The organism is Enhygromyxa salina, from assembly GCF_002994635.1.
GTDB lineage: Bacteria > Myxococcota_A > Polyangia > Nannocystales > Nannocystaceae > Plesiocystis > Plesiocystis salina_B.
The window spans coordinates 1-230,686 of sequence record NZ_PVNL01000041.1 but is presented as its reverse complement, the minus strand read 5'-3'; the positions used below and the strand labels follow the sequence as shown (position 1 = coordinate 230,686).

Annotated in this window: 165 protein-coding genes (1 of these 165 cut by a window edge); 72 read left to right on the top strand and 93 right to left on the bottom strand. The window is 68.1% G+C overall.

Translation table 11 applies throughout. The features are described 5' to 3' along the window. The 6 genes from ENSA7_RS09415 to ENSA7_RS09390 all read left to right on the top strand — a co-directional run. On the top strand, window positions 1-969 hold the 3' portion of the coding sequence (locus tag ENSA7_RS09415; protein ID WP_106088883.1) for a DUF4215 domain-containing protein. The gene continues 720 nt to the left of window position 1, outside the view; the window shows 969 of its 1,689 coding nt (coding positions 721-1,689); its start codon lies off the left edge, out of view; the stop codon is at window positions 967-969. A gap of 123 nt (window positions 970-1,092) precedes the next feature. Continuing rightward, entirely contained in the window at window positions 1,093-4,572 is a 3,480-nt protein-coding gene (locus ENSA7_RS09410) for an AgmX/PglI C-terminal domain-containing protein (protein ID WP_106088882.1), read from the top strand. A gap of 186 nt (window positions 4,573-4,758) precedes the next feature. Then, a complete protein-coding gene (locus tag ENSA7_RS09405; protein ID WP_181233541.1) occupies window positions 4,759-5,487 on the top strand; it encodes an SIMPL domain-containing protein in 729 nt (242 codons plus the stop codon). 412 nt (window positions 5,488-5,899) lie between these two features. Further along, window positions 5,900-7,072, top strand: coding sequence for a hypothetical protein (locus ENSA7_RS09400; RefSeq protein ID WP_106088880.1), 1,173 nt, complete (start codon window positions 5,900-5,902; stop codon window positions 7,070-7,072). Next, on the top strand, window positions 7,069-8,772 hold the full coding sequence (locus ENSA7_RS09395) for a hypothetical protein (RefSeq protein WP_146157512.1): 1,704 nt from the start codon (window positions 7,069-7,071) through the stop codon (window positions 8,770-8,772). Before ENSA7_RS09400 ends, ENSA7_RS09395 begins: the two co-directional genes overlap by 4 nt. A 255-nt stretch (window positions 8,773-9,027) precedes the next feature. Then, window positions 9,028-11,295, top strand: coding sequence for an FG-GAP-like repeat-containing protein (locus ENSA7_RS09390; protein WP_106088878.1), 2,268 nt, complete (start codon window positions 9,028-9,030; stop codon window positions 11,293-11,295). Window positions 11,296-11,797: 502 nt separating this feature from the next. Here ENSA7_RS09390 and ENSA7_RS09385 read toward each other — a convergent pair. Both ENSA7_RS09385 and ENSA7_RS09380 read right to left on the bottom strand, forming a co-directional pair. Continuing rightward, window positions 11,798-14,272 (bottom strand): serine hydrolase domain-containing protein, encoded by a 2,475-nt coding sequence (locus ENSA7_RS09385; RefSeq protein WP_106088877.1) that lies wholly within the window; start codon window positions 14,270-14,272, stop codon window positions 11,798-11,800. A gap of 21 nt (window positions 14,273-14,293) precedes the next feature. Continuing rightward, window positions 14,294-14,920, bottom strand: a complete 627-nt coding sequence (locus ENSA7_RS09380; RefSeq protein WP_146157511.1) for a hypothetical protein — start codon at window positions 14,918-14,920, stop codon at window positions 14,294-14,296. A gap of 58 nt (window positions 14,921-14,978) precedes the next feature. Here ENSA7_RS09380 and ENSA7_RS09375 point away from each other — a divergent pair, with 58 nt between their 5' ends. Further along, a complete protein-coding gene (locus tag ENSA7_RS09375) occupies window positions 14,979-18,341 on the top strand; it encodes a WD40 repeat domain-containing serine/threonine protein kinase (protein WP_106088875.1) in 3,363 nt (1,120 codons plus the stop codon). Here ENSA7_RS09375 and ENSA7_RS09370 read toward each other — a convergent pair. The 3 genes from ENSA7_RS09370 to ENSA7_RS09360 form a co-directional block, all read right to left on the bottom strand. Next, the gene (locus tag ENSA7_RS09370) at window positions 18,324-20,906 is read right to left on the bottom strand and encodes an NB-ARC domain-containing protein (RefSeq protein ID WP_106088874.1); all 2,583 of its coding nucleotides are present in this window, start codon (window positions 20,904-20,906) and stop codon (window positions 18,324-18,326) included. The genes ENSA7_RS09375 and ENSA7_RS09370 overlap by 18 nt on opposite strands. Beyond that, window positions 20,903-22,243: a hypothetical protein gene (locus ENSA7_RS09365; RefSeq protein ID WP_146157510.1), complete on the bottom strand. Its 1,341-nt coding sequence runs from the start codon at window positions 22,241-22,243 to the stop codon at window positions 20,903-20,905. The genes ENSA7_RS09370 and ENSA7_RS09365 overlap by 4 nt, the downstream gene beginning before the upstream one ends. Before the next feature lie 199 nt (window positions 22,244-22,442). Then, on the bottom strand, window positions 22,443-24,545 hold the full coding sequence (locus tag ENSA7_RS09360) for a dipeptidyl-peptidase 3 family protein (RefSeq protein ID WP_106088872.1): 2,103 nt from the start codon (window positions 24,543-24,545) through the stop codon (window positions 22,443-22,445). Between the two features lie 159 nt (window positions 24,546-24,704). Between ENSA7_RS09360 and ENSA7_RS09355 the strand changes: the two genes are divergently transcribed. Next, complete coding sequence (locus ENSA7_RS09355; RefSeq protein ID WP_181233539.1) at window positions 24,705-25,343, top strand: head GIN domain-containing protein; 639 nt, start codon at window positions 24,705-24,707, stop codon at window positions 25,341-25,343. Window positions 25,344-25,364: 21 nt separating this feature from the next. Here ENSA7_RS09355 and ENSA7_RS09350 read toward each other — a convergent pair whose 3' ends face one another. Together ENSA7_RS09350 and ENSA7_RS09345 are read right to left on the bottom strand one after the other, a co-directional pair. Beyond that, complete coding sequence (locus ENSA7_RS09350) at window positions 25,365-25,601, bottom strand: hypothetical protein (RefSeq protein ID WP_106088870.1); 237 nt, start codon at window positions 25,599-25,601, stop codon at window positions 25,365-25,367. Then, window positions 25,601-25,843, bottom strand: coding sequence for a hypothetical protein (locus ENSA7_RS09345; protein WP_106088869.1), 243 nt, complete (start codon window positions 25,841-25,843; stop codon window positions 25,601-25,603). Before ENSA7_RS09345 ends, ENSA7_RS09350 begins: the two co-directional genes overlap by 1 nt. Window positions 25,844-26,136: 293 nt before the next feature. Here ENSA7_RS09345 and ENSA7_RS09340 point away from each other — a divergent pair, with 293 nt between their 5' ends. Next, the gene (locus ENSA7_RS09340) at window positions 26,137-27,213 is read left to right on the top strand and encodes a Rieske 2Fe-2S domain-containing protein (RefSeq protein WP_181233537.1); all 1,077 of its coding nucleotides are present in this window, start codon (window positions 26,137-26,139) and stop codon (window positions 27,211-27,213) included. Between the two features lie 45 nt (window positions 27,214-27,258). Then, the gene (locus ENSA7_RS09335) at window positions 27,259-27,651 is read left to right on the top strand and encodes a TraR/DksA family transcriptional regulator (RefSeq protein ID WP_106088867.1); all 393 of its coding nucleotides are present in this window, start codon (window positions 27,259-27,261) and stop codon (window positions 27,649-27,651) included. Here the strand turns inward: ENSA7_RS09335 and ENSA7_RS09330 are convergent. Beyond that, window positions 27,645-28,328 (bottom strand): hypothetical protein, encoded by a 684-nt coding sequence (locus ENSA7_RS09330; protein ID WP_106088866.1) that lies wholly within the window; start codon window positions 28,326-28,328, stop codon window positions 27,645-27,647. The two genes, ENSA7_RS09335 and ENSA7_RS09330, sit on opposite strands and share 7 nt — an antisense overlap. A 442-nt stretch (window positions 28,329-28,770) precedes the next feature. Here ENSA7_RS09330 and ENSA7_RS42170 point away from each other — a divergent pair, with 442 nt between their 5' ends. The 5 genes from ENSA7_RS42170 to ENSA7_RS09300 all read left to right on the top strand — a co-directional run bounded on the left by ENSA7_RS42170 (window position 28,771) and on the right by ENSA7_RS09300 (window position 37,094). Beyond that, window positions 28,771-32,304, top strand: coding sequence for an alkaline phosphatase family protein (locus ENSA7_RS42170; protein WP_146157509.1), 3,534 nt, complete (start codon window positions 28,771-28,773; stop codon window positions 32,302-32,304). 206 nt (window positions 32,305-32,510) lie between these two features. Next, window positions 32,511-32,684 (top strand): hypothetical protein, encoded by a 174-nt coding sequence (locus ENSA7_RS43425; protein WP_181233535.1) that lies wholly within the window; start codon window positions 32,511-32,513, stop codon window positions 32,682-32,684. Between the two features lie 398 nt (window positions 32,685-33,082). Then, on the top strand, window positions 33,083-34,468 hold the full coding sequence (locus tag ENSA7_RS09310; protein ID WP_181233533.1) for an aldehyde dehydrogenase family protein: 1,386 nt from the start codon (window positions 33,083-33,085) through the stop codon (window positions 34,466-34,468). A 64-nt stretch (window positions 34,469-34,532) separates the two neighbouring features. Further along, entirely contained in the window at window positions 34,533-35,894 is a 1,362-nt protein-coding gene (locus ENSA7_RS09305; RefSeq protein ID WP_106088863.1) for a glutamine synthetase family protein, read from the top strand. Window positions 35,895-35,909: 15 nt separating this feature from the next. Next, the gene (locus ENSA7_RS09300) at window positions 35,910-37,094 is read left to right on the top strand and encodes an iron-containing alcohol dehydrogenase (RefSeq protein WP_106088862.1); all 1,185 of its coding nucleotides are present in this window, start codon (window positions 35,910-35,912) and stop codon (window positions 37,092-37,094) included. 38 nt (window positions 37,095-37,132) lie between these two features. On the opposite strand, the gene ENSA7_RS09295 is transcribed toward ENSA7_RS09300, so the two are convergent. From ENSA7_RS09295 to ENSA7_RS09285, 3 genes are read right to left on the bottom strand one after another with little or no spacing between them, the layout of a single operon-like run. After that, entirely contained in the window at window positions 37,133-37,981 is an 849-nt protein-coding gene (locus ENSA7_RS09295) for an HNH endonuclease family protein (protein WP_106088861.1), read from the bottom strand. 55 nt (window positions 37,982-38,036) lie between these two features. Further along, on the bottom strand, window positions 38,037-40,385 hold the full coding sequence (locus tag ENSA7_RS09290) for a spermidine synthase family protein (protein WP_146157508.1): 2,349 nt from the start codon (window positions 40,383-40,385) through the stop codon (window positions 38,037-38,039). A 42-nt stretch (window positions 40,386-40,427) separates the two neighbouring features. Continuing rightward, a complete protein-coding gene (locus ENSA7_RS09285; protein WP_106088859.1) occupies window positions 40,428-41,603 on the bottom strand; it encodes a sulfotransferase family protein in 1,176 nt (391 codons plus the stop codon). 45 nt (window positions 41,604-41,648) lie between these two features. Here ENSA7_RS09285 and ENSA7_RS09280 point away from each other — a divergent pair, with 45 nt between their 5' ends. The 3 genes from ENSA7_RS09280 to ENSA7_RS09270 are packed head-to-tail and all read left to right on the top strand — an operon-like array spanning window position 41,649 to window position 46,239. Further along, window positions 41,649-42,335, top strand: coding sequence for a hypothetical protein (locus ENSA7_RS09280; protein WP_106088858.1), 687 nt, complete (start codon window positions 41,649-41,651; stop codon window positions 42,333-42,335). 26 nt (window positions 42,336-42,361) lie between these two features. Beyond that, window positions 42,362-44,392: a hypothetical protein gene (locus ENSA7_RS09275; protein WP_146157507.1), complete on the top strand. Its 2,031-nt coding sequence runs from the start codon at window positions 42,362-42,364 to the stop codon at window positions 44,390-44,392. Then, on the top strand, window positions 44,389-46,239 hold the full coding sequence (locus ENSA7_RS09270; protein ID WP_106088856.1) for a hypothetical protein: 1,851 nt from the start codon (window positions 44,389-44,391) through the stop codon (window positions 46,237-46,239). The genes ENSA7_RS09275 and ENSA7_RS09270 overlap by 4 nt, the downstream gene beginning before the upstream one ends. Here ENSA7_RS09270 and ENSA7_RS09265 read toward each other — a convergent pair. From ENSA7_RS09265 to xseB, 3 genes are all read right to left on the bottom strand, one after another. Continuing rightward, on the bottom strand, window positions 46,236-47,153 hold the full coding sequence (locus ENSA7_RS09265; RefSeq protein ID WP_106088855.1) for a GGDEF domain-containing protein: 918 nt from the start codon (window positions 47,151-47,153) through the stop codon (window positions 46,236-46,238). The genes ENSA7_RS09270 and ENSA7_RS09265 overlap by 4 nt on opposite strands. A 176-nt stretch (window positions 47,154-47,329) precedes the next feature. Continuing rightward, the gene (locus tag ENSA7_RS09260) at window positions 47,330-48,190 is read right to left on the bottom strand and encodes a polyprenyl synthetase family protein (protein ID WP_181233531.1); all 861 of its coding nucleotides are present in this window, start codon (window positions 48,188-48,190) and stop codon (window positions 47,330-47,332) included. 4 nt (window positions 48,191-48,194) lie between these two features. Then, window positions 48,195-48,527: an exodeoxyribonuclease VII small subunit gene (gene xseB, locus ENSA7_RS09255; protein WP_106088853.1), complete on the bottom strand. Its 333-nt coding sequence runs from the start codon at window positions 48,525-48,527 to the stop codon at window positions 48,195-48,197. Between the two features lie 203 nt (window positions 48,528-48,730). On the opposite strand from xseB, the gene ENSA7_RS09250 reads away from it, so the two are divergent. Beyond that, window positions 48,731-49,237: a Fur family transcriptional regulator gene (locus ENSA7_RS09250; protein WP_106088852.1), complete on the top strand. Its 507-nt coding sequence runs from the start codon at window positions 48,731-48,733 to the stop codon at window positions 49,235-49,237. Between the two features lie 6 nt (window positions 49,238-49,243). On the opposite strand, the gene ENSA7_RS09245 is transcribed toward ENSA7_RS09250, so the two are convergent. The 3 genes from ENSA7_RS09245 to ENSA7_RS42165 form a co-directional block, all read right to left on the bottom strand. Further along, entirely contained in the window at window positions 49,244-51,088 is a 1,845-nt protein-coding gene (locus tag ENSA7_RS09245) for an OmpA family protein (protein WP_106088851.1), read from the bottom strand. A 162-nt stretch (window positions 51,089-51,250) separates the two neighbouring features. Next, on the bottom strand, window positions 51,251-52,150 hold the full coding sequence (locus ENSA7_RS09240; protein WP_106088850.1) for a c-type cytochrome: 900 nt from the start codon (window positions 52,148-52,150) through the stop codon (window positions 51,251-51,253). A gap of 10 nt (window positions 52,151-52,160) precedes the next feature. Beyond that, a complete protein-coding gene (locus ENSA7_RS42165; RefSeq protein ID WP_146157506.1) occupies window positions 52,161-52,439 on the bottom strand; it encodes a hypothetical protein in 279 nt (92 codons plus the stop codon). A gap of 632 nt (window positions 52,440-53,071) precedes the next feature. On the opposite strand from ENSA7_RS42165, the gene ENSA7_RS43420 reads away from it, so the two are divergent. Both ENSA7_RS43420 and ENSA7_RS09225 read left to right on the top strand, forming a co-directional pair. Further along, window positions 53,072-53,941, top strand: a complete 870-nt coding sequence (locus ENSA7_RS43420; protein ID WP_181233529.1) for a hypothetical protein — start codon at window positions 53,072-53,074, stop codon at window positions 53,939-53,941. After that, complete coding sequence (locus ENSA7_RS09225) at window positions 53,929-55,077, top strand: amidohydrolase family protein (protein WP_106088849.1); 1,149 nt, start codon at window positions 53,929-53,931, stop codon at window positions 55,075-55,077. Before ENSA7_RS43420 ends, ENSA7_RS09225 begins: the two co-directional genes overlap by 13 nt. 71 nt (window positions 55,078-55,148) lie before the next feature. Here the strand turns inward: ENSA7_RS09225 and ENSA7_RS09220 are convergent, their stop codons facing one another. After that, window positions 55,149-55,913, bottom strand: a complete 765-nt coding sequence (locus ENSA7_RS09220) for a TetR/AcrR family transcriptional regulator (protein WP_219907934.1) — start codon at window positions 55,911-55,913, stop codon at window positions 55,149-55,151. A 67-nt stretch (window positions 55,914-55,980) separates the two neighbouring features. Here ENSA7_RS09220 and ENSA7_RS09215 point away from each other — a divergent pair, with 67 nt between their 5' ends. Further along, a complete protein-coding gene (locus ENSA7_RS09215) occupies window positions 55,981-56,370 on the top strand; it encodes a VOC family protein (RefSeq protein WP_106088848.1) in 390 nt (129 codons plus the stop codon). Between the two features lie 276 nt (window positions 56,371-56,646). After that, window positions 56,647-58,152 (top strand): hypothetical protein, encoded by a 1,506-nt coding sequence (locus ENSA7_RS43415; protein WP_181233527.1) that lies wholly within the window; start codon window positions 56,647-56,649, stop codon window positions 58,150-58,152. Window positions 58,153-58,209: 57 nt separating this feature from the next. On the opposite strand, the gene ENSA7_RS09205 is transcribed toward ENSA7_RS43415, so the two are convergent. After that, the gene (locus tag ENSA7_RS09205; RefSeq protein WP_219907933.1) at window positions 58,210-59,007 is read right to left on the bottom strand and encodes a DUF4386 domain-containing protein; all 798 of its coding nucleotides are present in this window, start codon (window positions 59,005-59,007) and stop codon (window positions 58,210-58,212) included. 216 nt (window positions 59,008-59,223) lie between these two features. After that, window positions 59,224-59,733: a hypothetical protein gene (locus ENSA7_RS09200; protein WP_146157505.1), complete on the bottom strand. Its 510-nt coding sequence runs from the start codon at window positions 59,731-59,733 to the stop codon at window positions 59,224-59,226. A gap of 414 nt (window positions 59,734-60,147) precedes the next feature. Here ENSA7_RS09200 and ENSA7_RS09195 point away from each other — a divergent pair, with 414 nt between their 5' ends. Then, entirely contained in the window at window positions 60,148-60,633 is a 486-nt protein-coding gene (locus tag ENSA7_RS09195; RefSeq protein WP_106088846.1) for a hypothetical protein, read from the top strand. Between the two features lie 80 nt (window positions 60,634-60,713). Here ENSA7_RS09195 and ENSA7_RS09190 read toward each other — a convergent pair whose 3' ends face one another. The 6 genes from ENSA7_RS09190 to ENSA7_RS43410 all read right to left on the bottom strand — a co-directional run bounded on the left by ENSA7_RS09190 (window position 60,714) and on the right by ENSA7_RS43410 (window position 68,265). Further along, window positions 60,714-62,732 carry an AMP-binding protein gene (locus ENSA7_RS09190; protein ID WP_106088845.1) on the bottom strand — a complete coding sequence of 673 codons (2,019 nt, stop codon included), beginning with the start codon at window positions 62,730-62,732 and terminating at the stop codon, window positions 60,714-60,716. A 3-nt stretch (window positions 62,733-62,735) separates the two neighbouring features. Further along, complete coding sequence (locus ENSA7_RS09185) at window positions 62,736-65,168, bottom strand: aminotransferase class I/II-fold pyridoxal phosphate-dependent enzyme (protein ID WP_106088844.1); 2,433 nt, start codon at window positions 65,166-65,168, stop codon at window positions 62,736-62,738. Between the two features lie 200 nt (window positions 65,169-65,368). Next, window positions 65,369-66,139, bottom strand: a complete 771-nt coding sequence (locus ENSA7_RS09180) for a LytR/AlgR family response regulator transcription factor (RefSeq protein ID WP_106088843.1) — start codon at window positions 66,137-66,139, stop codon at window positions 65,369-65,371. Further along, window positions 66,136-67,209, bottom strand: a complete 1,074-nt coding sequence (locus ENSA7_RS09175) for a sensor histidine kinase (RefSeq protein ID WP_181233525.1) — start codon at window positions 67,207-67,209, stop codon at window positions 66,136-66,138. Before ENSA7_RS09175 ends, ENSA7_RS09180 begins: the two co-directional genes overlap by 4 nt. Beyond that, window positions 67,196-67,954, bottom strand: a complete 759-nt coding sequence (locus ENSA7_RS09170; RefSeq protein WP_146157504.1) for a DUF2306 domain-containing protein — start codon at window positions 67,952-67,954, stop codon at window positions 67,196-67,198. The genes ENSA7_RS09175 and ENSA7_RS09170 overlap by 14 nt, the downstream gene beginning before the upstream one ends. 161 nt (window positions 67,955-68,115) lie before the next feature. Then, the gene (locus tag ENSA7_RS43410; RefSeq protein WP_181233524.1) at window positions 68,116-68,265 is read right to left on the bottom strand and encodes a hypothetical protein; all 150 of its coding nucleotides are present in this window, start codon (window positions 68,263-68,265) and stop codon (window positions 68,116-68,118) included. Between the two features lie 45 nt (window positions 68,266-68,310). On the opposite strand from ENSA7_RS43410, the gene ENSA7_RS09165 reads away from it, so the two are divergent. After that, complete coding sequence (locus ENSA7_RS09165) at window positions 68,311-69,435, top strand: amidinotransferase (RefSeq protein WP_106088840.1); 1,125 nt, start codon at window positions 68,311-68,313, stop codon at window positions 69,433-69,435. Between the two features lie 70 nt (window positions 69,436-69,505). Here ENSA7_RS09165 and ENSA7_RS09160 read toward each other — a convergent pair whose 3' ends face one another. After that, the gene (locus ENSA7_RS09160) at window positions 69,506-69,880 is read right to left on the bottom strand and encodes a hypothetical protein (protein WP_106088839.1); all 375 of its coding nucleotides are present in this window, start codon (window positions 69,878-69,880) and stop codon (window positions 69,506-69,508) included. 38 nt (window positions 69,881-69,918) lie between these two features. On the opposite strand from ENSA7_RS09160, the gene ENSA7_RS09155 reads away from it, so the two are divergent. Further along, window positions 69,919-70,767 carry an alpha/beta fold hydrolase gene (locus tag ENSA7_RS09155; protein ID WP_106088838.1) on the top strand — a complete coding sequence of 283 codons (849 nt, stop codon included), beginning with the start codon at window positions 69,919-69,921 and terminating at the stop codon, window positions 70,765-70,767. Here the strand turns inward: ENSA7_RS09155 and ENSA7_RS09150 are convergent, their stop codons facing one another. Further along, entirely contained in the window at window positions 70,768-72,270 is a 1,503-nt protein-coding gene (locus ENSA7_RS09150; protein ID WP_106088837.1) for a peptide MFS transporter, read from the bottom strand. Window positions 72,271-72,419: 149 nt separating this feature from the next. On the opposite strand from ENSA7_RS09150, the gene ENSA7_RS09145 reads away from it, so the two are divergent. Then, window positions 72,420-73,937, top strand: coding sequence for a sigma-54 interaction domain-containing protein (locus tag ENSA7_RS09145; protein ID WP_106088836.1), 1,518 nt, complete (start codon window positions 72,420-72,422; stop codon window positions 73,935-73,937). Window positions 73,938-73,999: 62 nt separating this feature from the next. On the opposite strand, the gene ENSA7_RS09140 is transcribed toward ENSA7_RS09145, so the two are convergent. The 4 genes from ENSA7_RS09140 to ENSA7_RS09125 form a co-directional block, all read right to left on the bottom strand. Continuing rightward, window positions 74,000-75,274, bottom strand: coding sequence for an FG-GAP repeat domain-containing protein (locus ENSA7_RS09140; protein WP_106088835.1), 1,275 nt, complete (start codon window positions 75,272-75,274; stop codon window positions 74,000-74,002). Between the two features lie 215 nt (window positions 75,275-75,489). After that, a complete protein-coding gene (locus tag ENSA7_RS09135) occupies window positions 75,490-76,044 on the bottom strand; it encodes a DUF934 domain-containing protein (RefSeq protein WP_181233522.1) in 555 nt (184 codons plus the stop codon). Further along, a complete protein-coding gene (locus ENSA7_RS09130; protein ID WP_106088833.1) occupies window positions 76,022-77,701 on the bottom strand; it encodes a nitrite/sulfite reductase in 1,680 nt (559 codons plus the stop codon). The genes ENSA7_RS09135 and ENSA7_RS09130 overlap by 23 nt, the downstream gene beginning before the upstream one ends. Window positions 77,702-77,712: 11 nt before the next feature. After that, the gene (locus tag ENSA7_RS09125) at window positions 77,713-78,039 is read right to left on the bottom strand and encodes a DUF2849 domain-containing protein (RefSeq protein ID WP_181233520.1); all 327 of its coding nucleotides are present in this window, start codon (window positions 78,037-78,039) and stop codon (window positions 77,713-77,715) included. 208 nt (window positions 78,040-78,247) lie between these two features. On the opposite strand from ENSA7_RS09125, the gene ENSA7_RS09120 reads away from it, so the two are divergent. After that, window positions 78,248-80,161 carry a bifunctional metallophosphatase/5'-nucleotidase gene (locus tag ENSA7_RS09120; RefSeq protein WP_106088831.1) on the top strand — a complete coding sequence of 638 codons (1,914 nt, stop codon included), beginning with the start codon at window positions 78,248-78,250 and terminating at the stop codon, window positions 80,159-80,161. Here ENSA7_RS09120 and ENSA7_RS09115 read toward each other — a convergent pair whose 3' ends face one another. Continuing rightward, window positions 80,162-81,865 (bottom strand): IgGFc-binding protein, encoded by a 1,704-nt coding sequence (locus tag ENSA7_RS09115; protein ID WP_181233518.1) that lies wholly within the window; start codon window positions 81,863-81,865, stop codon window positions 80,162-80,164. It abuts the gene before it with no gap. Window positions 81,866-81,995: 130 nt separating this feature from the next. Between ENSA7_RS09115 and ENSA7_RS09105 the strand changes: the two genes are divergently transcribed. The 5 genes from ENSA7_RS09105 to ENSA7_RS09085 all read left to right on the top strand — a co-directional run bounded on the left by ENSA7_RS09105 (window position 81,996) and on the right by ENSA7_RS09085 (window position 87,125). After that, entirely contained in the window at window positions 81,996-83,171 is a 1,176-nt protein-coding gene (locus ENSA7_RS09105) for a metallophosphoesterase (protein ID WP_181233516.1), read from the top strand. Window positions 83,172-83,217: 46 nt separating this feature from the next. Next, window positions 83,218-83,832, top strand: coding sequence for an inorganic pyrophosphatase (locus tag ENSA7_RS09100; protein ID WP_106088828.1), 615 nt, complete (start codon window positions 83,218-83,220; stop codon window positions 83,830-83,832). 52 nt (window positions 83,833-83,884) lie between these two features. Then, a complete protein-coding gene (locus ENSA7_RS09095; protein ID WP_106088827.1) occupies window positions 83,885-85,297 on the top strand; it encodes an alpha/beta hydrolase in 1,413 nt (470 codons plus the stop codon). Window positions 85,298-85,384: 87 nt separating this feature from the next. Beyond that, window positions 85,385-86,209 (top strand): OBAP family protein, encoded by an 825-nt coding sequence (locus tag ENSA7_RS45010; protein WP_219907931.1) that lies wholly within the window; start codon window positions 85,385-85,387, stop codon window positions 86,207-86,209. Between the two features lie 49 nt (window positions 86,210-86,258). Further along, entirely contained in the window at window positions 86,259-87,125 is an 867-nt protein-coding gene (locus tag ENSA7_RS09085) for an SDR family oxidoreductase (RefSeq protein ID WP_219907930.1), read from the top strand. A 191-nt stretch (window positions 87,126-87,316) separates the two neighbouring features. Here ENSA7_RS09085 and ENSA7_RS09080 read toward each other — a convergent pair whose 3' ends face one another. The 5 genes from ENSA7_RS09080 to dnaB all read right to left on the bottom strand — a co-directional run bounded on the left by ENSA7_RS09080 (window position 87,317) and on the right by dnaB (window position 92,549). Then, complete coding sequence (locus tag ENSA7_RS09080; protein WP_146157501.1) at window positions 87,317-88,720, bottom strand: monooxygenase; 1,404 nt, start codon at window positions 88,718-88,720, stop codon at window positions 87,317-87,319. 417 nt (window positions 88,721-89,137) lie between these two features. Continuing rightward, window positions 89,138-89,578, bottom strand: coding sequence for a hypothetical protein (locus tag ENSA7_RS09070; RefSeq protein WP_106088822.1), 441 nt, complete (start codon window positions 89,576-89,578; stop codon window positions 89,138-89,140). A gap of 202 nt (window positions 89,579-89,780) precedes the next feature. Further along, window positions 89,781-90,263 carry a hypothetical protein gene (locus ENSA7_RS09065; protein ID WP_106088821.1) on the bottom strand — a complete coding sequence of 161 codons (483 nt, stop codon included), beginning with the start codon at window positions 90,261-90,263 and terminating at the stop codon, window positions 89,781-89,783. Window positions 90,264-90,463: 200 nt separating this feature from the next. After that, window positions 90,464-90,844, bottom strand: coding sequence for a hypothetical protein (locus tag ENSA7_RS09060; protein ID WP_106088820.1), 381 nt, complete (start codon window positions 90,842-90,844; stop codon window positions 90,464-90,466). A gap of 250 nt (window positions 90,845-91,094) precedes the next feature. Continuing rightward, entirely contained in the window at window positions 91,095-92,549 is a 1,455-nt protein-coding gene (dnaB, locus tag ENSA7_RS09055; protein ID WP_106088819.1) for a replicative DNA helicase, read from the bottom strand. 464 nt (window positions 92,550-93,013) lie between these two features. On the opposite strand from dnaB, the gene ENSA7_RS09050 reads away from it, so the two are divergent. The 3 genes from ENSA7_RS09050 to ENSA7_RS09040 are packed head-to-tail and all read left to right on the top strand — an operon-like array spanning window position 93,014 to window position 96,055. Further along, on the top strand, window positions 93,014-94,057 hold the full coding sequence (locus ENSA7_RS09050) for a serine/threonine-protein kinase (RefSeq protein WP_181233514.1): 1,044 nt from the start codon (window positions 93,014-93,016) through the stop codon (window positions 94,055-94,057). A gap of 14 nt (window positions 94,058-94,071) precedes the next feature. Then, the gene (locus tag ENSA7_RS09045; protein ID WP_106088817.1) at window positions 94,072-94,923 is read left to right on the top strand and encodes a purine-nucleoside phosphorylase; all 852 of its coding nucleotides are present in this window, start codon (window positions 94,072-94,074) and stop codon (window positions 94,921-94,923) included. Continuing rightward, on the top strand, window positions 94,913-96,055 hold the full coding sequence (locus tag ENSA7_RS09040) for an aldehyde dehydrogenase family protein (protein WP_106088816.1): 1,143 nt from the start codon (window positions 94,913-94,915) through the stop codon (window positions 96,053-96,055). Before ENSA7_RS09045 ends, ENSA7_RS09040 begins: the two co-directional genes overlap by 11 nt. A gap of 229 nt (window positions 96,056-96,284) precedes the next feature. Here the strand turns inward: ENSA7_RS09040 and ENSA7_RS09035 are convergent, their stop codons facing one another. Continuing rightward, window positions 96,285-97,394 carry a purine-nucleoside phosphorylase gene (locus ENSA7_RS09035; protein ID WP_106088815.1) on the bottom strand — a complete coding sequence of 370 codons (1,110 nt, stop codon included), beginning with the start codon at window positions 97,392-97,394 and terminating at the stop codon, window positions 96,285-96,287. Window positions 97,395-97,660: 266 nt separating this feature from the next. Between ENSA7_RS09035 and ileS the strand changes: the two genes are divergently transcribed. Then, window positions 97,661-100,957 carry an isoleucine--tRNA ligase gene (gene ileS, locus ENSA7_RS09030; protein ID WP_181233513.1) on the top strand — a complete coding sequence of 1,099 codons (3,297 nt, stop codon included), beginning with the start codon at window positions 97,661-97,663 and terminating at the stop codon, window positions 100,955-100,957. A 30-nt stretch (window positions 100,958-100,987) separates the two neighbouring features. Here the strand turns inward: ileS and ENSA7_RS09025 are convergent, their stop codons facing one another. From ENSA7_RS09025 to prmC, 6 genes are all read right to left on the bottom strand, one after another. Beyond that, window positions 100,988-101,836, bottom strand: coding sequence for an SDR family NAD(P)-dependent oxidoreductase (locus ENSA7_RS09025; RefSeq protein WP_106088813.1), 849 nt, complete (start codon window positions 101,834-101,836; stop codon window positions 100,988-100,990). A gap of 77 nt (window positions 101,837-101,913) precedes the next feature. After that, window positions 101,914-103,269 (bottom strand): SUMF1/EgtB/PvdO family nonheme iron enzyme, encoded by a 1,356-nt coding sequence (locus tag ENSA7_RS09020; protein ID WP_244923759.1) that lies wholly within the window; start codon window positions 103,267-103,269, stop codon window positions 101,914-101,916. A 90-nt stretch (window positions 103,270-103,359) separates the two neighbouring features. Next, on the bottom strand, window positions 103,360-103,491 hold the full coding sequence (locus ENSA7_RS45735) for a hypothetical protein (protein ID WP_280523988.1): 132 nt from the start codon (window positions 103,489-103,491) through the stop codon (window positions 103,360-103,362). A gap of 116 nt (window positions 103,492-103,607) precedes the next feature. Continuing rightward, window positions 103,608-106,109 carry a tetratricopeptide repeat protein gene (locus ENSA7_RS09015; protein ID WP_106088812.1) on the bottom strand — a complete coding sequence of 834 codons (2,502 nt, stop codon included), beginning with the start codon at window positions 106,107-106,109 and terminating at the stop codon, window positions 103,608-103,610. Between the two features lie 383 nt (window positions 106,110-106,492). Beyond that, a complete protein-coding gene (locus ENSA7_RS09010) occupies window positions 106,493-107,200 on the bottom strand; it encodes a hypothetical protein (protein ID WP_106088811.1) in 708 nt (235 codons plus the stop codon). A 54-nt stretch (window positions 107,201-107,254) separates the two neighbouring features. Next, complete coding sequence (prmC, locus tag ENSA7_RS09005) at window positions 107,255-108,160, bottom strand: peptide chain release factor N(5)-glutamine methyltransferase (protein ID WP_106088810.1); 906 nt, start codon at window positions 108,158-108,160, stop codon at window positions 107,255-107,257. Between the two features lie 77 nt (window positions 108,161-108,237). Between prmC and ENSA7_RS09000 the strand changes: the two genes are divergently transcribed. The 5 genes from ENSA7_RS09000 (at window position 108,238) to ENSA7_RS08980 (ending at window position 113,192) form a co-directional block, all read left to right on the top strand. Next, window positions 108,238-109,290, top strand: a complete 1,053-nt coding sequence (locus ENSA7_RS09000; RefSeq protein WP_106088809.1) for a hypothetical protein — start codon at window positions 108,238-108,240, stop codon at window positions 109,288-109,290. Window positions 109,291-109,528: 238 nt separating this feature from the next. Beyond that, a complete protein-coding gene (locus ENSA7_RS08995; protein ID WP_106088808.1) occupies window positions 109,529-110,341 on the top strand; it encodes a cell division ATP-binding protein FtsE in 813 nt (270 codons plus the stop codon). Further along, entirely contained in the window at window positions 110,341-110,613 is a 273-nt protein-coding gene (locus tag ENSA7_RS08990; protein WP_106088807.1) for a hypothetical protein, read from the top strand. Before ENSA7_RS08995 ends, ENSA7_RS08990 begins: the two co-directional genes overlap by 1 nt. Next, on the top strand, window positions 110,613-112,034 hold the full coding sequence (locus ENSA7_RS08985; RefSeq protein ID WP_106088806.1) for a cell division protein FtsX: 1,422 nt from the start codon (window positions 110,613-110,615) through the stop codon (window positions 112,032-112,034). The genes ENSA7_RS08990 and ENSA7_RS08985 overlap by 1 nt, the downstream gene beginning before the upstream one ends. A gap of 3 nt (window positions 112,035-112,037) precedes the next feature. Next, window positions 112,038-113,192 carry a murein hydrolase activator EnvC family protein gene (locus ENSA7_RS08980; RefSeq protein WP_106088805.1) on the top strand — a complete coding sequence of 385 codons (1,155 nt, stop codon included), beginning with the start codon at window positions 112,038-112,040 and terminating at the stop codon, window positions 113,190-113,192. Window positions 113,193-113,200: 8 nt separating this feature from the next. On the opposite strand, the gene ENSA7_RS08975 is transcribed toward ENSA7_RS08980, so the two are convergent. Beyond that, window positions 113,201-113,722, bottom strand: a complete 522-nt coding sequence (locus ENSA7_RS08975; RefSeq protein WP_106088804.1) for a hypothetical protein — start codon at window positions 113,720-113,722, stop codon at window positions 113,201-113,203. A 15-nt stretch (window positions 113,723-113,737) separates the two neighbouring features. Further along, window positions 113,738-114,727 (bottom strand): ribonuclease Z, encoded by a 990-nt coding sequence (locus tag ENSA7_RS08970; RefSeq protein ID WP_106088803.1) that lies wholly within the window; start codon window positions 114,725-114,727, stop codon window positions 113,738-113,740. A gap of 473 nt (window positions 114,728-115,200) precedes the next feature. On the opposite strand from ENSA7_RS08970, the gene ENSA7_RS08965 reads away from it, so the two are divergent. Further along, window positions 115,201-116,652, top strand: coding sequence for a dihydrolipoyl dehydrogenase (locus ENSA7_RS08965; RefSeq protein ID WP_106088802.1), 1,452 nt, complete (start codon window positions 115,201-115,203; stop codon window positions 116,650-116,652). 81 nt (window positions 116,653-116,733) lie between these two features. Here ENSA7_RS08965 and ENSA7_RS08960 read toward each other — a convergent pair whose 3' ends face one another. Next, entirely contained in the window at window positions 116,734-118,287 is a 1,554-nt protein-coding gene (locus ENSA7_RS08960) for a DUF362 domain-containing protein (protein WP_106088801.1), read from the bottom strand. Window positions 118,288-118,459: 172 nt separating this feature from the next. Here ENSA7_RS08960 and ENSA7_RS45005 point away from each other — a divergent pair, with 172 nt between their 5' ends. Both ENSA7_RS45005 and ENSA7_RS08950 read left to right on the top strand, forming a co-directional pair. Next, window positions 118,460-118,855, top strand: a complete 396-nt coding sequence (locus ENSA7_RS45005; protein WP_106088889.1) for a hotdog domain-containing protein — start codon at window positions 118,460-118,462, stop codon at window positions 118,853-118,855. A gap of 6 nt (window positions 118,856-118,861) precedes the next feature. Continuing rightward, window positions 118,862-120,613 carry a thiamine pyrophosphate-binding protein gene (locus tag ENSA7_RS08950; RefSeq protein ID WP_106088800.1) on the top strand — a complete coding sequence of 584 codons (1,752 nt, stop codon included), beginning with the start codon at window positions 118,862-118,864 and terminating at the stop codon, window positions 120,611-120,613. Between the two features lie 5 nt (window positions 120,614-120,618). Here ENSA7_RS08950 and ENSA7_RS08945 read toward each other — a convergent pair whose 3' ends face one another. From ENSA7_RS08945 to ENSA7_RS42150, 3 genes are all read right to left on the bottom strand, one after another. Further along, window positions 120,619-120,882 (bottom strand): hypothetical protein, encoded by a 264-nt coding sequence (locus ENSA7_RS08945; protein ID WP_106088799.1) that lies wholly within the window; start codon window positions 120,880-120,882, stop codon window positions 120,619-120,621. 158 nt (window positions 120,883-121,040) lie between these two features. Continuing rightward, entirely contained in the window at window positions 121,041-121,985 is a 945-nt protein-coding gene (locus ENSA7_RS08940) for a GGDEF domain-containing protein (protein ID WP_181233511.1), read from the bottom strand. Window positions 121,986-122,111: 126 nt separating this feature from the next. Beyond that, window positions 122,112-123,761 carry a hypothetical protein gene (locus ENSA7_RS42150; protein ID WP_146157497.1) on the bottom strand — a complete coding sequence of 550 codons (1,650 nt, stop codon included), beginning with the start codon at window positions 123,759-123,761 and terminating at the stop codon, window positions 122,112-122,114. A 237-nt stretch (window positions 123,762-123,998) separates the two neighbouring features. Here ENSA7_RS42150 and ENSA7_RS08930 point away from each other — a divergent pair, with 237 nt between their 5' ends. Then, entirely contained in the window at window positions 123,999-125,228 is a 1,230-nt protein-coding gene (locus tag ENSA7_RS08930; protein WP_146157496.1) for a YncE family protein, read from the top strand. A gap of 34 nt (window positions 125,229-125,262) precedes the next feature. Here the strand turns inward: ENSA7_RS08930 and ENSA7_RS08925 are convergent, their stop codons facing one another. Continuing rightward, window positions 125,263-126,249 (bottom strand): hypothetical protein, encoded by a 987-nt coding sequence (locus tag ENSA7_RS08925; protein ID WP_146157495.1) that lies wholly within the window; start codon window positions 126,247-126,249, stop codon window positions 125,263-125,265. Window positions 126,250-126,462: 213 nt separating this feature from the next. On the opposite strand from ENSA7_RS08925, the gene ENSA7_RS08920 reads away from it, so the two are divergent. From ENSA7_RS08920 to ENSA7_RS08910, 3 genes are all read left to right on the top strand, one after another. After that, a complete protein-coding gene (locus tag ENSA7_RS08920; RefSeq protein WP_106088794.1) occupies window positions 126,463-126,936 on the top strand; it encodes a cupin domain-containing protein in 474 nt (157 codons plus the stop codon). A gap of 92 nt (window positions 126,937-127,028) precedes the next feature. After that, window positions 127,029-127,406 carry an ArsR/SmtB family transcription factor gene (locus ENSA7_RS08915; RefSeq protein WP_106088793.1) on the top strand — a complete coding sequence of 126 codons (378 nt, stop codon included), beginning with the start codon at window positions 127,029-127,031 and terminating at the stop codon, window positions 127,404-127,406. 212 nt (window positions 127,407-127,618) lie between these two features. Continuing rightward, on the top strand, window positions 127,619-128,245 hold the full coding sequence (locus tag ENSA7_RS08910) for an arsenate reductase/protein-tyrosine-phosphatase family protein (RefSeq protein ID WP_106088888.1): 627 nt from the start codon (window positions 127,619-127,621) through the stop codon (window positions 128,243-128,245). Window positions 128,246-128,269: 24 nt separating this feature from the next. On the opposite strand, the gene ENSA7_RS08905 is transcribed toward ENSA7_RS08910, so the two are convergent. The 4 genes from ENSA7_RS08905 to ENSA7_RS08890 all read right to left on the bottom strand — a co-directional run bounded on the left by ENSA7_RS08905 (window position 128,270) and on the right by ENSA7_RS08890 (window position 134,211). Continuing rightward, entirely contained in the window at window positions 128,270-128,722 is a 453-nt protein-coding gene (locus ENSA7_RS08905; RefSeq protein WP_106088792.1) for a hypothetical protein, read from the bottom strand. 36 nt (window positions 128,723-128,758) lie between these two features. Next, window positions 128,759-130,729 (bottom strand): tetratricopeptide repeat protein, encoded by a 1,971-nt coding sequence (locus ENSA7_RS08900; protein WP_146157493.1) that lies wholly within the window; start codon window positions 130,727-130,729, stop codon window positions 128,759-128,761. A gap of 61 nt (window positions 130,730-130,790) precedes the next feature. Further along, on the bottom strand, window positions 130,791-131,870 hold the full coding sequence (locus ENSA7_RS08895; protein WP_106088790.1) for an MFS transporter: 1,080 nt from the start codon (window positions 131,868-131,870) through the stop codon (window positions 130,791-130,793). 82 nt (window positions 131,871-131,952) lie between these two features. Then, window positions 131,953-134,211: a RelA/SpoT family protein gene (locus ENSA7_RS08890; protein ID WP_106088789.1), complete on the bottom strand. Its 2,259-nt coding sequence runs from the start codon at window positions 134,209-134,211 to the stop codon at window positions 131,953-131,955. A gap of 207 nt (window positions 134,212-134,418) precedes the next feature. Here ENSA7_RS08890 and ENSA7_RS08885 point away from each other — a divergent pair, with 207 nt between their 5' ends. The 3 genes from ENSA7_RS08885 (at window position 134,419) to ENSA7_RS08875 (ending at window position 151,235) form a co-directional block, all read left to right on the top strand. Continuing rightward, the gene (locus ENSA7_RS08885; protein ID WP_106088788.1) at window positions 134,419-137,274 is read left to right on the top strand and encodes a tetratricopeptide repeat protein; all 2,856 of its coding nucleotides are present in this window, start codon (window positions 134,419-134,421) and stop codon (window positions 137,272-137,274) included. After that, a complete protein-coding gene (locus ENSA7_RS08880) occupies window positions 137,271-138,029 on the top strand; it encodes an MBL fold metallo-hydrolase (protein WP_106088787.1) in 759 nt (252 codons plus the stop codon). Before ENSA7_RS08885 ends, ENSA7_RS08880 begins: the two co-directional genes overlap by 4 nt. 204 nt (window positions 138,030-138,233) lie before the next feature. Further along, window positions 138,234-151,235, top strand: coding sequence for a non-ribosomal peptide synthetase (locus ENSA7_RS08875; RefSeq protein WP_181233509.1), 13,002 nt, complete (start codon window positions 138,234-138,236; stop codon window positions 151,233-151,235). A 45-nt stretch (window positions 151,236-151,280) separates the two neighbouring features. Here ENSA7_RS08875 and ENSA7_RS08870 read toward each other — a convergent pair whose 3' ends face one another. The 10 genes from ENSA7_RS08870 to ENSA7_RS08825 form a co-directional block, all read right to left on the bottom strand. Continuing rightward, window positions 151,281-152,255 (bottom strand): prohibitin family protein, encoded by a 975-nt coding sequence (locus tag ENSA7_RS08870; protein ID WP_106088785.1) that lies wholly within the window; start codon window positions 152,253-152,255, stop codon window positions 151,281-151,283. Beyond that, the gene (locus tag ENSA7_RS08865; RefSeq protein WP_106088784.1) at window positions 152,248-152,565 is read right to left on the bottom strand and encodes a hypothetical protein; all 318 of its coding nucleotides are present in this window, start codon (window positions 152,563-152,565) and stop codon (window positions 152,248-152,250) included. Before ENSA7_RS08865 ends, ENSA7_RS08870 begins: the two co-directional genes overlap by 8 nt. Window positions 152,566-152,571: 6 nt before the next feature. After that, window positions 152,572-153,102, bottom strand: coding sequence for a YcjF family protein (locus ENSA7_RS08860; protein ID WP_106088783.1), 531 nt, complete (start codon window positions 153,100-153,102; stop codon window positions 152,572-152,574). Window positions 153,103-153,191: 89 nt separating this feature from the next. Next, window positions 153,192-154,541, bottom strand: coding sequence for an aspartate aminotransferase family protein (locus ENSA7_RS08855; protein WP_106088782.1), 1,350 nt, complete (start codon window positions 154,539-154,541; stop codon window positions 153,192-153,194). Further along, window positions 154,538-156,361 (bottom strand): sulfotransferase, encoded by a 1,824-nt coding sequence (locus ENSA7_RS08850; RefSeq protein ID WP_106088781.1) that lies wholly within the window; start codon window positions 156,359-156,361, stop codon window positions 154,538-154,540. Before ENSA7_RS08850 ends, ENSA7_RS08855 begins: the two co-directional genes overlap by 4 nt. Further along, window positions 156,358-157,404, bottom strand: coding sequence for a hypothetical protein (locus ENSA7_RS08845; RefSeq protein WP_106088780.1), 1,047 nt, complete (start codon window positions 157,402-157,404; stop codon window positions 156,358-156,360). Before ENSA7_RS08845 ends, ENSA7_RS08850 begins: the two co-directional genes overlap by 4 nt. Before the next feature lie 5 nt (window positions 157,405-157,409). Then, window positions 157,410-158,699 (bottom strand): coproporphyrinogen-III oxidase family protein, encoded by a 1,290-nt coding sequence (locus ENSA7_RS08840; RefSeq protein ID WP_244923758.1) that lies wholly within the window; start codon window positions 158,697-158,699, stop codon window positions 157,410-157,412. Then, the gene (locus ENSA7_RS08835; RefSeq protein ID WP_181233507.1) at window positions 158,696-158,971 is read right to left on the bottom strand and encodes an acyl carrier protein; all 276 of its coding nucleotides are present in this window, start codon (window positions 158,969-158,971) and stop codon (window positions 158,696-158,698) included. The genes ENSA7_RS08840 and ENSA7_RS08835 overlap by 4 nt, the downstream gene beginning before the upstream one ends. Before the next feature lie 40 nt (window positions 158,972-159,011). Then, the gene (locus ENSA7_RS08830) at window positions 159,012-160,382 is read right to left on the bottom strand and encodes a class I adenylate-forming enzyme family protein (RefSeq protein ID WP_106088778.1); all 1,371 of its coding nucleotides are present in this window, start codon (window positions 160,380-160,382) and stop codon (window positions 159,012-159,014) included. A 319-nt stretch (window positions 160,383-160,701) separates the two neighbouring features. Beyond that, complete coding sequence (locus ENSA7_RS08825) at window positions 160,702-161,883, bottom strand: SDR family oxidoreductase (RefSeq protein ID WP_106088777.1); 1,182 nt, start codon at window positions 161,881-161,883, stop codon at window positions 160,702-160,704. Between ENSA7_RS08825 and ENSA7_RS08820 the strand changes: the two genes are divergently transcribed. Genes ENSA7_RS08820 through ENSA7_RS08810 form a run of 3 tightly spaced genes read left to right on the top strand, consistent with a single transcriptional unit; the run spans window position 161,882 to window position 166,124 of the window. Then, window positions 161,882-163,636 carry a cyclic peptide export ABC transporter gene (locus tag ENSA7_RS08820; protein ID WP_106088776.1) on the top strand — a complete coding sequence of 585 codons (1,755 nt, stop codon included), beginning with the start codon at window positions 161,882-161,884 and terminating at the stop codon, window positions 163,634-163,636. The genes ENSA7_RS08825 and ENSA7_RS08820 overlap by 2 nt on opposite strands. Next, complete coding sequence (locus ENSA7_RS08815; protein ID WP_106088775.1) at window positions 163,633-165,309, top strand: cyclic peptide export ABC transporter; 1,677 nt, start codon at window positions 163,633-163,635, stop codon at window positions 165,307-165,309. Before ENSA7_RS08820 ends, ENSA7_RS08815 begins: the two co-directional genes overlap by 4 nt. 8 nt (window positions 165,310-165,317) lie before the next feature. Further along, on the top strand, window positions 165,318-166,124 hold the full coding sequence (locus ENSA7_RS08810; RefSeq protein WP_106088774.1) for a sulfotransferase family 2 domain-containing protein: 807 nt from the start codon (window positions 165,318-165,320) through the stop codon (window positions 166,122-166,124). On the opposite strand, the gene ENSA7_RS08805 is transcribed toward ENSA7_RS08810, so the two are convergent. After that, entirely contained in the window at window positions 166,112-167,803 is a 1,692-nt protein-coding gene (locus tag ENSA7_RS08805) for an enoyl-CoA hydratase-related protein (RefSeq protein ID WP_106088773.1), read from the bottom strand. The genes ENSA7_RS08810 and ENSA7_RS08805 overlap by 13 nt on opposite strands. Window positions 167,804-167,961: 158 nt before the next feature. On the opposite strand from ENSA7_RS08805, the gene ENSA7_RS08800 reads away from it, so the two are divergent. Next, window positions 167,962-170,100 (top strand): P-type ATPase actuator domain-containing protein, encoded by a 2,139-nt coding sequence (locus ENSA7_RS08800; protein ID WP_181233505.1) that lies wholly within the window; start codon window positions 167,962-167,964, stop codon window positions 170,098-170,100. Between the two features lie 28 nt (window positions 170,101-170,128). On the opposite strand, the gene ENSA7_RS08795 is transcribed toward ENSA7_RS08800, so the two are convergent. Both ENSA7_RS08795 and ENSA7_RS08790 read right to left on the bottom strand, forming a co-directional pair. Next, entirely contained in the window at window positions 170,129-171,466 is a 1,338-nt protein-coding gene (locus ENSA7_RS08795) for a substrate-binding domain-containing protein (protein WP_146157491.1), read from the bottom strand. A gap of 73 nt (window positions 171,467-171,539) precedes the next feature. After that, window positions 171,540-172,799, bottom strand: coding sequence for an anaerobic sulfatase maturase (locus ENSA7_RS08790; protein ID WP_244923757.1), 1,260 nt, complete (start codon window positions 172,797-172,799; stop codon window positions 171,540-171,542). A gap of 297 nt (window positions 172,800-173,096) precedes the next feature. Between ENSA7_RS08790 and ENSA7_RS08785 the strand changes: the two genes are divergently transcribed. Further along, complete coding sequence (locus ENSA7_RS08785; RefSeq protein WP_181233503.1) at window positions 173,097-175,103, top strand: heavy metal translocating P-type ATPase; 2,007 nt, start codon at window positions 173,097-173,099, stop codon at window positions 175,101-175,103. An 85-nt stretch (window positions 175,104-175,188) separates the two neighbouring features. Here the strand turns inward: ENSA7_RS08785 and ENSA7_RS08780 are convergent, their stop codons facing one another. Both ENSA7_RS08780 and ENSA7_RS08775 read right to left on the bottom strand, forming a co-directional pair. Then, a complete protein-coding gene (locus tag ENSA7_RS08780) occupies window positions 175,189-177,426 on the bottom strand; it encodes a sulfatase-like hydrolase/transferase (RefSeq protein ID WP_106088768.1) in 2,238 nt (745 codons plus the stop codon). 107 nt (window positions 177,427-177,533) lie between these two features. Beyond that, window positions 177,534-179,063, bottom strand: coding sequence for an alpha/beta hydrolase family protein (locus tag ENSA7_RS08775; RefSeq protein WP_181233501.1), 1,530 nt, complete (start codon window positions 179,061-179,063; stop codon window positions 177,534-177,536). 163 nt (window positions 179,064-179,226) lie between these two features. Here ENSA7_RS08775 and speA point away from each other — a divergent pair, with 163 nt between their 5' ends. Continuing rightward, window positions 179,227-181,215, top strand: coding sequence for a biosynthetic arginine decarboxylase (speA, locus tag ENSA7_RS08770; protein WP_181233499.1), 1,989 nt, complete (start codon window positions 179,227-179,229; stop codon window positions 181,213-181,215). Window positions 181,216-181,237: 22 nt separating this feature from the next. On the opposite strand, the gene ENSA7_RS08765 is transcribed toward speA, so the two are convergent. Continuing rightward, window positions 181,238-183,679 (bottom strand): S41 family peptidase, encoded by a 2,442-nt coding sequence (locus ENSA7_RS08765; RefSeq protein WP_146157489.1) that lies wholly within the window; start codon window positions 183,677-183,679, stop codon window positions 181,238-181,240. Window positions 183,680-183,828: 149 nt separating this feature from the next. On the opposite strand from ENSA7_RS08765, the gene ENSA7_RS08760 reads away from it, so the two are divergent. Both ENSA7_RS08760 and ENSA7_RS08755 read left to right on the top strand, forming a co-directional pair. Beyond that, window positions 183,829-189,408: an AAA family ATPase gene (locus ENSA7_RS08760; protein WP_106088764.1), complete on the top strand. Its 5,580-nt coding sequence runs from the start codon at window positions 183,829-183,831 to the stop codon at window positions 189,406-189,408. Window positions 189,409-189,564: 156 nt separating this feature from the next. Further along, entirely contained in the window at window positions 189,565-191,931 is a 2,367-nt protein-coding gene (locus ENSA7_RS08755; protein WP_106088763.1) for a helicase C-terminal domain-containing protein, read from the top strand. Here ENSA7_RS08755 and ENSA7_RS08750 read toward each other — a convergent pair. Then, the gene (locus ENSA7_RS08750) at window positions 191,925-193,628 is read right to left on the bottom strand and encodes a pyridoxal phosphate-dependent decarboxylase family protein (protein ID WP_181233497.1); all 1,704 of its coding nucleotides are present in this window, start codon (window positions 193,626-193,628) and stop codon (window positions 191,925-191,927) included. The genes ENSA7_RS08755 and ENSA7_RS08750 overlap by 7 nt on opposite strands. Window positions 193,629-193,791: 163 nt before the next feature. Between ENSA7_RS08750 and ENSA7_RS08745 the strand changes: the two genes are divergently transcribed. After that, a complete protein-coding gene (locus ENSA7_RS08745; RefSeq protein WP_106088761.1) occupies window positions 193,792-194,304 on the top strand; it encodes a hypothetical protein in 513 nt (170 codons plus the stop codon). Between the two features lie 118 nt (window positions 194,305-194,422). Then, window positions 194,423-195,046 carry a hypothetical protein gene (locus tag ENSA7_RS08740; protein WP_146157487.1) on the top strand — a complete coding sequence of 208 codons (624 nt, stop codon included), beginning with the start codon at window positions 194,423-194,425 and terminating at the stop codon, window positions 195,044-195,046. 61 nt (window positions 195,047-195,107) lie between these two features. On the opposite strand, the gene ENSA7_RS08735 is transcribed toward ENSA7_RS08740, so the two are convergent. Then, window positions 195,108-196,049 carry a hypothetical protein gene (locus ENSA7_RS08735; RefSeq protein ID WP_181233495.1) on the bottom strand — a complete coding sequence of 314 codons (942 nt, stop codon included), beginning with the start codon at window positions 196,047-196,049 and terminating at the stop codon, window positions 195,108-195,110. Window positions 196,050-196,126: 77 nt separating this feature from the next. Here ENSA7_RS08735 and ENSA7_RS08730 point away from each other — a divergent pair, with 77 nt between their 5' ends. Then, window positions 196,127-197,824 carry a hypothetical protein gene (locus ENSA7_RS08730; protein ID WP_106088758.1) on the top strand — a complete coding sequence of 566 codons (1,698 nt, stop codon included), beginning with the start codon at window positions 196,127-196,129 and terminating at the stop codon, window positions 197,822-197,824. 6 nt (window positions 197,825-197,830) lie between these two features. Here the strand turns inward: ENSA7_RS08730 and ENSA7_RS43405 are convergent, their stop codons facing one another. The 4 genes from ENSA7_RS43405 to ENSA7_RS08710 form a co-directional block, all read right to left on the bottom strand. Further along, the gene (locus tag ENSA7_RS43405; protein WP_181233493.1) at window positions 197,831-198,676 is read right to left on the bottom strand and encodes a fumarylacetoacetate hydrolase family protein; all 846 of its coding nucleotides are present in this window, start codon (window positions 198,674-198,676) and stop codon (window positions 197,831-197,833) included. Then, window positions 198,673-199,170, bottom strand: coding sequence for a hypothetical protein (locus tag ENSA7_RS43400; protein WP_181233491.1), 498 nt, complete (start codon window positions 199,168-199,170; stop codon window positions 198,673-198,675). The genes ENSA7_RS43405 and ENSA7_RS43400 overlap by 4 nt, the downstream gene beginning before the upstream one ends. A 180-nt stretch (window positions 199,171-199,350) precedes the next feature. Next, window positions 199,351-200,799, bottom strand: coding sequence for a formylglycine-generating enzyme family protein (locus ENSA7_RS08715; protein ID WP_181233489.1), 1,449 nt, complete (start codon window positions 200,797-200,799; stop codon window positions 199,351-199,353). A 205-nt stretch (window positions 200,800-201,004) separates the two neighbouring features. Then, on the bottom strand, window positions 201,005-202,927 hold the full coding sequence (locus tag ENSA7_RS08710) for an IgGFc-binding protein (RefSeq protein WP_181233487.1): 1,923 nt from the start codon (window positions 202,925-202,927) through the stop codon (window positions 201,005-201,007). Between the two features lie 746 nt (window positions 202,928-203,673). Between ENSA7_RS08710 and ENSA7_RS08695 the strand changes: the two genes are divergently transcribed. Further along, window positions 203,674-204,624, top strand: a complete 951-nt coding sequence (locus tag ENSA7_RS08695; protein ID WP_181233485.1) for a nucleotidyltransferase domain-containing protein — start codon at window positions 203,674-203,676, stop codon at window positions 204,622-204,624. 31 nt (window positions 204,625-204,655) lie between these two features. Here the strand turns inward: ENSA7_RS08695 and ENSA7_RS08690 are convergent, their stop codons facing one another. Then, entirely contained in the window at window positions 204,656-206,107 is a 1,452-nt protein-coding gene (locus ENSA7_RS08690; protein WP_146157484.1) for a hypothetical protein, read from the bottom strand. Window positions 206,108-206,168: 61 nt separating this feature from the next. Here ENSA7_RS08690 and ENSA7_RS08685 point away from each other — a divergent pair, with 61 nt between their 5' ends. Further along, on the top strand, window positions 206,169-207,164 hold the full coding sequence (locus ENSA7_RS08685; protein ID WP_106088752.1) for a hypothetical protein: 996 nt from the start codon (window positions 206,169-206,171) through the stop codon (window positions 207,162-207,164). A gap of 29 nt (window positions 207,165-207,193) precedes the next feature. Here the strand turns inward: ENSA7_RS08685 and ENSA7_RS08680 are convergent, their stop codons facing one another. Together ENSA7_RS08680 and ENSA7_RS08675 are read right to left on the bottom strand one after the other, a co-directional pair. Next, window positions 207,194-208,720 carry a sodium:solute symporter family protein gene (locus tag ENSA7_RS08680; protein WP_106088751.1) on the bottom strand — a complete coding sequence of 509 codons (1,527 nt, stop codon included), beginning with the start codon at window positions 208,718-208,720 and terminating at the stop codon, window positions 207,194-207,196. Then, window positions 208,717-208,992 carry a hypothetical protein gene (locus tag ENSA7_RS08675; RefSeq protein WP_146157483.1) on the bottom strand — a complete coding sequence of 92 codons (276 nt, stop codon included), beginning with the start codon at window positions 208,990-208,992 and terminating at the stop codon, window positions 208,717-208,719. The genes ENSA7_RS08680 and ENSA7_RS08675 overlap by 4 nt, the downstream gene beginning before the upstream one ends. A gap of 133 nt (window positions 208,993-209,125) precedes the next feature. Between ENSA7_RS08675 and ENSA7_RS08670 the strand changes: the two genes are divergently transcribed. After that, window positions 209,126-209,962, top strand: coding sequence for a metallophosphoesterase (locus ENSA7_RS08670; protein ID WP_146157482.1), 837 nt, complete (start codon window positions 209,126-209,128; stop codon window positions 209,960-209,962). A gap of 233 nt (window positions 209,963-210,195) precedes the next feature. After that, on the top strand, window positions 210,196-210,753 hold the full coding sequence (locus ENSA7_RS42145; RefSeq protein WP_146157481.1) for a hypothetical protein: 558 nt from the start codon (window positions 210,196-210,198) through the stop codon (window positions 210,751-210,753). Here the strand turns inward: ENSA7_RS42145 and solA are convergent. The 3 genes from solA to ENSA7_RS08650 all read right to left on the bottom strand — a co-directional run bounded on the left by solA (window position 210,747) and on the right by ENSA7_RS08650 (window position 214,824). Then, window positions 210,747-211,958, bottom strand: a complete 1,212-nt coding sequence (gene solA / locus ENSA7_RS08660; protein ID WP_280523987.1) for an N-methyl-L-tryptophan oxidase — start codon at window positions 211,956-211,958, stop codon at window positions 210,747-210,749. The two genes, ENSA7_RS42145 and solA, sit on opposite strands and share 7 nt — an antisense overlap. Further along, on the bottom strand, window positions 211,955-213,082 hold the full coding sequence (locus tag ENSA7_RS08655) for a tryptophan 2,3-dioxygenase family protein (protein ID WP_106088746.1): 1,128 nt from the start codon (window positions 213,080-213,082) through the stop codon (window positions 211,955-211,957). The genes solA and ENSA7_RS08655 overlap by 4 nt, the downstream gene beginning before the upstream one ends. A 158-nt stretch (window positions 213,083-213,240) precedes the next feature. Further along, a complete protein-coding gene (locus ENSA7_RS08650) occupies window positions 213,241-214,824 on the bottom strand; it encodes a hypothetical protein (RefSeq protein ID WP_106088745.1) in 1,584 nt (527 codons plus the stop codon). 177 nt (window positions 214,825-215,001) lie between these two features. Between ENSA7_RS08650 and ENSA7_RS08645 the strand changes: the two genes are divergently transcribed. Next, complete coding sequence (locus ENSA7_RS08645; protein ID WP_146157480.1) at window positions 215,002-216,555, top strand: YifB family Mg chelatase-like AAA ATPase; 1,554 nt, start codon at window positions 215,002-215,004, stop codon at window positions 216,553-216,555. Between the two features lie 100 nt (window positions 216,556-216,655). On the opposite strand, the gene ENSA7_RS43395 is transcribed toward ENSA7_RS08645, so the two are convergent. The 3 genes from ENSA7_RS43395 to ENSA7_RS08625 form a co-directional block, all read right to left on the bottom strand. Beyond that, entirely contained in the window at window positions 216,656-217,501 is an 846-nt protein-coding gene (locus ENSA7_RS43395) for a hypothetical protein (protein ID WP_181233483.1), read from the bottom strand. Window positions 217,502-217,671: 170 nt separating this feature from the next. Beyond that, complete coding sequence (locus tag ENSA7_RS08630; protein ID WP_106088741.1) at window positions 217,672-217,992, bottom strand: MGMT family protein; 321 nt, start codon at window positions 217,990-217,992, stop codon at window positions 217,672-217,674. Window positions 217,993-217,999: 7 nt separating this feature from the next. Continuing rightward, window positions 218,000-219,184 (bottom strand): aminotransferase class I/II-fold pyridoxal phosphate-dependent enzyme, encoded by a 1,185-nt coding sequence (locus tag ENSA7_RS08625; protein WP_106088740.1) that lies wholly within the window; start codon window positions 219,182-219,184, stop codon window positions 218,000-218,002. 115 nt (window positions 219,185-219,299) lie between these two features. On the opposite strand from ENSA7_RS08625, the gene ENSA7_RS08620 reads away from it, so the two are divergent. Further along, complete coding sequence (locus tag ENSA7_RS08620; protein ID WP_181233481.1) at window positions 219,300-220,610, top strand: DUF2332 family protein; 1,311 nt, start codon at window positions 219,300-219,302, stop codon at window positions 220,608-220,610. Next, window positions 220,607-220,903 carry a hypothetical protein gene (locus ENSA7_RS08615; protein ID WP_106088738.1) on the top strand — a complete coding sequence of 99 codons (297 nt, stop codon included), beginning with the start codon at window positions 220,607-220,609 and terminating at the stop codon, window positions 220,901-220,903. Before ENSA7_RS08620 ends, ENSA7_RS08615 begins: the two co-directional genes overlap by 4 nt. Window positions 220,904-220,911: 8 nt before the next feature. Here the strand turns inward: ENSA7_RS08615 and ENSA7_RS08610 are convergent, their stop codons facing one another. From ENSA7_RS08610 to ENSA7_RS42135, 6 genes are all read right to left on the bottom strand, one after another. Further along, entirely contained in the window at window positions 220,912-221,553 is a 642-nt protein-coding gene (locus ENSA7_RS08610) for a hypothetical protein (protein ID WP_146157477.1), read from the bottom strand. Window positions 221,554-221,957: 404 nt separating this feature from the next. Next, window positions 221,958-222,755, bottom strand: a complete 798-nt coding sequence (locus ENSA7_RS43390) for a hypothetical protein (RefSeq protein WP_181233479.1) — start codon at window positions 222,753-222,755, stop codon at window positions 221,958-221,960. A 138-nt stretch (window positions 222,756-222,893) separates the two neighbouring features. Continuing rightward, window positions 222,894-223,922, bottom strand: a complete 1,029-nt coding sequence (locus tag ENSA7_RS08600) for a 2-oxoacid:ferredoxin oxidoreductase subunit beta (RefSeq protein ID WP_106088736.1) — start codon at window positions 223,920-223,922, stop codon at window positions 222,894-222,896. Between the two features lies 1 nt (window position 223,923). Beyond that, the gene (locus ENSA7_RS08595; protein WP_106088735.1) at window positions 223,924-225,786 is read right to left on the bottom strand and encodes a 2-oxoacid:acceptor oxidoreductase subunit alpha; all 1,863 of its coding nucleotides are present in this window, start codon (window positions 225,784-225,786) and stop codon (window positions 223,924-223,926) included. A gap of 100 nt (window positions 225,787-225,886) precedes the next feature. Next, a complete protein-coding gene (locus ENSA7_RS08590) occupies window positions 225,887-227,311 on the bottom strand; it encodes a dicarboxylate/amino acid:cation symporter (RefSeq protein WP_106088734.1) in 1,425 nt (474 codons plus the stop codon). Next, complete coding sequence (locus ENSA7_RS42135; RefSeq protein WP_146157476.1) at window positions 227,308-227,841, bottom strand: PNPOx family protein; 534 nt, start codon at window positions 227,839-227,841, stop codon at window positions 227,308-227,310. Before ENSA7_RS42135 ends, ENSA7_RS08590 begins: the two co-directional genes overlap by 4 nt. A gap of 97 nt (window positions 227,842-227,938) precedes the next feature. Between ENSA7_RS42135 and ENSA7_RS08580 the strand changes: the two genes are divergently transcribed. Then, entirely contained in the window at window positions 227,939-228,976 is a 1,038-nt protein-coding gene (locus ENSA7_RS08580; protein WP_106088733.1) for a hypothetical protein, read from the top strand. 13 nt (window positions 228,977-228,989) lie between these two features. Then, on the top strand, window positions 228,990-230,243 hold the full coding sequence (locus ENSA7_RS08575) for a LeuA family protein (protein ID WP_106088885.1): 1,254 nt from the start codon (window positions 228,990-228,992) through the stop codon (window positions 230,241-230,243). Window positions 230,244-230,686: the final 443 nt, after the last annotated feature.

Below are 230,686 nucleotides of genomic sequence, written 5' to 3'. Positions count from 1 at the left end.
TGCGGCGACGGCATCGTGTGGGTCGGCGAGGAAGAGTGCGACGACGCCAACGACGTCAACACCGACACCTGCGTCGCCGGTTGCGTGGCCGCGGCGTGCGGCGACGGGTTCCTGGGCCCCGGCGAGGGCTGCGACGACGGCAACCAGGTCAACGACGACGCCTGCACCAACGAGTGCAAGTCCGCCAACTGTGGCGACGGCGTCAACGACCCCAACGAAGAGTGCGACGACGGCAACCAGAACAACAACGACACCTGCACCAACGCGTGCACCGACGCCACCTGCGGCGACGGCTTCACCCAGCCCGGTGAAGAGTGTGACGACGGCGACGGCGACAACGGGGACATGTGCACCAACATGTGCACCACCGCCGTGTGCGGCGACGGGATCTTGTGGGCCGGCAACGAGCAGTGCGACGACGGCAACAACAACAACACCGACGGGTGCATCAACACCTGTAACCATGCAGTCTGCGGCGACGGCTTCACCCGCGCGGGCTGGGAAGAGTGCGACGACGCCAACAACATCAACATCGACGCCTGCACCAACTCCTGCGACCTCGCCGCCTGCGGCGACGGGATCGTCTGGAACGGCATGGAGGAGTGCGACGACAACAACAACATCAACACCGACGCCTGCACCAACATGTGCACCGACGCCGCGTGCGGTGATGGTGTGATCTGGGCCGGCATGGAGCTGTGCGACGACGGCAACCTGCTCAACACCGACGCCTGCGTCGGCGCGTGCGTGCCCGCCGAGTGTGGCGACGGCTACACCAAGGCCAACGACGAGGAGTGCGACGACGGCAACGGCAGCAACACCGACGCCTGCACCAACATGTGCCTGGACGCGTACTGCGGCGATCAGATCGTGTGGGAAGGCGAGGAAGAGTGCGACGACGGCAACCAGGCCAACAATGATGGCTGCCTCAACGACTGCACCGAGCCCATGATGGGCACCACCGGCTGAGCGTGGCTCGGTCTGGCGCCCCGCCGTGGGTGGAGACGGCGGGGCTCGAGGGGGGCAAGAAAAACTCGGGGGATCGTGGAACCGCGCCAGCGTCCGGTGGTCCGGGCGCCCAGGTTCCTCGCCATGCCTCGACTGCTCTGCTCCGTCCTCACTCTGCTGGCTGCCTGCGCGTTCATGTTGTCGTGCGGCGCCGCCGAGCCGACCCTCGCCGCGACCGCGCAGGACCGACCACCCCCGCCCAACCTGGGCAGCAACGTGGTCACGCACGACCGGGCGGAGCTCACGCCCCGGGTCGACTGGCGAGCGGCGGCGATCGAGCGGGCACCCATGGCGCTGACGGCCGGCGACGGCTCGGGGCTGCGCCTGGTGTCGATCTCCGGATCCGTCGTGATCGCCGATCCCTTCGCGTTCACCGAGCTCCACCTGACCTTTGAGAACCCCGAGGCCCGCCGCCGGGAGGGCCGCTTCGAGTTTGATCTGCCGCCCGGCGCGGCGCTGTCACGGCTGGCGATGAAGATCGGCCAGCGGTGGATGGAGGGCGAGGTCGTCGAGCGCAGCGCCGGCCGCCGGACCTTCGAGACCTACGTGCACGAGCGCCCGCGCGTGGATCCGGCGCTGCTCGAGCAGGCCGGGGCCAATCGCGTGTCGGCCCGCGTGTTTCCGATCCAGCCGCACGAGCGCAAGCAGATCATCGTCTCGTATAGCCAGCCGCTGATCGGCGGCGGCGAGGGCTACCGACTCCCACTGCAGGGCCTGCCGGAGCTCGACGCCCTCGACCTGCGGGTGATCGTCGAGACCGCTGGCGATGCCCGTGACTCGAGCTCGTCGCAGCGGGTGCTCGAGGTCAGCGAGCGAAGCTTCGCGCCCACCCGCGACCTCGTCGTCGCGCTCGACGGAGCTGGTGACGTCGGCGCGCTGCGGGCCGACGAGCTGGTCGCCGTGCGGGTCCGACCGCAGCTCGCCGACGCGGACAGCGTCGACCCGGTCGACAGCCTGACCGTGCTGTTCGACACCAGCGCGTCCACGGCCCACGGCTATGATCGCGAGGTCGATCGGCTGGGCGCGACGCTCGAGGCGCTCGGCGACGTGCCGGTCCGGGTGCTGGCCTTCGATCAGACGACCGCGCTGATCCACGACGGCCCGGCCGCTGCGGCGCTGGGTGAGCCGCTCGCAACCCTGCGGGCGCGACGGGGCTTTGGGGCCTCGGATCTGCACGCCGCCCTGGCTCACCCGGCCCTGCGTTCGGGGGTCCGAGCGGCGGGGAGCCACCGCCTGCTGATCTGGTCCGACGGCCTCGCCACCGCCGGCGAGATCGAAGCTGCGAGCTTGGCCGCCGTCGCGCAGGCGCTCCGCTTCGATCGCGTCGACGCCTACGCGAGCTCGACATCGGCCGACCGCGACCTGCTGGGCACGCTGGCCGCCGCGGGGACTCGGGTCGGGTTCGTGGTCGGGCCGGACCTCGCGGGCGCGAAGCTGGTCGAGACCCTCGCGCGGCCAGGGTTTGACGCGGTCGAGGTCAGGATCGCGGGCGCGGACTGGTCGTACCCGCGCTCGCTCGAGGGCTTCGCGCCCGGTGACGACATCGTCGTCGTCGCAAGCTTCCCCGACGCCGCACCCGAGCAGGTCTACGTCGGGTTCACGGATCCGCGGCTGGCGGATCACGTGGTCCCGACCTCCAATGGCGCGGTGCCGCTGTTGCTGCGTGCGGTCGCGCGGGCACGGGTCGACGAGCTTCAGCGCCAGCTCGAGCGGAGCACGAACCCGGGTGAGGCCGCGCAGCTGCGCGAGCGCCTCGTCGAGCTCGCCGTCGACAACCGGCTGCTGACCCCCCACACCGCGCTGCTCGTGCTCGAGAGCGAGGCGGAGTACCGGCGCTACGGGATCGACCGGGCCGCGCGAACCGATATTTTGACGGTCGGACCAGCTGGCGTCGAGCTCGTGCGCCGCGGCGCCAGCTCGGGTCCAAGCGCTGCGCCAAGCGGCGACGATCCCCCCGTGGACGCGCTGTCCGTCGACGAGGTCGCCGAGCTCAGCCGCGACGCCGGAATCCTCGGTGTGATGGCCCAGACCGACACAGACGCCGACGTGTGGGGAAGCCTCAGCGGCACCGAGATCGGCGAGGCGTTCGGAGCCGGAGGGCTGGGCCTGGTCGGCACCGGCCGTGGCGGCGGCGGCTCCGGTGAGGGCACGATCGGCCTCGGCAACACCGGGTTGATCGGAAAGGGTGGCGGCGGCGGCTCCGGGTCCGGCTACGGTCGTGGATCAGCGGCGGGCTTCGGCGGTCGCGGCATGCGAGTCCCGGCCGTGCGTCAGGCCAAGCCAACCGTCAGCGGCTCGATGGACCGCGACATCATTCGTCGGGTCGTCCGCGCCCACCTCAACGAGGTCCGCCATTGCTACAACGCCGGGCTCACGCGCAACCCGAGCCTCGGCGGGCGCATCGAGATCCAGTTCTCGATCCTCGACACGGGCATGGTTGGCGCCGCGTCGGTCGCGAGCAGCTCGCTGGCCGATCCACAGGTGGGCACCTGCATCGCCAACGCCACGCGACGGTGGCGGTTCCCCCATCCGCAAGGTGGCGGCTCCGTCACCGTCAGGTTCCCGTTCACGCTCGACCCCGGGACCGGCGGGTCGATGTCCTCGTGGCGGTCCACCCCGAGTCGTGGCGCGCGGCGGCGCCCGGGTGATCCGAGCGACGCCAACGGGGCCAAGTGGGCCGGCTCCGCGCAGTCGGGTCGCTACGGGGCGCTGCGCCAGCTGGTCGCACAGGGCCGGTTCGAGCTGGCCCGCGCCGACGCCTGGGAGTGGGCGACCACCGAGCCCGACAACGCCCTGGCCCTGGTCGCCCTCGGCGAGCTGCTCGAGCTCGACGGTCAGCGCGATCTCGCCGCGCGGGTCTATGGCTCGCTGATCGATCTACACCCCGAGCGGGCCGACATGCGTCGCGCCGCCTCGGCCCGGCTCGAGGCCCTCGATGAGTCGGCCCGCGCGCTCGCGATCGACAGCTACACCAAGGCCGTCGAGCAGCGGCCGGACCAGATCAACGGCCACCGTCAGCTCGCGTGGGCGCTGGCCAAGGACCGCCGCTACGAGCAGGCCTTCGAGGTCCTGACCGACGCGATCGACACCCAGATCCCCGCCGGCCGGTTCAACGGCGTCAAGGCGCTGCTGCGCGAGGATCGCGAGCTGGTCGCCGCCGCCTGGCTGGCCGCTGGCTCGACGCCCGCGCTCGCCCTCGAGGCACGGCTTCGCGCCGCCGGGGTCCGGCCGGCGACCAGCGCCTCGCTGCGACTCGTCGCCAACTGGGAGACCGACGCGACCGACGTCGACATCCTCGTCGTGCCCGAGGGTCGCGGCGACGGCCAACGCCACGCCGACGTCCGCACGGGGTTTGGGCCCGAGGCCTGGATCTCACGAGCGGGCCGCTGCCCCGACGCCGTCAACGCTCGGGTGCGCTACTTCAATCGCGGCGCGATGGGCTACGCGCTGGGGACCGTGGCCTCGATCGGCCACGATGGCGCGGGCAACCTGACCTTTCATGAGCGGCCCTTCGTGCTGATGAACGGCGAGGGCTCGGTCGAGCTCGGTCGCTTCGGGGCCTGAGCCCAGCTCCGGGCTATGCACGGCACTGAGCCCCGATGGCTGTGTCGCCGCTCCTCGGAGTATCCGAGCGCGAGCGGACACAATTTTCGCCCCCCGGAATAGCGGGGAGGCGACGCGCGTCGAGGCCCGATGAACGAAAACGCGCAGACTTCGCCGTCGTGGGTTCGCAGCTGGCTGGGGCCTCAGGTGATTGGACGTTGCTTGATCTCCGCGGCGGTCGTCGCCTCGACCACGATCGCCGCGACGGCGTGGTTCAAGGTCAAGTCGCCCCGCGACACGATCCGCGTGACCGGGTCGGCGACCCAGCGGATCGTCTCGGACTTGATCGAGTGGGACTCGACGATCCGCCACACCGCGTCGACCCGCGCCGAGGCGTACCGGGTCGTGCGCAAGGACGTCGACGCGACGGTCGCCTATCTAGAAGACAAGGGCATCGCCGCCGAAGACATTCGCGTGTCCTCGGCCTCGGTCAACGCCTACTTTGATGTCGAGTATGAGCAAGTGGGGAACGAGGCGGTCTCGCACAGTCGGCTCGCGGGGTTTGAGGCTCGGCAGACCGTGACCGTGACCAGTCATCAGGTCGAGCTGGTCGAGCGGGTCTCACGAGAGGTCAGCGCGCTGCTCGACCAGAACATTCCGATCGAATCCTCGGCTCCGCGCTATCACTACACCGGGCTGGAAGATCTGAAGATCGAGATGCTCGCGGCCGCGGCCGACGATGCTCGACTTCGCGCTGATGAGATCCTCGCGGCGGCCGGGGACGCTGAGCGGGGCGACCTGGTGGCTACGCAGATGGGGGTGATCAATATCAACCCCGCGAACTCGACCGCGACGTCTTGGGATGGGCAGAATGATAAGACTTCGCTGCATAAGGACATCATGACGATTGTTCATGTGGTCTATGAGGTCGACTGAGAGCGTTAGCGATCGTTAAATGAGCTAAAGACTTCGCTGTCAACGAGCGCTCCGGTACATGACGGGTCAGAAGCGAAATCGAGCTGATAAGAGTCAGCTAGCGAGCGCCAATGACCCTCTAACAGCGACCTACTCGGTTAGGTTCAGTGCTCGACGGGTACCGTGATCATCCTCGTTGGACCCAGCATTCGTGTATCATCCCCGCGTGACCGTGTCTCGCTATCTCACGCCAACATTCGGTTTGGTCCTCGCAGTCGCCCTGTTCGCACCGCCCTCCGAAGCCGCCCAGCCTGCACCGCGCCAGCAGACGGGGACGACCGCCGTCAAGAGAGCGCCACCGCCTCGCAAAGAGCTCAGCTTGTCGCCGGCGGTCCGCCAGCGTCTGAACCGGGCGACGGACACGCGAAAACCCGTGCGCTACGTCCCACTGAGCAAGAAGGACGTACGCGCGCAAACCTCTACGGAGGAGCGACCGACGCGAGCAAACAAGCAGGGCAAGCTCAAGCGGGTCTCGAGCGCCGAACTCACCGATGAACTCAACGCGCTCGAGCGCAAGCTCGCCAGCCAAGGCCACTCGCTGCGCGACAATCGTACGGTCGTCTATCACGAGCATCGGCCCGACCGCGCCAAGCTCGACAAGCAAGTTCAGCGGGTCCGCGAGTCCGTGCAGACCAAGCCCGCGCGCGCTCCGATGACGCGAGAGCAGCTCCGGACCAAGGTTCGGCGCTCGGTCAAGGCCCCCGCGCGGCGCTCGGTCAGGGCCGGCTCGGCCACCAATGGATTCTGGGCATCGGGCTCCGGTCCCGCCGCGCACACTGACTTCGCGTGGGCGCCAAGCATCGGTGAGACCGAGATCGGCGCCGGCTACGTAGAAGCGCGCGCCAGCTTCTCGGCCAGCCTCGGCGGCGCTGATCCCGGCCTGCACGGCAGCGCTGTCATTCGGGCGGGCGGCAGTGTGCTGAACGAGCGCTTCGAGGTCGTGCGCTTCGACGCAAAAATGGATACGTCTTCAGATGGGACCTACGCGGCGACATTGACCGCGACGCTCGTCGACGGCTTCCAGTACGACATCTACCAGAAAAACGGGAAACAGCCGATCTCCGTGGCCAAGGCCATGCATCTGTTCGACGTCGAGCCCAAGTTCCACACCAAGCTGTTCATCATTGGCTACCCCGTCGACATTGACGTGATCATCACCCCGACGATCAACGTCGACTTCGACGTCCAGCTCGGCGAAGGCTATCTAGTTGGGAGCTTGGCTCCCGAGATTCGCGTTGACGCGAAGCTCGAAGCCTATTTCGACGCGATGCTCATCCAGGCCGGCGCGGGCGGAAGCGCGCTTCTACTTCAGGCCGCGCCCGATTTTCATGGCGCGGCCTTCTTCGGCGACAACAAAGGTCAAGCGACTGCGCAGGCGTATCTAAGCGGACAGCTGAGCGTGCAATTCCTCCAGGGGCGACTCTACGCGTTCATTGATACTGGTTGGGGCCGCTGGACCAAGCGCTTCGAGACGGAGCTGTGGAACTACGCCGGGTGGGCCTACAACTATCCCCTGTTCGAGTGGGACAGCTCGGGCGAGCCTTGAGCCGCGCGCTCGGGCTTGGACTCGCGGTCGCGCTGTCGGCCTGCGGCTCCGAGCCCGCGCCCGTGTCACTGGTCTCCGATGACGCTGCACCTGCGCTGCGGTCGCTCGACTACGATTTTGTCACCTACAGCGCTGGACTGGCCAACTCGACGCAGGCGCTCGCGCTCACGAGTGTTGCGCTCGGACGGATTGGCTTTGTCTCGATCGACGAGCCACCGCTGCTCGTCAGCTCGATCGCAATCGAGCACATGCAGCTGCGCTCGGACGGACACACGCTCTCGAGCCTCGAACCCGACACCTGGACGTTCCTCGCGCGCCGGACTGACGAGGGCGCTGTCGATGCGCTGTGGTTTCCCGCGGACATGCCCTCGGAGAGCCAGAGCTTGGTGCGTTTCTTGGTCGCTCAGCTTCAAGTGACGACGGCGGATGTCGAGCCTGCTGAAGAACAGGCACCGCTCGGGCCGTTGCTCGCCCGCTACTACACACTCTCCCACTTTGTCCTTCGGGCTGTGCTTCGGGTGCGCTGCTCTGTGTCGGGTGTGCACGTGCGAGATGCGACGCTGTTCCTCGCGGACCAGCTCGGCTCGATCGTGGTCGGCTCGGGACAGCTCGTGCTTGCCGAGGTCGGCGAGCGCGACGACATCGCATCCGTGAGCGTCGCAGTCGCTCGACGTCGGTCCGTCGCTGTGCTCCCCGCGTCGGCGCTGCCCCAGCTGCGCGCCGAGATAGAAGCGCTCAGCCTGACGCCGCCGCTGCCCTTGCTCGAGCTGCCGATCAGCGAAGCGGACAAGATCGCAATGCGGCGCGACGCCGAGTCCTGGGCGTCCATACGCGCCCGCCTGCTCGTTGTGGGCGACGTCGTCGATCCCCAGTTGGTCAGCCGCGCCGCGGCTCACCTCATGAACGACGAGGCCCTCGTGTTCGAGCTGCGACAACTCGCGCACGACCCCGCCACGTCGAAATCGGCGGCCGGGGCCATGTCCATCGCGCTGGGCGAGTGCGGCACGCAGGCGTGCCAGGATGCGCTGGTTGTCATGCTCGCGCGTGAGGGGCAGGTGCGGGTAGACGTTCTCGCCGGGATCACCCGCGTGCTCGCGCCCTCGGCGAGCGTCGCTGATCGGCTGATCGAGCTTGGCGAGGACGGCGACGACATGACTCGTGCCGCGCTCGGGATCGTGCTGGCCCGCTTGTTCGTGGTGGATCCCGTCGCAGCCACGACCCGTGTCGAAGGGATTGTCTCTGGGCTCGACCGATGTCCGACTCAGCTCGATCCCTGGTTCGGGACGCTCGGGAATGCAGGGCTGCCAGCAGCCAAGCCGGCTCTGCTGGCGTGTCTCGATGGTGATGACGTACCCGACGCACGCCGGGCCTCCGCGGTGTCGGCCATGCGACGGATCCCCGGGGCGGATGTGACCAAGACACTCGTCCGGGTGGTCGTAGAGGAGCCGGGGTTCGCGGTACGAGGCGCGGGTCTGCGCGCGCTCGCCTCGCGAGATCTTGGTGACGGCGAGCTCGCGCCGTTGGTCGCAGTGCAAACGAGCGACTGGGGAGTGTCAGAGCAGGGATTGTTGCTCGATGTGATCGAGCGGGTTGCCGAGCCTGGGGAAGTGGTGGCGGTGCTGCTCGAGAGGGGCCGGCAGTTTGAGAACGATGAGATCGCAGCTCGGGCGACCCAGCTCGCGGCGATGCTGAGCGAATAGCTCAGCGTCTTGTCGCCTGCGGTGTCCAACGTTCGCCGGGCGCCAAATTTGCCAGCTAACATTCTCAAAAGAGCTTGAGCTTCACGACTCTGTGTTCGTACAATACTCGGGCGTCAAGTATATCTGAGAATCGCCGCCGTTGTGCATGTCTGCGCAGGCTGTGGTCTCTCCCGCGTCGCACTCCCGCGAGACGAGGCATGCATGAAACCCCGATGTCATTTTGGACCTGTCGTTCTATTGGCAGTGCTCACGCTCATGGCCTGTTCCCAAGACGAGGTCATTCCGCCGTTAGGGGAGTCTGGCGGCACCGATGGTGGGGACTCGGGCCCGCCGCTGCCGGGTGGCGACGACTGTGGCGAGAACTGGTACGCGATCGACGGCGCCCCTGTTCCGCAGGAGCTGAATGGACCCGAGGCGTTCGGCGGCTCGTTGGCCAACCATCAAAGTCGGATCGAGTTTACGGGTCCAGCCAGGCAGCCCGACCACGTCGTGCCTACACCGATCAACGCAGCGTTCGGTCAGATGACCTTCGAAGAGTTCGCCGCGAGGTACGCCGAACGCGTCGGCAACTACTGGTTTGTCGAAGGCGACCAGGCCATGACAGACGCCGACCTGCACGCGCTCTACGACAGACTGCACGAGCAGGCGAGCAAAGGCGCCCAACCGCCCGTCCCAACCGCGGCCGCCTACGATGAAGGGGGCTTCGACGCCGCGTGGAGCTCGGGCCGCAAGCTCACGCTCACGTGGTGCGTCGGCTGGGTTCTGCCATCATTGTCCGCCAACGAAGAGCTCCACGCAGAACACGTCGCGCTGCTGATCGAGACGATGGAGTGGGCCACGCGGGCCTGGGAGCGGGCCGGCGACGTCAACTTCGTTCACCTGGCGCAGTATGACAGCCCGGAGGCGCAGGCCTCGGGTCAATGTCAGCCCGGCGAGAATGGCATACACTTTCGTGTGCGCACCGGACCAGAGTGTACGGGGGCTTGCGGGGGTCGGGTCTTCATCGAGGCGCTCCCTCAGTACGAGTTTGAAGATCCGGCCAACATCGACGGGGACGCCGAGATCGTGTTTGGACTGCAGCGCTTCTTCGACAACGAGGACGAGGCCCGCATCAACGCGCTGCACGAGCTGGGCCACGTGCTGGGCTTCACCCACGAGCACCTGCGCTGGCCCGAGGAGCAAGAACCCGAGAGCGGCTGCAACGGCCTCGGTGAGATCCCCTGGCGCGGCCTGACCCCACCCGACAGGAGCTCTGTGATGGCCAACGACTTCTGTGCGGGCGTCAACACAAACGTGCCGTGGCTCTCGGCTTGGGATCGACTGGGCGCGTACTATCAATACACGTGGGGTCGGCGGCGTGCATCGATGATGGGTCTGGTGAGCCAGGTCGATGACTACGCGTACGATGGCCTCGGGCAGACCGGAATCCTGTGGCAGACCAGCCGCAGCGCCCGGATGCAGCGCTGGTCGTCGACCGGGGCGCCAGGGCAGCCGATCCAGTTCGCGGTGGAGGAGCTGTGCGCGGACGGGGGCGCGCCTCCGTGCATGGGGGCGTTCGACAGTGAGGGTAGGGTGCGGCCGAGCCCAGCGCTGCTGAGCGGCGGGGCGTTCGATCTCGACGTACTGTTTCACGGGCCGGGGTCAGTGCTGGCGGACTCGTTGCTGCTCAACGACGGCGCGGGGCTCGACGCGGTGAACCTGGATCTGGACTGGTTCTCGGTGCCGGTCGTCGGCAGCTTTGGGCCTGGGAACGCAGATCAGATCCTGCTGTACCGGCCCGGGGCCGAGGAGGACGCGCTGCTCGTGCTCGAGGACGGCGACGTGGTCACGTACCCGATGAATTTCCCCGGGCACGCGTACCCGCTCGCGGGTCGCTTCCGCGGGTTCGAGGGCGGGCGGAACGACATCGTTTGGTATGATCCACAGAATGATCAAGTCTCGACCTGGCGCTGGACGGGGCTCCCGGACTACGATTTTGCTGCGAATGGCCCTGCGGACACCACTGATTCACTCGGACTCGATGCGGCCGTCGAATACACGCCTATCATCGGTGATTTCAACGGGGACGCCAAGACCGACATACTCTGGTACTCGGCCGGTGACGGCGCGGACATCATGTGGTGGTCGGAGAGTAACAATATTGGCATATTCTTCGCTGCATCCACTACGCAAGTCACTCACGACTATCGCCCGTTCGTCGGTGACTTCGACGGCAACGGTGTCGACGACATTCTCTGGTTTGCTCCTTTCGCGGAGGTGGTTGGGGTGACGTCCAAAATCTGGCACTTCGCCGAGAACCAGACTTACACGTCCCGCGTGTTGTCGACACGGAGGGACTACAGCCCCTACGTGGCGGACTTCGATGATGACGGCTGCTCCGACATTCTATGGTACAAGCCGGACGACTCGGGCCAAGGGAGCCCACTGTGGCGCTGTCTGCCGAACGAGGCCGATTTCGCCTGCGAACCACCGCTCACCACACCAGAGGGGTCCTATCCCGTTGGCTTCGAAGGAGGATACTGATGCGGGGTAAACTCTTGCTCGCGATGAGCCTACTAGTTGCGTGCGGCCCCCCTCGGGCGGACTCCGACTGCGACGGTATGTGCCAACCCGCCGGTCCCGAGTTCCCCGGCGTTGGCGAATGCAAGGAAGGCGTCTGCTCCCCCAGCTTTGCGGAATGCTCCGCGCAGAGCGACATTTCGACCTGCGCGGAGGCGTGCAAGGCGCAAGGGACCACATGCGCCGCCAACGGCTGTGGAGGGTACACGTACCTACTTTACTATGACATCGGACTTTGTGAAGATCATGGCCTGGCCGGTCTCCCATTTGAGCGAGAATGTGACGGTCCGATCGACTGGCAGGTCAACGAGGCGGTCAAGTGCTGCTGTGAGCAGGAGTAGACGATTTTCAGCGCCTGTGAAGTCGCCACCGCAGGTGGCGAGGCGCCCGTGGTCGAGCGCCTCGCACCCAAGTCGAAACCCACGCTAGCGCTCAGCTCCGGGCAGCAACCCGAAGCCTCGCCCCCTCAGGGCATCGGCGCGAAGCGGTCGGCCGCTTCGGCCTGCTTCGCGTGAACCCCCTCGAGGACAACCACGCTCGTCCCCGTATGCGGATTACTCGACTCCATCCGATACGGCAGGCGCATGCCATTCGTGGTGCGGTAGTCCGACAATTTCACGGTCGTCGGAATCCGCAGCCCCCCCGCCGCGATCTCCTGGCCGTGCACTTCGATCACGTCAAAGGTCTTCGCGTCGACGTGGATCCACGTGCTGGGTAGCTGACCGCCGCGCAGCTCGATCACGTGCACGTCCCCGCCCTCGCCCGCCTCGGTGCGCACCAGCGTCTCAGACTCGAAGTGGTCGCGCCAGTCCCCAAACAGGACCCGCGGGTGACTGAGCACAGCTTGGGCCAACAGCACCCCCTGTAGCTGCTGGCTCGGCTCGAACGAAGAGTCGACCCAGCCCTGGATCGTGGCCGGCTCGCCCTCGCCCGCATACAGGACCAGCAACGACTCGCCCACCTGGCCAAACGTGGTCTGCTGGCGCAGCCGCCCGCTGGGGTCGAACCACAGCTGAGCTGTCCCGCTGACCCCCGCGTTGATCAGGTCCACGGTCTGCTCGAAGTGCACCAACCCGGCTTTGCTCAGCGCCCGCTCGCGCTTGTCGGACTTGCGCTTTTTATGCAGCTGCTCGAGCGTGATACCAGGCTTCTTGCCCGCCTCGCGCTTGAAGCTGGTCGGCTTGCCGTCTTGAAACAGGTTCAGACCCACGACCTCGTTGGCGCGCTTGCCCTCACCCATCACGAAGCTCACGAACAGGTCGAAGTTGACGCGAAAGTGATAGTCTCCCTGCGCGTCGGGGAGCTCGAGGTCGAACACCATCTGCCCGGGGATATCCACGGCCAGGCGACCATTGTGGATCAGGACCTCGACCGTCATGCCCTGCTCGGCTCGATAGTGGCCGAGGTAGGGCCCGACCTGGGCGGCGTCGACCTCGGGCGGCAGCACGACACCCTCGCGCAGCAGCTCGAAGTCCATACCCCCTTGATGCAGGCGCAGGGCGATCACGTTCCCGTCGGCGTCCTCGTCAAACGAGATCGCGATCTCGTCGGTCTGCTCGAACACGCGCCAGTCTTCATCGTCGGGCGGGTTGAGGGTGTAGACCGTCTGCCCGGGCACGTCGACCGCGAGACGGCCGTCCTTGATCACGACCTCGAACGGCTCGCCCCCGAACCCCGGCAAGCCCGAGCCCGTGTCGTACTTGCCCAAGAACCGCGAGAAATCCTCACCGCTGCCGGCTTCGACGGGCAGGTAGGCGTCGGTCAACAACGCCTCCCAGACCAGCGCCTGCCCGCTCTCTTGCAGCGGCGTCATGCCCACGTTGGTCAGCAACACCATGCCCAGGCCGTCGTCGGGCAACATCGCGACCGACGCAGCGAAGCCGTCGATGTTGCCGCCGTGCTCGACCAGTCGGTGCCCATGCCACTCGCGCAGCATCCAGCCCATGCCGTAGTCGATGCCGGGCGCGATCTCGATCTGGCTGGACTTGGTCTGCGCGAGCGCGGCTTCGCTGACCAGGCGCCGACCGTTGAATTCGCCGTTGGCGAGCTGAAGCCGCAGCCAGTTGGCCATGTCCACGACCGAAGAATTGATCGATCCGGACGGCGCGATCGCGGTTAGGTTGCGCATGGGCGCCGGCTCGAACGCGGCCAGGTCGTCGCGCCAGGTGTAGCCGAGCGACAGCGCCGGGTCGGCCTGGGCGCTTTCGTAGTCGATGGTCGTGTGGACCATGCCCAGCGGATCGAGCAGCCGAGTCTGCAGCAGCTCGTCCCAGCTCATCCCCGCCACCTGGGCGCTGGCTTCGCCGGCCGCCATATAGGTGACGTTGTTGTAGTGAAACGACTCGCGAAACGGTGCGACGGGCAAGGCCTTGGTCGCGTAGCCGAGCACTTGTGCGCGCGTGATCGTGTTGGCCGCCCACAGCACGCCCATGCGTGCGAAGCCCGAGCGGTGCGCGAGCAGGTCGCGGATCGTGACGACCTCGCCGTCCTTGCTCGTGTCGATCTGCAAGGAGAAGTCCGGGAGGTGCGCCGTGATCGGGTCGTCCCAGCCCATCTTGCCCTCGTCGACCAAGATCCCGACCAGCGCAGACGTGAACGCCTTGGTCGACGAGCCGATCGCGAACACGGTCTCGGGTGTGACGGGGGTGTTGGCGTCGAGGTCGGACACGCCAAAGCCGTGCGCGTAGATCAGCTGGTCATCCTTGACGATTGCGACTGCCATGCCCGGGACGTGGTTCTCGATTCGCGCGGCCTCGAGCCGCTGCTCGAGATAGGCCAGGCGCGCGTCGAGCTCGACTTGCTGCGGATCCACGGCCACAGCGGGCGTCGCAGCCGGGGTCTCGACTGGCGGCTTGGGGGTACATGCAACGATCCAGATCAGACCGGCGGACGCGGCCACGAGTCGAACACGGCGGCGCACGAGCAGCTTGGAAGCAGGCATCGCCGCGGAGTATATGCCGCTTTACCGATACATGCTGGCGGGCGGTGTGCCGAGCAGGCGCTCGACGTGGCCGAGGTGGGTGGCGGCCTCGTGGCGCTGCTCGTCGGACAGAACCTCCTCGGACTCGACGCCGGCCAGCATCGAGGTGATCGGGCCCAGCCCGACGCCGAGCTCAGCCAGCTGCTCGCGGTCCGCGGCAGCAAGAGACTCGTATCCCCGTCGCCAGTCCCACAGCATCCGCACCCCCTCGCCGGGCTCGACCGCGTCGCTGAGCCCAATCCGAGCCAGACGAGTCTCGGTGAAGAAGTTGGCGAGCGAGCCTTGAAGGTGGTCGGGGGAGGCCCGCTCGTCCTCGGCCTCGGCGATCGCAAGTCGGGCGGCCTTGAAGTTGATGTTGATCCGGCGCAGGGCCAGCAGGGTGATCGGCGAGAGCAGCACCGCCACGCTCATGATCGCCAGCCACCCTGCGTGGACCAGCGAGCCCGCCCCCTGCTGCAGCACCCCCAGCGCGATCGACATCACCACCCACACCGTCACGACCACGGCGCTGCGTGCTTTTACCCGACGCCGGAGCTGCCGCTGGGTCGCGTCCCGTGCACGAGCGAGCGCCTTGGGGTGCTTGGTCGCGCGGTCCAGAGCCGTGGACATCGGGCTGTATAACAACCGGCCCGCACCAATGATAGTTGCGCTGAGGTAGCATCCATGGGTGAGCGATTCTGGTGACGAGCTCGAGCGGCAACTCGCGGTCGGGCCGACGCTCGCGGTCGGCTCTGGGTCTGGGCCGGGGGCTCGGGAGATCGAAGCAAACGTAGTGAGCTCGACGTCATCGATCATGCTCGGTGAACAGCCGACCCTGGGCGCGGGTGAGCTCGGGGACCCGGGCGCGATTCCGGCTCGGATCGGCCGCTACGTGGTCATTGAGCCGATCGGCGAGGGCGGAATGGGGTTGGTGTTCTCGGCCTACGATCCCAAGCTCGATCGCAAGGTCGCGGTCAAGCTGGTGCGGCCGGCCCTGCGCGAGACCGATTCCGGCGGGCCGGGTGATCCGCATCGTCGGTTGCTGCGCGAGGCCCAGGTCCTGGCCAAGCTCTCGCACCCCAACGTGATCCACGTGTATGAGGTCGGCGCCCTGCAAGATCAGGTCTTCATCACGATGGAGTACTTCGAGGGCCCCACCCTCGAGCGCTGGCAGGATCGCACGAATGGGAGCTGGCGGGAGACCCTGGCGATCTACCGAGCGGCCGGCCGCGGGCTCGAGGCGGCCCACGCCGCCGGTCTGGTCCACCGCGACTTCAAGGCCCAGAACGTGCTCGTCGGCGCGGACGGACAGGTTCGCGTGATCGACTTTGGGCTCGCGCGCGAGGGCGACTCGGTCCCGCTCGCGACCCAGCTGGGCGACGAGGCGGCCGCGGCGACGCTCGAGCAGCTCACGATGACCGGGGCGATCATGGGCACGCCCGCGTACATGGCCCCAGAGCAGCACGCCGATCGTGAGCTCGACGCCCGCACGGATCAGTTCTCGTTTTGTGTGTCGCTCTACGAGGCCCTGTACGGCGAGCGCCCGTTCGCCGGATCGACCCTGGCCGAGCTCAGCGCCAACGTGCTGGGCGGCAAGATCCAGCCGCCGCCGCGCTTCGAGGAGGTCCCCGCGTGGCTGCGGCGGGTGCTGCTGCGGGGCCTGGCGGTCAACCCCGACGATCGCTACCCCAGCATCACGCAGCTGCTCGCCGAGCTCGGGCGTGATCGGGTTGCATGGGGCCGGTGGGTGGTCGCGGGCGTCGGCGTGGTCGCGCTCGCCACGTTGGGTTGGTTCGGGTGGGGGCAGGTCAGCGAAGCTCAGCGCGCGCGTGCCCAGGGCGAGCATCTGCGCGTCGAGTTTGGTCGGATGCGGGCGTCCAACGCCGAGGACGAGCTACATCGGCTGCGCGCGCGCACCAGCACCCAGCGCTGGGACGATCTGGTCCTGGCCTGGGCCAACGAGGAGGTGTCGATCGATCCGACTCGGGCGCTCGCGTCACTCCGGCACTTGCAGGATCTCGAAGCGAACCTGGGCGCGGCCCGAACGATCGCCGCCAACGCGTGGCAGCGGGGAGTCGCCCGCACGGCGACGCCGCTGTCGGGCGACGTGGTCGCGCTCGCGGTCACGGATCTCGGCGACTTCGTTGCGACGCTGGACGACGCCGGGGTCGTGCGAACCTGGGATCTGGGCGGACAGCTGCGCGAGTGGCCGTGCCCGGAGACCGCGAGCGCGCTGGCTGTGGCGAGCGGCTCGCACAGCTTCGCGGTCGGGACCAAGGCCGGGACGATCCACCTCGTCGACTCGACCACGGGCGCGCCCGCGGTGGTCACGATCGCCGCCCACGAGGGCACCATCCACGCGCTGGCGTTCGCGCCCGACGACGCCGCGCTGGCCTCGGCCGGTCATGATCACGCGGTCCGTCGCTGGGCGCTGCCAACCGGCGAGCGGATCGACGCGATGACCAACCACGACGCGGCGGTCGTGGCCCTCGCCTACGAACGCGGCGGCGTCGGCCTGGCCACCGCCAGCGTCACCGGACAGCTCGGTTGGTGGGATCCCACGACCGCCAAGGTCCGCATGGTCGACGGTGGCGGCGGCCGGGTGAGCAGCCTCGTCGTGTCCAAGGCGACCGTGTGGGCGGTCGCCAACGACGGCGTGATCACCTGGCGCCCGGACTCGACCCCACGCCGAATTTCGCTCGCCCACGTCGCCGCGCTGCAGCTCACTGATGAGGGGGCCGTGATCGCCGTGCACGACGATGGCGCGGTCACCTGGTCCGACGACAACCCCGACAGCCCGCCGCGACCGTTGATCGTCAGCGCCCCCGCCACCCGCGTCGCTCACTCGGCGGGCGACGGCGGGATCTGGCTGGCCGGGCCCGAGCTCGGTGTCCAGCGGTGGGACGCGACGCCAGCGAGCGCGAGCGTCTCGCCCTTCGCAGAGGGTGCTGGCGCCCTGAGCTTCTCGACCGACGGCCAGCTACTCGCGATCGTCGGCAACCGCGGCGGCCTGCGCGTGCAGCAGAGCACGGGCGAGTCGGTGCTGACGACCAGCTTCGACGTCCGACCGGTGCGCGCGAGCTTCTCACCCACGGCCGATCGCGTGGCCGTGCAGTTGATCGACGGCAGCGTGCAGCTCGTGACCACGCAGGCTCCTGCGCAGACCCGGACGCTGATCGAGCTGAAGGTCGGTCCGCTCGCGAAGCCGCTGGAGCTGGTCGGCAGCTCCGGCGGCGCTCCTCACCCGGAGCTGGTGTGGACGCCAGACGGTCGCGCGCTGGCGTTCGCTGCCTGCTTCTACGTGGACAACTGCAACGTCGTGGTCGTCGACGCCGACACCGAGGCCATGCGCGGCCCCGTGGCCCAGGTGCCCTACGTATCCACCCTCGCGCCCACGCCCAGCGGCGACGCGGTGTTGATCGGCCGTCGGGATCAGCCGGTCGTCGCGGTCCTCGACGTCGCCAGCGGCGAGCTCTCGGACACGAGCTTCGCGGGTATGCGGCTGCTCGGCCAGGCCTGGACGGAAGACGGCCGGGTTCGGATCGCGACAGCCGAAGCCGAGACCTCGAGCATCTGGTCGTGGGATCCAGAGTCAGGTCAGCGCCATCGCTTGCTCGACGAGGCCGGGTTCTCGCAGCTCACGGCGACCGAGGACGCGACCGCGGTGTACATGCGCTCGCAAGACGACACCGCCGTGCTGTGGTCGATCGCCAGCACCCGGTTCGCGCTGGTCCCCGTGCTTCCTCCGGGCGTCGACCGGATCTACCTCAGCGCCGACGGGCAGACGCTGCTCGCCCGCGGCTTCACCGAGCGGGACAACGCCGGGTTCAGTCAGGTCTTGGACGTTCGTACCGGTCAGGCCCGCCGGCTCCCGCGGCTGCTCGACCCGATCGACGTCTCGGTCGCGGGCGTGGTCGCGGATCACCAGTACGGTGTCGGCGTGCGGATCTGGGACGACCCTACGCCCGATCAGGCCGTCGAATTTCAGACCTGGCTCGAACACGCCACCAACGTGGAGGTGGGCGTCGAGGCGCTACGAGCGGGTGGTTGAGCGACCCAGCTGGGCTTGCCAACGAGTCGAGATCCGGTCCGCGCGGGCCTCGTTGCCCTGTGCTTCGAACCAGCTGCGAAGCACCAGCAGAACCCGGCTTGGCACATCGTCGAGGTACTCGACGCGTCGCCAACACGCTTGCGCTGCCTCATCGGCGTCGTGGAGGCGCGCGACCTCGTCATAGATGACCACACCACGCGCGAGCAGCTCGAGCGTTCCGGGGTGCAGCGGACCGAGCAACTCCTCGGCCCGACGCCGCGCCTCGGGAACCAGCTGGGCGGCGCGCTCGACGTCTCCCCGAGCCATTTCGTACTCGACGCCCAGCAACACGCAGCGGAGCAACGCGTGAGGGTCACCCCACGCGCGAGCCGCCGTCTCGGCCTGCTCGAGCTGCACGCGCGCCTGCTCCCACCGCGACGCACTCAGGTGAATCCAGCAGCGCGCGCTGGCGACGAAGTGCTCGAGTATCGCCGAGCCACCGCGCCAGCTCTCGCCAAAGCGCACAGCTGCTTCATCGAAGGTGTCAGTATTGACGCTGGCGAGCGCCAGGAGCTGCTCGGCGAAGCTGAGATCTGCTGGATCGGGTGGGTCGGCCGCCGCGATGACGCGACGGAGCACGCGGCGACCCGGGTCGTCGAACGAGAGCTGCGTGTCGAGGGTCTCCCACCGGTACAGCGCCGCGCGAGCGGCAGCGCGGTCTGCCTTTCGTAGCGCGACCAAGAACCGCAGCTTGGCTGCGGACCCAGCGACATCGTCGAGCTGCTGCAACCACGCATCGACTCGGTCGAGAGAGCCGCCCGCGAGCGCCGCCTGGATCGCTCGGACGAAATAGGCACTACGAGCCTCAGCCGGCTCGTGTAGCGCCGCGATTCGGGCCAACAGCCGCGCGGCGTCGCTGGCTGGACCGACGACCGCAGTCGCGGCGTCGATCGCCGCCGATGAGAGTGAACGCAAGTAATTCTCAGCGTGGTCAGCGTCATCCGGGTCCGTAGATGCAAGCGCGCGCCGGACCACGAAAGCGAGTTCCTGGCGATCAAAGCGGGTGAGCTGGTTCAAGTCGCCTGTGAACGACTCCCAGAATGGCTCCAGGAACGTCGGCCTGTGCATCGAGTCATCGGCGAAGCCGGTCTCGGTCACGCGTAACTGTGCCTCGCGCTCGGTGACCAGACCCGATCGTTTCAGCTCTTGGAGAACCTCGTCGAGCATGCCTGCGCCCTCGGCCAGCAAGAATAACGCGCGCCGAGGCTGCCTCGGCGTCCACGGACTGTGACATCGGTAGCTCGCCAAGCTCACGAACAGCACCCACGCGTCCGAACCCAGCGCGTCGGTGACCACGCGCGTCCACTCGCTCAGCCCGCCGGCCCGATCCAGCGCGAGTCGATCGCGGTGAGGTGTCTGCGTCGCCGCCGCCAACAGCTTGGTCGCCGCGGGCACGCCTTTGGTGAGCTCGTGTAGCCGCGGCATCTCACCGCCACCGAAAGCCGTCCACAGCTCCAGCTCCACCGCCCGCGAGAGCGGCGCGACATGAAAGCTGTCCCCCACCGGATCCACGGCCTCGATGATCTCGACGATCTTCGAACGACCGCTCGGGGCAGGCAAGCTCAGGTTCAACCTGGCGTCATCGACGACCACCAGCACCGGCGTCTGCGCCGTGAGCTCACGATAGCGCCGCTCGAGGTCGAGCTGTGCTGCAGGCGGCCGCTCGGGCGCAGGTGCGAGCGCGCGCACGATCTCGTAGAGGACATCCCGGGCACGGAACATCGAGAGGCCGTTGATCCAGTACACGCCCTCCCACTGGTGCTCGCACTGCCGGATCGCCGTCGCCACCAGCGTCGACTTGCCGACCCCCGCCACCCCGCTCACGCGCAGCCTGTTCGACCCGCTCGCAAGCGTGCTCGAGAGCGCCGACAGCTCACTCGCGCGCCCGAGCAGCGAATCGGGCAACTCGGGAAGCTGCTCGAGAAAGCTGGGAATCGCGTGTTCGTCCCAGCAACGAAAGCTGGGATCCAAGCCCGTGAGTCCGACCGCCTCGTGAGCGAGGACCAACCACGACGGCTGCGTGCGCTGCTCTGGGTCCGACAACGCATCAAAGCGAAAGTACGCCGAGTAGACGCTGTACAAGTCCGGAGCGACATCGACAATTCGGCGCAGCCCGTCGGGCCGACAGACGATCACCAACGGCCCGTCGTGGCGCTGGACGATCACGTCACGGCGGGGGTTGAGCTCTTGAAAGCATCGCTCGAGCGCGCCCACGTCCCGCCTGCTGGCCGTGAGCGTTCGCAGCACGGTGAGCCGACGGCGCGAGTCTTCGGCGAGCAGCGCGTGAACGGGCGCGGGAGACGACGTCTCATCGGAACCGAGAGCCCACAGCTCGGTCCACTCGAGGCCCGAGCGGATCGCCTCGCGTCGAAGCCACTCGACGACGGTGGCCTCGCTGTCGGAGCTCGTGACGAGGATGAAGTACAGCGCAAAGCCCTGGCCAAGGCTCAGGGTGTCTGCGATGCGCTTCCACTCGCCCAGCTCACCCGCGAGTGATACTTCCCTGATTGAGTCCTCTTCACTCATGCCCCCTCGGGCGGGTCCTCGCCACTCGAGGGCCCGGCGATCTCCACGGCCCGTGGCCAAGTGATGACGTCCTCGACGTCATCGAGCTCGAGCACGGGCCACAACAACGGATGCGCGTCGTACCAGTCGCGATCGTTGTGATAGCGGAACATCTTGAAGCCCTGCAACAGCGAGTCCATGCGCTCGCGCGCATCCTCATGCTCGGGAAATCGCTTGCTTGGGTGCAACTGCTGCAGCACGCGCTTCTCTTCGAGAACCAAGCCCAACCCCTGGGTGTAGCTCTGGCGCACTTGCTCCACAGCGTAGCGCGCGTGCTCGCGGGTGAACGCTGGCTCGTCGCCGACCGCGTGGATCATGAAGTTCATGAAGCGCATCAGGTCGCGGAAGTATCCGCCGCTGTGCGCCGCGAGCCAGACCGGCACCGCCGGCTCGGCGAAACACTCGAGCGGTACGCGGCGGCCGAGCGCCGCCACCATCGCGCGCAGGCCCGTCTCGTTGAGCCCGCCCGCGTGGCTGAGCACGCGCACCATCGGCAGAAACTGCAGCTCACATCCAAAGTTCGCGGCGAGCTCCGAGGTGCGACGCACCATGAACGGCGGCACCGTGTAAATTGTGTGGATCGGCGGGCGAAGATCTCGACCTTGCAGCACGAACGCGCCAAACCACGCGTTCTGGAACAGCGCCTTCTTCCCGTGATCGAACAGCTCGCCGGTCGCACGCTTCTCGCCGCCGTCGAGGATCAGCACCAGCTCCTCGCCCTGCGCGAACGCGGCGGCGGCGGCTCGCTCGAGCAGCTCGAACACGTCCTCCCGCAGCCCATCGCGCTCATGTAGGCGCTTGGCGACGCTCTGAAACAGGGTCTCGTCTGTGGTCAGCTTCGCTCGAATTCCAGCGACGCCGCCCTCGAGCGCGACGTCCGAGCCGAAGAACTTCCCAACCTGCGCCGCATAGTCGCGCAGCCACCCAGACGTGCCGCTGGGCGTCCCACTCGGATACAGCGCGAGCACCAGCGCCAGCAACAAGTCCGTCGTCGTCAACGGCGCCGCGTCGCTGAGCCACGCGCCGATATCCGCATACACGACTCGATAGCCCTCATCGGTGAGCAACTTCTCGAGCTGCTTGAGCTCCGTGGTCTTGCCGCTGCCCCGCAGCCCGGTGACGAGCTGCGCCGTCGGCGAAGTGGACAGACGAATCTCGTCCGCCAACCACGCTCGCCACGGACGCCCCCGCAAGTGCAGCTCGGGCGCGTCGAAGTCGTAGTGCCGCGGGTCGCCCGGTTGCACTGGCTCGTCGGGCCGGCATGCCGCCTTGAGTTGGCGCTTGAACTGGAGGTCCATGGTCGGGGCACAGAGCATAGCCCGTGCGCACCGGAGGCGCGCTCATGCTCGCGCGCCTCCAGGCGCCACCTAGTCACACGTCGAAAAGATCAAATATATGAGTAAAATCATATAGATGCACGGTGTCATCCACAGCCGCACGATTCCTGTGGATAACCCCCTGCGCCGAGCTCGGCGCCACTGCCACCGCTGTGCGGTGTCAGTTCCAGGTCGGCAAGAACGAGTAGCGATCCGCGTACTCGAGCATCTGCCCCGCGAAGTCGGTCGGGTACTCGAGCACCACATCGGTGATCGCGTCCCCGTCCATGACCGGCACCAGCCGCGGCTGAATGAACCCGCTGTACGGCGGAATGTTCAGCGCGTCATACCTGCGCTTGACCTCTTCATGCAGCGCCCGATCGACCTTGACCCCGTAGGTCTCGATCAGCGCCTTGCCAGCCGCGAAGTCACCCTTGGACTTGATCCGCTGGATCTCGCGCAGCAGCTCGCCAAACAGCACGCGCAATTTGTCGTAGTCGTTGATCACGAAGTAGGTCTTGCCGTCGCGGACCTTCTTCTCGATCACGTTCTCGGCCTGGCCCTTCTCGTAGGCCCACGCGGCGACCATCTGGCGGTTGCGCATGTGGGACTCCTCGACCTGCTCACCGAGCTCGAGCCGCGAGAGCTGGACCATGAGCCCGCCGCGGATGTAGCTGTCGTACTCGGCCTTGCCGACCTCGACCGAGGGCATCAGCCCCAGCTCGATCAACCGCGGATCCATGGCGTAGTACAGCGCAACGAGATCCGCGCGGCCCTCTTCGAGCGCGCTCGCGTAGCTCTTGAGCGTCTCTTTCGGGGTGCCGACGCCGGGCTCGATCTGCCCAGAGGCGTGGCCAATGACCTCGTGCATGTCGACGTGGAGCTTGTGGGCGAGCGGCCCAAACTCCCGCGCGCGCTCGAGCTCGGCCGCGTCCCAAGTGAATTCTTCGAGCAGCCCGTTGCCCTTGCCGGCCATGTCGTAGGCCTCGACGATGTTGCCGAGGTTGACCGACTTGCTGCCGTGCTGGGCGCGGATCCAGTTGGCGTTGGGCAGGTTGATGCCGATCGGGGTGCTCGGGGCCGCGTCGCCGCCCTCGACCACGACGGTGATGACCTTGGCCGAGATCCCGACGACGTTGGCCTTCTTGTGCTCGGGCAGCAGCGGCGAGTTGTCCTCGAACCACTGGGCCTCGGCCGAGATCGCCGAGATCCGCTTGCTCGCTTCCTTGTCCTTGAACGAGACCACCGCCTCCCAGCTGCCGCGGTAGCCGAGCGCGTCGTCGTAGACCTCGATGAAGCCGTTGACGGTGTCGACCTGCGACTCGGTGTCGCCGACCCACGCGATGTTGTAGGCGTCGAACTTGGCGAGGTCGCCCGACTGGTAGTACGCGATCAGCTTCTCGAGCACGTCGCGCTGCTTGTCGTTCTCTGCGACCGCGCGGGCCTTGACCAGCCAGCCGACGATCTCCTTGATTGCGGGCCCGTACATGCCCTCGGCGTACCAGGTCCGCTCGACCAGCTGCTTGCCGTCCTTGACCAGCTTGGAGTTGAGGCCCCACGAGATCGGCGTGGGGTTCTTGGCGTCGCCCTTGCGCTTGTAGTAGGCCTCGACGTCCTTGGCCTTGATCCCGTCACCGTAAAAATTGTTGGCCGAGTCCGCGACCGGATCGGCGCCGTCGTCCCGATTGGTCCGCTTGGCCGCGACCTTGGGATCAAACATGATCGGCCCGATCTTGGTCAGGAATTGATCGACGGTCTCGCCCTCGGACAGCGGCAGCGTGGCCGGATCCAGCCCGCGCACGGTCGCCTCGAACCACTCGCGCGAGAACCCCGGGACCAGCTTGCGGCCCGAGTAGTGGTGATGGATCCCGTTCGAGAACCACACCCGCTTGGTGTAGACGGTGAGCGCCTCGAAGTCCGGGCTGGTCCGCTCGGCCTGGTAGCCGGTGAAGATCGCCTCGAGGGTCCGGCGCACGGCCAGGTTGCCGGCGAATTTTTGGTCGTAGGCGATGTCGCGGCCGGCGAGCGCGGCCTCGTACAAGAAGTACAGCAGCTGCTTGCGCTGCAGATCCAGCTCGTCGAAGCCCGGGACCTCGTAGCGCAGCACCTTGATGTCGGCGAACTGATCGACGGTCCACTCGGCCTGCTCGACCTCGGCGACGGGGTCGGCGTCAGCGGAGTCGGCGGGCGCGGCGTCTGGCGCGACGGCGACGGGATCGGGCTTGCACGCGAGCAGCGTGAGGGCCAGGGGGACACACGACCAGCGAAGCGACGAAGCGCGCATGCGGGATCGGTGCCATCGATGCCGGCCCGAGTCCAGCCGCGAGCCCCTCGTGTTTACCCGGTTGGCTCACTTGCCGCGCAGGAGCCTGGTAGGCAGCATGGCAGCATGCTGGACTCGAGGTCATCCATGCTCGGACACGCAAAGTCTTCCAGTTCTCGTGTGGCGACGCTCGCCGTCGTGGTTGGCGCCCTGACCCTGGCCGGATGTTCGCTGCGCGGCAGCGGCACGCAGATGACCGAGCAGCGTGAGCTGGCGAGCTTCGACGAGATCGAGCTTGGCGGCGTGTTCAAGGTGGTCGTTCACGTCGCGCCGGGAACCACACAGAAGGTCGAGGTCAGCGGCGACGACAACATCGTGCCCAAGATCCTGACCACGGTCTCCGGCAGCGAGCTGGATCTGAGCGTGGATCACTGGATGGTCCGGCCCGAGCACCCCGTGACGGTCGAGGTCTGGGTGCCGTCGCTGACCAAGATCGAGGCCAGCGGCGCCGCGAAGATCGAGGTCACCGGTCTGCACGGCGAGGCCTTCGAGCTCGACCTGTCGGGCGCGAGCTCGTCGACGCTGGCCGGGATCGTCGATCGCTTCGAGATCGACAGCTCGGGCGCGGCCAAGCTCGACGCGCGCGCGCTGCAGGCCAAGACGGTCGACGTCGAGCTGTCGGGCGCCGGCAATGCGGAGGTCTGGGCCTCGGAGCAGCTCGACGCCGAGGTCTCGGGGGCCGGCAAGGTGCGCTACTGGGGCGCGCCCGGCACGGTCAACGAGGACATCTCCGGATCTGGCAGCGTCGAGCCCGGCTGAGCTGGCTCGGGTTGGGCGCCGTCAGAACACGCTGACGGTGATCCCCGACAGCGCCATGATCAGCAGCACCAACATGTGATCGGCGACCTTGGTGGGCTCGACGTCGGGTTTGCGACGCAGCTTCCTCCACTCGAACAGCGCGACGAGGGGGACGAGCGCGCCGTAGATCACGGCCATCGTGATGTGGTCCATGCTGACGAGCACATAGGTGTTGGCGGCAGCAACGAAGACCAGGGCAGCGACGAGGAGGCCGCGCATCACGAGCACTCGTTCAGCTGGGGCTCAAACAGCGGCACGCACGTGCAGGTCGCTGCCAACGCCGCGAGCGGGCAGATCGGGCTGACCGCGAAGCAGGTGCTCGCCGTCGCGACCACGCTCACCGCACACATCATGCCCTGTGCGTCGCGGTCTCCAGGCGGGTCCGGCTCGGGCGCGGCTGGACTCATCGCCAGCGCCGTTGCCAACAACAAGATGGAAGCCGGGAATGGGCTGGTCAGCATATCAAAACGCTATGCCCACCCACGTGAACGGCAAGCGCTCGATCGCCGCCCCCCGCCCGAGTTGTTTGCGCTGCCGGGTTGCGGCTCGCCGGGCTCGCGCGTCCGAGCGCCAGGTCCCTCGCGCGCTCGCGGCCCCGGAAGCTGCAGTCCCTTCGCGGTCGCTAGATCCGGTCCAGAACCCCCACCGGGGCCGAGCTACGGCGGAGCGCGATTCACGGCCACACTCGGCTGGCGACTGTCAAGGCCCGTCGCTTAGAGTGTGCTCAGTGTCACAACTTCGACCGTCTACTTCGATGCGCGAGGCCACGTACCCGCGAGGCTTTCCCGACAGCTGGTACAGGCTCGCCGCCTCCAGCGATCTCGCCGCGGGGCAGATCAAGTACGTCGAGTGCCTCGGCAAGCAGATCGTCGTTTACCGGAGCGAAGACGGGCGGTCGGTCAGCGCGATGTCTGCGTTCTGCCCTCACCTGGGCGCAAATCTGTCGGGCGGCTGCGTCAAGGGCGAGCGGCTCGAGTGCCCGTTCCACCACTGGCAGCTGTGCTCGGATGGGCGCGTCGGCAAGATCCCCTATGCCGACAAGCTGCCCGCCCGGGCCCGACAGGAGACCTGGCCGATCCGCGAGGTCTACGGACAGATCTTCATCTACCACCGCGGCGGTCAGTTCAACGACTGCGAGCAGGCCCCACCCTATGAGATCCCAGCGATCCCCGAGGTCGACGACGGCCGCTGGGCCTACCGCGGCCGACACGACGGCAAGACGGTGCGCATGCACCTGATCGAGTTCGCCGAGAACAGCGTCGACTTCGCCCACTTCGCGCCGATCCACAGCGGGATGTTCGTGCCGTGGACCGCGATCAAGGTGCCCGGGGTCAAGGTCGAGCACGAGGCCGACTGGGAGCCCGACGCCGACCAGCCCCACCTGGCCTACTTCAAGAACAAGGCGGTCCTGCACGTGCTCGGCCGGCTCGTCGAGCGGACCCGGGCCAGCGCGCTGATCACCTTCGTGGGGCCCGGCAGCGTCGTCACGTTCCGGTTCAAGATCCCCGACGTGGGCGAGATCATCATGTTCCAGACCCACCTGCCGATCAGCGCGATGGAGCAGAAGGTCGACTTCCTGTGGTACGCGGACAAGACCATGCCGCGCATGCTTGTCTCGTATGTGGTCGGCAACTGGGTCTCGCAGTGGGCCGCCGACATCGACATCTGGGAGAACAAGGTCTACCTCGACAAGCCCACGCTGGCGGCGGGCGACGGGCCGATTCACCGCATGCGGCGCTGGTACAAGCAGTTCTACTCGGCCGACGACGCGACGGACGACCCAACGGACAACCCGACAGATCTGGCCCCCGCGGTGTTGGCCTCGGCCTGAGCCAGCGCCCTGGCGGCGAGCGATCAATTCGCCGACAATCAGCGGGTGGACGCCGGCACCCGCAATCGACTGCGCGCGCGCCTCGTGAGCCTGCGAGACGAGCTGCTGACCCAGGGCAGCATGAACATCCCGCCCGCCCGGACCGACGTGGTCAGCACGCCCGATGACGACGAGGCGCCGCTGACCCACATGACCCAGGCGATCGCCTCGAACCGCAACCGCGAGCGCGCGGATCGGCTCGAGCAGATCCGCGACGCGCTCGCGCTGGTCGACGAAGATCCCGAGCAGTTTGGCCTGTGTGAGGTCTGCGAAGAGCCGATCAAGCCGCGGCGCCTGGAGCTGATGCCGTGGGTGGTGCTGTGTGTGGCCTGCCAGGAGAAGCACGAGCACGAGCATCGCAGCCCAGGTAGCCGCAAGCACCTCGGTGATTTTCAGTAGGTCTGCACGTAGAGGCGATACGCGCTGCCGTCGTGCAGCATCGCCGCGCTGCGCAGGTTGCTGTTGGCTGGCGTCCCCTCGAGGGTGAGCACCGGGATCGAGGCATGGCCGTACGCGTACGAGCTGCCGTTCCAGGCGCCCTGGTAAAATTGCGTGTTGCTGCCCAGCTTGAACGCGTAGAGCCGGAACGCCGCACCGTCGTGCAGCATCATCCATCGGGCCCAGTCGGTGTCAGCGAGAAACCCAGAGATCTTCAATGTAGCGATCGCGGGCGGCTGCCCGTACTTGTAGTTGGTCGTGCCCGGCACGTACAAGAACTGGTAGAGCGTGGTCGGGTCGCCGAGTCGGCGAAGGTAGAGATGGTACAGCTTGCCGCTGTGGACCATGCTGAAGCTGCTCGCGTCAGCGTCGGCCGGGATGTTGGTCAGGCTCAGCTCTGGGATCGAGTTGTGGCCGTAGGCATACGACTTTCCGTTCCAGGAGAACTGATAGATCTTGTTGTTGGTGCTGCCCTTGAAAGCATACATCCGATAGGCGCTGCCATCGTGCAGCATTGCCCAGCGGCGGCAATTGGTATCGGACGGGGCCCCGGTGATCGGGATATTGGCGATTGAGTCGTACCCAAACCGATACGCGGTCGTGCCCGGAACGAATGCAGCTTGATTGACTGAGCTCATCTGAAAAGTCCTCGTTCTTCACAATGGGCACCACCGCCCGAGCACGTACGCTAGACGCTCGGCGTCGCTGTGGCCATTGAAAACGCGCAACACGCACGATTTGCACGCGCGCTGCCGTGATTGCTCGCGAATCGCACGGTCGGTCTCTCCTCGAGCCTCGCGCTGGCTCGCGGTTGGGGGCTGAAGTGATCGTTTTGGCATTGGCCGCATTGCCAGTGCGTCTTTGGCGCGACACCCCATCGGTGACCAGCACACCACCCCCCGAGCCGGGTTCTCCACGCCTCGGGGTTGGTCGGGTCGCACGACCGGAGCGCGTCCGCGCTGGCGCTCGTCGAGTTCTGAGCCCGATATTGTTTCGCGCTGCTCGGCCGTGGGTGTTACGGTCGTCGAAATCTTCGATGAGCCTGTGTGGCTCGCCCCGCGCTCGACGAGACCCACAGCGATGCCCTGCGACTTTCACGGCTGCACCCAGCCCGACCACCTCACGATCTACGGAATCGCACACTGCCCGGACGGCGCGCCGCATGTGATCCTGCGCTACTGCCGGGCTCACTACGAGGAGCGCCAGCAGCAGCCCCGGGCCTGCCTGGACTGCGCGTCGCCGCTGGTGTGGATCCACGATGGCGACGCGATCGACCGCTATGTCAGGGGCCTCGGCCCGCAGGTCAGCGGTCGGGCTGGCGCGAACGTGCCCCGCTACGAAGGCATCGCGCCGCCGCCCGAGCCCGTAGAAGACGACAGCGAGGCCCAGCTCGAGTCGCTCGGGCCCAGCGTCCACTCGTATCCGAGCCCGTATCGGAAAGGGAGTCCAAGCCCAGCCCCGCCGCCGGAGCAGGTCGAGCAAGAGCAGCATGAGGAGGAGGCCCGGGTCCGCAAGAAGGCCGTTCAAAAGCTCAAGTCCCAGCTCGCCGACGAGACCCCCGTGCACCTCACGGGCGCGGCGACCTGTCCCAAGGCGAGCCCGGCCACGCTGGTCGTCACGCTGGTATCGGAGACCCCGAAGACCTACGAGCTCGAGGGCCACCCGGGGATCTTGTCGGGCGGCTGGTGTGGCCGGATTGAATTCACGATCAAGGGCCAGACGATCACGCGAAAGGGCCTGATGAAGGTCGACGCGCCTGGCCGCACGTTCGGAGCTGGCATCAAGATGCAGCTGCTCGAGTCGGTCACGATCGACATTCGCGTGACACAGATCCACCACCAGGCAGAGTTCGCCGAGTCGAGCAAGACCGCCCAGGTCGTGGTGGATCCCGGCAAGAGCGTAGATGTCGCGGTCACGTTCGCGCCCAAGCCCCCGCGCCGGATCTTCCCCCGGTTTCTCGCCAAGGACGCCGAGGACAAGCACCATCCATTTCCGGCCGACCTCGACGTGGAGTTCTACTTCGACCCCAACGAGGCGGGCAACGAGTACGCGGAGATCCGAGCCGCGAAGACCGACGCCGACGGCAAGTGCATCGACGACGTCGACAAGCAGCCCGGCGTCCGCATGCTCTACCAGTACGAGCAGGTCGAGCCGCGGTTCCCGGCGGTCAAAGATCAAACGGCCCCGCGCAAGTGGCTGGTCGTCGCGACCCCGCTGGTCGATGGCTCCCAGCCCGAGCTGGTCGACGACGGCACGGATCCCGTCGAGGGCAAGGAGCGAATTCACCTGTTGCCCAAGCGGCCGTGGATCCCGACCTCGCGGCGATGGACGGTGCCAGACAAGCACCCCGTAAATGGCAAGGGGGTCGCGCAAAAGCACATCGACATCACCGACGGGCTGGACGTCGGCACCAACGACGCGCCGATCGACTACATCCTCGACGTCACCCACGGCATCTACATCAATGAAAAGCGGATTGATCACGTCGTCGTATTGATGCTCGAGAACCGCGGCTTCGATCACTTCATGGGGTTTCTGTACGAGGGCAGCGATCAGCCCAAGCACCACGTGCCGCCGCTGCGCGATCTGCAGGGCAAGCATCGGGATCTCGGCGCGTTCCGGGGCCTCGCTGGGCGCAACCTCGACGAGCTGTCGAATCGCTTCGACTACGACTATCACACCGAGACCAAGGACCGGCTGCGGCGCGTCACCAGGCACCCACAGCACATCGAAGGGGTCATCGCCCCCAAGCGGGGCGCGCGGGCCAGCAACATTCCAACCACCAACCCGCACGAGGACTTCATTCACATCTTCCAGGACATGTACGGGCTCGACGTCGTGCCTGACCTCGAGGACATGAAGACCAGGGACCGGCGCGAGGCTCGGGTCAAAGAAGGCGGCCAGTACAAGGTCCCGGCCATGAACGGCTGGGCCCAGAACTTCTGTGATGGGATTCGCCACCACCGCGGCGAAGAGACCACCGTGCTCACCCGCGAGCTGGTCTCGGAGGTCCTCGACATGTACGTGCCCGAGCAGATCCCGGTCATGAGCGGGCTCGCGCGCCACTACGCCGTGTCGGATCTCTGGTTTTGCTCGGTCCCGAGCCAGACCAACACCAACCGGGCGTTCTGGGCCGCTGGCACCGCGGCCGGGCTGGTCACCAACAACTTCTACGACGCGTTCAAGGACAGCTGGGATCCGCGGGCGATCCTGGTCGAGCACCAGGGCCTCAAGCTGTGGTCGGAGCAGCACGGCTCGCACTCCGACCGCCTGCCGCAGGGCACCCGCACGATGTTCGACATCCTCGAGGAGGACGGGATCGACTGGAAGTACTACTGGGAGGCGGCGTGGCCACCCGGCGGGCTTGGCCAGTACTTCCGCGTGGCCTTCGAGCAATTCTCGGGCAAGAAATTCGACGCGCACTTCCCCAAGCTCGACGCCTTCAAGTCCGACGCCGCGGCCGGCTCGCTCCCGGACGTCACTTATATCGAGCCAACCTGGGGCGGCGGCACCCACTGGGAGAACAAGCTGCGCGGCGTGGGCAACGAGTTTCACCCGGTCGCCGACATGTTCCCGAGCGAGTTCTATGTGCGCTCGATCTACGAGGCGCTGAGCCAGGGTCCCGCGTGGGACAAGACCTTGCTCGTCATCACCTTCGACGAGAACGGCGGAACCTATGACTCGTACCCGCCGTGGGAGGCCAAGCCGACCGGCCGCGAGCCCGCCAACGAAGATGATCGACAGTTTGGGTTTGGCTTCGATCTATATGGTGTGCGGGTGCCAACGCTGATCATTGGCAAGTACGTCAAGCCGCAGACGATCTTTCGCTCGAACACCGCGGTGCCCTACGATCACACCTCGATCATTGCGACGATCCTCAACTGGCAGGGCATCGACCCCGAGGCGTGGGAGCTGGGGGTTCGCGTGGCCGAGGCGCCAACCTTCGAGGCGGTGCTCGACGGTGACGGCGCGGTCGAGGACGAGCGCAAGAACGAGGCGCTCGGGCTGGCGGCGTTCAACACGGCACGCAAGGCCCGCCAGGACAGCCTCGCGTATGACGAGCCGCTGGTGCTCCGCTACATCGGCAATCGCTGGCCGTACAACGCGGAGTTCGACGCGACGCCCCGCTACATTGGGGATCCAACGGTCTACGGGTCGTTTCTGGGCAAGGGCGGGTGGTGGTATCCGATCGTGACCGACAAGGCCCACGCGCTGACGTTCAAGCTCTCGGCGCCAGGTGCCAGTGGCGAGGTCAAGGCCGGGCAGCCGCTCAAGATCATCGTCGCGGCGGACTACGGGACCAGGAAGGTCACTGACTACGGGCTCGCGGTGCCGTCGTCTCCCGGCATGGGGACAGGGCTCGCGTCGACGGTGTATCTGTTCGACGGGCCGCTCGCCAAGCAGAGCGGGTTTGTGGTCTGGCCCATGAACGATCGCGTCGCCGACGGGCCGCTGTTCCCGGGTGAGGATCTGCTGATCTTTCCCGAGCGGTACCTGCCCGAGAACATCAAGACCGGGGCCTGGGTCTACGATCCGTATCAGAAGCTGTCGGTTCAAGAGGGGTTCGTGAAGTGGCGGGCGGGGCAGTGGGACATCTGGCAGCTCGAGCGCTGAGCTGTGTGAATCGGAGATCTCGGCTCGTACGCTGGATGCGCGGTGGCGCTGCGATCTCGGCGCCATTGCGGCGGGACAAGTTTGCGGGCGGCCGAGGCTTGTGTCGCTTCAGCGGGGTAACAAAGTGATTTCGAGAGCATCCAATGTCCCGGCTTTTAGCAGCGTTCATCGCCGTGTGTGTCGCGGGTGTCGGAGGCACCATCGCCGTGCGTGCAGCGCTCGACGGCGGCTGGGTTTGGTCGGGCATGGTGGTCGTGTTGTCGATCGCCGCGCTGTTTGAGTGGTGGAGGCAACGCGGGCGTGGTCCGGATGTCGCGGATGCGGCCGACAACATGCTGGTGCTGCTGTTGATCGCGATGACGGTGCTCGGTCTCCGGTAGGAGGTGGATCCGGGGGGGCCGGCGGGGTGATTGTTCGGGCGCGATTGTGTGTGGGTCCGGCGGGGCAGCGCGCACGGGCTGGACGGGGTCCCAGCCCGAAGATTGGCTGAAGATCGGGGGCCGATTCCTTGGGGATCGGAGCTGACTTCGGTGCGGCGGTTACTTCGCTCATCTAGCCGCCGCGCCAGAACGTTCGGGCTGGGACCCCGTCCGGCCTGTTGTGCGCTCGACGTTTGCGGAGGGGGGCGCCGCTTGCCGACATGCGGTCGGCGGGGACGGGGCGCGTGCTCGAGATGGTGGGGGCGCGTACCAAGGTGGTGGTGACGGACCTGCAAGGGGGTCAGAAGCCCGGTTGGGGCTCTGGCCGCGCGCGGGTGAGTGGGGCTATGCTCGCGCCGATGCCAGAGTCCATCGTGTCGCCGATCGACGGCCAGGTCGCCTATGAGTTCGAGTACCTCGACGAGAAGGCGGCGTTTGCTGCGGTCGAGCAGGCCCACGTCGCGCAGGGGCAGTGGCGCAGCACGAGCGTCGAGGAGCGCGCGCGGCTGTGTCTGGACATGCTCACGGCGTTCGAGGCCAACCTCGACCAGTACACCCGCGAGATCAGCACGATGATGGGCAAGCCGCTGGCCGAGGCGCAGGGCGAGGCCCGGACCATGCGTGGGCGCGTCGAGGCGCTGATCCAGCTGGCGCCCGCGGCCCTGGCTGACGAGCTGCTTCCGGAGCTGCAGGGCCTGCGGCGGGTCATTCGTCATGAGCCGGTCGGGGTGGTGCTCGACATCGCGGCGTGGAACTACCCGTTGGTGGTGCCGATCAACGTGGTCGCGGCGGCGGTGCTGGCCGGGGACGCGGTGCTGATCAAGCACTCGCCCCAGACGGCGCTGTGTGGGCGCCAGCTGGCGCAGAGCTTTGCGACGGCTGGGGCGCCCAATGGGTTGGTCACCGATTTCATGTGCACTCACGAGACGGTGGCGCGGGTGCTCGACGGTCGGCGGGTGAACCATGTCTCGTTCACTGGGTCGGTCCGCGGGGGGCACGAGGTCTACCGGGCCGCGGCCGCGCGGAGCTTCGCTGGCGTCGCGCTCGAGCTTGGCGGCAAGGATCCGGCGCTGGTTCTGCCTGACTGCGACTTTGAGTTCACCGTGCCGAACCTGGTCGAGGGGGCGTTCTACAACGCCGGTCAGAGCTGCTGCGCGGTCGAGCGGATCTATGTGCACGAGGAGATCTTCGAACGCTTCGTGGAGGCCTACGTCGCCGAGACCTACGCGCTGAAGCTCGGCGATCCGCTGGCTGAGGGCACGACCCTGGGGCCGGTCGTCGACGCGCGCGCGGCCGAGCGGGTCGGGCGTCAGGTTCGAGATGCGATCGCGGCTGGGGCCCGGCCGCTGATCGACGCGAGCAGGTTCGAGGTCCCGGATCGGTCGCCTTGCTACCTGGCGCCGCAGGTGCTCGTCGACGTGGATCACTCGATGGCCGTGATGCGCGACGAGACCTTCGGGCCGGCGATCGGGCTGATCAAAGTTCGCGATCATGCGCACGCGGTCGAGCTCATGAACGACTCGCCCTACGGCTTGACCGCGTCGATCTGGTCGCGCGACGACGAGCGGGTCGAGCAGCTCGCCGACGCGCTCGACGCCGGGACCGTGTTTCAGAACCGATGCGACTTCCTGGATCCGGAGCTGCCGTGGGTCGGCGTGAAGGACTCGGGGCACGGGGTCTCGCTCTCGCACTTGGGCCTGCGCAGCTTGACCCGGCCCAAGAGCCTCCACTTTCGCCGGCGCTAGAGAAACTTTGCCGCGGGTGGGGTATGCACATGGGCCCCTCACCCTCGGCAGGCGGACCCACACCATGCACTTCCAGGACGTCGATCAACTCACCAGCTTTCTCGACGAAGAGTCGATCCGCTTTCACAAGGTCGGCGTGTTCGACATGGACGGCGTGTTCCGGGGCAAGTACATGGACCGCGACAAGTTCGAGTCGTCGCTGCGCAAGGGGTTCGGGTTCTGCGACGTGGTCCTGGGCTGGGACAGCAACGATCAGCTGTTCGACAACACCGAGGTCTCGGGCTGGCACACGGGGTACCGCGACGCGCCGGTCTCGCTGGATCTGAGCACGGTCCGCAAGATCCCGTTCGAGGACGACACGATCCTGGTCATCGCCCAGTTTGACGGCGACTACGAGGCGGTGTGTCCGCGGCGGCTGTTGGGGCGCAGCATCGCCAAGGCCAAGTCCATGGGCTTTGGGGTCCGCGCGGCGCTCGAGTACGAGTTCTTCATGTTCAAGGAGACGCCCGAGAGCGCGCGGGCGAAGGGCTATCGGGACCTCGAGCCGCTGACGCCGGGCATGTTTGGCTATTCGATGCTGCGCTCGGGCGTGCACGCCGAGCTGTATCACGAGCTGCTCGAGAGCATGGAGCTGCTCGAGTGCCCGATCGAGGGGCTGCACACCGAGACCGGTCCGGGCGTGATCGAGGCCGCGCTGCGTCACGACGAGGCGCTGGCGGCCGCTGACAAGGGCGCGCTGTTCAAGACCTTCACCAAGATCCTCGCCCAGCGCATGGGGCTGATGGCGACCTTCATGTCGAAGTGGAGCAACGAGTACCCGGGTCAGAGCGGGCACATCCACATCTCGCTCGAAGATCACGAGACCAAGCACAACGTGTTCTACGCTGGCGATGATCCTGACGGGCTGTCGCAGACGATGCGCTGGTTCATGGGCGGCCAGGTGACGCTGCTGCCCGAGCTGCTGCCGATGATCTGCTCGACGGTCAACGCCTACCGGCGCCTGGTGCCAGGCATGTGGGCGCCGACCCACGCCAACTGGGGGATCGAGAACCGCACGACCGCGATGCGAGCGATCCCCGGCGGACCCAACAGCACGCGCAGTGAGTGTCGGGTTGGGCCCGCGGACGCCAACCCCTACCTGGCCCTGGGGGCGGCCCTGGCGAGCGGGCTGTGGGGGATCGAGAACAAAGTCGAGCCGCCGCCCGTGATCGTCGGCAGCGCGTACGCGAACCCCAGCGACGCTGGCGTGCCGCTGCCGGGGACCCTGGGAGAGGCCACTCGCAAGTTCAGCGCGTCCAAGGTCGCGCGCGAGCTGTTTGGCGACGCGTTCGTGGATCACTTCGCGGCCACGCGTGACTGGGAAGATCGCCTGGCGCGAAAGCACGTGACGGACTGGGATCTGGCTCGCTATTTCGAGATCATCTAGGCGCGGGTCAGCACCATGAGCACCAACGAATCGGTCGGCAACTTCAACTACCCCACCCCTTACCGGATCGGTCGGGGTCGCATCCGCGAGCTCCCCGATGCGTGTCGGGCCCTGGGGATCAAGCGCCCGTTGATCGTCACCGATCCGGGCATCGTCAGCCTGCCGTGGTTCGCGGAGATCGAGCGCAACCTGTCGCGCCCGGCGGACCTCAGCTGCAAGGTGTTCTCCAAGGTCCAGCCCAACCCGACCGGCGACGACGTCCGCGCAGGGGTCACGGCCTACCGCATGCACATCGCGGATGGCCTGGTGTTGGTCGGCGGCGGCTCGGCGCTCGACGTTGGCAAGTGCATCGCGCTGATGGTCGACAACAAGGGCACGGTGTTCGACTACGAGGACGTCGGCGACAACTGGACCCGCGTCGACGCCAGCAAGATGCCGCCCAAGATCGCGGTGCCGACCACCGCGGGCACCGGCTCCGAGGTTGGCCGCGCCTCGGTGATCGTCAACGAGCAGCATCAAAAGAAGGTCATCTTTCACCCGCGCATGCTCCCGGAGCTGGTCATCGCGGATCCGGTGCTGACCTTCGGGCTGCCCCCCAAGCTGACCGCCGCGACCGGCATGGACGCGTTCGCGCACTGCTTCGAGGCGTTCTGCGCCCCCGGCTACCACCCGATGGCCGACGGCATCGCGCTCGAGGGCATGCGGCTGATCAAGAACAATCTGCTCACAGTCTACGAGCAGCCGCAACACCTCGAGGGGCGCACGAATATGCTGATGGCCGCGACCATGGGCGCGACGGCGTTTCAGAAGGGCCTGGGCCTGGTCCACGCGCTCAGCCACCCGCTGGGCGGCGCGACCAACGTGCACCATGGCACCGCCAACGCGATCTTCTTGCCCTACGTGATGATGTTCAACCGCAAGGCGATCAGCGAGAAGATGGACCAGCTCGCGCGGGTGTTGGAGATCCCGACCGCGAGCAACGGGTTCGACGCGGTGCTGGGTTGGATGATCGAGCTGCGCCGAGCGTTGGACCTGCCGCACACGCTCGAGAGCGTGGATGGCTTCTCCGAGTCAATGGCGGCGCGCCTGGCCCCGCTGGCGGTCGCGGATCCGACGATGGGCGGCAACCCGATCCCCGCCAACGAGCGGGACTGCGAGCGGCTGTTCATCAAGGCGCTCGAGGGCGATCTCTCCGCCTGAAGGTTCGGGGCCCGGAGTCGGGCCAGCCTTCGCCGTAATCACCCGTCGCAAGCACAGCCCGCGGGCTTCGTGCAATTCGACGACGCGGCGATACACGCGTCACCGCAGGCCTTGCCTTTCTTGCAGACCCGGCAGCACTCACCCGCAGCGCGGGTGTCTCGCTCGCTCGCCTCGACCTCTGTCGCCCCGGCGCGGTCGTTCGGGCGTTGCGTCTGCGGCAGCGCGGGGATCAACCCGGCGTTGCATGCCTCGAGCGCCCCGCGGACCGCGGCGGCCTCGGCCTCGTTCATGCCGAGCTGCCAGCGCTGCTTGATCGCCACCCACTCGCGCACGTAGGTGCAGCGATAGTCCTCACTGGTCGGCAGCCACGCCTCGGGTCCCTTGTCGCCCTTGGAGCGATTTGCGGTGTGGTCGACGGCGATCAGGTGCTCGGCGTGGTCGAGGTCGTTGGCGTAGCGGCGGCGCTGGTCTGTCGTCCACGTCGCGCCTCCGCTGCGGTGAGCGTTGGCGAGCGGGACGAGGTGGTCGACGTCGAGCAGGTGGACCTCGCTGACGATCTTGCCCGAGTAGGGACACTGCCAGCGGCCGGTTGCGACCTCGCAGCTGCGGTCTTCCTCGAAGACGATCGGCTCGTAGGACTCGGCGATCAGCACCTCGGTGCGGGTGTCCTGGCAGTCGCGGTCGGCGTCGATCCACTGCGGCCAGTCCCCGCGCTCGTAGGCGCTAGCTGGCGCTGGCACGCGCAGCTCTGCAGGCACGACAGCGCCCTCGATTAGCAGCGCCTCGGCGACGGTCGGACTCGGCGCGGGCGGTTCCGGTCGCGTTGTGGTTGGATCGCAGGCTGCGACGGTGAGCAACGCGACGGCGAGCCCGCGAGTGGTGAGCATCACCGATCCTATCTCGGCGCCGCGGCGACGGCAGCTCCGAAGTCACGGTGCCCGCTCACCGGGCCGTGCGCGAGAGCCAGCGGCCCCCCGCGAGCCCATACCCAACCGCAAACACAAACAGCGCGACATACCCCAGCGCAGCCTGATGCAGCAGCCGGTCAAACCCCAGATTGATCATCGCCGCCAGCGCGTAGGCCGAGCCAACCACGCTCGACAGCGTGCTGAGCCCATAGCTGATCGAGACCGTCTGGGCCCGGTCCTGGTCGATCAAGCACGAGACGAGATGCGGATAAAACAGCCCGAGCACGACCCCGAGCGGCGCAATCGCGACAGTCGCCAGCACCAGCTTGAGCGCGACCGGAAGGTGCAGCAGGTTGCCAACCATCGCGTCGAGCACCACGGTCACCAGCACGACCGCGGCCGCGGCCAGCCCCGCCAGCACCCGGGTGTCGTGCAGCCGCACGAGCCGGGGATAGATCGCGCTCCCGACCCCAGAGGTCAGCAAGAACAGCGACAGCACCGCGGCCATGCTCAGCAGCGGCTGCGTCAAGAACAGCTCGAGCTTGGCCATGATCGCGACCTCGCAGAGCATGAAGCAAAACCCGGTCAACAACAGGTACAGCAGCACGGGAGCAGGCGCCCGCGACTCGCGGCGCAGCGAGGCCACGCCAATGAACACGACCGCGATCATCGACAGCACGACCACGGTCGTGACCTTGATCCAGGTCACGTACCACGCCAGCGACTCGCGCTGCTCGGCGGTCGGGATCAGCTTGTAGTTGGGCAGATCCAGGTCGCGCATGAACGGGCGATCGTCGGTGAAGACGTCGTCGTGGATGTCGCCCTCGATCAGCTCGCGGTACACGGCCGTGCGCTTGTAGCCCTCGCGCGGGAGGTAGCGAATGTGGCGGGCACGCCTGGCGTGGTTGGCACTCACGAACGCGATCGCACGATCGAGCTCCTCCTGCGTAAAGCCGTCCGGCGCGATGATCATGTCATCGTTGGAGTGCCGCGAGTCGACGATGATGACCTTGTCCTGAAAGTCGGGAATGCCCCGCCGCTCGAACACATGCCGCATGTTCGAGATCCGCTTGTTGAGCGGCTGGTGGTCAAACACGATCAACCCGCCGGGCGCGAGCAGGTCCAGGTAAGTCTCGTAGGCTTCGATGGTGTCGAGGTACTTGGTGGTGTGCCCGGTGACCGCGGTCGTCGCGGCGTTGGAGCCCATGTAGATCAGGTCGTACTTGGTCCCGGGCGGCCGCGTGGTCAGGAAATGCCGGCCCTCGTCGATGACCAGATCAATGTGATCGTTGTCGAGAAACTCGGCGATCCGGTGGTTCTTCAGCTGCGGCGTCTCGCGTCCGAGCTGCTCGACCAGGCCGTTGAGCTCGACGCCTGTGATCGGGGTGTCCCCGCCGGAGAACCGGTCGAGCGCGATCATCTCGGCGCCAGTCCCCGCGAACATGACGAGCATGTTGGTTGGCTGGCGCCCCAGCACCCACGGGGCCTCGCGGCCCTCGAATTGCTTGGGCACCGCGGGCTTGTTGACCGGCTTGTAGCGCCACACCCGGACCGCGCTGCGCGAGTTGTTGTGGATGATCGTGTGGCTCTTCTTGCCCTTGCTGCTGGTGACCTCGACGACCGCCACGCGCGAGTGCTCGTTCCAACCGTGGGCGATCTCCTCGGTCGCCCCAATCCCGTCGAAGCTGGCGTAGTCGACGCTGCTGTCGGCCCACGCGATCAAGCGCTCGGCCCCGCCAGCGAACACGACGATCGCGACGGCGGCGATCAGCTTCGAGCGCGCGCTGTCCAGCGACAGCACCAGCGGCACGAACGACAGGACGATCAGCACGACGATGACGGTCGGCAGCCCGCCAAAGTGAAACGCGACTGGCGTCATCGCGCAGGCCAGCGCGGCGCCGAGCAGGTCGGCGGCGTAGATCGAGCCAATGTCGTCACGCCGCAGCTGGTAGATCGAGGTGAGGATGCGCCCGAAGCTGTGAAACGGGAGCAGCATGACGACCACGAAGATCGCGGTCTTCTTGGCCAGATACCCCAGGTGCCCGACTGTCGCGTTGGTCGCGGTCACCGGCATCACCCAGCTGAAGAACAAGAACGCAAACAGCAGGCCGCCGACGCACAGCCCAACCAAGACCGCGAGCGCCCGCCGCAGCGAGAACCGCTCGATCGAGCCCGGGACCAGGTGGACGTGCAGGCTGCCCAGCGCGAGCCCCAAGAACGCGATCGGCAGGGCCAAATACGCGTTGTCGGCTCCCAGGTGAAAGTCGACGAGCCGCGCGAGCACCAGCTCGAACATCAAGCAACACAGCGCGGTCGCGAACACCAACCCGCGATAGTTGGAGGGCTGACGATCTGTGGATGGTTCGCTCGATTGGGCGTGCATGGGAGGGCAAGTCGGCCTATCCCGGCACCCTACCCCAAGTCGTCAGGCCAGCAGCGGGCCAAAGCGAGCGCGATATGCGGCAAAGTACTCGTCGATGACGTCCTCGGTCAGACCAAAGTCATCGAGCGAGTACTGGTGGCGGCCGAGCTTGTGTTGACGGTTGCGATCGAGCCACTCGCCCGCCTCTTCGACAGCGACCCCGGTCGCGTCGAAGCCCAGCTGGGTGCCCAGCTCACGCAGCACGGCGCCGGGCGAGGCGACCAGCTCACGGTAGGACAGATCGATGAACCGCGCCGCGGGCAGCTTCTGGCGGGCTTGCTCGAGCGCCTTGAGCCCGTGATCGAGGATGTACAGGCAGAACCGCCCGATCTCGGCGGTGCGTCGGGGCGAGTCGGTGTCGACGCTCTGCAGGCTCTCGCACAAGCTCGCAAACGAGGGCACGACCTGGGCCGGCTCGCGATGCAGATGGATGATCGTCGCGTCCGGGTACACGGCCAGCAACGCCTCGGTGTGCCACATGTGAAACGGATCTTTGAGCGCCAGCCGGGGCAGATCGCCCTGGGTGCGCTGGCGTCGGTGCAAGAGCGCCCGCAGCCAGCGTTGGTGGTCGGCGTAGGCCGGCCGCATGTCACAGGTGCTCAAGAACTGCACGTAGCCCGGCACGTACCAGGTGAACGCGTTGGCCATGGTCGAGAAGCTCTTGCGCAGCAGCAGGTTGCACTGGTCGGGCCACTCGGGGTCCATGGGGTGGATGCTGCGAAAGCTGGGCGCGGCCGCGTAGAGCTCGTCGATCGTCGCGCGGGTCTCATCGCGCTGACGCTGGGCCCACTCGTGGTCGTTGGCGTCGGCGGGGGCGACCGGCGAGCGCAGCTGCCACATCGGCGGCGCCCACAGCCCGTCGACCCGGGCGAGCAGGTTGTGAAGCAGCGTCGTGCCGGTCCGCGGGAACCCGGTGATCACGATCGGGCGCGACACGGGCAGCGAGGTGATCGAGGGCTCCCGACGCTCGAGCTCGGCCAGCGCGACGCGATCACCAAGCAGCCCGACGAGCCGCTCGTGGGTCCGCGCCAGCCCGGCCGGGGACAGCCGGGCCTCCTGCGTCAGCGCCTTGGTCAGGGCCGCGAGCGCGGGCGCGAACCACTCCTCGAGCGGCGCGTCGACGGCCAGGCGCTGGGCGGCGGCGCCGAGGAGTTGCTGCGCGTCGAGGGAGAGGGGCACGCCAAACTATACCGGACCCGCTGCGGACCGAGGGTATGCTGCAGCGTGCTCGCGGCGACATGGGTCTGGGCTGCGATCACGTTCGCGCCGCCAGACGCTCCGGACCGATCGAACCAGCTCGAGCAACCGGACCACTCGATCGCGGGCGGGACCCTTCAGGTCTCGCCGCTCGGTGTCGCGGTCCCGGGGTTCGGCGCGAGCGACGACTCGCGCGTGTTCAATCGCGCGGTGACGGCCGGGTATCGGTGGGGGTTCTCGGTCGGGATCGCGCTCGAGCCCGTCGAGCACCTGCTGATCAGCGTCAACGCGGGCCTCAGCCAGAGCATCTGGATCTTCGACAACGACGCCCCCGAGTTCGAGCTGTGCTTCGCCAACGACTGCTACGCGACGAGCGAGCGCGGGCTCGGCCAGCTGCTCCGAATTGGTCCCGAGCTCCGCGTGGGCTGGACCAGCCGATGGTGGATGGCGTGGGCGTTGGGGGGTGCCCACGTCGGCCTCTCACGGGTGCGCTTTTACTGCGACACCAGCCTTCAAGCGCGCTGCGACGACCCGCGCCAGACCGACGTGGGGGCGGGGCTCAGCGGCGGCCTGGGGCTGGCGATCAGACCGCTGCCCCGCTTCGCGATCGGGCTCGAGAGCGCGGTCGTGCACACTTGGCTCGATCGTCGAGACGATCCGTTTCAAGCCGCGCGCGCGTGGGAGCTCGGCCTGATCACCGTTATCGGATTTTGAGCGCAGACGCGTGATAATGTCGGGCGATGTCAGTCACCCGAGATCGCTGGATGACGCGCGTGAGCGCGCTGGCCTGTACCGCCGCGCTGGGACTGGGCGCGTGCCAGAGCCACGGCAAGAAGGACGAGGGCGGGAACGCGGAGGCCGGCGACGCTGGCTCGCCAGACGGGCGCAGCGCCCCGGCCAAGGACGACCGAATCCCCGCGATCTCGGGTTCAGCCGTGGGCCTGCAGCCGGGCTACCTAGAGGGCGCGCTGATGTCTGCGAGCTGGCGAGCGGGTGCGATGCAGGAGGTGCTGCAGTCGCTGCCGATGTCGCCGCGCGAGGCCAAGGACCTGGCCGAGATCGGCATGGTGCTCGGCGCCGACCCGCGAGTGGACGACGTGCTCGCCCACCTCGGCATCGATCCCAACGCGCGGATCAGCATGTCCGCGCGCCCGGTCGTGACCTGGGTCGCCGAGCTTCAACAGGCGGTCGCAACCGACAGCCCGGCGCTGCGAGAGCTGCGGGAGCACGCGCGGGGCGGGCACCACGAGTACGACGATGTCATCGAGGAGATCCCAAGCCAGCAGATCGAGCCCGTGCCCACGCCCGAGCCCGCGGTCGTGCCGTTGTCGCCGGCCGCCGTGGCGCTCGATCGCAAGGCCAAGAGCCTCGGGATGCACGTGCGGGTGCACGTGCCGATCGCCTCGCCCGGAAAGCTCGATCATCTGATCAGCCTCACCAACCAGCAGCTTCAGAGCCCCAAGTGGGCGACCACCTGCGCGGCGCTCGGTCCGGTCCGCGCGTGCGGAGGTCAGAGCGACGGCGTCGTGGTCCTGCGCGACGTGCCGGGGGGTCTGCAAGTCGACTTGCTGTTGGCCTTCACCGGTGACTACGAGCACCCCGACGATGAATTTCGGCGCGCCGCGATCCAGCAGGCTCTGGCCGCTCCCGCGGTGAGCGCTGCGCCGACGCTCGCGGCCCTGCGTGGGGACGGCGTGCTGCTGGTCGACGGGCCCAACACAGTCACGCTCCTGCAAGCGGCCGCGCTCAGCAGGGCGGTGCGGAGCCTGACCGACGACTACGACGATGGCGAGTGGGCTCAGCATCTTCGTGAGCGCAGTGACGTGATCACGCGCCTGCACGAGACCGAGCGCATGTTCGAAGGCGTGAGCGTCGAGCTGCAGCTCGATGGCGACAGCGCGGTCGCAACGGGCAAGTGGCTGCCGACCGCGCTCGGCCGCCAGCGCATGGCCGAGGTGTTCGAGCTGACCAAGATCGACGCCGACGTGCCCAGCGTCGCCGCGCTGTGTGATGGCGCGCTAATCTGCGGCCGCAGCCGCGGACTCCCCGATCGCAAGCGCTTCGCCAGCTTGGCGACCGGCATCTACGCCGACCCCGAGCTGCTCCAGCGCAGCTTGGATCGTCACGAGAACGACGGCGCCGCCGTGCTGTTCCTCGAGACCTGGCCGAACGCGATCGGGACCCTCGCGCGGCTCCCCGGCAACACCATCAAGCCGCCCGAGTCGTTCGTGGTTCAGAACGTGATCGACGTGACCTCGCGGGTGCTTGGGGCCGGGTTCTCGATCCGCTCGCTGCACGAAGCGCGGCACACGGTCACCGGCGACTGGGTTGGCTACGCGCGCATGAGCGCCGCGGATCTCTCGGCCGTCACCGGGTTCTTGCAAATGGTCGACTCGCGCCTGTCGCCCGCGTCGATCCCCGAGGTCCCCGGTCGCGTCGAGTTCACGCCGATCCCCGACAATGAGGTGCCCGGCAATTTTTATGCGATCTACGATCCCTCGGCCGCGACCGGCGACTGGGGCTGGGCTGCCCTCGCCGATAGCGATGATCGGGTCCGGTGGCTGGCCGGGCTCGCGCATGACGACGGCGCGGCGCCGCTGCTCTACCTCGAGATCGGGGATCTGTGGCGGCTCGTCGCGTCGTTCGACGAGGGCCGGCGCGAGCTCGGGTTTGCGCAGAGCTGGCTGTCGCGCCGTTGGGTGCGGGGGCAGGTCAACCTGGGTGAGGGCGGCGCCCCCGAGGTCCGCATGGCGATGGGCAAGCTCGATTGAGCAGGGTCTCGCTGCTGGCGGCGTCGATGGCCCTGCTCGGGGCGCTCGGGTGTCGCCGCGCGCCGCCGCAACCCGAACCACAGACCGAGACCGGGCGAGCGACGGTCGTCGAGGCGCCCACGTCCGACGAGGCGCTGAGCGGCTATCTCGACGGCGCGGTGATCGACGCCAGCTACGACACGATCACGCTCGCGCGCCTGCTCCGATCGCTGCCGCGCCCCAGCCCGACCCCGTCGCCGCTGGTCAGCGTGTTTGGCGGGCTGGTCGACCACTTCTCAGCGCGCGGCGACGCTCGGCTCGACGCGATCGGGTTGCAGCAGGACGCCCGGATCCGGCTGTCGATCCGACCCCTCGACGGTCGCGCGGCCGCAGTCCGCAAGCTGCTCGGTGAGCTCGAGAGCGATGGAGCGCCCGCGCCGGAGTTGGTCACGCAATTGTCGAGTCAGGGGCGCACCTTGGGTGTCCACCTGCGGGCCTCGCTGCCGACGAGTGATCGCGCCCGGCTGTTGCGGGTGCTCGAGCGGCTCACGATCGGCGATGACGACGTCGGCGACTGGGCCCAGGCCTGCGAGACGCTGGACCGCGTGGCGCTGTGCTCGGGGCGACCGCGGCTGTTGGTGTGGGCCCGCAGCGAGGGTGAGGATCGGCTGCGCGTCGACGGGATCTATCTGTTCTACGCAGGGGCCGAGCCCGCGGATCTGGCCCGGGCGATCGAGCGGGCCGACACCTGGCCGACCGCCGCCGCCGCGCCCGAGTACCCAAACGATCCGGTCGAGCACGATCGTGCGCCGATCCAGGTCCTCGTTCACGCTGGCCCCACGCTCGCGCTGCTCGAGGCCGAGGCGCTCGCTGACGCCGTCGTCCGAGCTGGCGCAGACACGCTCGACTATCACGAATACCTGGATCTCGAGCGGGCGCTGAAGGACAGCTACCCGCAAGCGCGCGTGTTCGAGGGCGTGGGCATGAACATGGACTACGCGGACGACCGACTGAGCATCGACGTGCGCTGGATCGCTGCCGAGCGTCCGCCCGCGCCGCTGCCCGAGCTGTTCGCACCGATCATCGAGCGCGGCGCGCTGCCGGTCACCCACGGGGACTGCGAGGCCGCCCAGGCGTGCGTGCGGATCGGCGGGCTATCCATGGTCACTCGGTTTGCGCCCCTGGCAGACGGGCCGTTCGCGGACACCGTGGGCGCGGCGCGAGTGCTGCGACACGCGGGAGATCGCGGCTTGGTCATGCTGGGGCTGTGCTCGTGGCCGAACTTACTGGGCACCGCGGGCGTGATGGCGCAGTCGAGTGAGGGCATGATCGGCCGGGCTCAATCGGCGCTGCTCAACGACAGCTACGGACTCGGGCTGATGCTGCTCGAGCTCGGCGACGATCCCAGCGCCAGCGTGGGTGAGCGGTGGGTCGGCTACCTGCGAGCTGGACCCGGCGTGCTGACGGCGATCCGTCCGGTGCTCACGCTCGCTGGGTCCTCGCCCGAGGCGGTCGAGCTACCGGGCGTCGAGGCCAGCGTCGAGCGTGGGCTCTATGAGGAGGTCGCGGTGTATCTCGTGGACGAGGCCGCCCGCCGCGGTGGCCATGGTGCGTGGATGATCGCGGCCGACGCGGACGAGCGGGTTGGGTGGCTGCTCGAGACCCCGCGGGATGACCCGAGTGAGCATGAGATCGAGCCGCTGTGGCTGCTGCGCGTCGCCGCGCTCGGCCCGCTCGCCGCCCGCGAAGACGTGCCCTACGCGGATGATCCACCGGTTCGAAAGTGGCTCGATCGTCGCAGCCTCGAGCTGCGCGGCCGGTTCACGCCGAGTGGACCCCAGCTCGAGCTTCAGCTCGAGTCGCGCTAGACCGCGCGAGTCGGCTCGCTCTCGGGATCGTAGATCTCGACCCGATCCCGCCCATTTCGCTTGGCAATATAGAGCGCCGCATCAGCGGCCTCCACCAGCGCAATCGCGCTCGGCTCCAACAGCATCGAGAGATCCGCCACGCCCAGCGACACCGTGATCTCGACATCGCGGCCAGCCAGCTTGAACGGCTTGCCGCCGACCAGTTCCTTGATCCGGTGAGCTGCCCGCGCGGCCCGCAATGCGTCGACGTCGCGGCAGATCAAGACAAACTCCTCGCCACCGTAGCGCGCAAAGATGTCCTCTGAGCGGGTCGTCCCCTGCACGCGCTCGGCCAGGTCCCGCAGGACCGCGTCTCCGGCCGGGTGGCCCAGCTCGTCGTTCACGTTCTTGAAGAAGTCGACGTCGAAGATCACCAGCGACAGCGGCTTGCCGTGGCGCAGCGCGAACGCGACGTCGCTCTCGAGCCGGTTGTTGAAGTACCCGCGGTTGAACACGCCGGTCAGGCGGTCGCGCAGCGCCGACTCGTACAAGCTGCGCTGAAAATCCTCGTCGATGTCGTCGTTGTAGGTGAAGCGCAGCACGCTGCTGGCCCCGATCTGGATCTTGTCGCCCTCTTGCAGCGGGTAGCGATCGACGCGCTCCCCGTTGGCGAAGGTCCCGTTGGTCGAGCCCGCGTCGGACAGGTAGTGCTCGCCGGCGTCGAACTCGATCTGCGCGTGGGCGCGCGAGATCCCCTCGTCGTTGATGCGCACGTCGGCGTGCAGACCCCGACCGATCGATGTGCGGCCGTCGTTGAGCTGAAACATCTCGCCCATGCGATCGCCAGCGAGCACGACCACGAACGCCCGCTTGATCCCCTGCTGTTTATTCTGGGGGAGGTCCTCCGAATCCAGCACGACGGTCGACTTCGACATTCGGTCGACGATCCTAGGTGGGACGTCGCCTGGATCGCAAGCCTGGCTTTCGCCGCGCGGGCACGAGCACAGCGGAGATCACGCTCAGCGGTCTCCAAACTCCGCTCAGACCCACTCAGGCCGCCGACACGGACAATCGGCCGAGCCGGCCCGCCCCGCGCCCGGCCCCCGACCGATCAAGCCAGGTCTTCGCCAGCCCGCGCTCGCGCGGCCCGCTGATCGATCCAGTCGGCGATCGCCGCCAGCGGTCGCCCGGCCGCCGCGAAGGCGCTGGCGATCTCCCGACACTCGTCGGTCAGCTCGCGGATCCGCACCGCCGCCGCGTCGCGCAGCGCCGGCTGGTCGTTGTCGAGGATGTCGTCTGCGTGCTGAAAGGCCACGCCGAACGCGAGGCCATAGCGCTCGAGCTTGGCGACGACGTCGAGATTCGCGCCGCCCGAGAGCGCCCCGAGCCCGCCCGCGGCCGCGAACAGCCCCCCGGTCTTGAGCGCGTGGACCTGCTCGAGCAGGTCGAGCGCGGGGATGTCCTGGCCGACCTGAAGATCCAGCCCCTGACCCCCGACCATGCCGTCGATCCCGGCGTGGCGCGCGAGCATGGTGACCGCGTGGGCCACGAGCGCGCGCGGGATCCCCCGCTCGCCGGACACCAGCACCCGGAACGCCTCGGTCAGCAGCGCGTCGCCCACCAGGATCGCGTTGCCTTCGCCAAATTCGACGTGGACCGTGGGCTTGCCCCGGCGCTCGATGTCATTGTCCATCGCCGGCAGGTCGTCGTGGACCAGCGAGTAGGCGTGGATCATCTCGAGCGCGCAGCCGGCCGGGAGCGCGTCCGAGACCTGACCGCCGACCGCCTCACACGCGGCGATCGTCAGCAGCGGGCGCATGCGCTTGCCGCCGAGCAGCACGCCGTAGCGCATGGCTTCGCGCAGGCGCCCGGGATCTTGGCGGGGCGCGGGCTCCGGCAGCGCGGCGGCCAGGGCGTCGTTGACCGCCGCTTGGCGTTCGGCGAAGTAGGCGTCGAGATCGAAGGTAGTCATGGCCTCACTCTGGTTGCTGATCATCGTCGTGATCGTGATCGTGGTCGGCGTAGTCCTGCTCGTTGGCGAACGGCGCGACGCGATCGTCGGCGAGCAGGATCTCGATGCGCTGCTCGACCGAGGCCAGCAGCTGCTCGCCGTCTCGGACCAGCCTCACGCCCTCTTCGAACCGCGCCAGCGCCTGCTCGAGGGGCAGCTCGCCGGTCTCGAGCTCGCGCACGACCTCGTCGAGCCGACCCAGCAGCGCCTCGGCGCTCACTCCGGCACCCGGGGCCGCGTCCGCGTCCGACTTGGGACGCTTGCGCGGCGCCTTGGAGGTCTTGCCTGGGCCCGCCATCTTCGCGGGGTGTACCGACGCCCGCTGGCGTCGTCAACGGCGTCTCAGTCGATCCCGCGCGGGGTGTGACCTGCCACCCCCTCTGGCTTGTGTTCGCCGTGGCCAGCATGTACCGAAGCCCGTTGGTCGAGCGCCGCGAGCCGCGAGCCACGACGGTGGTCGCGGTTGCCGAGCCCCGCCCGCCGGTATAGCCTGCCCCCGCGATGGAGGCTGCAACGGACGAGCGTGACGTGGACGAGCTCATGGGGCAGTTCCACGAGTACCTCAGCAAGAAGCAGCTCAAGTCCACGCGCCAGCGGGACATCATCGCCCGGCAATTTTTTTCGGCCGACGGGCACCTGTCGATCGAAGAGCTGCTCAGCCTCGCGCGCGAACAGAACCCACGGATCGGCTACGCCACCGTGTACCGCACGCTCAAGCTGCTGACAGAGTGCGGGCTCGCGGCCCAGCGCCGGTTTGGTGAGGGCCAGGCGATCTACGAGACCGCCGGCGACACCCAGCACCACGACCACCTGATCTGCCTCGAGTGTGATCACGTGCTCGAGTTCACCAACGACGACATCGAGCGGCTGCAAGATCAGGTCGCGCGCAGCTTTGGGTTCAACCTGGTGCGGCACAAGCTCGAGCTGTACGGGATGTGCCCCAAGGCGCGCGGGATCAAGGGCGGGTCGTGCCCGCGCGAAGAAGAAGAAGCCCGCGACTCGGCCTGAGCGCGGTCAACGGCTACCGGGCTGACAGGTCTGGCTCTCGACGTGAAACTCGACCCGCCGATTCTGGTGGCGATGGCCCGCGCTGTCGTTGGGCACCAGCGGCTGTGAGCTGCCGTGCCCAACGCTCGACAGCCGACTCGCCAGCACGCCGTGCGCGACCAGCCAGTCCACGACCGCGTCCGCGCGCGCCTGACTCAAGCGTAGATTTTGCTGAGCGCCGCCGACGTCGTCCGTGTTGCCCTCGACCCGCAGCAGCTCGATCTCGGGCTGCGTGGCCAGCACCCGCACGACCGCCAGCAACAGGTCTTCGTCGTCCTCACCGATGACCGCGCTGCCCGTCCTAAACTCGATCTTCTCACCCAGGCGAACCTGACAGTCAGCGACCTCGACCTGGGGCGGCAGGTGTGGGTGCAGCTGAAACTGAAACGACAGGTCCTCGCTCTGGGCGATCATGTTCGGCGTCGTGAAGTCCATGCGAGCCTCGAGCGAGCTGAGCAGCCCCGTGTCGACCACCACCGACCACGGCGCCACATCGAGGCCCACGCCACTGTCGTGGTAGGACCACGCGACGAACTCGGAGCAGATCATCTTGGCTCGGCCACCAACGACGAAGGTCACGAACGTTCGCGTCGCCCAGCCACCAAGGTTGCCCGCCACGCGCTCCCACCACGACTGCGAGCCGTCGAGCCGGACCTCGTCAGCGTTGGAGATGGCCGCGATGCTGCCGATCGCCGCGAGCTGCCCCCACGAGTAGGGTACGCGCCCGTACTTCGACAGCTCGACCACCAGGTCCTGCTGCTTGGGCGTGATCCCATCGCGGCGATACACGTCCAAGGTCGTGCAATCGTCGATCGTGTCCGCGAGCGTGTGCGTGACCAACCCCTCGCGGAGCATCTCCGCTGTCTGGTCATTGCCCAGATACAGGGCGACGTGCGAGTACCACGGCCGCCCGAGCGGATTGGGCTGGCCGAGCTGCCTGCGCTCCGCCGCCAGGATCCACGGGCTGATAACCGTGTTTCCCTGACACAACAGCACATCGCCCGGGCGCAGTCGATGATCTCGCAGCGGGTACTCCGTCCCACCCACGATCCGCACCGCCGTCGGCGCAAACCCGGGAGCGGTCGCCGCGAGGTAGACATCGGCGTCCCGCTTCACCCGGACCCTGAATCGCGCGAGCCCGTCCGAGCCGGTGCTCGCCTCGGCGCGCTGACCCGCTGCGAGCCGCACGGACCCGTTGAACCCGCTCAGCGTAATCGGGATCACCCGACCGTCGGGCACGGGTCCATGCAGACCAATTTCAACATTCACGACCACGCTCGGGAGCGCGTGAATGACCGATTGTGCCGGTTGCAGCTGCGGCCGAATCTCTATGCTGGTCCACTGCGAGGCCTCCGCGTCGGCGGGGTTGAGCAGCACGGGGCCGGACCCCTCGGGCTGCCCGCCCACATACCAGGCATCGTAGATCCCCTGGGGCAGCTGCGGGACCTCGAATCCTATGACGTTGCCGGCCGGACTCGGGAGCAACACCGGCTCGATCGTCCAGACCTGCGCGTCTGGGGCTGCAGCGCCGGCTTCCGCGTGAGGCTTGATCTGAATGTTCTCGGGAACCTGTGCATCTGGACGGGGGAACGACATTACGCTCCCCGGGGGCACCGACGCGACGACGAGCGGCTCGCCGTCGATCCCCGTCACCTGTGGAATCCCAAAGTCCTGTCCAGGCAGCGGCACCGGACCGTCCACGAAGATCGGAGCGTAGCGCGGGCTCGGCAGCGCAGGTCCAGCGGCTCCGTGGCAACCTGTCTCGACCGCGACGGTGAGCAGCAAGCCAAGGATGATCGGCTGTCGCTTCATCTGCGGCGAGTGTACAGTGTGTCAGCTCGGCGTTCGCTCGCGCGGAGTGCGAGGCCGCGCGCGGTTCGTAGTTGCCACGCGCGTCGTCGCCGATCCGCCAGCTTGATTGGGGGCGCGATACTCCTGTTCGCGCTTATGTGGACACAAAGACCGCCCGCGAATTCAACGCAGATACTTGCCGCACCGCGGATCGCCGTCTTCCACGTCCGCCTTCGAGGCCCCGGTCGCCGGGTACACCTCGCGGTCACACAGCGCCGCGAACACGTCGAGGATCCACGCGGCCTGCTCCGCGGCGGTCAGCCCGTCGGGCACCTGCGGACCCATCAGGCTGCCGGGGTGCCCGACCAGCAGCTTGAACCAGCCCTCGTACGCTTTTTGGCGTGCGAAGCTTCCGAGCGTGTACTCGCCGTCGTCGAACAGATACACAGTGCCGTCCACGCCGTGGCACTGGGCGCAGGTGCTCGCGTAGGCCGCGTGACCGGCCTGAACGTCGCCGCCCGGCAACAGGGTGTAGGAGCTGGGTGCCGTGGCGGACAGCGCCCAGATCTCGGAGGCGCGCGGCAACTGGCCAGTGCGCATGGCGAGGACGAAGGCGGCCATGTCGTCGATCTGGTCGGCGCGCAGAACATCGCCGTAGGCCGGAAGGCCGTCGCCGCCGCCCTCGAACCACGTGACCAGCTCGGCGTGCGAGCGGGGTAGCGCCAGGAGGTTAGTCGACAGCGCGTAGGACTTGTCGGCGTAGCCGGGGCCGTAGATGCCCTCGGTGCCCCGGAGATCCCAGCCGAAGAAGTTCTTGAGCCGGTAGTCGTGCCCCTCATCGTTGGGGAACGCCGCGCCGTTTACGTCGGCGAGCGTACCGTCGCCGAATGGGCCGCCCTCGCTGCCCGGGGTGAACATGCCTTCGAAGCTGGAGTCAGCGTACCACTTGTCGAACAGCCGACCTCCCCGTGCGAGGTCGTACTCGGACAGCTCGGTGCTTGGATCGGTGTTGGCCATCTCGTCGTCCGCGTCCGCGCAGGCGGCCAGGAGCGAGCATGCCAGGAGTGCGTGCAGTTTTTTCATTGCTGGATCCTCATTGAAGATTTGCGACAGCAAGTGTCAATTGGGTCATGACACATTGTCTTCCGCAATAGCACCCACTGAGCCCGAGCGAAACCATGCCCGTCAGCGCCAGCCTGAAGCCGACGCCGCATACCTTGCTCACCGACATCCCCAGCATTTGCTGCTTGGTGTATGCAATAGATACGGGGCCAAGCCGGCTGAATCCGCCGCACGTCGCTGCACCAACCAGCATATTGTGCGCCCGTTCGACAATGCTCGGCGAGCCAGCGCCCGGCTTGCTCGAGATCATCGATGCTGGCGTAGCCGCATGGACGTGGCCTGTGGCTCATGCGAACTCTCATGGACGATATTTTACTGACACGCCGCCCCGAAGGAGGTACATCTGTTATCCTGCAAGTTCGCTTCCCCACTGAGACCGTCATGAAAATTGAGATACGAACCAACGGCAACGTCACTATCCTTGGGCATGCGCGGCAAGCTCACCATCGGAGAGGGCGACATTACCCTACGTCGGACCGTCGCAGATGCCCACGAGTCGGGCGCTTCGAATATCCTGCTCAACATGGCGGACGTGACCTACATCGACTCCTCCAGAATCGGAGAACTTGTGAGCTGCCTCATCCTAGCAACTGGCGGGGGGGAAACTCAAGCTGCTGTCGGTTTCTCCCAAAGTCCACGAGCTCTTGTGTCTCACGCTGCTCATCAACGTGTTCGAGACCTTCAACGATGAGGCCAAGGCCGTAGCCTCGTTCGCCGCCTGAAGTGCGGATCAGTTCGGAGTCGCGGCCCTGGCGGGCGACCCCCCTCGCCAAGCGGCGGGTTTCGGTTAGATCGCGCGAACTCCCCCTGCCCAGCACCCGCGGGCACAGTTGTTTGCAGGTCCACAGCTGTGATCCCACCGAGACGTGATACTCAGGGGCGATGCTTCGCTCAAAAATCGCTGTCGCGTTTGTAGGGTCTGCGTTGATGCTCGGAGGGTGTGTCCCCACGCCCAGCTCGGACACGGGTGCCAGCGGGAGCGAGAGCGGCGACGGCGACGGCGACACCGGAGACGGAGACACTGGCGACGGCGACGGTGACACCGGAGACGGCGACGGCGACGGCGACACCGGGGACGGCGACGGCGACGGCGACGGCGACACCGGGGACGGCGACGGCGACGCCGGGGACGGCGACGGCGACACTGGGGACGGCGACGGCGACACCGGAGACGGGGACGGCGACACCGGAGACGGGGACGGCGACGGCGACGGCGACGGCGACACCGGCGACGGGGACGGCGACGGCGACGGGGATCCCAACCAATGCCCGGACAACGACGAGTTCGAGCCCAACGACCTGCCCGAGGCACCTACCGACCTCGCCTGGGAAAGCAACGGCAACTTCTCGGCCCGCGTCGATATCGACGCGTTCTTGTGCGCGCAGGAGGATGACTGGTACCTCATCGACGGCTCGGCCCTCACGCTCGAGGAGAACGACGACTTCGAGGCGTACACGTTGTTCCTCGATGCCTGGGCGCAAGGCAGCAGCTTGTGCGGGGAGAGTTGCGATAGCCCGTTCTTGCCCGACGCACCGGAGAACACGATGACCATCGAGGTCCTCAATGCCGAGACCCTCGAGCTGCTCGGCACAGGCACGGGGACGGATGGACGTGTCGACATTGGCGGCATGGGTGCGCAATTCAAGCAGATGCTGCTCGTACACGTGTTCGGGCCGCCCGAGGCGTCCTACCCCTACTACTTGAGTTTCGAGCTCCGGGCGCTGAACGCCGAAGACGAATGCGAGTGCTGAGGCGCGTCGCGCCGGTCGTACTGACGCTGCTGCTCGCGAGCTGCCAGCGAGAGGCGCCCCGGCCCGAGCCCACACGAGCAGCGCGGGAGACACCCGCGCCTCGGAGTGGGAACGACGGCGAGAACCCGGCCGCCGAGCCAGCCGCTCGACCCAAGCCCGAGCGCCCCGAGCCGATCGACGTGCATGTTCACCTCGTCGGAGGACACGTCGACGAGCTGCTCGCAACCCTCGATCGTCACCAGATCAGCGCGGCCGTGGTGCTGGCCTCCCCGCACCTCGACCCCGACTTTCCGCCGCCTCCGGGGCCCGACAAATTCGCGGGCTGGCGGGCGGCAAACGAGCGCCTGCTCGAGCAGACTCGAGCGCACCGCGACCGCCTGCTGCCCTTCGTGAGCGTCGACCCGGCGCAGGTCGAGGCCGAGGAGCTCGAGGGCTGGTTCGATCGTGGTGCGTGCGGGGTCAAGCTCTACATCGGCCACCACAGCCTCCACCCGCGACCCCTCGATGATCCGGCCTATGCCCCGAGCTTCGCGCTGCTCGAGCAGCGTGCGGTCCCGGTCTTGCTGCACGTCAACACCGTGCGCTACGAGGACGAATTCGACGCACTCCTGCGCGCATACCCAAACCTCGAGCTGGTCTGCCCGCATCTTTGCGGGAGCCGGACGGATCTCGATCGGCTCGAGCGGCTGTTGGCCAAGCACCCCCGCCTGCGGGTCGACACCAGCCACGGTGAGGGCCGACCGGGGGTCGACGGGTTCACCAACCTCGAGCGCGAGCGCGAGCGGCTGCGGGCGCTGATCACCGCGCAGCCGCAGCGGTTCTTGTATGGCTCGGATCTCGTGACTCTGGTCTCCGCCGGGACCCAAAAAGACGCCTCGCTGAGCCGGTGGCGAAGGCAGATCGACGCCAACCTCGGCCTGCTCGCGGCCGAGCGGTTCGAGTTCCTGCGCGACGGTGCAGGGCCGGCGATGCTCACGACCGCGGAGTATCGCGGCCTCGCGCTCGCACCCGAGCTGCTCGAGTCAGTCCTCGCTGGCAACGCGCGCAGCTGGCTAGGCGCCTGCCTCGAGCCCGCCGATGCCAAAGACAGCGGGTTACCCCCCGCAGGGGCAGGGCGACGTAGTCATCGGCCGTAGACTCCGCGCGACTTCTACCTTGCGCTGTTCTGGGCTCATGCTGGCTGCGCCGAGCGCCCGAACACCGAGCCTCAGCGATCGCCGTGTTGATCGAGCAGCGGCGCGAGCCCGTCGATGACCCGGGCAAGACCGAACTCGAACGCTGCGAGCGGGTCCCAGGCGGCATCCTGAGCGGCCCCGGCCGCCGACCCGACCCGCACGGCGAGGGGGTAGTCCTCGGCCGGCATCAGCTCGGCGAGCGTCGCCGCTCGGGCAGCCCACCACTGCTCGTCGGTCTCGCTGTCCGCGACGGTGTTCTGGGCCGCAATTCGGTCCCGGGCCGCCCCGCGGACGAAGCCGAGGACGAAGCTGAGCGCAGCATCGAGGGTGATGTCGTCGAGGCCCAGACCATCGAGCGCGGTGAGCTCGCGCTCGTACTTGCCGGTCGTGCCCGGTCCCAGCGGCGGACGCCCGGGCGGCTGCTCGACCAGCCATGGGTGCCGAATCAGGAGGTCGAGGTTGGTCCGCGCGATCTCGGCGATCCGATCCTGCCAGCGCTCGGCCACCGGCCCAGGGTCTGCCAGCTCACCGTGGGCCGTGTCGGTCATCAGCTCGAGCAGCTCGGCCTTGGTCGCCACATGGGTGTACACGGACATCGGCGAGATTCCGAGCTCGGTGGCGACCCGACGAATGCTCAGCTTGGCCAAGCCCTCGGTGTCGGCGATCGCAATGGCCGTGGTCACGAGCGCATCGAGGCTGAGGGCGGAGGTGGGCCCAGGACGGACGCTCGGCGTCGCTCGCCATAGCGAGCGCAAGGTCCGGACCGCCTCGGTGCTCGGGTCGCGCTTGCCGGCCACGGGCGACATCATCCAACATTTCTGTTGACACGACACCGTACACCGTACAGAGTTACGGGCCAACCTCATGCGTATCACCAATTCGGCCCTCTCCCTCAACGTCGCGGATCCGCGAGCCTCCGCCGCCTTCCTGATCAAACACTTCGGCTTCGCGGTGGCCATGGAGGCCGACGGGTTCGTCTCGCTCGCCCGCGAGGACGCCGGATTCAACCTCATCTTTTTGCGGGTGGGCCTGCCGAGCTTCAAGCCAGCCTCGCACGCGGCCGCGGTCTCCGGCGGCCTCCTGATCGCGTTCGTGGTCGACGCGATCGACGAGGAGTACGAGCGCTTGCGCAGCGCCGGCGTGCCGATCGTGACGCCCATCGAGACGGAGTCGTGGGGCGAGCGCTACTTTCAAGTCCGCGACCCGAATGGCATCCTCGTGCAGTTGGTCCAGTGGTTTGATGCGCCGGGGTGATTGAGTCATCCCCGCCTACGCCGCGGCCTGCCCTGCGTGTGATTGGACATGGGAGAGACATCGGGGTGTATTTGTGGTGCGCAGGGCAACGGACCGGCCAGGTTGCTGGGTCGCCAATTTTCATGTGAGCAGTGGGCCAAATACCCCGTCATACGACGTAGAGTGAGCGCGATGAGGAGCTTGATGACTCGATCGCCCGTCCACGCTCTGGTCGGCCTCACTTGCGTAGGCGTGCTCGCGTCTGATGCCGGTTGCACCTCCGATGACGGCCCGACTATGGCCGCGGAGTCGACCGACGGCGATGGCGACAGCGACACGAGCGGCGACGGCGATGGCGATGGCGATGGCGATGGCGACGGCGACGGCGATGGCGACGGCGATGGCGATGGCGATGGCGATGGCGACGGCGACGGCGATGGCGATGGCGACGGCGACGGCGATGGCGATGGCGACGGCGACGGCGACGGCGACGGCGATGGCGATGGCGACGGCGACGGCGATGGCGACGGCGACGGCGACGGCGACGGCGATCCGCTGCTGTGCGAGATCGGCGAGAGTCAGGGCGACGTGGCCTATGCTACCCACGTCGCGGCGCCCGGTAGTGAGCAGCAACAGGGCATCACGATCGACAGCGCGGGTCGGGTCTACACGGCCGGAACCGTCTCCGTGGGCGGCAATGTCTACAAACTCGAGGTCCACGCGTTCGATGTCGACGGCACCATGCTGTGGTCACAAGACATCTCCCCCTTGTTGTTTAGCCGCGTGACGATGGCCAGCGCCGACAACGACGACTTGTTGATCGCGGGCAACTTCGGTCTGATGCGGCTCGCACCGGACGGCAGCGAGCTGTGGTGGCGTCAGCCCACGTCCGGCTCGGTCAGCCAGCCCACCGTCGCGGTCGCGCCCTCGGGCGAGCTGACCTACGGCGGGTGGTTTTGGGGCGACGTCGACATGGGTCTGGGCCCGCACGCCTCCGCTGGCGACACCGACATCTATGTGGGTCGCTTCGCGAGCGACGGGCAACCCTTGTGGGATCGGCGGTTCGGGACGTCCGGGGATCAGAGGCTGCTGAGCTTGGATGTCGACGCTGATGGCGAGATCGTGATCGCCGGCTACTTCGCCGAGCAGCTCGACCTTGGCGACGGACCGCTGGTCAGCGCCGGCAACAGCGACATCTTTCTGGCCAGGTTCGACGCGCAGGGCGACCCGCTGTGGTCGCAGCAGTTTGGAGACGGCGCCGACCAGACGGCCTATGGCGTGGCCTTCGATCCTCTTGGTGACATCGTGATCGCCGGGGCGCTCGACGGCACCGTCGACTTTGGCAGCGGCCCGCTGGTCGGGGCCGGCAGCGTGGACGTGTTCGTCGCCAAATTTGATGGGGCCGGGCAATCGCTGTGGAGCAACCGCTACGGCGACAATTGGCCGCAGCGCGCGTCCGACCTCGCCATCGATCCCTGCGGGCACATCGTCGTGCTCGGTTCGAACAGCGGTCACAGCGAGCTCCCGCAGCCACCCGGCGTCGTCGATTTTGGCGGTGGGCCGCTGGCCAGCAACGGCTCGGGCATCGACGTGTTCGTGGCCAGGTTCGACGAGGCGGGCAATCACCTCTACAGCCGGATGTTCGGCGCGACGACCAATGAGCTGGCCTACCGAGTCGCCGTGGGTCTCGATGGACGCGTGGCGTTTCCGTTCTCGATCAACTCGTTCGCCGTCGACTTTGGGTTTGGGCCGGTGCAGGCCCAGGACCCGTTCGATCTCGTCGTCGTCAGCCTCGAGCCATGAGCGGCGCTCGATCACGCTTGCGTGTCTCACCTCTTGGACGGGCAACGATGATCGCGACTAGCTCCCGCTCCTCACTCGAGAGCTGCCGGCAGATCCGCCGCTCGCTGACCTGGGCCTCGCAGACCGGGATGCCGCCGGAGGTAACGCACCGCGTACCATTGAGGCTGCAGCGTGCCACTGGCGCGCATCGAGCCCACGCACGAGCAGCCAGCCGCACAGGGCGAGCTCGGCGAGCACGGGGATCCCGTACAGCGGCGCCACAGCGTCCACGAATTGCGGAGCGACCACGTGCACGGTGCTGCCGCCGAGGTACACGAGCCCGGCGACACCCACACCGATGCCGAGCGCCCGAGGCAGGAAACCGGAGCGCGCGATCAGGGCCCCCACGAGCAGACAGTTGACGCCGAAGAAGAACAGGCTGAGGTCGTAGCCCGCTCCGTGCGCCTCGAAGAAGGCGGAGGCGAGCGCCTGGCCCTGCGGATCCGCAAAGGCTCCCTGCCCGGCGAGGGTCACCGCCACGTGCAGGTTCAGCAAGTTCACCCCGATCGCCGCAGCCTGGGCGAGGCGGAAGGCCATCGCCATCAGCGACAAGGTGCTGCCCGCGGGGCGGAGCAGCACGTACATCAGCACGCCCAACGCCACGTCGGCGAGAGCCATGACCACGTCCGCGAGGATGCTCAGACGAAACGGCAGCTCGTGGGCCACGAGGTTGGCGGCGGTGAGGGCCGGGTCGTCCGGGACGAGCAGCGGGCCGCGGACGAGGGCAGCGCCACCGATCCCGGCGACGATGATGATCAGGTACAGAGCACCCGCCTGGCGGGCGAGAGCGATGGGGCGAGGTGAGCGGTCGAGCATCGGGTCGGTCCTTTCGCCATGGTTGTATCGCTACGTAAACGCATGCATAAACAGCCAATGACGCACGCACCGCATGCAAAAATGCATGGACCATGCTCGAGCAGGCCGAGAAACTCCTCGTCGACCCGACTCAGAGCACCCTGCCGAGTGGCGCTCTTGATCAATCGCTGTCAGCGGGCGGCACCAGCACCTCGAGATCCGGGCGCGGGGGCGCCCCTACTCGCAGGCCAGAGCTTGCTCTTCACACCCCGGCGGCTCGGGCAAAAACAGCCCAAGCCCAATGCAGCCGATGCACTCCTCCGCGGTGAAGTCCGAGAACGTGCACTGCTCCTTCTCGATGCAGACCTGTCCGATGCAGGTGACGAGCGCACCAGCCTTTTGAGCCTCGACGGGATCGAAGCCCTCGCCGCAAGCTTGCAGACACTCGAGGCCGAGGTCGCCAAGGCACTCGAACACGCAGTCGAGCATTTCTTGGCAGGTCAGGGGCTCCGGCGGCTCGCCGGTCTCCGTGTCCGTCTCCATCGGGACAAAGTTGCCCTCGTCGTCGCTCGTGTCGATCGGATCGTCACCGCTCTCCGCCGAGCTCGTGTCCGAATCTCCGGCGCTCTCGGTCCCGCTCTCGCCTCGGTCCGCACCGATCGCAGCGTCTTTGCCGCAGCCCAACCCGACGCTGGGCAGCACACATAACGAGATGAACGCGGACCTGAGAGGGGCGGACAAGCGCATGGCTCGACGGTACCAACGGGGCCATGCGCGCGCACCCACGGGCGTGCTTCGCCGCCTGACCGCGCTCGCTGCTATTGTAGGACCGTGAAGTCGCAACCGACCGCGCGGGTCGTCCAGGACAATACGGGGAGATTCGGCTCCCCAACGGGCGCACCGCGCGTGAGCCGAGCTAGTCGCGCTGTTCGAAAACGCCGAGGGCACCGCGCGAATTCGCTGCCCTTCGGGAACTCGAGGTCGCGGCGCACGTCGGTTGCGCGCTCAGTGTGGCTACCTCGGCCCGCTGTGCGCGATTAACTTGCTTGACTCGATGCGGTCGTCCGCCCAAGCTAATCACTTCCTGGAGGATTCACGATGTATCTACTAAATCTGACGCTGTCTCTCGTCTGGGCTACCCTCGGATGGACGGGTGGCCCCATGGTCCCCGTCGAAGCCACGGTGACCAGCAATTGTGCCTACGTCGAATCCGGTCCCGTTCACAAGTGCGAATCCACCGTCGAGGATTGGCGGTCATTTCGGGCCCTGCAAGACGAGCACATCCTCAACGGAACCTTCACCCTACCCGAGATCTGGGAGGAGTTCTTCTCGGCCGACGTCGATCAGATCTCGTTTACCCCGGGAGAGGCACCCACCCTGGCGCAGGGCAGCGAGGCCGTCCGGCTCGCTTCCGAGCAAATGGGCCAAATCCCCATCGTGGATGTGATCGACCACTTCACCCACGTGCACGTCATCGACGGACACACGGTCACAGAGACCTTCGACTCGACATTGGTCACCGACGATTCGTTTCCGTTCGACCTGCGGATTAGCGGCACCGAGGTCGCCCACCGCAAAGGCGGCCAGCAGGATTGGAAAGAGGACCTGGTCGTGGTCAATGTGGCCTTCGTGCCAAAGGCCGACTGAGCGCACAGCAATTGATTGATCGATGCGCCGCGTAGGCGCGCAGATCGTGCTCTCGAAGATCATGATCTACTCTCCCTCGATCAGCGCGAGCTCAGGTGTTTCGTGAGCTCGTCGATCGTGCGGTGATCCTCGAATATCGTGGAGCTGATCGTGGTCCCGAGCTCCCGCTCGAGGAACTCGATCATCGACACGGCCACGAAGGAGTCGAGCCCGAGCTCGGTGAACGGCTGACGGGTCGAGATCGACGCAACGTCGAGCTGTTCCTCGCGGGCGATCCACTCGACCACGAGCTCGGCCAGCTGGGCCTGGGTATGCGTCTCATCGGAGCGCGCGCTGGAAGGAGACTCCGACACGAGCTTCGGCTGGCCCCGGCGCCAGCGGTGCTCGAGCGCGAGGTCCTCGAGCCCGGCCTTCATCTGGGCCGCGCAGGCTGTGCGCATTTTCTTGCCGCTCGAGGTCTTGGGCACGCTCGATCGGACCAGCGCGATCTCCCCAAAGCTGAGCTCGAACTCGGCCAGCGCGCGGGCCTGGATCGCCTCGACCAGGCGCTCGGCGTCGTAGGCCGGGTTGTTGCGCCGGGCGACCTTCACGATCAGCCCGCTGCGCTCTTGCTGTGCGTCGGGCAGCGCGAACGCGACGTTTTGGTTGGCGACGATCTCGGGGAACTCGTCGGCCATCGAGTCGACCATGAGCTCGAGGTCCTGCGGGTAGATGCAGCGTCCGCGGACCAGGATCAGCTCCTTGATCCGGCCGGTCACGAACAGCTCGCCGGCGATCGAGAACCCGAGGTCGCCTGTGCGCAGGAACGGGCCGTCGCCGTCGAGGGTCGTCGCCGCGAAGGTCTCGGCCGTGCGCTCGGGCTCGCCCCAGTATCCGCGCGCGACGTTGTCCCCGCGGACCCAGATCTCGCCGACCTCGCCCTCGGCCCGAGCGCGTCGGCGCTCGGGATCGACGATCGCAATGTCCTGGTCGAGCTTGGTCGAGCCGCACGAGACCACGCTGTGCGCGTCGACCCCCTCGCCCGGATCTTGGGCCACGCCCTGCTCGAGCTTGGTCTTGTCGCAGTCCTGGATCTGGTAGCTGCGCCCGGGGGTCCGCCCGCTGACGACCAGGGTCGCCTCGGCCAGTCCGTAGCACGGCAGCAGCGCCTCGCGCCGGAGGCCGCACTCGGCGAAGGTCTCGTAGAAGCGCGCCATCGTCTGGACACGCACGGTCTCGGCTCCACAAAACGCGCTCTGCCAGCGGCTGAGATCCAGGCCCTGCTTGTCGGCGTCGGTGACCCGGCGCAGGACCGCGTCGAACGCAAAGTTGGGCCCGCCGCTGATCACGTCGCCGTGGTCGGCGATCGCCCGCAGCCACCTCATCGGTCGCTTGAGAAACGACAGCGGCGACATCAGCCGGGTCTCGGTGCCCGCGTAGAGCCCGTAGAGCACCATCCCGATCAGGCCCATGTCGTGAAACACCGGCAACCAGCTGACCATGTTGCACCGTTTTGCGGACCCCATCGTCTCGCGCAACATCGCGAGGTTGCTGATGATGTTGTGGTGGCTGACCATCACGCCCTTGGGCGCCGAGGTCGAGCCCGAGGTGTACTGCAAGAACGAGAGCTCGTCGGCCCCCAGCGTGGGTGGGGTCCAGACCGCGGCGCGGCCAAGATCAACGCGGTCGCTCGCCTGCCAGATCAGTCCCGCGTAGGCGGCCTGACCCCGGGTCGCGCTGCGCAGGGCGGGCAGCTGGGCCGCGGTCGTCAGCACGATCGCCGGCTCCGCGCTGGCGACGATGCCCGCCAGCCGAGTGATCGTCGCCGCGGCTCGGTTCATGTTCGGTGGCGGCGAGGGCACGGCCACGACCCCGGCGTACTGGCAGGCCAAGAACGCGACGACGAAGTCCAGGCCGGCCTGATAGAGCAGCAGCGCACGATCGCCGGGGCTGGTCAGGTGCTGGAGGGTCGCGCCCAGGGCCCGCGCGCGGGTGTCGAGATCGGCGAAGCTGAGCTGCTCGCCGATCGTCTCGCCGTCGCGCAAGAAGGTGTAGGCGAGGGCTTCGGGCCGTGCTTGGGCGTGGCTGCGCAGGATATCGACGAGGTTGTTCGGGGCCATGTCTCACCCAGCCTTTCGTGCGATCGAGTCGATGACCGACAGGTTGAAGTGATCGAGGATCTGCATGTAGACCCGGGCCGAGCTGGCCACGCCGCCGACTTTTTTCTTGACCGCGCTGGCCGTGAACGCGAGGTCGAGCGAGGCGCAGCCGAGCGCGCGGGCACGCATCACGGTCTGAAACAGGATCTGCTTGTAGGTGTTGAGCGGGCGGACGTAGCGGTAGTCGAGGCCGACGATCAGGGCGTTGTACTGGGCCGCGTCGAAGCTGCTGAACATCACGGCGATCGGCGCGGCGCCGGGGTCTTCGGCGAGGTCCTCCCGGCGATACAAGCGAATGAAGTCGTAGCTGGGGTTGGCGCAGATCTCGGCGAAGAAGCGATAGGGCAGCGGGAACACGTTCATCTCGAGCGAGCGCTCGAACACCTCGAGGTAGAGCCGGTAGCACGCGCGCAGCTCGGCGGCCGAGCGCGGCGGCGAGGTCACGACCTCGAGCTGATCCTCGAAGCGCAGGACCTCGCGGCGCAGATCACTGCGATAGCGCGAGCTCAGCCGGCGCATGTACGCGTCGCGGTCGGCCCAGTCGAGTCCCTCGACGCGCGAGACCGCGGGCACCGAAGCGGGCGTGAACCCGAGCTCGTAGAGCGTCGCGCTGAGCTCCTCGTCTTCGTCGCCCACGAAGTCGCGCAGGAGCATCTGGGTCGCGCCGTGGGTCTGCATCGCGTCCTCGAGCTCGCGCACGAGCAGGCGCAGGGCCTCGGCCCAGGCCGGGTGAGCACGATCGAGGACCAGGTGGCGGCCGCGGGTGATCGGCGCGCCAAGGCTGATCGTCGGCGAGGTCAGGTACAGGGGATCAGCGGCGCGTCGGGCCTCGATCTGCTCCGAGACCCCCGCGGGCGCGAACAGGTCGTCCTTCATCAGCGCGTGGGTGAACACGGTCGCCAGGACCGGGTGGCCGTCACCGTCGCGCACGATGCAGTAGTAGAAGTCGGCGCGCTCGCGGGCATCGTTGGCGTCGGCGAACACCCGCTCCATCGATCGCAGCGAGCCAACGCCGAGGTTGCCCGCTCCCGCGAACAGGCGATCCCACTCTTCGCCATCGAGCTCGTCGACGCTGCGCACGAGCTCGACCTCGAGCCGCTCGGTGCTGGGCGAGACCACGGTCAGGGGCGCGCTCGCCTCGACCGTAAACGCCGCGATGCCGAAGTGGCGCGCGACCTCGGGTCCGCTCGTGCCCTCCTCGGCCATGATCATCGGGTAGTGGTAGCGGATCCGCTGGAACAGGCGGAGCACGTCGGCCTCGCGCTGGTGGGCGTTGAGCATGAAGCGCAGGCCCGACTGCTTCATGGGCGTGGCCGGGAAGCTGCCGCCGTGGGTGTAGAAGCCGTCGGCCTTGAGCCGCTCGACCATCTTGAAGGTCGCGGTCGGCAGCCCGAGGGGCACGAAGAACACGGGCGTGTCCGCGACCTCGTACTGCGGCACGCCCAGCGCCTGCGCGCTGCGGTTGGCGAACGCGATCAGCTCGGCGAGGCGGGCCTGATGCTCGCGGATCTCCGGGCTCGCGTGGAGCCGCGCCGAGGCCAGCGCCGCGCCCAACATCGGCGGTTGGATTGGGCCGCTGAAGGTCATTGGCCCCCCGCAGTCGCGGATCTGCCGGGCCATCGCCTCATTGGGCAGGACCAGCGCGCCGCCGGCCGCCGCGAACGACTTGTTGAGCGAGACCGCGAGGACCATGCGCTCGTGATGGGCCATGCGGCCGCGGACCCAGCCGCAGCCCTTGTCGCCGGTCCAGCCCATGCCATGGGCGTCGTCGATGTAGAGGTGAAAGTGCGGGTGGCGATCGAGCAGGCGCTCGAGCTCGGCGAGCGGCGCCGAGTCGCCGAAGATCGAGTACACGCCGTCGGCGAGGTACCAGACCTTGTCGTACTTGCCCTTGTAGGCGTCGAGCTTGCGCTCGAGCGCGGTCATCGAGTTGTGACGGATGACCTCGACGTGGACCCCATCGGCCTTGAGCAGCTGCACCGCCGTCTGAACCGAGTTGTGGACCTGCAGATCGATGATCACCGCGTCCTTCTCACCGACGATCGTGGGCAGGGCCGCGAGGTGGCCGAGGGTCGTGGACGGCGTGACGATGACCGGCTTGGCGAAGATCTCCGCCAGCGCGTCCTCGAGCTCGTCGTAGAGCGGAATCGAGGTGAACGCGCGCGACGACGAGAACTGGGTCCCGTAGCGCTCGAGCGCGTCGCGGACCCCGGCCGCGAGGGCCTCGTGGTGTTCGAGAGCCAGGTAGTTGCAGGTCCCGAAGTTGAGCAGGGTCCGGTCGCCGCAGCGGATCGTGCGGCCGTCGAGGCGCTCGTCTTCGATGGTGTGGTGGACCAGGTCGCGCGCGCTGGCGTCACGCATGACTCGGGAGATGGTGGCGATCTTGTTGTCCTTCATGGCCGCTGGCTCGAGGGGCCGTTGTGCACGTGGCGAGCCAGCGTGGATCGGTATATTGGGTCGTGAAGGACGGTGCCACGGACTGTCCGGGATCGTCGGCGGCTGTCGGCGTCAGTCGAGATCCGTCGCCGACAGCTCACGAAGTACTGAACGGTACTTCGCGTATCAGTCTTGTTCGCAGCAACACCCACCAGATCCAGTCAGACCCCCAGCCGTCGCTTGAGCGCGCCGAGCATCCGCCGACTGACGGTCGCTCGCTGGCCGTCGCGCAGCTCCAACCACGCGCCGTGGCTGTCACCATGAAGCGCCCGCACCCACTGGAGGTTGACGAGCTCGGATCGATGCACGCGCATGAACCCGCTGTCGCCCAGGCGCAGCTCGAGCTCGCTGAGGCTCTCGTCGAGCACCTGCTCGTGGTTGCCGTGCACGAACAGCGTGTACTTGTCCGAGGCGTAGAAGCGACCGATCTCGCTGGCTTCGAACAGGCGCACGCTCGAGCCGTCGCGGGCGCTGACTCGCGGCGTGGGCTCGACCGAGGCGCGCCCGACCAGGCGGGCCAAGGTCGCGTGCAGCTCGGCGTGCTCGGCCGCCCGCGCGGCCTGGTCCGCGCGGGCCAGCAGCCGCACCCGAACCCGCTCGATCGTCTCGAGCAGGCGGGCCTGGCTGACCGGCTTGAGCAGATAGTCCGCCGCGCCGACCTCGAAGGCCGCGAGCGCGTGCTCGTCGTGAGCAGTGACGAACACGAAGGGCGGCAGCGAGGTCGAGCGCGCCAGCGCGAGGCCGTCGAGCGCAGGCATCTGAATGTCGAGGAACACCAGGTCGGGCGCGTCGGCGGTGATGCGCTCGAGCGCCTCGATCCCGTCGGCCGCCTGTCCGCTGACCTCGACCCCATCAACGCGCTCGAGCATTCGAATCAGGCGGCGCCGGGCGGGAGCCTCGTCGTCGACGACCAGCGCCCGCACGACCCTCATGACGTCACCCCCTGCGGGATGGTGATCGTCGCCTCGTAGCCACCCTCGGCGAGCGGCCCAGCCTCGAAGCGCGCGGCCTCGCCGTAGAGCAGGCGCAGGCGCTCGGCCAGGGTGCGGTGAGCCGTGCCCGTGCCCGCGCGCGAGCGAGCGAGCGCAGCACCGGGGCCGTCGTCGCGGACCACCACTCGCACGGCCTGGAGCTCGCTCCGCACGATCAGCGAGATCGTGACGGGGGTGCGGCTGAGCGCGACGCCGTGCTGGATCGCGTTCTCGACCAGGGGCTGGATGACCAGCGGCGGCACCTCGAACCCCGGGGCGAGCTCCTCGAGCTCCGGCGCGAGCTCGAGCTGCACACACAGACGATCACCAAACCGGGCGCGCTCGAGCTCGAGGTACTCGCGCACGCAGTGCAGCTCGTCGCGCAGCGGGACCAGCCGATCATCGCTGCGCTCGAGCGTGTAGCGAAGCAGCTGCGACAGCCGCTCGATCGCCTGCACCGCTGCAGCGGGATCCTCTTCGATCAGCGCGGCCACCGTGTTGAGGCTGTTGAACAAGAAGTGCGGGTTCATGCGGCTCGACAGCGCGTCGAGCTTGGCCTGCATCGCCTGTCGCAAGGCTTGCTCCTCGCGCAGCTCGATCTTGCGGGCGTGGTCGCGCAGTCGATCGAGGGTGATGCCGACCGTCGCCAGCACGGCAGCCGCGACCCCGCCGATCACCCAGAGCCCCCGACGCATGCTCGGCGCGTCGAAGCTCGCGAAGCTGCTCAAGATCAGCAGCGTCAGCTCGGTCCCGATCGCGACGCCAAGCAGCACCAGCACCGGGTTGTGCAGGCCGTAGGGCAGCGTCCACGCCCGTCGCTGCGCGAGCACGAACATCGACTGCGTGCTCACGCCGATGCCCACCGTCGCGCACAGGTTGACCAAGAACACCGTCGCCAGCTGCTCGTTCGCTCCCCAGCCGCGCAAACTCAGCACCGTCAACACCACCGGCACCACCGCGTAGATCCACCACGAGTCGCGCAGCTCGATGAGCAGCGCGCGGATCAGCTTGGATAACTCAGGTTGTGGCACTGGGCCGACCATAACCGAGACGACGCTGCCAGATGCGGGTCCACGCGATCGTGCCAAAGGTCCCGAACGCGACCGGCACCAGCCAAAACGCGAGCTGGAACCCGCCGCTCGGATCCAGGTAGCGACGCAGCACCAACACCGCGAACGCCGTGATCGCCACGGTCGCGCCGCCGAGCATCGCCTGCAAGTGACGGATCAGCCAGGCGCTCTTGCGGTTCGGCGGGCGCAGCAAGAAGCGCGCGTCGGAGACCGCGTTGAACAGCGCGAGCGCGCCGAACAGCGAGAACAAGGGCATCGACACGCGGAGGCCGAGCAGCAGCAAGGCCAACCCGAACAGCCCGAGCAGCGCCCACGCGAGGTGATCGATGATCACGAAGGTGGCCCGCGCGGTCTGGGCCTTGTTGATCCGGATCGCCGAGATCCCGTGCCAGACCGCCGCGCCGGACATCAGCCCGATCGTCGCAAAGAACAGCCCGAAGGCCCGCAAGCTGCGCGTGGCCGCGGCGATCCGCTCGGCGCTCGCGTCGGCGTCGAGCGGCTTGACCTGGAGGGGCACCAGCGCCCAGGCCAGCGCCAGGCCCAGCCCAGTGAGCGCGACCACGGCCATGGCGATCGTGAACACCCAGCCCGCGCGGCGATGCAGCTGGCCGCCCTTCTTGGCGACGAGCGGGATGGCGAGCACCACCAGCGAGAGCAGGCCGGCGGCGGCGTGGATGAACAGGTTGATGTCGTAGACGAGCTTCATGGTGACCTCGACCACGATTGTGGGCCGCCCACGCCGGCTCGCTCGCGCGCTCCGATGAACGGGAGCATCGACCGACGAACGGTCGCGCAGAGCCGACGAACGGTCAGGCTTCTCGGCGCGTCCGCGCCCGAGCAGCACCAGCGCGTCAGACAGCGACCCCCTCAACCATCGGCCGGGTTGTCGTTGCCGCCGTAAGAGGTCTCCGAGCCCTGGTCGTCGACGAGCTTCAGCGCGGCGCCGAGCTTGGTCCGGAAGTGGTCGTCGACGCCCGCTGCGACCCAGGTCCAGTCGGGCACCATCGTCCGCGGCATCCACGGCTTCGGCGGGTCGCCGCCGGGCAGCTTATACTGCTGAGAATGCGCAGAGTGGACAGCACACAATCGACACAGACATCCCAAGCGGCCGCTGGCTGCCCGGTCAACTCTCACAACGGCTGGGATCCGCTAGAAGAGGTCATCGTGGGCCGGTTGGAGGGCGCCACGATCCCGCCCGCGCATCCCTCCGTGACGTTCACCCTGCCAAGCACCAGCGCAAAGCTGCTCGGCCTCGTGGCCGGGCGCCGCTACCCGCGGGCGCTGGTCCGTCGGGCCCAGCGGCAGCTCCAGGCCTTCATCGGCATCCTCGAGGCCGAAGGTGTGAGGGTTCGCCGTCCAGATACTCTCGATGGATCCGTCGAGATCGGGAATCACCACTGGAGCAACCGTGGGTTCTGCACCGCCTGCCCCCGGGACGGCTTCATCGTGATCGGCGATGAGATCATCGAGACCCCGATGGCCTGGCGCTCACGCTTCTTTGAAGGCTACGCCTATCGCCCGCTGTTCAAGGAGTACTTCGCTCAGGGCGCTCGCTGGAGCTCGGCGCCCAAGCCACAGCTGAGCGACGCGCTGTTCGACCCCGACTACACGCCGCCCGCCGTCGGCGAGCCGATGCGCTACCTGCTGACGGAATTCGAGCCCGTCTTTGATGCGGCAGACTTCATCCGCTGCGGTCGGGACATCTTCGCGATGCGCTCGAATGTGACGAATCTTTCGGGGATTCAGTGGCTGCAGCGACACCTCGGCGACCGCTACCGGGTCCACACCCTGGAGTTCCGCTGTCGCACGCCCATGCACATCGACTCCAGCTTCATGCCGCTCGCGCCGGGCAAGCTTCTGGTCAACCCGGACTATCTCGATGTGACGAAGCTCCCTGCGATGTTCGATTCCTGGGACATCCTGGTCGCGCCGCGGCCGGTGCCCCCACCGGGGCTGCTGTTCAAGCTCGCCTCGATGACCAGCGCCTGGATCAGCTTGAACGTCCTGATGCTCGACGAGCAGCGCGTCATCGTCGAAGAGAATCAGCTGCCGCTGATCAGGATGCTCGAGGCCCACGGGTTCAAGCCGATCCCGTGCGGGTTTGCGGACTATCTGCCGTTTGGCGGGGCGTTCCACTGCGCCACGCTGGACGTGCGGCGACGCGGCGACTTGCGGTCGTATTTCTGACCGCGTACCCGGCTCGGAGAACACGGCGATGGGACCGGCCAGACCAGGCTTCTTCTCGTACTTGGCCCGCTCACCCAAACGGGTCGAGCCCGAAGAAGCCAACCACCAACCACCCAACCAAGCCCACGCAAACCGCAAACCCCAGCGCATAGACCAACCCCGCCGCGGTCAGCCGCTTGAACTCGATCGCATCGATCTTCGGCCCAACGACCAGCCGCACCGCGCCCATGTAAAACAGCACCATCCCAAGCGTCAGCCCGAGCGCCAGCGGAGCGCCAGCATGGCCGATCGCATCCCCGCTCGAGCGAGCGCCAACGTCGACGGCCCCGGCAGCGGCGTGCACGAAGTAGCGAAGGCCCCAGTAGCACGCAACCATCAGCATCGCGCCGCCGAGCGTGAACCACACGGCCTTGCGCGCGCCCTTGGTCTCGAGATCCGCGAACATCCGGGGAGTGTCGCACGCTCTTCGTGTAGTGTTGACCGGTGCCCCCGCTGTCCAGTCACCGGATCCGCGCCGCGAACCTCGACCTTCACTGGCTCGAGGCTGGCGAGGGCCCCGTGGTGCTATTCGTGCACGGCTGGCCGACCAGCGCGCAGCTGTGGCGGAACATCTTGCCGGTCGTCGGCCAGACCCACCGGGCGATCGCCCTCGATCTGCCGGGGTTTGGGCGCTCGGACAAGCCGCTGGACCAGCGCTATGGGTTTCGCTTCTTCGAGGCCGCAATCGAGGGGTTCCTGGCGGCGATCGGCGTGGAGCGCCTGAGCCTGGTCGTCCACGATCTGGGCGGGCCGGTCGGGCTGTACTGGGCTTGCCGTCACCCCGAGCGGATCGACGCGCTCGCGCTGCTCAACACGCTGGTGTTCCCCAAGCCTTCGTGGGCGGTCGTGGCGTTCGTGGCGGCAACCTATGCCCCCGGTGTCCGTCGGTTCCTGGCGAGCCCGGCCGGTATCGCGGCGTCGATGCGACTGGGCGTGGTCAACCGCGAGCGGATCACCGACGAGGTCGCCCGCATGTATGGCGATCCCTTCGTTGAATGGGCCGCTGGAAAGGCGTTGCTGCGCACGGGCCAGGGGCTCGGTCCGGGTGGCATGCGCTTCATCGTCGAGACCCTGCCGAGCTTCGCCAACATTCCGGTTCGCATGATCTACGGCGAGAAAGATCGGATCTTGCCCGACGTCGCAACGACCATGGCCAAGGTCGGCGAGCTGCTGCCCCACGCGGAGATCACCGCGATCCCCAATTGTGGCCACTTCCTGCAAGAGGACCAGCCCGACGAGGTCGCGCGCCTGCTCAGCGAGTTCCTGATCACGGCGACCGGCGATCAGCACTAATTATTTTTCGTCGTGCATCAGCTTGCGCACGAACGGTGAGATGGCGATCAGCACCGCCCCGCAGATCATCGCATACAGAGTCAGCTGCTGGTATCCGTTTGTGTAGCCCTGCAACCGCTCGATCGCGGGCGCGTCGTCGGAGACGCTGGCCATGCCCGCGCCGAGCAAGCCCGCCAGATATTGACCATACGCGCTGGCCAGGAACCACAGCCCCATGATGATCCCAAACATCCGCTTGGGCGACAGCCGAGTCATCGCCGACAGCCCGATCGGCGACAGGCACAGCTCGCCGACCGTCGTGACCAGCCACGCCAGGCTGAACAGCGCCAGCGACGAGATCCCGTCGGAGTCGGCGTAGTAGATCAAGCTGTGGAACAGGTAGAACCCGCCACCGAGAAAGAAGAACCCCAGCCCAAATTTCACCACGGTGTTGGGCTCGGTCTTCTTCATCCACAGCCACAGCAGCCCCAGCAGCGGGCTCAGCACAATCACGAAGATCGAGTTCGCGGTGTTGTTGACCTCGATCGCGTCGACCCTGGCGCCCAGCACCTCGGTTGATTGGACGTGGTACTCGGCGACGATCGCCAGCGAGCCGCCGCTCTGCTCGAAGAACGCCCAGAAGAACACCGAGAACACGATGAACACCAGCGCGGCCATGAGCTTCTCCACCTCGACGCGGGTACACCCGCGCATGTCGTAGAGAAAGTACAGCAGCGCGGCCGGCCCGACCGTGTACATGAAGTAGTCCGTGTACTCGCTGTTGCTGACGAGCAGCAGGATCAGCGGGACCGACAGCAGCGAGCCCAAGTAGACGGCCAGGATCTTGTTGCGGGCCGAGGGGCTTGCGACCGCGCCCTCGGGGACCAGCGGCGAGAAGCCGAGCGGGCCGAGCGACTTGGCGGTGAGCCCAAAGATCAGCACGCCAGCGGTCATCGCCAGGCCCGCGCTGATGAACGCCCACTCCCAGCCGTACGCCTTGCCCAGATACACGCACAAGAAGCCCCCGAGCGCGGCGCCAACGTTGATCCCCGAGTAGAACAACCCAAAGCCGGCGTCGCGACGCGGGTCGCCGTCGTTGTAGAGCAGACCGACGATCCCGGAGATGTTGGGCTTGAAGAACCCGGTGCCGACGATCGAGATGCTGGTGCCGATATAGAACAGCTCGCGCGGCGCCGCGGCGACCGTGAAGCTGCCCACGATCATGAGCAGCCCGCCCCAGGTGATCGACTTGCGAAAGCCCAGGATCTTGTCGGCGAAGAACCCACCGACAAAGGTCATCGCGTACACGAACGCCTGGATCGCGCCGTACTGCAGGTTGGCGTCGGCCTTGGTCAGCGCCAGCTGCTGGATCATGAACACGGTCAGCACCCCGCGCATGCCGTAGAAGCAAAACCGCTCCCACATCTCGGACAGGAACAGCCACCAGAGCTGGCGCGGATACCTGCCCTTGAAGTCGCGGAGCGCGGCGAGTCGGGGATCCACAGCCGAGGGCTCGGACGTCATCGGCGAACTGTCGCCCGGGCGCCAGACGTCGGGCAAGCTGGGTTACCCGCCCGACTGACCGCTCGGATCCCCGCATGTGTCACGGTCGGGTCAGGGTCAATCCGGGGATCGATGAGTCGTTCATCGATCTGGTAACTTCCTCACCACCGATGCGCACGCTCCTCACCTGGTCCGACCGCGGCCGCGACGGCCCGGCGCCCGACCACCAAGGCCAGCGGCCGCGCAGTGATCGTGGTCCGCTGATGCGGCTGCTCGAGCACGGCGAGGGCTGGGATCGGGTGGTCGTGCTGTGTCTCGAGGACGGGGGCCGGGCTGCGGCCGGGTTGGTCCGCGAGCTCCGCGAGCTCGACCACGCCCCGGCGGTCGAGCTGCGGATCCTCGAGCTCGATGATCCCTCGGACCACGCCCAGCTGTTCACCGTGCTCGGCCCGACCGTCGCGCAGTTCCGCGGCGACTCTGGCAGCCTCGACGTGTGTCTCTCGGCCGGCACCCCGCAAATGCAGACCATGTGGGTGATCCTGGTCGCGGCCGGGCTGCTGCGGGCGCGGATGCTGCAGGTGATCCCGGCCGTGTTCGTGCCCGACCCGCACCCTCACCCGATCCGCGTGGTCCGGCTCGACATCGAGGGCTTCCCGGAGATCCGAGCGATGCGCGAGGAGCTCGGCCGGCTGCGGGCCGAGTCGCGCGCCCGCAGCGGATCGCTGGTCGGCGAGAGCGAGTCGATGCGCGTGTTCCTGCGCCGCCTCACCCACGTGGCCCGGGCCGACGTCCCGGTGTTGATCACGGGCGAGACCGGCACGGGCAAGGAGCTGGTGGCCCGGGCCATCCACGCCGCCAGCGACCGCGCCCGCGGGCCTCTGGTCGCCGAGAACTGCGGCTCGTTCTCCGAGGGTGTGCTCGCCAGCGAGCTGTTCGGGCATGAGCAGGGCGCGTTCTCGGGCGCGGCCCGGCGTCACCGCGGGCTGTTCGAACAGGCCGACGGCGGCACCTTGTTCCTCGACGAGATCGCCGAGACCAACCCGCGCGTGCAGGTGATGTTGCTGCGTGTGCTGCAAGAGGGCCGGCTGCGACGGGTCGGCGGCGAGTCGGAGATCGCCGTCGACGTGCGGGTGATCGCGGCCACCCACCGCGACGTCCCAGCCATGGTCGAGCGCCAGCAGTTCCGCGAGGATCTCTGGTACCGCCTGCGCGGCGCGACCCTCGAGCTCCCGCCGCTGCGCGAGCGCGGTCGCGATCTCGAGCTGCTGGTCGGCCACTTCGTCGCCGAGACCCAGGGCGACGGCGGCGAGCGGGCGTGGCCAACCGCGCAGGCGTGGGCGGCCCTGCGAGCCTATCGCTGGCCGGGCAACGTTCGGGAGCTGCGCGCCGAGATCGTCCGCTGGCGGGTGTTCTACCCGGACGAGGACACGATCAGCCTCGATATGCTGTCACCGGAGATCGCCGCGGCGCTGGGCCACACCGCGAACGTCCAGCAACCGGAGACCGTGCAGGCGCCCGGCGTCGACGAGCCTCCGCGGCCGCTGCTCGAGCAGCTTGGGGTCGTCGAGGCGCGCGCGCTGCAGGCCGCGCTGAGCTGGTCGTCGGGGAATTTGTCCAAGGCTGCGCGGGCGCTGGAGATCGATCGAAACACGCTCAAGGCCAAGCTCGCCCGCCACGGGCTGCGCTGACATGGACGCTGCATTGCCCATGCCCCTCCAGCGTCAGCGCCAACCACGTCCGGCCCCGCAGCTCACGGGTCCGAGATGATCACGCGCAGGCCCCTGCCACCCACGAGCACGTCCTCGACCCCGTCGGCGTTGAGATCGGCGACAATCACCGTCTCGAGGTTCGAGAAGTCGTCGAACCACACCAGCGTAGTATAGCTACAGAAGGTCCCGGGCTGGGCGACGCTGCCGAACAGCACCCCGACGTCACGACTGTCAGCGTTGGCGACGATGAGGTCAGCGGCGCCGTCGCTGTCGAGGTCGGTCGTCGCAACATCGATCGGCTTGTCACCGACCTCGACCACGAACGGAAAGTCGCTCAGCGAGCCACCGCCATCGCCAAACACGACCTGCACCGCGTCGCTGCCCTCGAGCACGGCGGCGACGTCGCGCCAGCCATCGCGGTCGAGATCGGTAGACACGAGCGCCGCGGGCTTGTCGAGCAGCGGGTAGTTCGCCTCGGCCAAGAACGTTCCGTCGCCCGCACCGCGCCGGACCGACAGCGACTTGTCGCTGTAATTGCTGACGATCAGATCGAGCTGCGCGTCGTGGTCGAGCTCGACGAGCGCGATGTCGTTGGGCTCGTCGCCCATGTCGTAGTCGATCGCTGCGTCGAGCAGACCCAGGCCCTCGGAGAACAAGGTCGAGATCGTGTCGTCGGAGTGGTTGGCGACGACGACGTCGAGCGGGTGTCCGCCGGTCAGCGGGGCGAGGACGACCGCGCGTGGTTGGTCCCCGACGGCGTAGGCCCGCAGCGGCCCGAAGCCGCCGTGGGTGTTCGAGACAAACACGAGCACCGCGTCGCCGGACTCGCGCGTGAGCACCAAATCGTCCACGAGATCGCCGTCCACGTCGCCCGCGGCGACGCCATGATAGTCGCTCTCGGGGACATCGAGCGACGACTGCAAGGGAAAGCTCCCCTCGCCATCACCGAATAACACGAACGCGGTGTCTTTCGCGGTGATCGCGATATCCGCTTTGCCGTCATCATTGAAGTCAGCAACCGCGAGCGCCTGGATATCCAGACCGTGAAGCAGCTTGATGCCAACGAAGCAGAACTCGCCAGGATCGACGTTGCCGTCGCTACAGCTGGGATCCTCATGGTGGTTGGGGCTGACGTCGGGGTCGGCGTCGGGACCATCATTGCCGCTCCCCTCATCGTCGTCGCCGTCGTCGCCGTCGTCGCCGTCGTCGCCGTCGCCCGCTTCATCTGAGCCGTACGCGGTCTCACTGTCGGCCTGTGACGGTCCCGTTGCCAGACTGTAATCTGGATTTGGTACATAGCATGCCCAAAGGATCATTGTGGCGAGGCTAATGACGGTCACTCTCACGGCCTGACTATAGCGCCTGTCCGCCAAAATCCACGGGTCGCGAACGAGCCCTTACCTCTCGCGGTGGAGAGTCGACCCGGCGCGGTCCCGCCCTAGAACATGTCTCGCCGGGCGATGACGGACGTTTCACGCAAGTTCGTAACGTGCCCGGCTCCCCGGAGGCGGCAAAATTGGCGCTCTAGCGCTCAGCCCCGTCGCCGATAGAGCGGCCGCGGATCTTCCGTGTTGCCCTGATAGCTGACCGAGAACGCGTCCAGGCAGCGCAGCCCGGTCTCGAGCGACTTGCCGCGAGCGAGCTCGAACGAGGTGTAGCCGCAGCGTCGCATATACGACAGCTGATCAGGCAGGACGTCGCCGAACGCTCGGAGCTCACCACGAAAGCCGTAGCGCTCACGCAGCAGCCGTGCCAATGAGTAGTGGCGCCCGTCAGTAAACTTTGTGACCGCAATTGCGACCAAAGCTCGATCCAGCACCCGCGCGGCAACTTGCTCTGGATCGGCGTCACCCGCGAGCCAGATCCCCCACGTGCCGAGCCTGTGCTCGAGCGCCGGCCGCTCCTGTTCGGCGCGCTCGAGCGAGACCAACACGGGGAGCGCGTTGAGGCTGGGAAACGGATCACCGTCGACGAGCCGCTGCCAGTGATCGATGACGATCTCGGGCTTGCCAGCGGCGCCGACGCGAATGATCCGGCGCGCGCCTGGGTGCAGCTCCGGGGCTTCAGGCGTGCTCGGGTTGGCCATAGAGTTGCTCCTTGAACGGCTCGAACCCGGCGCGGCGCACGTAGTCGAGGAAGCGCTCGTCGGCGGACTCGCGGTTGTTGACATAGGTCTGCAGCACGTTGGCCACGGCGTCGACGATCTCCGCGCTCGGCAGCGCCGGCCCCAGGATCTTGCCGATCGAGGCGTCGTCGCTGGGCGAGCCGCCCAGCATCAGCTGATAAAATTCCTCGCCCTGCTTGTCGATGCCCAGGATCCCAATGTTGCCGACGTGGTGGTGCCCGCAGGCGTTGATGCAGCCCGAGATGTTGAGGCTGATGTCGCCGAGATCGTGCAGATAGTCGAGATCCTCGATCCGCTCGCTGATCCGCGTGGCGATCGGGATCGAGCGCGCGTTGGCGAGGTTGCAGTAGTCCAGCCCCGGGCACGCGATGATGTCGGTGACCTTGCCAATGTTGGGCTCGGCCAGATCGAGCGCGCTGAGCCGGGCGTGGAGCTCGGGCAGGTGGCGGCTCTCGATGTCGGGTAGCACCAGGTTCTGCTCGTGGGCCACCACGATCCGGCCAAACCCGTAGGTGTCGGCCAGCTCGGCGACCAGCTCCATCTGCTCGGCCGTGGCGTCACCCGGAGGCTTGCCCTTGGCCTTGAGCGAGATCATCACGATCGAGTAGCCGGGTCGCTTGTGGGGGAGCACGTTGCTCGCCACAAAGCGCCCGAGCGCGCGGTCCTTGCTGAGCGCGAGCGACTGAACGAACAGATCACTGGGCTCGAGCGCCGCGTAGTCGGGATCGCTGAAGTCGGCGGCCACCCGATCGAATTCCTCAGGGGTCAGCTGCATCGCGCCGTCGCGGATCTGGGCCCACTCGGCCTCGACCTGCTCGCTGAACGCCTCGATGCCGAGCGCGCCAACTAAAATCTTGATCCGCGCCTTGAACTTGTTGTCGCGGCGACCGTAGCGGTTGTAGACGCGCAGGATCGCCTCGAGGTAGCTCAGCAGGTGCTCGCGGGGCAGGAACTCGCGGCAGACCTCGGCGATCCGCGGGGTCCGGCCGAGCCCGCCGCCAACGAGGACCTGAAACCCGTGTGGCTCGTCAGCGGTGCGACCTGGGACCGCGCGGACGCCAATGTCATGCACCCGCACGGCGGCGCGGTCGGCCGTCGGCGCGCCGGTGACCGCGATCTTGAACTTGCGGGGCAAGAACGCGAACTCGGGGTGCAGCGTGGACCACTGGCGAATGATCTCGCAGTAGACCCGCGGATCCACGAGCTCGTCACGCGCGACGCCAGCGAGGTGGTCCGACGTGGTGTTGCGAATGCAGTTGCCGCTGGTCTGGATCGCGTGCATCTGCACGGACGCGAGCTCGGCCAGCAGATCCGGCACGTCCTGCAGGCGCGGCCAGTTGTACTGGATGTTCTGCCTGGTCGAGAAGTGCCCGTAGCCGCGGTCGTAGGTGCGCGAGACCTCGGCGAGCTTGCGCAGTTGATCGCTCGACAGCAGCCCGTAAGGGATCGCCACACGCAACATATAAGCGTGCAGCTGCATGTACAGGCCGTTTTGCAGGCGCAGCGGCTTGAACTCGTCTTCGGTGATCTCGCCGCTGAGTCGGCGGGAGATCTGGTCGCGAAACTGCGCGACGCGCTGGTCGACGAGGACCTGATCGTAGTGGTCGTAGCGATACATCGTGGGTCTCGTCAGGCGCTGGCGGCTGCCGGTCGCGACGCGGGCGTGGTGCTCGAGAAGGGCGTCGAGACCAGCGAGATCGTCGGGCCCTCGGCGCGGATCTTCTCGCGGAGGCTGACCGGCGCGAGGTGGCCGAGCTCGGCGCGGCGGACCTCGATCCAGTACGGGTCGCAGACCTTTCGCTGCTGCGCCTTGGCGGCGTCGAGCAGCGACTGACGCTCGGCCTCGCTGGCGATCGGGTGACCCGCGCTCAGCTTGTGGGTCCAGCGGTTGTTGGTCTGGAGGTAGATCGGTGCGCCGCTCTCGGTCGCGCTGCCTGTGATGATCCAAAGCTTCATGGTTGGCTCCGTGGAGCGCGAAGCAAAGCACGCAAGTACTACGGCAATCCACGTGATAAATGGAGTTTGCCTGCGACTGAGCGCCATATACGTCACAAATCAACGTTTATGACGTAATTCAGCGCTTCTGAATACTACTGCCATATACCGTTAATAAGATGACGGGAAGCTCGCGCAGGTTCCGCTGGGGTGGTCTACGCTGGTGACCATGTCGCGTCGATCGATCCCCAGCGCCGCGCTCACCCTGGTCGGTGTGCTCGGGCTGGCGTGCGAACCAGCGGCGGGCGAGTCGTCGATCACTCCCGAGCAGCCGCCGGTCGCTGGCGCTCCCGTCGTCGCCCAGGTCTGCGGCGAGCAGGATGGTCAGTGGCGCTTCCGCATCCTTCACATCAACGACGTCTACCGGATCGAGGGCTTGCTCGACGGCCGCGGTGGCGTCGCGCGGATCCGAAGCCTGCGGACCCAGCTCGAGGCGGACTGCGACGCGGTCCTGGTGACCCACGCTGGCGACGCGCTGTTTCCCTCGCTGTTGTCCCGCAAGTACCTCGGCGAGCAGATGGTCGACGCGCTCAACCTGCTCGACGGCGACCCCGAGCGCCCTGACCCGCGCATGTTTGCGACCTTCGGCAACCACGAGTTCGACAAGGACAGCTGCGACGACGCGGGCACGCTCGCGGCCCGGGTCGAGCAGAGTCAGTTTTCCTGGCTGGCGACCAACGTGGTCTGGAAGCCCGAGGGCGAGTGCGCGACACCCAGCGACGCCCACGGACCCTGCCCGAGCCCGCCTGCGTCGCCGATCATCGATCCAGCCCGCGCCAACATCTTGCCGCACGAGCTGATCACGCTGGGCGGCTTGCAGGTGGGTCTGTACTCGCTGATGACCGACACCAAGCGGCCCGACTACGTCGCGTGCATCGACACCCGCTACATCGAGCGCTCGCACGAGACCGTCGCCATGTTGCGGTCACAGGGGGCGGACGTGGTGCTGGCTCTGACCCACCTCGACGCCCGGAACGACGCGTCGCTGCTCGCCGGGGACGGGCGCGAGGACTACGCGCGGCCCGACCTGGTGCTCGGCGGTCACGATCACACGGCGATGACTCGCGACGAGCACAACGTCGAGCTCGGCGGCGCGGGGCCGATCATCGAGGCTGCTCAGCCCGCGGTGATCAAAGGTGACGCGGACGCGGTCAAGGTTCGGGTGATCGAAGTCTCGATCACCGACAAGCGCCCCGGCGAGGCTCCGGACATGCGCTGGACCGCGAGCACCGTCGAGCTCGACGACAGCGTCGAGCCCGACCCGCAGCTCGCCGAGCGGGTCGCGGCCTGGCTGAGCAAGCACGAGCAGTGGTTTTGCCAGGCCACCACCCAGCCGCCCGGCTGCCTGACGGCCGAGCTGGTCGAGGCCGGGACCACGCTGGTGGCCGAGGAGAACGAGATCCGCATGTACGAGACCAACCTCGGCAGCTGGATCGCCGATCAGATGCTGCGCAGCTTCGCGGGCGAGGCCAACCCGCCCACGATCGCGCTGATCAACTCGGGCAGCCTGCGGCTCAACCAGACCATCTCAGCCGGGGCGTTCATCACTCAGCAGATCGTCGAGGAGCTGTTTGCGTACCGGACCGAGCTGACGGTGCTCGAGGTCAACGGCTACGCGCTGCGCAAGGCGATCGAGCGGTCCGTCGAGGGCTGGGAAGCGGGTGGCCACTGGCTGCAGCTGAGCGGGATCGCGTTTTACCACGCCAACCTGGCGGGGCGCAGCGAGGCTCGGAGCCCGTCGGTCATCAACGCCAACGGCGAGCTCACTTTGCTCGATGACAAGCAGCGCTATCGCGTGGTCGTGCCCACCTTCTTGGCCCAGGGCAACGACGGCTACTGGATGCTCAACCGCGAGCTGGTCGAGCAGCGGGCCAAGCGAGACGCCGACGCCAAGCGGGTCGAGGTCGTGACCAGGTATCCCGGCGCCGACGGAGCTGCGCCGGGTCCTGATCTCAAGACATTCGTGCTGGAACAGCTGCGCGAGCTCGACGGCCGCGGCGAGGCTCTGTCGCCGCAGCTGGCCGGGCGGATCTGTTCGGCGGACCGGCAGGCTGCCGGCCTCGCCTGCCTGGTCGCGGGCTGACTACTGCGGGTTGGGGTTGATCACGCCGGTCCCGGTCCCGCCCAGGTACGCGTAGCTGTCGGCGAAGTCGTACCCGACGACCACGACCGAGAAAGGCTGGGCGCCATCGAGGTAGTGCACGCCGTCGCTGGCCGGGACCCGGGCGACCTCATAGTCGAGGCCGACCGGCACCCACAGATCATCGTTGACCGCGACCCCGTCGACGGTGACCTCGGCGTCGGTCTCGCGCGTGAGCACCAGAAAGTCGTTGTCCCACAGGTCCGGGACCAGGACCACGTAGCGGGGCAGGAACTGCTCGACGGGGCTGAGCTGGACCATCGCTGGATCGCCGCTGTTGAGACCCACGAGGTTGCCCCAGCCGGTCATGAAATTGACGACCGCGATCGGCTTGTCGGCGCTGATGAAGAAGTCGCCTGGATCATCGATGTCGCCGCCCGCAAAGAACTGCAGCTTCGCGCCCTTGTCGAGCACGGCCGGGGTATTGGGGAGGCCGGTCACGGCGTCGGCGGCTTCAATGTTGATCGTGGTGTTGTCCTCGCTGGCGTAGATCATCCACAGTGAGGTCTCGACCGGGTCGTTCTGGCGGTTGGGGACCCGACTGGCCACGAAATTCTGGCCCCAGAGCTGCAGGCCGGCGATCTGATCCTCGAGGTGGTCGCACGCGACGATGTTGTTTGGGATCTGAACGCACTCGTGCCCAGAGAAGACCGCGACCGGGTGATCCTCGTCGCTCAGGATCCGCGTGCCGGTCATGTCGACGTCCTCGACCGCGGCCTTGACCTCGGCGACGTCACCCTCGTTGAGCCCGTTGATCATGAACGGGACGCCGTTGGTGCCAGCTGGGACTCCGCCCCCGCCTGCGGTGTTGGTGGTGGGGATCACCTGGACGTTGGTGCCGTCGTTGAGCGCGACGATCGTGACGTAGCCGTTGCCGAACCCGTCACCCCAGTGAATGGTCTCGTTGAAGTGATCCCAGGCGTGGGCCGGGTACAGCAGCGAGGCGTCGGAGGTGAACGATGACTGCAAGAGCGGGTTGAATTGATAGGCAATAATTGGCTCATCCGAGGTCACGCGATAGGCCCCGCCGACCAGGACACCGCTGGACTTGAGGCTCAGATCCGGGAGCGGGAAGACGTGGAGGTCGAGCGGCGCGACATTCTGCGGGCCCGCGACGACCTGCCAATTCCCGTTGACCTTGCGCTCGACGGTCACGCTCGCAACGTCCATTTCCTGAACGTTGGAGACGGCGATCGCATACTGATCACCGTTGCCAGCTGCGTGGGTGTCGAGGTCGACGCCGTAGAACAGACAGCCCACGGTCGTCGGGGTGATCTCTGCCTCCGCGCAGGTCCCGGGGATGTTGACCGGCGGGTCGCCGTCGCCGTCTCCGGTCGGGTCGCCGTCGCCGTCTCCGGTCGGGTCGCCGTCTCCGTCACCAGTCGGGTCGCCGTCGCCGTCTCCGTCACCAGTCGGGTCACCATCGCCATCGCCATCGCCATCGCCCGGGTCACCGTCGCCGTCGCCCGGGTCACCGTCGCCGTCGCCCGGATCACCGTCGCCAGTCGGATCACCATCGCCGTCGCCGGTCGAGATACCGCTGGTCTCGGGCACGTTGGTGTCGGTCCCGACTGCGTCATCGCCACACGCAGCAAGCCCGGCGAGCAGAAACGTGGACACTGTGAAGTGAGAAAAGCTGTAGCGCATTAGCCGAGAGTATCACCGAAGCTGCCCTCAGCCGGGCCGTGCTCGCTCTCACGGCCCGTTCAGGCCACCGGACGGCTTCGCGACGTCGATGTTGCACTCGCGCCCGCGAGTTTGTTGATATCAACCCATCATGCGCTGTCTCCCTTCGATCCTCACTTGCCTGACCCTGTGCACGACTGGACTCGCCTGCAATGACCCGATGGAGGCCGCGGACACCGGAGCGACCGGGACCACGGGGACCACGGGCGACGACGTCGTCACCGAAGACGGCGAGGCGAGCGGGGACATGGGTGACGGCGATGGCGATCCCGGTGATGGCGATGGCGACCCCGGTGATGGCGACGGCGACCCGGGCGATGGTGACGGCGACCCGACCGGTGACGGCGACGGCGACCCGACCGGTGATGGCGATGGTGATGGTGATGGTGACGGCGATCCCGACGCGATGGTGCGCTTCGTCGCGCTTGGTGACGCTGGCGAAGGCAACATGGGCCAGTACAACGTGGCCGCGGCCATGGAGATGGTCTGCGCCGAGCGGGGCGGCTGCGACTTCGCGGTCTACCTGGGCGACAACTTCTACAACGACGGCGTGGACTCGGTCGAAGACGAGCAGTTCATGACCAAGTTCGAGATGCCCTACGCGGACATCGACTTTCCATTTTATGTCGTCATGGGTAACCATGACTATGGCGAGCTCAGCTTCGTGTGGGACAAGCTGGAGTACGAGATCGAGTACACCAACTACAGTGACAAGTGGATCCTGCCGGCCAAGTGGTACTCGGTCTACGACTTCCCCAACGTCGACCTGTTCGCCATGGACACGACGCGGCTGATGTGGAACCACGAGACCGGCGCCCAGCAAGCCTGGCTAGACGCGGAGCTCGCAAACAGCGACGCGCCGTGGAAGATCGCGTTTGCGCACCACCCGTACTACTCGAACGGCGAGCACGGCAACGCTGGCAACTACGAGGGCTGGCCGTTCCCCCCGCAGCTGGCTGGGACCACGGTCAAGAAGGTCATTGACGAGTCGGTCTGTGACAAGGTCGACCTGGTCCTGAGCGGGCACGATCACAACCGAACGTGGAACCAGCTGACCTGTGGCGGTGGCGAGCGGACCACGTATTTCATTGTCTCGGGCGCGGGGTGCAAGAACACCGACTTCGCCCACCACGACGACAACCCGGTCCACTGGGAAGAGGACACTACCCCCGGGTTCTTGCTGGTCGAGGTCGAGCTCGAGAAGATCCACACCGCGTTCTACGACGAGACCGGCGCCCTGAACTTCGAGCGCGACATCGTCAAGTGACGGTCGAGGGCGCCCGCGAGCCAACCCGCGCTATGCTGGGCGGGCAATGACCTTCCCCGCTCCGTTCTACCGCTGGCGCCCCCACCCCTGGCACGGCCTCGAGCTCGGGCCGCAGGCGCCTCGCCTGGTCACGGCCTACATCGAGATTACGCCGTTCGACGCGGTCAAGTACGAGCTCGACAAGACCACGGGCTACCTACGCGTGGACCGACCGCAGCGTGGATCCGCGATGCCACCTGCCCTTTACGGGTTCATTCCCCGCACTTATTGCGGGGAGCGGACGGCCGCCCTGACCGAGGGCGAGGCGACCCGAGGCGACGCCGATCCCCTCGATATTTGTGTGCTCAGCGAGCGACCGATCATGCGCTCGGACATCATCTTGACCGCGAAGGTGCTCGGCGGGCTCCAGATGATCGACGACGACGAGGCCGACGACAAGATCGTCGCCGTGCTGCAGAACGATCCGGTGTGGGGTGAGTGCGAGGAGCTCGACGACTTGCCTGGCAACCTGGTCGAGCGACTGACCCACTACTTCTCGACCTATAAGCTGGTCCCCGAGGCGGACTCGCGGGCCCGGATCGCCCGGCGCTACGGGTTCGAGCACGCGGCGAAGGTGATCGCGGCCGCGGTCGATGACTACGCGGCGACCTACGGCGAGTAGTGGTGGTCGAGACTTCGCCTCGTGGGCTGCCGCGGTGATAGGCTGGACGCTCATGCGCACCTGGATCGCCGCCGCGTTTGTCCCGTTCATCGGTCTGGGCTGCGCTGGCCCGGCGCCGAGTTCGGGGGACGCTGGCTCTGGCTCTGGCTCTGGAGACGAGTCCGGGTCAGGCACCGAGTCGGGGGACGAGCTCGGCACCGACACCAGCTCGAGTGACGAGACCCAGGGTCCGGACGATCTGCCGCCACCCACGGATCTCCCGCCCGAGCTCGACGCGTGCGACCTGCTCGAGCAGCTGATCGACGCGGTCGCGGCTGCGCCCGACCCCGACGCGCGCCAGCAGCTGGCCGACAGCTTCGTGCGCGAGATGACCTACGGCGCGGACGGCTTCCCGATCGTCGCCGACACCCGCCTGTGCGTGTTCCACCAGGGCAGCGAAGGCCTGCCGCTGACGGTGACCGGCGACTTCGCCGAGTGGCAGGTGGATCTGCACCCGCTCATCGAAGCGGCCCCAGGTTTTTACTACGCCATGATCGAGCTGCCCGCGGCGCCGACTGGCCTCTACAAATTCGTGCATGATCAGACCGACTACTTCGCCGATCCGCTCGCGCGCCGATTTGGCTGGGATCAAATCGGTGAGTACTCGCAGATCGACGCGATCAGCGGACGCAGCCACCACGAGCGCTGGCCAGACTTCGACGAGGCGATCGGCGCGCTCGAGCCCCGGGATCTCACGGTCTGGATCCCGGCCGACGGCTTTGACGCGCCCGCGCTGCCGGTCCTGTACATGCACGACGGCCAGAACCTGTTCGCCCCCGACGCGCTGTTTGGCGGCTGGCAGGTCAGCGCGACCCTCGACCAGGCGGTGAACGACGGACAGCTCGCGCCCGTGATCGTCGTGGGCGTCGACAACACGGCCGCGCGGTTTGACGAGTATACTCAGGTCACCGACGTGATCGACGGCATGACCTTCGGCGGGCGGGCCGACGAGTACGCCGACTTCCTGGTCGACGGCGTCGTGCCCTTCATGGCCGAGCGCTACCCAGTCACCAAAGATCCAGCCTCGGTCGGTGTGATGGGCTCCTCGCTCGGGGGCTTGGTCAGCCTCTACATCGGTCTGCGTCACCCAGACGTGTTTGGCCAGGTCGGCTCGATGTCGGGGACGATCAGCTGGGGCACGATCGGCGCGGATCCACCCAATCCCACGATCATCAGCGAATACTCGAACGCCGCCCCGGTCGGCGCGCGGATCTATCTGGACAGCGGCGGCAGCGAGGGTGCGGGGTGTCCGGGCGATGGGTCCGACAACTACTGCGGCACCGTCGAGCTGGCCGACACCCTGCGCGGGCTCGGGTGGGTCGACGAGCAGGATCTATTTTATCGCTGGGATCCCGGCGCGCCCCACAATGAGGTCGCCTGGGCCAATCGACTGCTGCCCGCCCTGCTCGACTGGTTTCCAGGTTGAGTGTTCGACCCAGCCGCGCGGCGCGTCCTCCCCTTTATTCGCACCAACCTGCGCGGGCATGGTGATTGCAGACTCTGTCCGATTGCCATGAGCCATACCGATAAACGTCTAAGTACAATCAATTGGACTCCAGCCGCACTGCTCGCATGTTGTGTGCTCGCATCATGCAGGGGCGAAGATCCCAACCTCGCTGGCGTGACCCCGCCTGGCGAGGAGGCCGGCGCGATCACACAGCTCCTCAGCGCTGGCGCCGAGTTGTTTCAGGCCGATTCACCGATCGACCAGCTCAATATCCACCTGGTCGGTTTCCATCCAATGAAGGAGGATCCCTACCATCAAATGGACGTCCACCACTTTTGCCACCAGGTCAACGAAGACTTTGCCCAGTGCGCGCTGTGGGACGGCGACACGGCGCAGTCCAACCTCAACGGGATCGAGTACATCATCTCTGAGCGGCTGTTCGAGGGCCTGCCGGAGCAGGAGAAGCAATATTGGCATCCCCACAACTTCGAGATCCTCTCGGGTCAGCTGGTCGCGCCGGGACTGCCGCCGGCCGCCGACCTCGCGCTCATGCGTGGCAAGATGAACAGCTATGGCAAGACTTGGCACACCTGGCTCACCGGCGGCGGCACACGCCCCGGTGACGGGCTGCCGCTGGGTGAAGCCCGGCTCGCGTGGTCGTTCAACGCCGCAGGTGAGCTCGAGCCCGCGCTGCTCGAGGCGCGCGAGCGGATGCTCGACATCGACACCCAGCAAAGGCGGGTCGAGCGGAGCGAGCTGGTCGAGCTCGCGCATCCGCAGCGGGGTGTCGACGCGCTCGCGCAGTTCTTTCCGGATCGTCACAAACCCGAAGGGGTCGTCGACGACGGCGAAGCCACGCCGATCGAGATGGACCCGCAGGAACAGCCGTGAGATCGCCGGGATTCAGAGGTCGGCATGGACCGTGCTTGTTCCAGCATGCATGGGCGAGCACGACCAACCGAAACCCCCGTTTCCCAAGCAACACCTGGATCCGCCGGGCCTCGAGAGCGAGCTCGACCCCGAGCCCAACTGGCAGGCGCCGGACTATCGCGCCGCGGGCAAGCTCGAAGGCAAGCGCGCGCTGATCACAGGCGGCGACTCCGGCATCGGCCGGGCCGTCGCCTACCTGTTCGCGCGAGAGGGCGCCGACGTGGCCATCACCCACCTCGAGTCCGAAGCCTCCGACGCCGCGCGCGTGCGCGAGGCGATCGAGCGCTGCGATCAGTCAGCGCTGACGATCGTGCTGGATCAGCGCGACTACGCCGCCTGCGAGCAGGCCGTCGAGCAAGTCGTCGATCGCTTCGGCGGCCTCGACATCCTGGTCAACAACGCCGCGTTCCAGAACCACTGCGAGCTCGACGAGCTCGACCTCGAGCAGTGGCGCCAAACCTTCGAGACCAACATCTACGGCTACTTCCACATGACCAAGGCAGCCCTCCCCCACCTCGGCGAGGGCGCCGCAATCATCAACACCGGCTCGATCACCGGAATCGAAGGCAGCCGCGAACTCGTCGACTACGCCTCGACAAAAGCAGCCATCCACGCCTTCACCAAGTCACTCGCACAATCCCTGCTCCCACGAAAGATCCGAGTCAACTGTGTAGCCCCAGGCCCAGTCTGGACCCCCCTCAACCCCGCCGAGCGCGCCCCCGAAGACATCGTCAACTTCGGCGAGTCCCAACCAATCGGCCGCCCCGCCCAACCCGAAGAGATCGCCCCCGTCTACGTATACTTCGCCTCGAACGCCGACTCCAGCTACGTAACCGGCGAAGTCTTCACCCTACTCGGAGGCCAAACCCGAGGCTAGCAATTATTGAGGCTATAATTATTGAAGCTCCCCAAAGTGCCAAACCGCCGTAGAAGTATCAAGCCCCACCCAAGCGCAGATGCCCAGAAAGAGCCCCCTTCGAGGGGGCCAATCATGCCCCCGCACACAACCAGCCAAAAGGGAGCGAGCGAAGCGAGAGACCCCGAAGTGCCAAGTCGCTCGTGGGGGTCTCAAAAGAAGCTTCCGAGGGGGAGATCAGTCGCAACACCGAACAGCATCGCGCACATCTCCTCGAGGCTCGACTCGCCCACGTTGATCGTAATCGGCTCGCTCAGCCCCTGCTGCGCGAGCGCCTCGACCAAGGCCGGATTGTTCAGCGTGTTGTCGTAGGTGCAGCGCAGCTTGATCACGTCGCCGCCCTGGACCTTGGGCATCTGGCCGATCGGCGCGTCGACATCGTACAGGCGCTGCCAATTGAAGTCCCAGCGCGGGGTCTGCAGCCAGCACAGCTCTTGCCCGCCCCGCTCGATCCAGATCTTCATGTCGACGCCGACATAATGCATGTGCGTGCCGATCGTGAACACATCGACCGGGGGCAGGAGGTCTGGGACCTTGTAGGTGACCGTCTCGACGTGGTTCGAGACGTTCGGGGGGATCTGGAACACGGGCACGCCGTCGGGGTCGTTGGGTCCGGGGTCGACGCCGTTGCTGCTGAAGATCGCGCCAAGCACCCCCATGTAGCCGGTCAGCGCGGGCGCCTCTTCGGTCCAGCGCAGCGCGACGGCGCTCTGGTCGATCTCGTCGCCAGCTCCGGTCGGGTGGTAGTGGTAGGCCATGATGATCTTCGAGCCGACGGGCATCGGGAACCCGACGTCGGGCGGGGTCTCGGTCGGCACGCCGCCGGGGACCCACGTGCTGATCTGCGAGGTCCCATTCAAGGACACGAACCCACCGGGGCAGCTGAACTTGCCGTCCGCGTCGACCAGGTCGTCGGAGGCCGACTCGCTGTCGATGTAGGTCAGGACGTGGTGCACGACCTCCGCGTTGTCGGCGATGATCTGCACCCCGGTGACCCACACGTCGGTCTCGTTCCCGGGATCGACGACCATGCACACGAAGCTGTCCGAGGTGCCACCCACCGTGTACGGCGACGGGTTTTGCAGGACCACCGTGGTGTCGGCGAGCTCGAGGCTGGGCGGCTCGGGCAGGGGCACGGCCGCGTCTGGGTCGCCCTCGGGGGTCCCCGCGGTGACCCAGTCAGCGAGCAGCTGTCGCTGCGCGTCAGACAGGCGGACGTCGTCGAGCCAGGTGTGGTCCGGCTGGCACTCCTCGGTCTCGAGCGCCCCCCATGGCGGCATCACGCCATCGTTGACCGCCTCGCTCATGAGCCCAGCCCAGGGCGCCGCTTGCTCGTAGGTCTCGAGCGCGAACGGGGCGATCCCACCATCGTAGTGACAGCCGACGCAGGTGCCGTACACCAAGGGCGCGATGTCCTCGTGCCAGTTGGGTCGCAGCGCCTCGCCGTCTCCGTCGCCGTCGCCGTCGCCGTCACCGCTGGTCTCGGCCTGGGTGTCACCAGTGTCGGCGGGCATCGACTCCGCTCCGCCACACGCGAGCACAGGGACAGCCAACATGAAGCACGCGTATCGAGACTCAGCCCAACTGATCACGCGACCATTGAACCCGACTCTTCGATTCTGCGCAACGTGATTCCCCGCGCGAGCGCAGGAAATGGGCTCGCAGCCCCTCGCAGCGGAGGGTCCGTCCGGGGCTCAGTGTCGGAGAGCTGGAGCGCGTAGGCCGCTACACCACGAATCTTCTGCCTCAGCTCGCAATTGGGACCGCCACTACACGGCCAATCATCCTGGTCATCCTGCTCATCCTGCTCATCCCGGTCGGCAGCTACACACAGCCACGTCGACACCCCACCCACCACCGCCAACACGAGCAGCCCGATCGCGAGGAACACGACGCGTCGACGCCCAACGCCGATACTTCTGGTCACGCTCACCCACAGCGCCTATCTGGGATGAATTCCAGGGTCGGTCCCGTCAGGCAGACGCCCGATCACGAAATCCCAGAAACTTCTGCTTGAACACCTCTTCATCAAATGCCGGGTCCGCGTCGTCATGCAGATTCATCCACGCCTGCATGCGCTCCTCGCCTGATTTATCAATATCACCGAACGCGAGGGTCATCGTGCAGCGCAGCGCCGGCTCGTGATGTTCGTTGGTCTCGATGTCGATCGTGCATTGAAAGCAGACCCCGTAGTGGGTGACCACGACCTGCTCCGCGTCGGGCTCAGCCCGCCGCCCGAGCGTCAGGAACTTCGGCTCACCATCGCAGGTAATCGAGTTGATCCGCGAGTCCGGGACCTGCTGGCAGAACATCTTCTCGAGCTCCTCACGGATCATCACGAAGGGCGCGTCGATCCCGAAGAACATGTGCGCGGTCTCGGCGAAGCTGCTGAAGTCGTCCCTGGTGTCTGTCATGGCCAGTGAACTCATACATGAGATTTGCACCCGGTGGGCGCCTGCCGGCGGCTACACCTCGCTCCTGCACACTGGCGCGGCGCTGCTGCAGCCTGGCGCGCTGGCGAGGCGCCGAAGAAGATCGAGGACTGGTGCGACAAGAAGCTCCCCGAAAAAAGACCCCGTGATGAGAACACGTGCGCCGGAGCTCTTCCCCGGGCGCCTAACCCTGCGATGCGAGTGTGGCGAGCAGCTCCGAGAGCCGTTCATCATCGTCCGGCGCCTGGGCGTGATGGGGGAGCGCGACCTCTCCCTCGACGACCGTATATACCGCCACGCGCAGCAGCTTGTCCGCCAACCCGCTCGCGGGCTCCTCGTATGACGTGGGCTTGCGGACGCCCTTGGCTACGATGCTCCCCTCGCGCCACCACCAATAATACAGCCGATCGTGGGCCGAGGTGCTGATTCGAGGCCCCGGCGCGCTGTCGAGCGAGCAGGTTCCACTCAGATCGAGCCCCGGGGGCGCGTCGAGAGCCTGAAATTGGGCGACCTCCTCGGCTTGCCCGGACAGCAAGGCCACCAGCGCGAATTCACGAAACCGCTCGACGCTGCCGTGCCCGCGGCGCACTTCGCATTCGCTGGCCGAGAGCATCTCTCCGGTCTCCAGGTTCAAGCCGTAGTAGGTCGGGCACTCGGGTACCAACATTCCGCCGAGCTCCGCGAACAGCCAGCCCGAAGTCGGGAACCGATAGTCGCCCAGCGGGAGCTCCGCCTGTGCGGACCTCCAGAACGAGAGACAGCTGAGCCACGCGGCCGCGTTGCTTGCATCGTTACATTCATGCTGGCGTGAATTGCCGCCCGTAGACTCATCATAAAAGTAGCGGCGGCGCTCGTTGGCCTCGAGCTTCAGACCCAGGCGACGACCGTGTTGATGAAGCCCGACGCAAGAGGATCACAGTTGGCGCTCGCGCACAAGATTTCGGCCGGGACCGTGTCCGGGTCGATCACGGAGCGCACGCCCGGTGGAATCTCCGTGCGCGTCGCGGACCGGTCGAGCCAGTGTTCCGTCCTCGACTCTCCGCCTCGATGCCACCAATCGACGATGGCGCGCGGCTGGGTCGACATGACGACCGCCGGCCGACCCTCTCGAGTGAAAAACGCGGGGTGCTCCAGCAGCGCCGCCATGCGAGTGGTCGCGCGTCGGGTGTTTTCGGGGTTGTCCTTCTCGAGCTCGGCGGCGACCTCCCGAAGCTCCGCGCGCAGGCCCTCGAGCTCTCGCGCGTCCACCTGGCAGGGTGCCGGAGCGGGTGCTGGTGCTGGTGCTGGTGGCTCGGTCTGAGTCAGCGCGGGCTCGCAGCCAGCGAGACCCAGGGCCAGGAACACTTCCGCAGATCGACCGCCCATCGCTCGAAGGACCGCAGCCTACCACCGCACGAACCCCTGATGCGTACCGCAGAGTCAACGCAGAATTCGCGCACCGGCAGCTCTAGTTGTCGTCGACCGGCAAGAACAAATGTCGTCGATCAAGCCCGCGGCGCTAGTAACTAGCAGGTTCGTAGTCGGGCGCCGGGTTCTCGAACCGGGTGTGCTTCTTCATGAACGTGAGGTGCACCGTCCCGATCGGCCCGTTGCGCTGCTTGCCGATGATGATCTCGGCCTTGTTCTCGACCTCGCGCCGCTTCTCTTCGGGGGTGTCGGCGTTGAGGTAGCGCTCTTCACGGTAGATGAACATGATCACGTCGGCGTCCTGCTCGATCGCGCCGGACTCGCGCAAGTCCGACAGCTGTGGTCGGTGATCCGCGCGCGAGTCGACCGCGCGGTTGAGCTGCGAGAGCGCGATGACGGGGACCTTGAGCTCCTTGGCCAGGGCCTTGAGCCCGCGAGAGATCTCTGAGATCTCCTGCTCGCGCGAGTCGTAGCGGGCCTTGCCGCCGCGCGCGAGCTGGAGGTAGTCGATCATGACCAGGCCCAGGCCCTTGTGGTTGGCGTTGGGATCTTCGGGGTCGGGCTCGGGGAAGATCGAGCGGTCGTCTCGCCAGCGGCGGGAGCGGGCGCGGATCTCGAGGATGCTGGGCGCCGCCGAGTCATCAATATAGAGCGGCGCGTTGGAGATGCGGTCCGCGGCGGCGATCAGCCCGCGAAAGTCCTGCTCCATCATGCGGCCGCCGCGACGCAGCTGCGCGTAGTCGACCCGGGCCTCGCTGCACAGCACGCGCTCGATCAGCTGGGTCGCGCCCATCTCGAGCGAGAAGAACAGCACGGGAAACCGACCCGGCCGCTGCTCGGGCGGCGCGTTGGCGAACTTGGCCGGGAGGATGCACGCGTTTTGGGCCAGGTTGAGGGCGAACGCGGTCTTGCCCATGGACGGGCGCGCGGCCAGGATGATCAGATCGCTGGGCTGCAACCCGGCGGTCATCTCGTCCATCTGGGTGAAGCCGGTCGAGATCCCAGTGATCGGATCGGTCTGGCGCTGGCGCTCGGTGATGCCCTGGAACACCTCGAGCATCAGCTCGCGGGAGCTGCGGTAGGTGCTCTTGCGGCCGCGCTCGTTGACCTTGAGGACCCGCTGCTCGGCGGTGTCGATGTAGGCCTTGGGATCCTCGACCTCCTCCATGCCCTCTTCCGCGATCTCGCGGGTCGCGACGACGAGGTTGCGGACCTGGGCCGACTCGAGGATCAGCTCGGCGTGGGCCTTGATGTTGTGCGCGGTGGCGAAGCGATCGAGGCGGGCCAGGCCCTCGATCCCGCCTACGAGCTCGAGCTCGCCCGTGCGACGCAGCTGGGCCTCGAGGGTGATCACGTCGATCGGCTCGCCGCGCTCTTCGAGGATCCGCATGGCCCGGAACACGGCCTGGGCCCGGGGCTGGTAGAAATCTTCCTCGGTGATGTGCTCGAGCACATCGTTGAGCGCCTCGCGGCCGCGCAGAAGGATCCCGCCGAGCACCGCGTTCTCGGCTTCGGGACGATGGGGGAGCGTTCGGTGCTGAGCCATGGCTGCGGTGAGATCCCGTGTGAGCGGCCGGTGCCAAGACCCCGTGCCTACGTTCGCTGTCGAGGTCCGCAGCCAAGCCCGAGGCCGAGGCCGAGGTGGACCCGCCGGTCACGGCTTGGGCAGGCGGTCTTGTCCAACCCTCGTCGCGGGCCGCCCACCGTCGCCCGCCCTGCACCGCCCGGCAAGGGGAGCCCGGCCAGCATGCCACCGCTTCGACGGCTGGGTTGATCTCGTCGGGATCATGGGCCCCGAGCGCAGTCCGCTCGCTCCCCCGGGGCGTTCACAATCACCAAAACATCAATATAATCATATGGATACACGACAATGACCGAGTCCGCTCACCGACGGCGGGACCCGGGACTACGCGTGTGATGCGCTCACTTGCCCGTGTCAAGCACGCTCCTGGGGGTGGTGGCGCGGCGGGCGATGGGCGGCGTGCCCTTCCCATGATAGGTTCTCGCCGCATGGCGCGGGTGCCCGAGAAGATCGGCCACTACCAGATCCAGGGTTTGCTGGGTAAAGGGGCGATGGGCGAGGTCTACGAAGGCCGTGACCCAAACCTCGGACGTCGAGTGGCCCTGAAGGTCCTTGGGCGAAAGCACCAGGAGTCCTCCGAATTTAAAGAACGCTTCCTCCGGGAGGGCCGGTCGTTGGCGGCCATGAACCACATCAACGTGGTTCAGGTCTACTTCATCGGCGAGTTCGAGGGCCGGCCCTACCTGGCCATGGAGTTCCTCGACGGCGAGGACATCGGCGGCGCGATCAAGAAGAACGGCCCGCTGGTGCCCGGTGACGCGGCCGAGGTCGTGCGCCAGGCCTCGGTCGGCCTGCTCGAGGCCAAGCGCGCGGGTGTCGTACACCGCGACGTGAAGCCCTCGAACCTGGTCGTGACCAAGGCCGGCGAGGTCAAGGTCACCGACTTCGGGCTCGCCAAGGCCCTCCAGGAAGACCTGTCGATCACGGCGACCGGCGTGTTCGTGGGCACCCCCGACTACCTCGCGCCCGAGCAGGCCATGGGCGAAGACGTGGACTCGAGCGCCGACGTGTACGCGCTCGGCTGTTCGCTCTACCACATGTGCACGGGCAGCCCGCCGTTTCGCAAGGGCGGCAGCGACGACCACTACACCGCGGTGGTCCGTCGTCACCTCAAGGCCGAGCGACCGGTGCTCAAGACCCAGATCGCCGGGTTCGACGAGCCGCTCAGTGATCTGTGCCGCCGCATGATGAGCCGGCGGCCGGACGTACGGCCATCCCTCGAAGAGTTGATCGACGAGCTGCCCGCGATCATCGGGCGGATCGGCGGACAGATCCCCCCGCGCCACGCCGCGGTCGAGGTCATCACCGAGGCCCCGCCAGCGGCTGCAGAGCAGGCCGCCTCGAAAGCCGAGGACGTCCGCGCCGCAGAGGCTGCCCCGTCCGCGAGCCAGAAGACCTGGGTCCTGGCGATCGTGATCGGCATCGTGATCGGCGTGGTCGTCTCGCTGGGCGTGATGTTGATGGTGAACTAAGCTCCCGAGTCCCCATGCAATTCGAGCCAAATTGGCATCCCGAAGGTGCGCTGTGCGAGCGGGCCCTGCGTGAACGGCTACCTGGGCTCGAGCCCGTCGACTGGATGATCGTCGGCGGCTCTGGGATCGGGAAGCCGCTCGTCGATCAAGCTGGTGAGCACGCGCTAGGTCTGGTGATCCAGCACGAGATCCCGCTCGCCGAGCTCGGCCTGCCCGCGCCCTCGGTCGCCGGACATGGAAGCTCGCTGGTGTTCGGCGAGCTGCCGGCCGCCGACGGCCACGCCCGCGTGCGCGTGTGCGTGCAGACCGGTCGCATCCACCCCTACGAGGGCCACCCGGCCAGCCTCGCGACAGCCCCGCTCGGCGCGGTGCTCAGCCTCGGGGTCAAGCGGCTGCTGCTGACGTGCGCGGTCGGGGGCATCAACCCCGATCTGCGGGTCGGCACGATCGTCAGCTTGCGCGATCAGATCGGCCTGTTCGGACCCACGCCGCTGCGCGGTGCCGCGTTCGTCGACTGCTCCGACATCTACTCGGCGAAGCTGCGGGCGCAGCTGCAAGCCCAGGTGCAAGCCGGCGCCGAAGCGGTCCCCGAGGTCGTCTACGCCCACGCTCGCGGGCCGCAGTACGAGACCCCGGCCGAGGTCGCGGCGCTGCGGCTGCTCGGCGGCGACGTGGTCGGGATGTCGACCACCTACGAGGCGATGCTCGCCGCCGCTCACCGCACCCCAACGTGCGGGCTCGGGGTCGTGACCAACGCGGCCGGCAGCGAGGCGCTCTCGCACCTCGAGGTCCAAGAGGAGTCGGCGCGGGCACGCAGTCGGCTCTCGGCGTTGGTCCGAGCACTGCTGCGCGCCCATGTCGAGTGAGCGTGGCGGGGGCACGGGCCGTGACCAGCCCAGCGGGGCTAGCGGCGCGGGTGCTCGTCCACCGGATCCAGTTCGGCCCGAGCGGATCGCCGCGGTCTCACGCGCGCTCGGGCATGAGCTGCTCGAGGCTGTCGCGCTCGCAGCCGACAGCCTCGCCGAGGATCTCGCCGAGCGACTGGGCATGGTCGCGTGGGAGCGCGAGGATCAGATCGGCACGGCGCAGCGTCGCCTGCTGGCCCTGCGAGAGCGTCGCTTCCATCGCTACGGCGGCGAGCCGGCCCTCGTTCGCGAGCTGCGCGAGCAACCACTCGAGGCGCTCGAGTTGGCCTGGCGTGCGCTGCGGCGCGGGCGAAGGGTGCACGTGGAGTCCGAGCCCGACGCGTGTCCGGGCGTGTCGCGGATCCTGCAGGAGATGGCCGACCTCCTCGGCGAGGCGCTGCTCAGCGTCTCGCCCCCCGGTGTCCTGGATCATGAGCACGCGAGCTGGCAGCAGATCGGGGTTCGCCAGCGGCTCGAGCGGGTCGCCCTGATCCAGCGAGACGCCGACCACGAGCTCGCCGCCTACGTGCTCGCGCGCGCATGCCTGCGCCGAACCGGCTTCGATCCCCGCGTGGTCCATCGCGTGATCGTCGTGGGCCCCAGCGAGCGGCTCGAGCGAAACCTGCGACGGCTCTGGGTCGGCACCCAGATGGGCCCCGTCGACGACGAGCACGCCTTCGCCGGCCCAGTCGACGAGCCACGCTCCCACCAATTCTTGGTCGACGACGCCGCCTGGCAAGCCCGCGACCGAGTCACCACGATCTGCCCAGGCGGCCGCCTGCGCCGCGCCAACGCTCCCGGCCTGGCGTTCTTGGCCCCCGCCCTGTTCCGCGTACGGATCCCCGACGACCAGCTCCCCACCGACGAGCCCCCGCTCCACGGCCCGATCCTCGTCATCTACCCAGTCGGCAACGACCCCACCGCCGAAACCCGCGCCGAGCGACTGCTCCAACACTTCGCCCCCCGCGGCCACGGCCACCTCCGCTTCGGCAGCAAACCCCGCGACCTCACCCTCCGCCGCAGCGATCGCCAAGTCCACGGCGCCCTCCTCGTCGAGCGCCTCCCCCCCGGCCTCCCCGAACCCAGGCCCTAAACTCCAACCACGACCGCCACGCAGCAGCCCGCGTAGCAACCCACCCCTACAACCACCAAAGACCACCACGTAGTTGGGCACCCACTGGCTGGCAGTAGGTGCCCAGACAAGAGCCCCCTCCTAGGGGGCCAATCATGCCAGCGCGAACAAAGGGCCCGAGCGAAGGCCCAGGCGCCTGTGGGGGTCCCGACTAGGGCCCGAGCGAAGGCTCAGGCGCCTGTGGGGGTCCTCAAAGGCACCCCACGCAAACAAGCAGCTCGCCCTGCTTTTGCTCGGGCAGCGGGTCCGTTTCGAAGTCTTCCGGCCCGTTGACGTAGCGAATGTTGGCGCACGACTCGCTGACCAGCGCGATGCGCATGCCTGCGCCCTCGATCGCCGGGACGCCCGGGTAGTTGACGTCGGCCCGCTCCTGGTTGGGCAGGTCCGCGTACGCCGGGTCGATGATGCAGTTGTTCCCGAAGTCGCCGCACTCGATCGTGGCGTTGCACACGAACTCGTCGCTGGACGAGAAGATGCCGCGGTTCTCGAGGATCATCGTGTACCAGGCGTCGGGGTTGCCGACGTCGACGGTGATGTTCGAGGACTGGCCCTTCTTGTTGGCGATGTTGATGTTCGTGGGCTCCGAGCAGCCACAGCCCATCGCGTAGTCCATCTCCACGCAGGTGTCGTTGTTTGCGCAGCCCGCGTAGTGCTTGGTGTTCGGGTCCATCCGGACCTGGACGTTGCCCGAGTCGAGGTCGATGTCGAGGTTGCCAGCGACGCCGTCGACCGTGATGTTGCCGCGGTCCGGGTAGCTGTCGATGCCCTCTTCGAGGTTGTCCGAGGTCACCAGGAGCAGGTCGCCATCCCAGCCGGTGGGGATCGTGACCCGGAAGTTGGCGCCGTCGCGGACCGGCTGAAACTGGCCGTCGTAGTAGGCGCGGATGTAGCACCGGTCGACGACGTCTGGATCGGGGTTCGCGCAAGAGTCGACCATGTTGTCGTCTGATGGCGGCTCGGGGGTCGAGATCGCGTAGCCCCAGTACTGCATCTTCTCGAACGCGAGGTCGGCGGCCGCCTGATTCTCGGCGACCGTGAAGCGCTGCATCTCGACCGTGATCTTGTCGGTGCCGTCCTTGTAGAGGACCTCGATGTTGCCGCGGTTGGCGAAGTTGTCCGACGCGATCCGGTCACCGACGCTGAGCAGCTGGAACTGGGCGGCCGGCAGCGAGGCGACCTCCTCCCACTCGTCGTTGATCGGTTTGCGGATTTCCGGATCCTCGTTGTCCGGTTGGCAACCGGTGAGCGATGCGATCGCAGCGACGGCGAGAAATGCGGGGAAGAGCAGGCGCTTGGTCATCTGAAGACTCCGTGCGGGGGCCAAAAGCGAGTGATGAGCGTGGGGGGGGAAGGATGCCCGTCTCGTTTTCGTGGCCAGAAAGCCACGGCCACTTTACCGGTCGCGGGCCAAGCCGGCAATGCGGTCGAAGGGGTTGCCGCCAAGAATGCGTGTCTTGGGTCACGAGCGTCTGAGCGGTCTGAGTGGGCGTTGCCGCGATCCACGGGCCCGTATAGGTTCGAGCGGGTCCCAAGGCCAACATGACCAAAGCACCAGATACTGGGTTCGTGGCGCCTCTTGCACCGTTCGACCTGCCGGCGATCGAGCGACGCATCATCGAGCTGTGGGGCACCTACGAGGTCGAGTACCGCAGCTTACATGGGCGGCGGCCCGGCGAGGACGCCGGCGGCGGCCCGCCCAAGCCGAGCTTCGTGTTCTTCGACGGCCCGCCGTTTGCGACCGGTCTGCCCCACTACGGGCACTTGCTCGCCGGAACCATCAAGGACGTGGTGCCCCGCTACTGGGCCATGAACGGCTACGCGGTCGAGCGCAGGTTTGGCTGGGATTGCCACGGTCTTCCGATCGAGAGCCTGGTCGAGGACGAGCTCGATGTGCACGGCCGCGCGGAGATCGAGGCGCTCGGGGTGCCAAAATTCAACGCCGCGTGCCGGGCCGGCGTGCTCCGCTACACGCAAGAATGGCGCAAGGTCGTCGAGCGAATGGGTCGCTGGGTCGACTTCGACGACGACTACAAGACCATGGACCCCACGTTCATGGAGAGCGTGTGGTGGGTGTTTGCGCAGCTGTGGGAGCAGGGCCGGATCTACGAGGGCCACCGAGTGCAGCCCGTGTCTCCGCTGCTGGGCACGCCGCTGTCGAACTTCGAGGTCGCCCAGGGTCCGCAAGAGCGCAACCCCAAGACCGGCAAGGACGGCCACAAGCTCCGCGACGATCCCAGCATCACGGTTCGCTTCGAGCTCGAGGACGAGCCCGGCACGTTCTTGTGGGCCTGGACGACGACCCCGTGGACGCTGCCGAGCAACCTCGCGCTGGCCGTCCACCCCGACGTCGTCTACGCCAAGGTCCGGGTCGTCGAGACCGGTGAGCTCGCGTGGATCGAGCCGGGGTTGCTCGCCCAGTACCAGGAGCGCAAGCGCGTCGGCGAGACCCAGGAGCTCGAGCGGCGCAAGGGCAGCGAGCTGGCGGGCCTCGCCTACGCGCCGCTGTTTCCCTATTTTGCCGAGTACCGCGAGCGCGAGGACGGCTCGCGCTGGGCGTTCAAGGTGGTGGTCGCCGACTACGTCACGACCGACACGGGCACCGGGATCGTCCACCAGGCCCCGGCCTTCGGTGAGGATGACTTCGAGGTCGGCAAGCGTGAGGGTCTGCCGCTGGTTCGGCCGATGGACCTCAACGGCGTGTTCGACGAGCGGGTCCCCGAGTTCGCCGGGCAGCGGGCCAAGCAGGCTGACAAGGGCATCGTCCTGAAGCTCAAGGACGCCAAGCAGCTCGTCGATCAAGACGTCTACCGCCACGCCTACCCGCACTGCTACCGCACCGACGAGCCGCTGCTGTACATGGCGATCTCGACCTGGTTCATGAAGGTCGAGGACATGCGCGAGCAGCTGCTCGCGAACAACGATGAGATCCACTGGGTGCCCAAGCACGTCGGCAGCGGGCGGTTTGGCAACTGGCTGGGCGTGGCCCGCGACTGGAACCTCAGCCGCAACCGCTACTGGGGTACGCCGCTGCCGATCTGGCGGTGCGACGAGGACCCGGCCGACATGGTCTGCATCAGCTCGATCGCCGAGCTCGAGCGACGCGCCGGGCTCGAGCCGGGCTCAATCACGGACCTGCACCGCGAGAGCGTCGACGACATCAGCTTCGCGTCGGAGCGGACGCCCGGCGGGACCATGCGCCGGATCTCCGAGGTGTTCGACTGCTGGTTCGAGTCGGGCTCGATGCCCTACGCGCAAAACCACTACCCGTTCGACCCGAGCAAGAAGCAGTACGTGGAGGACAACCTCCCGGCCGACTTCATCGCCGAGGGTCTGGATCAGACGCGCGGCTGGTTCTACACGCTGCACGTGCTCTCGACCGCGCTGTTTCAGCGGCCGGCGTTCAAGAACGTGATCGTCAACGGGCTGATCCTCGCCGCCGACGGCAAGAAGATGTCCAAGCGGCTGCAGAACTACCCCGACCCGCTCGGCGTGGTCGAGGCGTTCGGGGCCGACGCGCTGCGGGCCTACTTGATCTCGGGTCCGGTGGTTCGCGCCGAGCCGATGCGCTTTGGTCGCGACGCCAAGGACACCAAGGGGCTGATCGTCCGCGACATGGTCAAGGCCGCGATCTTGCCGCTGCAGAACGCCTACAACTTCCTGGTCACCTACGCCCGCGCCGACGGCTGGGTGCCCACGCGCGAGACCCTGAGCGCGCGGCCGACCAGCGAGCTGGATCTGTGGATCCTGTCGCGCGTGCAGAGCTTCGTCGCCCGGCTGCGCGGCGAGTTCGAGGCCTACAACCTCGACAACCTGGTGCCCGAGTGGCTCGCCATGTGTGACGAGCTCAACAACTGGTACATCCGCCGCGGTCGCCGTCGCTACTGGCGGGGCGCGAGCGAGGACGATCAGGACAAGCGCGAGGCCTACGCGACCTTGTATCGGGTGCTGGTCACGATCGCCCACTGCATGGCCCCGGTGTTGCCGTTCTTCTGCGAGCACCTGTACCAGCGCCTGGTCGTCGACGTGGGGCTGGCCGAGGGTCCCGACGGCGACTCCGTTCACCTGCAGCGGTTCCCGGTCGTCGATGAGTCGCTGATCGACCTCGAGCTCGAGCGCCAGGTCGCGCGCGCGCGCAAGGTCGTGGGTCTGGCCATGGCCCTGCGCGAGGCCGAGCGGATCGGCGTCCGCCGACCGCTGCCCTCGCTGACCGTTGCGAGTCGTGACCCCGAGGTGCGCGCGGCCGTCGTGCGCTTCGCCGCGGAGATCGAGAGCGAGCTCAACGTCAAGACGATCGAGGTCGTCGAGGACGACGCCGGGCTGGTCTCGCTGTCGGCCAAGGCCAACTTCAAGGTGCTCGGGCGCAAGCTGGGCAAGAAGATGAAGGTCGTCGCGACGGCGGTCGAGCAGCTCGAGCCCGCTCGGCTGCGCGAGATCTTGGAGGGCGGCAGCGTCGAGCTCGAGGGCGAGCCGCTCAGCGCCGAGGATCTGTTGTTTCACCGCGCGCCGCTGCCGGGGCGGGTGGCCGACAGCGCCGAGGGCATCACCGTCGTGCTCGACACCACGATCGACGTGGCGCTCGAGCAAGAGGGGCTGGTGCGCGAGCTGATCAATCGGATCCAGAACCTGCGCAAGGGGTCGGATCTGGATGTCAGCGATCGCATCGAGCTCGCGGTCACGTGTGCGGAGCAGACCAAGCTGTTTGGGGCGCTGGCGCGTGAGGATCTGCGGGGGTTGATCCAGGCGGAGACCCTGGCGAGCGTGCTGGAGGTCAACCCGGGGAGCGGCGGGCACACGCACCAGGGCGAAGACGAGATCGACGGCGAGCAGCTGGGGCTCGGGATCACGGTGGCGCCGGCTCGGTGAGCTGATCAGCGACGGCCCGAGCTACCCGGCTCAGTCCCGCTCGAGCCGAGATCGCACCACCATCGGATCGATCTGCTCCGGCTCCCACAGCCGCCGCCCCTCCATGCCACCCGCGACCGTGATCACCTCCCCCGACACATGCCGAGCCAGCGCGGGCGAGCTCAAGAACACCACCGCCCGCGCCACATCGGCCGGCCGCGCCAGCTGTCGCAACGCCATGGTCGCGCACACGCGATCGACCGTCCCCTCCTCCGCCAGCGCCGCCTCGGCCATCGGCGTCACCGTCCAGCCCGGCTCGACGAGGTTGACCCGCGCCCAGGGATCGAGCGCGACCAGCTCGTTCTTCAAGCTGCGCATCAGCCCGTACATCCCGGCCTTGCTGACCGCGTACTCGAGGTGGTGCGCCTCGCCAAACCGCCCGGCCGTCGACCCGATCAAGCACACGCTCGCGCCGCGCCCGTCCGCGCGAGGCCCATACGCGGCCAGCTGGGCCGCGAAGCTGCGACACGTGACGATCGTCCCGATCAAGTTGACGTCGATCACCTCGCGGATCCGCTCGACCGAGAGCTCGTGCAGTGGCTTGGGTTCGGGCGGCCAGATCCCGGCGTTGGCCACGACCACGTCGATCCGACCAAAGCGCTGACGCCCCTGCTCGAACAGCTCGTCGAGGGTCTCGGGCTTGCGCAGATCCGCGGTGCCGACCAGCGCCCGCTCACCCCACCCCTCGAGACCCACGAGGTCCTCGAGCTTGTCGGCCCGGCTGTGACCGTGCAGCACCAGGTTGGCGCCCTCGTTGGCAAACTCCTCGGCGAGCGCCTCACCGATGCCGCCAGACGCTCCGGTGATCAGCACGGTCAGGCCCTTGAGTCGGGTGTCCATCCGGTCGTTCTAACCCGGGGAGTGCTCCGAGACACCGACCGGCTGAATTTCACGCTCGGCGAAGCTCAGCGGCCCCCTCACCGGGGATCGCCGCGAAAGCACAGGCGCAGACCGATCGCCCCGTGGTTGTGCTTCGTCCACACGCCGGTTCGCCAGCTGACGCGCGCGCTGGAGACCATGAACGGGCTGCCACAGATCGAGGCCCGGACGACGTAGACATCTTCCGGGTCCTCGGCCGTCGGGCCCACGGGGTCGGTGCACGCAGACGGGGTGAGCGAGTAGGCGTCACCGCGGTAGCGATCGGCTGTCCACTCGCCCGTGTTTCCGACCATGTCGTACAGCCCAAACCCGTTCGGTGGGTAGCATGCGACGGGCACGGGCCGCTGGCCCACGGCGTTGGCGAGGTCCGGGGTCAGCGGCGCGTCGCCCCACGGGTAGCGCTTCGAGTCCAGCCCGGCCCGGGCCGCGAGCTCCCACTGGGCCTCGGTCGGCAGCTGGTACGCGACGCCATCGAGCTCGCCGAGCTGGCGGGCGGCGGCCTGGGCCTCTGGGTAGGTGAACTGGGTGGCCGGGAGCTCACCTGCCAACCCTTCGGACGCCGCCCCGGGCCAGCGCGTGGTGTCGACGCTCGCCCAGACCGCGCGGGTGACCGGCCACAGCGACAGCCAAAACGGCTCGCTGATCGTCACGCGACGCAGCGGCAGCTCGTTCTCGAACACCGCGGGCGTGCCCCCCATGGTGAACGTTCCGGCTGGGATCTTCACGAACGGGAGGCCGCTGCGGGACCACCAGACATTCGGATCCGTGCGGGCGCGCTCGAGCGCCGCCTGCCTGCGTGCCGGGTTGGGCACCACCGGTGGGTGGTGCGATGGCCCGGGCACGGGGGTCCCCGCCAGCTGCGGCGAGGCCCCGGTTGGCCACGCGTTGCGGTCGCGGAGGTTGTAGTAGGCCCGGTGGCGCAGCGGATGGGCCGGGTAGACGTCGAGCATGTCCTGCCACATCGCCTCCGCCTCGAGCACCTGCCCGGCGTTGTAGAGCGCCTCGCCGAGCAAGACCCGGGCGAGCGCCCCGGTCTGGTGGTGGACGTCGGGGGTCCGCGTCAGCCAGGCGCCGAGCGGAGTCACGAGCGCCGCCCGGGCCGCCACGTCGCCGGCCTCGAACGCGGCCTCGAGCGCCAGCAGATCACGCTGAGCCGAGTCCCCGCGGTCGTAGGGATCGAAGCACAGCTGGTCCTCGGGGAGCTTGGCGTGGTCGCGCAGGACCTGCTCGAGCATCGCCAGGGTCTCCTCGGCCGAGGCCCACGCGTGCGAGAAGCCCAGCACGTTGCGGTTGGTGTCGGTCGCGAGGAGCCCCGGGAGCAGGGCGTCGCGCGAGTAGGTGTTGACGACATTCCTGCCGACGGGATCCACCCCGATCTCCTCGTGCTTCCACATCGCGAAGCGGACCGGGATGAAGTGACGGTTGATGCACGTCGTGACGGCAGCGTTCGAGAGGCTAACTGCCCTCGTGTAGCTCCCGGCGGGTCACCAGTGCTGCTCGCAGGACAGCCCCTGGCCGAGCGGCTTGAGCACGATCAGCTTGCCCTGCTGCTGAGCGCGGGGAATCGCGCTATCGAGGCTCTCTAGCCAGTCGATGTCTGCAATGGGGACGCCCACCGCGTTCACGATACACGCGGCGTGACGCTGAGTCGCCCTTCTCATCGGCCGCGCAGGCCGCGAGGGCCGACCCCAATCCGTCGACACAGACCTCGCGGCAGGGTGCCAACGAGGATCTAGCCGACGCCCGCGAGGCTCTTCTTGATGTCTTTCTCGCGCGGTGTGCCCGCGGCGAGCTCGAGCGCTCGCTCGAACGACTCTTTCGCGCGATCTTTGTAGCCAAAGCGCAGCCACACCTGCGCGAGCACCTCGTGCGCGCGCGCGTTTTCGTCGTCGAGATCGACGGCCTTCTCGGCGCTCGCTTTCGCGTCGCTGCCCCGGTTGGTGCGCATCTCTGCGTCAGCGCGGATCACCCACGCGTCGCTGTGAAACGGCACCAGCTCGGTGATCTCGCGGCCGATCACGGCGGCCGGCTTGGGCTGCATGTCGCGATTGAGCAAGCGGATCGCGTCCTCTGCGTGGAGCAGGAACTCGGCGACCGAGACGTCCGACTGCTTGGCGAGCTTCTTCCACCCGTTGTTGGCGTAGTTGGCAGCTGGGCGACGCTTGCCGCCGCGCGCCATGACGTTGGCCCAGTCGAAGTACAGCCGGCCCTTGACCTCGTCGGGCAGCACCCCGAGCCCGCGCTTGACGACCGCGAGCGCGGTGTCGCGGTCACGCAGATCCATGTGCGCGTGGACGATGTAGATCCGCGCGTCGAGGTCGGCCTCGTTGGCGGCGAGCAACGGCTCGAGCTTGGCGAGCGCCTCTTTGGGTTGTTGGCGCGCGAGCATGGCCCGCGCGGCCAGCAGATCCAGGGTCCGAGGGGGGACGCCGCCGCGGGTCTTGGCCTGCTCGAGCCACTCGTCGAACTTGGGCGGGAGCTCGACGCGGTCACCAAATTCGATCTGTCGCAGCGCCAGCTGGGCGAGCGCGAGCGGGACCTGGGCGGTGGTGCCAGGGCGATCGAGCACGGCCTCGAGCTTGTCGATCGCCTGGGTCCGGAAGTTGAGCTCGGCCAGGTACAGCGCCTCTCGCTCGGCGTAGCGCGGGAGCTTGGGGTTGGCGGCGACCGCCTTGGCGAACAGGTCGAGCACCTCGGGGACCAGCTTGGGATCTTCGCGGCGCTTGGCGTCGGTCAGCTCCGCGAGGTGCAGGTAGGCCTCGGACGGCATCCGCTCGATCTCGACGGCCTTCCTGAACGCCCGGCGAGCGTCGCGGAGCGCCGTCGCGTCGGGCTTGCCGCCAGGCTTGGTCTTGCTGTCTCGATAGGCGACCGCGACGTTGGCCTCGCCGAGCCCAGTCCACGCCCGCGGCGCGAACGGCTCTTCGGCACTGAGCGCGTCGAGCTTGCGCCGCGCGGCCTCGGGGTCACCGGTGTGCACCTCCACGCGGGCGCGCGCGACCTCGACGTCGACGCGACCCGGGATCAATTTGTCGGCCCGCTCGAGCCACGGCTGGGCCTCGACGAAGCGATTTTGCTCGACCAGCGCCAGGCCCTGCAGCAGCGCGACCCGAGGGTGCTCCTGCGGCAGCTTGGCGAGATCTTCGAGCGCCGACATGACGTCGCCCTCGACCAGCTTGACCCACGCCTCGTAGATCTCGGACTCGGACGCGCGCAGGCCGGCCTCGTCGATCCACTTGCGCGCGCGAGCACCATCGCCGGCCTCCATCGCCATCTCGAGCGCGAGCGTGCGCGAGAGCTTGTCCCAGCCGGGCAGCATGACCCAGGCCTGATCGACGAGCTTCATGCCCTCTTCGATCTCGCCGGACTGGACCCGCACGACCCCGCGAGCCAGGAGCGCGTGGGCGCGGTCGCGTTGGGCGATCTCGAAGCCGCCGCCGAGCAGCTGATCGGCGACGTCGGCCACGCCGGCCAGCTTCTGCCGCAGCAGCGCGTTGTAGAGCGCCTCGTCGGCCGCCAACCCAAGATGCGTCTGGCTGCGCGCGCGCGCGTCGACGAGCTGGGCCAGGGCCGGCGCTGGGTCGCCCGCGTGCATGTGCAAGGTTGCGAGCAACCGGCGGATCGAGATGGAGCCGTCGTCGGGCAAGGTCGCGGTGATCGTGTCGATCGCGTCGTCGATGTTCGCCTCTGGGTCGGCGATCGCCAGCATGCCGCTCACCCAGACCTCGTGGTTCGGCGCGATGCTGCTCGTGTCGTCCATGTCGGCGATTGTGGGCAGGCGGTCGCGCGCCGAGTCGAGGTTGCCGTCGTCGAGGTCGAGCATGACCTGGGCGAGCTCGCCGTCGTGGGTCGGGAATTCGAGGTCGGCGAGGGCGGCCACCGCGTCGTGGGCCTCCTCGTCCGACTCACCAAACTCGGCCAGCAGCTGGGCGCGGGTCAGCGCGAGCGCGCCGTGCAGCAGCGGATCTTTGGGGTGCTCGCCGATGCAGGTCTCGAGCTTGGTCGCGACGATGACGAGCTCGGCGGAGGTCCCCAGCGAGAAGCCCTGGGTGGCCTCGGTCAGGCACGCGTCACGATGGCGGCGGTCGGCCAGAAACTTCAGCGCGATCGCGATCAACAACAACATCACGAACAGCGCGACACCCAGCGCCACGCGACGAAACAGCTTGCGGCGCTGCTGTGCGTGAATGTCCCCGATTAGATCACGCGGCTGGGTGAGGCGGGAGTCGGCCACAGGCTTTAGGTTGCTCCTGTGTACGCCGAACCACAGGCTCGCGTTCGAGATCCGTTGGTGGTCAAAGACACGAACACTGCACGGTGGCTGGGGACGCTGCACGGCTCTTGGTTGCAGTGTCCGCTCCGCTCGTGGCGAGACCACGGAACCGAGTCAGCGGGAGCAGCGAGATCGATTGGATGGTTGATGAGCACGATCGTCATGCTCGAGTTGATGGCGGGCAGCATCGTGCGTGGGGCGATCAGCGCCGCGTCCCGGAGAGTCGCCACGCGCGGGCGAGGTCCGAGCGACGTGGGCCTCATCCTATCCGTTGCTGGGCTCGCTTGCACCGTGTACCTCGCAAAAATTGGCCGAGCGAGGATCGGCCCACGCTGTGGGGTCGCTCAGTTGAAGCTGGGCGGCCGCTGGTCGATCGGCATGCTATGGAGATTGTCGAGCGAGTACTTCTCGGCCGGATCCGACGCGGTCGCCTTGTCGGCCTTGCGCTTGGCCCGGTCACGTTTGCGCTTCTCGCCGTCGTCCATGCCGATCGCGTTCTCCTCGCGGTAGGCCTCGAGGCCCGGCAGATACGGGTGCGTGTCCCCGTCCTCGACCTCGGCAAAGATCGCCAGCGGCTTGCCGCCGTTGCGGCGCTCGTCGACGAGGACCCAGCTGCCCTCATGCCACTGCCACAGATGGTTGACCGTGGTGGTCCGGACCACGAGCTCGGTTTCGGTGTGCCAGCTGATCGCAACCTGGGAGATCGCGATGCCGTTGACCTTGTCGACCTCCATCCGAGTCATCTCGTAGTCGATCACGACCAGGCGGTCTTCCACCGCCTGATGGGCCGCCATGAAGGCATTGGCCGATTCGGCCGGGAGGTGCTCGGCCGCCCGGTCCCAGTCACCCCAGCGGAGCGAGCGGTTGTAGGCCCGGGTCGAGTCATACAGCTTGTCGACCATGCCGTCGCCGGACGCACACCCGGACCCGGCGATGCCGCCACTGAGCACCAGCGCAGCGATCAGTCCGCTCGAAGCCAGGCGCGAGACCGGCGTCCGAGAGCGGGCGAGAAGCACTCGAGAGCGACAAAACCAGGCGACGAGACGCGGCATGGCGCCCACGCTAGGCCGAGCACCCCAATTCGAGCGAGTTTTCGACGATTTTGGCTACTGCGCGGCCGGTCGCGCCCCCGACACCACCCGTGGGATCCGGGCGTAGTCGGACCGCGACTGAACATCGGAGAAGCCCGCGTCGTGCAGCAGCGCCTCCACCTGTGCGGCCTGTCCGATGCCGATCTCCAGCAGCAGGCGGCCGCCCGGGATCAAGGCCGAGCGCTCGACCACCGCGCGGATCAACCGGCGCACGAAGGTCAGGCCGTCGGGGCCGCCGTCGAGCGCCGAGCGTGGTTCCCAGATGTGAACCTCGGGCTCGAGCCCGTCGAGGTCGGCCGTGGGGATATAGGGCAAGTTGGCGGCGATCGCATCAAAGCCGGGTTTCGGGACGGTCACGGCGTCGAGCAGATCAGACACCACGCAGCTGACCCGGTCCTCGAGCCCGAGCCGCTCGACGTTGTGCTGGGCCAGCTCGAGGGCCTGCGTGGAGATGTCGACGGCGGTCGCGTTCACCTCGTAGCGCGCTTTGGCCACAGCCAGGGCGATCGCGCCCGACCCGGTCCCGACATCGAGGATGTGCATGAGTGGAGCCGGCGGCGGGCGCAGCGACTCGAGCAGCCAGTCGACCAGGTGCTCGGTCTCGGGCCGCGGGATCAGGGCCCGGCGGTCGACCGCGAGATCGAGGTCGAGCGCGTGAAAGCCCCGGGTGCCCTCGATGTACGCGACCGGCTCGCGGGCGAGGCGACGGCGGACCAGCTCGCGAAACCCGGCCCGATCCGTCTCGTCGAGCAACCGGTCGTGCTGAACGTAGAGATCGATCCGCGCGCACCCAAGCGCGTGAGCCAGCAGGTGCTCGGCGTCGACGCGCGGGTCCGGGATCCCCAAGTCGGCGAACCGCTCGCTCGTCCAGGTGAGCAACTCTCGCACCGTCCAGCGAGCGCGGCGGCTTTCCTCGGCCATCGTGGGGGGATGTCACACGCTCGCAGGTTTTCGGCAAGCGCCATTGCGGGCCGCCGCGGGGGCTGCTTGGATGCGCCATGGCTGTCAACGCGCGGGCGCTGAATGGTGGCTGGGGTGCCCTCGTGGTCGTCTCGGCTTGTCTCGCGCTCGGCGCCTGCAAGGACGACGGCGCGGGCTCCGAGCTCGGCCCGACCACCGAGAGCACCGCCGCCGAGGCGCCTGAGACCGGCGGTGACGGTGACGGCGACGGCGACGGTGACGGTGACGGCGACGGCGACGAGATCGTCGGACTCGAGCTGATGACCGCGCTCGGCGGGCTGTGGACCGGGCCCGCGACCATGACTCCGCTCGGGGTGTTCGATCCCATGCACATGGACCTGCGCGCCGCCGACGGCCACGTGTTGTTCTCGCGGGTCGACCTCGACGCCGAGAACTCGCTGCGCTTCATGTTCTCGATCGAGGCGATCGCCGGGCAGGATCGGCTGGTCTATCGCAACGGCGGGTATTTTCTCGGGCAGCTTCGCGACACCCGAACGATCCTGCAGGACCACACGCCGCTCGATCCGGCCGGGGTTTCATCGTGGCGGTTCTGTGCGATCGACGGCGGGTGTGACTATGTCGACGCCCGCTGGGAGTTTCAGAGCCCGTCCGAGCTCGTGCTCGACGTCTCCGTCAAGGGCCAGCAGCACGTGCTGTGGATCGCCGATCGCGTCGAGGCTCGCGACCTGCCGGATCCCTTCCCCGTCGACGCCACCGCGCAAGGCAGCGGCGACGCCCCGTTCCCGCCGATGCCCACGCTCGAGGTTCAGGTCTCCTGGCAGGACCCGCTGGCCGACCCGGCCGACGTCTGGGTGCTGCTCTCGGTCCAGGACTGCCCGCTGGCCGATTTTTGTGACTACGCCCGATCGCTGCGAACCACCGCCGAGGCGGGGGCGACCAGCGCTACGCTGACGATCGATCAGGTCCACGCGGGGGGCTACAAAGGCAACGCGATCCTGGATCGCGATCAGAACCTGCAAGCGACGCTGTTCCCCGGGACCGGCGACGCCGTCTCGCTGCCGAATCAGGCCGTGACGATCGCCGCGTCCGGGACCTCGATGGCGGCGTTGGTGACGCTCGTGGAGCTCTAGTAAATGACCCCCACATGGACCTTAGACTTCGCCGACTGCAGCCGCTGGCGCGTCTGGTCGCTTCGCTCCTCGGGGCTGTTTGTTCGCAGGCGCATGTGTGGCCCCCTGGGAGGGGGCTCTGAACACATTTCCTGTGTCCATGGGTCGCACGACGTGCGGAAAAATCTAGCTAGACCCCGCGCAGATCTCCCGAAAATTTCCCGCCGCTGATCGCCCGTGCTACCGGCGAATCAGGACCATGACGGCGATCATCGAGCTGAACCGCGTGACCAAGACGTATGGTCACGCCCCTCAACCGGCCCTCCACGACGTCAGCGTGCGGATCGAGCAGGGTGAGTTTGCGCTGCTCATGGGCCCCTCGGGGGCGGGCAAGAGCACGCTCTTGCAGCTGGTCATGGCCATGCAGCAGCCGGACCGCGGCACGATCCGCGTGGCCGGCCGCGACGTCCACCGCCTGACCCGCGGCTCGATCCCGTACCTGCGCCGCAACCTTGGCGCCGTGTTCCAGGACTTCAAGCTGCTGCCCGAGGCCACGCCGCTCGAGAACGTTCGGCTGGCCCTGCAGGTGCTCGGGCTGCGCCGCCGTGACGTGGTCGGCCGGGCCCGCGAGGCGCTGTCTCGGGTTGGCATTGATCCGCGCAGCCGCAAGCCCGTCCGCTGCATGTCAGGCGGCGAGCAGCAGCGCGTGGCGCTGGCGCGAGCGCTGGCCGGGCGTCCGCCGATCCTGTTGGCCGACGAGCCGACCGGCAACCTCGACCCCGCGCTGACCCGCGACATCCTGCGCTCGCTCGAGCTGATCCGGGCCGCGGGCACCACGATCTTGCTCGCTACCCACGATCCAGTCGTCTACCACCACGCCAACGCCAGCCGCGTGCTGCACCTGGAGATGGGCCGGCTGATCGAAGATCGCGTGCTCGCGCGGACCCCCAGTTTTGTCGCCGAGCTCGACGAGCACGGCGAGCCGATCGACCTCCTCGCGGAGATCGAAGACGACGAATTTTCCGACGAGCCGCTGTTCGCCGGAACCACCCAGCTAGGAGAGGTGGCCTGATGAAGACCGCACTGATCATTTCCGAGCTCCTCGAGCTCCATGACGACACCCTGATCGCCGACATCGAGCGCGCCTTTGATGAGGTCGATCGCCTGGTCGAGCCGACCCCACCCGGCGAGCGCGTCGAGCTGATGCTGCTCGTTGACGATCTCCTCGACGAAATGCTCGCGCCGGCTCCGACCGAGCAGCTGTCGATCGAGCTCGAGCTCGAGCTTGGTGACGGGCGAGCCGCCTCCACTGAAGATCGCGACGAGGTCGCCGAGGTCGCGTGATGCCAGCCACCGAGCGCCAGCTTCAAGTCGAGATGGGGCTCGAGATCGCGGTCTCGGACTCGCCCCAGCGCGAGCCCGCGCGCGAGGCGACGATCTCGCTGTTCCCCGGCGCGTGGGTCAACGAGCTGCAGGACCACGAGCTCGAGGACCACGAGGACGAGTGGGACGAGGACTTTGAAGATGTGCTGCTCGAGGCGAGTGATCTGATCGAGGTCGAGGCCGCGCGGACCGGCGCGGGGCTCCCGGCGCTCGGCGCTGTCGAGCCCGAGGCCGATGACCCGGCTCCGGAAGACACGATTCAAGACCGGATCTTGGCGGAAGAGACGGTGCAAGCGAGGGTCGAAGATCCCGCGGAGTTCGAGGCGGAGGTCGAGATCGACCCCGAGCCGGAGGCTGAGGTCGCCGAACCCGAACCCGAACCCGAGCCCGACCCCGACCCCGAGCCCGAGCTTCAGCAGCCCGCGGCACGCCAGAGCACCGACCCGATCCGCGTGCCCGCGTGGAGCGGCGTCAACGGGTTCGCCTACGTCGTCTCGCGAGGCCTGCGCGGCATGGGCCAGAGCCCGCTCGTGCAGCTGCTCGCGATCGGCACCATGGCCGTCTGCATGCTGCTGCTCGGGACGACCATGCTGATCTTCCAGAACGCGCAGCGCGTGGCTCACGACCTCGGCGTCGACTCGCCAGTGACCGTGTACATGCAGCCGGGCGTCGACCCGGCCGTCGCGACCGAGCTGCGCGAGCGGATCGCCGCCCTGCCCGAGGTCGAGCGAGCGGTGCGGGTCACCCCCGAGATCGCGCTCGAGCGGCTGCAAGCCGGGCTTGGGCAAGGCGCAGACCTGGACGCCGAGCGGGCCGAGCTGCTCGCGGGCGTCGACGCCAGCACCCTCCCGGACAGCATCGAGCTGTCGCTGATCGCCGGCGTCGAGCCGGGCTTCGCCGACGCCTTAGCGACTCGCGTGCAGGCGATGGACGGCGTCGACGAGGTCGCCGTGCTCGGACCATGGGTGCAACAAGTCGAGAGCATGTTGACGACGCTGCGGTGGTTGGCGTTCGGCGTGGCGGCGCTGGTCAGCCTGGCGTGCCTGGCGATCGTGTGGAGCACGATCCGCCTGGGTGTGTTCGCGCGTCGCTCGGAGATCCACATCTTGCGCCTGGTCGGCGGCACCGCCCGGTTCGTCCGCGGCCCGTTCCTGATCGAGGGCGTGCTGCAGGGCGTGCTGGGGACCGCGCTGGCGCTCGCGTGCCTGTGGCTGTCGTTCGAGCTGGTCCGACCGTTCCTCGAGCGCGGCATGTCCCTGATGTTCGCCGCGGGCTCGCTGCACTTCTTCACCACCGTTCAGATGATCGTGGCGCTCGGGTTTGGGGCGCTGCTCGGGGTCATTGGATCACGGGCGGCCGTCGCTCGGCACACGGAGGCCTGAGCCATGCGCAAGCGCTTGACTCGGATCGCCCTGCTCTCGCTCGTGGGCCTGCTGTGTACCGGTGAGGCGCTCGCGGGCGACCCCGCCGAGCGCGCCCAGCGGCGCGCCAAGAACCAACAGGCCGAGCAGCTGCGCGACGCCGTCTCACAGGAGCTCGAGCTGACGCAGGCCGCCAACGAGGTCGCGCGGGGTCAAGCCGCGCTCGGGCGCGAGCGCGAGAGCCTGGACTGGGCGACCGAGCTGCTCGCCCATCGCGGCCGCGACAGCCTGCGCAGGCTCGACGTCTACCGCGGCCACCGGGTCGAGCGCGAGGCCATGAGCGTGGTCCGGGCGCGCAAGCTGTACAAGCTCGCGCGTGGCGGCGGGATGCTCGAGCTGATGTTCGAGGACGGCGCCGACGGCCGACTGACCCCGCACGACCGAGTGCTGCGCGGCCGCACGGTCCGGCGCCTCGTCGATCATGATCTCGAGCTGTTGCAGGTTCACGCGCAGGCCGAGACCAAGGCCCGCGACGAGCTGCTGACCACGACCCGCGAGCTCAGCGTGCTCGCGGCGCTCGAGTCTGTCAGCCGGTTGCAGGCCGACGCGCTCCAGCTGACCAGCACCCAGCTCGACCCGGCGCTGCGCTCGACTCACGCCCGGCGCAAGTCTCTACAAAAACGCCTGGGTCGGGCCGACAAGCGCGGGGATCGTGAGCTGATCCTCGAGCTCAACCAGGCGCGTCGCAAGCTGATGCGCCACCGCGGTCTGGATCTGCTCGAGCACGACGCGCTGGTACGCCCGGTCAAGGGTCGCGTTCGTGGCGAGTTTGGCACCTACGAGGATCGCTCGCTGGGGATCTCCATGCACCGCAACGGGGTCGAGTTTGCGGCCGCGGCCAATGATCCAGTGCGGGCGATCGCGCCGGGCCAGGTCGTGATGGTTGGCGCGCTGCCGGGCTTCGAGCGGGTCGTCGTGGTCGATCATGGCGGCGGGTATCTGTCGTTGACCGCCCGGTTGCTGTCGGTGCAAGTCAGCGAAGGCGACGAGATCGAAGCTGGCGCGGTGGTCGGTCGTGTGGGGGCCAAGGCCGTGCCCGATGGGCTCGGGACCACGGCTTATGTCGAGATCCGCCACGGCCAGCGACCGATCGATCCTGGCCCGTATCTGCGGCCCTGATCGGCGCTCTAGAACCGCATCACCACGCTGGCACCCGCGCCCCGACGCTGCCACCACGGACTCAGCGACAGCTTGGTCCGCTGGTACCGCCGCGCATCCCCAGCGATCCGGGCCCCGCGAGCGAACAGCATCCCGGCCCCAACCAACAGCGGCAGCGAGAACCCCCACGACAGCCCCGCCGAGGCGAAGCCCAGCGGCGGCGGGTCGAACATGCACGGGTCGATTCCGGTCGGACCCGACTCATCGATGATCGGCGCCGCTCCCCGACAGTACTCGACGTGCTCGCGGGCACGGATGAACTGCTGGGTGCCAAACCCGATCAGCCCCGCACCCGCGCCGGTCAGCAGCACGCCGATCCCCAGCTCGAGCACGCCCTGGCGGGTGCCCTGCTGCGAGAGCGTCCCAACTGGCGAGGGATCCGGTTCATCGGCGTCGGCGGCCGCGCGCGGGCCCTCGACCGGCGGCGCCGCGATCGCCACGCTCGGCAGCGCGAGGCCAGCGGCGACGATCCAGCCGACGATCCGAGTCACGCGGCGAGTATATCGTCAACCGGGCTTGGCGTCCGCCCCGGCCTTTTTCTTGGGTCGGTCCCGCTTGGGTAGCCCGAGCACGTCGAAGTCCCGGGCCGCGATCACCTCGCCGTCGGTGAACACCTCGCGGGCCTCGTCCACGAACGAAGCCGTGCGCTCGTAACGGCGCGAAAAGTGAGTGAGCACCAGCGTGCGGGCGCCGGCCTGCTTGGCGATCTCCGCGGCCTGCTTGGCGGTCAAGTGCCCATTGTCCTTGGCCCGCTGTCGATCTTCCTCGAGGTAGGTCGACTCGCAGATCAACATGTCCGCGCCGCGGGCCAGCTCGAACGCGTTGTCGCACAGGCGGGTGTCCATCACGAACGCCACCACCTGCCCGCGCCGCGGCTTGGCGACGTCTTGGATGTTGACGCGCTGGCCCCCGTCGAGCTCGACGAACCCGTCGAGCTGCAGCTGCTTGATCACGGGCCCGCGCAGCCCGGCGGCGGCCAGCTTGTCGGGCAGCATCGTCCAGCCCGCGCGCTCTTCGATCCGGTAGCCGAGGGTTGGGACGCCATGGCTGAGGCTGAGCACCGACAGCGCCAAGCCCTTGCCGCTGACCTCACCGCTCCAGATCTCGTGGAGATTGGTCGTCGCGGCGGACTCCGTGATCGGGTGGCCGTGGACCTCGGCCCGGTCGTGGTAGATCGACGCCCGACGCAGCCGGTTGTAGTACTTCTCGCCCGACGCCGGGTAGAACACATGAACCGGGTGGGGGCAGCCGTCGAGCGAGAGCAGCTGCGAGATCCCAGCGAGGCCCAGACAGTGGTCGCCGTGGAAGTGGGTGATGCAGATCTTGGTGACGTCCGTGGACGACACCCCCGCGTGGATCAGCTGCCGCTGGGTTCCCTCGCCGGGATCGAACAAGAAGCCCTCGCCGTCCCAGCGCAACAGGTAGCCGTTGTGATTGCGGTATCGGGTGGGAACTTGGCTGGCGGTGCCAAGGACGACGAGTTCACGCACAGACATGCGAGCGGAGCATAACCGCTGGGTGCCCTGGTGCCATGGGGATCCGGGTGGCGGTCGACTCGTGGTCGCGCATACAGCGGATTCCACGCACCCGGCGGAGCACATGCAGGACCTTCGGGCGGGCTCACCGTGCGACGACCAGCGAATCGTTGTCTCGGCTATTGTACAGGTTCGGGCTGAGAAGGTGAGCTCGATCGTGATAGTAAATACCTCGCCGACGATTACGCTGTAACCCGCTCCTTTAACACTGCTTTCAAGTCAACTCTTTAGATTCTGAGTACACTTCGCTGATCACGGTGAACAAGCGGGCGAGGAGCCTCGCCCGAGCTGAAAACACTTCCCTGCCACCCTCCTCGCGAGCGAACCGCCCGCCGCCGCCGCTTGCTCCGGCACCTCGCGCCAGCGGACGGCAGCCCAGGCCAGGTAGCATCCCGGCAGCATCCGGCGTAGACCTTCCGGAGTGAAGGCCGCGCATGAGTGAACAGCAGCTAAAAGTGGACGTCGCCGTGATCGGAGCCGGCACGGCGGGCTTGGTCGCGCATCGGCAAGCGCGGGTCAACGGGGCCGAGCGGGTCGTGCTGATCGAGGGCGGGCCCTACGGCACCACGTGCGCGCGGGTGGGCTGCATGCCGTCGAAGCTGTTGATCGCCGCGGCCGAGGCGGCCGAGGCAGTTCGGTCCGCCGAGCAGTTCGGGGTCAAGCCGGGCCCGCTCGAGATCGACGGCGCCGCGGTCATGGCCCGGGTCCAGCGCGAGCGCGACCGCTTCGTCGAGTTCGTGGTCGAGTCGACCCAGCGCCTGGATCCGGCGCAGCGGCTGCGCGGGTGGGCGCGGTTCGTGGGGCCGACCACGCTCGAGGTTCAGGCCGATGATCGACAACCGGTCCGCGTGGACGCCAAGGCCGTGGTGATCGCGGCCGGCACCACGCCGTGGGTTCCGCCGTCGCTGCGTGGTCTGGGCGACCGCCTGCTGACCAGCGACAGCGTGTTCGATCTGCCGCGCTTGCCCAAGTCACTCGCGGTGGTCGGCGCCGGGGTGATCGGGCTCGAGCTCGGCCAGGCCATGCACCGGCTCGGCGTCGAGACCAGCATCTTGTCGATCGACGAGCGCATGCCGTTGGTGTCGAGCGCGGTCATGCAGGATCAGGCGCGCGAGCTGTTCACCGCGCGCCTGGATCTGCAGCTGGGCATCAGCGAGCTACAGGCGCAGCGGCGCGACGACAGCGTGGTGGTCAGCTGGAACGACGCCAGCGGGCGCGCGCGCGAGGGTACGTTTGAATACGTGCTGGCGGCGACGGGGCGTCGCGCCTCGTACGACCGGCTCGAGCTGCAGCACGCGGGGATCGAGCTCGACGACCGCGGGGCGCCCAAGTTCTGGGACGAGCGTACCACGCAAGTCGGTGACGCGCCGATCTTCTTGGCGGGCGACGTCATCGGCGATCGCCAGGTTTTGCATGAAGCGGCTGGCGAGGGCCGAATCGCCGGCATCAACGCGGCCCGCTACCCCGAGGTCCGTGCCCATCCGCGTCAGGTGCCGATTGCGATCATGTTCAGCGATCCCAATGTTGCGATCGTCGGCGAGATCCCCGACCCCGACAGCGAGGGCTGCGAGTGGGAGGTCGGAGAGGTCGACTACGCCGACCAAGGCCGCGCGCGCGTGATCGGCCAGAATCACGGGCGCGTCCGCATCTACGCGCGCCGCTGCGGTGAGCTGATCGGCGCCGAGCTGATCGGGCCGCAGGCCGAGCACATGGCCCACTTGCTCGCGTGGTCGATCGAGCAGGGCATGACCGTCACGCAGGCACGGGCGATGCCGTACTATCACCCAACGGTGGAGGAAGGGCTGCGCACGGCGATCCAGGCGCTGGGGCGCAAGCTGAAGATGGTCAGCAAGCAGGGGCCGCTCGACTGCGGGCCCGGGACCTGAGCGAGATCGAAGCTGGTCGACGCTCGGGGTGCACGGGCACGTTCGCTGGCGAGCACGAGATCGGCAGAAACCTGAGCCCCGTCACTCGCGCTCGAGCGGCGCGTCAGCGCCCGCTGGCGGTAGGTTCTGCGGCGGCCGCGACTGCCCGCGGTGGGTCGGCCCGGGCTGGTTGTACGCCTGCCCAAACGCCCGCTGCAGCAACGTCCGGGTCCGCCATGAAAAGTAGGTGCTGATGAACGAAGGAAACAACTTCAAGTCATAGTAAGGATTGGTGAGATCCCCGTGCTGAACCAGCGCCAGCACTTGCTCGGCGACGCTGACCGGACACCCGGTGATGCGAATGAAGTCCTCGCGTCGCAGCACCTTCAGCTCGCGCCGCACGCTGATCATCTTGGCAAAGATGTCGTCATGCTTGGCGTCGAGCGGGCTCATCTTGCTGCGATCACGAAACAAGCTCTCAATTGAAACAGCGCCCGAGCCCCCGAGCGGGCCGCGATACTCCGCGCAGTCGCCCATGAAGATCACCTTCTCACCCGGCTTGACGTCGAGCGGCTGATCCCACTTGCCAAATACGATGTGGGTCGGCGGCAGCTTCTCGCTGGCCGCGGCGTCGTACAAGCGCAGGATCTCGATCGCCTCCTCGAGCGCGCCCGGGCACCCACCCCAGCAATAGTCGCTGCCGCCCTCGGCGCCGCTGGGCCCCGGCGGCGTCCCGCCATACGCCTTGATGTTGGTGTCGGCGAAGTACTCCTCGACGCGGATCAATCCGACCCGAAAGCCGCTCGCGCGCTGCTGGGCGGCGGTCAGGCTGACGTCGCCCTCGACGTTGATCTCGTCGAGCGTGACCGGCCCAAACCCACGCTCCCAGGCCAGGCGAATGTGGTCGACGCTCAGCGGATCGAGCCCAATGATCCGACAGCAGACCGCGTCGATCGCGACCTGATTGTCACCCATGATCACCAGGCCCAGATCAAAGGGCACCGGGGTGAGCATGCGGCCCTCTCCGGCCGTGATCGCGTCGATGGCGATGAACTTTGGCTGCACCACATACTGAAGATCCGCGACCTTCTCATTGAGCTTGTGGTGGTGATCGATGAGCCGGTGGCGGTCATCCTGGATCCCAATATAGGACTTGAGGCTGAAGGTCACCGTGGTCCAGGGGTGGGCCTTGAATTTGGGGCAGTTGACGAAGAAGTCGGCCTCGGCGACCACCTTGGGGGTGTACAGGCTGTCGCGCAGGCGCTGCGGGTGATACAGCGGGATCTCGACCTGCGGGACCTCCTCAAAGTGGACGAGCGCCACGCCCGTGCGCTTGGCCATCTCGCGGTAGCCGGCCTGCCCGAACGCGAACCGGGTTGGCATCGTGATCCCCGAGCGCTCGCCGACGGACAGCGTGCGCATGGCCCCCTCGTCGCGGTCGCGCAGCGCCCCGACGACGCCCTCGACGAACTCTGGGCGGGTGTACGCGTGGGGGAAGCGGGCGCCCGCCGCGACCACGTTGGGCTTGATCAGCGTCTGGCCCCGCGGCCGCAGGTCGAGCCGCTCGAGTCCGTCGCGGGCGATGCTGCGGATCCGATCGGCGTCGTACTCACGGCAGTCTCGGAGGATCACCGTCGGTCGCTCGGAGCTGGCCATCGGGCGGATCGTAGCACCGGTTCGAGCGCGGGCGCGGCCGACCCCACCCGGCCGCGGTCGTTCGGCTCACACATGCACCGGGTCGCAAACACGGGCGCGTCTGAGCGAGGCGACACGCTCGCCGATCCCCGCCCTTGTTGCCCGCGCCGCGCCCGTGGCAGGCTCTGTCAGCGTGACCGAGCCGAACACCCACCTGAAGATCGACCGCGGCTTGTGTGGCGAGATCCTCGAGCTCGGCGAGGGCCGTGCCGAAGTCGAACTAACGACCGACGCCCGGATGAGCGCCGACGATCGCGGGCTGGTCCACGGTGGGTTCATCTTTGGCGCGGCCGACTACGCGGCGATGCTCGCGGTCAACGATCCCAACGTGGTGCTGGGGGCGGCCAACGTCACGTTCACGGCGCCCACTCGAGTGGGCGAGCGGGTCCACGTTCGGGCCACCGTGCGCGCGCAAATCCGGCGCAAGTACGACGTTGGCGTGCAGGCCCACGTTGGCGCCGTGCGGGTATTCGAGGGCAGCTTCACCTGCTTCGTGCTCGATCACCACGTGTTGGACAAAGAGGGATAGCAAGACATGGACGGCGGACAGATCATTGCGAGCGTGCTCGAGCGCCAAGGCGTGCGGCAGCTCTACACGTTGTGCGGCGGGCACATCTCGCCGATCCTGGTCGCGGCCAAGCGCGTCGGCATCGACATCATCGACGTGCGTGACGAGGCCAGCGCCGTGTTTGCGGCCGACGCGACCGCGCGGATGACCGGGATCCCCGGAGTCGCAGCCGTCACCGCTGGTCCCGGTCTCACCAACACGATCACGGCCGTCAAGAACGCGCAGCTGGCCGAGTCGCCGTTGGTGATCTTTGGCGGCGCGACGGCGACCGTGCTCGAGGGCCGCGGCTCGCTGCAGGACATCGACCAGGTCGCGCTGATGCAGCCCCACGTCAAGCAGGTGTTCACGCCTCGCTCCGTGCGCCAGCTGGTCCCGACGATCGAGGCCGCGTTTCGGATCGCGCAAGCGGGCGTACCGGGTCCGGTGTTCGTCGAGACGCCCGTGGATCTGCTCTACCCCGAGGCCACCGTGCGCGAGTGGTACATCGATCAAGGCGGCGTCAAGCAGCCCAAGAACCTGGTTGGTTACGCGACCCGGGCGTTCCTCGAGCAGCACCTGGCCCGGCAATTTTGGGGTGCGCCCGGACCCAAGGCCCAGGCGCCCGAGCCCGTTCGCATGCTCGACGCCAGCCGCCGCGACGTCGACAAGGTGGTCGGCTGGCTGCGCGAGGCCAAGCGCCCGGTGTTCGTGGTCGGCAGTCAGACCGTGTCCGTCGCCGCGCAGGCGCCCGCGATCGCGGCCGCGCTGGAGTCGATCGGGGTGCCGGTCTGGCTAGCTGGTGGGGCGCGCGGGTTGTTGGGCCAAGTGCACCCCGTGCAGTACCGACACAAGCGCACGGCGTCGCTCAAGGCCGCGGATCTGGTCGTGGTCTTTGGGTTCCCGCTCGACTTTCGCCTGGGCTATGGGCGCTCGATCGGCAGCAAGGCCAAGCTCGTCACCGTCAACCTGGGCGTCGACGCGCTGACGCAGAACCGACGGCCGACCCTCGGCGTGCACGCGCACCCGGGGCGCTTCATCACGCAGCTCGCCGCGGGTCTGGCTGGCGGCACCAGCCAGGCAAACGCCCAGCGATGGCAGCCCTGGTTTGACGAGATCAGCGAGCGCGAGCAAGCGCGAGACGCCGAGATCGTCGAGCAGGGTCAAGCGAAGGTCGAGGGCGTCAACCCGATCGATCTGTTCTTGCGCCTCGAGCAGATCATGGCCGAGGACAGCGTGTTGGTCGTCGACGGCGGTGACTTCGTGGCGACCGCCGCGTACATCGTTCGCCCGCGTCGACCGCTGTCGTGGCTCGACCCGGGGGTGTTCGGCACGCTCGGCGTGGGTGGTGGATTCGCGGTGGCGAGCTGCGCGGTGCGGCCACAGGCCGAGGTCTGGCTGATCTACGGCGACGGCTCGTCGGGCTATTCGCTGGCCGAGATCGACACCTGCGTGCGGCGGGGCTTGGCGCCGATTGCGATCATCGGCAACGACGGCTCGTGGCAGCAGATCGCCCGCGATCAGATCGAGATCCTCGGCGACGCCTGCGGGACTGAGCTGCTGCGGACGGCCTACCACACCGTCGCGGAGGGCTACGGCGGTCGCGGGCTGCTGCTCGATGATCCGGCCAAGATCGACGAGACCCTGCGCGAGGCCCAGACGATCGCCAAGCAAGGCACGCCCGTGGTCATCAATGTGATGATCGGCAACACGGACTTTCGCAAGGGCTCGATCTCGATGTAGCGGGGTCAGGTCTGGCTCGCGGCCGGCTCGAAGCTGTGGAAGCGGAGCTTGCCCGGGGTTGGGCGGGACGCGGGCACTCGCTTGGGCTGGCGGCCTCGGAGCTTGCGCAGCTCGGACTGGATCAGCTGACGTCGCGGCAAGTACCAGGCGACCGCCTGCGGGACGACGAGTCGAGCGAGCGCGAGCCCGAGCGACGCGCCCGCCGGCCCACGGCGCGTGGTGGAGAGGTTGGTCTGGTCGAGGAGCGGGGTCGGGAGTTGGCGGGACATGTGGCAGCTCTGACCACCACCATGCGATCGCCACCCGCGGACCGTCAGGGACGGCGGTGCCACCGAGGCCAGCCTCGCTGGTGGGCCCTCGGCTCACGAATTCGCGCGCGTGGGCGGGCCGCAACCAAGCGTCACCAACCGTCACCGAGACGCCACGCTCACCTCTGCGTCGGTGAAGTCCCGCCGACCTCGACCCGATCTCGCCCGCGCCCCTTGGCCTGATACAGCGCCGCGTCGGCGGCCAGCACCAAGGTCTCTCGATCGGGCGGCGCGTCGATCATGTCTGTGCCCGCGATCCCCACCGAGACTGTCTGCGGTCCGGCTGGGCCGTCCACCGTGGACCGAGCGAACTCCCGGCGAACTCGCTCCGCGAGCACCCTGGCTTGGTCCGCGGTCGTCTCGGGCGCGATGATCATGAACTCTTCACCGCCGTAGCGGCACGGGACGTCGGTGACCCGCAGCTGGTCGCGCAACACCTGCCCGAACAGCGCGAGCAGCTGATCGCCGGCCATGTGCCCAAACTGATCGTTGACGGCCTTGAAGCGATCGAGGTCGAACATCAACAGCGCGAGCGGGCGATGGTGGCGGGTCGCCCGGGAGATCTCGACCGCGATCCGCTCATCGAACACGCGACGGTTGCCGACGCCCGTCAGCGAGTCGGTGCGGGCGGCGTGCTCGAACTCGCGGCTCTTGACCTCGAGCGCCTTGGTCAGCGCGCGGATCCGCAGCATCGCCTTGAGCCGCACGCGAAGCTCCAGCCGATCGACGGGCTTGGTCAAGAAGTCGTCGGCGCCCGCGTTGATGCACTGCTCGCGCACCTCTTTGCTGGTCAGCCCGGTGAGGAACACCATCGGCACATACGACGCCGACTGCTCGCGCAGCAGACGGGTCAGCTTGAGCCCGTCGACGTTGGGCATGACCGCGTCCATGAGCACGAGATCCGTGGAGCCCGGATCGAAGGCACGCAGTGCATCGGTCCAGCCGTGGGCGACCGTCACCGCGTAGCCGAGCTCGAGCAGCAGCGAGCTGGTCGCGGTCGCGGCGGTGGGGTCATCATCGACGACCAGGATCTGCGCGCGGACCTCGTCGCGGTTGGGCTTCAACTCGAGCCACTCCCGCTGCGCGACTTGTGTTTGGACCTTCGGTTCATGCGAGCGCTGGGCGGCCAAGCTCGGGTGAGCTCCGCTCGAATGGTCTCACGGCGAGACGCGACCGTGGAACTAGCGAGCTCAGGCTTGGGCGGGTCCGTGGGACGAAGCGTCGTGACGCCCGGTCTGACGCCCGGTCCGGTAGTGACGACGCAGGGCGGTCACGCAGGGTTGGATCACGCTCGCCACGCCCTCGCGACGGACGTGTGTGCGCAACGCGTCATCGAGCACGCCATGGACGCGCAGGCTCGCCGGTAGGCCCCCCGCTGCGGGCGCAGTGGCGGCCTCGTGCGTGGCCGCTTCGAGCCTCGCGAGGGCAAAGTCGACGAGCGCGGGGTCGGCCGCGTCGAGCATCCACCGCAGCGCTCGCCACCCGAGCTGGGCGTGACGAAGCTCGTCTCCTGCGATCTGCTCGAGCATGGCGGCGACCTGCCGGTCAGCTGCATGGGCGGCCGCCTCGCGGGCCTCGAGCGCGGCCAAGGTCTCGCCGACGCAGGCCTCGAGCACCAGCGCTTCGATGACCTCGTGGATGCCAAGCGGACCAGGCGGACCAAGCGAGTCGCTGACGTCGAGCGCGGCGGGCCCGACTCGCGCGCTGGCGTAGGCGCTGGCCAGCCCGAAGGCCAGGCGCGCGTGCTCGATCTCGTCGGCCATGGCGCGGTGGGTGTCGAGCAACAGCCGCGGCGGTGCCCCGAGCTCGAGCAATTGCGTGGCGAAGCGGGCGAACGACGCGACCGAGGCGTGCTCGAACTGGCCGACCTGCGTCCAGTACTGCGCGAGTTGCTGGCGCGTGCGGGCGTCGAGCGGCTGCGGGTCGATGCTCGCGCACCAGTCATCGCGCTCGGTCGTCGAGGCCACCCGGGCGCGCCCACCGATCAAGAACGGTCGGCCGCAGTCACCCTCGCACCAGCCCGGCGGCTCGCAGGTGAAGCCTGGCGCGCCCGCGGCTGAGCAGTAGAACTCCACGTCGCCGCCCTCGGGGTAGCTGGGACACGGCGCGTCAGGGCAGTCGGCGTGGACGTGACACTCGTCATAGGGGTCGGCGCAGGCCAGGCTGTAGCTGTCGTCGCAGATCCCCGAGTTGAAGCTGAGCCCACACAGGCCGTCGCCGCAGTCGTCGGTGGTCAGGCACCCGGCCGGGATGCACTGCGCGACGTCGCCAGCCACGCCCGCACACGCGCAGGCAAACCCTGGGTCACAGTCGGCATCGCTGGCGCAGCCGTAGTGACACCCGCAGCTGCCCCAGATGTCGAGCGTGCAGCTGCCGTGGGGTTGCTCGAGGCAGTCCGCGCTGGTCTGACAGCCGCCCATCGGGTCGGCGCAGGCGGGTGCGTCGGGGCCCTGCGGCGCGACGCAAACGACCGCCTCGGTGCGGTGGATGAAGCCGCCCTCGCACGCGACGAACCCGCTGGGGAGCTCGGTGCCAGCTTGCATGATCGGGGTGGCGTCGATGCACTCGAAGGGGTCCGGCGGCGGGCCGGTGTCGGTGTCGTCGCCGTCACCGTCGCCGTCACCCGAGTCTCCGTCGCCGTCGCCGTCACCCGAATCGCCGTCGCCGTCACCGTCGCCCGTCGAGGTGCTGGTGCTCGTCGACGCGCTGTCGCTCGAGTCCGAGGCGTCGCTCGTGCTCTCGTCGCCCACGTCGGATCCGCTGGTGCGGCTCACACAGGCGAGCTCGAGGCCGAGGGCGGCGATGAGGCTCAGATACGCGGCGTCGAGCTTGGTCTTCATGATAGGCGGGTATGGTGCCACGAACGGGGGTGATCGATCACATCGAGCTGCCCCCGAGCTTTTCTCGCCTACTATGTGCGCGCAGGTTACAGCAGCTCTGTTGGACAACAGATTTGTTGTACACCCGCGCATATCGAACGCAGAGGGCGTTTGGAGGCACGGCAGCGAAATCCGCGCACTCCGAACGACGCGATCCGCGAGTGACAACCCCGACTGCCCCCGCCAAACTCGCAGGCAATGCGACTGGCATCGCCCCGATCGTTCGTGCTGCTCTCGATCGCCTGCCTCCCCGCGGCGAGCTGCACGACGCCCGCGGCTGACGACGGTGAGACCTCGACCGAGTCCGCCGCGGACTCGAGCACGGGCGAGAGCGGCGAACCCACGGCGCCCACCGACACGGGCACCGACACGACCAGTGACACCGACGACGATCCACCCCGCCCCGCGCGTCTCGCCATGACCTCGGACTGGCGTGCCAAGCGACTGTCGCTGCTCGACTACGAGGCCCTGCGTGGCGGCGCGCAGACCCGCGAGGACGCGCTGTGGAAGAGCATTGATCTCGGGGCATACGAGCCCGGTCCGCTCGAAGCCGAGATCAGCCCCGACGGCGAGCTCGCGGTCGTCGCCGTGAGCCCGGGCTTCTTCGCGAGCGCGGTTGGGGGTCTCGCGGGCGCAGGCCAGGGCACGGTGCCCGAAGGTGGTGGCCTGCTGATCGTCGAGATCGACACTGGCACGGTGCTCGCCGAGCTCGACATCGCGCAGTACCCCATGGGCATTGCGATCACCGAGGACAGCAGCGCGGCGTGGACGGCCAACTACGGCGGCAACGGGCAGTCGGGCGCGACGATGAGCCACATCGACCTGACCTCGCTCAGCATCGTCGAAGAGTTCGACATTGGGCCAAGTCCCGAGCAGATCGCCCTGCAGGGCCAGCTCGCGATCATCAATACCGCGGGCGATGGCTCGGTGCGTCTGTTTGGCACCAACGATCCAATCGGCACGATGTCGGTGCCCGCGGTCGTATCCAATGATCCCTCGTGGGTGCTGTTCGTCGGCCCCGGCGACTCCGAGGCGATCGTCGTCAACTCGGTCGGCCCGCCCGGCTACTCGCTGCTCGACATCGCCGACCCCAGCACACCGACCGTGCTCGACACGGTCGAGGTCGCGGGGATCCCGTACGCGGCTGCGCACGGCAGCACCGACACCCAGATCATCCTGTGCGTGCTGGTGGGTACCGAGGTCTCGCTGCTTCGCTACGAGACGACGACCAGCACGCTCATCGATCAGATCGACATTCCCGCGATGGGCTTCCCGCTCGGGATCGTGTTCGACCCCGCCGACGAGCTCGCGCTCGTGCCGATCCCCGGCGCCAACGTGCTGGCGATCGCCGACTTCGGGACTGGGGAGGCGCGCGAGATCGACTGGCAGAACGACCCCGGGCCGACCTACGTGGCGCTCGAGCCATAACCCCGCGCCGTTGTCATGGCTGATCCGCTACCAGCTACTCGAAGAGCTGGTCGAGCGCCGCGTCGGTGGGAAGCGTGCGGGCCGCGGCGTACCAGCGCTCGAGCGCCTCGAGGTCCTCGCAGCTCTCGACACGGGCGCGATGCGCTGCGGTGACCGTGAAGCCGCGCAGCTCGAGAATGTCGACGATGGTGCGGTGCAGCAGCTGAATCTGCCCGTGCTCCCGGCCTTCTTGGACCCCGTCTCGGCGCCCGATCCGATGGGCCTTCTCGTACAGGTAGCTGCCACGCTCGACCGGAGAGATCTCATACTCCTCGAAGGTGATATAGCGGCTCTCATTGTACTCACCGCGCTCACGCATTTCATCGAGGGCACGCTGGGCGATATCGGCGGGAGTGAGCGTCAACATGAGTACAGTGTAACTCCGGCACTCCAGGGGATCCAGGCGCTGTGCCGCAAGAAACGCGGCCCGGATCCCGGCCACCCGTTGCTCGACGGGTCCGGCTCCGAGTGCGTGGAAAACGGCGCCGAGGACCGCCTCGTGCGGTTGGCGATGCGCTTGTTGGATGTCGTCGATCAGCTCGAGATGATCCGGCTCGACGAGTTTAGGGGGCGGCAAGATCTTCGGGATCATCCGGCGAATGCGTGCTCGCAGGGCGGGATCAGGCACGAATGCGGCTACGACCGCTGGCTTCTTCGTTTCTGCGCCGACGGCGGCCGAGTACAGTGACCAACTCCATAGCTTTTCCACGTCCCAGCAAAGCTGCACCTCGAGGATCCAGTGCATCAGCACGGCACCGTCGCGAGTCCGGACGGTCAGCAGGAGATCGATCAGCCCCTTCCGCGCGCGTCGATTCAGGCCGGGGACTTCGAAGGCCGGGGAGCGCTCGCGGATGTCGTCGTGATCGTGCAGCTCGATCCCCGCGGCGGCGCACATGATCCTGGTCAGCGCCGCGTGGGGCATCTTGCTCAACAGCAGCACCATCGCGTCGTGTGCGGATGCGAGCTGCTCGAGTTCCGCCATCGTCCCCGCCGCAATCGCAAGCACCGGGCCACGTGGCATCTTTAGTCATCTCGATGACTTGCGGAAAACTCGGTCGTACCGAGTGGCCCGTGAGCGGGACGGTGGCCCGTCAGCGGGCCGCCACGCGTGACCCATCAGCGAGCCACACTCTGGAGTTCCTGCTATCAGCCGAGAAAAGATCACATGCTCGCGCCCTCGTGCTATGGCGAGTCCATGCCGCTCGTGCCCCCGGCCCTCGATCCTGACTCCCTCGTGCCCCGCACGGACTCCGGTTACCCCGAGCCGTTTCGCTCGCGCGTGCTTCCTCGCGAGAAGCGAGCCCTCGGCGACCCGCTCGGCTTGACCAAGATCGGCGTCAACCTCACGACGCTGCCGCCTGGTAAGGAGTCGTCGATGCGTCACTTCCACACCCGCGAGGACGAGTTCGTGTTCATCGTCGAGGGCGAGGTCGTGTTGGTGACCGACGAGGGCGAGCAGCTGCTTGGCGCAGGAATGTGCGCCGGGTTTGCGGCCGGCGTCCGCAATGGGCACTACCTCGTCAACCGCAGCGACCGGCCGGTTCGGTATCTGGAGATCAGCAACCGCGACCGCGAGGACACGGCCGAGTATTCCGACGTCGATCTCGCGTTCAGCAAGCACGCTGACGGGCGCTTCGTGTTCACCCACAAGGACGGGACGCCCTACTGATCCAGCAGGCCAGGGACTCACGACGGGTGGACCATGCTGGTGTCACATAGTTGTCACTTCTATATCGACGACTTTCGATGTAGATCATCGCCATGCCGTCCCGGCCCCGCCGCGGCTCGCCTCGCTTGACCGTTCTCGCCTCGTCGGCGGCGGCCACGGCGGCGGAGTGCACCCCGCGGCGACGGGCCAAGGCTCGAGATCTGCGACCCTACATGACGGTGTTCAAGGCGCTCGGCGACGCGACCCGGGTCGAGATCGTCGCGTTGCTGGCCGAAGCCCGCGAGCCCGTGTGCGCCTGCGACATCGAGGGGCACTTCGAGCTCGCGCAAGCCACCGTCTCCCATCACCTCAAGATCCTGCGTGAAGCCGGCGTGTTGGCCTCGGAGCGGCGCGGGACCTGGATCTTCTACTCACTCGAACCAACCGCGCTCGACCGTCTGAACGAGTTCGCAACCCTGCTGGATCGCTGAGCGGCTCGAGCGACCCGGAGCACGACTTCCCCATGTCCAATACATCGAAGATCATCGATACATGTCTCGCGCTGAGTCTCGGCGCCCTGCTCGCGTCATCACTCGGCTGCGCCGCAACGAGCGAGGCTGAGCCGGACGCGAGCCCGCCAACCTCGACTGAGACGACTGAGACCGCCACGCCTGAACCAGCACCCACGACCGAGAGGACCGCCGTGACGTTTCACCCCCAGCTCCACGCGTACGTCGAGCGTCTGCTGCCCACGCTCTCCACGATCCCCGAGGACCGCCGTGAGACGCTCGATCGCATCGCGGCGTTCGTGCGCGAGCGCGGAGCCGCGAGCCTGCCCGCCCGGCTGGTGTTCATCTGCACCCACAACTCGCGGCGCAGCCACATGAGCCAGATCTGGGCGGCGACCGCAGCGGCCTGGTACGGAGTCGACGGCGTCGAGACCTACTCCGGCGGGACCGAGGCGACCGCCTTCAACCCGCGCGCCGTCGCGGCGATGCGCCGAGCCGGGTTCGAGATCGGCGAAGTTCCCGACGACGTCGCCAACCCCCACTATGCCGTCAGCTTCGCGGGTGACGACACGGCCCTCGACGCCTTCTCCAAGACCTACGACGCGGACGGCAATCCGCGCGAGGACTTCGCCGTGATCATGACCTGCAGCCAGGCTGATCAGGCCTGTCCATTCGTGCGCGGCGCCACGCGGCGGATCTCGCTGCCCTACGACGATCCCAAGCTGGCGGACGGCTCGCCCGAGGAAGCAGATCGCTACGACGAGCGGGCCCTGCAGATCGCGGGGGAGATGTTCTACTTGTTCTCTCAGGTGCACGGCTGAGCTGCTGGGACGTCTCGCCCACCCTCATCGACCTCGAAGCAGCGAGTCCGCGAGGACCTGCTCGAGCGCCGCTTGCGAGATGCCCAGGCGATCCGCCGCGCTGGTGCGAGGATCGGCTTCGGCGGTCGCCAGCGCGGCCCGGATCTTCTCGGTCCACCGAGCTGGGTCGCGCTCGCGCAGGCTCGCTAACGCCCGCTCGAGCGCTTGCTCGAGCAGCTCGTCGTCAAGGTCAGCGCCGTCGACGTACCACCAGTACGGCCGGTCCTGCTCTGGTTGCACGTGCTCATAGACCGCAGTCAGCCCGAGCAGCTCGATTGGGTTCTCAGCAGCAAACGTGAACCCATCCTTCTCCGCCATGTACATGAGTTCGCCGTCGCTCTCGTAATAGTCGACGTCGATGCGAAGCGTGTATCCTCGCGCGGCGAGTACTCGCAGACAGGTCGAGTGGACGTTTCCCGCGGTGCTCAGGGAGGCCATGCCTGCAACAGTATCGCTCCGCGGACGCCACGGTGGTCAAAAGTCGTCTGGTCGCGCGTCCTTCCGGCGCGAGAACGGCTTGAACCCAGGCTCGAGCTCGCCGCCAAGCCGAACATAAGCCTTGCAGTACACCTCGTTGCGCATCCGCTCACACACGTCCTGATAGATCGCCTTGGCCGCGTCGGTCTTGCCTTCTTTCTCGAGCGCGACCGTCAGCTCGTCACACGCCTGCTTGGAGTTCTTCTCGCACCCCTGCTCCAGCCGCGCCCGGCGATCTGTGTCGTGGCCCAGCACGCCCGCGACCCGAGCCGCGTGCCAACACTCGGTCTTTTGATTGTGCTGACACGCCGCGTTGTAGGTTGCATAGGCGCGCTCGAGGTCCTTGGGCACCCCGTCACCGTGCTCGTAGCGACGCCCCAGCTCCTCACAGGCGCCGCGCCCCTTGGGGCAACCCAGCTCCAGCAGCTCGACGGCGCGGGGGACGTCCTGGGTCACGCCGCGCCCGTCGGCGTAGCGCTTGCCCGCGTTCACGCACGCGCCGACAAAGCCGTCCCGACAGGCGCGCTCGAACGCGACGGTGGCTCCAACGGTGTCGGGCTTGGGAAATTTTTCGCAGGTTGCGACGTCACGCGGGACCATGCCGGGGGCGCGCCCATCTTCGCAGCGCGAGAGCAGACCACCGAGCAGCGAGCAGGCCTGGCCGTTGCCCTGACCGCAGTCGCGATCGAGCACGTCGCGGGCGTCGTCGTGGCGGCGGTTGGCGAGGTATTCCCAGGCGAGCACACCGGAGGCGTAGCGGTCACCGAGCTCCATCGCGCGGGCCAGCAGCTGGATCGCGCGGGCCGGATCGTGACCGAACGGTTGCTCGTCGAGCAGCGGCCGGCCGAGCGCGCGACAGGCCACGCCGTCGCCCCCATCGCAGGCACGCTGCAGCAGCGTGGCGCCCCGCTCGGGCTGGGTCTTCCAGTCGACCATGTAGGCCAGGGCCGCGCAGCTGTCGGTCACGCCAGCATCGCACGCGCGCCCGAACAGCTCCTCGCTGCGCGGGCGGTCGTCCCGACGGACCTGATAGGCGAGGTTGTGGCACGACTCGAAATTTCCAGCCCCGCACTGCGCCTCGCACTGGGCTTGATCCTTGGGATCACAGCGAAACCCGCTCGCGCTCGCAACCGCGCTGCACTTGGCCCCCTCCCGCACGAACCCGTTCGGACAGACCTGGTCGAGCGGGGTGGCCTGGGCCGTTTGGCCGCCGCCGCCGCCCTGCTCGGCCTGCTCGCGCAGGGCGACCAGCTCGACGCGCAGCAGCGACTGGCACTGCGCGGGCGGGCTGGGGTCGCTCGGATTCGACGCCGCGCAGGCTTGCAGATCTCCGTCACGATCGAGGCTCTGGTGCTCGGAGCTGCTCGAGCCGCCGATCTCACCGATCTTGAACACCTCGGCGACGGTCCCGACGTGGCCGCGGGTGCCCGTGCCCATGGCGAAGGCGCCCACGAGCGCAGACTTGACGAAGTGGGTCGCACCCGCGCAGTCGCCCTCGAGCTCGGCCTGGGTGACCTGGTAGGCGGGCGTTCGGTGCTTGCCGACCGTGACGAGCGCGATGTCGATCGTCGAGCCGCGATCGATCACCGCCGAGAGCTTGACCTTGCCAACCGGCAAGTTGGCGTGGAGCTCACCTTGGCCAGTGATCTGGACCATCTCTTCTTTGCGGCTGACACCCGCGAAGCTGTAGCCGCCGTGGACCCTGCAGCTGTCGAGCACGCGCAGGCGCTCACAGTCGTAGGCGACGACGACCAGGCCATCGCGCATCGCGACCTCGAGGTCGGTGCGATCGGCCGAGGGCCAGTCGACGCTCAGCGGTTCGGCGCGCTCTTGCTCGAGATCACAGCTGAGCTCACCCATGGCCTCGCCGGCCGCGGGCTTGTCAGGCTCGATGATCTCACCGACCGCGCCGGCCTTGCAGGTGAGCAGACACAGCGGCGCGAGGGCGAGCGCGAGGCGAAGCTTCATGGGCTCAGTGAACCACGCGATCACCACGCGCAACAACATAAACCGCCGCTCCCCCGACGAATCACTGCGCCGGGTAAGTCTGCGCCAGATAGGGCGCCAGGACCATCGCCTCGTCCTCGGTGATCTCGGCGCCCTCTTCGACCATGTCGGAGATCACCTTCGACCAGTTCGCGACGTCGCCACCACCGTGGGCTTCGACCTCGTCGAGCTCGTGGCAGTCGGTACAGCGACTGGTGAGGATCGCCTTGGCCTTGTCAGCGTCGACCGCCAGGCTTGGGCCGCTCGTGTCCGCGCTGGCCTCGGCCGCCGCGGGGGCCTTGGCCATGGCCGCGACGGTGGCCTCTTGCACGGCGTCGCGCTCTCGCTCTTGCTCGACCTTGCGCTTGCGCGAGGCCTGGATGTCGGGCGTGATCGCGATCAGGTACGCGGTCACGTAGGGGACCTCTTTTGTCGCCAGCGGGTTGCTGCTGAACGGATCGGGCTTTTCTTGCATGCGCACGACCAGGTCGTGCCAGCGCGCGCCCGTGCGAGGTGTGCTCAGGATCGTGCGCATGTCGTGGCAGCTGACGCACTTGTTGACGAGCAGATCACGGCCTCGCTGCAGGCCCTTCTTGGCGACCAGGTCCTCGACCGTGGGCGCGCCCTCACCAAATTCGATCTCGGCGAGCACCTTCTCGACCCGGGCGATGTTGTCTGGGTCGCCGATCCGGCCCTGCAGATCCAGGGCCCGCGCCGCGTGGGGAACCGACAAGGTGATCAGCAGCACGCTACACAGCAGCAGCCCAAACCCAAACCTGGGCAGGGCCTCTTCGAAGTGGCGGAAGAACACCAAGATCATGATCTTGGTGATCAACAGGACCCCCAGGGTGATGGCCACGACCGCGTGGATGACCGTGCGAGCCGGGAGCTCGTATTGGTACTGCCACAGGCGCGGAAACATGTTCCACATCATCACGACGTAGATGATCCCGTAGACGTAGCCGACCGCCGCGTGGACCCGCAGCCACGCCTTGGGAGCCTCGGTCTTCTTGAGGGTCTCGTTCCAGAATTTGGGGCCCCACAGCCACGCCTGGAGCAGCACGGCGACGATCGCCAGTACGAGAAACAACACTCCCAGCCACATGCTCACGCTCGTGCTCATCTTGATCGCTCTCCAGGTGCAGTTCGCGATGTACCACGTTCGGGCGCGCGAGTGGGAGCGATGCGGGCACGTTCTCGCCCACTCAGCCGGCGACGCGCCGGGCCATGATCACGACCGGCAGGCCCTCGAGTCGGCCCAGCGCCCGGACGATCTGGGTGGCCTGATCGACCTCGAGCTCGAGCGTGAGCGTCTGAGTCCCCGGACGCTTCTTGCTGCGCGAGCTGTGGGTCGCTCGCATGTTGATGCCCATGTTCGAGATCACGTCGGCGATATCGCGCAGGACCCCGGGCTGATCGACGACCTCGAGGCTGAGCTTGACCGGGTAGCGATGGCGATGCTTGCGGCCCCAGTCGATCTCGACGATGCGCTCGGGCTCCTGGTTGTGCACCATGTTCGGGCAGTCGCGCCGGTGGATCATGATCCCGCGGCCGCGGCTGACCCAGCCGAGCACGTCGTCGCCAGGCACGGGCGAGCAGCAGCGCGCAGGCTGACTCATGATGTTGCCGACGCCCCCGAGCGAGACCCCAGCCGCGTCGCGCGGGGTCTCGGTCGGGCTGGTGATCGGCTCGGGCTCGGGCTCGGGCTCGGGGCGCTGGCGCTCGAGGATCTCGGCGGCGAGGCCCTGCGGGTTGAGATCGCCAAACCCGATCGCGGCCAGCAGATCGTCGCCAGCCTTGAAGTCGTGCGCGACGGCGAGCCGGTTGAGCTCGTCGAGGTTGGGCAGCTCGAGCTTGCCGACGCCCGCGCGGATCAGCTCGCGCTCGAGCGCCTCACGGCCGCTGGCGATCGCCTGATCGCGATCTTGCTCGCGAAACCACGAGCGGATCTTCTGTCGGGCGCTGGCGGTGTGCAGGTAGCCGAGGTGGGGGCTGAGCCAGTCGCGGCTGGGCTCGGGGTGCTTCTTCTTGAGGATCTCGACCCGGTCGCCCGTCGTCAGGGTGTGGCTGAGCGGCACCATCACGCCGTTGACCTTGGCCCCGCGCGTCCGGTGCCCGACGCCCGTGTGGATCCGGTAGGCGAAGTCGAGCGGCGTCGCGCCCTCGGGCAGCGCGATCACGTCGCCGCCGGGGGTGAACACGTGGACCTCGTCCTCGAACAGGTCAGTCTTGAACGCCTCGGCCAGCTCGCGGGGATCGACCAGCTCCTTTTGCCAGTCGACCAGCTGCCGCAGCAGGTTGAAGCGCTGCGACTTGCTGGCGTCGCGCTTGCCCTCTTTGTAGGCCCAGTGCGCGGCGACGCCGAACTCACCAAACAGGTGCATGTCGCGGGTCCGGATCTGGACCTCGAGCGGCCGGCCGCCGGGGCCCATGACCGCCGTGTGCAGCGAGCGGTAGCCGTTTGGTTTGGGGCGCGCGATGTAGTCGTCGAACTCGCCAGAGATCGGCGCCCACAGCCCGTGGGCCAGGCCCAGCGCGGCGTAGCAGTCACGCTTGCCGATCGCCTCGTTGTCGGCCTCTATGATCACGCGGACCGCGGTCACGTCGTAGATCTCTTCGAAGCTGACCCGCTTGCGCCGCATCTTCTTGACGATGCTGTAGATGTGCTTGGGCCGCCCGTTGACCTCGGCGATCAGCCCGACCTGATCGAGCTCGAAGCGCAGGCGGTCGACGACCTCGTCGACGTGGCGCTGGCGCTCGTCGCGACGGGTGTCGAGCTTGGCGGTGATGTCGGCGTAGATCTCGGGTTCGAGCTCGCGCAGCGCCAGATCTTCGAGGACCCACTTGAGCTGCCAGATGCCCAGGCGGTTGGCCAGCGGCGCGAACACCTCGCGGGTCTCGCTGGCGATCCGTCGGCGGGGCTCGGCGTCGCGCAGCAAGTGCAGCTCACGGATGACCTCGAGCCGATCACACAGGGTCAGGAGCACCACCCGCACGTCGGCAGCCATGGCCACGAACATGGTCCGCAGCGACTCGGCCGACTCCTCGTCGAGGGCGTTCCAGTGGATCGCGGCGAGCCGCTCGACCGAGTCGATCAGGCCGCGGATCTCGACCCGACGCGTCAGCTCGAGCTCGTTGACCAGGCCGGCCGGGTCAGTCGGCTGCGGACCGACGCTGGCGCTGGTCTCGGGATCTCGGCCGCCGTCGAGGCCCACGCCGATCAACGCGACGCTGCTGGCGATCAGCGTGGCCGGGTCGAGGCGCAGTCCGGCGAGCGTGGCCGTGCGTCGCAGCGCCCGCGCACAGCCGCGATCGCCCAGCGCGAGCCGTCGCTGCAGCGCGGCCTCGAGCACGTCGAAGAGCGTGTCGCCGTGGTGCTCGCGGCAGGTGGCGAGGATCTCTGCGATGATCTCAGCAGGCAGCTTGCTGGGCCGGCGGCCTGGGGCCTCGTCGAGCTCCGACATCGGGCGGCAGTGTAGTTCCTCGCGGCGCCCACAGACATCCTGCACATCGCCGCTCCCTCGCTCCCCGGAGGCCCCCGACCCGGTTCGTGTGGGTATGGCGCCGATGAACCGTCGCAACCCGAGCGCCGTTTGACAGCGCCGCGCGACGCCCACAAAATTTCGTAGCTGTGGGCGCCGCTCATCTGCGCTGTAGCCACCGACCTCCCCATGCAGATCCGACCGCGTACGCGTCTTCTCCTCCTGTCCCTCGCGATCACCGTCGGTTGCAAGACCACCGACACGACCGAGCCCAACGCCAAAGCCACGGGCGCCGAGGTTGGTGAAGACGGGGCGTCCTCGGGTGGCGAAGACATCACGATCGATCCCGACGCGCTCGCCAGCGGGGTCGACGCGGAGATCGAAGCGGCCCCCGTAGAGGCCCGCGCGCGCGAGAAGCCTGCCGCCCCACAGACCCGCGACGCCGCGCTCGTGGCCGTCGCCCACGGCAACCCCGATGGCGCCGTGAAGTTCTTGCTCGAGGAGCTCGGCAACAAGACCAGCGACCACGAAGCCATGTTCGCGCTCGCCCGTGGCCAACGCCTGATCGGCCAGCTCGACGCCGCCGAGGCGACCGTCACCAAGGTCTACGAGTCGGCCAAGGACGCCGCGGTCAAGGCCAGCGCGCTGCGTCGGCTCGCGCACCTTCGCATTGCACGAGGTGACATCAAGACGGCCGAGCAGCACATCCGAGACGCGCGCAAGCTGGCACCCGACGACATCCTCCTCAAGGGTGAGCTCGTGCGCCTGATGTTTCAGACCGGCCGCGCGGGCGAGACCGAGGCCCGCCAGCTGATCGACGAGCTCTACGCGTCGTACAGCGACGGCACGGCCCAGTCCGCCGAGCAGCTGCTCGGCACCGCCTACGCGGGCCTGGCCGAGCGCGCGTTCAAGAGCGCCAGCCGGGTGTTGCAAGAGGCCGAGCACGCCGCTCCGCCCAGCAACGGGACCGAGCTGGGCGACGAGATCTCGATGGAGCTGACGGCGCTGTTCCTCGAGAAGTACAAGCCCGACGAGGCCGGCCAGACCCTCGCGCAGGTGCTCGAGCGCGATCCCTGGAACCCCGAGGCGCTGGCCAACATGGGCTGGGTGCACCTCGATCAGTTCCAGCTGGCCGCGGCCTCGCGGACCGCCGACGAGGCCCTGCAGGTCAACCCAGAGAACGCCGACGCCCACGCGGTGTTGGCCTGGGTCGCGCTGATCGAGGGCCACCGCGACGTCGCGCGAGCCCACATCGTCGACCACGTGATCAACGTCAACCCCGCGCACGCGGGCGGCCAGATCGTCCTGGCTGCGCTGGCGATCTTCGACCGCGACAAGCCTGCGTACGCCAAGGCCCGCGACGCGGCGCTGGCCTTCAACCCGCGTGACGGGCAGTTCTACTCGAAGCTGTCGGATCTGCTCGGGTATCTGCACCTCTACCCCGAGGCCGACACCGTGCTGGTCGAGGGGGCCAAGCGGCTGCCTGATGATCCGTACATTCAAGGCGCGCTGGGGCTGTCGAAGCTGCGCCTGGGTGACGAGCTGGCCGGCCGCGAGGCGCTCGAGAAGGCCTGGAAAAAGGACAAGTACAACAATCGCACGCTCAACGTTCGGCAGCTGTACAGCGAGCGGATCGAGCCCCACTACGCCGAGCGCGTCTCGGGTGATCTGACCTTGCGGCTGCCCGCGGAGTCGCAAGAGATGCTGGCCCCGGGCTTGAGCGCCGCGATCGTGCGGGCTCGCAAGGCGCTCGACAGCGGCTACGGCGTGAAGATCAGCCCGCTGCGCATCGAGGCCTACGCCGACCCCGACGAATTCTCGGTCCGCACGGTCGGGGTCCCCAGCCTCGGCGCGATCGGGGTCTGCTTTGGCCCGGTGATCACCTCGCTCGGGCCGTACAGCGGTACCCACAATTTCAATCAGGTGATCTGGCACGAGATCGCGCACAGCTACGCGATCCAGCTCAGCGAGGGCCGAGTGCCGCGGTGGTTCACCGAGGGGCTGTCGGAGTGGGAGTCGGAGGTCGCGGATCCCTCGTGGGCGCGCGAGAGCGCCGAGCTGTTGTTCGAGGCCCGCCGTCACGACAAGCTGCGCAAGCTGTCGGAGCTCGAGCTCGCGTTCTTGCGCGCCGAGAGCCCGCTGATGATGGAGGTCGCCTACGCGACAGCGGCCTGGGCCATGCGCTACCTGGGTCAGACCTATGGGCGGCCCAAGATCGTCGCGCTGCTCGAGGGCTACGCGACCGGCAAGTCGACCGATGAGCTGTTCAAGCAGATCCTGGGCAAGGATCTGCTCACCGTCGAGGCCGAATTCAGCAAGTGGTTCGACAGCGAGCTCGATCGCAAGCTCTCGGGCTGGCGGCCGAGTCAGGACCAAAAGGACGACCCCCGCGTGAAGTCGTTGATGAAGGCGATCGAGACCGCGGCCGCGGGCAACCTCGACCAGGCCAAAGAGATCCTCGAGAAGCTGATCGCTGCGAACGGTGACGGCTTTCACACCCGCACGACGCTCGCCGCCGTGCTCGAGCAAAAGGGTGACAACCAGGGGGCGATCCAGCAGTACGAGAAAGCCGCGACGTTCGCGTTGGAGTCGCTGGATCCGTGGGTCGGCATCGCCAAGATCGCGCGCGCACAAAAGGACATTCCGCTCGAGCTCGATCAGCTCGAGAAGATCCTCGCAATCGACGCGATGAGCTTCGACGCGCCGCTGCGCATGCTGGTCCTCGCGACCGCGACCGGTGACCCGCGCATGTCGGCGGCGCTGGACCGGGTCAACGCGATCGCGCCGCTGTACCCGGCCGCCCTGGCCGCCAGCGCGCTGCGACTGCACCGGGCCAAGGGCGACAAGAAGCTGATCAAGTCAATGCTCGACGAGGTCATGGTCACCGCGCTGCGGCCCGACGCGACCATGGACGTGCTCGTGATGGCTGCGATCGCAACCGACGAGATTGGGGATCCGCGGGTCGAGGATCTGGCCCCGCGGGCGCTGCACAGCGAAGAGCTGCCCGATGCGATGCGCAAGCGGCTGAAGAAGCACGCGCCATGAACGAGTTGGTGTTTGTCGGCACCGGTGAGGCGCTGGACCCCGCGCTGCCGAACACGAGCCTGCTGTATCGCGGGCCGCGGACGCTGCTGCTCGATTGTGGGTACGCGGTGCCCCACGCGTTTTGGCGGATCAGCCAGGACGTAGACTTGCTCGATGGCGTGTGGATCAGCCACGGTCACGCCGATCACTGCTTTGGGTTGCCTGCGCTGTTGCTGTGGATGCGGCTGGGCGGACGCACGCGAGCGCTGACGGTGTTCGGCGGACCAGGGTCGCGAGCGCGGATTGGGGTCGTGCTGGAGTTGGGCTACCCCGGCAGCTACGCCGCGTCGAAGTGCTACCCGATCAATTTCGTGGAGCTCGAGCCGGGGGCGGTCGGGGAGTTTGGGCCGTTGGAGCTGCGGATCGCCGCCAGCGCGCACTCGATCGTGAACCATGCGCTGCGGGTCGAGACGCCAGGGCTGCGGTCCGTGATGTACTCGGGGGACGGGGCGATCACGCCGGGGACCCGCGAGCTGGCGAGCGGGGTCGATGTGCTGGTTCACGAGTGTTTCTTTGCGACGCCGGGTGGCCAGCGCAAGCACGGGGACGTGGAGGGGTGCATCGCGCTGGGGCGCGAGGCTGGAGTGCAGACGCTCGGGTTGCTGCACTTTGCGGCCGAGGCCAAACCCGAGATTCGTCGGCGGGTCGAGGAATTGGATGATCGGAGCTTCGAGGTGTTGATGCCGGACGTCGGCGATCGTGTTTCGCTTGGGTGAGAGCCGGAAGGCCGCTGGCAATTTGTACTGGGCCGCAATGCGTCGTCATGATGATTCATGTCATCTGGAGTTCGGCGTGTAAGACACCCAATGGCTGGCGCTGTGCCAGCCTGACGTGGGCTTGGTCACTGAACCGCGCTCGGGAGAATGGGATCGGCATGGCGAAACGTCTACACTCATGAGCGCGAGCATGTCGACTCGGCGATGCCACACGACGTGGCCCGCTCGATCGCCGCGACCGCCATGACCACGACCGACGAACCGTCCAAGCCCGGCACCCGCTCCAATGACGAGCGCGAGCACGCGAGCACGCCTCCGGGCGATACCGCGACCGTGCGGCGGTCCCCGGACGAGACGACGCTGGTCGACATCCTGCGCGAACGGGCGCGGTCGCAGCCGGACGCGATCGTCTACACCCACCTCGGCGCGGGCGAGACCGGGGCGATCCACATGACCTTCGCGCAGCTGTGGGCGCGGGCGTGTGCGATCGCGGCGGCGCTGTCCGAGCGGGGTCTGAGCGGGGAGCGGGCGTTGCTGGTGTACCCGCCCGGGCTCGAGTTTGCGCCGGCGTTGTTTGGTTGCTTGCTGGCCGGGGTCGTCGCGGCTCCAGCCGCGGGCGAGGCCCCGAGCCAGGGCGGCCGAGCGGCGCAGCGGCTGCGAGCGATCGTTGACGCCGCAGCGCCGCGGATCGTGCTGACGGTGTCCGAGATGGCTGAGCTCGTGAGCGGGCTCGAGCAGCTCGCTACGGATCAGCTGCCACCTGTCGGGTTCACGCCGGGTCCCATCAAGCCCGCGTCGTTGGCCTATCTGCAGTACACATCGGGCTCGACCTCCGACCCCAAAGGGGTGATGGTGTCGCATGCCAACCTCTACTGGAATTGTGTCGAGAACGATGATGTGTACGCAATCCGCGAGGGCTCGACGATGGTGTGTTGGGTCCCTCCCTTTCACGATATGGGGCTCTCCTATGCCGTGATGATCCCGGTGTTTGGTGGGGCGCGCTGTGTGTCGCTCGGGGCGGACGAGTTCCTGCGCAGGCCAATTCGCTGGCTGCGAGCGATCTCTCGCTATCGGGGGACCCACAGCGTCGCGCCCAACGCTGCGTACGACCTCGCGGTGACCAAGACCTCGGCCGCCGAGCGCGAGGGTCTCGACCTGCGCACCTGGCAGATGGCGCTCAACGGCGCCGAGCCGATCCGTCGCGCGACGGAGACACGATTCTTGGCCACCTATGCGCCGTTCGGATTTGCCGCCGAGGCCTTCTCACATGCGCTGGGCATGGCCGAGGCGACGGCGCTGGTCAGCGCGGAGCAGGTCGGCGACCGGATGCGCTTCTTGGAGCTCGACCCGGCGGCGCTGCAGCGGGGGCGTGTGCAGGTGGTCGTTGGCGAGGCCCAGGGGCTGGCGGTCGCCAGCTGTGGCGTGGCCAGCGAGCGCACGCAGGTGCGGGCGATCGATCCGCAAACCTGCAGTCCGGTGGCGGCGGACGAGATCGGGGAGCTGTGGGTCCGCGGTCCCTCGGTCGGGGCCGGGTATTTTGACCGCGACGGCGGCCTCGGCGAGGCGTCGGCTGCGACCTTCGGGGCGCAGATCCATGGCGAGGGCTCGGGCCCGTGGCTGCGGACCGGCGACCTCGGGTTTGTCCGGGATCGTCGGATCTACGTCACCGGTCGGCGCAAGGATCTCATCATCATCCGTGGGCTCAACCATCACCCGCAGGATCTCGAGGCCTCGCTGCTCGATGCTCACGACGCGCTTCGACCTGGGCTCGCCGTCGCCGTGGGCGTGCCCACGGAACAGGGTGAAGCGCTGGCGATCCTCGCCGAGGTCCGGCTCGATCGCCTGTCCGATCCCGAGCCAGTGTTCGAGCGGATCCTCGGGCGGATCGCCGCGCACGGGCTGCGGCCGCGCGTGATCGTGTTGTGTCCGCCCAATACAGTGCGCAAGACCACCAGCGGAAAGCTGCAGCGCGGCGCGATGCGGCAGCTGCTGCTCGACGGGGCCCTGCCAACGCTGCATCGGTGGGACGCACCGCGCGGCGATCAACGAGACGGTGGGCCCACGCCGATCATCGCGCTCGCCGACATCCCCGAAGCGCAACGCCGCGCGCACGTGCTGGCGGGCGTCCAGCAGATCATCGGCGAGGTGCTGGACGCGCCTGGCGACGAGCCGGTCTCGGCCGAGGCGTCGTTGCTCGAGTTGGGCCTCGACTCGGTGGCGCTCGTCCAGCTCATCGTTCGACTCGAGGATGTGTTCGAGGTCGAGCTCGACACGAGCGTGGTCCTGAAGTCGCCGGTCCCCGGCGACCTCGTCGAGCTGGTGCTGGCGGCGAGCGAGCGGCGAGCGCAACACCCGATCATTGTCGCGCCCACGCGCAGCGACGAGCCGACGCTGCATCCGCTGTCCCCGGCCCAGGCTCGGCTCTACTTCCTCGACCGTGTGCTCGCGCGACGCGAGACCTACAACATTCAGTTCGCCGCGAAGATCGAGGCGGCGATCGACCTGCGGCGGCTGCAGACCGCGGTTGATCTGCTGGTCGCCCGGCATGGCCAGCTGCGCATGCACGTCGTCGAGGGACCGCAGGGGCCCCAGCAAGAAATCTTGCCCGCGCTCGACGTGCCGGTCGACGTGGTGGTGTGCGCCGACAGCGAGTTCGCGCGGCTCGTGCAGGAGCGGGCGGCGGTGTGCTTCGACCTGGGTTCGGCGCCGCTGCTGCGCGTGACGCTGGCGCGGCTGGGCGAGCACTCGAGCGCCTTGCTGATCGTGTGGCATCACATCGGCACGGATGGCTGGTCGTTCGGCCGATTCATGCACGAGCTCGAGGCGCTGTACTCGACGCCCGCGCTGCGGCTGCCGGCCGCGCCGTCGTACCCGGAGCTGATCGCGGCGCGGCGCCTGGAGCCTCGGGCGGCGGACGAACATCGGCGCTGGTGGGCGGCCTACCTCGACGGCGCCGAGCCCCTCGACCTACCCACGGATCACCCGCCCGGGCGGCGCGAACCAGGTGGCGGCCAGGTCAGCTTCGCGCTCGCGGCCGCGCTGTCCGACCAGATCGACGCGCTCGCGCGGGGGCTCGGAGTGACGCCCTTCGTGGTCCTGCTGACCAGCTGGGCGATCGTCATGCACCGCTACAGCCGCCAGCGCGACGTGGTGATCGGGGTGATCAGCAGCGGTCGCACGGTCAAGCACGCCGAGCACACGATCGGTCTGTTCGTCGAGACCTTGCCGGTCCGCTGCGTGCTCGAGCGAGCGGGCTCGCTCGCGGCGAACATCAAAGCGGTGGGCCAGTCGATCTACGGCGCGCTCGGCCACGCGGATCTGCCCCTCGACGAGATCCTCGGCGCGCTGCCGGGTCTGCCCCGCGGCGAGGTGGGGGACACGCCACTGCTGCGGGTGGCGTTGGTGCTCGAGCAGGCGTCGTGGTTTAGCGAGCAGTTCGCGGGTGCGAAGCTCTCGCAGGTCGGCGAGTCGGTCGGCGGCGAGGTCGAGGGCACCAACAAGTTCGATCTCGGCTTGACGTTGGTCCGCGGCGCGGCGGGCTATCGGGCGTCGCTGGAGTTCGCGGCGGAGTTGTTCGAGCGCGAGACGGTCGAGCGGCTGACGGGCCATCTGCGCCAGGTGCTGGCGGGCATGGTGGCGGAACCCTCGGTTCGGCTGAGCGCGCTGCCGATGCTGACGGCGGCGGAGCGCGAGCTGTTGCTGGCGTGGAGCGAGACCGCGCGGGTCGATCGGGATGAGCTGTGCATTCACGAGCTGTTCGCGGCGCAAGTCCGGCGGACGCCGGACGCGGTGGCGCTGGTGTTCGAGGGGACATCGCTGAGCTTCGCCGGGCTGGCTGCGCGGGTGAATCGTCTGGCGCATCACCTGCGCGCGCTCGGGGTGGGGCCGGAGGATCGGGTGGGGATCTGTCTCGAGCGCTCGGTGGAGCTCGTGGTCGCGCTATTGGGGGTGCTGAGCGCCGGCGCGGCGTACGTGCCACTCGATCCGAGCTACCCGGACACCCGGCTGCAGTTCATGGTGAACGACGCTGGGCTGCGGGTGTTGTTGAGCGACTCGAGGGTCGCGCTCGAGTGGCCGCAGGGGACGAGTCGGCTCGACCTCGACACGCTGGACGAGGTGCTGGCGGGCATGCCCGCAGGCGCGCCCGCGCAGCGGATCGACCCGGACAACCCGGCGTACGTGATCTACACGTCGGGTTCGACGGGCCAGCCCAAGGGCGTGTGTGTGCCGCATCGGGCGGTCGTGAATTTGTTCGCGGCGCTGCAGGACAAGCTTGGCTACGGCCCGGGTGATCGGTGGGTGACGGTGGCCTCGCCGAGCTTCGATACTTCGGTGCTCGAGCTGCTTGGCTCGCTCGTCGCCGGGGTGACGGCGGTGGTCGCGAGCGCCGAGACGGTCCAAGATTGCGTCGCGCTCGCGCGGCTGCTCGAGCGCGAGCATGTGACGATCATGCAGGCGACCCCGAGCGGCTGGCAGCGCATGTTCGACGCCGGTTGGACCGGCGCGCCGTCGCTGCTGGCGCTGAGCGGCGGGGAGGCGCTGCCGCTCGAGTTGGCTCGGCGCATGGTCAGCCACACCGGCCGGATGTGGACGTTGTATGGCCCCACCGAGGTGACGATCTACATGACGGGCACGGCGCTAGGCGCCGATCTCGAGCGGGTCAGCGTGGGCCCAGCGGTGGCAAACGTCAGCATGTACGTGTACGACGAACACCACGGTCTACGAGCGCTCGGCGTGCCGGGCGAGCTGTACGTCGGGGGGGTCGCTGTCACGCGTGGCTACCTGGGCCGGCCAGCGCTGACAGCCGAGCGCTATGTACCGGATCCGTTCGGGCCGCCGGGTAGTCGCATGTATCGGACCGGGGATCTGTGTCGCTGGCGAGCAGACGGCAGCCTGGAGTGTCTCGGCCGTCTGGATCACCAGGTCAAGATCCGTGGATTTCGCATCGAGCTGGGTGAGGTCGAGTCGGTGCTCGGCGGCCACCCGGCGGTGCGGCAGTGTGTCGTGGTCGCGCAGCGTGACGACCCAAACGAGGCCCGCTTGGTCGCGTACCTGGTCGGCGAGCGGACACCGGTGACGGAGCTCCGGGCGTGGGTCGGCGCGGCGGCGCCGGACTACATGGTGCCGTCGGCGTTTGTGTGGCTGGAGGCGCTGCCGTCGACGCCGAACGGGAAGATCGATCACAAGGCACTGCCCCCGCCCGAGCTGGATCGCGCGGCGCTGTCGGGTGGTTTTGTGGCCCCGCGGACGCCGACCGAGACCGCGCTGGCGAGCATCTGGTCCGAGGCGCTGGCGCTCGACGACGTGGGGATCCACGATGATTTTTTCGAGCTCGGGGGCAACTCGCTGCGCGCGACGACGGTCGCCAGCCGGATGGTCTCGACGCTCGGGGTGGAGATGCCGTTGCGCGCGCTGTTCGAGGCGACGACGGTGGCCGAGCTGGCGCGTTTGGTGGAGGACGCAAGGGCCGATACAGATGGCGAACAGCTCGCACAGCGCCGGCCGATCGAGCGTGCGCCGCGAGGGCAGCGACTGCCGCTGTCGCATGCACAAGCGCGCATGTTGTTCCTCGATCAGCTGCGGCCGGGCACGTCGGAGTACAACATTCCGCTGGCGCTGCGGCTGACCGGGCCGCTGGATGTCGAGGCGTTGGCGTCGGCGCTGACGTGGTTGGTGGCCCGGCATGAGGCCCTGCGCACGAGCCTGCCGAGCGACGCGGATGGGGCATACCAGCGGATCGCCACCGCCCACACGCTGACGCTGGTGCCGGAGCAGGTGGCCGACGACGCGACGTTGCTGGCGCGGGTCCGCGAGGCCGCGGTCGGGGGCTTCGATCTGGCCGAAGGTCCGCTGCTGCGTGTGCAGCTGTGGCGACGCGACGAGGGGTCGCACGTGCTGTTGCTCAACGTGCACCACGTCGCGTTCGACGGCTGGTCGACGGGCGTGTTGCTGCGCGAGCTGAGCCATGCCTACAGCGCGTACGCTGGCGGCGGGGCGCCGAGCTTGCCTGCGGCGCGCATCGACTACGCCGACTTTGCCGTGTGGCAGCGGGCCTGGCTCGAAGCGGGGGCGCTCGCGCGGCAGCTCGAGTACTGGAAGGCGACGCTGGCGGACGCGGAGATGCTGGAGCTCCCGACGGACCACCCGCGACCAACGATGCGAGCGAGCCGGCCCGGCACGGTGCCGGTCGGGTTCGACGTCGAGTTGAGCGCTGGGATCGAGGCCCTCGCCCGGCGGGCTGGGGCCACGCCGTTCATGGTGCTGCTCGCTGGGTTCGCGGTGGTGCTGGGTCGCTGGGCCCAGCAACAGGACATCGTCGTGGGCAGCCCGATCGCAAACCGCAACCGGGCTGAGTTCGAGGGCGTGGTCGGCTTGTTCGTGAACACGCTGGCGCTGCGGGTGACGCTCGAGGGAGACCCGACGACGCAAGAGTTGGTGAGCCGAGTGCGACAGACAATGCTCGACGCCTACGCGAACCAGGACGCGCCGTTCGAGCGTGTCGTGGACGCGCTGGCGGTCGCGCGCGACACCAGTCGGACGCCGGTGTTTCAGGTCATGCTGGCCCTCGATGACGCGCCACCCGAGGCGGTGACGCTCGGGCCTGTCGAGCTCGCGACGCTCGAGCTCGACAGCGAGATCGCCAAGTTCGACCTGACGCTGAGCCTGGCGTCGACACCTGGGGGGCTGCGCGGCGGGCTGGAGTACGCGGCGGACTTGTTCGAGCGCGAGACGGTCGAGCGGCTGACGGCGCACCTGGGCCAGGTGCTGACGGGCATGGGGGCGGATCCCTCGGTTCGGCTGAGCGCGCTGCCGATGCTGACGGCGGCGGAGCGCGAGCTGTTGCTGGCGTGGAACGACACGGCGCGGAGCAATCGGGATCACCTGTGCATCCACGAGCTGTTCGCGGAGCAAGTCCGGCGGACGCCGGACGCGGTCGCTGTGGTGTTCGAGGGGACATCGCTGACCTACGCCGGGCTGGCTGCGCGGGCCTATCGGTTGGCGCATCACCTGCGCGAGCTGGGCGTGGGCCCGGAGGATCGGGTCGGGATCTGCCTGCAGCGCTCGGTCGACTTTGCGGTTGCGATGCTGGCGGTGCTGAGCGCCGGAGCGGCGTACGTGCCGCTGGATCCCAGCTACCCAGACAACCGGCTGCAGTTCATGGCCCGCGACGCTGGGCTGCGGGTGTTGCTGAGCGACTCGACGGTGACGCTCGAGTGGCCCGAGGGGACCAACCGGCTCGACCTCGACAGCCTGGGCGACGCGCTCGCGGGCATGCCCGTCAGCTCGCCCGAGCAGCGGACGAGCCCGGACAACCTCGCGTATGTGATCTACACGTCGGGCTCGACGGGCCAGCCCAAGGGTGTCGCGCTCGCGCACCGCGGGGTCGTCAACCTGATCGCGGACGAGCTGCGCCGGTTCGAGCTGACGGCGGGGACACCGTTCTTGCAGTTCGCGTCGTTCTCGTTCGACGCGTCGGTCTCGCAGCTGTTCGTGCCGCTGTCGATCGGCGCGCGCGTGGTCTTGGCGAGCGCCCATGAGCGGGGGTCTCCCGACGCGCTGGTCGAGCTCCTGCGGGCCGAGGCGGTCGAGATCATCGACATCCCGCCAGCGCTGCTGCCATTTGTGGATCCGAGCGAGCTGCCCGCGCTGCGGGTGGCGATCGTGGGTGGGGAGGCGTGCCCGGTCGCGGACGCGCGGCGCTTCCTCGCGGCGGGCGGCGGCGGGCGGCGCATCGTGAACGCCTACGGGCCGACGGAGGCGACGGTGTCGGTCGCGTACTGGGAGGCGCGCGAGCTGGACCCGGACGCGGACAACCTGCCGATCGGGCGGCCGAGCGCCAACACCCAGCTGCACGTGTTGGATCAACATCTGCGGCGTGTGCCGATCGGCGCCCGCGGTGAGCTGTACATCGGCGGCGTGGCGCTGGCCCGGGGCTACGTGGGTCGGCCGGGCGTGACGGCGGCGCGCTTCGTGCCGGATCCGTTCGGCCGCTCGGGCGCGCGAATCTATCGCACGGGGGACCAGTGCCGGTGGCGGCGCGACGGCGTGCTCGAGTACCTGGGGCGGGTCGATCGTCAGGTCCAGGTTCGCGGGTTTCGGGTCGAGCTGGGCGAGATCGAAGCAGCGCTGCTCGAGCAGGCGCAGGTGCGGCAGTGCGTGGTCGAGGCCCGGCGAACCGCCGAGGGGGCGACGCAGCTGGTCGCCTATGTGGTTGGCGGGGGTGCTGGTGATCTCGAGATGGCGCAGCTGCGGGCGGCGCTGACCGAGCGCTTGCCGAGCTACATGGTGCCGGCGTCGTTCATGCAGCTCGACGCGCTGCCAACGACGGCGAGCGGAAAGATCGATCGCCGCGCGCTGCCGGAGCCACGCCTGGATCGCGGGGCGCGAGCAGCCGGCGTCGCCCCCCGGACGCCGACCGAAGCCGCGCTGGCGGGCCTGTGGTCGCAGCTGCTGGGGCTCGACGACATCGGTGTCCACGACAATTTTTTCGAACTCGGGGGCCACTCGCTGCTGATGGCGCGGCTCAGCACGCAGGTCCAGCTGACGCTCGGCGTCGAGCTGCCGGTCCGCGAGATCTTCGCAGCGCCGACGATCGCCGGGCTCGCGGCGAAGCTCTCGACCGGCGTCGGGCCCAGCGCGACACACGAGGCGATCCCACGCGCGCCGCGTGACGTGCCCGTGCCGCTGTCGTCCTCGCAGGCGCGGCTGTGGATCACCGCGCGCCTCCAGCCCGACGACGCGGCCTACAACGTGTTCAGCGCGCACCGACTCGACGGACAGCTCGATCGCGGTGCCCTCGCGGCGACGCTGCGGTGGCTGGTCGAGCGGCATGAGTCGCTGCGGACCAGCTTCGTCGAGCACGAGGGCGCGGTCGTGCTGCGGATCGCCGAGCCGGACGCCGCCAAGCTCCACGATCACCTCGACGTCGAGGTGATCGAGCCGGCGTGCTTCAGTGACAGCCAGGTGATCGCCGAGCGCCTGCGTGCCCGGATCAGTCAGCCCTTCGACCTCGAGCGCGGGCCCCTGATCCGCGTGCATCTGATCACCGACGGCGCGCGCGCCCACGTGCTGGTCATCGTCATCCACCACATCGTGGTGGACGGCGCGTCGATCGAGGTGCTGCACCGCGAGCTCGGGGCTGGGTACGCGGCCTTCGTTCGGGGCGAGCTGCCCACGCTCCCGCCCTTGCCGATCCAGTTCAGCGACTACGTCGCGTGGGAGCGCGCGCGCTATGTCGGCCCAGCGCTCGATCGGGATCTCGACTACTGGCGGGCCCAGCTCGCCGACGCGCCAGTGCTGAGCATGCCAACCGACGCCCCGCGCTCGGCACACGTGGCGGCTCGCGGCGGCCAGCACTTTGGGCGGCTCTCGGAGCCGCGCTACACGGCCCTCCAGGCGCTCGCACAGGCCAACGGGGCCACTCCCTTCATGGTCCTGCTCGCGGCCTGGGCGGCGCTCCTGGGTCGCTACGACGGTCAGCAGGAGATCGTCGTGGGGATCCCGGTGTCCAACCGCGAGCACGCCGACGCGGCGGGCTTGATCGGCCTGTTCGTCAACACGCTCGCGCTGCGCTGCGACCTCGGGGGCGCGCCGAGCTTCCTCGAGCTGCTCGCGCGGGTGCGGGCCACGCTCAGCGCTGGCCTCGAGCACGGGCGGGCGCCCTTCGATCGGGTCGTGGCGGCGCTCGAGCTCGATCGGGAGGCCGGTCGCGCGCCCCTGGTCCAGACCATGTTGGCGCTCGACGAGGCGGCGACCCAGCAGCTCGGCTTGCCTGGCCTCGAAGCCCGGGAGCTGGTGGGGGTCGGCCGCGACGGGGCGGCCTTCGAGCTGACCTTGGGCCTGACGCCGCGGGCCGGCGGCCTCGAGGCGGTGCTCGAGTACCGCGCTGATCTGTTCGCGCCGGAGACCATCGCGCGGGTCTGGGATCAATTCGAGCGCCTGCTCGCGGCGGTCGTCGAGGACCCGCGAGTGAGCGTCGAGTCCATCGCGCTGCTCGACACCCGTGAGCTCGCCCAGCTGCGGGCGTGGAACGACAGCGCGCGCGCGCTCGCCAGCGATCGCCTCGTGCACGAGCGGGTCGCGGACCAGGCGGCGCGATCCGGCCACGCGATCGCCGTCGAGTGTGGTGGGCAGGCGCTCAGCTACGCCGAGCTGTGTGCCCGCGCTCATCGGCTCGCGCACGCGCTGCGAGCCGCGGGGATCGGGCCGGAGGATCGCGTCGGTGTCCTGCTCGACCGCTCCTGCGAGCTCGTCGTCGCCGTGCTCGCCGTGCTCGCGGCGGGTGCCGCCTACGTGCCCCTGGATCCGGAGTACCCGGCGCAGCGACTGCGGGCGATGATCGAGGACGCCGAGCTCGCGGCGCTGCTGACCCGCAGCGTCGACGCGCCCGCGTGGACAAACGTGGGCGCCCACGTCGACCTCGACGAGCAGCACGGCGACTGGCCGATCGTCGCGCCAGACGTGGTCGTGGCGCCCGAGAACCTCGCCTACGCGATCTTCACCTCGGGCTCGACGGGCCGGCCCAAGGCGGTCGCCGTCGCGCACGCGGGCCTCGGCAACCTCGTCGAGGCCACCGCGCGCGAGCAGGGCTACGCGCCTGGCCGCCGGGCGATGGCGTTTGTCTCGGTGTCCTTCGACGGCATGGTCCACGAGCTGTGGAGCACGCTGAGTTCAGGGGCGACCCTCGTCATGTTGACGTCGGCCCAGCGGTTGTCGCCGGTGTGCATCGCCGAGCAGCTGGCGACCGTCGACGTCGCCACGCTGACCCCGAGCGCGCTGGCGACCGTCGACCCCGATGCAGTGTTTGCGCGTCGGCCCGCGCACGCAGTGAGGCTGTGCTTGGGTGTCGCGGGTGAGGCGTGCTCGCGTGCGCTCGCCGATCGTTGGGCCTCGCGCTGCCGCATGCTCAACATCTACGGCCCGACGGAGACGACGGTCACCTCGGCCTGGTGCTCGCTCGAGCCGAGCACGGACTCGCACAGGCCGCCCCCGATCGGGCGGCCGATCGCCAACACCCAGCTGCACGTGCTCGACGCTGGCCTGTCGCCCGTGCCGATCGGCGTCCCCGGTCAGCTCTACATCGCGGGAATCGGGCTCGCGCGCGGCTACCTGGGCCACCCTGGGCTCACCGCCGAGCGCTTCGTGCCCGACCCCTCGGGCGGCGTCGGGGCCCGCATGTACCAGACCGGGGATCGCTGCCGGTGGTTGGCGGATGGGACCCTCGAGTTCCTCGGTCGCACCGACGCCCAGATCAAGATCCGAGGCCAGCGCATCGAGATCGGTGAGATTGAGGCGGCGGTCGAGCGCGCGCCGGGCGTGGTCGAGGCCGCGGTGGTGCTGGCGAGCTTGCGTGGCGAGCAAGCGCGCGCGCTGGTGGCGTTCGTGACCGTCGACGCGGGCGCGCCCGCGGACACCGGTGAGATCGCCGTGGGGCTGCGTGAGCAGCTGTCTGCGGCCATGCTGCCGGCGCTCATCGTGGCCCTGCCTGCGCTGCCGCGGACCCCCAACGACAAGCTCGATCGCCGCGCGCTCGTCGAGCTGGCGGCTCAGCACGCGCGACCCGAGCGGACCTACGTGGCGCCGCGCGGCCCCGTCGAGCTCGCGCTCGCCGAGATCTGGGCGAGCGTGCTCGGGCGAGCGCGCGTGGGTGCCGACGACGACTTCTTTCAGATCGGCGGCGACTCGCTCGCGGTCATGCGGGTGATCAGCCGGGCCAGCGCGCGCGGCTTGACGATCTCGGCCCAGCAGGTGTTCGCGCATCCGATCCTCGTCGAGCTCGCGAAGGTCGCGGTCTGGGCCCAGGTCCGCGACGAGCCGGACGAGTCGCCGGGCGACCCCGCGAGCGCGGGGGTCTTGTCGCCGAACCAGCGGCGGATCTGGCGGCTGATGCAGCGACCGAGCTGGACCGGGAGCTACAACATGGTGCTTGGCCTGCGGCTGCTCGGACCCCTCGATCACGCGGCGCTGCTGACCGCCCTGGGGTCCCTCGTCGCGCGCCAAGCCAGCCTGCGCACGGTCCTCGAGCTGGTCGACGGCGAGCCGCGGCAGCGGGTCGTGGCCGCCGAGCGGGTCGTCCCGGTCCACAGCGATCTCACGCATCTCGATCGGGCCGGCCGCGAGCGTGCGCTCGCCGAGCGCCTGGAGGTGGCGCTCACCCGCCCGTTCGCCGACGCAGTCCCGCTCGCGCGCATCGAGCTGGTGACCCTCGCCGCCGAAGAGCTCGCGCTGATCATCGAGGTCGAGCACATCGTGTGCGACGGCTGGTCGCTGCGCGTCCTCATGGACGAGCTCGGGGCGCTGTATCAGCAGGCCCAAGGCGCAGGAGCGATCGAGCTGGAGCCGTTGCCGACGAGCTTCGTCAGGTTCGCGCGGGCCCAGGATCGAGCGCTGCGCACCGGCGCCCACGCGGCCGCGATCGCGCGTGGGCGCGAGCGTCTGCGCGATGCCCCGCGTCTGGCGCTGCCGATCGATCACGCTCGGCCCGAGCCCAGCAGCGACCGTGGGGCGCTCGTGCGGCTGCGCTGTCCGGTCGAGCATGCGCGCGCGCTCGAGCAGCTCGCCGAGGCCCAGGGCACGACCATGTTCGTGGTCCTGCTCGCCGCATGGCAGCTGCTGCTCGGGGATCTGTGCGGCGCCCAGGATGTCGTGGTCGGCACCATGAGCGCCAACCGGGCGCACCCTGACGTGGAGGCGCTGATCGGCTGCTTCATCAACCCGCTGGCCGTGCGCACCGATCTGTCGGGCGACCCCAGCTTCGTCGAGCTCCTCGCCCGGGTCCGCCGGGGCAGCCACGAGGCCGTCGCGGATCAGGCCGCGCCGTTCGACGCGATCCTCGAGGCCCTCGGTCACGACGACGGCGTGGGGATCCCGCTGGTCCAGAGCACCTTGATGTTCCATCAGGGCAGCCCGTTCGAGTCCACGCTCGGTGCCGCGATCTCCGTCGAGCCGCTGCCCCAGCCCGAGGTCGAGGAGCTCAGCCGATTCGAGCTGACGGCCTCATTGACCCACGACGAGGCGGGGTTGCGCGGGTTCTTGCGCTACGCGACGGACCTGTTCGAGCCGACCACGATCCGGGCGATCGCCGATCGACTGGTGGCCTTGCTGGCGGTGATCGTCGCGGATCCTCGCCAGCCGAGCTCGGCCCTGGTCTCGGCATTGGGCACGGTCCTGAGCTCAGGCCACTCGCGCGAGGGCATGCAGGATTGACTCGCAACCCAACGCTCGGGATCGATCAGCAGCGCTCAGGAACCATCAGGGCGCAGGGGTGGCCGAATTGGGCTGAACGACGACGGGTGTCTGGTCCTGCTCGGGTGCGGTGCTGAGGCTGAACATCAGCGGCGGCTGCCCATCCTGACTCGTGCCGCCGCCGCCGAGCATGATGATCTTGGCGTTCGGGGACTCCGCGAGCGCCTTGACTGCCTCGATGTCACGCCAGCGCAGCGAGTCGGGGCCGATGATGTCGTTGTAGTCGGCGATGCCCTTGGCCTCGATCCGCTTGCGCTCGGCCTCCTTCTCTTCGCGCAACAGCCGGTCGTCGTACTCGAGCCGAAGCTGCTCTTGCCGGTAGCGATCGGCGATCGCCTGATCGACGATGTCGGGCAGGTCGACGTTGACGAGCTTGACCTCCTGGACGATGACGTAGGGCTTCGTGGCGTCGCCGATGCGCGTGAGCGTCGTGACGTGGTTGAGCTCCTGGACGAGGTCTCCGGCGCTCGAGTAGATCTCGTGCGCCGGGCGGTGGCCCAGGGTCTCGCGGACGTGGGCCTCGAGTTGCGGCCGGATCAGGCGCTCGTAGTACTCGGTTCCAATGTCCTGGTGGAGGAAGCCGAGCATGTCGCGCTCGGGCCGGTAGCGGACCGAGATCACGATTTCGAGGCTGAGGCCCTCGTCGCTCAGCATGTTGAACTCCAAGAAGCGCTGCTGCAGCCGGGTCTCGTAGATGTACAGCGAGTCCCACGGGACGATCACGTGGATGCCCTCGCCGTAGAGGTGCTCGGGGTTGGTGACCGTGCCGCCGCCGAGCGGCTCGTACTTGACGGCGTGGTGACCGGACTCGACGACGATGAACACCCGGGGCCAGAGCATGCCGAGCGCCAGCAAGACCACGATGATGATCGAGTAGACCAGGAAGCTGACCCGCTGAAACCAGTTGTAGGTCCGGTCGCGCCAGGTCAGAGGTTCGAACTCGTCGTCCTCCTGATCTCCAGTGTTGTCGTACTCAGCCAACCTCGAGCCCTGTCGTCTGGTTGGGCGGCGCCGCCGCCTGGTTAGTGATCGGCTCACGCTGGGTTTGGTTGGCCTCGGCTGCTGGCGCGCGCCTGAACCACGACCAGCGCCGCTTGGGTTTGGGCTTGCGCTTGGGCTTGCGCTGGCGCGCCCCCGACAGCATCGTTACGATGAAGCCGCCGATCGGGGTCAGCACAATTGACAACAGCAGCGTCAGCCCGAAGCCAAGTCGCCTCGTGCTGCCCGCGAGCGCCACGACCAGGATGGTCAAGATGACCAGCCCGACGTGGAGGAAGGGCCCGATCTCCAAGGTGGCTCAGGCCGACTGGGTCGCGCCCTTGGGTTTTTGCATGTTCTCGACCACGTCCTTGGCGTTGCCGTACTCCTCTTTGAAGTAGGCGCGCATTTTCTTGGCGTCGAAGTCGAGCAAGGTCCCGCCAGCTTCGAAGTGCATGACGAAGGTGCGGCCAACCGCGTGGGTCAGCATGCCCGAGACCACGGGGACGCTGACGACGCCGAGCGCCGGGCCGACGAAGGGGACAAACTTGAACATGCTCAACCCGATGACGCCGCCGATCCCGACGCCGCCGATCCCGACGAGCAGCGAGGTCACGGCCTTCTTGGCCACGCCTTCCTTGAACGCGACGTCGTAGATCTTGGAGAGCTCGCGCAGCATCTTGAGCTGCACACCGGTGATCGCAACGAGGTCGAAGAGCGGCAGGGGCAGAACGCCCGCGCCCATCGCCCAGTAGACGTTGCGCTGGACCGAGAGGTTGGCGAGATCGAGGCGCGCGGCCGGATCGACAGTGACTTGCGAGGTGGGAGCGGAATTCGAATCAGTGATCATCGACCAGGTCCTTTTCGAGTGAGAGAGACTAACACAGGCGCGGCTTGGCGCGCCGACTGAGGGTCGTGAGAGCTCACGAGATGCTGGGTTCAGGTCGTGAACCCACCATCGCGCAAGGCGAGGAGGCTGCTCTGAAGTGCAGCCTCGAATTGTTGCAGTTGGGTCTCGCTGTGGGCCGTGGACACAAAGAAGACCATACCGTCGAACGCAAACACCCCACGCATGCGCAGCTCGGCCATGACCGGCCACAGCTGTGGGGGGGCACACAGGCGAAACAGGGAGCCACAGCGGACCAGCTCGACGGGCAGTGAATGGTTGCGCAGCCAGGTGTTGGTGCGATCACACAAGCGCGCTGTCGCGTCGTTGAGGCCGAGCTGGAGCTCGGGGCCGGCGGCCAGGAGCTGCTCGGTCACCGCGTGGGCCGCCGCCATCGTCATTGGGTTCTTGCTGAAAGTCCCGGCCAGCCAGATCTTGTCGCCACCGGGCTGGCTGCTGTCGTGGGCAGACCAGCGGCCGCCGTCGAGGGCGTCGAGGTAGCGGGCCGAGCCGGCGACGACGCCGATCGGCAGCCCACCCCCGACGATCTTGCCGAAGGTGGCGATGTCGGCCCGGATGTCGAAGTGGGCCTGACTGCCGCCCGCGTGGATCCGAAAGCCGAGCAGGACGTCGTCGAAGATCAGCGCGATGTCGTGCGCCGAGGTCAGCTCGCGCAGCTCGTGGAGGAACTCGGCCGGCTGCAGGCCCGGGTTGCTGGCCTGGACCGGCTCGACGAGCACGGCGGCGAGCTGGTCGGCGTGGGCGTCGATCTGAGCCAGGCTGCGGGCGTCGCCGTACTCGAGCACGAGCGTGTCCGCCCGCTGGTTGGCCGAGACCCCGCGGGTTTGGCCGAGCGGGAGCACCGAGTCGTGTCCGCCATGGTAGGCGCCGGCGAACACGGCGATCCGATCGCGCCCGGTCGCGGCCCGAGCCAGGCGCAGCGCGCCCATCACCGCCTCGGCACCAGTGTTGCAAAACCCGACACGCTCGGACCCCGTCAGCCGCGCGATGTTGGCCGCGACTCGATTCGTGAGCGGGTTCTCAAACCCGATCGGCAAGCCACGCTCGAGCTGGGCCCGCAGCGCGTCCTCGATGAAGGCGGGCCGGTGGCCGAACAAGTGAACACCAAAGCCGAGGCAAAAATCGATGTACTCGTTGCCGTCGATGTCCCAGACGAGCGGGCCCTGGCTGCGCGTGGCGACGATCGAGTGCCGCAGCTGCTTGGTTGCCCGCCAGCGTTCGCGGGCCGGCTCGGGGGCTGTCGAGAAGTAGCCCTGCGACATCCGGCCGTCGGCGAGCGCGGGCCAGGCCGCCTCGCGGGTCAGCTGGGAGCCGCGGGTGCGCTGGGTGTAGCGCTCGGCGAGCGCGGCGAGATACCGGTGCTGGCGCGGGTCGTCGCTCATCGGCGGACCTCGGCGTTGGGGTTGAGCTCGAGCGGCGCGCCCCGATCGAACCCGAGATCGCGCCCGAGATCGAAGGCTGCCGCCAGCGACGCGAGCTCGTGCTCGTGGCGGCGCCACTTGTCGGCGCGAGGCGGGGAGATCGTGACTTGCGTGAGCGGGGGCGCGCGCCGCTGCAGCTCGGCATCGAGGGCGAGATCGAGCTCGAGCTCGGCGAAGCGCGCGACCCTGGCCAGCACCTCGCGTGGGTCATGGACGAGCTCGGCGTAGCGCAGGCGCAGCTGCTGATCCGGCGGGACCTGCTCGAGGTCGGCGAGGATCGTCTGGTTGGCGACGCGCCACTGGTAGGCGGCGATCTCGATCACGGGCCGCTCGGCCAGCTCGCGCCAGCCAGGTGGCAGCAAGAAGCTCCAGTCGCGGTGGGGCCAGCCCGGCAGATCGCGGTACGCGACGAATCGACGCGAGCGCCAACCCTCGACGAGGCTGCTGACAGTGGGCTCGGGTTCGCGGACCAGGTGAACGAAGCGGGCGTCGGGGAAGCAGGCCCGCAAGAACGGGATGCGCAGGGCGTTGGCCGGGGTCTTCTCGACCAAGCGAAGCGACGCCGGTCGGGCCTCGGGCTCGAGCTGCGTGTACGCCTGGCCCTGGTGATCGACGAGGCGCCGCGCGAACCCCTGGTGCAGGGCCGCCGCGATCTCGGGCGTGGCCGCGTCCGCGCGGAGGCGATCGGAGATGTAGCCGTGGGCAGCGGGGTGCAGCTCGGGGATCCCCCGGATGATCTCGTGGCTCTCGCCGCCGATCGTCCAGACTTCGGGCAGCCGCGCGAGCAGATCGAACAGCAGCGTGCTCCCGGACCGCGGCGCGGACACGACGATCAGCGGGCGGTCGAACCGTGGCGTACTTTCAGGCCCGCTGGCGCTCGCCCGCGCGCGCCGCTGAGGGCGACGCGGCTGCGCGGGCGGCCGGGGCCCAAAGTCGAGCGAGGTCGCAATACACAGCGCCGAGCGGCGGGCGTCCGGCGGCAGCTTGACGAGCACGCGGTCGCGAAACTCGAGCAGCAGATCGCGGTAGGCGAGCTCGCCGGAGCTGCTGTGACCGTGGCGCTGGAAGCTCGCGCGCCAGCGTCGGGCGATGTCGGTCACGCCCACGCGCAAGCTGTCGGGGTCGCGGACCTCGAGCGTGGGCGCGGCGACGATCGCCTGGGCTGCGGCCTCGAATTGCTCGGGCTCGAGGACCTCGAACCGGTACCCCTCGACGGGCAAGGCATCCGCGTGATCAACCCACAGCTCGCTCGGGGAGCTCGGTGGGCGGGCAGGGCTGCGGCGCTCGACCACCAGCAACACGCAGTCGCGCGACCCCGTGTTGCGCAGCTGCGCGCCGTCGAGGCCCGCATCGATCTGCCACAGGTCGCCAGCCGCGAGCGGGACGCCGGGCGAGCCGACTGCGTCGTGCAGCTCGACCCCATCACAGACGAGCACCAGGCACCACGTGGTGTAGCGCGAGCCATGGTGCGACCACGGCTCGCTGGCCGAGACCACCGCGCCCGCGCGGGTGCAGCTCAGCCGACAGCGACCGAGCGCGCCGTCGCAGGCCAGGGCCGCCAGCGCCCGGCGCAGCGCCGGCACCAGGTCGAGGTCGATGTGCTGTGCGAGCGGGCCCGCGAGCGGGAAGTCGAAGTTCGCCGCACCGCCGACGCAGATCAGCGGCAGCGCTTGCTCGCCCAGGACCGCGCGCGGATAGGGCTGCCACTCGGCGAAGTCGAGGCCGTCGAGCTCGGCCACGAGCGCGCGGACGTCGAAGCGCTGCCCGATCCGCGCGGTCATGCCTGCCACCAGTCCAACCAATCGAGCGCGAGCGTATCACGGAAGTTGGGCTCGAGCCGCGTCGCCTGAGCGCCGGTCAGCGGCTCGACCATGTAGATCCGGTTGTCGGGCCCGAACCCGAGCCGGCGGGCAGCGACGCCATCACGCAGCTCGACGACGCTGTTGTCACCCCCGTTGGCGTCGCCCCCGTTGGCTGTGTCGTCGAACGCACCCATGACGATGCGCCGGTTGGCGACGACCAACAGCCGCTCGCCAGCGAGGACCGCGTCTTGGATCCACGGCGCGTCGACGGCCAGCTCGGCCACGACCGCGAAGCTGTCGTCGAGCAACAGCACCCGTCGGGCCTCGGTGTCGCTGAGGATGTAGCCGCCCTCGGCCCGGCGGCGAATCGAGTGCGGCCGGGTGAGCCCGTTCAACACGACCTCGAGCGCGCCCGTCGAGCGATCGATCGCGACGAGCTCGCCGGTGCTGAACAAGGTCGCCAGCACGGTGTCGCCGACGAGGATCGCCGAGTTGGGGTGGGTGGTGAGCGCGGCCGGCAGGTAGCGCTGGTTGTAGTCCCGCCCTCGGTCGAAGCTGCGCGCGAGCCGAACACGATCGGCGTAGCCGTGCTCGAACATGAAGTAGGCCCACACCAGCTCGCCATCGGCGTCGACCTCGGCGATCAGGTCGCTGCCCGAGCTCGACAGCAGCAGCCCGCGCGCGGTCGTGTCGAGGGTGTGAATGTGGTTGAACCAGCGGTGCTGCGCGCGCGGCTGCAGCTCACCGTTGACGAGGGTTGCGACCGCGTCCTCGTCCCACAGCGCGACGTGGATCTTGTCGTCGTCGACCACGAAGCCCGTGGGCTTGGCCAGCTCGCGGGCCCCCAGCACCCGCTGACCGTCCCAGTCGACCAGCAGCAGCAGGCCCCGACTCGCGCGAAACACTGGCGGGCGCGGGACACCCTCGGCGCTCGCGGCCGCGAGGATCTGTCGCTTGTAGCCCTGGGCCTCGGCGTGGATTGCCCGCCAGTCGCCGAGCACCACGCTGATCAAGCAGTACATGCGACTCAGCCCTCCATGGCCGCGACGATGTTGTGGCCGACGTAGTCACCCCACAGCATCCCCTTGCGCGTCATCGCGAGCGTGTCGTCGAGCAGCTCGACGTAGCCCTCTTCGGCCAGGGCCGAGATGGTCGGTCCACACACGTCCATGACGTCGTAGCCGTAGCGGCGCCTAAACTCGACACGGTCGAAGCGCAGCAGCTTGATCCCCAGGGCCAGGTCACGGGTCATGCGCTCGCGGGCCGACAGCTGGTAGCCGCGCGCGAGCGGGAGCTCGCCGGCCTCGATGTGATCGATGTAGCGTCCGATCTCGCTCGAGTTTTGCAGCGTCGTTCCGTGCATCATGCCGAACGCCGACACACCAAAGCCGTAGATCTCGCCGCCGCGCCACGAGTTGGTCGCGTGGCGCTGCATGTAGCTCTTGTGCTTGACGAAGGTGAAGAAGTTGACGGCCTCGTAGCCGGCCGCCTCGAACCGCTCGATCGCGTGCTTGGTGTAGCGCAGCTCGTCGTCGTCGGTTGGCAGCAGCAAGGTGTTGCGCTTGATCCCGGCGTAGTAGCTGCTGTTGGGGTAGATCTCGGTCTTGTAGACGGTCAGCGAGTGGACGCCGCTCTCGATCGCCCGGGTCACCGAGTAGTCCCAGGTCTCGTCGGTCTCGCCAGCGAGGCCGCTCATGAGATCGATGTTGACCGCCGCGCCGGTGCCCATCGCGATCTCGATCGCCCGGAGCATGTGAGCCTCGGTGTCGACCCGGCCGGTCTGCGACACGATCTCGTCCTTGAAGGACTGGATGCCCATGCTGATCCGGCTGACGCCCAGCGACTGCAGATGGTCGGCCTTGGTCTGGATCAAGGTGACGGGCTCGGCCTCGACGGTGATCTCTGGCTCGGCGATGTTCAGGCACCGGTGGAGCGTGTCGAACACCCGGCTGAGGTTGTCCTTGGACAGCAGCGTCGGCGTGCCGCCGCCAAAGTAGATGGTCTCGACAGGCTGCTCGCGCAGGTGGAAGCGCTCACTGACCCGCTCGATCTCCGTGCACAGGGCGTCGACGTAGCGATCGATCTGGGCCTTGCGGTTGTCGCCGAGGGTCGTGACCTTGTAGAAACAGTAGGCGCAGCGCTGCACGCAGTAGGGCACGTGCACGTAGACGTTCAGCGGCTTGGGCTCGGCGAACGCCGTGGCCGCCTCGGGTCGCCAGTGGCGAAAGTGGGGGTAGTTGACCAGGAACCCGCGGCGCGACGGCTCCTCGGCGTCGGGCTTCGCGTCCGCGTTCAACATTGGAAGCTTGATGGTCATCCTCGACCTCCCTGTCCGGCCTTGGCCGCGATCAGCCCGTTGACGTGGCCCGCGAGGACCGTGAGGTTGGCGAAGTTCTCCGTGTTGAGACCGTCGCTCGGGAACACGACCTCGTAGCGCTGCTCGATCAGCGTGATCAGCTCGAACAAGATCATGGAGTCGAGCAGCAGCCCGCCCTCGAGCAGGGGGACCGTGGGGGTGATGTCGGCCTCGTCGATGCGAACATCGAGCTTGTGGGCGATCATGTTGGTCAGCTCTTCGATGAGCGCCACGGGGTCGGTTTGAGCCTGGTGTGCGTGCATGGTGTTGGTTTCACTCCCCGGGGGTGGGAGTCAGTTGTTGGGCCAGGGTGTGGCGATCGAGCTTGCCGCTAGCGAGCAGGGGCAGGGCCTCGAGCTCGACCACACGATCGGGGATGGCGTAGGCGGGGAGGCTGTCACGGCAGGCGTCGCGAACCTGGGCCGCGTCGATCGACGAGCCCGGCACCGCGACACAAAAGGCAGCAATGGCCCGACCGCGCGGGGTCTGCTCAGCGGCGACGACGACCGCGGCGCGGGCGACCATGGGCAGCCGCTCGAGCGCGCGCTCAACCTGTGCGAGCGCGACCAGCCGACCGTCGCGCTTGACCGCGTGATCGCAGCGGCCGAGCAGCTCGACGAGACCGCCCTCGTGGATCCGGGCGAGGTCACGGGTCGCGAAGCTCGACCCGCTCGGACTTTGAATCAGGGCGCCGCTGGCGTCGACGTAGGACTCGAACGGGAACGGGTGGCGGCACACGAGCTCACCCTCTGCGCTGGGGTTGGTGCCCAACTCGAGCTCGAGCTCGAGCTCGACGCCCGGCAGCGGGTGGCCGACAGTGGCCGCGCGGGGCCCCTCGGCCTCGCGTGGATCGGCGGCACAGATGACCCCGAGCTCCGTCGATCCGTAGAGACTGACGACGCGTGTATAAATGGTTTCGAGCTTGGCAAACAGCTCGGGGCTGAGCTTGTCGCCGGCGACGACGACGTGCCGATAGTGGGCCGGGGCCGCGCGCGGACGGACCAGCGTCGCGCACAGGTTGGGGGTCGAGTACGCGACCGTGGGCGCGAAGCTGCGCTCGCGTTCGAGGTAGCGCAGCAAGTTGGCGTTGGCCAGCACCTCCACGCTCGCGCCGACGACGAGGGCTGGCAGCAGCGCGGCGCCGAGCCCAAACATGTGCGCGACCGGGACCGGAATGAACACGCGATCGTCCGCGCGCAGACCGAGACGCTCGATCGTGTTGCAGGCGTTGGCGAGCGCGCCGTCGTGGGTGTGGACGACGAGCTTGGGCGAGCCGAGGCTGCCGGAGGTCCGCAGCAGCAGCCTGCTGCTGCGCAGCTTCGAGTCTGCCGGCAGCGGCTGGTGGTCGGCGATCGGCTCGGCGCGCAGGAAGCTCGCGGGCGCGTCGGGCCGCGTGTCTGCGTCTTCGTTGGTGCGCAGCCGCCAGCGACAAAACGCGGGCGCGGGCAGGTCGAGCCCGGGGCGCGGCGGCGGCACGAGCACGAAGCTGCGCTCGAGCGTGAGCAGGGCCAGGAGCGTGAGCAGCCCCGGGACAGTGTTGGCACACTCGAACAGGATCGGGTCGCTGTCGTCGGTGACGCCGAGCTGCGCGAGCGCGGCCTCGATCCGCGCGAGCGGCTGCGCAAACGCGGCGTAAGCCAGCATGAACCGACCGTCAGATAGAGACCCTGCGCGGTCTGTCAGTCGCAGCCCGAGCGCGCGAGCGCGCGGCCGGCCGAGGTGCATCGATGGATTCACGGACGAGTCGATTGTACGTAGGCCGCAGTGTATGCCCAAACTTGTAAAGTCATGCGCCAGAGGGGAAAAAGATGCATCAGATCACGTAGGCCGTGGCACGCGAACCCAAGATATTGCCAAAAAATTTCGAAACTGTAGAATAATAGCTTCAAACCCGCCTGAAACGCACTGAAAACAGGCTCGCTGCCCGCGGTGAACCTGACTGGAATGGCGCCTGCAATTTCTGTCATGAATGCAACAAGCTGATCGCCGGCGGGAGCTGGCCGGCAGCGGTCATGAAATCGACACTGATGGCGATATACCCGTCGTCGACCGGTGGGCACACGAGCCCGGCTGAAGCCAGCAGCGGGCCGGAATTCGGCGTTGTGTGGCGCGGGGTGGCCCGAAGTAGCGGCCGCCCGGACGCAAGCGCCATCCACAGGCGCCCCAGCGAAGCGTTGCGCCCCTGGCCCTGACTGGCGGCGCGTTTTAGCGCACCGAGCCAGTCCTGATATCCGACTGGCGTCATCGGGTGTCCCCGCTGCGCCACGCCAGAGATCAGCGCGTGCCAGGGGATCGGTCGCGGGTTAATAAGGTGAAAATTACGGTCCCAGGAGGCGCGTGATCGGGAGATTGCGGTGATGGCCGAACACACGAAGTCGACCGGTGTGAGCCCGACCATGATGTCGAGATCGGGGTAGCTCCCGAGCGCGACACAGGCCTGGATCATGCGATTGATCAAGTCCTGCCAGCTGGAGGTCGCGCCTGTCCGGCTGTCGGCGCTGATCCGCCCCGTGCGGTAGATCGCTGCCGGAAGCCCCCGCGCTCGCGCGGCCAGCACGTGCTGCTCGGCGACCCACTTGGACTGCGCGTAGCCGGTCCGCAGGCCGTCGACGGTGGGTATGTCATCTTCGCTGATCTGTTCGCGGGGTTGGCCAAAAAACACGGCCAGCGACGAGACATGGTGGACGGGCTTCATTCGGGTGGTCGTCGCCAGCCGGAGCACCGCTTGGGTCCCGCCAACGTTGGCTGCACGCAGGGCCGCGTAGGGGCTCAAGAAGTTGATCGCGGCACCAATGTGATAGATGGCGCCAACGCGATCCGCGAGCTCGGCATAAGTCGCCGCGCTCAGCCCGAGATCGGGCTCTGTGAGGTTGCCAGTGATGACTTCGACCCGGGTATCGAGCGGAGGCAGAGCGAGATCGGCGAGCTGCTTTTCTAGCCGTTCACGCCCGGCGGCGTCGCTCGACGCTCGGACCAGACACACGACCTGAGCCGCGCTCGTGCGGAGAATTTCGGTGAGCAGGTTCGCACCGAGGAAGCCCGTCGAGCCAGTGAGGAAGATTACGGGTGCAGGGTCCACGTCCGCGAGCGGAGCGTCGAAGCGAAGGGTCGAGTCGAGCTCGAGCTCTCGGTTCCAGTTGATCATGTCGGCGGGCAACTTCGCGAGTCGGCGACAGAACTTCTATATCATCCGGGCGAGCGCCGCCCCAGTCATGACCCTCCTCGAGATCCTCCGCGCCGAAGCGGGCAGTGAGCTGCAGCGCTTGCTCGTCGTGGCCAACGCCGCGGCGCTGGCCAGCGCGCTCAGTCTGGCGATCATCAATTCGGCGGCCGGCTCGACAGGTCCGGTCGAGCTGCTCGACCTCGGGCTGCTCGGCTTGGTTGTCGCGGCCTACTGCCTGTGTTCGCGCCACGTCGAGCGCCGCCTGGCCGTGCTGATGGAGAGCGCGCTCAACCGGATCAAGCTGCGGGTCGCAAAGCGGGTGATCCGCGTCGAGCTCGATCGCCTCGAGCAGGTCCGGGCCGCGGAGATCTGCGACCGCATCACCGAGAACACCTCGTTCATCTCCGAGCGTATCTCGATGCTCGCGGCGATGGTCCAGTCGATCACCACGCTGATCTTCTTGTCGATCTACATCGGCTACATGAGCACGCCCGCGCTCGCGCTGCTGCTGCTGCTGATCGGGATCTCGACGGGGCTGTTCATGACGATGCGGCGCGAGTTCGTGGTTGCGATCCGCACGACCGGGCGCCTGCGCATGCGCTTCTTCGAGCGGCTCAGCGACCTGCTCGCGGGCTTCAAGCAGCTCAAGTTCAACCGCCTGGCGACCCGCGAGCTGCACGCCGACATCGTCGCCGACTCGAGCGCGCTGCGCCACGCCGGGGTGCGCTCGTCGAAGCTCATGGCCGACAACATGGTGCTCAGCAACGGCATCGCGTTTGCGCTGCTGGCCGCCGTAGCCTTCGCGTTGCAGCAATACGTGGCGCTCGATCGCGGCACGCTCGCGGCGTTGATCGCCGCGGCCATGTTCCTGCGTGCGCCCGTGTTTGTGATCTCCCTCGCGATGTTGCCCTACGTCCGCGCCAACGTGTGCCTGGCCGAGATCGCGGCGCTCGAGCAGCGGCTCGAGCAGGCCGGCCGCGACGGACTCGCGGACCTCGAGCCCGTGGATCCTTGGTCTGATCAGGGGTCTGATCAGGGGTCTGATCAGGGGTCTGATCGGGGCGGCTCGCCGCGCTCGCTCGTCGCTCGCGGGCTCGAGTACACCTACCCAGCCCGGCAAGGCGAGCCGGGCTTTCACGTCGGGCCCGTCGATCTGAGCTTCGCGGCGGGCGAGGTCGTGTTCATCGTCGGTGGCAACGGCAGCGGCAAGTCCACGCTGCTCAAGACACTGATTGGGCTGTACCCCGCCAGCGGCGGGACCATCGAGCTCGACGGCGTCGCTGTCGACGACGACAAACGAGTCGCCTACCGCGAGCGGATCTGCGCGATCTTCTCGGACTTCCACCTGTTCGACGCGCTCTACGGGCTCGGCGAGGTCAGCGACGAGCGCGTCGCCGAGCTGATCACGCAGATGGAGCTCGACGGGATCACCAGCTGCACAGCAGGCCAATTTTCCAGGCTCGATCTCTCGACGGGTCAACGCAAGCGCCTCGCCATGGTCGTCGCGCTCCTCGAAGATCGCCCGATCTGCGTGTTCGACGAGTGGCCCGCGGATCAGGACCCCAGCTTCCGGCGCTACTTCTACGACGAGCTGATCGTGCAGCTGCGCGCGGCGGGCAAGCTCATCATCGTCGTCAGCCACGACGATCGCTACTTCGATCGCGCCGACCGGGTGATCACCATGGAGTACGGCACGGTCCGCTCGAGCGCCGGGATCCAGGAGGACGCGCGGTGAATTTCCTCGAGCTCGTCACGCCCAGCTCCTCGAGCAAACGCGGGCAACTGCTCGCGGCCGCGTCGCTCTCGGGCCTCGCCAGCACCTACGCGCTCAGCAGCATCACCAGCGTCACCAAGGCCGCGAGCGTCCTGACCATCACCCACGTGCTGCTGTTCTTGCTCGCGGTCACGGTCGCGCTGGTCGCCGCGCGCTGGACCTCGCACCAGCTGATCGAGGCGGCCGAGGCAGCGCTGCACCAGCTCAAGGTCCGGATCGCCGCCAAGGTCGAGGCCGCGGATCTGGCCCACTTCGAGCGGGTCGGGCGCGCCGAGATCCTCGATCGTGTCAGCCAGAACCTCACGGTGATCACCCTCGCGGGCAGTCAGCTCGGCCCGATCTTGCAGGCGCTGATCATGTTCGTGCTCGCGCTCGGCTACATGGCCTTGCTGTCGCCGCTGGCCTTCTTGATCTTGCTCCCCGTGCTCGTCAGCGGGCTCTACGTGTATGGCCAGCAGCAGCAGCGTGTGATCGCGCTGCTCACCGAGCTGTACGCGGCGCGGGTGCGCTTCTTCAACCGGCTGCTCGACATGATCGACGGGGCCAAGGAGATCAAGCTCCGGCGCGCCCGCGGGCGCGACCTCGGTCGGAAGTTCAACCGAATCTCGACGGAGGTCCGCGACATCTCGATCGAGACCAACTTCGTGGTCGTGGACAGCACGCTGTTCCTCACCGTCGTTCAGTTCGCCCTGCTCGCGGCGCTGGTGTTCGTCATCCCGCAGCTGATCACGCTCGAGGCTGGGGTGGTGCCCGAGCTGCTGATCGTGTTGCTGTTCGCCTGGAGCAGCCTGCAGAGCGCCGTGATGGGTTACACGATCTACATCAGCGCGAACGAAGCTCTGAACACGCTCGCGCAGCTCGAGGCCAAGCTCGAGGGGGACCGGCGCTTCGACGACGACGACCTCGAGCCCTGGCGAGTCGGGGCCGAGCCCGAAGCCGAGGCCACGGCTGAAGCTGAAGCCGAGGCCTGGCACGGTGAGTCGGGCACGCTCGAGCTGCGCGCGCTCGAGTTCGCCTACCCCGATCGCGGCGGGGAGCCAGGCTTTCGCCTGGGTCCCCTCGAGCTGCGTGTCGAGCCCGGCGAGCTGCTGTTCATCGTCGGGGGCAACGGCGCCGGCAAGTCGACGCTGCTCAAGCTCCTGACCGGCCTGTACTCGCCGAGCGCGGGCACGGTGTGGATCGGAGGTGTGCCCGTCGATCGTCGCAACGTCGCTGCGTACCGCGAGTTGATCTCGGTCATCTTCACCGACGTCCACTTGTTCACGCGCGCCTACGGGCTGCTCGAGGCCGAACCCGAGGCCGTCAACGAGCTGCTCGGCGAGCTCGGCATCGCCCACAAGACCGCCTTCGCGCACGGCCAGTTCAGCAACCGACGGCTGTCCAGCGGCCAGCGCAAGCGCCTCGCCATGGTGGTCAGCATGCTCGAGGATCGTCCGATCATCTTGCTCGACGAGTGGGCCGCCGACCAAGATCCGGGGTTCCGCGCGCACTTCTACGAGCACATGCTCCCGTCGCTGCGCCGCCGCGGCAAGACGGTCATCGTCGTCAGTCACGATGATCGCTACTTTCACTGCGCCGACCGGGTCGTGAAGCTCGACTACGGTGCGCTGCGTGAGCTCGATCCAACCGCTTGAGCGCTGCCATGTTCGTCTCGCACCGCTACCGCGCGATCTTCGTGCATCTCCAGCGAACCGGGGGCAACTCGGTCCATCGGGTGTTCGAGGCCCACGACCCCGAGCTCGTCGTGGCCGTGCCGATCGATCCCGCCAAGCAGCGGACCAAGCACTGCTTCGTGGCCGACATCGCAGACGCGATCGACCCCGCGGTGTTTGCCGGCTACACCAAGTTCTGCGTGGTTCGAAACCCGTTCGAGCGGCTGCTGTCCTGGTACCACTTCCTCGCGGACGGCGGGAACGTCGAGGACGCGGGTATTCGTGTCGCCCACGGATCTCGCGGGCTCTCGGTGTACGAGCGTGGGCTCGCGCGGCTGCGAGCGGGTCGACGCGGGCGGCTGCTGGGTGCCTACACCGGCCTCGCCCACGGACTCGGGCGGGCCCTCGGTATCGACCCAGCCGAGGAGCTCGAGCTGCGCTGCGAGGCGATCGGCGAGCGGGTCATCCGTGAGGTGCGGCGCAACGCCGCGAGCTTCACCGAGTTTGTCGAGCTCCCGCGCAATCACCCCGGCGGATTGCTCGAGCGGTTCTTTGTCAATCAGCTCGAGTACCTCCAGATCGACGGTGAGCTCGCTGTCGATCACGTGCTGCGCTTCGAGCAGCTCGGCGAAGACTTCGCGGCGCTCGCGACCAAGCTCGAGTTTCCCGGCGCGCTGCCCCACGTCAACGCGTCGAGCCGCGGGCGTCGCTATCGTGAGGCCTACGACGCCCAGACCCGCGCGCGGGTGAGCGAGCGCTTCGCCCCCGACCTGGCCGCCTTCAGCTATGAATTTTGAGCGGCGGGCCGCGTCGACGACCAGTGCAGCGGCCCGCCGAGCAGCTCGGGGAACCCATAGCCGTGCACGCAGATCACGTCGATGTCGCTGGGTCGATGTGCGAGCCCTTCGTCGACGACGCGCCGGGCTTCGCGGGACCAAGCCTCGAGGCAGCGCTCGAGCAGCTCGCCGTCGCTGAGCTTGGACGCGGTCTCGTCTGGCGTGCCAGGTGCTGGCGCGTCCTCGAGCTCGACAGCCAGACCGACGCTGGCGAGACAGCGGCGCAAGCGTGCGGCTGGGACACCAACGGCGAGCAGCGTGTCGAGCTCGCGGCGCGCGGCGGCGTGGATCCGCGCGCCGATCGACGCCGACGCCGACGCCGACGCCGGACCGGGTCGGCAGCTCACCGCGATCGTGCGCAGCCGCTTCCCGAGCTGCATGATCGACTGTAGCGCGTCGGCCTCGGTCGCTTCGGCGCGCGCGACCTCGAGCAGCCGACCGGAGGGCGCGAGCGTCAGGCCGACGGCTCGACCGGGGCGGCCGGTCTTGGCCGCGCTCGCGTCGAGCGTCGCACCCTCCGCGAGGATCAGCGCGAGCGTGGTTTCGGGCGGGAGCTGGTTGGCGAGCAGCGCGAGGGGCTCGGGATCGGCCGCGACCAGCAGGTCGATCCCGTCGAGTGTCGATGCCTCGATGGCGTGGCTTGGGCCCTCGACCGTGACCACCTCGACCCGGGCTTTGTCGAGCTTGGCCGCGAGGGCCTCGGTCTTGGGGCTTGCGAACACGAGCGCGCGGGCGAGCGAGCGCGCGGCGACGGAACGGTCGAGCCCGGGGACCTTGCCGCAGCTTCGCTCGGCGAAGAACAGGTGCTTGAGCGCGGCGTGCTGGGGGTGCTGGACACACTGGCGAAAGCAGCTGCGCTCGACCTCCAGGCCAGCCTCGAAGTCTGCTTCGTTGACCGCCGCCTCGACGCACTGGACGATCATCTCCAGCGCGAAGCGGTTGGGCATGCGCCGTGTGGCCCGCTGATAGGCTTCGACAAACAGCTGCTGGTTGCCCCGGGCAGCGGCGATCCGCGAGTTGTCGTCGCGGATCTTGCGAGACGGGGCCCGCGTGGCCACCAGCGAGTTGGCGTGGGCGATCGCGCCCGTGACGAGCTCGCCGGGTTCGCCGTCGATGATCGTGTCGACGAGGCCGAGGCGCGCGGCCTCGTCGGCCGAGATCAGCTCACCGGAGAGGATCAGCTCGAGCGCCGGGACCGGGCCGATCACCCGTGGCAGCCGCTGGGTCCCGCCGCCGCCCGGGAGCAGGCCGAGCTTGACCTCCGGGAGCCCGAGCCGCGCCTGCGGGGCCGCAACCCGGTAGTCGCAGCACAGCGCGACCTCCATCCCGCCACCGAGCGCGACACCGTTGATCGCCGCGACGATGGGCTTGGTGCACGCCTCGATCAAGCCAAACAGCTCGTCGAGGCTCGGGGCGGCCGACGTCACCCCGAACTCGGAGATGTCGGCGCCCGCGATGAAAGCCTGGCCCGCGCCCGTGATCACGATGATCCGGATCGCCTCGTCGGCCTGCGCGCGCGCGAGGGCGGCAGCGAAGCCCTCGCGGACCCCGGCAGACAACAGGTTGACCGGAGCGTTGTCCGTTGTCAGGAGCGCGACGCTCTCACGCCGCTCAAAGTGTACAGTTCCGTTGGCGCCCATGGCGAGTTCGTGCGGATACAGTGGTAATTGTTCGCGATCCTGATCCACATATTTTGGTTGAGTGTCGTGATCAGGACGCGCGAGGTTTGACCGCGGACATGTTACCTTGTCGACGCCGCGCTTCGAGTGGTCGACCTCACCTTCTTTCAGTCCCGGACATGCTCTTGCTCAATCTCCTGTGGGCCGGCGCGGCCTTGTTCACGAGCCGCGAGCTGGTCCGCTTCATCGCCGATGAAGAGCCAGAGCCAGAGCCAGAGTTCGAGTTAGAGCCAGACCCGGCCGCTCAGCTCGACGACGGGGCGGCGTCGGTCGTCGTGATCCCCGGATCGTCGGGGCCTGGACCGAGCGAGAACCCGAACGAGGACCCGGCCGAGGCTGGCCGGGCCCTGGTCCTGTCCGTTGGCGCGCTGGCCCTGGCTGGCGTGGGGTCGCTCGGTCTGTCGGTGGCTCGCTGGACGAGCTGGGGGCTCGCCCTCACCGCGGGGCTGCCGATCGTCCGCCGGGCGTGGCGGAATTTCGAGCAGGAGCGGCGCCTCGACTATCGCGGCCTCGTGTGCTTGCAGGGCATCGGCGCGCTCGCGCTCGGCTACCCAGGTCTCGCGGCGCTCGACTGGATGATCTACGCCGGCGCGCAGCGGAGCCTGGCGTCGGCGCGCGCTCGCGCTCGGGGGCGATCTGAACACCCGCTGATCGAGCTCGAGGACCACGCGTGGCTGGTCGACGAGCGCGCGGAGATCCTCGTTCACGTCAACGACCTGCGCCCGGGTGACCGTGTGATCGTCAAGGCTGACGAGCGCGTGCCCGTCGATGGCCACGTCGTCTCGGGCGCGGTCCGGGTCGACGCGCGCCTGCTCACGGCGGCCACCCACGCGCGCGAGCGCAGCGTGGGGGACGAGCTCCTGGCTGGCGCGTGGGTGGTGCGCGGCGCCGCGATCGTCGAGGTCGCACGCAGCGGGGAGCAGACCCTCGCCGCCCGGCTCGTGGCTGTGAACGCCGAGCTCGCGCCCTCGTCCGCGGACAGCACCGCGCTGCAGGTCGAGCGCGACGCACAGCGCTCGGTCCGGCCGACGCTCGCGATCGCGGGCTTTGGCCTGCTGAGCGCCGGTCCGATCGGCGCGCTGATCGGGTGTCACACAAATCTGGTCGAGGTCGCGTACTGGACCTCCCCCGCGCACAGCAACCGCACCTTGGCCGCGGCTGCCCGCGACGGGATCGTCGTCGAGGATGCGCGCGCGCTCGAGCGCCTCGCCGATGTCGACGTCGTCGTGCTCGACACGGACACGATCCTCGCGCGGTCGCAGCTGGAGGTCATGCAGATCCACGCGCACGGATCATGGCGGGCGCCGGATGTTCTGGGTATCGCAGCCGCGCTCGAGGGCGGAAGCGCAGGTGGGGGCGCAGGTGGGGGCGAAGACGTGGGCGAAGACCCGCTCGCGCGCGCGCTCGCACGTGCGCTCGAGCGTCTGGGCGCGCCGACGGCCGAGGTCCAGCGTCGCGGTGACGCTCGCGGCCTCGGTCTAGGGGTGACACTCGCGGGTCAGTGGGCGGGGCAGTCGGCGCTGCTCGGGAGCGAAGGGATGCTCGCGCGCGCTGGCGTGCCGATCCCCGAGGCCGTCACCTGCGACGTTGCGGGGGCGAGCACGCGTGGACACCGAGCGCTGGTGTTGGCCGTCGACGGGCGCTGCTGCGGGGTCATCGAGGTCGGCTCGCGCTCGCGCGAGCCGCTGGTCGCGACGCTCGAGCATCTGCGAGCGCGCGAGCACCCGCGCGCGCGCTCGCTGGAGTTGGTCCTGGTCAGCGGCGATTCACCAGCGCAGGCCGAGCGGCTCGCGGTCGAGCTCGGCCTGCGCTGCGTGAGCGCGAGCGCGAGCGCGGCCGACAAGCTCGCGCTCGTGCTGGCCTTGCAAGCCGCCGGGCATCGGGTCGGCTACGTCGGCGGTGGACTCAGCGACGTGCTCGCGCTGCGCCAGGCCGAGGTTGCGATCTGCCCTGCCCGCGCGTCGGCCAAGGCGCGCGAGGTCGCCCAGATCGCGCTCGACGGCTCGGTGATCGAGGCCCTCGTCCATCTGCTCGGGCTCGCCGTGAACTACGCCGACCGGCAGCGGCAGCTCGTCGACCGCGCGGTGCTCGAGAGCCTCGTCGCTGGCGCGGGTCTGATCTTCGTCGGCGCTGGCCTCTCGACGCTCGTGGGCCTGTACGCGCTGTCTTTGGGCGTCTCGGCCCTGTCCGTGCTCGCCCCGCAGGTGTCCGCCTCGCGGGGCTCACAGCTGCCTCAGGCGTTGCCCGCTGGACCGTGAGCCGCGTGAGCGGGCGCCGGGCGTGGGCTCAGTTGCGGCCGGTCGCGTCGGACCAGATCTCGAGCAGCTCGCGCAACGGGTCTCGCTGGAGCGTGGGCCCGGGCTCGGACCCGGCGAGCTCGAGTCGCACGCCATGCTCACGTAGGCGCAAGAACAGATTTTGAGCGCCCGGGACCGCCGCGTCGCGCAACACGATCTTGGGGTTGCTCGGCCGTAAGTTATGGCTGACGGCCTGGTGTTGCATGGTCTCGGCGGCCAGGCTCTGGGCGAACAGCTGCGCGCTGCGAGCGTTCTCGCCCGCGAAGGTAACCGACGGATGATCGGCGACGGTGAGCCCCTGCGGGTAGATGATCTGCATGCTCGGCTGGTCTTGCGCGAGGATCTCGAGCGCGAGGTGTTCGTAGATCAGGACGCCGTCGAGCCCGGTGGGTCCACGCTGAAACATGCGCTGGGCCAGGGTCCGCGGGGGCCCGTCGAACTCGCGCGGCCCATGTGCGTCACAGCGGCGCAGCCAGTCCTCGAGCGCGTCGCCCTGCAGCTCGAGCACGTGGGCGAGCTCGTCCTCGTCGGTGGGGCTGATGTTGTTGGCGCTCAGGTAGCCCTCGACCATCGCGATGAGGACCAGCGCGCCCATCGAGCTGCGGGTGGGCGTCGTGTACCGGACGTCGATCGTGCTCCAGCTGGCGATGGTGTCCGCGGTGGCGCGGCGGGAGTGGGCGGTCTCGTCGTCGAACCAGTCTTGCCAGGAGCGTGGCGCGGGGGTCTCGCTCGAGGTCGCTGGCCCGCGCGCGACGCCAGGGCAGCCGAGCTCGGCGACAAACTCTGGCGAGGCCTCGGCGTCGGGCCACAGGACCTCGAGCGCGTCCGCACGATCCGACCACATCAAGAGGACGACCGGCATGCGCAGCAGCGACGGGCCGCGGGTCAGCGGGGGGCGATCTTCGAGGATCCAGCGGTCTTCGAGGTAGTCGGCGAACAGCTCGTCGCTCGGCAGCCACAGGCTCGGCGTCAGGCTGCCGGCTTCGATCTCGGCGATGGCCTGAAAGTCGGTGCGCGGGACCACCCGGATCCTCATGTTGCGACACGTGTCCATGAACGTGTCGGCGCCGTGTTGAACCCAGTCGACCTTCTCGGGTGAGGTGACCACCGTCAGCAGCGGGCTCTCGTCGCCAGGGCCACAGCGGGCCGTGAACGCGGGCTCGGCGAGATCCAGGTGGTCGATCCACGTGCGGGTTGGCTCGCGGCTCGGGAACCTCATCCGCTGGTAGAGCGCGGCCATCGCGAAGCAGAACACTGTCACGATCAGCACGAGCTGAAGCACGCCCTTCAAGGTGGCCCGTCTCTCGATCTGGCGCGCGCGACCCATGAGCCGCAACGATGCCGCAGGCCGGTGTCACCGGCAAGCGCGGTGTTCTGGGTGCGGCGCGCGTGAAAAGTGATCAAAGAAAATTTGCGTAGTCGCGGGCGAGCTGCCCGGCGCGCAGGGCCTTGGCCATCGCCGTGAGTGTGGGCTGGGTGTGGGCGTAGAACAGCTTGTAGCCCGCGCACAGGTGGTTGAGGTTCGGCTCGCCAGCGGGCGTGCGCGCGACTCGGTGCGCTGGACAGCCGCCGTAGCAGGAGCTCAGATACTCGCAGTCGAGGCAGTACTGCGGGAGCGTGTCGTACTTGTCGGCGCCGAATTTGGTCTGCGCCGGGCCGTCGACGATCACGTCGAGGTGGATCTCGGTCACGTTGCCGACCCGGTGCTCGGGCGTGACGAAGTGATCGCAGCTGTAGACGTCGCCGTTGTGCTCGATCGCGAGGGCGCGACCGCAGGTCTTGGCGTGCACACACGCCGTCGAGCCCGCGCCGAGCGTGAGCCCCAGCATCATGTCGAAGTGGCCGACAAACACGGTCCCGACGTCGTGCGCGAGCCACTCGTCCCAGACCGCGTTGAGGAACCGGCCCCACTGCTCGCCGCCCACGGTCCGGCTCGACACGCCCTCGGGCTCGGGCTCGACGATCGGGATCAGCTGAATGAAGCGCGCGCCTTTGTCTCGCAAGAATCGGTAGATCGCGGCCCCGTGATCCCCGTTGTCGCGCTGAACGACGGTCAGCACGTTGTACTCGACGCGGTTGCGCTGCAGCGCCTCGAGCCCCGCGATCACCCGGGCGAAGGTTCCGCGGCCGTGAAGATCGAGGCGATAGCGATCGTGCAGCGCCTCGGCCCCGTCGATCGAGATCCCGACGAGGAACTCGGCCTCGCGCAGGAACACACACCACTCGTCGTCGAGCAAGATGCCGTTGGTCTGCAGCGAGTTGGTGATCACTTGGCCGGCGGCGGCGTAGCGGCGTTGGTACGCGACGGCCTTGCGAAAGAACTCGACCCCGAGCAGGGTCGGCTCGCCGCCCTGCCAAGAGAAGTTGACCTCGGCCCCGCCCGGCTGGGCACCGATGTACTCGCTCACGTAGCGCTCGAGGACCTCGTCGCGCATGCGAAAGTCACTGCGCTTGGGGTGATCGTAGAGCGCTTCCTTGTCGAGATAAAAGCAGTACTCGCACTTGATGTTGCAGATCGCTCCGGTCGGCTTGGCGATCAGGTGAAAGGGCGCGCGCGCAGGCTCGCGCGGGTCGGTCATCGGTTTGAAGATGGCCTGCATCTGGGCGGCGCTTGGTTTGAGCGGCAGGGAGCCGCCGTTCCAGTCAGGAGGTGGAGCCATGATGTCGAAGATCGATGTGTCAGCAGTGTAAAAAGTGATGCGAAAAGTGGTATTAAAAGCGGTGAAAATGCGAGAGGTGCGCTCTCGCACATGTCGAGCCGTTCGTCAGACGAGCAGTGCGTCGGACCCCCTGTTCGGATCCAACAAATCCGCTCGAAGGTGGTTTCCCGTCGATTGTGAACGCCGATCGCCCGTAGACCTTGGACCACTCGAATGTCGATGTTATACGCAGGCGATGTCGCTGGAGTGTGCGCCTCGGCGCTGGACCCGAGGTGCCGAGCCGGGTTGGGGCGGACGATGAGCCTGATCCTGGTCATCGGCGCGCTCACTGCCGTAGGCCGTGGTTTGTACAGCGACCTCACGGCAGTTGTCGAGCAGCCGCGCGATCCGGCGAGCGATCCACAAGCCGGGGAAGCTGCGACGCCCCTCGAAGCCGAGATTCGCGAGCTCGACGTTGGCCTCGGGTTCACCGGCAGTGGCCTCGCCGCAGCGGCGGCCGGCGTAATCGTCAAGGCGCCGATCGGCATGCTCGCCCTTCCATGTCTGCTCGTGCCGCTGGAGCGCTTCGCCGGTCATGCGTGGGCAGACGCCCGCGCCAAGCGAAAGCTGTCGTTCGCGGTCCTCGAGTTTTGTGGCCTGGTCACTGCGTTGGCCGCTGGCCACATGGTGTTATGTGTGCTCGGGCTCACCATCTACCAGGCGGGCCGGCGTGGGTTGCTGGCCACGCGTCGACGGACCCGCGACGATCTTGGGGAGGCGCTCGACGACTGGGCTGAGCGGGTCTGGGTGATCCGAGACGGCGTCGAGGTCGAGATCGAACTCGCGCAGCTCGAGGTTGCGGATCACATCGTCATCAGCGCAGGCCAGACCCTGCCGTGTGACGGGGTGCTCGTGTCCGGCAGCCTCGCCGTCGACGAGCACATGCTCACCGGCGAGTCGATGCTCGTCGAGAAGGCCCCCGGCGACTCGGTGCTCGGCATGACATTGGTCCTCTCGGGCCGCGGCGTCATGGAAGCCCAGCGGACGGGCGCAGAGACCATGGCCGCGCGCCTGGCCGATCTGATCGTCCGAACCGAGTCCCACGAGCAGCGTGTCGAGATTCGTAGCGAGCAGCTCGCCGACTCGACGGCGTTGCCGACCACGGGCGCGGGGATCGTCGGTTTGGTCGTGGGTGGGATCAACGGAGCCGCCGCGGGTATATGGGCGAACTGCGTCGACTCGCTGTGGTTGTCCGCGCCAATCTCCGCGGTCGGCCTGATGCGAGCTGGGGCGCGCCACGGCATCATGATCCGCGATGGTCGGTCACTCGACTTGCTCGCCGACATCGACACGGTCGTGTTCGACAAGACCGGGACGCTGACGCTCGGCACGATGACCGTCGCGTGGCTGTACCCAGCCGAAGGTCGCGATCGCGCGGAGTTGTTGCGCTTCGCCGCGGGCGCCGAGCGACGCCAAAACCATCCCATCGCGCTCGCGATCTTGGCGGCCGCGCGCGCCGAAGGCCTGTGCCCATCGACGCTCGAGGTCGGCGTGCCGACCTACGAGACGGGGCTGGGCCTGCGGATCGAGGTCGAGGGCGCCCAGGTCTTGCTCGGCAGCAGGAAGCTGCTCGAGCGGGCCGGAATCTCGATCTCGCCAGAGATCGTCGAGCGTCAGGCCGCCGCGGGTGCACTTGGCCATACCACGGTCTGCCTGGCGATCGATGGCGAGTACGCCGGCCTGATCGAGCTCGAGCCGCAGCTGCGCCCGGAAGCCGAGGCCGCCGTGTCTGCGCTCCAGGCACGTGGTCTCGACACGCTCATCCTCAGTGGCGATGACGAGGCCCCGACACGCGCGCTGGCCAGCGCGCTAGGCATCGATCGCTGGCACGCCCAGATGCTGCCCGAGGACAAGCGTGACCTGATCCTCGCGCTTCGCAGCGAGGGACGCCGGGTCTGCTTTGTCGGTGACGGCATCAACGACGCCCTCGCCATGCGCCACTGCGAGGTCTCGATCTCGCTGACGGGTGCGTCGGCGATCGCCCTCGACAGCGCCCAGATCGTGCTGAGTGATGGCCGCCTGAGCGGGATCACAGCCGCGCTCGAGCTCGGCGAGCGCAGCCAGACCGCGACCAGGCGGATCTATCGGGCAACGGTGATCCCCAGCTTCGCCGGCGTCGGCGGCGTGCTGGTGGCCGGGCTGGGGCCTGTCGCCATGTTTGGCGTGTACCTCGTCTCTCAGTCGATCACGATGGGTGTCGCGCTGCGCTCGATGAGGTGGGCGCCATCGACCGCGCTCGACGACCCGACACCTCCCCGTTCGTGACCGTGGGTTTGGCGCGCCCGTGTCGGCCGTCCGAACTGTCGGAAATGCCGGAACTGGGCGCGCTTGCGAAGCGCGAACGAGCCGCTCAGGCCCGCTTGATCGACCACAACGCGCGGTTGTAGTAGTTTGCATCGGCGCCGACGACCGTCGGGCTCTCGAACCCCGACGACGCCTTCCAGCCGCCCTCGGCGCCGCGAGACCCCGTCATCGCCGGCCCGTCAGAGAACGCGTAGCGCTTGGTCTTCGCGTTGGCGAGCAGGAACGCGGCGCCCTGCGGCTGAATCACCCAGAGCGCGCGATTGTAGTAGTTCGCGTCGGTCCCGAGGACCGCAGGGCTCTCGAACCCCGACGACGCCTTCCAGCCAGCTTCGCCCCCACGCTGCCGCGAGAGCATGGCCCCGGGGGAGAACAGGTAGCGCTTGGTCTCGAGGCTCTCGATCAGGAACTGCTGGCCCTGCCGACGAATGATCCACAGCGCGCGATTGTAGTAGTTCGCGTCGGCCCCGACGACTTTGGGGCTGGCGAACCCCGACGACGCACTCCAGCCGCCTTCGGCCCCGCGACTCCTCGTGATGTTTGGCCCGTCAGAGAACAGATAGCGCTTGGTCGCGAGGTTCTCGATCAACACCGGCGTATTGAGCAAGTTCGAGGGAAACACGAACGATGACTTCTTGATGACCGGGAAGCTGCTGTCTGGATCGTCGTAGGGCCGCTCGCGGGCGAGCACCGAGTAGAGCTCGAGGATCTTGTCCTCGTAGGCGAGATCGTTGACAGTAAAGGTCCCGTCAGCGTTCGGCGTGAGCCCGCCGAGCAGCTGGTCGCGGTAGGAGCCGGAGATCTCCGGATCAGGCGCGAGGAACGAGAACTTGTAGTCGAACACCAGGTTCGACGTTGGCTTGCCGGCGCGATCCACTGTCTCGGACGTGTTGGGGTCGAGCAAGACCTCGCACGTGAGCTTGTATTGGTAGGCACTATCGGCGACCGAGGCGGCAATTCCCGGCGTCGGCTGCCCCGGCGCAGGCCGGAGGTACATCTGGCTGAAGTTGTGCGTGCGCGTAGGCTTGCGCACGTTCTCGTTGAGGTGCGGGGCGATGCTGATCGAGTCCGTCGAGGGCGTCGTCGTGACCCCACCGATGTCGAGCACGGTGTTGTAGACGTCGATGATGTGGACCGGCGCGGGGATCGAGCGCGGCGCCAGGTTCATGTAGCAGGCGGCCTTGCCCTGCATCAGACCGCCGTCGGCGATGATCATCGGCACGTGCACACCGCCGACCGCCGAGGTGTTCTTGTCGTCGCCGAGCTGCTCGTCGACGCTGGCGTTTTGGCGGTCGGGATCAAAGTCCTGCGTGCCGTTGTCGCCGGCGAAGATGACCACGGTGTTCTCGAGCTGACCTGCGATCGCCTTGAACAGATCGCCGAGGTAGTAGTCGACCGCCTCGATCATCGCGACGAGCATCTCCTGCGTGGTCGGGTTGCTCGGGTCCTTGATCGTGGTCGGGCTAAAGGTGTGCTTCGGCGGCACGTGGAATGGATCGTGCGGGGCGATCAGGTTGAGCGCGACGCACCAGGGCTCACCGCTTGGACGCGCGCGGATCCACCGCTTGGCGTCCCCGACCTGATCCTCGGTGAGGTAGATGTGCTCGCGCTCACCGGGCCCGATCGGCGGCTGGGTCTTGCCGTCGGCGCCGACCCTGTCCTTCTCCCAGATGTAGTTGCGCAGATCCGGGTTGTTGGTCAGGAACTGAGCGTCGTACTGGGCCTCGAGCGCCGCGACGGCGGCGGCGCACTTCTCGGGCGCGCTGCTATTCGTGGGGTTCTTCAGACGCGCGTAGGTGACCGGCGTGGGCGGCCGTGGAAAGCCGTACTGCAGCACCCCGTCCTGACGGACGCCGCCGCGGAAGGTGCCCGCGAATTCGTGCCAGCCCCAGTCGACCGGCGTCTTCGCTGCGCCGAGATCCCACTTGCCAAACATCGCGCATTTGTAGCCAACCAGCGACTGCGCGAGCGCCTGGATTGGCTGGCCGGTGATGGCGGGCGACACGATGTTGTCGTCGCCGCCGCTCGGAAAGCCGAGCCTGGTCTTCCAGGCCTGCATGCCCGTCCACAGGCTCGCGCGTGTCGGCGTGCAGACCGGGTGGGCCCAGGTGTGCTGGAAGTGCACACCCGCGGCGAGCAGGCGACCAAAGTTGGGAAGCTCGACAGGACCGGCGACGCTGGTCGGGCCGTTGACCTGGGCCACTACCTTGTGAGCTTTGGCGTTGACGCGAAACACATCGACGCCGAGGTCATCGGCGAGAATGATCAGAATGTTGGGTTTGCTCATCGTACGAGGAGAAGTACAACTGTGGGCTCAGTCAGCTGCAGAATTTTTCTCCAAGAGACAATTTCGTAACACTCGATCGAATTTTGGCAGCACGGTGGGGGTCGAGATCAGTCCAACTTGGTCGTCACACGAATCCAGCGCGCGAGCTCCTCGAGCACGGCGGGCTCAATGGTCATCTCGATCATCGCGTACTCATCTGGCAACCCCGTGCGCGCGGGCTGGAACAGATGATTGAGCCCCGGCAGCAGTACAAACTCCGCGGCCGGGTTGTCGACTAGCGCCGCCTGGATCGGCGCCAGGTTTTGCTCGACGTCGACCTGCAGATCCATGTCACCGATCATGACCAACACAGGCAGCCGCAGCTTGGCGAGCACGGGCGCGGGATCCCAGGCCAAGAAGTGCCGAAACCAGGGGCTGTTGAGGGTCTTCATCTGCGCTTGAATCCCCGCCTCGAGCTGCTCGGGGGCCGGTTGATCCTTGCCGGCTTGCTCGGCGATCGCGGCGCGAAGCAACCGCTCGATCACGGCGGGGGCAGCCTCGGGGGTGTTCTCGATCACGGCCGCGTGGAGCTTGCGTGCCTCTGCCTCGGCCTGCGCAACGCTGGCCTCATCGGCCCCGGACGCGGCCATGATCAGCCGCTGCTGACGAATGATGATCTCGCTCCCGGTCACGCCGGTCCCCGCGAGCATGACGATGAAGTCGATCTGCTCGGGGTGCTCGGCGGCGACGAGCGGCGCGATCACGCCACCTTCGCTGTGCCCGACGAGGCCGACTCGCTCGCCGTCGATCTCCGGCCGCGCGGCGACGGCCGACGCGACGGCCCAGGTGTCACCCGCGAAGTCTTCCAGCGTGGCGTTGGTCGGGTCGCCGCGCGACTCACCGAAGCCGCGATCATCGTAGCGAAGCACGGCGATCCCGTTGCGCGACAGGTGGTCGGCGATCACCCAAAACGGCTTGTGGTTGGCGATCGTCTCGTCTCGATCCTGCAGACCCGAGCCCGTGATCAGGACCGCGACCGGGTGCGGGCCCTCGCCCTCGGGCACCGTCAGCGTCGCGGCCAGGGTCACACCCGGTGCCTCCGGGTTCGGGATCTCGAGCTGCTCGATCGCGTAGGGAAACGGCGGCTTCGGCGTCTGCGGTCGGGCGGGGTTGGCGATCTCGGCGAAGTCGTTGGCGTCGGTCGAGGTGATCGTGCACGGGAGCTCGGCGCCGTTTTGCGTGAAGCTGCAGGTTGGCGCGGGCCCAGGAATGATCGTCCAGCTCGCGCCGACCGCCGCGAGCTGGACCTTCATGCTGCCGTCCTCACTGACCACCGGTGAGCCCAGCGACACGCCCGAGACCATCTGCGCGGGGATCCACAGCTGCGCGAGCGCGAGTCCGTCGCCGTCGGGATCAGGCTGGATCCACACCGCCCACTCGAGCGTCTGGGCGCCGGGCAGCGAGAGCTGTCCGACCCACTGTCCCAGCGTGGCCTCGCCCTCGCCGTCGCCTTGCGCGCTCGGCTCGCTGCCGGGCCCGAGCTGGCCGGACTCGACGGCGTCGGGCTTGGTCTCGTCGGGGGTCTTGGGCTTGCACGCGGCGACCACCGAACAACTCAGGAGGCACACAGGGAGGGACCGCAGGACCAGCCGTCGCATCCGTAGTGGATACCGAGGCCGTGCACGCCGCGCAACACGTACGCTGCCCCCCACCAACGCCGTCCACAGCGTCGTCCCCAACCGGGTCACGTGCCTGGCCCGGGCGTGAAACAACCCGCGGCAGGCTTGCGGTGCGAGCACGCAAATGTGGTATCCCGCCGGCATGGTCGAGCCTGAGCCCACCCGCGTGAGCAGCCCCGACGCGTCCAAGGTCAACGAAGCGCCAGCCAACACCCGAGCGTTCAAGTCGTGGGCGCTGGAGAACTCGCTCAAGCGCTACGGCGCGGACAAGTGGGGGCAGGGGTTCTTGTCCGTCAACAGCGAGGGCCACCTCGGGTTTCGTGCGCCTGGGCTGCCCGAGGTCGATCTGCACAAGCTGGTGCTGCTGCTGCGCGAGCGGGGCATCCACTCGCCCGTGGTGGTCCGATTCCCGAGCATGATCGTCGAGTCGATGCAGCGGCTGCACGACGCGTTCATTCGCGCCGCGGCCGAGGCCGAGTTCACGGGCGCGCACGTCGGCATGTACCCGCTCAAGGTCAACCAGCGCCGCAGCGTGGTCGAGACCGTGGTCGGCGCGCGCGAGCAGTGCAACTACGGGCTCGAGGCCGGGTCCAAGCCCGAGCTGCTGCTGGCCATGGCCCAACCGGTCGTGCCGGGGACCCCGCTGATCTGCAACGGCTACAAAGATCGTGAGTTCATGCGCCTGGCCTACCACGCGGCGGAGCTCGGCCATGAGGTCGTGATCGTGCTCGAGAGCCTGCGTGAGGTCCGGCGGTTCCTCGACGTCGGCGAGGAGCAAGACTGGACGGCGACGCCGCTGATCGGCACCCGCGCCAAGCTCTACAGTCGCGGCAGCGGTCGGTGGCAGAGCTCGGGTGGCGAGCTGGCCAAGTTCGGGCTGACCACCAACGAGATCCTCGAGGTCGTGCGCCAGCTCGAAGAGGCCGGGCAGATCGAGAAATTCGCGCTGCTGCACTTTCACATCGGCTCGCAGATCACCCAGATCAAGCGGATCAAGACGGCCGTGCGCGAGGGCGTGCGGATCTGGTCGGCCCTGCGCCCGCGCTGCCCGGGGCTGCGCTACATCGATCTCGGCGGCGGCGTCGGCATCGACTACGACGGCAGCCGCACCTCGTACCCGAGCTCGGCCAACTACTCGGTCGAGGAGTACGCCAGTCAGGTCGTGTTCGAGATCAGCGAGGTCGTGACGGAGCTCGAGCTCCCGCCGCCGACGATCGTGACCGAGAGCGGCCGCGTGCTCACGGCCAAGCACGCGGTCACGATCGCGGATCTGCGCGAGGTTCAAGGTGAGCTGCTGCCGGTCCCCGCCCCTTCCGAGCACGAAGACCGGCTGATCACCGAGCTGCGCGAGACCCTCAACGGGATCACCGTCAAGAACATCGAGGAGTACTTTCACGACGCCGTCGACTTTCGTGACGAGGCCCTGCAGCTGTTCTCGCGCGGGTACCTGAGCCTCGAGGATCGCGCCAGCGCCGAGGGCTTGTTCCACCGGGTCCGGCTGGAGTGCGAGCGGATCATGCCGCAGCTCGAGCACCCACCGGAGGAGATCGTCAACTTCTTGAACCGGGCGCAGGTCAAGTACCTGGCCAACTTCTCGATCTTCCAGTCGCTGCCTGACACGTGGAGCATCGACCAGGTGTTTCCGGCCGCGCCGCTGTCGGGCCACGGGCACGTGCCGCGGCTGAACGCGGAGATCGTCGACATCACCTGCGACAGCGACGGCTGCATCAAGACCTTCGCGCACCCCGATGACAACCTGAAGTCCCTGCCGCTGCACGAGCCGCCCGCCCGCGGGGGAGAGCCCTACTTTCTGGGGTTCTTCATGACTGGCGCCTATCAAGATAGCTTGGCCAACGTGCACAATCTATTTGGGCGCTGCCATGAGGTGATTGTGCGGCGCGCGGATGAAGAGGGGGTGATCATGGGGAGCCAGGGGATCGACTACGACGAGCACGTCTGGCTGGAGGTCAAGACCGGGTACTCCGTGCAGGATGTCCTCGGCGAGATGGACTATGATGTGGACTCGATTACGCAGCTGATTCGGGATCGGCATCTCGGGAAAGACACGACCCTGGGCCAGCCCTGGGCGATGGGGGTGCTGCAGGAGTATCCCTACCTGGTTCGGACGTAGCCTCGGACATCGCCGAACGCGCTCAGCCGAGGTGCTCGATCGCCGCCGCGAGCAGCTCGTCTTGCTCGCGCCGAATCCCCGCGAGCGTCGGCTCGACCGGCACACTCGCCGCCACGCCCCGACCCCACAGCTCGCTGCCATCCTCGCGGCGCAGCTCGCTGGCCGTAAACCGCAGCTGCCATCCGCCGGGCAGCCACAGCTGCGCGACCGCGCCCTGATCCCCCGCGCTCGCGCTGCCGACGATCGCCGCCCCGAGCCGCTCGAACCCGACGAGCTCTAGCTCCGCGGCGCCGCGGGTGCGGCTGTCCGCGAGCACCACGACCGAACAATCAACGGCGGGACCATCTGGCTCGACGCGACGCTCCCCCGCTCGCTCGAGCGGCAGCTCGGCGTGTTCGTTGGGCCCCGCGGGGACCCGCTCACGCGCGAGGGTCAGCGTCTGCGTGACAAAGTGAGCGAGCAGTGACGCGCGGGGATCCGCGAGCTGGCCACGAAGATCGATGATCACCCCGTTGGCCTTGCGAAGCCGCCGCGCGACCGTGTCGAGCCGTCGCGTCCGGGTGGGATCGACGTACCACACCCCGCCGCTCAGCTGCTCGATCGCGCGACCCGGGCGAAGATCGAGGACCGGCTCGGCATCGCTGCGACGATCCGCGGAGATCGAGGCGACGACCACCCGCTCCCCATGTTCATGCTCGTCGGTCTCGCTCGGGCGAACGACGGTGAGCGCGATCGTGGCGCCCCGCTCGCGGCGGACCAGCAGCCGCGCGACCGCTCGCTCGATCGCCGCGCTCGCGTTGGCGGCGGGCGTACGCGCCAGCTCTTGCGCGATCAGCTCGTCGATCAGCACCCCGTCGATCGCGGTGACGACGTCGCCAACGCGCGTGAGCTCGGACGCCGAAGCACACACGACCACGCGCTCTTCGACCCAGCGCAGCACCACGGACGGAACCCAGCGCCGCGCGGCCGCTCCGGCTTCGACCAGCACCGCGCCGTTGCCGTCGCCAAACTGGGCGAGCATCGACTCGAGGGTCGCCTGCAAGGTCAGCGGCGAGTCGTCATCGGCGACCGCACACATCGCTTCGGTCAGGCGCTGACGGGGATCGGCGAGCTGAGTCGCGTGGGGGAAGAACCGACGCAGCGTCGTCCAGGTTCGGACCACCGCGAGTAGCCGCGTGCCCCGGTCGCGCAGGTCGTAGTCCCACGCACGGCGCTGATCGAACGAGGGCGCAGGCTCGGTCGCCCCCGACTCGGGCAGCGTGAGTCCGCCGCGAGTCCACAGCGCAACCGGGACCAAGCTGCTGATCCCACGCCCGAGCTCGACGAGCGCGGGCGCCCCCGGAGCCAGCGGCCGATAGCTGTCACCGTCGCAGCGCGAGCACGGCAGCGGCTCGTCTCGCTTGCGCTTGGCTGGCGCGCACGAGGCCTTGGTGTGCGGTCGGCGTTGAATCCGGCGGGCGCACCCGGGGGCGTTGGTTGGGCCCTCGGCGTACCCGCGGCGGTGCCACTGGGTGATGACGAGATCCTCACCCTGCGCGAACAGGGCCTCGGAGAGCGGGGGTCGATCTTCCCGCTCGCTGGCGTCGGCGTCGGGCTCGGGTCGCTCGGTCTCGTGATCATCGCGATCGTCGTCGTCGCCACCGGTATCGCCGGTCTCTCCCTCGCCGGTCTCTCCCTCGCCGGTCTCTCCCTCGCCGGTCTCTCCCTCGCCGGTCTCCCCCTCGCCGGTCTCCCCCTCGCCGGTCTCCCCCTCATCGGCGTCACCCTCGCCGTCGCCGTCGCCTCGGTTCGCGTCGTCGCGCTTGCCCTGTTCTGACTGTTCGGACTGCTCGTTCTGCTGATCCCGCTCCGCGCTCTCGGCCTGCTCGGCCGCGGCGTCGCGCGCGGCGGCCTCGGCCTTGGCCGCGTCCTCAGCCTGCTTGCGATCGCTCGCGGCCCCGGCCTTGGTCCGCGAAGGTGGCCCCGCTCGGCCTGTTCCCAACCGCCCGTGGCTCTTGTCCGCGGGCGGCCTCGCGCGCTCGCTGGCTTCGGGTTCCGGGCCTTCGTCCTCGCTCACCGCGTCCGGATCGGGGCACGCAGGCTCGTCGAGCGCGGCGTCGTCCGCTTGCTCATCGAGCTTCACGCTTCGCCAGACCACGACCGTGGGGGCGACATCGCCCACGAATCCACGCAGTCCTTCAGCCAGCTCCGCGCGCGTCCCCGCGGGCTCGATCGCCCGGATCCCCGCCAGCAACAGGGGCTCCCACTCGCACGCTTGGGCTTCGTCACTCGGGTGTAGCCAGCGAACGGCGGCGCCGAGCTCGGCGAGCGCGATCAAGTTTTTCGCGCCGCGCTGATTGAGCACGCGCGCGGGCTCGGGCCCTGCGTCGGGGATCTGGGTGGGTGCAGGTCGAGCGCAAGCGGCCGCCAACGCCGTCGTGCTGGTCCACAGCCAGGTTCGACGGGAGATGGGGGCTCGAGGCACCGCGGGATTGTCATGGAAGACCCCGTCAGGAGCAACCGCGGGCCTTGGGGTTTGCCCCAGAGATCAGCGACCGGCCGATCGGCCGCCAAGCCTCACCGCCGCGGTTCATGTAGCCTAGACGTCGCGCGCGTGGGGGCGCGGCTACGGAGATGGGCGTACCGATCGACGGGTATTCGAGCGCGAAGTTGCTGCGATCTTCGCGGCTGTCCCGAACCTACGCGGCGACCCGGGCAGACGGTGTCGAGGTCGTGGTGAAGGTGTTCACGCTCGATCACGACGACCTCGAAGCGCGGGTCGCGTATGAGCTGGACACGATCCGCCGCCTCGCCATTGACGGAGTGGTGCCCACAATCGGACTCGAGCGCGCCGGGGATCAGCTGGTCGTCGTGTTCGAGCGCGTGCGCGGCAGCGACCTGGTCGAGTTCTGCGCCAGCCAGCCGCTCGCGCTCGACACCTTCATGCCGATCGCCCGCCGCCTGGTCGGCACCGTCGCGCGGATCCACGAGCATCACCTGATCCACGGCGACATCAAACCAGCGAGTGTGATCATTGACCGCGATGGCGGCGGCGTGTTCTTGGCGGAGCTCGGCGTCTCGCTGCTGACGGCGCGGGATCGTGACTTCGACGACCCACGCTGCTTGACGCTCACGCTCCCGTACATCTCGCCCGAGCACTGCGGGCGCACCAGCAATCCCGTCGACGCCCGCAGCGATCTGTACTCGCTGGGGGCAACGTTCTACACGCTGTTGACGGGGAGTCCGCCGTTCGGAAGCGGGCGCGCGATCGACTTGATCTACGCGCACCTGGGCGAGGCGCCCGAGCGCGTACGCGTACGCGTGCCGCTGCTGCCCGAGTCGCTGTCGCGCGTGGTCATGAAGCTGCTCGAGAAGGCGCCCGAGCGCCGCTATCAGACCGCTCGGGGGCTGCTGTGCGACCTCGAGCGGGTCAAGCAACTGATCGACGCGGGCGGCGGTGAGCAGGTGTTCGAGCTGGGCCTCGACGATAGCCCCGGTCAGCTCAGAGCCCCGCGGCGCCTGCATGGCCGCGAGCGTGAGCACGCCTTGTTGGTCGCCCAGCTCGACCACGCGAGTCGTCAGACCAAGCCCCGGCTGATCATGATCGGCGGTTCGCCGGGGGTCGGTAAGTCGGCGCTGGCCGGCACGCTCGCGCCCGAGACCCTGCGGCGGCGGGGGCTGGTCGGTCGCGGGGGCTTCGCCGCCAACCGCCAGGGCTTCCCCTACTCGGGCTGGATCGAGGCGCTCGACGGGATACTCGGGCAGCTGCGCTCGGGCTCGCGCGAGCACCTCGATGTCTGGCGCGTCCGCCTGGCCACGCGGCTTGGCCGGGTCGGCGCGGTGCTCAGCGAGCTGCTCCCCAACCTCGAGCCAGTGCTCGGGCAGCTGCCACCCGCGCCCCCGATCGTCGGCGCCCGCGAGACCAAGAATCGCTTGCAGCTCGCCGTCGCGCGCTTGCTCGCCGGGCTCAGCGAGGTCGGGCCGCTGTGCCTGATCCTCGATGATCTTCACGCCGCCGACGAGAGCAGCCTCGAGCTGCTCTCGGCCCTGCTCGACGGCAGCGACTGCGGTGGGGTCTTGCTGCTCGGCTGCTACCGCTCGGACCAGCTCGGCGCGCAGACCAAGCTCGTCACCCTGGTCGAGCGGCTGCAGCTCGACACCGGCTCGGCGCCCCGCCCCGACCGGCTGCCTGGACGCAGGCTGGAGCTCGAGCCAGTCCCCGATCAGGCGGTCGCGCAGATCATCCGCGATGTCTTGGGTGCCGAAGATCTCGAGCTCGCCGCCGAGGTCACCCGCAAGACCAACAACAACCCGCAATTCGTGCTGCAGTTCGTCGGGCACCTCAGGCGCGCGGGTCTGCTCGCCCACCGCGACGGGCGCTGGAGCTGGAGCCGCGACGCGCCCGGCTTGGCAGCGGTCCCAGATGACGTAGTCGGGATCATTCGTGCGCGAGTGAACGAGCAGCTCGACCCAGCGCTCGCCGAGCTGCTGCGCCACGCCGCCTGCATCGGCGCTCGCTTCGACCTGCGCAGCCTCGAGCTCGCGACCGCGCGCGATCCGGCCGAGCTGCTGCCGGAGCTGTCGCGGCTGGTCGCCGAGGAGCTGCTGGCCAGCGACGGCCTCGGCTACCACTTCACCCACGAGGATGTCCGCGAGGTCGCGGCCGCCGGGTTGGCGAGCGAGCAGCGGCGAGCGATTCGGTGGCGGATCGGTGCGGCCGCGCTCGCCCAGCTCGACACCGACACCCAGCAGGTTCCGACCAGCGAGCTGCTGTACACCGTCGCCGATCACATTGACGCGGGGCTCGACGTCGAGTCGCTGGCGTCCGACAAGCGCGATCGCGTGGCGCAGCTCAACCTCGACGCGGGGCAGCGCGCGCTCGCGGTCGCGTCACACGGGCCCGCGCTGCGCTACCTCGAGCTTGGTGCCGCGCTGATCAGCGAGCGCGTGACCGAGGTCCGCGAGTGGGCGAGGATGTCGCAGGGGGTGCGGGTGGGCGCAGCGGGCAGCGCTCGCGGTGGCCTGGTGTTCGAGATCTACTACGCGCGCGCCCAGGCGCTGTCGCTGATCGGGGATCGAGACGCGGCCGAGGCCGCGTTCAACGAGCTGCTCGACTGGCCCCTGAGCCTGTCCGAGTACGGCCGCACGATCTCGAGTCGCGTGAAGCTCCTGACCCTGCACGAGCGCACCGCCGAGGCCGTGGCGCTCGCCCACGGGGCCCTGCGCCGCTGCGGCCTCGAGGTCAGCGAGCACCCGAGCTCGCTGGCGTTGCTGCTTGCGATTGCGCGCGCGTGGATCAGCCTGCGTCGGTGCAGCAGCGAGTCGCTGCTGGCGATGCCCAGCGCCACGGACCCAAGCGCGTGCGCGGCAATGGAGATCCTCGCGGCGACCGGCCCGGCGGCCTACGTCCACGATCCCAAGCTGTTCATGCTGTTTAGCACCCACCACGTGCGTCTGGTCTTGCGCCACGGCGGCCACACGACCGCGCCAGTGGCCCTGGCCCAGGTCGCGATGGCGATCGCCACCGCGCTCGGGCGACCCCACGAGGCCGCGCGCCTGGCCGACACCGCGGTGGCCCTGTGCGACGACATTGATCATCCAGACTCGGCCCGCGCCGAGGTCGTGGCCAACATGGTCTGGCACCTGACGCGGCCGTTCGCTGGCACGCTCGCGCAGCTCGAGGCCGCGTATCAGCGCAACCTGGACTTCGGTGAATTCGAGTTCGCCAGCTACCTCGCGTCGCTGAGCTTGAGCATGAACATCGAGGTTGGTACGCACCTGCGCACGGTGGTCGAGATCCACCATCGGCTCGAGCGGGATCTCGGCAACTGGAGCTCGCGGACCTTCAAGAACCTAGTTGGGCTCAACGGCGCCCTCGCGGCCGCGCTGGCCGGAGATCTCGACGCCGGGCTGGGCGAGATCGTGACCGACGCGCGCGGCACCCCGCGGGTCCTGCCGCTCGACCCGAGCGTGCTGGTCGAACCGACCCAGATCGAGCTGTACTCGACCACGATGGTCCGCGCGCTGTTTCACGTGCTGATGAACGAGCACGAGCTCGGCCTGCGCTTGTTCGACCAGATCCCCGACTACGAGCGCGTGATGTTGGGTTCGTGGTCGGTCCCGCGCGCCGCCATGGGCCACGCCGTCGCGGCGGCCGCGTGCTACCCCAGCGCCGAGCCTGCAGAGCAGCGACGGCTGCTGCGGGTGATTCGGCGCAAGCGCTCGCTGACCCTCCGCTGGGCCGAGAGCAGCCCCGAGAACTATCAGCACCAACACGAGATCGTCGCCGCCGAGTACGAGCTCGTGCGTGGGCACTTTCGGGCTGGGATCCTGGGGCTCGAGCGCGCGCGCGACCACGCCAAGCGACAGTTCGCTGTCTACGCGGCCGCGCTCGCGTGTGAGCGCATGGCCGCGCACATGCAGGCGAACGGGATGCCAACCCTGGCCCGCGGTCCGCTGCGCGAGGCGTGGCTGATCCACCAGCGATGGGGCGCGCGGGCCAAGCTGCGCTTGCTCGAGCTCGAGCAGGTCCAGACCGAGCTCGAGGGGATCAGTCGGCGCGACAGCGCCGAGCTGCGCGCGGCCGTCTCGGCCCAGGCCCTGGGGAACCTGGCGATCGATCTCGAGACCGTGACCGCGGCGCTCGCCGCCATCTCCGAGGAGCTGGATCCCGAGCTGCTGGTCTGCAAGATCCTCGAAGCGGCCATGACCCACGCGGGCGCGGATCATGGCGCGCTGCTGGTCGAGGGTGAGAACGGGCTGGCGCTGGCGTCACTCGGCGGGACCGGCCGGCGGGTCCACGCGCTCTCGCCCCCGCTCGACCTCGACGGCGCCGAAGACATGTTGCCGATGACGCTGATCAACATGGTCGTGCGCGCCGGTAAGGCGATCGTCGTCGACGATGCCCGGGCCGACGCTCGGTTCGCGCGCGATCCCTACGTCGAGCGGACCGGGCTGCGCTCGCTGATGGGCATCCCGCTGGGCAAGCGGCGGCGCTCGCTCGGCGCGCTGGTGCTCGAGAACCGACGCAGCGCGGGTCGCTTCAACGAAGATCGGCTGAGCGTGCTCGGCTTCGTCGCCACCCAGGCCGGCGGCGCGCTCGACAACGCCAACCTGTATCGGGCGCTGCGGCGCAGCGAGGTCCAGTGGCGCTCGCTGGTCGACGGGGCCCCGGATCTGATCGCGCTGCTCGACGCCAACGGTGAGCTGAGCTTCGTCAACCGCTCGCTGCCGGGGTGGGTCGCCGGTCGACGCCCGATCCTGAGCCCCAATTCGCTGGAGGCCTGGACCTACGCGATCGACGGCGCGCTCGACCACGCGCGTCGCAGCGCGCTCGAGATCGCCTTGATCCACAACGAAGACGACGGGCGAATGCACTGGTACGACGCCCACGTCGCGCCGCTCGAGATTGAGCACGAGCGGCCGCAGGTGATGGTGATCGCCACCGAGATCACCGAGCGCAAGCTCGCCGACGCCCGCCGACTCGAGCTCGAGGGTCAGCTCCGCCAGCAGCAGCGGCTCGAGTCGCTGGGGACCCTGGCCAGCGGCGTCGCCCACGAGATCAACAACCCCGTGCAGGGGATCCTCAACTACGCGGAGCTGCTCGTCGACGTGCGCGACCGGCCGGCGATGGTCGAGGAGTTCGCCGGAGAGATCTCGACCGAGGCCGAGCGCGTGGCCACGATCGTCCGCAGCCTGCTCGCGTTCTCGCGCCGCGAGGCCACGCCCGAGCGGGTCCCCACTGCGATCTCCGAGATCATCGATGGCGCGCTGTCGCTGATCCAGAGCACGGTTCGCAAGCACCAGATCGAGCTCGAGCTCGAGCTCCCCGAGGGGCTGCCGCTGGTCCGCTGTCACAGCCAGCAGATTCAGCAGATCCTGATGAACTTGGTCACCAACGCCCGCGACGCGCTCAATGATCGGTTCCCCGAGGCCGGCCCCGACAAGCAGCTGGTGATCCGCGCGGCCAAGCTCGACCGAGGCGGGCGCGAGTTCGTGCGATTGTCCGTGATCGATCGCGGCGGCGGGATCCCGGACGCCGTGCGGGCGCATATCTTTGACCCTTTCTTCACGACCAAGGGGCGCGACCAGGGCACGGGCCTGGGGTTGTCGGTCAGTCATGGGATCGCGCTGGACCACGGCGGCGAGCTGACCGTCGAGAGCGAGCTGGGGGTCGGGACCAGCTTTCACCTGGAGCTGCCAGCCGTCGACTGAGGCCATGGACAGTGAGACGCCTTGCAGGTGTGGCGCGGCGTGCTGTCGCGGCGAGATTGGCGGGTTTCGGTCGCTCCCGGCTCCCGCCAGACACCGGTACGGCGAGTTCATCGCCGTCTATCTACGAGCCGAGATTTAGCTGTACTAACGTGGCGCGTGCGCTACGACGAGCAGCGACAGACGCTCGAGCTGAGCGTGCACGAGGTGGTCGCCGACGCCCAGCCGCGCGCGTTGGTGGCCCCAGCCTTCGCCCGGCTTCGCGCCGAGCTCGGGAGGGTCGTTCACCGCCGCGTCCAGCGTGATCTCGCGCCGGGCCAGACCGAGGTCCCGGTTCGGCTCGAGCGTGAGGTCGACGGCGTGCAGTGTCTGGTCCGTGGCCGAGCGGACGTGGTTCGGCGACTGGCCGCGGGCTGCCTGGTCGAGGAGATCAAGAGCACCTTCGACCTCGATGGCCGCGACGATCGTCCGGCGGCGGTGTTCCAGGTTCAGCTCTACGCGCTCGCGCTGGCCGAGGAGGGCAACGATCCGGTCCGCGCGCGGCTGGTGATCGTCGAGGTCGAGGGCGACGGCACCCGCGAGATCGACGTGCCGTTTGCGGCGAGCGACCGAATGCAGGTGGAGCGTCGGCTCACCGAGGTGCTCGCACGCCATGTCGCGCAGGCCCGCGCGCTCGAGGCTCGAGCCCGCGCGCGGAAGGAGGCCGCCGACACGATCGAGTTTCCGTTCGCCCAGCTGCGGACCGGACAACAGGCGATCCTCGACGCGGTCGCGCAGGCCCTCGCGCTGGATCGCCCGGTCATGCTGTCGGCGCCGACCGGCACGGGCAAGACCGCCGTCGCGCTGGTGCCCGCGCTGCGCGAGGGCCTGCGCCGCGGCGCCGCCGTCTGGTACCTGACCGCCAAGACCACCCAGCGACAGCACGCGGCCGACACCTTCGAGGCAGTGCGTCGCGCGTCGGGGAGTCCGTCGCTGCGAGCCGTGGTCACGCGTCGCAAGCAGGACATGTGCCCGCCGGGGCACCTGCGCTGCCACCCGCGGATCTGCCCGCTGCTCGCCGACTTCACTGCGCGCGCCGAGCCGGTCATCGCGGCGCTGAAGGACCAGCCCCTGGTGAGCCCCGATCAACTGTTCGAGCGCGGCCGCGCCACCACGCTGTGTCCCTACGAGCTGATGCACGCGCTGCTCGACGGCGCGGACCTGGTCGTGGCGGATCACAGCCACGTCTACGACCCACGCCGCAGTCGCGCGTTCGAGGGGCGCAGGCTGGTGATCGTCGACGAGGCCCACAACCTGGTCGATCGTGCGCGAGACAGCGCCTCGGTGTTCGTGGGGCGGCGCCTGTCCGCGCTCGAGCACGCGCCAGTGATGTCGAGCGCGATGGCGCAGCTGCGGCGCGACGTCCAGCGGGCGATCGACGACGCGCTGCAGCAAGCCGCGGCCGACGAGCGCCCCGCCCACGAAGGTCGCGCGACCGCGGAGCTCGACGTGGAACGGTGGCAGCAGCTCGGGCTCGAAGCCGGGATGCTCGCGCTGCGCTACGGCTACGCGCGCTACCTCAGCGCCGAGGTCGAAGCCCAGGATCCGGTGCTCGAGGCGATCGAGGCGATCTCCTATCTGGGTGACCTGGCTGCAGATCCAGATCCCGCGCTCGTCGGCTACCTGGCGAGCGCGGACGCCCCGACCGGCGCGGGCGTGGGCGTGCTGTGTCTGGACCCGGAGCGGCGACTCGAGCGGCTGCACCAGCGCCAAGCTGGCGTGCTGGTGATGAGCGCGACGCTCGAGCCGATCGACTACTTCGCCGACATGCTGGGCCTGTCGCGGCTCGATCCTGCGGTGATCAGCGCGCCCTCCACGTTTCCGGCCGAGAACTGCTGCGTCTGCCTGGTCCCGACGGTGCGCACGACCTTCGATGAGCGAGACGATCACGCCCAGGCGATCGCCATGCACATCGCCGAGGTCATCGCCGCCAAGCCCGGCAACTACGCCGCGTTCTTCTCGAGCTTTCGCTACCTCGCAACCGTGAGTCGGCTGCTCGACGCGCGAGCGCTGGGCACCGAGGTGCTGATCCAACCGCCCGGCATGAACGAGGCCCTGCGGACCCGCTACCTCGACCGCCTGCGTCGCGCCGACACCCCCACGCTGTTGCTCGCGGTCACGGGTGGTGTGTTCGCCGAGGGGATCGACCTGCCCGACGAGGGGTTGATCGGGGCAATTATCGTAGGTCCGGCGCTTCCGGCGTTGAGCTTCGAGCGGCTGCTCATGCAGTCCTACCAGGACCAGCGCCGCGAGGCGGGCTTCGCCTACGCGATGGCCTACCCGGCGATGCAGCGGGTGGTTCAGGCGGCCGGGCGCGTGCATCGGACCCCGGAGGATCGCGGCGTGATCGTGCTGCTGGGCGGGCGGTTTGCGGAGCCGCCCTACTCCGACGCGCTGCCGAGCCGCTGGTACGAGCGCGGGGCGGACCAGCTGATCACGGTTGATCTGCGCGAGCGGCTGCGCCGATTTTGGGGGCGGCCTCACTGAGCCAAGGCGTGATCCAGATCCTCGAGCAGCGCGTCGATCCGCTCGCGGTGGGTCCGGAAGCTCAACACGCACACCCGCAGGGTCACCGCGCTGCCGTCGGCGACCGGCAGCAGCGTGCTCGACAGGTACGCCCGGTTGCGCGCGTTGATCCGCTCGAGCAGCCGGACGTTGCGTTGATTCCAGCGCTCGAGCGACTCGCCCGGCTCGCGGCTCAGCCGAAACCCGACGGTCGAGAGCTGCGGTCGCGCGACGATCTCGAGCCCGCGGCCCTCGGCGATTCGGCGATCGATCCCCTCGGTGCACAGCTGCGCGAGCGCGAGCTTCTCCTCCAGCGCGTCACGAAACGCCTTCGCGCCGTGCAGCATCAGCGGCAGCCACAGCCGCAGCCCGCGAAACGGACGGCTGAGCTCGGGCCCGAGGTGCGCGGGGCTGGGGATCTCGCTGGGATCGAAGTCGCGCAGGTAGTCGGCCTCGCCCATGTGCGCGGCGGCCAGGCGCGCGCCGTCTCGGACCAGCAAGCAGCCAGTGCCGTAGGGCAAGAACATGCCCTTGTGCGGATCAAAGCACAGCGAGTCGGCCAGCTCGATCCCCCGCAGCCGCGGCCGCCCGCTGGGCGAGAGCACGAACGCGCCACCGTAGGCGCCGTCGACGTGCAGCCACAGATCCTCGTCGGCGCACAGCTGCGCGAGCTCGGGCAGCGGATCGATCGCCCCGGTGTTGGTCGTGCCCGCGGCCGCGATCACGCAAAACGGTCGGAGCCCGCGGTGGCGATCGGCCTCGAGCTGCGCGCGCAGGTCCTCGACGTCGAGCCGAAACAGCTCGTCGACCGCGACCGCGCGCAGGTTCGCGACCGGGATCCCGGCCATGCGCACGGCCTTGGCGATGCTGTGGTGCCCCTGCGTCGAGGTGTAGACGATCGCCCGCGAGTAGTCGCCCGTGTCGCCGAAGCAGTGGTGGCGCGCGGTGACCAGCGCGGTGAAGTTGGCCATCGATGAGCCAGGGGTCAGCAGCCCACGCGCGCGCTGGTCGTAGCCAAATTCCTGCGCGAGCCAGGCCAGCACGTCGTGCTCGAGCCGAACCCAGCCGGGAGCCGCCATCGCGTAGCCCGTGAAGCGGTTGCCGACGTTGGCGATCAGATCAGCGAGCGCCGACGAGTACAGCCCGCCACCGGGCACATACGCCAGGTACCCGGGACCCGCGGTCTCGAGCGCCGCGTCCATCGAGCCCGCGATCAGCTCGAGCGCACGCGGCAGCCCACCCGCGATCGGTTGCTCGTCGATCGGCGCGCGATGCTGTTCGGCGAGTCGCTGCCCGGCCGCCCCCACCCGGCCCTGCGCCGACCGCAGCGGGATCGTCCGCAGCAGCTCGAGCACGTGGTCGGAGACCTCGCGCATCCACATGCTGCGGGTCCCCGCGTCGGGCTCGAGCGTGTGTCGGTCGACGGGCTCGCCGAGCGGCGCGAAGAAGGGATGCGGAGCTGGACCGTCTGGGATCGCGCGCTGGGGTGGAGCGGCTGCGAGGTCGCGATCATCGATCTGATCGATTAGCCTGGGATTCGGGCTGGGGCTCGGGCTCGGGCGCACAGGCAGTCGAGTTGGCGCTGCTGGCGGCTCGTCGCTCATCGGCTCGGACGCCAAGTCTGCGTCCGCGTCGAGCGTCGGCGAGGGCGTGCGAATGTCATCGGGATCCAGCGGCATCGGCTGCTTATACAATTGCCGACAATCGCCGCGCGTGCGCTTCACCATCGTGATTGCGTGTGCTGTCGCGCCGCACCCACGCGCACAGAGCGCTCCCTCAGCCACGCGCACGTCCACGCGCGCAGAGCTTGCCGGTCTCGCAGCGCAGTGCGAGCGTCCCCGCATGCCCAACACCAACCACAAGAAGGGTGACCAAGACCGCGACGTGCGGCGCGCGGAGGAGTCGGACGTCGCCGACAAGGTCCGCGCCGAGGTCGAGGCGATGCACGAGTTCCTGGTGGCCTGGTTCACGGGCGCGGTCGCCAACGACGACGACGTGTTTCAGCGTGGGTTTGCGCGTCGCTTCGACCCCGGCCTCGTGCTGATCCCCCCGGCGGGAAATCTGCTCACGCTCGCGGGGCTGACCAAGGCGATCCGCGGGAGCCACGGCTCGAACCCGGAGTTTCGCATCGCGATCCGAGATGTCGTGCTCCGCCGCGAGCTCCCGGGGCTCGTGCTGGTCACCTACCAGGAGTGGCAGCGCAACGCGAAGGCGTCGACGCCAGCGAACAATGGTCGGGTGTCGACCGCGCTGCTGCGTCCCGAGGCCGTGGCCCCCGGTGGCTTCGCGTGGCTGCACGTGCACGAGTGCTGGCTGCCCAGCGAGATCATGAGCGCGGGTCCCTACGAGTTCTGAGCCCCTACCGGTTCTGAGCCCCTACCGGTTCTGAGCCCGTCGCGTGCCCGCGTGATAACGTGCGTCGATGATGCTTCGCTGCAGGCGAACCCTCCAGTACCCGACCAAAGCCCCGCCCGTGAGCAGCCTGCGGGCGCGCGACATCTGGCCAGCCTTGGCGCTCGGCTTGGCGCTCTCGGGTTGCGCCAAACCGGCCGACGAGGGTCAGGGGGCCGCGAAGGAGCAGCCCGCGAAAGCCAAGCCCGAGTCGGGCGAAGCCCCACCCGCGCAGGCAGAGACCAGCGCCGACGTCCTCACGCTCGGCGCCGCCAAGATCATGCGCGTCGGCCACGAAGACCGGGCGATCGAGCTGCTCGCAACCGGACCCGTGACCCTGGCGGGGACTCCGTTTGGCACGATCTCTCCCGACGGGCAGCTGTTCGACCCCGACGGCGTCTCGATGATGTCCGTGCAGCCCGACGGGTCGGTGATCGCGAGTGACGGCCCCACGGGCATGGTCCTGACTGAGACGGGCGGATCGCTGACGCTGCCCAAGCTGAGCGTGCGGGTGGAGTTCGCAGCTGACGGCGCGATCGCAACGGAGACGTCGGGACCGAACGCCGTGCTGCTTGGCACCGACCCGCCCGCGCTGCGCTCGGAGGGCTGCACCGGTCCGGTCACCAAGACCTGCGCCCTGATCACGCTGAGCTACCTGATGGCGCTCGGCAACCCGGACTCGATCCCCGACGATGCTGCGCCCTAGCCCTAGCCCTAGCCACATCGGGGCAGCCATGTCAGCGACGCCAGATTGAGTGCCCGCTGACTCACTCACAGGCGCCAGCCACGACGACCCCCGACTCCCGCATCCCGACGTCGTCGGGGGTCCACTGATACCGACCCAGCGATTGAAGCGAGAGATCGACATCCAGCGTGCACGGGACCAACAGCTGCCCACCCGCGAGCTCCTGTATCTCGCTGGTCACGAACGACAAGCTCCCAGACGAGCGCAGCGCCGGGGCCGAGTCCGAGTCGTAGGGCGGGTCGATCGGCGGCACGACGAGCTCGCTGGCCACGCACCGCTCGCGCTCCATCAGGCCAAACCGCAGACCGCCATAAACCCAGGGGTTCACGACCTCGACCTCACTCTTGGGGGGGGTCGCGTCATTGGAGCTCAGAAACCGCGCCCACACGCAGGCCTCATGCTGTGGATCCCAGCTCGCGATGACCAGATTACCCACGCCATTGTGAACCCCATATGCCGCGTCGAGATCCAGGTGCTCGCTGGCATAGACGCCCGGCCGTGGGCACCCGACATCGAGGATCGGAAACTCGCGGGCGGAGATCTCATAGGTCTGGCCATCGAACGCCGCGATCGTGAGCTCGAAGCTGATCCGACACGGCACCCTGCTGTCAGCGGCGCCCACGAAGTCCTCGAACTCGACCTGGCCGCGGGCCGTCGTCCCGCCGGTCGTCATGAACCCATTCGTGCAGGCTCGGCCCCCCATGCCCATGCCGTTGGCGGACCACACGACCAGGTCCGCACCTTTGACGCGAACGTCGAGATCCTCGTCGGGCGGATAGGTGGACGCCGGACCACGGAGCGTGACGGCGACGCAGCTATCGGTGAGCGGATCGACGTGGACGATCGAGTAGAGCTGGTCGTCGCCCTCACCGAGCTCGACCACCCGGGTCCAGCCGTCTTGTTCGGCGCCGCAGCCCGTCAGCGTCATTGCCAGTAACATCACGACTGGGCGCAGAGGCTTCACGGGCGCAACCTGGCACGCCATGGGAACCGAGGCAAGCAGATCACTCGGGTGTGGCGGCCCTGTGTTACCGTCACCCCATGGTTCACTCCTTGCTGCGTTACGCGGCTGCGAGCGCGCTCATCCTCGCTCCGTTTGCGCTCTCGGCCTGCCCCGGCGGGGACCCGACGGATCAAGCGCCCACGCCCCCGCTGTGCGGTGACGAGTTTCGCCTCGAGATCCAGCCGCAGCTCTCGCACTCCAGGAACGTCGACATCCTGTTCGTGATCGACAACACCGCGACGATGGCCCAGGCCCAGGTCCTGCTCAACGACGCAATCGCCGAGCTGTTCACCAGGCTCGACGCCGCGCAGGCCAACTACCGGATTGCGTTCACGACCACCGACAGCGGCAACCCCTGGTGTCCGCCGGGCGCGACGACCCCAGAGGCCGGCAACTTCGTGCTGAGCTCGTGCACGACCAGGCTCGACGAATTCAGCAACGCGGCGCTCGACCTCGACGTCCGCGATCTGGCCTGCAGTGACCAGTGCTCGCTGCTCAGCGACGACCTGGCGATCTCCCCCACGACCACCGCGGTCGACGACACGCCCGCGCCGCGCCGCTGGATCGAGCGCGTCGAGGGGGTCAGCAATCTGCCGTCGACGACCGATCCGGTCGACGCGTTTCGGTGCTTCGCCCCGCAGGGGATCAACGGCTGCGGCTTCGAGTCCCCGCTCGAGTCCATGTACCTGGCCCTGATCCGCGCCCAGACCCCCGACGAGCCTGGTAACTATGGCTTCATGCGGGCGGACGCCGTGTTGGCCGTGGTCGTGCTCAGCGATGAGGCCGATTGCTCCTACAACAAGTCATTCGCCGAGATCTTCGAGCAAGACGGCAACAAGGTGTTCTGGTCGGACCCGGCCGCGCAGTTTCCGAGCTCGGCGGTGTGCTGGAACGCCGGGGTCAGCTGCACGGGGGACCCCAGCGGCTACGACGGCTGCGAGCCGACCAACAAGGACATCAACGGTGAGATCTCGAGCGACTCACAAGCCGTGCTGCATCCGCTCAGCCGCTACGTCGGATTGCTCAAAGGGCTCGAGCAACAAAAGCAGGAGCTCGACGCCGAGAACGAGCTGATCCTGGCCGTGATCGGCGGCGTCGAGGGTGCGGGTGAAAATTGGTCCGTCAATTACGCCGAGGCCAGCGACGCCGAATACCAGCTCGACTATGGGATCGGGCCCGGCTGTACCGGCGCCGACGGACAGGCAGCTGTGCCCCCGGTCCGCATGCGCGCGCTCGCCGAGGCGATCGATCCGCTGGGTCTGTACTCGATCTGCGACGACGATTTTTCGGCGACGCTCGCCGATCTCGGCGAGCGCATCACCGCTCAGTTCGAGCCGATTTGCTTCAATCGCTGCGTCGCCGATGCCGACCTCTCCACCCCCCAGCTCGAGCCCAGCTGCGTCATCGAGCAAGATCCCCCCGGCAACGACGACACCGAGCGCGTGCAGGCATGTGAGCGCGCCGCCGACGGGAGCTACGTGATCGACCCCGACACCCAGACCTATCAGCTCCCCGCCGGGGTCGACGTCTGTTACGTGTCACTCGTCGATCCCGACGGAAGCCAGACCGCCGACCCCAACGACAACCTGAGCGACGAGTGCGCGGATCAACATGTCAATCTCGAGTTTGTGCTCGTTCGTCGGCATGGCGTCCCCACACCCGACGGCACACGGATCTCGGCAAGCTGCGAGCTCTCGGATTGCGCCGATCTCGACTGCCCGCTCATCGGCTCATGAGCCCGCTCAGGTAATCGGCGTCACCAACCGCCCGAGGTCGAGCCCGGCGAGCTCGACGCGAACCACCTGCCCAGGCGAGAGCGCCGCCACCCCGGCCGGCGTGCCCGTGAAGATGAGATCTCCGGGCTCGAGCGTCATCCCCTCCGACAGGTGCTCGATCAGCGCGGGGATCGAGAAGATCATGTCGGCCACCCACCCTCGCTGCACGGGCACGTCGTCGAGATACCCGAGGATCTCGAGCTCGCTGACCGGCAGCGACCAGCCCGGCGCGACCAGCCGCATGAACGGTGAGACCGGCCCGAACCCATCGAGACCCTTGGCCCGCGTCCACTGCTTGTCACGATGCTGAAGATCCCGGCACGACACGTCGTTGCCGAGCAGGTACCCGGCGACATGCTGCCACGCGTCGGCGGCCGCGACCGCGCGCGCTCGCTGGCCGACCACCACGACCAGCTCGGCCTCCATGTCGATCCGCTCGTACCCACGCGGCAGCGCCAGCGCGTCGCCGGACACGATCAGGCAAGACGGCGCCTTCAAGAAGCACAGCGGCGTCGTCGGGACCTCGTTGCCGAGCTCGTGCGCGTGGGCTCGATAGTTGCGCCCGATCCCGAACACCTTCTGCGGCGAGCAAGGTGGGAGCAGCCGCAGCCCGACCAGCGTGCGCGCCGGACCGAGGGCGTCGGCCTCACCCGCGAGCGTGGCTGGATCGCTCGCGTCGGCGCTCGCGTGACCAAAGGGATCCGCGATCGGCTCCCACGCCGTGCTCGGCCCCGGCGCCTCGCCGCTGGTCCGACACCGCCACGATCCCTCGGGCGTCCGCGCGAGCCACAGCGCGGCCTGGGTCCCCCTCACTGGACCACGCTCAGGAACATGGTTGGCGTGGCCTTGGCGATCCCACACACGACCGTGTACTCGTACTCGCTCGTCTTGCCCTTGATCGTCAGGTAGCCCTGCGGCGTCGTGGTGGGCTCGGGCAGCTCCGAGATCGACTCGCCCAGCTTGGTCTTGGCGGCCTCCAGGCACTGCGCAGGGGTGGTCCCGGCGGTCAGCTCGAGCACGATCATCGTCGCGGACTGGCCGGTCGGCAGCGGGCTCGAGCGCTCGTCTTGCCGAATGACCTTGGCGTGCTCGAACGCATCCACGCTGAACCAGGCCGGCAGGGGTCCAGGCGCCGCAGGCTCGAGGCTGCTGAAGCCGTCGTTCGCCTCGGGCTCGGGCGCGGCCACGGGCTCGGGCTTGTCTGCAGGCGCCGGCTCGGCCTCGGTCTTCGTTGCCGTGTTCGTTGCCGTCTTCGCGGCCGTGTCCGCCGCGCCGCTGGGCCCCGGACACCCCGCGAGCGTCAGCACCACCCCCACACTGAAACCAGTCCGCTTCCCAAGCTGAACCAGTCCCCGAACGCGGTCCGCAAGCGGGCGAGAAGTCTCGCCCGAGCTGAAAACAGTTTCTCGCGTTGCCCTGAGCATCGCCCGAGATAGTAGGTGCTTCCGCGCGTCCAGCCGAGTCCGACCCGAGCGCCTGATCCCTGCTCAGTGGCTGCGAATGCAGCGAGCCATCAGCGGCTCGTCATCGGCGGCTTCGACGGGGCCCCACTCGGCCGTCTCCGTGTCCACGTAGGTCTGCTCGATCGCGCCGTCGGCCGCCCAGAACGGCCCGGGCCCGCCAAACCACAGCGCCACCGCCCGGACCTCCTCGAGCGTCGGCAGCCGCCACCCGTTGCCACCCTCGGGCAGCTCCTCGGGATCCCCGGGCGCCCGCAGCACACTGCAAAACCGGATCGCCTCTTCGCGGTTCACGACCTCCGCGACCGCCAGGAACATGTCGAAGTCGCCCTGCTGGCGATACAGCGGCAGCGGCACCGCGGGCACGGGCACCGTCAGGCTCGGCTGGTCCGGCTCGAGGTCGGCCGCGCAGCGAAACCCCAGCCGCGGGTGCTGAGCGATCGCGCGATCGCCCTCGAAGTTGCTGGTTGGCATGGTCACGATCGCCTGCCCCGGCGCGATCTGCCAGGCGCCCGCCCGCGCGCCCGTGCGCCCGCCCTTGACCACGTAGCGCTGGCCCAGCTCGCAGGCCTCGCCGCCGCACAAGCCCTGCTTCCAGGCCGCCCACGCGCGCGCCAGCGGCCCGGTCGGCAGCCGGAACGTCCCGCCCAGGTAGCGCGAGAGGTTGGCGTCGTCCTCGTACGCGTCCGCGACCCACTCGATCGCGTTGCCGCCGAACCCCTTGAGCCCAAAGTAGCTGATGTCGAGCGGATCGTACCCGACCGGCCCGAGCGCGAGCCCAAGCTCGTCGCGGAATTCGTGGCCCCACGGGTAGATCCAGCCTTCCGGTCCGCGCGCCGCGTACTCCCACTCGGCCTCGGTCGGCAGCCGAGCGCCGCGCCACTCGCAGTAGGCCTGGGCCTGATCGTGGCTCACGCAGGTCTGCGGAAACGCGCCGAGATCCGCGGTGCCGATCTGCGCCTCGGTGGGGCTGCCGTCGGTGCCGTCGAGGCACTGCGGCAGCGTGCAGGTCCCGTCCTCCACGCACTGGGCGTAGGCCTGCCGCGAGATCTCGTAGCCGTCGATCCAGTAGCTGGGGAGGTTGTCCTGAAACAGCGGCTGGCCGGCGTGTTGGGCATAGGCGCGCGCGCGCGTGGGCCCGGCGTCGTAGCGCGAGGGGATGTCGCCGCGCATGAACGCGCCCGCGGGGATCTGGACCATCCCGCCAAATTCGTGCTCACGGGTGACCAGCCGAACGCAGCTGCCCTCGGCATCGATGCCGCGACCGCGACCGCACTCGTCGGCGCTCGCCACTGCCTCGGGTGTGTCGGTCTCGATCTCTGGGCCCGCGTAGGGCACACCAACCGGGAACTGGTGGGGCTCGTCGTAGTAGGCGTGGCGCTGCTCCGGCCCGCCGTCCTGCGGCGCGCAGCCGATCGAGGTGGGCAGACATGCCAGGCACGCGAGGGAGACGAGGGTGACGCGGGTCGAAGTCATGGCTCGAAGCGGTTGCGCGGCGCCGCGCGTGGCGGGCCTGTCAGCGAGGAGATGACCATGCCGAGCACGTCGCCGACAAGCCCGGCGGGAGATCTCCAGCGCGAGCGGGTTGATCGCCGCTGCGAGGGCACCCGCGGGCCTGGGCATGATCCGACCGGGCGACGCGCGTAGGTGGTCGCCCGCGCGTGCCAACCCAGTTGGCGCGCTACTGCGGGACGATGTTGAGGTCCTGGCCGCCCGGGTACCAGTAGCTGGTGTACTGGCCGTAGCCGTAGACTTGGACGCCGAACTCGCTGTTGCCGTCGAGCTCGTGGTTGCCGTCGCCCTGGTTGGACAGCACCACGCGCGCGACCGAGTAGCCGGTGGCCCCGATCGCCGTCCAGTTGTTGACCGCGACACCGTCGACCGTGATCTCAGCGCCGTCCGGCGCGACGATGTTGGCCAGGCTGTTCGTGTAGTTGGTCGGCGCGTGGATCAGATAGTTGGTCCGGTACTGCTCGACCGGGACCGCCAGCGTCATCGCCGGATCGCCCTTGTTGCCGCCCGCGGCCTGACCCTGCATGTACTCGGACACCAGGATCTTCTCGTCCGAGCTGATCCGGAAGTCTTGCGAGTTCGCGGCGATCGTGAGCACGTCGCCAGCGTTGGCGAGCATGGTCGGCGCGCCGTTGACCGCTGGCGTGTAGGTGACCGTGGTGTTCGGCGCCGTCGCAATCACGCGAATCATGCGGGCCTTGGTGGAGTTGGGCGGGTTAATCAGCGGGACCGTGACGTAGTACTCCTTGCCGACCGCTTCGAGCGGCGGCACCGAGGCCTCGATGTGGTCGCAAAAGCCCGTGTTCTCGGGGATGTACACGCAGCTGTGACCGCCGATCACCTGGACCGGCTTGGTCGCGCTCACCAGCGTGCCCGAGGGATCCGAGTACGAGGCACCGTTTTGGTTGGCGTTGGCCGTGAACACGATCAGCACGTCGCTGGAGTCGAGCGTCACGTTGCCCGTGCCGTTGGCCTGCACGCCAGCGCCAGCCTTGACCCACTGACCGGTCGCCGACGGCCCGAGCGTGATCTCGGTGTCGTCGTTGGCCGCGACCACGGCGTAGAACGCCGACCAGTTTGGCGCCGAGCTGAAGTGGTTCCACCCGACCACGCGGACTTCGTCGCGCCAGGTGTTGTACGGCAGCAGCAAGCTCGCGTCATTGGTGTACGAGAACTGGTTGTTGGCGGTGTATTGCAGCGGGTTGTACTGGTACACCGTGACCGGCTCGGTCGAGCGAAGTCGGTAGGCGCCGTCGGTCACGATCTTGCTGACCCCGCTGTTGTTGCCGCCCGTGCGCAGCTGGTCGACCCACGGCAAGGTGATGATCTGCACGCTGTTGGCCGCGACCATGGTCTGCGAGATCTGGTTCTGACCGCGGGTCACCGTCACGTTCGCGTCGACGTTTGTCGTGTTGGCGACCGCGACCGCGAAGCTGAAGCTGTTGAAGTTCTCCAGCAGCGGATTGGGCGTAATCGTTGGATAGTAGTCGCAGCCGATGTAGCTGGACCCGAGCGTATCCGGGTCACAGTTGCCGCCGCACTCGCCGTCCCCGGGATCGCAGATGATGCCCTGCAGGCTGTCGCACTCGTCCATGGTGTGACCCATGCCGTCGGGGTCGCAGGAGAACGCCATGTCGCCGTCGCAGTAGCCGGTGCCCGGGAGACACAGTACGCAGCCGCCGAGATCTGCCGAGCACTCGTCGGCGCAGGGGACCTCTTCGCTGAACCCACCCATGCCGTCACAGGTCTTGGCGATGCCGTCCTCGCAGATGATCTCTCCGTCGGCGCAGAGCCCATCGCCGTCGCCGTCCCCGTCGCCATCACCGTCGCCGTCGCCGTCACCCGGATCCCCGTCACCGTCCCCTGGATCCCCGTCACCGTCCCCCGGATCCCCGTCACCGTCACCGTCACCGTCACCCATGCTCTCACCCGCGCTCTCGTCCGCGCTCTCGCCCGAGGTGGTTCCGGCAGTGGAGGTGAGCGAGTCGAGCGAGTCAGCACTCGACGAGACGTCATCTCCACCGCAAGCGCCAATCAAGAGCGCGCTGACGACGAACAGCGAACGGGAGTAGGACTCATCACGGAGCTTCATGGTTCCAACGCTATCAGAAACCGGATGGGACGGATCCGTCAGTTGATCCTGGTGGCCAGGACCATGCGGCGTGCCGCTCTACCCGAGCGCGCCCGCGCCCGCCCGGGCGGGTGCGGGCGCTCCAGGACCCATCGTTTGCTCACGCAGCGGTCCTCAACGCTCGAAGGGCTCGAGCAGCGCCGCGCTCGGGCGTCGACTCGGCGCTGCTGTTCCGAGTGTTGGGCGCGACGCTCAACTGGTGGTTGTTTTCGAGCGCACGGCGGTCGAGGACGCGACGCTGGCAACGCTGATCGATCTGCTGTTCGAGCCCGACCCGGTCAAGCCAGCCGCGACCAAGACGCGGCACCGTGCCAGCGCGCGATCAAGACGCGGCGCCGTGCCAGCGCGCGCCGCTCATCGTGAACCCAACGCGACCTGCGAACAACCAAGCCTCGACCAGACGCGCAGCGGCTGCAGCGGGCGAAGTGCAGTGCCGATCTGGGGTCATAACGAGCCCCCTACCAGGGGGCCACACATGCCCATGCGTACAGCTCGCCCCGAGGAGCGAAGCGACCAGACGCGCCAGCGGCTGCAGTCGGCGAAGTGCAGCGCCGATCTGGGGGTCATGATATCGGAGTCATATACTCGCCGCTGTGGCGCCCACTTCCTCTCCACTGTGGACTCTCGCGGCTCAGCTCGGTTGCGAGTGGCCGCATCTGCGGGCGGCTCAGAGCGCCTCGCGTGTCGAGCACGACCGGCTCGTCTCGGTGTTGGCGTCAGCGGTTCCGCAGGACACCTCATTTGTCGCGTTCGGCTCGCTCGCGCGTGGCGAGCTGACGTCCGGCAGTGACCTCGACTGGACCTTGTTGCTCGATGGCCCCACCGACAAGGATCACCACAAGGTCGTGAAAAACCTCTACACCCGGCTCGAAGACGCCAGCGTCAAGGCGCCCGGCCCATCGGGCGTGTTTGGCAGCATGGTCTCGAGCTATCCGATCCTGCATCAGATCGGCGGCCAAGACGACACCAACCGCAACACCACCCAGCGGATCTTGTTGCTGCTCGAGTCTACGGCGATCGGCCGATCCGAGGCGCACGAGCGGGTCTTGCGGCTCGTGATCGAGCGCTACGTCGAGGACGATCGCGGGCTGCTCTACAGCCGCGCGACGAACCTCGTCCCGCGGGTCTTGCTCAACGACATCGCCCGCTATTGGCGGACCGTCACGATCGACTTTGTCGACAAGCAAAAGCACCGCAGCGACGGCTGGGCGCTGCGCAATGTGAAGCTTCGTCTGTCGCGCAAGCTGATCTACATCAGCGGGCTGCTGACCTGCTTCTCGCTCGAGCTGCACGCCGACAAGGCCACGCTGATCGGCGCCGACGACCGCCCGGACCCCGCGCGGCTGGTCGACTTCATGCTCGGGCGGGTCCGCTGCCGCCCGCTCGACACGCTCGCCGCGGTCTGCCTGCGGCCAGGCGTGCAGCCGGCCACGGCGCGCGCGCTGTTCGACAGCTACGACGCGTTCCTCGGGGTGCTCGACGACGCTGATCGGCGTGATCATCTGCGTGGGTTGAGCGTCGACGACCTCGGCAAATCAGAGGTATTTCGTGACGTCTCGCGGCTCGCCCGGCGATTCCAGGACGACGGCGTGCATCGGCTCTTCTTCGAGGAAGACGCCGCGCTGCGCGATCTAATTACTCGCTATGGTGTGTTCTAATCCATCACATCACTCGTCGCGGCCACACCCGTCAAAAGCTCGTAGGCAGATCCCAAGTCGACAGCGGCATGTCGCCAACGATGTACTTCGCCGGCGCCCACCACAGCTTTCCGTCCGGGCTCACCGTCACACGCCCGAGCGCGGGCATCACGCCAAAGTCGGTCACCTCGGCGCTGAACGGATCGACCGCGACGATCGAGAGATCCGACAGCGAGGCATAGACCAACCCAGAGAAGCTGTCGTGACTCAATGTCGTGATCCCGGACTCGAAGTCCATCACCGGAGTCGCCTCATTCAGCGCGGTGTTGAACCGCAGCAATTCCCCGGTATCGAGGGCGATCAACAGATGCACGGAGGTGAGCGGCGCCGCTGCCGTGACCCGGGACTCGAACATGGTCAAGAACTCCTGGGTCTGCTGGTCGAGGTCCGCGGTGTCCAAATTTCCGTTGGCCTCCGAGTTGCCAACGTACAGGCGCAGATCATCTCCCCAGGTCAGCCCCATCGGCCCCGCATCGGCCGCGATGTTGCCAAATGGTCCGTTCATGCCTTCGGTGGGCATGCCGGGCAGCACGATCGGCAGCGGCACCATCGCGCCTTCAATCAGCCGCGCGACGCCCTGCGGCGGATCGACGAAGCAGCCGCAGGTCGGGCAGCAGGTGTAGGTGATCGCAACCTCACCGAGCATGTCCCCGCCGTCGGTCATGGGCGGACCGGCCGGACTACGAATGTCGCCGACCAGCGGCGCGGCCGGGTACTGGGGATTGAGGGCCTTGAGCACCTTGACCTCACCCATGTCGAGGTTGGAGACGCCGTCCCACTGGGTCAGCGTCGCGTCCACGGTCATCCGCCGCACGTAGTCGGTGCCGCTGCGCAGCGTGACCATCCACGCGGTGCAGTCATCGGCAAACTCGAGGTCGAAGATGTCGGTTGCGAACGGGCCGTTGAGATCGGCCTCGCTGGCTGGGGTGCAGGGGATCGGACGATCGCACACGCAGCTGTCGCCCCAGCACTGGTCACCCTCGCAGGCCACGGCGTTGCACGGCGCGATCGGGATGCACCCGCCCTGGTCGTCGCAGACCGAGCCCGGCCCGCAGTTGAAATTGCCGCAGGCTGTCGCGTCGCCAGCGAGGGTGCAGGGCGCGTCTGGATCCACGCACTCGCCCGAGATCACGTCACAGACGAAGTCGGGCTCGCAAGCCTCGGGGTCGGGCTGACAGCCGTCGCCGTCGCCGTCGCCCGGATCACCGTCTCCATCACCATCTCCGGGATCGCCATCGCCATCGCCATCTCCGGATTCGCCATCGCCATCGCCATCGCCATCGCCCGTGCTGTTGGTCTCACCGCTCTCACTGAGATCGCCATCGCCGTCGCCGGTGGTCTCGAACGGGCTCGAGGTCGCGTCGGCGACCCCGTCGTCGTTGCAGGCGAGCACGAGGAGCGAACACGAGGTCAGAAGCGACAGGGTCAGGGTAGCGGAGCGCATCGGCGGACCTTACCAGCTTGCGGCGGGAACACCCCCGACGCCGTCGTGATAGCGTCCCGCGATGACCGAGTGGGACCAAGCCAGGAGCGTGGAGGCTTTTCTCACGGATCTCACGCAGCATCGTGGAATCGATGTTGCATATGTTCCTCCGTATCGCGCCTTGGTCACGGCCTTTTTGAGCCAACCAGCCGGGCGTCCGCTCGACCAACTCGGGGTCGAGGATGTCGAGGCCTTCGTCGCCGCCCGCGTCACACTTGGTGAGTCGGACAATCGGACCAGGGCCGCACGAACCGCCGCGACCGCGTTTGTCCAGTTTGTGCGCTCGGGGGGCCTGATCCCCGTCACACCTGCACCCCCACAGTCTCGCCCAGCCCACCCGGCTCCCGAACTGCAGCGGACTGCTGCCCAGCCAAACGCGCCGGCCCACGTCACCATGCGCGACGATCTGAGCCGGGTGCTATCGACCGATGCGATGGTCTCCGCGGTCGCCCTGACGCTGCCGCTGCTGCTCATGTTCCTAGGTGCCTTGCTCGGGCTCGTTGGCCTCATCGTGCACTACGCCGCCCTCGCCGGGGCATTTTTCGTGATACTCGATCACTGCGCAGAGGGCCGCCCCGGCTTGCCACATGGACTGGGCGACAATCTGTTCCGTAGCTTTGGTCGCGGTCTCATGGTCACGCTGGTGGGTCTGCTGCCGCCGGTCCTGGCCGCATACTATCTGGGCACGTGGGGCCTGGTCCTCGCAGCCGCGATATTGGGTGTGATGTTGGTGCCCGCGGCGGCGCTCGCCGTGTATGCGAGTCAATCCGGGCTGGCCGCGATCGCACCTCATTTGTGGTTACGGATCGTCGCGCGAATCCCCATGGAGTATTTGAAGGTCGCGGCCCTCTACGTCGCGCTCCTGGTCGGCATGGCGTGTTGGAACGCGACGGCCGGCGTCTGGCTCGGCCTGCTCGGGGCGTTCATCCGGGGGCCAGTCGGCTGTTTGTTCGTGTTTGCCATGGCCACATCGCTCGGGGGTGTCGTCTATCGCAACCGCGCCGACCTTGGGATGTGAGGAAGTTGGGATGAACCAGGGTCGTCCACTCACAGCTCGAAGCGCTCGAGCAGCGCTGCGCTCGGGCGCGGCCCCGTCAGCGAGAACCCCACCATGGCGACCACGTTGACGACCAGCCCGATCAGCCCGATCTCCAGCTCGAGCGGGTTGATCATCGCCGCCACCCCAGGCGCAACCTTCTGGATCACGAACAGCGTGAAGATCGTCCCCAACCCGGCGATCAGCCCCGCGCGCGCACCGACCCCGTTCGCGCGCCGCCAGTACAGCCCCAACATCACGACCGGCAGGAACTGCAGCGGCACCGCGTAGGCCAACAGCAACAGATCCACCACCGAGGTCCCGCCCGCGCTGCCCAGCATCAACCAGCTGACCAGCGCCAGCACCACCACGACCACCCGCATCGCTCGGGTCTGCGCGTGGTCGAGGTCACGCAGGCTCTGATGCTGGCCGCCACGCAGCCGGGCCAGCAGCCCGCGCACCCGCGGGCGCGACTCGAGCGGCAGCAGCACGTCGCGGACCATGATCGATCCACCCGCGTGCAGCAGCGCGTCGCCGGTCGACATCGACGCCGCCAGGATCGCAAACGCCAGGAACGCAAACAGCACCGGGTGCGCCGCCTCGCCGGAGACCAGGTCGACCAGCCACAGCAGCACCGAGTCGTCGGTCGGGCCGCCTGCGAGCAGCGCGACGTAGCCCAGGAACAACAGCGGCAAGATGAAGAACAAGAAGGTCGGATAGAACACGACCGAGAGCTGCACGAGCCGGGCGCTGCGGGCCGTGAAGCACTTCATGAACATGTGCGGCCACATTGCGAAGCCCAGGATCGACATGATGATCTCGGAGCTGTAGCGCGCGATCGGGGTCTTGCCCTCGGGGCCGGGCAGCGTGAGGTACTCGGGGTGCTCGGCGACCACGCGATCGAACATCGCGCCCACGGACCCGTACAGCTTGGTCGGCAGCCACAGCCCGATCACCCACACGGCGATCAGCATCACCACGCCCTGGATCACGTTGGTCCAGCCGACCCCACGCACGCCGCCGGCGAGCACGTAGACCAGCACCACCGCGTAGACCAGCCCCGCGCCGAGCTGCTCGGGCCAGCCGGTCACCGCGTGCATGACCACGCCCGCGCCCTTGAGCTGGATCACCAGGTACGGCACGAACGCGAGCAAAGTCGCGCTGCCCATCAGCACGCTCACGCTCGGGCTCTCGAACCGCGCGGCGAACAGCTCGGCCTGGGTCACGAAGCCCTCGCGGGCGCCGATCCGCCGGACCCGCGCACCATAGAAGAACAGCGGGACCAACCCGACCGCGCCGAACGCGAGCACGTAGAACGCGTCCGAGCCCTTGGCGATCACCCGCTGCGGCGTGCCGAGCAGCGCGTACGCCGAGAAGATCGTGGCCCCGACCACGAAGTACATGACCACGGGACCAAACGCGCGCTCGCCCGCGACGAAGTCGTCGGTCCCGCCCTTGCCCTTGCGCCCGGCCAGCACGCCCACGACCAGCGCGACGGCGAGGTAGCCAAACACGATCCCGGCGGCGAGCGGCTTCATGACGCCACCCCTTCCTGATCAACCTGCTCGAGCTCGACCGCCTGATCCGCCTCGTCCGCATCGATCAGGCGCAGGCCATACAGCAGCGCCAGCACCCCAAAGTTGGACAGGATCACGCCCAACACCCAGATCAGCGAGAACGGCAGCCCGAACACGCGCGGCTCGATGCGGTTGCCCAAACACGGGTAGATCGGCCAGACCAGCGCGGCCGCGGACAGAGCAAAGTAGAGCACCGACAGACGCAGCGCCCACTTCGAGCGGGATGTGGTCACCGCGCCACGCTAACCTCACACGCGGCTGGCCGGCAAAGTTCGCCTGCGCAGTGGGTCCTGCGCGTCCGAGAATGCGGGCTTGGGTTGCGCGAGCAGAAAGGACAGGCATGTTGTCAGGGTGTCTGCCTCGCGGGTGACAAGTACATCCCGGCTCGTTCGGCGCAGCTCGCAGGCGGTGCGGCGCGTGGTCGGGATGGACACCGAGGTCCGCCTGCGTGAGTGGACGGTGTGGATCTCCCAGCTCGATCCCAACCACGACGGTCTGCGGATCGGCCACGTCAGCGACGTTCACGTTGGCATCGTCACGCCCGATCAGCGGATCCGCAACGCGGTCGAGCTGCTCGCCTCGACGACGCCGGATCTGTGTCTTCTCACGGGTGACTTCGCCAGTCGTCGGCCGGCCCCGCTCGCTCGACTCGGCAGGTTACTCACGGGCCTTCCGGTCGACAGCACATATTTCGTGCTGGGGAACCACGACCATTTGGTCGACGCCGGTCAGGTCACGCGTGAGCTCGAAGGCATCGGCTACACGCATCTCGACAACCGCCACCACACGCTGAATTTACGTGGTGCGCCGCTGCACCTGATCGGTTTTGACGATCCCGTGACCCGTCGCCATCGCCCGGCGGAGGCCATCCGTGGCGTCCCCGAGCTCGGCACCCGCGTGCTCTTGGCCCACCAAGCCGAGAGCGTGGGCGAGCTGCTCGAGCTCGGACAACACGTGGATCTGTGTGTCAGCGGCCATACGCACGGCGGCCAGATCTATGTGCCAGGCATGACGGACGCCGTGATGGCGCGGCACGGACTTCGGCACCTGAGGGGCCTGTGTCGCTACGATCAGGACGGTCCATGGCTCCACGTCACGCATGGCGTTGGCGCGGCCGTCAGTCCGCTGCGTGTCGCGTCACGGCCCGAGGTCGGGCTCCTAACCTTACGGCGTGACCGCTCCGGCGTCAGGTTTCGAGGTTGATCATTGGCTGGCTCAGCTCGATTGGTGGCTCGTTTGGTCTGTAACCCCAACAATCGGTTTCACGTAGTCCGCGATGGCGAGTGATCGTCGGCGTGGATATTCGTGCCGACCTCTCTCGCACGCTTCGCATCCACGCTCTCCGGCAAGGTCTCCGGCTCCACTGGCGCCGATATAATTTTGGGCCATGCTCTGGAGGGTCTGCGAAAAGCCCGCATTTCCCAGGAGGGTAACCCATGAGTCTTCTAGCCAATATCGATCACCTCGCCATTGCAGCCGGCATCGAGGCTGTTGTCGTCGAAGCGACATCGCGCGAATACCGCGGCGACCAGAACTGGCATCCGGTCCTCGATGGCGCGCTCGATCTTTTCAAACGCACCGAGGAAAAGAGCATTCGGCTCGTCGTCGGTTCGCACACCATCGTGGTCCAGCGTGAGGGTGGTGAAGCCGTCGGGGTCGTGCTGCCCACTGGCCACGCAATCGCCAAGTCCCTGCGTCGCATGATCCGTCGCATGGCTCGTAAAAATCGGGGGCCCATCGCCAAGCCCAACAAGCCCGAGCAAGCGAGCCCCACGACCAGTCCAGCGGCGGGTAGCCCCGCCACGACACCGCCAGGCCCAGGCACGAGCCAGGCCACACCTCCAGGTGTCGGCCAGTCCACGCCGCCAAGCGGTGGCCAGCTCAGCGTGCCACCTGCGGCCAAGCCACCCGAGGAAAACAAGGCGAACAGCGCATCGCCCCAGCAGGGTCAGGGCCCGCAAAATACGGACCGCGGCAGTTTTACCGGCTACTGAGCTCGTCGGCTGAATCGCTCGAGCGCCAGCTTGCTGTGGCCCTCGAGCGTGAGGTCGGCGACCGCCAACCCGACCACGGGCGCGAACTTGAACCCGTGACCCGAGAACCCCGTGGCGATCACGACCCGGCTGTCGCTCGGGTGTTGGTCGATCCAGAAGTGCTCGGTGGTCGTGCTGGCGTACAGGCAGGTGACCGTGGCCGTGATCTCGCCCGCGTCTGGTCGGTATCGGGCCAAGAACGCGCGCAATGGTTGCAGGTCCAGGTCGCCGACGGTTCGGTCGACGTGCTCGGGATCGACGGGTTCATACATGAACGCCAGCTCGGGATCGCTCGAGGTGTGGCACGCGAGCTTGAACCCGCTGATGCCCTCGTCGTTGTCGGGAAACCCGTAAAAGAAGCCTTCTGGCACGAACGCCGCCCAGACTGGCAGCGCGCGCATGCCCGGGCGCAAGTGCTCGGCCGCGCGGGTCCACGCCTGGACCCGACGCAGCACTTGCAGCCGCTCCACCGGCTTGGTCGAGTCGAGCGTGGGCCCGAGCAGCTGCGCCGACCCAGCTCCCGCCGCGACCACGATCTGATCAGCCGCGACGCAGGTGCCATCATTCAGCAGCACCCGCGGTCGAGCGCCGCCCAGGATCAGCTCGCGGACGTGGGTCTGGTAGCGCAGCGTGGCGCCGTGGGCCTCGGCCTCGGCCCGCAGCGCGCTCAGGCACGGGGCCACGCGCAAATAGCCGCTGTCTGGTGACAGGCACGCGGGCCAGTCACTCGGGACTCGAAACCCGAACCGGGCTCGCGCCGTCGCGGCGTCGAACAGCTCATGCCGGATCTCGTGCTCGCCCAGCGCCGCGACGGCGGCCATGAACGCTGGATCGTCGCTGGCCCCGAACTCGAGCAGACCACAGCGAACCAGCAGCTGCTCACCCACGCGCTGACCCAGGCTGGTCCACTCGTGGTCGGCGCGGCTGACCAGCGCGACGTAGTCGGAGCCCTCGTGATAGGCGTGGCGAATCACCCGGGTGTGCCCGCTGTGACTGCCGTGGGCGTGGATGTGGCCGTGGCGCTCGAACAGCTCGACCTGCGCGCCACGCCGCGCCAGCGCCCACGCGGTGGCGAGGCCCATGGTCCCGCCGCCGATGACCGCGATCTTGGGCCCTGTGTTCGGACCTGTGTTCGGCCCTGGGTTCGGACCTGGGCGCCCGCTCACTCGTCGTGGCCCCCGACGAAGCCGTAGTAGCTCGCGTCACCGAGCTTGGGCAGCGCCGCCTCGCGCAACAACAGCGTGCGCACGGCCCAGACGTCACGAAACACGCGGTACTGCAGCGCGGTCTGATCGAGGTACTCGACGCCCGCCGAGCCGCCCGTGCCCGTGCGCCGCCCGATCACGCGCTCGACCATGCGTGCGTGTCGCTGACGGAACACCAAGAACGCCTGCTCGAGCGCGACGATCGAGTCCAGGATCTCGCGCGGCCAGGCCAGCAGCGGCAGCTCGCGGTAGCTCTCGATGAACAGCAGCGAGGCCCGAATCCGCGAGCGCCTGCCGCGTTGCTCGTCGCTCGCGCCTTCGATGTCCTCGGCCAGCAAGAACGCCCGCGCGCTCGCGATCTCACGCGCATAGCGAGCGTCGAGCCGCTCGCGGTCGGCCTCGGTCATCGCGTCTGTCACGGCCTGCTTGCGGCCCCGCTCGATCTCCTGCACGTGGGCCTGCAAGAACGCCTCGATGGTCTCGCGGACGTGCTCGGCGTCGTTGGGGTCATCGGGCAGCGAGCCGTGGATGGGTGTGCGGTGCAGCCAGTCGTCGAGCGCGACCCGCAGGCTGGGGCGATCCTCGAGCCGCGCACGGACCCGCAGCGAGGCCGGCGACTCGCTGCCGTCGGGATACTGCAGCGCGCGCAGGTACGACTCGTGGCCCAGCGGGATCCGCTCGCTGGCCTCGAGCCCCATCAAGATCTCGATCTCTCGCAGCTGCGCCGACTGAAACCCGCTGGCCGGCGCCAGCTTGTCACGAAACGCCAGGTAGTCGCGGGTCGTGAGCGTCTCCATCAGCTCGAAGTGCGTCGTGATCTGCTTGAACAGCAGCACGGTGCGTCGCAGGCCCCGAACCGCGCTCGACAGCGACTGCTCGGCGACGTGGTGGGCCGCGAACAGATCTCGGATCGACACGAGCTCACGCAGCGCGAGCTTGAACCACAGCTCGTCGATCTGGTGGATCGTGATGAACATGACCTCGTCGTTGGTCTGATCATCTTCGTGCTCGCCCAGACCCTTCTGGAGCGCGAGCAGCTGCTCGACCTGAATGTAGTCCCAGTAGGTCGTGGGCTTGGCGGCCATGACCTCAGAACGCTGCCACGCGAGCGGGCGCTGTGCGAGCCTGTCCCGCGGTTGGAGTATGTGGGGGCTCACGCTGCGTCGCGGGGGAGTGACCCGCGCTTGCAGGTTCGCACCACCATTGCCGCAAAATTCACCCGGCGCGCGTCGAGACCTGACGCTCAGTCGCGCACGTAGATCGGGTTGGCGTAGATCCACACGAACGACTGCTCGGCGAGCTGCTGGTAGTCGTCGCCCAACCACGCGAGCAGGTGCCGGGGCAGGATCCGAACCTCGGCGCGGTAGGCCCCGGGCTCGACCACATCGAGCTCGAGCGAGGGCACGGATCCCTCGGGGCCCGCGACCGCGCCGACCTCTTGCCAGCCGTCCACCTCGGCCTTCAGCAGGCGCAGCTCGAGCTCGGGGACCGCGGTCGCGGGGTCGCGGGCGATCACGGTCGGCGCCTCGACCCGCAGCGTCAGCGGGCCGTCGGCCAGCGAGGGCTCGCCGCCGATCTCGAGCACGTCGCCGTTTTGTTCGCCGCGGTAGTCGAAGCCCTCGGGCAGACCCAGGAGCTCGAACACACCAAACAGGCGGCCCGCGTCCAAAGCGTCGTGCAGCTGCGCCGGCCCGAACGCATCTGGGGTGTTCGCGCGGGGATCGGGCTCGACCAGCAGGTGGTTCGAGAACCACTTCATGATGCGTTCGTAGCTGTCGATCCGCTGGCCGTCCGCGAGCTCCTGCGGAAACGTGTTGCGGTGGCAGTCGGAGCCCATGGTCGTCAGCTTGCGCTCGCCCGACGCCAACACGCTGGCCCACGTGTCGATATAGACAGGATCCTCGCTGAGCAGCGCCAGCAGCACCAGCTCGGGGTGCGGGATCACCTCGGGCTGCCCCATCTTGGACAGCAAGGTGCCGACCGCGACAATGTTCAAGAACAGGTTCGCGTGGATGTTGTACATCTCGAACCCGTCGAGCGGCAGCTCGGTCAGCTCTTGCACGCTCCACTCTTCGGTGTGGGCGACGAGCGTGACCGCGCCCGCGTCGGACAGCGCCATGATCCCCGCGGGCGAGCTGTCGCCGAGCATCACCTCGCGCTCGGCCTCGGTCGCGGCCACGTGGGCGGGCAGACCGATCGGCATGGTCGCGGCCTCGCTGCCGGCTTGCAGCAGCGCCGACACGAACGGCGCGCTGCCGCTGTTGCCAACGTCGAATGTGTCGCAGCCGGCCCAGTTGGCGATCGGGTCGCCGCCGTCGTCAACGAGCGAGTCACCGAAGCGAGCCCGGTACAGCAAGGTCTCCGGGTACTCGACGCTGGTGAAGCTGCTGGGGTGGTCGGTCAGGAACACGAAGTCGTGGCGTGAGCGACACAGACCCTCGCGAAAGTCGCGGTCGCACTGTCCGTCGAAGTTGCCCTGGTCGTCCTTGGGTTCGTCGTCGCAGGCGTCGTGAGAGTGGACCGAGTGAGCGTGGATCAGCCCGCGGCGATCGAGCAGGCCGCGGGCGTTGGGCTCGCGCGCGGTCGGCAGCATCTTGCCCGGGCTCCAGTAGCCCCAGGCGTCACCGTCACCGTCGCCGTCTCCGGGATCGCCATCGCCATCCCCGTCGCCATCGCCATCGCCATCCCCATCCCCATCGCCATCGCCCGAGCTGGCTTCGCTCTCGCTCGACTCACCCGGTCCATCGGCGGTCGAGTTGTCCGCGCAGGCGAGCGCGAGCACGGCGGCGATGCTGAGGGGGATCGAGGACCAGCGCGAACAAGCCATGCCCCGAGTGTACGCAACCTCCGAGCGCTTGGCTGGCCCACACGCGGGACACTGCCCACGGCCCGCCCACGGGCCACCCGGCCCGCACGCGGGCCACCCGAACATTCGAGATCAACCGCAAGCACCCAAGATCACAGCGATCTGCATCCGGCACGCCGGTCGCAATCCCGGGTGGCGATGCTCGCTCACAGTCACTCAGCAGGGATCCTCGGCGTCGAGGGTTATGTGATCACCGTAGAGGCCGACGTCGGCGTGGGCCTGCCGTGCCTGACGATCGTCGGTCAGATCAGCGGCGCGCTCAATGAGGCGCGCGAGCGGGTTCGCGTCGCGCTCAGCCACTGCGGCCATCCGATCCCACCACGCAAGCAGATCGTCAACCTCGCGCCAGCCGAGCAGCGCAAGGACAGCCCCGGCTGCGACCTCGCAATCGCTTGCGCGCTGCTGGCAAGCCACGGCGTGATCAAGCAAGACAGCCTGGTCGACGCGATGTTTTGGGGCGAGCTCGCCCTCGACGGGACCCTGCGCCCAGCCGTGGGCACCCTGGTCGTGGCCGACACCGCCCGGCAGCAGGGCTTTCGTCGGTTGTTCGTCGCCGAGGCCAGCGCTCGCGAAGCCGCGATGATCCCCGGCCTCGAGATCGTTCCGGTCGTGGATCTGCCCAGCCTCGTCAGCCAGCTGCGCGGCGAGCAGGACATCCCGCCGTTTCATGGGGTCGCCGCCGCCAGCAGCCCGGTCGAGCGGTTCGCGGGCACCCCCGATCTGGCCGACATCCGCGGGCTCGCGCTGCCCCGCCGCGCGCTCGAGATCATGCTCGCTGGCGGTCACAACCTGCTGCTGCACGGCCCACCGGGGGTCGGCAAGACCATGCTCGCCCGGCGGATCCGCAGCTTGCTGCCGCCGCTCGACCACGAGCACGCGCTCGAGGTCACCAAGATCCACGGCGTCGCGCGACGCAAGATCCCGGAGGGGCTGATCACCAGCCCGCCGGTTCGCATGCCGCACCACACCGTCAGTCCCGCGGGGCTGCTGGGGGGCGGCAGTCCGCCGCGGCCGGGCGAGGTCAGCCTCGCGCATCGCGGCGTCCTGTTCCTCGACGAGCTGCCCGAGTTCACGCGCTCGTGCATCGAGGGCCTGCGCGAGCCGCTCGAGGATCGCGCGGTGACGATCGTGCGGGCCCGCTACGCGCTGCACTACCCCGCCGGGTTTCAGCTCATGGCCGCCATGAACCCGTGCCCGTGTGGGTTCCTGGGCCACCCCGAGCGCGTGTGCACCGACAGCCCGGCGGCCGTCCAGCGCTATCAGGGTCGCGTGTCGGGGCCGTTCATCGATCGCATGGATCTCGTCGTCCCCGTCACGCCGCTGACCACCAAAGAGCTCGCGGAGGCCAGCTTTGGCGAGTCGAGCGCGTGTGTGCGCGAGCGGATCATCTTTGCTCGCGACCGTCAGCGCGCGCGCCTGGCCAGCGTCCCCTGGGCCTACAACGCCGAGATCCCCGCCAGCGGCAAGGCGATCGAGCAGCTGCTGCCGATGTCCGGCGACGCCACCAAGTTGCTGCTCGGGCTCGCGCGGCGCCGCAACCTGAGCATGCGGGCGATCCATCGGCTGCGCCGGGTCGCGCGGACGATCATGGATCTCGACCCCGAGGCCGATCCCAACGCGCCGATCAACGTCGAAGCTGTCGCCCTCGCCGCTCGACTGCGGCGGCTGCCAGACGCGCTCAACAACGGCTGAAGACGACCACGAAAAAACGCGGGCCAACAGCGTGGCCCGCGTTGATGATAGCGCCCCGCGAGCGGGCCAGCGACCTGGCCCGAGCGGAGAACTAAGAGGCTCACATGACGCAGGTCGAGCCGAACAGCATGCCGCTGTTGATGTCGAACTCGCCACCTTGGCAGGTCCCGCCGCCGTCACAGTCAGCGTCTTCGTTGCACTGACCACAGGCGCCGACCTCGGCCAGGCCCATGATGTCGACCGTCGAGCAGACGTTCTCGCAGGCCTCGTCGCCGTTGCCCTCGAGGTCACAGAAGCTGTCCTGCGCGAGCGAACCGACGTCGATGCAGGTGTTCTGACCGTCGAAGTTCTCGACGATCACGACCGGGGCGCAGATCTGGTCGGTGCAGTCAGCGTCCGAGGCACACTCGCCACAGGTGCTGATCTTGATCAGGCCCAGCAGGTCGAGCACGGTGCCGCAGGTGAGGCCGTCTTGGCACACCTCGTCGGTCTGACAGCCACCGCCGGCCTCGCCCATGTTGCAGGTCGAGCCGTTGTTCTCGAACGGGTTGGGGATGGTGCAACCACCGTCGGGGCAGTCGGCGTCGAGGTCTACGTTGTCACACTCACCACACTGGCCGCCAAGCAGCGGAATGACGTAGCAGTTGCCGGACAGGCACTCCCCGTTGGAGGTACAGGGCGCGCCGTTGGGAGCGTCGCCCATCGGGTCGCCGTCGCCGTCTCCGGTGGTGGGGTCGCCGTCGCCGTCGCCCGTGGTGGGGTCGCCGTCACCGTCGCCCGTGGTGGGGTCGCCGTCGCCGTCGCCGGGATCGCCATCGCCATCACCGGAGGTGTCGGAGCCCATGTCGTCGGCTGGGACGTCTTTGGCGCAGCCGAGTGGCGCGAGCGCGAGCCCAAGGCAAGCAACGAGAGTGAAGATTTGGGGGGAAAGCAGCTTGTTATTCACGGCGGGATCTCCTGAAGGTTACGGAAGGCTAGGGACGTGATCCGTGCATACGTCGAGATGGGGTCCCAGGTCGAGAGATTTGCGAAGTTTGGTAGGCCCTGCCCGACTGAACCCGATTCACGGCGTTTTGCGCCGTAGTTGGCTCTTGCTGGCTGTTCTGGAGGTCAGGGTCATCGCCCAATTACACCAAATTGACGCAGGTCGATGCGTCCACGCACATTGAAGCAGACCCCCTCGGCTTCGAGCAATCGCCGCTGTCGCGCCGCTGCGCGATCGGACAAGCTGATCTCACCCCGAGCGTTGACGACGCGCTGCCACGGGACCTCGCTACCTGGCGGCAAGTGCGAGAGCACGCGCCCCACCAGCCGCGCGCGCCCAGGCAAGCCCGCGAGCAACGCGACCTGCCCGTAGCTAGCGACGCGACCAGGTGGGATCGCCGCGACCGCAGCACAGATCGCCTGCCAATTTGCGTCTGGCGCACTCGCTTGCATGGATCTGCTAGGAGACCGCGCGACGGGCCTCGAAGTCGTCGAGCGCGGCCGAGACGGTCGCCAGCGCCTGCTCGAGCTCGGCGGGCGGGAGGTTGAAGCTCACGCGCACCGCACCAGGCGCTTCGAACATCGTCCCCGGCACCACCTGCGTGCCGTAGCGATCCCGCAGGTGCCGCGCAAACTCGAGATCAGCGGTGAGATCCGGGAGTCGCACCAGGCCCGTCTGTCCCGCCGAGGGTGGCACCCAGGCGACCCGAGATTCGCCGTCGATCCAGCGGTCGATCACCGCCCGCGACGGGGCGATCGCCGTCTCAGCCATCGCCGCGAGCTCACTCGCGTGGCGCATGACCTCGGTCGCCAACGCCAGCGACGCGAGCGGTGGATCAACATGAAAATAGTGGCTCGCGCTGCGAAACGCCTGGGCCGTCTCTCGATCGCGGGCGACCACCCAACCGGCGCGCAACGCCGCGAAGCCGAACGCCTTGGTCACGGATGACCAGCTGACCCCGTTCTCGATCGCCACGCAGGCTGGCCGCCACGGGTAGGTCTCACCGCTCGCGTCAAACGCGAAGTCCAGATAGACCTCGTCGACGAGCACGACCGCGCCGACTCGCGCGGCCATCTCGCCGATCGCCATGAGCGTGGAGGTCGTGAGCGCGACGCCCGACGGGTTGTGCAGGCTCGAGAGGATCACCGCCCGGGTCTTGGGCGTCAGCAACCGCGCGAGCCGATCGGCCAGCGGCTCCCACCGCTCCTCGATCTTGCGCTCGAGCCTCGACACGTTGAGGCCGAGCATCTCGGGCACGCCGTGCAGCGGCTCGAAGGTCGGGCGCTCGACGATCACGTGGTCGCCGGGCCGGGCGAGCGTGAACAACACCTGGGTGATCGCCTGGCTGGCCCCCAGGGTCGGAACCACGCACTGGGGATCGACCCCGTAGCGCTCGCCGATCACCTCGAGGAACGCCGCGACCAGCTCGGGCCGCTGGTCCCGCCTGGTGAGCTCGGACAGGCTGAGCTCGACGCCCAGCGGCCAACCGGGGCCCGGGGTCGCCTCACCGTCGGCCGTGCGGTGGTGGAGGGAGCCCGGACCGCACGCGTCGGGGACCCCACTCGCGGTCAGATCCCAGCGCGCCTCGCCAGGCACACTCTGCGCCCAAACGAGATAATCGAGCGGTCGCAAGCGGCCCTTCACGGTCGGGCGATGCTTTCAGAACTCGCCCCCCCTCGCAAGCGGGCCAAAACCTGGCCCGCGGCCACAACGGCCTGCCCGCGCTTGGGAGACGCCAGCAATGATGGTAGACGGAGGGATGCTCAGGGATCCGGCGTGGGAGCGCCATCGGTCGAGCTTGGCGGCGCAGGCGGGGTTTGTCCGCAGCTACTCGCCCGTGACCGCCGCGCTGCTCGAGCAGGCCGTCACGTGGCTCGCCGATCCCGAAGGTCGCGGTCGGGAGCTCGGTGATCCCGGCGCCGTGCGTGAGATCTGCGAGCGCCTCGTCGCCCTCCTGACCGAGGACGACATCGAGGGCATCGACACCGGCTGGATCGACGACCTGCAGCCAGCGCTGCGGCTCAACGCGGCGCTGCACTGGTACGTGCTGGGCAATGATCCACGCGTCGTCGAGCTGCGCCCCTACTTTGCGACGGTCGCCGAGGGTCAGGGCCCCACCGCTCGCAAGCCCAACGACGACGAGTTCCCCCAGCGGCTGCTGAACGCGGTCAAGGCACTCGGCGCCGAGCTGTTCGAGCGCACGCGCAACTGGCAGGTCGTCGCCAACGAGACCTCGCGCGGGATCGCGTGGCTGCTGCCCGCGGTGTTGGTGTCCGCCGAAGCCGTGCACCTCGTCGAGCTCGGCTGCTCGGCCGGCCTCAACCTCTATGCCGAACAGCGGCGCTACGACCTGGCCTGGACCGCCAGCAAGCGGCTGCGCATCGGGCGGGCCGACGACGATGAATTCTTGACCGTGTGTGGCGGCGTGATCCCCCACCTCGAGGGCTTCACGCAGGCGGAGCTGCGCGGGCCCGAGGTGCTCAGCCGCGTCGGCGGCGACACCCGCCGCGGTCAGCTCGACGGGGCCGAGTTCGACGGTCGTCTCGAGGCCTGCATCTGGGGCAACCAGCGGCGGCGCCTCGATCTGCTGCGCCAGGGCATGGCGATCCATCGCCGGGCGATCGAGCAGGCGGTCCAGCAGAGCCTGGGTGCCAGCACCAGCGACGAGCTCCTGCTGCCCGCAAAGATCCAGCCTGTCGAGCTGCCCAGCGACGTCAGCGAGTTCCTCGCTACCGCGGTGCCGACCCACCCCAAGGTCCCCGTCATCGCCTACAACACCTGCGTCACGGCCTACTTCAGCGATGTCGACCAGCGCGCCTATGCCCGCGACATGCGGAGCTTCGCCCGGACCTGGAGCCTCCAGCACAAGCTGCCGTGGATGTGGGTCCGGTTCGAGCCCGCTCGCGCAGGCAAGGACGCGCCGCACCCGGGCTGGTGCCTGTGGGTCGTCGAGCTGTTCAGCGGCTCGAAGCACAAGAGCATCGAGCTGGGCTGGGCGCACCCGCATCTGATCCGAGCTGAGTTTGGCCCCGGCCTGGCCGAGCTCCGAGACCTGCGCGACCGACGATGAACCCGCGCTCGTCCAGTCAGGATCTGCACCCGTCCACCGGTGCCCGCTTCGTGTTCGAGCGCGAGCCCAGCGCGGCGCCCGACAGTCCTCGCTACCTCGTCACGATCTATCTGCCGGGCACCGAGCGGTGGTCGGGCCGGCTCGAGTGGGTCGACGGCCGCGCCAAGCTGGACCCGACCACCGAGCCTGCGCCGGACCGCGAGCCATGGCCATGGGCGCTGGCCGAGGCGCTCAAGCTCGCGCGCGTGCTGCATCGCGACCCCAAGCCGCACATGGTCCGCTGGCGCGGCTAGGCCAACCGTCACGAGCACACGCACACCGCCGGCTCCCCCTCGACGGGCTCCTCGCACGCGCCGCCAGTGAAGCCCGCGCCAAACGCCTGAAGCTCCCCGCACAGCCGCGCGCAGCGATCGACCGTCCGCCGCCCCCACACGCAGGTGTCGATGATCTCCTCGTCGACGCAGATCCCCGCGTAGCCCTCGGTCTCGCACGGGCTCCCCGGCCCATAGCCACACAAAAACGCCGGCCCCGTTGTGCACCCGTAGGCAAACTCGAAGCTGTCGGCCATGCACGCGAAGCTCGAGTACCCGTCGATCTCGACCCACCGCGTCCCGTTGCACGCCCACATCACCGACGCCCCCGGATCCCCCGACGGATCCGGCACACACAACAGCGACTCCGCGAGCGCCTCATCGCAGGCCGCGTCCGGTTCAGGCGCGCTGCCGCCATCGGTCGTCCCGCTCTGGTCGAGGCAGCACTCGAACGAGTCCCCAGCCTCGTCACACCACACATACCCAGCCTCGCAAGCACACGAGTGCTCCCCGAGCAGCTCACTGTGCGACCCCGGATCCCCGCACCCCTCACGCGAGCTCTCGACCCCCGCTCCCCCACACCCGATCAGCAAGGCAACCAACGAACAAGCCAGCTGCCGAGCACCAAGCATCCCCCCGAAGCATGCCACGAGGATGCGAAGACGAAAGAGCCCCCCTTAGAAGGCCAGCAAGGTGCGAAGGCGTACGCGGGCGATCCAACACACACCCATGGCGAAGACGAAAGAGCCCCCTTAGAGGGGGCCAATCATGCCTACGCACACAAATTCCCAAGCGAGGTGCGAAGGCGTATGTGGGGGTCTAAACCAGCCCCCACGGCGAAGGCACGAAAGAGCCCCCTTAGAGGGGGCCAATCATGCCTACGCACACAAATTCCCAAGCGAGGTGCGAAGGCGTATGTGAGGGTCTAAACCAGCCCCCACGGCGAAGGCACGAAAGAGCCCCCTTAGAGGGGGCCAATCATGCCTACGCACACAAATTCCCAAGCGAGGTGCGAAGGCGTATGTGGGGGTCTAAATCAAAGCGGACAGCCGGGGTCGCCAGTGTCGCAGCAGAAGCAGGCCACGTCGTCGGGCACGGAGGCGTCGCACTCGCCGTACTCGTAGGTCTGACCGCGAATGCCGACCTCTTCACAGAACAGCTGGCAGCTGTCCCAGGTCTCCTTGTTCCACAGGCAGTAGCCGATCTCGTCGTCGTTGACGCAGTACGCGGGATCCGAGTCACTGCACGCCGCGCCCGAGCCGTCGCCGCACTCGAAGATCACGGACGCGCCGTCATCCACGCAGCCATACGCGAAGTCGAAGCCATCGAAGCCGCAGCTCTCGTCCATGAACGCGTCGTTTTGCGTCCACGCGCCGTTCTCACAGATGTAGAACTCGCTGCAGCCGGGGCCCATCGCCTCGCTGTTGGTGCACCAGTAGAAGCCTTCTTCTTCGACGTTGCAGCTCTCGGGCGGGAGCTCGCCGGGGGCGCAGTCGCCATCGCCGTCGCCGTCGCCGTCGCCAGGATCGCCGTCACCGTCGCCGGTCTCGGGATCGCCATCGCCAGTCTCGGGGTCTCCGTCGCCGGAATCGCCATCGCCGGAGGTGCCGCCGATATCGGTGTCGCAGCAGTTGAGGTTCGACTCGTCGGCCGGGTCGCACCACTCGTAACCGATGCGACACTCACACTCACCGTTGCTGTCTAGCTTGTTGTTCGAGCCGCTATCGCAGGGCTCGAGGGGCTCGAGGTTGATGACGCAGCCGAAGCCGAGGCCGATCAGGCCGCCAAACAGGGCGGCGAACTTCAGGGATTGCAGGGTCCGATTCAGGCTCATGTTCAAAGTCTCCTGGGTGTGCGCGTAGAGTCGCTGCGTGGGGCGTCCACTGTACCGCGGACCGCGTGGGCGCTTCGACGAACGCCGCCCCAGATCATTCTTTAGCTCATTCTGTCTCAGCCGGGCGCTGGCGTCGACCTATTCGACGGTCCAGGTGTGACCCGCGCGAAGCAGCTTGTCGACGTCCGTCATGCCCTTTTGCTGGGCGGCTTCGACCTGGGCCACGACACCCGCGTCATAGGCGGGCGCCTGCTCGCGCAGCAGCACGCCCAGCGCGATCGGGAAGTTCGGAGGCTCGAGACCGCCGAGCAAGAACGCCATCGAGCGGTTGGTCTCGTCGTGGACGAGCACGTCGTCCTGCGTGATCCCGCCTTCACCGAGGGTCACGACCTCGAGCTCGAGGCTGTTCGGCTTGAGCCGCAGCCCTTGCTGCGGGCCGTCTTTGTCACCGAAGAGCATCGGCTTGCCGTGCTCGAGCATGAGCATGGTCGAGCCCGCGCGGGCCTTGTCCGTGACGTGGTTCCACGCGCCATCGTGGAACACGGGGCAGTTCTGCAGGACCTCGATGAAGCTGGTGCCCCGAAACTCGCGGGCCTCCACGAAGGTCGGCGCGAGGTGCTTGGCCATCGTGTCGACCGAGCGCGCGACGAACCGGGCCCCGGCCCCGAGCGCAAGGAGTGCCGGCGTGACGGGCATGTCGATCGAGCCCAGCGGCGTCGACGGCGAGCGCAGCCCGACCAGCGAGGTGGGCGAGTACTGCCCCTTGGTCAGCCCGTAGATCCGGTTGTTGAACAGGATCATCTGCACGTCGACGTTGCGCCGCAACATGTGCATGAGGTGGTTGCCGCCGATGCTCAGGCCGTCTCCGTCGCCGGTGATCACCCAGATGTCGAGCTCGGGGTTGGTCAGCTTGAGCCCGGTCGCGAACGCGGGCGCGCGGCCGTGGATGCTGTGGAACCCGTAGGTGTTCATGTAGTACGGGAACCGGCTCGAGCAGCCGATGCCGGACAAGAACACGGTCTTGGCCGGGTCAGCGCCGACGGTTGGCAGCGTGCGCTGCATCGTCGCTAGGATCGCGTAGTCACCGCAGCCCGGACACCAGCGGATGTCCTGGTCGGAGGTGAAGTCCTTGCGGGTGAGCTTCTTGGCGGGTTCGGACGGGCTCATGTCAGAGGTTCTCCAGCGCGGAATCGATCGCGTTCTCGATCTCGGCGACCTTGAACGGCTGGCCGGCGATCTTGTTGACGCCGATGGCGTCGACGAGGAACTCGGAGCGCAGCATCTTGACCAGCATGCCGTTGTTCATCTCGGGGACGATGACCCGCTTGAACCCCCGCAGCAGGGTGTCGAGCCCGCGGGCAAACGGGACGATGTGGCGCAGGTGCACCTGCGAGACGCTCTTGCCTGCTTCGCGGGCCCGGCGGACCGCCATGGTGATCGCGCCGTAGGTCGAGCCCCAGCCGACGACCAGCAGATCCCCCGTCGCCTCGCCGACCTCGATCTCCTGCTCGGGGACGGAGTTGGCGATGCCCGCGATCTTGGCCGCGCGGGTCTTGGTCATCTTGTGGTGGTTGTCGGGGTCGTACGAGATGTTGCCCGAGTCGTAGTTCTTCTCGAGCCCGCCGATGCGGTGCTCGAGGCCCGGCGTGCCTGGGATCGCCCACGGTCGCGCGAGGGTCTCGTCTTCGCGCAAGTAGGGATGGAAGCCCTCGGTCCGCTCGGTCACGAACTTCGCCTTGAACTGAGGCAGATCCGCCATCGCCGGGATCTTCCAGGGCTCGGCGCCGTTGGCCAGGTAACCGTCGGTGAGCAGCATGACCGGGGTCATGTACTTGACCGCGATCCGAGCGGCTTCGATGGCCATGTAGAAGCAGTCGCCCGGGGTCGCGGCCGCGATCACGCACAGCGGCGAGTCACCGTTGCGCCCGTACGCGGCCTGCAACAGATCCGACTGCTCGGTCTTGGTGGGCAGCCCCGTGGACGGCCCGCCGCGCTGAACGTCGACGACGATCAGCGGCAGCTCGAGCATGACCGCGAGCCCGATCGCCTCGGCCTTGAGCGCGACGCCCGGACCCGAGGTCGTGGTGACCCCCATGGCGCCGCCCCAGCTCGCTCCAACCGCGGCACACACAGCCGCGATCTCGTCTTCGGCCTGGAAGGTCGTGACCCCAAAGCTCTTGAGGTTGGCCAGCGAGTGCAGCACCGTCGACGCGGGCGTGATCGGGTACGAGCCCAGGACCAGCTTGAGCCCCGACAGCTGCGAGGCCGCGACCAGACCCCACGCCAGCGCGTCGTTGCCCGTGATGTTGCGGTACAGACCCGGCGAGAGCTTGGCCTTGGGGACCTCGTAGGGGCCGATCCCGCTGGGCAGCTCGGCGGTCTCACCATAGGCGTGACCAGCCTTGAGCGCGGCGATGTTGGCCTGCGCGATCGCGGGCTTCTTCGCGAATTTTTGCTCGAGGTACGCGACCGTGGGCTCGTACTCGCGACCGAACAGCCACAGCACCAGACCCAGCGTCCACAGGTTCTTGCTGCGCAGCGCGTCCTTGGTGCCCAGGCCGAACGACTCGACCGCGGCGATCGTCATGGCCTGGATGTCCAGGTTGATCACGCGGTAGGCCGACAGGCTGCCGTCTTCGAGCGGGCTTTGCTCGTAGCCGGCCTTCTTGAGGTTGCCCTTGGTGTACGCGCCCGTGTTGACGATCAGCATGCCGCCGGGCTTGAGATCGGCGAGGTTGGTGATCAGCGCGGCCGGGTTCATGGCGACCAGCACATCGGGTGCGTCACCGGGCGTGCGGACGTCCTGCGAGCCAAAGTGGATCTGGAACCCAGACACGCCGTAGGTGGTGCCCGCGGGCGCTCGGATCTCGGCGGGAAAATCGGGGAATGTGGCGAGATCGTTGCCCATCAACGCAGTCGTGTGCGTGAATTGGCTCCCCGTCAGCTGCATCCCGTCGCCGGAGTCGCCGGCAAAGCGGATGACGACAGACTCGAGGGTCTCGCGTGTCTGGGACTTGGTGAAGGTGTCCATGTGGTCTTGGAACGAGCCAGATCAGCTGAAAAGCTGGGCCAGAGCACAGCCAGTATGGAGGCCCAGCGGATCGATGTCACGGTCGCAGTAGTATGTTGTCTCACGGTGAACGAGATTCAGGCGGAGCGTCTGGCGTAGCTCCTGCCGTAGCCCCTACCGTAGCCGGTCGCTTGCGTTCGAGATTGGCGACGATCACCGCGGTCGTCGAGTCGCCGACCACGTTGATCGCGCTACGGCACATGTCGAGGATCCGATCCATGCCCAAGATCAGCGCGATCCCAGCTGCTACCACGGGCTCGGGGATCCCAACGGTGACCATGACCACATAGAGCAGCGGAATCACGCCGCCAGGCACACCCGCGGCGCCGATCGCCATCAACATCGCGACCAGGATCAGCGTCAGGTATGCCGAGACGTCGAGCGGGACGCCCCAAACTTGCGCGACGAAGTGCACGGCGATGACCTGGTAGATCGTCGTGCCGTCCATGTTGATGGTCGCGCCCAGCGGCAGCACAAACCCGGCGATCGGCCGGGGAACATCGAGCTCTTCCTCGGCCACCCGGATCGTGGTTGGCAAGGTCGCGGCCGAGGACGAGGTCGAGAACGCGGTGATCCAGACCTCGCGCATCGCCTTCATGAACTCGATCGGCTTCCAGTCGGCGACGAAGCGCAGCAAGGGCGAGAGCACCAGCACCAGGTGAGCGAGCAGCGCCAGCAGCACCACCCCGGTGTAGAGCGCGAGCGCGATGAGCACGTCGACCCCGAACCTGGCCACGACCATGAACACCAGCGCGGCGACGCCGACCGGCGCGAGCTTCATCAGGATGCCGATCAGCTTGATCATCGCGTCGTTGATGCCCTCGAGCACCGCGGCGACTGGAGCGCTGCGCTCCTTGGGGATCAGCGTCAGCGACACGCCAAACGCGAGCGCGAACAGGATCACCTTGAGCAGATCCCGGTTGCTGGTCATCGACAGCACGATGTTCTCGGGCACCAACCCGACCAGGATCTGCAGCGCCGAGCCCGAGAAATACGCGCGCGCCTCATCGGCGCTCGCAACCTTGGTCGCGGCCTCGTCCGAAAATTGCGCGGCGAGCAGATCACGGGTTTCGGGCGAGATCGCGGCGCCGGGCTGGAACAGCAAGTACAGCCCAGTCGCCAGACACGCCCCGACGAACGCGGTGCCCATGAAGATCAGGATCGTCCGCCCCCCGAGCCGACCGAGGTCGCGCGGGTTGCCGAGCGAGTGCATGCCCGTGGCGATCGAGGTGAACACCAGCGGCACGACCGTCAAGATGATCGCGCGGATGAACAGCTGGCCGACCGGCTCGATCCAGCGCGAGCCAAACTCGAGCAGCGTGGCCTGATCCGTGAACAGCGAGATCGCCGCGTCGGGCCCGACCATCCACTGCTTGGCGACGAGCGCGGCCAAGCTGCCGATGACCATGCCGACCAAGATCTTGGTGTGCAGCTGCCAGCCGGGTTTGCGTCCGTCCGCGGCAGGGCTGGTGTTCGGCTCGCTCACGGTCGCGACTGTTCCACTTCGGCGCAGGTGACGTCAAAGCGCGCGACCGGGTGAGCGCCAAAGCCCAGCCGGTTGTCGGTGAGCTTGGCCCAGGACACAGCCAGCGCGTACAGACGGTGCCGGCCACCCGCGAGCATCGGCGCGGCGATCGGGTGGCGGTCGAGGTAGCACTGGCGCAGCCCCGCCGCGCCCGCTGGCGTCCAGGCGTCTTCGCGGACCAAGCTGCCGCGCAGCTGGGCGCCGCGGACCTGGCCCACTTCTTGGGTCTCGAGGTACACGGCGGCGGCTGCGGCTGTCGGACCGCGACCGGCGAGCTGGCCGTGGTGGCTGTCTGGGTCGCTCACGACCACCACCAGCGGGGCCGGGTGACGGCCGATCGTGTTCGGCTCGGCGAGCGCGAAGAACAGCGGGGTCGGGTACGGCGACGCGTCCGGAGCCGTCGGATCCGCCAGCGCAAGCGTCAGCACCCAGCGCTCGCCCAGCACACGCATGAGCGCGCTCACGGGATCGACATCGGAGGGTTTTGTCACCGCGCCTGCTTATCACGTTCGCGCTCACGACCGGCAGGGGTGGCGGAAGTCCTGGCGGCATGGGGAGCAGTTGGCTTTGCTGCTAACCTCGCCCGCAATGACGAAGCTAGCCAGCATCTTTGCGCGAGCCTACGACGCCCTCGAAGCCGAGGATCTAGACGGTGTGCAAGCGGCGATGGCGTCGGCGGTGGACGCTGGCGCGGACGAGGACGACGCCCGGCTTCGCTACCTCCATTTCATGACTGGTTGGCTCGACGAGGACGCCAGCGAGACCGAGCTCGAGGAGCTGTTCGGCAGCACCGACGGCCTGCTCGAAGCCGCCGTCGCGCTTCAGGATCCAAGCGAGGCCGCCCGCATCACCCTCGACATCTCCGACATCCTGATCTCGATCGGCGACATCGACGATGCCGAGCACGCGCTGCGGGCCCTGAGCGAGCGCGAAGATCTGAGCTCCGAAGCCGACAGCGAGGCACGACTGCTGCGGGCCCAGGTCCTGCTCGACCACCAGGAGGACGCCGAGGAGGCGCTGACCGTGCTCGACGGCGTGCACCCCTCGCTGCACGAAGATCCTGGCTACGTCAGCCTGCGCGCGGCCGTGCTCGTCGATCTCGAGCGCGGGGCTGAGGGCGTCGAGCTGCTCGAGCGATCGCTCGAGCGCGAGGACGACACCGAGCTGCGCTACCAGCTCGGCTCGATCTTGCGTGAGGCCGACGACCTCGACGGCGCGCTCGAGCACCTGCTCGAGGTTCGCAAGCGCGACCTCGCCACCCACGACGTCGATCTCGACGATCCCGTGCCCGCCGACGAGGCCGAAGATCTGCGTCGCCACCTCGAGGACGTGCTCGACACCCTCCCGGATCCAGTGATCAACCGCGTGGCCGCGGCCGCGATCCGGGTCGAGCGCTGGGTCGGCGAAGCCGGGGTCCGCGAAGGCTGCGATCCTCGCACCGCGCTCGCGTTCGAGGGCCGGCCCGCGACCGAAGACGACGACGGCCAGGTCGACGCGCTGGTGCTGTTCCGCGACGCGATCATCGCCTTGATCGAGGACGACGACGCGATCATCGACGTCATCGCCCTGAGCCTGGTCGAGGAGTTCGATCGCTTCTTCGACCTCGAGCTGATCCCAGGCATGTGAGGGCGTGACGCAGATGCTCGACCCCACGGACCTGACCAAGCTCGTCTACGACTGGAACGAACTCGATCGCCGCGGCCCGATCTTGCGCCGACCGCCGCGCTTCGTCGATGAGACGATCCGCGACGGCCTGCAGTCGCCCTCGGTCCGCGATCCCAGCATCGAACAAAAGACCGAGCTGGTCCGACTCATGGACCGACTCGGCCTCCACGTCGTCAACCTCGGCCTCCCCGGGGCCGGCCGCCGCGCCCAGCAGGACGTCGAGTCGCTGCTGCGCACGATCGTCGACGAGAACCTGAAGATCCTGCCCAACTGCGCCGCGCGAACGGTCGAGGCCGACATTCGCCCGATCATCGACATCTCGCAGCGCGTCGGCGTCCCGATCGAGGTCACCGCCTTCATCGGCTCGAGCCCGATCCGTGCGTTCGCCGAGAGCTGGGATCTCGATCGTCTGGTCCGCCACACCCGCGAGTCGATCGAGCTGATCGTCCGCAACGGCCTGCCCGCCTCGTTCGTCACCGAAGACACCACCCGCGCCCACCCCAACACGCTCGAGCGATTGTTTCGCACCGCGATCGAAGCCGGCGCCACCCGCCTGGTCCTGTGCGACACCTGCGGCCACGCCACCCCCGACGGCCTGCGCAACCTGCTCTCGTTCACCAAGAGCCTGCTGCGCGGCATGGACATGGAAGATCAGGTGATGCTCGACTGGCACGGGCACAACGATCGCGGCCTGGCCCTGACCCTGGCCATCTCCGCCCTCGAGTGGGGCGTCGATCGAGTCCACGGCTGCGCCCTCGGCATCGGCGAGCGGGTCGGCAACACCTCCATGGATCACCTCCTGCTCAACCTCTACCTGCTCGGCTTGATCGACGCCGAAGCGCACGATCTCTCGTGCCTGGTCGAGTACGTGGAAAAAGTCAGCAGCTTCACGAGCGTCCCGATCCACCCCAGCTACCCCCTCGTCGGCCGCGACGCGTTCCGAACCGCCACAGGCGTCCACGCAGCCGCGATCATCAAGGCCGAGGCCAAGGGCGAGCTCGACCTCGCCGACCGGGTCTACTCCTCCGTCCCCGCCCGCGTGTTCGGCCGCCGCCAACAGATCGAGATCGGCCACTACAGCGGCCGCTCCAACGTCATCTACTGGCTCCGCGAGCACGGCTTCGACACCACCGACGAGCTCGTCGACCGCCTGTTCGACTACGCCAAGTCCCAGGGCCAGACCCTGAGCGACGACGAGATCCGCCGAGTCATCGCTTCAGGAACCTGAGCCCCCGGAGCGCCACCCCGCTCCGTCAACGGCCGACCCGCCCAAACACTCGCCCAACGCGGAGCGCCACCCCGCCCCGTCAACGGCCGATCGCCCCGAGCGCCAACCCGCTCCGTCGACCCGATCGCACGTCATCAAACGGCGCCCCCCAAGCGATCGCACGTCGCCAAGCGGCGCTCCCCAAGCGATCGCACGTCGCCAAGCGGCGCTCCCCAAGCGATCGCATGACGGCAAGCGGCGCCACCCCCCGCAACCGTAGAGCGCACAACAGGCCGGACGGGGTCCCAGCCCGAACGTTCTGGCGCGGCGGCTAGACGAGCGAAGCAACCGCCGCACCGAAGTCATCCCCGATCCCCAAGGAATCGGCCCTCGATCTTCAGCCAATCTTCGGGCTGGACGGGGTTCCAGCCCGTGCGCGCTGCCCCGCCGGCCCCACACACGAT

Excerpts from the sequence above, each read along its gene's own strand:
- ENSA7_RS09410 (WP_106088882.1), top strand. The coding sequence starts at position 1,093 with ATGCCTCGACTGCTCTGCTCCGTCCTCACTCTGCTGGCTGCCTGCGCG.
- ENSA7_RS09390 (WP_106088878.1), top strand. The coding sequence starts at position 9,028 with ATGGCCTGTTCCCAAGACGAGGTCATTCCGCCGTTAGGGGAGTCTGGC.
- ENSA7_RS09385 (WP_106088877.1), bottom strand. The coding sequence starts at position 14,272 with ATGCCTGCTTCCAAGCTGCTCGTGCGCCGCCGTGTTCGACTCGTGGCC.
- ENSA7_RS09380 (WP_146157511.1), bottom strand. The coding sequence starts at position 14,920 with ATGTCCACGGCTCTGGACCGCGCGACCAAGCACCCCAAGGCGCTCGCT.
- ENSA7_RS09370 (WP_106088874.1), bottom strand. The coding sequence starts at position 20,906 with ATGAGTGAAGAGGACTCAATCAGGGAAGTATCACTCGCGGGTGAGCTG.
- ENSA7_RS09365 (WP_146157510.1), bottom strand. The coding sequence starts at position 22,243 with ATGGACCTCCAGTTCAAGCGCCAACTCAAGGCGGCATGCCGGCCCGAC.
- ENSA7_RS09360 (WP_106088872.1), bottom strand. The coding sequence starts at position 24,545 with ATGCGCGCTTCGTCGCTTCGCTGGTCGTGTGTCCCCCTGGCCCTCACG.
- ENSA7_RS09350 (WP_106088870.1), bottom strand. The coding sequence starts at position 25,601 with ATGCGCGGCCTCCTCGTCGCTGCCCTGGTCTTCGTTGCTGCCGCCAAC.
- ENSA7_RS09345 (WP_106088869.1), bottom strand. The coding sequence starts at position 25,843 with ATGCTGACCAGCCCATTCCCGGCTTCCATCTTGTTGTTGGCAACGGCG.
- ENSA7_RS09340 (WP_181233537.1), top strand. The coding sequence starts at position 26,137 with ATGCGCGAGGCCACGTACCCGCGAGGCTTTCCCGACAGCTGGTACAGG.
- ENSA7_RS09330 (WP_106088866.1), bottom strand. The coding sequence starts at position 28,328 with ATGAGCTCAGTCAATCAAGCTGCATTCGTTCCGGGCACGACCGCGTAT.
- ENSA7_RS42170 (WP_146157509.1), top strand. The coding sequence starts at position 28,771 with ATGCCCTGCGACTTTCACGGCTGCACCCAGCCCGACCACCTCACGATC.
- ENSA7_RS09310 (WP_181233533.1), top strand. The coding sequence starts at position 33,083 with ATGCCAGAGTCCATCGTGTCGCCGATCGACGGCCAGGTCGCCTATGAG.
- ENSA7_RS09305 (WP_106088863.1), top strand. The coding sequence starts at position 34,533 with ATGCACTTCCAGGACGTCGATCAACTCACCAGCTTTCTCGACGAAGAG.
- ENSA7_RS09300 (WP_106088862.1), top strand. The coding sequence starts at position 35,910 with ATGAGCACCAACGAATCGGTCGGCAACTTCAACTACCCCACCCCTTAC.
- ENSA7_RS09295 (WP_106088861.1), bottom strand. The coding sequence starts at position 37,981 with ATGCTCACCACTCGCGGGCTCGCCGTCGCGTTGCTCACCGTCGCAGCC.
- ENSA7_RS09290 (WP_146157508.1), bottom strand. The coding sequence starts at position 40,385 with ATGCACGCCCAATCGAGCGAACCATCCACAGATCGTCAGCCCTCCAAC.
- ENSA7_RS09275 (WP_146157507.1), top strand. The coding sequence starts at position 42,362 with ATGTCAGTCACCCGAGATCGCTGGATGACGCGCGTGAGCGCGCTGGCC.
- ENSA7_RS09265 (WP_106088855.1), bottom strand. The coding sequence starts at position 47,153 with ATGTCGAAGTCGACCGTCGTGCTGGATTCGGAGGACCTCCCCCAGAAT.
- ENSA7_RS09260 (WP_181233531.1), bottom strand. The coding sequence starts at position 48,190 with ATGACTACCTTCGATCTCGACGCCTACTTCGCCGAACGCCAAGCGGCG.
- xseB (WP_106088853.1), bottom strand. The coding sequence starts at position 48,527 with ATGGCGGGCCCAGGCAAGACCTCCAAGGCGCCGCGCAAGCGTCCCAAG.
- ENSA7_RS09250 (WP_106088852.1), top strand. The coding sequence starts at position 48,731 with ATGGAGGCTGCAACGGACGAGCGTGACGTGGACGAGCTCATGGGGCAG.
- ENSA7_RS09245 (WP_106088851.1), bottom strand. The coding sequence starts at position 51,088 with ATGAAGCGACAGCCGATCATCCTTGGCTTGCTGCTCACCGTCGCGGTC.
- ENSA7_RS09240 (WP_106088850.1), bottom strand. The coding sequence starts at position 52,150 with ATGAAAAAACTGCACGCACTCCTGGCATGCTCGCTCCTGGCCGCCTGC.
- ENSA7_RS42165 (WP_146157506.1), bottom strand. The coding sequence starts at position 52,439 with ATGATCTCGAGCAAGCCGGGCGCTGGCTCGCCGAGCATTGTCGAACGG.
- ENSA7_RS43420 (WP_181233529.1), top strand. The coding sequence starts at position 53,072 with ATGCTTCGCTCAAAAATCGCTGTCGCGTTTGTAGGGTCTGCGTTGATG.
- ENSA7_RS09225 (WP_106088849.1), top strand. The coding sequence starts at position 53,929 with ATGCGAGTGCTGAGGCGCGTCGCGCCGGTCGTACTGACGCTGCTGCTC.
- ENSA7_RS09215 (WP_106088848.1), top strand. The coding sequence starts at position 55,981 with ATGCGTATCACCAATTCGGCCCTCTCCCTCAACGTCGCGGATCCGCGA.
- ENSA7_RS43415 (WP_181233527.1), top strand. The coding sequence starts at position 56,647 with ATGGCCGCGGAGTCGACCGACGGCGATGGCGACAGCGACACGAGCGGC.
- ENSA7_RS09205 (WP_219907933.1), bottom strand. The coding sequence starts at position 59,007 with ATGCTCGACCGCTCACCTCGCCCCATCGCTCTCGCCCGCCAGGCGGGT.
- ENSA7_RS09200 (WP_146157505.1), bottom strand. The coding sequence starts at position 59,733 with ATGCGCTTGTCCGCCCCTCTCAGGTCCGCGTTCATCTCGTTATGTGTG.
- ENSA7_RS09195 (WP_106088846.1), top strand. The coding sequence starts at position 60,148 with ATGGTCCCCGTCGAAGCCACGGTGACCAGCAATTGTGCCTACGTCGAA.
- ENSA7_RS09190 (WP_106088845.1), bottom strand. The coding sequence starts at position 62,732 with ATGGCCCCGAACAACCTCGTCGATATCCTGCGCAGCCACGCCCAAGCA.
- ENSA7_RS09185 (WP_106088844.1), bottom strand. The coding sequence starts at position 65,168 with ATGAAGGACAACAAGATCGCCACCATCTCCCGAGTCATGCGTGACGCC.
- ENSA7_RS09180 (WP_106088843.1), bottom strand. The coding sequence starts at position 66,139 with ATGAGGGTCGTGCGGGCGCTGGTCGTCGACGACGAGGCTCCCGCCCGG.
- ENSA7_RS09170 (WP_146157504.1), bottom strand. The coding sequence starts at position 67,954 with ATGAAGCTCGTCTACGACATCAACCTGTTCATCCACGCCGCCGCCGGC.
- ENSA7_RS43410 (WP_181233524.1), bottom strand. The coding sequence starts at position 68,265 with ATGCCGCGGACGATGGTGCCCGACTGGACCTGGGTCGCAGCGGGCGTC.
- ENSA7_RS09165 (WP_106088840.1), top strand. The coding sequence starts at position 68,311 with ATGCGCAGAGTGGACAGCACACAATCGACACAGACATCCCAAGCGGCC.
- ENSA7_RS09160 (WP_106088839.1), bottom strand. The coding sequence starts at position 69,880 with ATGTTCGCGGATCTCGAGACCAAGGGCGCGCGCAAGGCCGTGTGGTTC.
- ENSA7_RS09150 (WP_106088837.1), bottom strand. The coding sequence starts at position 72,270 with ATGACGTCCGAGCCCTCGGCTGTGGATCCCCGACTCGCCGCGCTCCGC.
- ENSA7_RS09145 (WP_106088836.1), top strand. The coding sequence starts at position 72,420 with ATGCGCACGCTCCTCACCTGGTCCGACCGCGGCCGCGACGGCCCGGCG.
- ENSA7_RS09140 (WP_106088835.1), bottom strand. The coding sequence starts at position 75,274 with ATGATCCTTTGGGCATGCTATGTACCAAATCCAGATTACAGTCTGGCA.
- ENSA7_RS09135 (WP_181233522.1), bottom strand. The coding sequence starts at position 76,044 with ATGGCCAACCCGAGCACGCCTGAAGCCCCGGAGCTGCACCCAGGCGCG.
- ENSA7_RS09130 (WP_106088833.1), bottom strand. The coding sequence starts at position 77,701 with ATGTATCGCTACGACCACTACGATCAGGTCCTCGTCGACCAGCGCGTC.
- ENSA7_RS09125 (WP_181233520.1), bottom strand. The coding sequence starts at position 78,039 with ATGAAGCTTTGGATCATCACAGGCAGCGCGACCGAGAGCGGCGCACCG.
- ENSA7_RS09120 (WP_106088831.1), top strand. The coding sequence starts at position 78,248 with ATGTCGCGTCGATCGATCCCCAGCGCCGCGCTCACCCTGGTCGGTGTG.
- ENSA7_RS09115 (WP_181233518.1), bottom strand. The coding sequence starts at position 81,865 with ATGCGCTACAGCTTTTCTCACTTCACAGTGTCCACGTTTCTGCTCGCC.
- ENSA7_RS09105 (WP_181233516.1), top strand. The coding sequence starts at position 81,996 with ATGCGCTGTCTCCCTTCGATCCTCACTTGCCTGACCCTGTGCACGACT.
- ENSA7_RS09100 (WP_106088828.1), top strand. The coding sequence starts at position 83,218 with ATGACCTTCCCCGCTCCGTTCTACCGCTGGCGCCCCCACCCCTGGCAC.
- ENSA7_RS09095 (WP_106088827.1), top strand. The coding sequence starts at position 83,885 with ATGCGCACCTGGATCGCCGCCGCGTTTGTCCCGTTCATCGGTCTGGGC.
- ENSA7_RS45010 (WP_219907931.1), top strand. The coding sequence starts at position 85,385 with ATGAGCCATACCGATAAACGTCTAAGTACAATCAATTGGACTCCAGCC.
- ENSA7_RS09085 (WP_219907930.1), top strand. The coding sequence starts at position 86,259 with ATGGGCGAGCACGACCAACCGAAACCCCCGTTTCCCAAGCAACACCTG.
- ENSA7_RS09080 (WP_146157501.1), bottom strand. The coding sequence starts at position 88,720 with ATGTTGGCTGTCCCTGTGCTCGCGTGTGGCGGAGCGGAGTCGATGCCC.
- ENSA7_RS09070 (WP_106088822.1), bottom strand. The coding sequence starts at position 89,578 with ATGACAGACACCAGGGACGACTTCAGCAGCTTCGCCGAGACCGCGCAC.
- ENSA7_RS09065 (WP_106088821.1), bottom strand. The coding sequence starts at position 90,263 with ATGTTGGTACCCGAGTGCCCGACCTACTACGGCTTGAACCTGGAGACC.
- dnaB (WP_106088819.1), bottom strand. The coding sequence starts at position 92,549 with ATGGCTCAGCACCGAACGCTCCCCCATCGTCCCGAAGCCGAGAACGCG.
- ENSA7_RS09050 (WP_181233514.1), top strand. The coding sequence starts at position 93,014 with ATGGCGCGGGTGCCCGAGAAGATCGGCCACTACCAGATCCAGGGTTTG.
- ENSA7_RS09045 (WP_106088817.1), top strand. The coding sequence starts at position 94,072 with ATGCAATTCGAGCCAAATTGGCATCCCGAAGGTGCGCTGTGCGAGCGG.
- ENSA7_RS09040 (WP_106088816.1), top strand. The coding sequence starts at position 94,913 with ATGTCGAGTGAGCGTGGCGGGGGCACGGGCCGTGACCAGCCCAGCGGG.
- ENSA7_RS09035 (WP_106088815.1), bottom strand. The coding sequence starts at position 97,394 with ATGACCAAGCGCCTGCTCTTCCCCGCATTTCTCGCCGTCGCTGCGATC.
- ENSA7_RS09025 (WP_106088813.1), bottom strand. The coding sequence starts at position 101,836 with ATGGACACCCGACTCAAGGGCCTGACCGTGCTGATCACCGGAGCGTCT.
- ENSA7_RS09020 (WP_244923759.1), bottom strand. The coding sequence starts at position 103,269 with ATGTGGAAGCACGAGGAGATCGGGGTGGATCCCGTCGGCAGGAATGTC.
- ENSA7_RS09010 (WP_106088811.1), bottom strand. The coding sequence starts at position 107,200 with ATGCCGCGTCTCGTCGCCTGGTTTTGTCGCTCTCGAGTGCTTCTCGCC.
- prmC (WP_106088810.1), bottom strand. The coding sequence starts at position 108,160 with ATGGCCGAGGAAAGCCGCCGCGCTCGCTGGACGGTGCGAGAGTTGCTC.
- ENSA7_RS09000 (WP_106088809.1), top strand. The coding sequence starts at position 108,238 with ATGGCTGTCAACGCGCGGGCGCTGAATGGTGGCTGGGGTGCCCTCGTG.
- ENSA7_RS08995 (WP_106088808.1), top strand. The coding sequence starts at position 109,529 with ATGACGGCGATCATCGAGCTGAACCGCGTGACCAAGACGTATGGTCAC.
- ENSA7_RS08990 (WP_106088807.1), top strand. The coding sequence starts at position 110,341 with ATGAAGACCGCACTGATCATTTCCGAGCTCCTCGAGCTCCATGACGAC.
- ENSA7_RS08985 (WP_106088806.1), top strand. The coding sequence starts at position 110,613 with ATGCCAGCCACCGAGCGCCAGCTTCAAGTCGAGATGGGGCTCGAGATC.
- ENSA7_RS08980 (WP_106088805.1), top strand. The coding sequence starts at position 112,038 with ATGCGCAAGCGCTTGACTCGGATCGCCCTGCTCTCGCTCGTGGGCCTG.
- ENSA7_RS08970 (WP_106088803.1), bottom strand. The coding sequence starts at position 114,727 with ATGTCTGTGCGTGAACTCGTCGTCCTTGGCACCGCCAGCCAAGTTCCC.
- ENSA7_RS08965 (WP_106088802.1), top strand. The coding sequence starts at position 115,201 with ATGAGTGAACAGCAGCTAAAAGTGGACGTCGCCGTGATCGGAGCCGGC.
- ENSA7_RS08960 (WP_106088801.1), bottom strand. The coding sequence starts at position 118,287 with ATGGCCAGCTCCGAGCGACCGACGGTGATCCTCCGAGACTGCCGTGAG.
- ENSA7_RS08950 (WP_106088800.1), top strand. The coding sequence starts at position 118,862 with ATGGACGGCGGACAGATCATTGCGAGCGTGCTCGAGCGCCAAGGCGTG.
- ENSA7_RS08945 (WP_106088799.1), bottom strand. The coding sequence starts at position 120,882 with ATGTCCCGCCAACTCCCGACCCCGCTCCTCGACCAGACCAACCTCTCC.
- ENSA7_RS42150 (WP_146157497.1), bottom strand. The coding sequence starts at position 123,761 with ATGAAGACCAAGCTCGACGCCGCGTATCTGAGCCTCATCGCCGCCCTC.
- ENSA7_RS08930 (WP_146157496.1), top strand. The coding sequence starts at position 123,999 with ATGCGACTGGCATCGCCCCGATCGTTCGTGCTGCTCTCGATCGCCTGC.
- ENSA7_RS08925 (WP_146157495.1), bottom strand. The coding sequence starts at position 126,249 with ATGGCGGAACTCGAGCAGCTCGCATCCGCACACGACGCGATGGTGCTG.
- ENSA7_RS08920 (WP_106088794.1), top strand. The coding sequence starts at position 126,463 with ATGCCGCTCGTGCCCCCGGCCCTCGATCCTGACTCCCTCGTGCCCCGC.
- ENSA7_RS08915 (WP_106088793.1), top strand. The coding sequence starts at position 127,029 with ATGCCGTCCCGGCCCCGCCGCGGCTCGCCTCGCTTGACCGTTCTCGCC.
- ENSA7_RS08905 (WP_106088792.1), bottom strand. The coding sequence starts at position 128,722 with ATGGCCTCCCTGAGCACCGCGGGAAACGTCCACTCGACCTGTCTGCGA.
- ENSA7_RS08900 (WP_146157493.1), bottom strand. The coding sequence starts at position 130,729 with ATGAAGCTTCGCCTCGCGCTCGCCCTCGCGCCGCTGTGTCTGCTCACC.
- ENSA7_RS08895 (WP_106088790.1), bottom strand. The coding sequence starts at position 131,870 with ATGAGCACGAGCGTGAGCATGTGGCTGGGAGTGTTGTTTCTCGTACTG.
- ENSA7_RS08890 (WP_106088789.1), bottom strand. The coding sequence starts at position 134,211 with ATGTCGGAGCTCGACGAGGCCCCAGGCCGCCGGCCCAGCAAGCTGCCT.
- ENSA7_RS08885 (WP_106088788.1), top strand. The coding sequence starts at position 134,419 with ATGCAGATCCGACCGCGTACGCGTCTTCTCCTCCTGTCCCTCGCGATC.
- ENSA7_RS08880 (WP_106088787.1), top strand. The coding sequence starts at position 137,271 with ATGAACGAGTTGGTGTTTGTCGGCACCGGTGAGGCGCTGGACCCCGCG.
- ENSA7_RS08875 (WP_181233509.1), top strand. The coding sequence starts at position 138,234 with ATGCCACACGACGTGGCCCGCTCGATCGCCGCGACCGCCATGACCACG.
- ENSA7_RS08860 (WP_106088783.1), bottom strand. The coding sequence starts at position 153,102 with ATGATCACTGATTCGAATTCCGCTCCCACCTCGCAAGTCACTGTCGAT.
- ENSA7_RS08855 (WP_106088782.1), bottom strand. The coding sequence starts at position 154,541 with ATGAGCGACGACCCGCGCCAGCACCGGTATCTCGCCGCGCTCGCCGAG.
- ENSA7_RS08850 (WP_106088781.1), bottom strand. The coding sequence starts at position 156,361 with ATGACCGCGCGGATCGGGCAGCGCTTCGACGTCCGCGCGCTCGTGGCC.
- ENSA7_RS08845 (WP_106088780.1), bottom strand. The coding sequence starts at position 157,404 with ATGTACTGCTTGATCAGCGTGGTGCTCGGCGACTGGCGGGCAATCCAC.
- ENSA7_RS08840 (WP_244923758.1), bottom strand. The coding sequence starts at position 158,699 with ATGACCATCAAGCTTCCAATGTTGAACGCGGACGCGAAGCCCGACGCC.
- ENSA7_RS08830 (WP_106088778.1), bottom strand. The coding sequence starts at position 160,382 with ATGCTGGCTTACGCCGCGTTTGCGCAGCCGCTCGCGCGGATCGAGGCC.
- ENSA7_RS08820 (WP_106088776.1), top strand. The coding sequence starts at position 161,882 with ATGTCGGCGGGCAACTTCGCGAGTCGGCGACAGAACTTCTATATCATC.
- ENSA7_RS08825 (WP_106088777.1), bottom strand. The coding sequence starts at position 161,883 with ATGATCAACTGGAACCGAGAGCTCGAGCTCGACTCGACCCTTCGCTTC.
- ENSA7_RS08810 (WP_106088774.1), top strand. The coding sequence starts at position 165,318 with ATGTTCGTCTCGCACCGCTACCGCGCGATCTTCGTGCATCTCCAGCGA.
- ENSA7_RS08805 (WP_106088773.1), bottom strand. The coding sequence starts at position 167,803 with ATGGGCGCCAACGGAACTGTACACTTTGAGCGGCGTGAGAGCGTCGCG.
- ENSA7_RS08800 (WP_181233505.1), top strand. The coding sequence starts at position 167,962 with ATGCTCTTGCTCAATCTCCTGTGGGCCGGCGCGGCCTTGTTCACGAGC.
- ENSA7_RS08795 (WP_146157491.1), bottom strand. The coding sequence starts at position 171,466 with ATGGGTCGCGCGCGCCAGATCGAGAGACGGGCCACCTTGAAGGGCGTG.
- ENSA7_RS08790 (WP_244923757.1), bottom strand. The coding sequence starts at position 172,799 with ATGGCTCCACCTCCTGACTGGAACGGCGGCTCCCTGCCGCTCAAACCA.
- ENSA7_RS08785 (WP_181233503.1), top strand. The coding sequence starts at position 173,097 with ATGAGCCTGATCCTGGTCATCGGCGCGCTCACTGCCGTAGGCCGTGGT.
- ENSA7_RS08780 (WP_106088768.1), bottom strand. The coding sequence starts at position 177,426 with ATGAGCAAACCCAACATTCTGATCATTCTCGCCGATGACCTCGGCGTC.
- ENSA7_RS08775 (WP_181233501.1), bottom strand. The coding sequence starts at position 179,063 with ATGCGACGGCTGGTCCTGCGGTCCCTCCCTGTGTGCCTCCTGAGTTGT.
- speA (WP_181233499.1), top strand. The coding sequence starts at position 179,227 with ATGGTCGAGCCTGAGCCCACCCGCGTGAGCAGCCCCGACGCGTCCAAG.
- ENSA7_RS08760 (WP_106088764.1), top strand. The coding sequence starts at position 183,829 with ATGGGCGTACCGATCGACGGGTATTCGAGCGCGAAGTTGCTGCGATCT.
- ENSA7_RS08750 (WP_181233497.1), bottom strand. The coding sequence starts at position 193,628 with ATGCCGCTGGATCCCGATGACATTCGCACGCCCTCGCCGACGCTCGAC.
- ENSA7_RS08745 (WP_106088761.1), top strand. The coding sequence starts at position 193,792 with ATGCCCAACACCAACCACAAGAAGGGTGACCAAGACCGCGACGTGCGG.
- ENSA7_RS08730 (WP_106088758.1), top strand. The coding sequence starts at position 196,127 with ATGGTTCACTCCTTGCTGCGTTACGCGGCTGCGAGCGCGCTCATCCTC.
- ENSA7_RS08715 (WP_181233489.1), bottom strand. The coding sequence starts at position 200,799 with ATGACTTCGACCCGCGTCACCCTCGTCTCCCTCGCGTGCCTGGCATGT.
- ENSA7_RS08710 (WP_181233487.1), bottom strand. The coding sequence starts at position 202,927 with ATGAAGCTCCGTGATGAGTCCTACTCCCGTTCGCTGTTCGTCGTCAGC.
- ENSA7_RS08690 (WP_146157484.1), bottom strand. The coding sequence starts at position 206,107 with ATGCGCTCCGCTACCCTGACCCTGTCGCTTCTGACCTCGTGTTCGCTC.
- ENSA7_RS08685 (WP_106088752.1), top strand. The coding sequence starts at position 206,169 with ATGACCGAGTGGGACCAAGCCAGGAGCGTGGAGGCTTTTCTCACGGAT.
- ENSA7_RS08680 (WP_106088751.1), bottom strand. The coding sequence starts at position 208,720 with ATGAAGCCGCTCGCCGCCGGGATCGTGTTTGGCTACCTCGCCGTCGCG.
- ENSA7_RS42145 (WP_146157481.1), top strand. The coding sequence starts at position 210,196 with ATGAGTCTTCTAGCCAATATCGATCACCTCGCCATTGCAGCCGGCATC.
- ENSA7_RS08655 (WP_106088746.1), bottom strand. The coding sequence starts at position 213,082 with ATGGCCGCCAAGCCCACGACCTACTGGGACTACATTCAGGTCGAGCAG.
- ENSA7_RS08650 (WP_106088745.1), bottom strand. The coding sequence starts at position 214,824 with ATGGCTTGTTCGCGCTGGTCCTCGATCCCCCTCAGCATCGCCGCCGTG.
- ENSA7_RS08645 (WP_146157480.1), top strand. The coding sequence starts at position 215,002 with ATGCTCGCTCACAGTCACTCAGCAGGGATCCTCGGCGTCGAGGGTTAT.
- ENSA7_RS08630 (WP_106088741.1), bottom strand. The coding sequence starts at position 217,992 with ATGCAAGCGAGTGCGCCAGACGCAAATTGGCAGGCGATCTGTGCTGCG.
- ENSA7_RS08620 (WP_181233481.1), top strand. The coding sequence starts at position 219,300 with ATGCTCAGGGATCCGGCGTGGGAGCGCCATCGGTCGAGCTTGGCGGCG.
- ENSA7_RS08615 (WP_106088738.1), top strand. The coding sequence starts at position 220,607 with ATGAACCCGCGCTCGTCCAGTCAGGATCTGCACCCGTCCACCGGTGCC.
- ENSA7_RS08610 (WP_146157477.1), bottom strand. The coding sequence starts at position 221,553 with ATGCTTGGTGCTCGGCAGCTGGCTTGTTCGTTGGTTGCCTTGCTGATC.
- ENSA7_RS43390 (WP_181233479.1), bottom strand. The coding sequence starts at position 222,755 with ATGAGCCTGAATCGGACCCTGCAATCCCTGAAGTTCGCCGCCCTGTTT.
- ENSA7_RS08600 (WP_106088736.1), bottom strand. The coding sequence starts at position 223,922 with ATGAGCCCGTCCGAACCCGCCAAGAAGCTCACCCGCAAGGACTTCACC.
- ENSA7_RS08595 (WP_106088735.1), bottom strand. The coding sequence starts at position 225,786 with ATGGACACCTTCACCAAGTCCCAGACACGCGAGACCCTCGAGTCTGTC.
- ENSA7_RS08580 (WP_106088733.1), top strand. The coding sequence starts at position 227,939 with ATGACGAAGCTAGCCAGCATCTTTGCGCGAGCCTACGACGCCCTCGAA.
- ENSA7_RS08575 (WP_106088885.1), top strand. The coding sequence starts at position 228,990 with ATGCTCGACCCCACGGACCTGACCAAGCTCGTCTACGACTGGAACGAA.